197 protein-coding genes, 7 tRNA genes and 6 pseudogenes (2 of these 210 only partly in view) are annotated in these 227,377 nt (G+C 67.5%); 73 read left to right on the plus strand and 137 right to left on the minus strand.

Translation table 11 applies throughout. The features are described from left to right. From FB600_RS18015 to FB600_RS18050, 8 genes are all read right to left on the minus strand, one after another. Positions 1 to 220 carry the 5' end (the start) of an ABC transporter permease gene (locus FB600_RS18015; RefSeq protein WP_096749005.1) on the minus strand. The gene continues 812 nt to the left of window position 1, outside the view, so only the first 220 of its 1,032 coding nucleotides appear in the window; the start codon lies at positions 218 to 220; its stop codon lies beyond the left edge, outside the window. Beyond that, positions 217 to 1,824, minus strand: a complete 1,608-nt coding sequence (locus FB600_RS18020; protein ID WP_096749006.1) for a sugar ABC transporter ATP-binding protein — start codon at positions 1,822 to 1,824, stop codon at positions 217 to 219. Before FB600_RS18020 ends, FB600_RS18015 begins: the two co-directional genes overlap by 4 nt. A gap of 9 nt (positions 1,825 to 1,833) precedes the next feature. Then, entirely contained in the window at positions 1,834 to 2,790 is a 957-nt protein-coding gene (locus tag FB600_RS18025; RefSeq protein ID WP_096749007.1) for a sugar ABC transporter substrate-binding protein, read from the minus strand. 413 nt (positions 2,791 to 3,203) lie between these two features. After that, positions 3,204 to 4,133, minus strand: a complete 930-nt coding sequence (locus FB600_RS18030) for a CysB family HTH-type transcriptional regulator (RefSeq protein WP_013697880.1) — start codon at positions 4,131 to 4,133, stop codon at positions 3,204 to 3,206. Positions 4,134 to 4,188: 55 nt separating this feature from the next. Beyond that, positions 4,189 to 5,250, minus strand: coding sequence for a sulfate/molybdate ABC transporter ATP-binding protein (locus FB600_RS18035; RefSeq protein ID WP_145757207.1), 1,062 nt, complete (start codon positions 5,248 to 5,250; stop codon positions 4,189 to 4,191). Between the two features lie 13 nt (positions 5,251 to 5,263). Then, complete coding sequence (gene cysW, locus FB600_RS18040) at positions 5,264 to 6,184, minus strand: sulfate ABC transporter permease subunit CysW (RefSeq protein WP_036051710.1); 921 nt, start codon at positions 6,182 to 6,184, stop codon at positions 5,264 to 5,266. Further along, positions 6,181 to 7,077, minus strand: coding sequence for a sulfate ABC transporter permease subunit CysT (cysT, locus tag FB600_RS18045; protein ID WP_013697877.1), 897 nt, complete (start codon positions 7,075 to 7,077; stop codon positions 6,181 to 6,183). Before cysT ends, cysW begins: the two co-directional genes overlap by 4 nt. Positions 7,078 to 7,294: 217 nt before the next feature. Next, positions 7,295 to 8,329 (minus strand): sulfate ABC transporter substrate-binding protein, encoded by a 1,035-nt coding sequence (locus tag FB600_RS18050; RefSeq protein ID WP_181164022.1) that lies wholly within the window; start codon positions 8,327 to 8,329, stop codon positions 7,295 to 7,297. Between the two features lie 270 nt (positions 8,330 to 8,599). Here FB600_RS18050 and lexA point away from each other — a divergent pair, with 270 nt between their 5' ends. The 3 genes from lexA to FB600_RS18070 all read left to right on the plus strand — a co-directional run bounded on the left by lexA (position 8,600) and on the right by FB600_RS18070 (position 10,404). Beyond that, positions 8,600 to 9,244, plus strand: coding sequence for a transcriptional repressor LexA (gene lexA, locus FB600_RS18060; protein WP_013697875.1), 645 nt, complete (start codon positions 8,600 to 8,602; stop codon positions 9,242 to 9,244). Between the two features lie 129 nt (positions 9,245 to 9,373). Further along, positions 9,374 to 9,709, plus strand: a complete 336-nt coding sequence (locus FB600_RS18065; RefSeq protein WP_036053484.1) for a hypothetical protein — start codon at positions 9,374 to 9,376, stop codon at positions 9,707 to 9,709. A 38-nt stretch (positions 9,710 to 9,747) separates the two neighbouring features. Further along, entirely contained in the window at positions 9,748 to 10,404 is a 657-nt protein-coding gene (locus tag FB600_RS18070; RefSeq protein WP_096749011.1) for a DUF2939 domain-containing protein, read from the plus strand. A gap of 126 nt (positions 10,405 to 10,530) precedes the next feature. On the opposite strand, the gene FB600_RS18075 is transcribed toward FB600_RS18070, so the two are convergent. Then, positions 10,531 to 11,034 (minus strand): universal stress protein, encoded by a 504-nt coding sequence (locus tag FB600_RS18075; protein ID WP_096750602.1) that lies wholly within the window; start codon positions 11,032 to 11,034, stop codon positions 10,531 to 10,533. 210 nt (positions 11,035 to 11,244) lie between these two features. Here FB600_RS18075 and nodI point away from each other — a divergent pair, with 210 nt between their 5' ends. Next, positions 11,245 to 12,159 carry a nodulation factor ABC transporter ATP-binding protein NodI gene (gene nodI / locus FB600_RS18080; protein ID WP_181164021.1) on the plus strand — a complete coding sequence of 305 codons (915 nt, stop codon included), beginning with the start codon at positions 11,245 to 11,247 and terminating at the stop codon, positions 12,157 to 12,159. 7 nt (positions 12,160 to 12,166) lie between these two features. Beyond that, positions 12,167 to 13,003, plus strand: a complete 837-nt coding sequence (locus tag FB600_RS18085) for an ABC transporter permease (RefSeq protein WP_145757206.1) — start codon at positions 12,167 to 12,169, stop codon at positions 13,001 to 13,003. Positions 13,004 to 13,068: 65 nt separating this feature from the next. On the opposite strand, the gene FB600_RS18090 is transcribed toward FB600_RS18085, so the two are convergent. The 4 genes from FB600_RS18090 to FB600_RS18105 form a co-directional block, all read right to left on the minus strand. After that, positions 13,069 to 13,491 (minus strand): hypothetical protein, encoded by a 423-nt coding sequence (locus FB600_RS18090; RefSeq protein WP_047837046.1) that lies wholly within the window; start codon positions 13,489 to 13,491, stop codon positions 13,069 to 13,071. A 115-nt stretch (positions 13,492 to 13,606) separates the two neighbouring features. After that, a complete protein-coding gene (locus FB600_RS18095) occupies positions 13,607 to 14,668 on the minus strand; it encodes a permease (protein ID WP_145757205.1) in 1,062 nt (353 codons plus the stop codon). A 247-nt stretch (positions 14,669 to 14,915) separates the two neighbouring features. After that, complete coding sequence (locus FB600_RS18100) at positions 14,916 to 15,794, minus strand: neutral zinc metallopeptidase (RefSeq protein WP_096750605.1); 879 nt, start codon at positions 15,792 to 15,794, stop codon at positions 14,916 to 14,918. 102 nt (positions 15,795 to 15,896) lie between these two features. Then, positions 15,897 to 16,334, minus strand: a complete 438-nt coding sequence (locus FB600_RS18105; protein WP_025098073.1) for a PaaI family thioesterase — start codon at positions 16,332 to 16,334, stop codon at positions 15,897 to 15,899. A gap of 156 nt (positions 16,335 to 16,490) precedes the next feature. Here FB600_RS18105 and FB600_RS18110 point away from each other — a divergent pair, with 156 nt between their 5' ends. From FB600_RS18110 to FB600_RS18120, 3 genes are all read left to right on the plus strand, one after another. Next, the gene (locus FB600_RS18110) at positions 16,491 to 16,967 is read left to right on the plus strand and encodes a winged helix-turn-helix transcriptional regulator (protein WP_098180828.1); all 477 of its coding nucleotides are present in this window, start codon (positions 16,491 to 16,493) and stop codon (positions 16,965 to 16,967) included. Positions 16,968 to 17,639: 672 nt separating this feature from the next. Next, positions 17,640 to 18,656, plus strand: coding sequence for a tRNA dihydrouridine(20/20a) synthase DusA (dusA, locus tag FB600_RS18115; protein ID WP_036051716.1), 1,017 nt, complete (start codon positions 17,640 to 17,642; stop codon positions 18,654 to 18,656). An 81-nt stretch (positions 18,657 to 18,737) separates the two neighbouring features. Further along, positions 18,738 to 18,813 (plus strand) — tRNA-His (locus FB600_RS18120). Positions 18,814 to 18,897: 84 nt separating this feature from the next. Here FB600_RS18120 and FB600_RS18125 read toward each other — a convergent pair. The 6 genes from FB600_RS18125 to ssuD all read right to left on the minus strand — a co-directional run bounded on the left by FB600_RS18125 (position 18,898) and on the right by ssuD (position 22,768). Beyond that, entirely contained in the window at positions 18,898 to 19,155 is a 258-nt protein-coding gene (locus FB600_RS18125) for a hypothetical protein (RefSeq protein WP_013697843.1), read from the minus strand. A 34-nt stretch (positions 19,156 to 19,189) separates the two neighbouring features. After that, complete coding sequence (locus FB600_RS18130; protein ID WP_013697842.1) at positions 19,190 to 19,387, minus strand: hypothetical protein; 198 nt, start codon at positions 19,385 to 19,387, stop codon at positions 19,190 to 19,192. Positions 19,388 to 19,542: 155 nt separating this feature from the next. After that, the gene (locus tag FB600_RS18135) at positions 19,543 to 19,758 is read right to left on the minus strand and encodes a molybdopterin-binding protein (protein ID WP_013697841.1); all 216 of its coding nucleotides are present in this window, start codon (positions 19,756 to 19,758) and stop codon (positions 19,543 to 19,545) included. Positions 19,759 to 19,800: 42 nt separating this feature from the next. Beyond that, positions 19,801 to 20,769 carry an ATP-binding cassette domain-containing protein gene (locus tag FB600_RS18140; protein WP_145757204.1) on the minus strand — a complete coding sequence of 323 codons (969 nt, stop codon included), beginning with the start codon at positions 20,767 to 20,769 and terminating at the stop codon, positions 19,801 to 19,803. Further along, positions 20,766 to 21,599 (minus strand): aliphatic sulfonate ABC transporter permease SsuC, encoded by an 834-nt coding sequence (gene ssuC / locus FB600_RS18145; RefSeq protein WP_025101273.1) that lies wholly within the window; start codon positions 21,597 to 21,599, stop codon positions 20,766 to 20,768. The genes FB600_RS18140 and ssuC overlap by 4 nt, the downstream gene beginning before the upstream one ends. Before the next feature lie 11 nt (positions 21,600 to 21,610). Next, the gene (gene ssuD / locus FB600_RS18150; RefSeq protein WP_096749052.1) at positions 21,611 to 22,768 is read right to left on the minus strand and encodes an FMNH2-dependent alkanesulfonate monooxygenase; all 1,158 of its coding nucleotides are present in this window, start codon (positions 22,766 to 22,768) and stop codon (positions 21,611 to 21,613) included. A 379-nt stretch (positions 22,769 to 23,147) separates the two neighbouring features. On the opposite strand from ssuD, the gene FB600_RS18155 reads away from it, so the two are divergent. Next, on the plus strand, positions 23,148 to 23,576 hold the full coding sequence (locus FB600_RS18155) for a hypothetical protein (protein ID WP_036041198.1): 429 nt from the start codon (positions 23,148 to 23,150) through the stop codon (positions 23,574 to 23,576). 156 nt (positions 23,577 to 23,732) lie between these two features. Here FB600_RS18155 and FB600_RS18160 read toward each other — a convergent pair whose 3' ends face one another. Further along, positions 23,733 to 24,071 (minus strand): DMT family transporter, encoded by a 339-nt coding sequence (locus FB600_RS18160; protein WP_013697836.1) that lies wholly within the window; start codon positions 24,069 to 24,071, stop codon positions 23,733 to 23,735. Between the two features lie 6 nt (positions 24,072 to 24,077). Continuing rightward, positions 24,078 to 24,575 carry a heme-degrading domain-containing protein gene (locus FB600_RS18165; protein ID WP_096749053.1) on the minus strand — a complete coding sequence of 166 codons (498 nt, stop codon included), beginning with the start codon at positions 24,573 to 24,575 and terminating at the stop codon, positions 24,078 to 24,080. 193 nt (positions 24,576 to 24,768) lie between these two features. Between FB600_RS18165 and FB600_RS18170 the strand changes: the two genes are divergently transcribed. The 7 genes from FB600_RS18170 (at position 24,769) to FB600_RS18200 (ending at position 30,424) form a co-directional block, all read left to right on the plus strand. Further along, positions 24,769 to 24,845 (plus strand) — tRNA-Met (locus FB600_RS18170). A gap of 217 nt (positions 24,846 to 25,062) precedes the next feature. Then, on the plus strand, positions 25,063 to 25,608 hold the full coding sequence (locus FB600_RS18175) for an NUDIX hydrolase (protein ID WP_036041204.1): 546 nt from the start codon (positions 25,063 to 25,065) through the stop codon (positions 25,606 to 25,608). A gap of 10 nt (positions 25,609 to 25,618) precedes the next feature. Next, positions 25,619 to 26,362, plus strand: a complete 744-nt coding sequence (gene aat / locus FB600_RS18180) for a leucyl/phenylalanyl-tRNA--protein transferase (protein ID WP_036051720.1) — start codon at positions 25,619 to 25,621, stop codon at positions 26,360 to 26,362. A 431-nt stretch (positions 26,363 to 26,793) separates the two neighbouring features. Further along, entirely contained in the window at positions 26,794 to 27,651 is an 858-nt protein-coding gene (locus FB600_RS18185; RefSeq protein WP_098181009.1) for an arginyltransferase, read from the plus strand. Between the two features lie 77 nt (positions 27,652 to 27,728). Next, positions 27,729 to 28,757: a quinone-dependent dihydroorotate dehydrogenase gene (locus FB600_RS18190; protein WP_096749056.1), complete on the plus strand. Its 1,029-nt coding sequence runs from the start codon at positions 27,729 to 27,731 to the stop codon at positions 28,755 to 28,757. A gap of 105 nt (positions 28,758 to 28,862) precedes the next feature. Next, positions 28,863 to 29,657, plus strand: a complete 795-nt coding sequence (locus FB600_RS18195) for a cystine ABC transporter substrate-binding protein (RefSeq protein ID WP_145757203.1) — start codon at positions 28,863 to 28,865, stop codon at positions 29,655 to 29,657. Between the two features lie 107 nt (positions 29,658 to 29,764). Next, the gene (locus FB600_RS18200) at positions 29,765 to 30,424 is read left to right on the plus strand and encodes an amino acid ABC transporter permease (RefSeq protein ID WP_098154128.1); all 660 of its coding nucleotides are present in this window, start codon (positions 29,765 to 29,767) and stop codon (positions 30,422 to 30,424) included. Between the two features lie 49 nt (positions 30,425 to 30,473). On the opposite strand, the gene FB600_RS18205 is transcribed toward FB600_RS18200, so the two are convergent. The 6 genes from FB600_RS18205 to rnr all read right to left on the minus strand — a co-directional run bounded on the left by FB600_RS18205 (position 30,474) and on the right by rnr (position 37,866). Beyond that, the gene (locus FB600_RS18205; protein ID WP_096749059.1) at positions 30,474 to 31,493 is read right to left on the minus strand and encodes a Gfo/Idh/MocA family protein; all 1,020 of its coding nucleotides are present in this window, start codon (positions 31,491 to 31,493) and stop codon (positions 30,474 to 30,476) included. A 106-nt stretch (positions 31,494 to 31,599) separates the two neighbouring features. After that, on the minus strand, positions 31,600 to 32,319 hold the full coding sequence (locus tag FB600_RS18210) for a FadR/GntR family transcriptional regulator (protein ID WP_013697827.1): 720 nt from the start codon (positions 32,317 to 32,319) through the stop codon (positions 31,600 to 31,602). A 340-nt stretch (positions 32,320 to 32,659) separates the two neighbouring features. Continuing rightward, positions 32,660 to 33,355, minus strand: coding sequence for a ribose-5-phosphate isomerase RpiA (rpiA, locus tag FB600_RS18215; protein WP_047837025.1), 696 nt, complete (start codon positions 33,353 to 33,355; stop codon positions 32,660 to 32,662). 128 nt (positions 33,356 to 33,483) lie between these two features. After that, a complete protein-coding gene (locus FB600_RS18220) occupies positions 33,484 to 34,464 on the minus strand; it encodes an N-acetylmuramoyl-L-alanine amidase (RefSeq protein WP_227743814.1) in 981 nt (326 codons plus the stop codon). 24 nt (positions 34,465 to 34,488) lie between these two features. Beyond that, positions 34,489 to 35,238, minus strand: a complete 750-nt coding sequence (rlmB, locus tag FB600_RS18225; RefSeq protein WP_013697824.1) for a 23S rRNA (guanosine(2251)-2'-O)-methyltransferase RlmB — start codon at positions 35,236 to 35,238, stop codon at positions 34,489 to 34,491. Positions 35,239 to 35,391: 153 nt separating this feature from the next. Next, positions 35,392 to 37,866, minus strand: a complete 2,475-nt coding sequence (rnr, locus tag FB600_RS18230) for a ribonuclease R (protein ID WP_145757202.1) — start codon at positions 37,864 to 37,866, stop codon at positions 35,392 to 35,394. Positions 37,867 to 38,082: 216 nt separating this feature from the next. Here rnr and FB600_RS18235 point away from each other — a divergent pair. After that, positions 38,083 to 38,169 (plus strand) — tRNA-Leu (locus tag FB600_RS18235). Between the two features lie 59 nt (positions 38,170 to 38,228). On the opposite strand, the gene FB600_RS18240 is transcribed toward FB600_RS18235, so the two are convergent. From FB600_RS18240 to FB600_RS18260, 5 genes are all read right to left on the minus strand, one after another. Then, positions 38,229 to 38,867 carry a DNA-3-methyladenine glycosylase I gene (locus tag FB600_RS18240; protein ID WP_145757201.1) on the minus strand — a complete coding sequence of 213 codons (639 nt, stop codon included), beginning with the start codon at positions 38,865 to 38,867 and terminating at the stop codon, positions 38,229 to 38,231. A gap of 136 nt (positions 38,868 to 39,003) precedes the next feature. Next, positions 39,004 to 40,065 carry an NAD(P)H-dependent flavin oxidoreductase gene (locus tag FB600_RS18245; RefSeq protein WP_096749064.1) on the minus strand — a complete coding sequence of 354 codons (1,062 nt, stop codon included), beginning with the start codon at positions 40,063 to 40,065 and terminating at the stop codon, positions 39,004 to 39,006. A gap of 163 nt (positions 40,066 to 40,228) precedes the next feature. Next, complete coding sequence (locus tag FB600_RS18250; RefSeq protein ID WP_046579561.1) at positions 40,229 to 40,480, minus strand: tautomerase family protein; 252 nt, start codon at positions 40,478 to 40,480, stop codon at positions 40,229 to 40,231. A 71-nt stretch (positions 40,481 to 40,551) separates the two neighbouring features. Then, a complete protein-coding gene (locus FB600_RS18255; RefSeq protein ID WP_036041217.1) occupies positions 40,552 to 41,265 on the minus strand; it encodes an SDR family NAD(P)-dependent oxidoreductase in 714 nt (237 codons plus the stop codon). 78 nt (positions 41,266 to 41,343) lie between these two features. Continuing rightward, positions 41,344 to 42,039, minus strand: coding sequence for a hypothetical protein (locus FB600_RS18260; protein ID WP_145757200.1), 696 nt, complete (start codon positions 42,037 to 42,039; stop codon positions 41,344 to 41,346). A gap of 77 nt (positions 42,040 to 42,116) precedes the next feature. Between FB600_RS18260 and FB600_RS18265 the strand changes: the two genes are divergently transcribed. Continuing rightward, a complete protein-coding gene (locus tag FB600_RS18265; protein ID WP_098154133.1) occupies positions 42,117 to 43,004 on the plus strand; it encodes a LysR family transcriptional regulator in 888 nt (295 codons plus the stop codon). A 55-nt stretch (positions 43,005 to 43,059) separates the two neighbouring features. On the opposite strand, the gene FB600_RS18270 is transcribed toward FB600_RS18265, so the two are convergent. Next, positions 43,060 to 43,794 (minus strand): alanyl-tRNA editing protein, encoded by a 735-nt coding sequence (locus tag FB600_RS18270; RefSeq protein ID WP_098181014.1) that lies wholly within the window; start codon positions 43,792 to 43,794, stop codon positions 43,060 to 43,062. Positions 43,795 to 43,975: 181 nt separating this feature from the next. Between FB600_RS18270 and FB600_RS18275 the strand changes: the two genes are divergently transcribed. Both FB600_RS18275 and FB600_RS18280 read left to right on the plus strand, forming a co-directional pair. Then, positions 43,976 to 44,062 (plus strand) — tRNA-Leu (locus FB600_RS18275). A gap of 179 nt (positions 44,063 to 44,241) precedes the next feature. After that, positions 44,242 to 44,328 (plus strand) — tRNA-Leu (locus tag FB600_RS18280). A gap of 65 nt (positions 44,329 to 44,393) precedes the next feature. Here the strand turns inward: FB600_RS18280 and FB600_RS18285 are convergent. From FB600_RS18285 to FB600_RS18295, 3 genes are all read right to left on the minus strand, one after another. Beyond that, complete coding sequence (locus FB600_RS18285; protein WP_145757199.1) at positions 44,394 to 46,079, minus strand: SulP family inorganic anion transporter; 1,686 nt, start codon at positions 46,077 to 46,079, stop codon at positions 44,394 to 44,396. 31 nt (positions 46,080 to 46,110) lie between these two features. Continuing rightward, positions 46,111 to 46,737: a ParB-like protein gene (locus FB600_RS18290; RefSeq protein WP_096749067.1), complete on the minus strand. Its 627-nt coding sequence runs from the start codon at positions 46,735 to 46,737 to the stop codon at positions 46,111 to 46,113. A gap of 101 nt (positions 46,738 to 46,838) precedes the next feature. Next, positions 46,839 to 47,393, minus strand: a complete 555-nt coding sequence (locus FB600_RS18295) for a GNAT family N-acetyltransferase (RefSeq protein WP_096749068.1) — start codon at positions 47,391 to 47,393, stop codon at positions 46,839 to 46,841. A 270-nt stretch (positions 47,394 to 47,663) separates the two neighbouring features. Between FB600_RS18295 and FB600_RS18300 the strand changes: the two genes are divergently transcribed. From FB600_RS18300 to hfq, 5 genes are all read left to right on the plus strand, one after another. Next, positions 47,664 to 48,884 (plus strand): MFS transporter, encoded by a 1,221-nt coding sequence (locus FB600_RS18300; RefSeq protein WP_145757198.1) that lies wholly within the window; start codon positions 47,664 to 47,666, stop codon positions 48,882 to 48,884. Between the two features lie 214 nt (positions 48,885 to 49,098). Then, positions 49,099 to 49,896 carry a TetR/AcrR family transcriptional regulator gene (locus FB600_RS18305; RefSeq protein ID WP_043216408.1) on the plus strand — a complete coding sequence of 266 codons (798 nt, stop codon included), beginning with the start codon at positions 49,099 to 49,101 and terminating at the stop codon, positions 49,894 to 49,896. 108 nt (positions 49,897 to 50,004) lie between these two features. Next, the gene (locus FB600_RS18310; protein WP_096749069.1) at positions 50,005 to 51,759 is read left to right on the plus strand and encodes an AMP-binding protein; all 1,755 of its coding nucleotides are present in this window, start codon (positions 50,005 to 50,007) and stop codon (positions 51,757 to 51,759) included. A gap of 32 nt (positions 51,760 to 51,791) precedes the next feature. After that, a complete protein-coding gene (locus FB600_RS18315) occupies positions 51,792 to 52,724 on the plus strand; it encodes a DUF1571 domain-containing protein (RefSeq protein ID WP_096749070.1) in 933 nt (310 codons plus the stop codon). A 411-nt stretch (positions 52,725 to 53,135) separates the two neighbouring features. Continuing rightward, the gene (gene hfq / locus FB600_RS18320; RefSeq protein ID WP_096749071.1) at positions 53,136 to 53,729 is read left to right on the plus strand and encodes an RNA chaperone Hfq; all 594 of its coding nucleotides are present in this window, start codon (positions 53,136 to 53,138) and stop codon (positions 53,727 to 53,729) included. Between the two features lie 119 nt (positions 53,730 to 53,848). On the opposite strand, the gene FB600_RS18325 is transcribed toward hfq, so the two are convergent. The 14 genes from FB600_RS18325 to FB600_RS18390 form a co-directional block, all read right to left on the minus strand. Beyond that, positions 53,849 to 54,580 carry a DUF2968 domain-containing protein gene (locus FB600_RS18325; RefSeq protein WP_017921110.1) on the minus strand — a complete coding sequence of 244 codons (732 nt, stop codon included), beginning with the start codon at positions 54,578 to 54,580 and terminating at the stop codon, positions 53,849 to 53,851. A 49-nt stretch (positions 54,581 to 54,629) separates the two neighbouring features. Beyond that, positions 54,630 to 56,024, minus strand: coding sequence for a sigma 54-interacting transcriptional regulator (locus tag FB600_RS18330; protein WP_098154138.1), 1,395 nt, complete (start codon positions 56,022 to 56,024; stop codon positions 54,630 to 54,632). Positions 56,025 to 56,049: 25 nt separating this feature from the next. Beyond that, positions 56,050 to 57,921: a TadG family pilus assembly protein gene (locus FB600_RS18335; RefSeq protein ID WP_096749073.1), complete on the minus strand. Its 1,872-nt coding sequence runs from the start codon at positions 57,919 to 57,921 to the stop codon at positions 56,050 to 56,052. Between the two features lie 15 nt (positions 57,922 to 57,936). Next, on the minus strand, positions 57,937 to 58,563 hold the full coding sequence (locus FB600_RS18340; RefSeq protein ID WP_145757197.1) for a DUF3613 domain-containing protein: 627 nt from the start codon (positions 58,561 to 58,563) through the stop codon (positions 57,937 to 57,939). A gap of 20 nt (positions 58,564 to 58,583) precedes the next feature. Further along, positions 58,584 to 59,429 (minus strand): tetratricopeptide repeat protein, encoded by an 846-nt coding sequence (locus FB600_RS18345; RefSeq protein ID WP_098154140.1) that lies wholly within the window; start codon positions 59,427 to 59,429, stop codon positions 58,584 to 58,586. Positions 59,430 to 59,457: 28 nt separating this feature from the next. Continuing rightward, entirely contained in the window at positions 59,458 to 60,447 is a 990-nt protein-coding gene (locus tag FB600_RS18350) for a type II secretion system F family protein (protein WP_096749076.1), read from the minus strand. 10 nt (positions 60,448 to 60,457) lie between these two features. Further along, positions 60,458 to 61,447: a type II secretion system F family protein gene (locus FB600_RS18355; protein ID WP_096749077.1), complete on the minus strand. Its 990-nt coding sequence runs from the start codon at positions 61,445 to 61,447 to the stop codon at positions 60,458 to 60,460. Then, on the minus strand, positions 61,440 to 62,783 hold the full coding sequence (locus FB600_RS18360; RefSeq protein WP_096749078.1) for a CpaF family protein: 1,344 nt from the start codon (positions 62,781 to 62,783) through the stop codon (positions 61,440 to 61,442). The genes FB600_RS18355 and FB600_RS18360 overlap by 8 nt, the downstream gene beginning before the upstream one ends. Positions 62,784 to 62,786: 3 nt before the next feature. Beyond that, positions 62,787 to 64,040 (minus strand): fimbrial protein, encoded by a 1,254-nt coding sequence (locus FB600_RS18365; RefSeq protein WP_025101203.1) that lies wholly within the window; start codon positions 64,038 to 64,040, stop codon positions 62,787 to 62,789. 75 nt (positions 64,041 to 64,115) lie between these two features. After that, on the minus strand, positions 64,116 to 65,546 hold the full coding sequence (locus FB600_RS18370; RefSeq protein WP_096749079.1) for a type II and III secretion system protein family protein: 1,431 nt from the start codon (positions 65,544 to 65,546) through the stop codon (positions 64,116 to 64,118). A 62-nt stretch (positions 65,547 to 65,608) separates the two neighbouring features. Next, positions 65,609 to 66,526 (minus strand): Flp pilus assembly protein CpaB, encoded by a 918-nt coding sequence (gene cpaB / locus FB600_RS18375; protein WP_096749080.1) that lies wholly within the window; start codon positions 66,524 to 66,526, stop codon positions 65,609 to 65,611. Between the two features lie 96 nt (positions 66,527 to 66,622). Continuing rightward, complete coding sequence (locus FB600_RS18380) at positions 66,623 to 67,093, minus strand: TadE/TadG family type IV pilus assembly protein (RefSeq protein ID WP_013697797.1); 471 nt, start codon at positions 67,091 to 67,093, stop codon at positions 66,623 to 66,625. Beyond that, positions 67,090 to 67,590, minus strand: a complete 501-nt coding sequence (locus FB600_RS18385; protein WP_013697796.1) for a prepilin peptidase — start codon at positions 67,588 to 67,590, stop codon at positions 67,090 to 67,092. Before FB600_RS18385 ends, FB600_RS18380 begins: the two co-directional genes overlap by 4 nt. An 86-nt stretch (positions 67,591 to 67,676) precedes the next feature. Then, positions 67,677 to 67,850 (minus strand): Flp family type IVb pilin, encoded by a 174-nt coding sequence (locus tag FB600_RS18390; RefSeq protein WP_013697795.1) that lies wholly within the window; start codon positions 67,848 to 67,850, stop codon positions 67,677 to 67,679. A 641-nt stretch (positions 67,851 to 68,491) separates the two neighbouring features. On the opposite strand from FB600_RS18390, the gene FB600_RS18395 reads away from it, so the two are divergent. The 4 genes from FB600_RS18395 to FB600_RS18410 all read left to right on the plus strand — a co-directional run bounded on the left by FB600_RS18395 (position 68,492) and on the right by FB600_RS18410 (position 74,206). Continuing rightward, positions 68,492 to 70,348, plus strand: coding sequence for a collagen-like triple helix repeat-containing protein (locus FB600_RS18395; protein ID WP_098154143.1), 1,857 nt, complete (start codon positions 68,492 to 68,494; stop codon positions 70,346 to 70,348). A 40-nt stretch (positions 70,349 to 70,388) separates the two neighbouring features. Continuing rightward, positions 70,389 to 71,750, plus strand: coding sequence for a collagen-like triple helix repeat-containing protein (locus FB600_RS18400; protein ID WP_096749082.1), 1,362 nt, complete (start codon positions 70,389 to 70,391; stop codon positions 71,748 to 71,750). 126 nt (positions 71,751 to 71,876) lie between these two features. Beyond that, positions 71,877 to 73,559, plus strand: coding sequence for a ShlB/FhaC/HecB family hemolysin secretion/activation protein (locus tag FB600_RS18405; RefSeq protein WP_096749083.1), 1,683 nt, complete (start codon positions 71,877 to 71,879; stop codon positions 73,557 to 73,559). A 185-nt stretch (positions 73,560 to 73,744) separates the two neighbouring features. Next, positions 73,745 to 74,206 carry a DUF2147 domain-containing protein gene (locus FB600_RS18410; protein ID WP_013697791.1) on the plus strand — a complete coding sequence of 154 codons (462 nt, stop codon included), beginning with the start codon at positions 73,745 to 73,747 and terminating at the stop codon, positions 74,204 to 74,206. Between the two features lie 91 nt (positions 74,207 to 74,297). Here the strand turns inward: FB600_RS18410 and FB600_RS18415 are convergent, their stop codons facing one another. The 6 genes from FB600_RS18415 to typA form a co-directional block, all read right to left on the minus strand. Further along, a complete protein-coding gene (locus FB600_RS18415) occupies positions 74,298 to 74,753 on the minus strand; it encodes a transposase (protein ID WP_017919162.1) in 456 nt (151 codons plus the stop codon). Positions 74,754 to 74,902: 149 nt separating this feature from the next. Then, the gene (zapE, locus tag FB600_RS18420; RefSeq protein ID WP_036041394.1) at positions 74,903 to 76,000 is read right to left on the minus strand and encodes a cell division protein ZapE; all 1,098 of its coding nucleotides are present in this window, start codon (positions 75,998 to 76,000) and stop codon (positions 74,903 to 74,905) included. 121 nt (positions 76,001 to 76,121) lie between these two features. Beyond that, positions 76,122 to 77,552 carry a dihydrolipoyl dehydrogenase gene (lpdA, locus tag FB600_RS18425; protein WP_013697788.1) on the minus strand — a complete coding sequence of 477 codons (1,431 nt, stop codon included), beginning with the start codon at positions 77,550 to 77,552 and terminating at the stop codon, positions 76,122 to 76,124. A gap of 87 nt (positions 77,553 to 77,639) precedes the next feature. After that, entirely contained in the window at positions 77,640 to 78,923 is a 1,284-nt protein-coding gene (gene odhB, locus FB600_RS18430) for a 2-oxoglutarate dehydrogenase complex dihydrolipoyllysine-residue succinyltransferase (protein WP_098154145.1), read from the minus strand. A gap of 127 nt (positions 78,924 to 79,050) precedes the next feature. After that, positions 79,051 to 81,921, minus strand: a complete 2,871-nt coding sequence (locus FB600_RS18435; RefSeq protein ID WP_013697786.1) for a 2-oxoglutarate dehydrogenase E1 component — start codon at positions 81,919 to 81,921, stop codon at positions 79,051 to 79,053. A 332-nt stretch (positions 81,922 to 82,253) separates the two neighbouring features. Then, positions 82,254 to 84,074 (minus strand): translational GTPase TypA, encoded by a 1,821-nt coding sequence (gene typA, locus FB600_RS18440; RefSeq protein ID WP_025101217.1) that lies wholly within the window; start codon positions 84,072 to 84,074, stop codon positions 82,254 to 82,256. Between the two features lie 326 nt (positions 84,075 to 84,400). Between typA and FB600_RS18450 the strand changes: the two genes are divergently transcribed. The 4 genes from FB600_RS18450 (at position 84,401) to FB600_RS18465 (ending at position 89,413) form a co-directional block, all read left to right on the plus strand. After that, a complete protein-coding gene (locus FB600_RS18450; protein WP_013697784.1) occupies positions 84,401 to 84,910 on the plus strand; it encodes a MarR family winged helix-turn-helix transcriptional regulator in 510 nt (169 codons plus the stop codon). Between the two features lie 51 nt (positions 84,911 to 84,961). Continuing rightward, complete coding sequence (locus FB600_RS18455) at positions 84,962 to 86,524, plus strand: efflux transporter outer membrane subunit (RefSeq protein ID WP_096749088.1); 1,563 nt, start codon at positions 84,962 to 84,964, stop codon at positions 86,522 to 86,524. Between the two features lie 71 nt (positions 86,525 to 86,595). Next, positions 86,596 to 87,828, plus strand: coding sequence for an HlyD family secretion protein (locus FB600_RS18460; RefSeq protein WP_036051761.1), 1,233 nt, complete (start codon positions 86,596 to 86,598; stop codon positions 87,826 to 87,828). A gap of 13 nt (positions 87,829 to 87,841) precedes the next feature. Then, complete coding sequence (locus FB600_RS18465) at positions 87,842 to 89,413, plus strand: DHA2 family efflux MFS transporter permease subunit (protein ID WP_017919159.1); 1,572 nt, start codon at positions 87,842 to 87,844, stop codon at positions 89,411 to 89,413. A gap of 97 nt (positions 89,414 to 89,510) precedes the next feature. Here FB600_RS18465 and truB read toward each other — a convergent pair whose 3' ends face one another. The 9 genes from truB to FB600_RS18510 all read right to left on the minus strand — a co-directional run bounded on the left by truB (position 89,511) and on the right by FB600_RS18510 (position 101,603). Further along, positions 89,511 to 90,449 carry a tRNA pseudouridine(55) synthase TruB gene (truB, locus tag FB600_RS18470; RefSeq protein WP_096749089.1) on the minus strand — a complete coding sequence of 313 codons (939 nt, stop codon included), beginning with the start codon at positions 90,447 to 90,449 and terminating at the stop codon, positions 89,511 to 89,513. A 26-nt stretch (positions 90,450 to 90,475) separates the two neighbouring features. Beyond that, the gene (gene rbfA / locus FB600_RS18475; protein WP_013697779.1) at positions 90,476 to 90,844 is read right to left on the minus strand and encodes a 30S ribosome-binding factor RbfA; all 369 of its coding nucleotides are present in this window, start codon (positions 90,842 to 90,844) and stop codon (positions 90,476 to 90,478) included. A gap of 111 nt (positions 90,845 to 90,955) precedes the next feature. After that, positions 90,956 to 93,922 carry a translation initiation factor IF-2 gene (gene infB / locus FB600_RS18480; RefSeq protein ID WP_036041284.1) on the minus strand — a complete coding sequence of 989 codons (2,967 nt, stop codon included), beginning with the start codon at positions 93,920 to 93,922 and terminating at the stop codon, positions 90,956 to 90,958. 93 nt (positions 93,923 to 94,015) lie between these two features. Beyond that, the gene (gene nusA / locus FB600_RS18485; RefSeq protein ID WP_025098684.1) at positions 94,016 to 95,491 is read right to left on the minus strand and encodes a transcription termination factor NusA; all 1,476 of its coding nucleotides are present in this window, start codon (positions 95,489 to 95,491) and stop codon (positions 94,016 to 94,018) included. Continuing rightward, positions 95,488 to 95,949, minus strand: a complete 462-nt coding sequence (rimP, locus tag FB600_RS18490) for a ribosome maturation factor RimP (protein ID WP_013697776.1) — start codon at positions 95,947 to 95,949, stop codon at positions 95,488 to 95,490. Before rimP ends, nusA begins: the two co-directional genes overlap by 4 nt. 291 nt (positions 95,950 to 96,240) lie before the next feature. Next, positions 96,241 to 97,962, minus strand: coding sequence for a 23S rRNA pseudouridine(2605) synthase RluB (gene rluB, locus FB600_RS18495; RefSeq protein ID WP_096749091.1), 1,722 nt, complete (start codon positions 97,960 to 97,962; stop codon positions 96,241 to 96,243). A gap of 63 nt (positions 97,963 to 98,025) precedes the next feature. Further along, positions 98,026 to 99,126, minus strand: coding sequence for an SMC-Scp complex subunit ScpB (gene scpB, locus FB600_RS18500; protein ID WP_145757196.1), 1,101 nt, complete (start codon positions 99,124 to 99,126; stop codon positions 98,026 to 98,028). A gap of 304 nt (positions 99,127 to 99,430) precedes the next feature. Next, the gene (locus FB600_RS18505; protein WP_227742996.1) at positions 99,431 to 100,636 is read right to left on the minus strand and encodes a pyridoxal phosphate-dependent aminotransferase; all 1,206 of its coding nucleotides are present in this window, start codon (positions 100,634 to 100,636) and stop codon (positions 99,431 to 99,433) included. A gap of 64 nt (positions 100,637 to 100,700) precedes the next feature. Then, positions 100,701 to 101,603: a LysR family transcriptional regulator gene (locus tag FB600_RS18510; protein WP_025098688.1), complete on the minus strand. Its 903-nt coding sequence runs from the start codon at positions 101,601 to 101,603 to the stop codon at positions 100,701 to 100,703. A gap of 418 nt (positions 101,604 to 102,021) precedes the next feature. On the opposite strand from FB600_RS18510, the pseudogene FB600_RS18515 reads away from it, so the two are divergent. Continuing rightward, positions 102,022 to 102,417: pseudogene (locus FB600_RS18515) on the plus strand (transposase); the annotation flags it as partial. Positions 102,418 to 102,603: 186 nt separating this feature from the next. Continuing rightward, complete coding sequence (locus FB600_RS18520) at positions 102,604 to 102,861, plus strand: hypothetical protein (protein ID WP_124076244.1); 258 nt, start codon at positions 102,604 to 102,606, stop codon at positions 102,859 to 102,861. Between the two features lie 144 nt (positions 102,862 to 103,005). On the opposite strand, the gene FB600_RS18525 is transcribed toward FB600_RS18520, so the two are convergent. Beyond that, positions 103,006 to 103,323 (minus strand): hypothetical protein, encoded by a 318-nt coding sequence (locus FB600_RS18525; protein ID WP_013697770.1) that lies wholly within the window; start codon positions 103,321 to 103,323, stop codon positions 103,006 to 103,008. Positions 103,324 to 103,523: 200 nt separating this feature from the next. Between FB600_RS18525 and FB600_RS18530 the strand changes: the two genes are divergently transcribed. The 3 genes from FB600_RS18530 (at position 103,524) to FB600_RS18540 (ending at position 105,141) form a co-directional block, all read left to right on the plus strand. Continuing rightward, on the plus strand, positions 103,524 to 104,240 hold the full coding sequence (locus tag FB600_RS18530) for a YdcF family protein (RefSeq protein WP_096749095.1): 717 nt from the start codon (positions 103,524 to 103,526) through the stop codon (positions 104,238 to 104,240). Positions 104,241 to 104,468: 228 nt separating this feature from the next. Further along, on the plus strand, positions 104,469 to 104,729 hold the full coding sequence (locus tag FB600_RS18535; RefSeq protein ID WP_096749096.1) for a hypothetical protein: 261 nt from the start codon (positions 104,469 to 104,471) through the stop codon (positions 104,727 to 104,729). A gap of 157 nt (positions 104,730 to 104,886) precedes the next feature. Then, positions 104,887 to 105,141 (plus strand): hypothetical protein, encoded by a 255-nt coding sequence (locus FB600_RS18540; protein WP_013697767.1) that lies wholly within the window; start codon positions 104,887 to 104,889, stop codon positions 105,139 to 105,141. 52 nt (positions 105,142 to 105,193) lie between these two features. Here FB600_RS18540 and FB600_RS18545 read toward each other — a convergent pair whose 3' ends face one another. The 4 genes from FB600_RS18545 to FB600_RS18560 all read right to left on the minus strand — a co-directional run bounded on the left by FB600_RS18545 (position 105,194) and on the right by FB600_RS18560 (position 108,809). Next, the gene (locus FB600_RS18545) at positions 105,194 to 105,484 is read right to left on the minus strand and encodes a putative quinol monooxygenase (protein WP_096749097.1); all 291 of its coding nucleotides are present in this window, start codon (positions 105,482 to 105,484) and stop codon (positions 105,194 to 105,196) included. A gap of 493 nt (positions 105,485 to 105,977) precedes the next feature. Further along, a complete protein-coding gene (gene bamC / locus FB600_RS18550; protein ID WP_096749098.1) occupies positions 105,978 to 107,189 on the minus strand; it encodes an outer membrane protein assembly factor BamC in 1,212 nt (403 codons plus the stop codon). 213 nt (positions 107,190 to 107,402) lie between these two features. Continuing rightward, positions 107,403 to 107,479: transfer RNA gene (locus FB600_RS18555), tRNA-Pro, on the minus strand. A gap of 85 nt (positions 107,480 to 107,564) precedes the next feature. Continuing rightward, positions 107,565 to 108,809 (minus strand): MFS transporter, encoded by a 1,245-nt coding sequence (locus FB600_RS18560; RefSeq protein ID WP_098181025.1) that lies wholly within the window; start codon positions 108,807 to 108,809, stop codon positions 107,565 to 107,567. A gap of 232 nt (positions 108,810 to 109,041) precedes the next feature. Between FB600_RS18560 and FB600_RS18565 the strand changes: the two genes are divergently transcribed. After that, a complete protein-coding gene (locus FB600_RS18565) occupies positions 109,042 to 110,490 on the plus strand; it encodes a PLP-dependent aminotransferase family protein (RefSeq protein WP_145757195.1) in 1,449 nt (482 codons plus the stop codon). Positions 110,491 to 110,541: 51 nt separating this feature from the next. Here the strand turns inward: FB600_RS18565 and FB600_RS18570 are convergent, their stop codons facing one another. Further along, entirely contained in the window at positions 110,542 to 110,712 is a 171-nt protein-coding gene (locus FB600_RS18570; RefSeq protein WP_013697762.1) for a Flp family type IVb pilin, read from the minus strand. A gap of 361 nt (positions 110,713 to 111,073) precedes the next feature. Here FB600_RS18570 and FB600_RS18575 point away from each other — a divergent pair, with 361 nt between their 5' ends. Next, a complete protein-coding gene (locus FB600_RS18575) occupies positions 111,074 to 113,248 on the plus strand; it encodes a hypothetical protein (protein WP_098181027.1) in 2,175 nt (724 codons plus the stop codon). A 102-nt stretch (positions 113,249 to 113,350) separates the two neighbouring features. Here the strand turns inward: FB600_RS18575 and FB600_RS18580 are convergent, their stop codons facing one another. From FB600_RS18580 to FB600_RS18650, 14 genes are all read right to left on the minus strand, one after another. Continuing rightward, positions 113,351 to 113,761 carry a MerR family transcriptional regulator gene (locus FB600_RS18580; RefSeq protein ID WP_025098697.1) on the minus strand — a complete coding sequence of 137 codons (411 nt, stop codon included), beginning with the start codon at positions 113,759 to 113,761 and terminating at the stop codon, positions 113,351 to 113,353. Between the two features lie 56 nt (positions 113,762 to 113,817). After that, the gene (locus FB600_RS18585; protein WP_013697759.1) at positions 113,818 to 114,219 is read right to left on the minus strand and encodes an integration host factor subunit alpha; all 402 of its coding nucleotides are present in this window, start codon (positions 114,217 to 114,219) and stop codon (positions 113,818 to 113,820) included. Positions 114,220 to 114,292: 73 nt separating this feature from the next. Continuing rightward, a complete protein-coding gene (gene pheT, locus FB600_RS18590; RefSeq protein WP_145757194.1) occupies positions 114,293 to 116,722 on the minus strand; it encodes a phenylalanine--tRNA ligase subunit beta in 2,430 nt (809 codons plus the stop codon). A 79-nt stretch (positions 116,723 to 116,801) separates the two neighbouring features. Next, complete coding sequence (gene pheS, locus FB600_RS18595; protein WP_013697757.1) at positions 116,802 to 117,815, minus strand: phenylalanine--tRNA ligase subunit alpha; 1,014 nt, start codon at positions 117,813 to 117,815, stop codon at positions 116,802 to 116,804. Between the two features lie 148 nt (positions 117,816 to 117,963). Then, entirely contained in the window at positions 117,964 to 118,323 is a 360-nt protein-coding gene (gene rplT / locus FB600_RS18600; protein WP_004192938.1) for a 50S ribosomal protein L20, read from the minus strand. Between the two features lie 29 nt (positions 118,324 to 118,352). Next, positions 118,353 to 118,550, minus strand: a complete 198-nt coding sequence (rpmI, locus tag FB600_RS18605; RefSeq protein ID WP_004191477.1) for a 50S ribosomal protein L35 — start codon at positions 118,548 to 118,550, stop codon at positions 118,353 to 118,355. 188 nt (positions 118,551 to 118,738) lie between these two features. After that, the gene (gene infC, locus FB600_RS18610; RefSeq protein ID WP_080562332.1) at positions 118,739 to 119,263 is read right to left on the minus strand and encodes a translation initiation factor IF-3; all 525 of its coding nucleotides are present in this window, start codon (positions 119,261 to 119,263) and stop codon (positions 118,739 to 118,741) included. Positions 119,264 to 119,312: 49 nt separating this feature from the next. Continuing rightward, the gene (gene thrS / locus FB600_RS18615; RefSeq protein ID WP_096749162.1) at positions 119,313 to 121,220 is read right to left on the minus strand and encodes a threonine--tRNA ligase; all 1,908 of its coding nucleotides are present in this window, start codon (positions 121,218 to 121,220) and stop codon (positions 119,313 to 119,315) included. 250 nt (positions 121,221 to 121,470) lie between these two features. Beyond that, positions 121,471 to 121,547: transfer RNA gene (locus FB600_RS18625), tRNA-Val, on the minus strand. Positions 121,548 to 121,635: 88 nt separating this feature from the next. Then, entirely contained in the window at positions 121,636 to 123,870 is a 2,235-nt protein-coding gene (locus FB600_RS18630) for a RelA/SpoT family protein (protein ID WP_098154153.1), read from the minus strand. 30 nt (positions 123,871 to 123,900) lie between these two features. Continuing rightward, a complete protein-coding gene (locus FB600_RS18635) occupies positions 123,901 to 124,254 on the minus strand; it encodes a RidA family protein (RefSeq protein ID WP_013697753.1) in 354 nt (117 codons plus the stop codon). 81 nt (positions 124,255 to 124,335) lie between these two features. Then, complete coding sequence (locus tag FB600_RS18640; protein WP_096749164.1) at positions 124,336 to 125,235, minus strand: alpha/beta fold hydrolase; 900 nt, start codon at positions 125,233 to 125,235, stop codon at positions 124,336 to 124,338. A 262-nt stretch (positions 125,236 to 125,497) separates the two neighbouring features. Continuing rightward, entirely contained in the window at positions 125,498 to 126,139 is a 642-nt protein-coding gene (locus FB600_RS18645) for a CoA transferase subunit B (protein ID WP_096749165.1), read from the minus strand. A gap of 1 nt (position 126,140) precedes the next feature. Then, complete coding sequence (locus tag FB600_RS18650; RefSeq protein WP_025098703.1) at positions 126,141 to 126,845, minus strand: CoA transferase subunit A; 705 nt, start codon at positions 126,843 to 126,845, stop codon at positions 126,141 to 126,143. Between the two features lie 222 nt (positions 126,846 to 127,067). On the opposite strand from FB600_RS18650, the gene FB600_RS18655 reads away from it, so the two are divergent. Beyond that, on the plus strand, positions 127,068 to 127,613 hold the full coding sequence (locus FB600_RS18655; RefSeq protein WP_105821257.1) for a PAS and helix-turn-helix domain-containing protein: 546 nt from the start codon (positions 127,068 to 127,070) through the stop codon (positions 127,611 to 127,613). Positions 127,614 to 127,673: 60 nt separating this feature from the next. Here the strand turns inward: FB600_RS18655 and FB600_RS18660 are convergent, their stop codons facing one another. Further along, the gene (locus FB600_RS18660; protein ID WP_013697748.1) at positions 127,674 to 128,105 is read right to left on the minus strand and encodes an acyl-CoA thioesterase; all 432 of its coding nucleotides are present in this window, start codon (positions 128,103 to 128,105) and stop codon (positions 127,674 to 127,676) included. Between the two features lie 33 nt (positions 128,106 to 128,138). Further along, complete coding sequence (locus tag FB600_RS18665) at positions 128,139 to 128,915, minus strand: SDR family oxidoreductase (RefSeq protein ID WP_025098705.1); 777 nt, start codon at positions 128,913 to 128,915, stop codon at positions 128,139 to 128,141. A gap of 169 nt (positions 128,916 to 129,084) precedes the next feature. Between FB600_RS18665 and FB600_RS18670 the strand changes: the two genes are divergently transcribed. Then, positions 129,085 to 130,758 carry an electron transfer flavoprotein-ubiquinone oxidoreductase gene (locus FB600_RS18670; RefSeq protein ID WP_098154155.1) on the plus strand — a complete coding sequence of 558 codons (1,674 nt, stop codon included), beginning with the start codon at positions 129,085 to 129,087 and terminating at the stop codon, positions 130,756 to 130,758. Positions 130,759 to 130,885: 127 nt separating this feature from the next. On the opposite strand, the gene aroC is transcribed toward FB600_RS18670, so the two are convergent. The 3 genes from aroC to FB600_RS18685 form a co-directional block, all read right to left on the minus strand. Then, positions 130,886 to 131,986 carry a chorismate synthase gene (aroC, locus tag FB600_RS18675; RefSeq protein ID WP_098154156.1) on the minus strand — a complete coding sequence of 367 codons (1,101 nt, stop codon included), beginning with the start codon at positions 131,984 to 131,986 and terminating at the stop codon, positions 130,886 to 130,888. 170 nt (positions 131,987 to 132,156) lie between these two features. Beyond that, positions 132,157 to 134,091 carry an MFS transporter gene (locus FB600_RS18680; RefSeq protein ID WP_096750617.1) on the minus strand — a complete coding sequence of 645 codons (1,935 nt, stop codon included), beginning with the start codon at positions 134,089 to 134,091 and terminating at the stop codon, positions 132,157 to 132,159. Positions 134,092 to 134,274: 183 nt separating this feature from the next. After that, positions 134,275 to 134,745, minus strand: a complete 471-nt coding sequence (locus tag FB600_RS18685; protein ID WP_013697743.1) for a CBS domain-containing protein — start codon at positions 134,743 to 134,745, stop codon at positions 134,275 to 134,277. Between the two features lie 225 nt (positions 134,746 to 134,970). Here FB600_RS18685 and FB600_RS18690 point away from each other — a divergent pair, with 225 nt between their 5' ends. Continuing rightward, positions 134,971 to 135,291 (plus strand): Mpo1-like protein, encoded by a 321-nt coding sequence (locus FB600_RS18690; RefSeq protein WP_025098709.1) that lies wholly within the window; start codon positions 134,971 to 134,973, stop codon positions 135,289 to 135,291. A 120-nt stretch (positions 135,292 to 135,411) separates the two neighbouring features. Here FB600_RS18690 and FB600_RS18695 read toward each other — a convergent pair whose 3' ends face one another. Beyond that, complete coding sequence (locus FB600_RS18695) at positions 135,412 to 136,725, minus strand: YihY family inner membrane protein (RefSeq protein ID WP_098181030.1); 1,314 nt, start codon at positions 136,723 to 136,725, stop codon at positions 135,412 to 135,414. Between the two features lie 84 nt (positions 136,726 to 136,809). Here FB600_RS18695 and wrbA point away from each other — a divergent pair, with 84 nt between their 5' ends. The 4 genes from wrbA (at position 136,810) to FB600_RS18715 (ending at position 140,292) form a co-directional block, all read left to right on the plus strand. Further along, positions 136,810 to 137,418, plus strand: coding sequence for an NAD(P)H:quinone oxidoreductase (wrbA, locus tag FB600_RS18700; RefSeq protein ID WP_096749169.1), 609 nt, complete (start codon positions 136,810 to 136,812; stop codon positions 137,416 to 137,418). Continuing rightward, the gene (locus FB600_RS18705; protein WP_098154158.1) at positions 137,415 to 137,897 is read left to right on the plus strand and encodes a DUF2069 domain-containing protein; all 483 of its coding nucleotides are present in this window, start codon (positions 137,415 to 137,417) and stop codon (positions 137,895 to 137,897) included. The genes wrbA and FB600_RS18705 overlap by 4 nt, the downstream gene beginning before the upstream one ends. Positions 137,898 to 137,928: 31 nt before the next feature. Further along, complete coding sequence (locus tag FB600_RS18710) at positions 137,929 to 139,350, plus strand: FAD-binding oxidoreductase (protein WP_145757193.1); 1,422 nt, start codon at positions 137,929 to 137,931, stop codon at positions 139,348 to 139,350. 96 nt (positions 139,351 to 139,446) lie between these two features. Continuing rightward, a complete protein-coding gene (locus FB600_RS18715; protein WP_145757221.1) occupies positions 139,447 to 140,292 on the plus strand; it encodes a metallophosphoesterase in 846 nt (281 codons plus the stop codon). A gap of 165 nt (positions 140,293 to 140,457) precedes the next feature. Here FB600_RS18715 and FB600_RS37270 read toward each other — a convergent pair whose 3' ends face one another. Then, complete coding sequence (locus tag FB600_RS37270; RefSeq protein WP_186021061.1) at positions 140,458 to 140,622, minus strand: hypothetical protein; 165 nt, start codon at positions 140,620 to 140,622, stop codon at positions 140,458 to 140,460. A gap of 142 nt (positions 140,623 to 140,764) precedes the next feature. Continuing rightward, positions 140,765 to 141,706 carry a LysR family transcriptional regulator gene (locus tag FB600_RS18720; protein WP_096749172.1) on the minus strand — a complete coding sequence of 314 codons (942 nt, stop codon included), beginning with the start codon at positions 141,704 to 141,706 and terminating at the stop codon, positions 140,765 to 140,767. Positions 141,707 to 141,924: 218 nt separating this feature from the next. Between FB600_RS18720 and FB600_RS18725 the strand changes: the two genes are divergently transcribed. From FB600_RS18725 to FB600_RS18740, 4 genes are read left to right on the plus strand one after another with little or no spacing between them, the layout of a single operon-like run. Beyond that, on the plus strand, positions 141,925 to 143,646 hold the full coding sequence (locus FB600_RS18725) for an efflux transporter outer membrane subunit (RefSeq protein WP_227742997.1): 1,722 nt from the start codon (positions 141,925 to 141,927) through the stop codon (positions 143,644 to 143,646). 11 nt (positions 143,647 to 143,657) lie between these two features. After that, positions 143,658 to 145,868 carry an FUSC family protein gene (locus FB600_RS18730; protein ID WP_145757192.1) on the plus strand — a complete coding sequence of 737 codons (2,211 nt, stop codon included), beginning with the start codon at positions 143,658 to 143,660 and terminating at the stop codon, positions 145,866 to 145,868. Beyond that, positions 145,865 to 146,068, plus strand: coding sequence for a DUF1656 domain-containing protein (locus FB600_RS18735; RefSeq protein WP_013697734.1), 204 nt, complete (start codon positions 145,865 to 145,867; stop codon positions 146,066 to 146,068). Before FB600_RS18730 ends, FB600_RS18735 begins: the two co-directional genes overlap by 4 nt. Positions 146,069 to 146,081: 13 nt before the next feature. Then, positions 146,082 to 146,987 (plus strand): HlyD family secretion protein, encoded by a 906-nt coding sequence (locus FB600_RS18740; protein WP_098154160.1) that lies wholly within the window; start codon positions 146,082 to 146,084, stop codon positions 146,985 to 146,987. 121 nt (positions 146,988 to 147,108) lie between these two features. Here the strand turns inward: FB600_RS18740 and FB600_RS18745 are convergent, their stop codons facing one another. After that, the gene (locus FB600_RS18745; protein ID WP_096749175.1) at positions 147,109 to 148,794 is read right to left on the minus strand and encodes a methyl-accepting chemotaxis protein; all 1,686 of its coding nucleotides are present in this window, start codon (positions 148,792 to 148,794) and stop codon (positions 147,109 to 147,111) included. Between the two features lie 388 nt (positions 148,795 to 149,182). Here FB600_RS18745 and FB600_RS18750 point away from each other — a divergent pair, with 388 nt between their 5' ends. Next, a complete protein-coding gene (locus FB600_RS18750) occupies positions 149,183 to 150,430 on the plus strand; it encodes an MFS transporter (RefSeq protein WP_145757191.1) in 1,248 nt (415 codons plus the stop codon). Between the two features lie 88 nt (positions 150,431 to 150,518). Here FB600_RS18750 and FB600_RS18755 read toward each other — a convergent pair whose 3' ends face one another. Both FB600_RS18755 and FB600_RS18760 read right to left on the minus strand, forming a co-directional pair. Continuing rightward, positions 150,519 to 151,331, minus strand: a complete 813-nt coding sequence (locus tag FB600_RS18755) for a 5'-methylthioadenosine/adenosylhomocysteine nucleosidase (protein ID WP_098181034.1) — start codon at positions 151,329 to 151,331, stop codon at positions 150,519 to 150,521. Continuing rightward, positions 151,328 to 153,697: a UvrD-helicase domain-containing protein gene (locus FB600_RS18760; RefSeq protein ID WP_145757190.1), complete on the minus strand. Its 2,370-nt coding sequence runs from the start codon at positions 153,695 to 153,697 to the stop codon at positions 151,328 to 151,330. The genes FB600_RS18755 and FB600_RS18760 overlap by 4 nt, the downstream gene beginning before the upstream one ends. Positions 153,698 to 154,039: 342 nt before the next feature. On the opposite strand from FB600_RS18760, the gene FB600_RS18765 reads away from it, so the two are divergent. Together FB600_RS18765 and galU are read left to right on the plus strand one after the other, a co-directional pair. Then, entirely contained in the window at positions 154,040 to 156,907 is a 2,868-nt protein-coding gene (locus tag FB600_RS18765; RefSeq protein WP_145757189.1) for a valine--tRNA ligase, read from the plus strand. 132 nt (positions 156,908 to 157,039) lie between these two features. Next, complete coding sequence (gene galU / locus FB600_RS18770) at positions 157,040 to 157,921, plus strand: UTP--glucose-1-phosphate uridylyltransferase GalU (RefSeq protein ID WP_013697727.1); 882 nt, start codon at positions 157,040 to 157,042, stop codon at positions 157,919 to 157,921. Positions 157,922 to 158,023: 102 nt separating this feature from the next. On the opposite strand, the gene FB600_RS18775 is transcribed toward galU, so the two are convergent. The 11 genes and pseudogenes from FB600_RS18775 to FB600_RS18825 form a co-directional block, all read right to left on the minus strand. After that, positions 158,024 to 158,680 carry a DUF4136 domain-containing protein gene (locus FB600_RS18775; RefSeq protein WP_096749180.1) on the minus strand — a complete coding sequence of 219 codons (657 nt, stop codon included), beginning with the start codon at positions 158,678 to 158,680 and terminating at the stop codon, positions 158,024 to 158,026. An 89-nt stretch (positions 158,681 to 158,769) separates the two neighbouring features. Continuing rightward, entirely contained in the window at positions 158,770 to 161,289 is a 2,520-nt protein-coding gene (locus FB600_RS18780) for a CHASE2 domain-containing protein (RefSeq protein WP_145757188.1), read from the minus strand. A gap of 9 nt (positions 161,290 to 161,298) precedes the next feature. Further along, positions 161,299 to 162,579: a FecR domain-containing protein gene (locus tag FB600_RS18785; RefSeq protein WP_227743054.1), complete on the minus strand. Its 1,281-nt coding sequence runs from the start codon at positions 162,577 to 162,579 to the stop codon at positions 161,299 to 161,301. Positions 162,580 to 162,710: 131 nt separating this feature from the next. Further along, positions 162,711 to 163,415: a response regulator transcription factor gene (locus tag FB600_RS18790; protein ID WP_013697723.1), complete on the minus strand. Its 705-nt coding sequence runs from the start codon at positions 163,413 to 163,415 to the stop codon at positions 162,711 to 162,713. Between the two features lie 426 nt (positions 163,416 to 163,841). After that, positions 163,842 to 164,201 (minus strand): annotated as a pseudogene (locus FB600_RS37755) (hypothetical protein); the annotation flags it as partial. Positions 164,202 to 164,734: 533 nt separating this feature from the next. Beyond that, positions 164,735 to 165,220 (minus strand): SRPBCC family protein, encoded by a 486-nt coding sequence (locus FB600_RS18800; RefSeq protein WP_098154168.1) that lies wholly within the window; start codon positions 165,218 to 165,220, stop codon positions 164,735 to 164,737. Continuing rightward, positions 165,192 to 165,600, minus strand: a pseudogene (locus FB600_RS18805) (ArsR/SmtB family transcription factor). Before FB600_RS18805 ends, FB600_RS18800 begins: the two are co-directional and overlap by 29 nt. A 123-nt stretch (positions 165,601 to 165,723) precedes the next feature. Then, the gene (locus tag FB600_RS18810) at positions 165,724 to 165,951 is read right to left on the minus strand and encodes a sulfurtransferase TusA family protein (RefSeq protein WP_013697719.1); all 228 of its coding nucleotides are present in this window, start codon (positions 165,949 to 165,951) and stop codon (positions 165,724 to 165,726) included. A 160-nt stretch (positions 165,952 to 166,111) separates the two neighbouring features. Then, positions 166,112 to 167,149, minus strand: coding sequence for a Gfo/Idh/MocA family oxidoreductase (locus FB600_RS18815; protein WP_105821251.1), 1,038 nt, complete (start codon positions 167,147 to 167,149; stop codon positions 166,112 to 166,114). 10 nt (positions 167,150 to 167,159) lie between these two features. Further along, on the minus strand, positions 167,160 to 168,179 hold the full coding sequence (gene iolG, locus FB600_RS18820; protein ID WP_096749186.1) for an inositol 2-dehydrogenase: 1,020 nt from the start codon (positions 168,177 to 168,179) through the stop codon (positions 167,160 to 167,162). After that, positions 168,172 to 169,056 (minus strand): MurR/RpiR family transcriptional regulator, encoded by an 885-nt coding sequence (locus FB600_RS18825; protein ID WP_096749187.1) that lies wholly within the window; start codon positions 169,054 to 169,056, stop codon positions 168,172 to 168,174. The genes iolG and FB600_RS18825 overlap by 8 nt, the downstream gene beginning before the upstream one ends. A gap of 215 nt (positions 169,057 to 169,271) precedes the next feature. Here FB600_RS18825 and FB600_RS18830 point away from each other — a divergent pair, with 215 nt between their 5' ends. The 7 genes from FB600_RS18830 (at position 169,272) to iolB (ending at position 178,135) form a co-directional block, all read left to right on the plus strand. Then, positions 169,272 to 170,348: a sugar ABC transporter substrate-binding protein gene (locus FB600_RS18830; protein WP_145757187.1), complete on the plus strand. Its 1,077-nt coding sequence runs from the start codon at positions 169,272 to 169,274 to the stop codon at positions 170,346 to 170,348. A gap of 96 nt (positions 170,349 to 170,444) precedes the next feature. Beyond that, positions 170,445 to 171,590, plus strand: coding sequence for an ABC transporter permease (locus FB600_RS18835; protein ID WP_096749188.1), 1,146 nt, complete (start codon positions 170,445 to 170,447; stop codon positions 171,588 to 171,590). Positions 171,591 to 171,601: 11 nt separating this feature from the next. Further along, positions 171,602 to 172,402 (plus strand): ATP-binding cassette domain-containing protein, encoded by an 801-nt coding sequence (locus FB600_RS18840; protein WP_025101598.1) that lies wholly within the window; start codon positions 171,602 to 171,604, stop codon positions 172,400 to 172,402. 12 nt (positions 172,403 to 172,414) lie between these two features. Then, positions 172,415 to 174,391: a bifunctional 5-dehydro-2-deoxygluconokinase/5-dehydro-2-deoxyphosphogluconate aldolase gene (gene iolC, locus FB600_RS18845; RefSeq protein WP_145757186.1), complete on the plus strand. Its 1,977-nt coding sequence runs from the start codon at positions 172,415 to 172,417 to the stop codon at positions 174,389 to 174,391. An 11-nt stretch (positions 174,392 to 174,402) separates the two neighbouring features. After that, entirely contained in the window at positions 174,403 to 176,364 is a 1,962-nt protein-coding gene (gene iolD, locus FB600_RS18850; protein WP_244119840.1) for a 3D-(3,5/4)-trihydroxycyclohexane-1,2-dione acylhydrolase (decyclizing), read from the plus strand. Next, a complete protein-coding gene (gene iolE, locus FB600_RS18855; protein WP_017921576.1) occupies positions 176,361 to 177,281 on the plus strand; it encodes a myo-inosose-2 dehydratase in 921 nt (306 codons plus the stop codon). Before iolD ends, iolE begins: the two co-directional genes overlap by 4 nt. Further along, complete coding sequence (iolB, locus tag FB600_RS18860) at positions 177,281 to 178,135, plus strand: 5-deoxy-glucuronate isomerase (protein ID WP_047837238.1); 855 nt, start codon at positions 177,281 to 177,283, stop codon at positions 178,133 to 178,135. Before iolE ends, iolB begins: the two co-directional genes overlap by 1 nt. A 104-nt stretch (positions 178,136 to 178,239) precedes the next feature. On the opposite strand, the gene FB600_RS18865 is transcribed toward iolB, so the two are convergent. The 5 genes from FB600_RS18865 to FB600_RS18885 are packed head-to-tail and all read right to left on the minus strand — an operon-like array spanning position 178,240 to position 182,960. After that, positions 178,240 to 178,947, minus strand: coding sequence for an ABC transporter ATP-binding protein (locus FB600_RS18865; RefSeq protein WP_145757185.1), 708 nt, complete (start codon positions 178,945 to 178,947; stop codon positions 178,240 to 178,242). Beyond that, complete coding sequence (locus tag FB600_RS18870; RefSeq protein ID WP_145757184.1) at positions 178,944 to 181,310, minus strand: ABC transporter permease subunit; 2,367 nt, start codon at positions 181,308 to 181,310, stop codon at positions 178,944 to 178,946. Before FB600_RS18870 ends, FB600_RS18865 begins: the two co-directional genes overlap by 4 nt. Next, positions 181,303 to 182,238, minus strand: a complete 936-nt coding sequence (locus tag FB600_RS18875; RefSeq protein ID WP_145757183.1) for a branched-chain amino acid ABC transporter permease — start codon at positions 182,236 to 182,238, stop codon at positions 181,303 to 181,305. The genes FB600_RS18870 and FB600_RS18875 overlap by 8 nt, the downstream gene beginning before the upstream one ends. A 5-nt stretch (positions 182,239 to 182,243) precedes the next feature. Further along, the gene (locus FB600_RS18880) at positions 182,244 to 182,690 is read right to left on the minus strand and encodes an acyl-CoA thioesterase (protein WP_096749194.1); all 447 of its coding nucleotides are present in this window, start codon (positions 182,688 to 182,690) and stop codon (positions 182,244 to 182,246) included. A 39-nt stretch (positions 182,691 to 182,729) separates the two neighbouring features. Then, on the minus strand, positions 182,730 to 182,960 hold the full coding sequence (locus FB600_RS18885; protein WP_096749195.1) for a hypothetical protein: 231 nt from the start codon (positions 182,958 to 182,960) through the stop codon (positions 182,730 to 182,732). A gap of 185 nt (positions 182,961 to 183,145) precedes the next feature. On the opposite strand from FB600_RS18885, the gene FB600_RS18890 reads away from it, so the two are divergent. Continuing rightward, positions 183,146 to 183,487 carry a YbjQ family protein gene (locus tag FB600_RS18890; RefSeq protein WP_013697703.1) on the plus strand — a complete coding sequence of 114 codons (342 nt, stop codon included), beginning with the start codon at positions 183,146 to 183,148 and terminating at the stop codon, positions 183,485 to 183,487. A 100-nt stretch (positions 183,488 to 183,587) separates the two neighbouring features. On the opposite strand, the gene FB600_RS18895 is transcribed toward FB600_RS18890, so the two are convergent. After that, a complete protein-coding gene (locus tag FB600_RS18895) occupies positions 183,588 to 184,124 on the minus strand; it encodes an NUDIX domain-containing protein (protein WP_013697702.1) in 537 nt (178 codons plus the stop codon). Positions 184,125 to 184,368: 244 nt separating this feature from the next. After that, entirely contained in the window at positions 184,369 to 185,715 is a 1,347-nt protein-coding gene (locus FB600_RS18900; RefSeq protein ID WP_145757182.1) for a YbfB/YjiJ family MFS transporter, read from the minus strand. A 118-nt stretch (positions 185,716 to 185,833) separates the two neighbouring features. Between FB600_RS18900 and FB600_RS18905 the strand changes: the two genes are divergently transcribed. Continuing rightward, positions 185,834 to 186,805 (plus strand): LysR family transcriptional regulator, encoded by a 972-nt coding sequence (locus tag FB600_RS18905; RefSeq protein WP_145757181.1) that lies wholly within the window; start codon positions 185,834 to 185,836, stop codon positions 186,803 to 186,805. A gap of 50 nt (positions 186,806 to 186,855) precedes the next feature. On the opposite strand, the gene FB600_RS18910 is transcribed toward FB600_RS18905, so the two are convergent. The 4 genes from FB600_RS18910 to xylF all read right to left on the minus strand — a co-directional run bounded on the left by FB600_RS18910 (position 186,856) and on the right by xylF (position 191,506). Next, complete coding sequence (locus FB600_RS18910; protein ID WP_013697699.1) at positions 186,856 to 187,623, minus strand: SDR family NAD(P)-dependent oxidoreductase; 768 nt, start codon at positions 187,621 to 187,623, stop codon at positions 186,856 to 186,858. A gap of 63 nt (positions 187,624 to 187,686) precedes the next feature. Then, positions 187,687 to 188,889 (minus strand): sugar ABC transporter permease, encoded by a 1,203-nt coding sequence (locus FB600_RS18915; RefSeq protein ID WP_013697698.1) that lies wholly within the window; start codon positions 188,887 to 188,889, stop codon positions 187,687 to 187,689. Next, positions 188,886 to 190,445, minus strand: coding sequence for a D-xylose ABC transporter ATP-binding protein (gene xylG / locus FB600_RS18920; RefSeq protein WP_096749200.1), 1,560 nt, complete (start codon positions 190,443 to 190,445; stop codon positions 188,886 to 188,888). The genes FB600_RS18915 and xylG overlap by 4 nt, the downstream gene beginning before the upstream one ends. A 32-nt stretch (positions 190,446 to 190,477) precedes the next feature. Then, positions 190,478 to 191,506 carry a D-xylose ABC transporter substrate-binding protein gene (gene xylF, locus FB600_RS18925; protein WP_098154796.1) on the minus strand — a complete coding sequence of 343 codons (1,029 nt, stop codon included), beginning with the start codon at positions 191,504 to 191,506 and terminating at the stop codon, positions 190,478 to 190,480. A 344-nt stretch (positions 191,507 to 191,850) separates the two neighbouring features. Between xylF and FB600_RS18930 the strand changes: the two genes are divergently transcribed. Beyond that, positions 191,851 to 193,074, plus strand: a complete 1,224-nt coding sequence (locus tag FB600_RS18930) for a XylR family transcriptional regulator (RefSeq protein WP_013697695.1) — start codon at positions 191,851 to 191,853, stop codon at positions 193,072 to 193,074. Continuing rightward, positions 193,071 to 194,153 (plus strand): aldose epimerase family protein, encoded by a 1,083-nt coding sequence (locus FB600_RS18935; protein ID WP_098181043.1) that lies wholly within the window; start codon positions 193,071 to 193,073, stop codon positions 194,151 to 194,153. Before FB600_RS18930 ends, FB600_RS18935 begins: the two co-directional genes overlap by 4 nt. 100 nt (positions 194,154 to 194,253) lie before the next feature. On the opposite strand, the gene FB600_RS18940 is transcribed toward FB600_RS18935, so the two are convergent. Beyond that, the gene (locus FB600_RS18940; protein WP_145757180.1) at positions 194,254 to 195,672 is read right to left on the minus strand and encodes an aldehyde dehydrogenase family protein; all 1,419 of its coding nucleotides are present in this window, start codon (positions 195,670 to 195,672) and stop codon (positions 194,254 to 194,256) included. A gap of 129 nt (positions 195,673 to 195,801) precedes the next feature. On the opposite strand from FB600_RS18940, the gene FB600_RS18945 reads away from it, so the two are divergent. Next, positions 195,802 to 196,746, plus strand: a complete 945-nt coding sequence (locus tag FB600_RS18945; protein WP_145757179.1) for a LysR family transcriptional regulator — start codon at positions 195,802 to 195,804, stop codon at positions 196,744 to 196,746. Positions 196,747 to 196,842: 96 nt separating this feature from the next. Here the strand turns inward: FB600_RS18945 and alaS are convergent, their stop codons facing one another. Continuing rightward, the gene (gene alaS, locus FB600_RS18950) at positions 196,843 to 199,467 is read right to left on the minus strand and encodes an alanine--tRNA ligase (RefSeq protein ID WP_098181048.1); all 2,625 of its coding nucleotides are present in this window, start codon (positions 199,465 to 199,467) and stop codon (positions 196,843 to 196,845) included. Positions 199,468 to 199,864: 397 nt separating this feature from the next. On the opposite strand from alaS, the gene FB600_RS18955 reads away from it, so the two are divergent. Beyond that, positions 199,865 to 201,085 carry a CaiB/BaiF CoA transferase family protein gene (locus FB600_RS18955; RefSeq protein ID WP_096749208.1) on the plus strand — a complete coding sequence of 407 codons (1,221 nt, stop codon included), beginning with the start codon at positions 199,865 to 199,867 and terminating at the stop codon, positions 201,083 to 201,085. Positions 201,086 to 201,451: 366 nt separating this feature from the next. Here the strand turns inward: FB600_RS18955 and FB600_RS18960 are convergent, their stop codons facing one another. Continuing rightward, complete coding sequence (locus tag FB600_RS18960; RefSeq protein ID WP_025099792.1) at positions 201,452 to 201,661, minus strand: ornithine acetyltransferase; 210 nt, start codon at positions 201,659 to 201,661, stop codon at positions 201,452 to 201,454. A 224-nt stretch (positions 201,662 to 201,885) separates the two neighbouring features. Between FB600_RS18960 and FB600_RS18965 the strand changes: the two genes are divergently transcribed. Beyond that, the gene (locus tag FB600_RS18965; RefSeq protein WP_096749209.1) at positions 201,886 to 203,592 is read left to right on the plus strand and encodes a glutamine--tRNA ligase/YqeY domain fusion protein; all 1,707 of its coding nucleotides are present in this window, start codon (positions 201,886 to 201,888) and stop codon (positions 203,590 to 203,592) included. A gap of 93 nt (positions 203,593 to 203,685) precedes the next feature. Here FB600_RS18965 and FB600_RS18970 read toward each other — a convergent pair whose 3' ends face one another. From FB600_RS18970 to FB600_RS18980, 3 genes are all read right to left on the minus strand, one after another. Further along, complete coding sequence (locus FB600_RS18970) at positions 203,686 to 204,162, minus strand: NUDIX domain-containing protein (protein WP_013697687.1); 477 nt, start codon at positions 204,160 to 204,162, stop codon at positions 203,686 to 203,688. Positions 204,163 to 204,167: 5 nt separating this feature from the next. Continuing rightward, complete coding sequence (locus FB600_RS18975; RefSeq protein WP_029950839.1) at positions 204,168 to 204,548, minus strand: hypothetical protein; 381 nt, start codon at positions 204,546 to 204,548, stop codon at positions 204,168 to 204,170. Positions 204,549 to 204,654: 106 nt separating this feature from the next. Beyond that, complete coding sequence (locus FB600_RS18980) at positions 204,655 to 206,052, minus strand: cytochrome-c peroxidase (RefSeq protein ID WP_145757178.1); 1,398 nt, start codon at positions 206,050 to 206,052, stop codon at positions 204,655 to 204,657. A gap of 200 nt (positions 206,053 to 206,252) precedes the next feature. Between FB600_RS18980 and FB600_RS18985 the strand changes: the two genes are divergently transcribed. Next, on the plus strand, positions 206,253 to 207,878 hold the full coding sequence (locus FB600_RS18985) for an acid phosphatase (RefSeq protein WP_096749211.1): 1,626 nt from the start codon (positions 206,253 to 206,255) through the stop codon (positions 207,876 to 207,878). Between the two features lie 106 nt (positions 207,879 to 207,984). On the opposite strand, the gene FB600_RS18990 is transcribed toward FB600_RS18985, so the two are convergent. The 5 genes from FB600_RS18990 to FB600_RS19010 form a co-directional block, all read right to left on the minus strand. Then, entirely contained in the window at positions 207,985 to 208,569 is a 585-nt protein-coding gene (locus FB600_RS18990; RefSeq protein WP_096749212.1) for an ATP phosphoribosyltransferase regulatory subunit, read from the minus strand. Between the two features lie 299 nt (positions 208,570 to 208,868). Then, positions 208,869 to 209,255, minus strand: coding sequence for an ester cyclase (locus tag FB600_RS18995; protein WP_145757177.1), 387 nt, complete (start codon positions 209,253 to 209,255; stop codon positions 208,869 to 208,871). A gap of 39 nt (positions 209,256 to 209,294) precedes the next feature. Beyond that, complete coding sequence (locus tag FB600_RS19000; protein WP_145757176.1) at positions 209,295 to 210,215, minus strand: HNH endonuclease; 921 nt, start codon at positions 210,213 to 210,215, stop codon at positions 209,295 to 209,297. 143 nt (positions 210,216 to 210,358) lie between these two features. Continuing rightward, positions 210,359 to 211,777 carry a sensor histidine kinase gene (locus FB600_RS19005; RefSeq protein WP_096749214.1) on the minus strand — a complete coding sequence of 473 codons (1,419 nt, stop codon included), beginning with the start codon at positions 211,775 to 211,777 and terminating at the stop codon, positions 210,359 to 210,361. After that, on the minus strand, positions 211,764 to 212,429 hold the full coding sequence (locus FB600_RS19010) for a response regulator transcription factor (RefSeq protein WP_017918850.1): 666 nt from the start codon (positions 212,427 to 212,429) through the stop codon (positions 211,764 to 211,766). The genes FB600_RS19005 and FB600_RS19010 overlap by 14 nt, the downstream gene beginning before the upstream one ends. Positions 212,430 to 212,705: 276 nt before the next feature. Here FB600_RS19010 and FB600_RS19015 point away from each other — a divergent pair, with 276 nt between their 5' ends. Both FB600_RS19015 and FB600_RS19020 read left to right on the plus strand, forming a co-directional pair. Continuing rightward, on the plus strand, positions 212,706 to 213,743 hold the full coding sequence (locus FB600_RS19015) for an ABC transporter substrate-binding protein (protein WP_096750621.1): 1,038 nt from the start codon (positions 212,706 to 212,708) through the stop codon (positions 213,741 to 213,743). Positions 213,744 to 213,855: 112 nt separating this feature from the next. After that, positions 213,856 to 215,118 (plus strand): MFS transporter, encoded by a 1,263-nt coding sequence (locus tag FB600_RS19020; protein ID WP_042286633.1) that lies wholly within the window; start codon positions 213,856 to 213,858, stop codon positions 215,116 to 215,118. A gap of 90 nt (positions 215,119 to 215,208) precedes the next feature. On the opposite strand, the gene FB600_RS19025 is transcribed toward FB600_RS19020, so the two are convergent. Beyond that, positions 215,209 to 215,580 carry a hypothetical protein gene (locus tag FB600_RS19025; RefSeq protein WP_017918853.1) on the minus strand — a complete coding sequence of 124 codons (372 nt, stop codon included), beginning with the start codon at positions 215,578 to 215,580 and terminating at the stop codon, positions 215,209 to 215,211. Between the two features lie 98 nt (positions 215,581 to 215,678). Further along, positions 215,679 to 216,122 (minus strand): nuclear transport factor 2 family protein, encoded by a 444-nt coding sequence (locus FB600_RS19030; protein WP_017918854.1) that lies wholly within the window; start codon positions 216,120 to 216,122, stop codon positions 215,679 to 215,681. 102 nt (positions 216,123 to 216,224) lie between these two features. On the opposite strand from FB600_RS19030, the pseudogene FB600_RS19035 reads away from it, so the two are divergent. Then, positions 216,225 to 216,461, plus strand: a pseudogene (locus FB600_RS19035) (integrase core domain-containing protein); the annotation flags it as partial. A 134-nt stretch (positions 216,462 to 216,595) separates the two neighbouring features. Beyond that, positions 216,596 to 217,576, plus strand: a pseudogene (locus tag FB600_RS19040) (IS3 family transposase); the annotation flags it as partial. Here the strand turns inward: FB600_RS19040 and FB600_RS19045 are convergent. The 6 genes and pseudogenes from FB600_RS19045 to FB600_RS19070 form a co-directional block, all read right to left on the minus strand. After that, a complete protein-coding gene (locus tag FB600_RS19045) occupies positions 217,549 to 217,767 on the minus strand; it encodes a hypothetical protein (RefSeq protein WP_186024533.1) in 219 nt (72 codons plus the stop codon). The pseudogene FB600_RS19040 and the gene FB600_RS19045 overlap by 28 nt on opposite strands. A gap of 47 nt (positions 217,768 to 217,814) precedes the next feature. Further along, positions 217,815 to 218,216, minus strand: a complete 402-nt coding sequence (locus FB600_RS19050) for an Imm44 family immunity protein (RefSeq protein WP_124076211.1) — start codon at positions 218,214 to 218,216, stop codon at positions 217,815 to 217,817. Positions 218,217 to 218,226: 10 nt separating this feature from the next. Continuing rightward, positions 218,227 to 219,774, minus strand: a pseudogene (locus tag FB600_RS19055) (RHS repeat-associated core domain-containing protein); the annotation flags it as partial. A gap of 14 nt (positions 219,775 to 219,788) precedes the next feature. Further along, a complete protein-coding gene (locus FB600_RS19060) occupies positions 219,789 to 220,190 on the minus strand; it encodes a hypothetical protein (RefSeq protein WP_175427748.1) in 402 nt (133 codons plus the stop codon). Between the two features lie 17 nt (positions 220,191 to 220,207). Further along, on the minus strand, positions 220,208 to 224,845 hold the full coding sequence (locus FB600_RS19065) for an RHS repeat-associated core domain-containing protein (protein WP_145757175.1): 4,638 nt from the start codon (positions 224,843 to 224,845) through the stop codon (positions 220,208 to 220,210). Between the two features lie 59 nt (positions 224,846 to 224,904). Continuing rightward, on the minus strand, positions 224,905 to 227,377 hold the 3' portion of the coding sequence (locus FB600_RS19070) for a type VI secretion system Vgr family protein (RefSeq protein ID WP_145757174.1). Its footprint extends 743 nt past the window's final position; 2,473 of the gene's 3,216 nt are visible here — the last part of the coding sequence; its start codon lies off the right edge, out of view; it ends in the stop codon at positions 224,905 to 224,907.

Genomic DNA, 227,377 nt, shown 5'->3' on the forward strand with positions numbered 1-227,377 from the left:
TCTGGTTGGCGATGGTGCTGAAGGTGTCGTAGGTGAGGAAATGCGAGCTGAGCACCGAGAACAGCGCGATCATCGCGATCAGCGCGCCAGCCAGGCCCAGGTAGTTGGACAGACCCAGGCGCGTGCCGGACAGGCGTTTGGCGGCCGGCGCGGCCGCGTCGGGCGCGGCCGCCGGGGTGGAATCGGCCGTCTCGCGGCCGGGGACGATGGGTTCGTTCATGAAGGAATTCCTGGGGTCGAATCACCCGCCCCGGAGGACGGGCCTGCGGCCGGCAAGGGCCCGGCGCTGGCATCGCGGCGCGAGAAGCCGGCAAAGGCGGCGGCCAGCAGACTGTCCTGGGTCCAGCCGCCGCGCTCGAACACGGCGCTCATGCGCCCCGCCGACATCACGCCGATGCGATCGCAGATCAGCATCAGCTCGCGCAGGTCGCTGGACACCACTACCAGCGCGCGGCCCTCGCGAGCCAGCGCGCCCATCAGCGCATAGATGTCGAACTTGGCGCCGACGTCGATGCCGCGGGTGGGTTCGTCGAACAGCAGCACGGCCATGTCGTGGGCCAGCCAGCGGCCGATCACGACCTTCTGCTGGTTGCCGCCCGAGAGCTCGCCCACCGTCTGCGCCGGGCCGCGCGTGCGGATCCGCATCGCGTCGATCTGGCGCTGCGCGAGCGCGTGCTCGCGCGCGGTGTCGACCACGCCGGCCCGCGAGATGCGGCCGAGCTGGCCGAGCGAGACATTGGCGGCGATCGGCTGCGACAGCAGCAGGCCCTCGCCCTTGCGGTCCTCGGTGATCAGCGCGATGCCCTGGCGCACCGCGTCGGACGGCGACTGGATCTTCACCGGGCGCGGCGGCGTGCCGATCGACACCGTGCCGCGCTCGGCACGGTCGGCGCCGTAGATCAGCCGCAGCAGCTCGGTGCGGCCGGCGCCGATCAGGCCGGAAATGCCGAAGATCTCGCCGGCGCGCACCTCGAAGGAGACGTCGCGCACCACGCTGCCGCGCGTGAGCCCGGCCACCGCCAGGCGAGGCGCGCCGATCCGGCGCTCGCCGAGATCAATGTGCTCGCCCACCTCGCGCCCGGCCATCAGGGCCACCAGCCGCTCGGTCGAGACCTCGCCCATCGGCCCGACATGGACCAGCCGCCCGTCGCGCAGCACGGCCACGCGCTCGGCCACCCGCGCCAGCTCCTCGAGGCGGTGCGAGATGTAGACCAGCGCCACGCCGCGCGCCTTGAGGTGGTCGATCTGCGCGAACAGCAGCTCGACCTCGCGCGCGGTCAGCATCGCGGTGGGTTCGTCGAGGATCAGCACGCGGCAGTCGCCGATCAGGTTGCGCGCGATCTCGACCATCTGCTGGTGGCCGATGCCGAGCGCGCCCACCGGCGTATCGGGATCGATCGCGTCGAGCCCGACGCGCGCCATCGCCTCGCGCGCGTCGGCGCGCAGCCGGCCGCGGTCGATCACGCCGAAGCGGCGCGGCAGGCGGTTGAGGAACAGGTTCTCGGCCACCGTCAGGGTGGGCAGCAGGTTCAGCTCCTGCATCACCATGCGGATCCCGAGCGCTTCCGCCTCGTTGCGGCTGACCGGCGCATAGGCGCCGCCGGCCAGCCGCAAGCTGCCGCCGGTGGGCGTGACCAGCCCGCCGATGATCTTCGACAGGGTGCTCTTGCCCGCGCCGTTCTCGCCCGTGAGGGCCAGCGCCTCGCCCGCGTGCAGCGCGAGCGAGACGCCGGCCAGCACCGGCTCGGCGTAGGTCTTGCCGACGCCCTCGACCTCGAGCACCGGCGCGGCCGGGGATGCCGCGCCGCTGGGAATCGTCGCCATGCGGGTCACTTACTTCTTGACGACCAGGTCGACCGGCGTCTCGACCGTGCCCGACAACTCGGCCTGCTTCTTGTGCTCGGCGATCGCCTTGAGCGCCGTGTCGATGCCGAACACCGCCTGCTTGGCCGCGTACTGGTCGGCCGTGGCGAGCACGCGGCCGTCCTGCAGCATCGGCTTGATCGCGTTGATGTTGTCGTAGCCGACCACGTAGACCTTGCCGGCCTTGCCGGCCGCGCGCACCGCCGAGACCGCGCCGATCGCCATGCTGTCGTTGCCGCACAGCAGCGCCTTCAGGTTCGGGTACTCGTTGAGCATGGCCGAGGCCACCGCGTTGCCCTTGTCGATCTCCCATTCGCCCGACTGCAGCGAGACCACCTTGGCGCCCACCGCCTTCATCGCGTCCTGGAAGCCGGCGGTGCGCTGCTGCGCGTTGGTGGTGGTCGACACGCCCTCGATGATGCCGACCTCGTCGCCGGCCTTCAGCTTCTTGGCGAGGTAGTCGCCGATCTTGCGGGCGCCCTTGCGGTTGTCGGGGCCGACGAAGGGCACGTTGAGGTTCTTCGACTTCAGCACGTCCGGATCGAGCCGGTTGTCGATGTTGATCACGATGATGCCGGCGTCGACGGCCTTCTTGACCACCGGCACCAGCGCCTTCGAATCGGCCGGCGCGAGCACGATCGCGTCGACCTTGGAGACGATCATCTGCTCGACGATGCGGATCTGGTTGGCGGTGTCGGTCTCGTCCTTGATGCCGTTGGTGACCAGGTCGAACATCGCCGGATTGTGCTGCTGGTATTCCTTCGCGCCGTTCTCCATGGTCAGGAAGAACTCGTTGGCGAGCGATTTCATCACCAGCGCGACCTTGGGCTTGTGGGCGGCTTGCGCATGGGCGCCGAGCGGCGCGATGGCAATGGCGGCGCCGGCGAGCGCGGCGGCGAGAACACGGCGGCGAATCTGGAAGTCCATGCGAAATCTCCTCACTGTGTGTGCCCGGTTGCCCCGGGTGTCGTTTTCATGTTGAGCAAACGTTTGCCGTGGTACGTCCGTCAATTCGGAAAAATACGCCCTGAAGCGGCGTGAACGGGAAGCGCAAGCGATTGCCGGCAGTCGATTTCACCCATCTCGCGCGTCCCGTCCGTTTTTGTTCGTACCGGGAAGCGCCAATGCTGTACCGATCGTGCCGATTACGCAACGGGGTTTTTACCGATTCCGGGATTGTGGGGATCTTGCAAGGCAAGCGCAAGACAGGACGTGGCCCGCGCGAGGGATTCGGCCGCGAGGTGGCCCTGGCGAACGGCAGGTGGGCGGCGAGCCGGAACGGCTCGCGCGATGAGCGATGCGAACCCGAGGGCGAGGCGCCGGCGCCCCGCCCTCGCCGCTCAGACGGCGGTTTCCTTCAGTTGCGCGGCGATCTCGGCCTCGGTCAGATGCGGCGCGAACATCTCCAGCAGCCTGTAGGCATAGGAGCGCAGGAAGGCGCCCTTGCGCAGGCCGACCCGCGTCGTGCTGGCCTCGAACAGGTGCTGCGTGTCGAGCGCGACCAGGCCCGAATCGCGCTGCGCGTCGTAGGCCATCGCCGCCACCACGCCGATGCCCATGCCGAGCTCGACATAGGTCTTGATCACGTCGGCGTCGATCGCGGTCAGCACCACGTCGGGCACCGCGCCCACCTTGGCGAAGGCCTGGTCGATATGCGAGCGGCCGGTGAAGTCCTGGTCGTAGGTGATGATCGGGTACTCGGCGATCTCCTCGGGCGTGAGGTTGGCGCGGCCGACCAGCGGGTGGTCCTTCGGCACCACCACCACGTGGTGCCAGGAATAGCACGGGAAGGTCACGATGTCGGGATAGCGGTCCAGCGCCTCGGTCGAGATGCCGATGTCGGCCTCGCCGCTGAGGATCATCTGCGCGATCTGCTGCGGGCTGCCCTGGCGCAGCGCCAGGTGCACCTTGGGGAACACGTCGGTGAACTGGCGGATCACCTTGGGCAGCGCGTAGCGCGCCTGCGTGTGGGTGGTCGCCACCACCAGGTGGCCGCTGTCCTGGTCGGCGTACTGGCGCGCCACGCGACGCAGGTTCTCGGCGTCCAGCAGCATCCGCTCGATCAGCTGGTGCACCGCCTTGCCGGGCTCGGTGAGGCCGGTCAGGCGCTTGCCGCGACGGATGAAGATGTCGACGCCCAGCTCGTCCTCGAGATCCTTGATCTGCTTCGAGACGCCCGACTGCGACGTGTAGAGCACGTTCGCGACTTCCGTCAGGTTCATGTTCTGGCGTACCGCTTCCCGGACGAAGCGCAATTGCTGGAAATTCATGGGTCAGCCTCTCAGGGGCGTTGTCGTTATCGATGAGGAAGGATGCGACGGCACGTCAGCGCGCCGGGAACACGCGCGCGCTGCGGGCCACCGCGGTGGCGCCGTCGCCCACGCCGAGCGCCAGCGCGCGCCAGGTTTCGCGATCGAGCTCGGCTTCCAGCAGCGCGCCGCCGGCGCGCGGCGCGAGCTCGATGCGCACCGAACCGCCCAGCGGCACCACCCGTCGCACGTCGACGGCGATGCCGTCCGAGCGCGCGTCGGTGTGCGCCACCACCTGCAGGTCGTGCGGGCGCACATAGGCGTGCGCGCGGCCGGAGAAATCGGCGGCCACCGCGATCGGCCCGCTCGCGCCGTCGGCCACGAAACCATCGCCGTGCACCACGCCGTCGAGCCGGTTGGCCGCGCCGAGGAACTCGTAGACGAAGGCGCTTTGCGGATGGTCGTACACGTCCTGCGGGCTGCCGACCTGCTCCACGTGGCCCCGGTTCAGCACCACGATGCGGTCGGCCACTTCCAGGGCTTCCTCCTGGTCGTGGGTGACGAAGATGGTCGAGATGTGCAGGTCGTCGTGCAGGCGGCGCAGCCAGCTGCGCAGCTCCTTGCGCACCTTGGCGTCGAGCGCGCCGAACGGCTCGTCGAGCAGCAGCACCTTGGGCTCGACCGCCAGCGCGCGGGCCAGCGCGATGCGCTGGCGCTGGCCGCCCGAGAGCTCGGACGGATAACGCGGCGCGAGCCAGTCGAGCTGGACCAGCTTGAGCAGCTCGTGCACCTTCTCGCGGATCACGGCTTCCGGGGGCCGCTCGCCGCGCGGCTTGACGCGCAGGCCGAAGGCGACGTTCTCGAACACCGTCATATGGCGGAACAGCGCGTAGTGCTGGAACACGAAGCCGACCTGGCGCTCGCGCGCGCCCACGTAGGCCACGTCCTGCCCCTGCAGCACGACCTGGCCCGCGTCGGCGTGTTCCAGGCCGGCGATCACGCGCAGCAGGGTGGTCTTGCCGCAGCCGGAAGGCCCCAGCAGCGCGACCAGCTCGCCGGGCGGGAAATCGAGAGAAACATCGTCGAGCGCCGTGAAGTCGCCGAATTGCTTGTGCAGATTGCGAACGGTGATACCCATCTGGTGTGCCTCTTCAGGAATGCGAGGCGGCGCTGGCGCGCGCGTCCGCGAGTTCGGCCGACATCCGGCGTTCGGCGAGCAGCTTCAGCGCGAGCGTCACCAGCGCGAGCAGGGCCAGCACCGATGCCACCGCGAAGGCGGCCGAAAAGTTGTATTCGTTGTAGAGAATCTCGACGTGCAGCGGCATGGTGTCGGTCTGGCCGCGGATATGGCCGGACACCACCGATACCGCGCCGAACTCGCCCATCGCACGCGCATTGCAGAGGATCACGCCGTACAGCAGGCCCCAGCGCACGTTGGGCAGGGTCACGCGGCGGAAGATCTGCCAGCCCGAGGCGCCCAGCACCCGCGCGGCCTCCTCCTCGTCGTTGCCCTGCGCCTGCATCAGCGGAATCAGCTCGCGCGCGACGAACGGGAAGGTCACGAAGATGGTCGCCAGCACGATGCCGGGCACGGCGAAGATGATCTGCACGTCGTGCGCTTCCAGCCAGGGGCCGAGCCAGCCCTGCGCGCCGAACAGCAGCACGTAGACCAGGCCCGAGATCACCGGCGAGACCGAGAACGGCAGGTCGATCAGGGTGGTCAGGAGCGCCTTGCCGCGGAACTCGAACTTGGCGATCGCCCAGGAGGCGCAGACCCCGAACACCAGGTTCAGCGGCACCGCGATGGCGGCCACCGTGACGGTCAGCACGATCGCCGACCAGGCGTCCGGATCGGCCAGCGACTCGAAATAGAAGCCGATGCCCTTGGCCAGCGCCTGCGCGAACACGGCCGCGAGCGGCACCACCAGGAAGCCGGCCAGGAACAGCAGCGCGATGCCGGTCAGCACCCAGCGCGTGAGGCGCGATTCGGCCACCGGATCCTGGCGACGCGCGGCCCTGGCGCGCGGCGCGGCGGCGGCCGGCAGCGCGGAACTGCTCGATTCGCGGCTCATTGCGCACCTCCGGCCACGGCACCCGCGGCGGCGACGGCCGGCGCCGGGCCGCTCGCGCCGCGGCTGGTACGGCGCTGCAGCAGCCACTGCAGGGTATTGATCAGCAGCAGCATCAGGAAGGACACCACCAGCATCACCACCGCCAGCGCGGTGGCGCCGGCGTAGTCGTACTGCTCGAGCTTGGTGATGATCAGCAGCGAGGTGATCTCGGACTTCATCGGCACGTTGCCGGCGATGAAGATCACCGAGCCGTATTCGCCCAGCGCGCGCGCGAAGGCCAGCGCGAAGCCGGTCAGCAGCGCCGGGAACACGGCCGGCAGCACCACGCGGCGGAACGTCAGCCAGCGCGAGGCGCCCAGGCAGGCGGCGGCCTCCTCCTGCTCGCGCTCGAAATCCTCGAGCACGGGCTGCACGGTGCGCACCACGAAGGGCAGGCCGATGAAGGTCAGCGCCACCAGCACGCCCAGCGGCGTGAACGCCACCTTGATGCCGAGCGGCGCGAGATACTGGCCGAGCCAGCCGTTCTGCGCGTAGACGGCGGCCAGCGAGATGCCGGCCACCGAGGTCGGCAGCGCGAACGGCAGGTCGACGATCGCGTCGACCAGGCGCTTGAGCGGAAACCGGTAGCGCACCAGCACCCAGGCGACCAGGAAGCCGAACACGGCATTGATCACGGCGCCGCCGAGCGCGGACAGGAAGGTCAGCCGGTAGGAGGCCAGCACGCGCGCCGAGGTGGTGGCGGCCACGAACTGGTCCCAGCTCAGCGTCGCCGTCTTCAGGAAGGTGGCGGCGAGCGGGATCAGCACCACGAGGCTCAGATAGGCCACCGTGATGCCGAGCGTCACGCCGAAGCCGGGCAGCGCGCTCGGCTTGCGGAAGGTGTACGTCGTCATGCGAAATGCGCTTCCTTGGTTGACATGGGATGCGCGGCCGCCGGAAGAATCCGGCCGGCCGCGCGTTCGATCGTCGTTATGTCGGGCCGCGCGTGCCGGTTGCGGGCCGCGCGGCCTCGATATTGCCGTCCTGCCTTTGCGTCTTTCCGATTTCCGCGGCCGGGCGGTTCACCGTTCAGCGGCACGCCGCCCGCCGCTCAAGCCACGTGCGCAGCGCTTACTGCGGCTTGTAGATCGAATCGAACACACCGCCGTCGGCAAAGTGCGTCTTCTGCGCGTTGGTCCAGCCGCCGAAGGTGTCGTCCACCGTGTAGAGCTTGAGCTTCGGGAACTGCCTGGTCAGCTCGGCCGGCACGTCCTTCGAGCGCGGACGGTAGTAGTTGCGCGCGGCGATCTCCTGGCCTTCCTTGCTGTAGAGGAAGTTCAGGTAGGCCTCGGCCAGCTTGCGGTCGCCCTTCTTGTCCACCACCTTGTCGACCACCGCCACCGGCGGCTCGGCCAGGATGCTGACCGAGGGCACCACGATCTGGAACTTGTCCGGGCCGAATTCCTTCAGCGACAGGAAGGCCTCGTTCTCCCAGGCGATCAGCACGTCGCCGATGTCACGCTGCACGAAGCTGGTGGTCGCGCCGCGCGCGCCCGAATCGAGCACGCCGGCGTTCTTGTAGAGCTTGGAGACGAAATCCTTGGCGCTCTGCTCGTTGCCGCCCGGCTTGTGCAGCGCATAGGCCCAGGCCGCCAGGTAGTTCCAGCGCGCGCCGCCCGAGGTCTTCGGGTTCGGCGTGACGATCGACACGCCCGGCTTGATCAGGTCGTCCCAGTCCTTGATGCCCTTCGGATTGCCCTTGCGCACCAGGAACACGATGGTCGAGGTATAGGGCGAGGCGTTGTCGGGCAGGCGCTTCTGCCAGTCCTTGGCGACCAGGCCCTTGTTGGCCAGCGCGTCGATGTCCCAGGCCAGCGCGAGCGTGACCACGTCGGCCTGCAGCCCGTCGAGCACCGAGCGCGCCTGCGCGCCCGAGCCGCCGTGCGACTGCTTGAAGTTGACGGTCTCGCCGGTCTTGGCCTTCCATTCCTTGCCGAAGGCCTGGTTGACGTCCTGGTACAGCTCGCGGGTCGGATCGTAGGAGACGTTCAGCAGCGTGGTGTCCGCCAGTGCGTGCGTGGCGGCGCCCAGCGCCACCGCGCCGAATGCCAGTGTTGCGACCAGACGGCGGACGCCGCCAGCCGGCCCCGTGTTGCGCTTGACCATCCGATGATCTCCAAAGGTTCGTGGGTCGTTATTAGCAATGTCGGGCCAGTCTAGCGAACGGCTTTCATCATTAAAAATAATCGTTCTTCATTTTTTAAGAAGCAAAAGTGGTAAAGACCGCCCGGCGGACGGTTGAGGCATCGAAACCGCCGCTATGACGTCGCTCGATCGCGTCGGAACCGACGTCATAGCGACGAACTTCAAGTAACGCTTGAAATTCCCGAACCACTGTATAAAAATACAGATCACTGTCTATCCATACAGTTGACCATGACCAAACTCACCGCACGCCAGCAGCAAGTGTTCGACTTGATTCGTCGCGCGATCGAGCGCTCGGGCTTCCCGCCCACCCGCGCGGAAATCGCGGCCGAGCTGGGCTTCAGCTCGCCGAACGCGGCCGAGGAACACCTGCGGGCGCTGGCCCGCAAGGGCGTGATCGAGCTCGCCGCCGGCGCCTCGCGCGGCATCCGCCTGCTCGGCGACGACGCCCCGCACCAGCTCACGCTGCCGCACGCGGCGCTGATGCAGCTCTCGCTGCCGCTGGTCGGCCGCGTCGCGGCAGGTAGCCCGATCCTCGCGCAAGAGCACATCTCCCAGAACTACACCTGCGATCCCGCGCTGTTCTCCAGCAAGCCCGATTACCTCTTGAAGGTGCGCGGGCTGTCGATGCGCGACGCCGGCATCCTCGACGGCGACCTGCTCGCCGTGCAGAAGCGCAGCGAGGCCAAGGACGGCCAGATCATCGTCGCGCGGCTCGGCGACGACGTCACCGTCAAGCGCCTCAAGCGTCACTCCTCCGGCATCGAACTGATCGCCGAGAACCCCGATTACGAAAACATCTTCGTGAAGGCCGGCAGCGCCGAGTTCGCGCTGGAAGGCATCGCCGTCGGCCTGATCCGCTCCGGCGAATTCTGATACCGGGCGCTGCGGCGCCATCCGTCCTGCTGGTGCGCCGCGCGCGCACTGGCCGAGTATTGCCTGCGCGTTGTGTTGCGCATCGTCCTGTGCTTTGCCTTGTTTCCTCCGCTCGACCTGGAGAACGCCATGGAACGCCTCGCCCGCCTGCTGCCCTTCCGTCAATTCGGCCGCCTGCGTCACCTGCGGGGGCGCATGCCCTGCGCACCGCTCGGCAGCGCCGCGCCCGACGCCGTCGCGCCGGCGCCGGCCGCCGCGGTGGCGGAGCAGGCCTCGCTGCTGCCCTCTGCCCTGCCGGCCTTCGCGCGCGTCTCGCTCAACGCGGGGCTGCATCATGCGGAACCGGCACGGCGCGCGCCGGTGCGCGTCTACCACGGGCCGTCGCGCCTGATCATGGTGGGCACGATCGATGCGGTGTGCCGCATGATCGATCGCTGCATCGCCGAGGAACGTTCGGCCGTCTGATACGTCTCTAGCTAGAGTCCGTATCCCATGGAGGCCTGGTGCCCCTCTCCCCCTCCCGCGGCGGCCGGTTCAAGCCGCTCCTCCTGGTCGCCCTCGCGCTGCTGGTGCTGGCGACGATCGTTTATGCCTATGCCTCGCCCTATCTCGCGCTGCGCGAGCTGAAACAGGCCGTCGACACGCGCGACGCCGAGGCGATCAGCCGCCATGTCGACTACCCGGCCCTGCGCGTGAGCCTCAAGCAGCAGTTGACCGAGGAGTTGATGCGGCGCATCGACCTGCAGCGGCACAATAATCCGCTGGCGATGCTGGGCGCGATGATCGGCTCGGCGCTGATCGGGCCACTGGTCGATGCCTATGCGACGCCCGAAGGCGTGGCCGCGCTGCTCAGCGGTCTGCCGCCCAAGGCCGATCCGGGCGAGCATCCGCCCTCCCTCGACCAGCCCGCGCCCACGGCCGCCGCGCCTGCCGGCCAGGGCAGCGCGCCGCCGGCCGCGCCGAGCCCGGCAGCACCGGCACCCACCAGCGGTAGCAACGCGGGCAAGCCCGCGGCGCCGCAGGCGAGCGCGGCCTATAACGGGATCGACGAATTCGTCGTCGTGTATCGGAAGGATGTCGATGGCGCGCGCTACGCGGCGATCTTCCGGCGCAGCGGGCTGTTCGGATGGAAGCTCAGCGCGATCGATCTGCATCGCTGAGCATGTCGCGCCGGCTGGCGCGACGAGACGAGACGGGGAAGTGAATCATGGCGTTCATGCCGGTTGCCTCAACCGGCAAGGCGCCGTTCCGGGCGGCGCCGGCCGCCCGTCCACCGAAACCCTGATCTATGCCGCGCCGCTGCCGGCGAGAGCCGCTTCGCGCTCCCTGGCCCGCTCCTCGCGCTGCTCGTCAGACGAGGAGCAGGCCACCAGGATGCTGCAGGACACGCGGTCGAGCAGTTGCGTGTTGCCCGCGCCCATCCACCAGCGCGACAGGCCGCTGCGGCAGCGGTGGCCGACCACCACCAGATCGACATTCAAGGCCTTCGCGAGGTTCGCGATCTCCTCGATCGGATAACCGAAGGCGAAATGGCCTTGCGCCTGCACGCCGCGTTCGGTCAGCCAGTCCACCCCTTCCTGCAGGATCTCGCGCGCCGTCTCCTCGAAGCGGCCACAGGCGACGTCGGTCAGCAGGCCCGCGCTTTGCGCGATGGTCGAGCGCATGTCGACCACCGACAACAGGTGTGTCTCGGCCTTCAGCTCGAGCGCGAGATCCGCGCCGCAGCGCAGGGCCTTGCGGCCCTCGAGCGTGCCGTCGTAGCACAGCAGGATTTTCTGGTAACTGGCCATGATCGCCTCCATCGCGACGTCGGGTCGTTGATTCATCATCGTGCGCCGCAATTCAGGATGCAAGGGATGGAAAACACCCACGGGCCATTTTTTTCGTCGATGCCATATCGCGGTGCAGGCTTGCACGATCCGGGCGCCGCCCGGAAGCCGAAATCGGGACTCGATGCACTAGAATGGCCGCTTCGTGTCGACTCTTACGCCGCCCTGCCCATGTCCGTCGCCCCGATCGAATTCCAGCAGGTCAAAAAACATTTCGGCGACAAGCTCGTCGTCGACGGCCTGTCGTTCAACGTGCAGCGCGGCGAGTGCTTCGGCCTGCTCGGGCCGAACGGCGCCGGCAAGACCACCACCTTGCGCATGCTGCTCGGCATCACCTGCCCCGACGCGGGCACGATCCGGCTGTGCGGCGAACCGGTGCCGTCGCGTGCGCGGCATGCGCGGCAACGCGTCGGCGTGGTGCCGCAGTTCGACAATCTCGATCCCGACTTCAGCGTGCGCGAGAACCTGCTGGTGTTCAGCCGTTATTTCGGGCAATCGGCGCGCGAGGCGCGCGCGCTGGTGCCCTCGCTGCTCGAATTCGCCAAGCTCGAGAGCAAGGCCGACGCGAAGGTCGGTGAGCTGTCGGGCGGCATGAAGCGTCGGCTCACGCTGGCGCGCGCGCTGGTCAACGATCCCGACGTGCTGGTGCTCGACGAACCGACCACCGGGCTCGATCCGCAGGCGCGGCACCTGATGTGGGAGCGCCTGCGCTCGCTGCTCGCGCGCGGCAAGACCATCCTGCTGACCACCCATTTCATGGAAGAGGCCGAGCGGCTGTGCGACCGGCTCTGCGTGATCGAGGCCGGGCGCAAGATCGCCGAGGGCGCGCCGCCGGCGCTGATCGAAAGCGAGATCGGCTGCGACGTGGTGGAGATCTACGGCCCCGATCCGCAAGCCTTGCGCGCGGAGCTGGCGTCGCTCGCCTCGCGCGCCGAGATCAGCGGCGAGACGCTGTTCTGCTATGCCGACGACCCGGCGCCGCTGATCCAGGCCCTGCGCGGCCGCGCCGGGCTGCGCTACCTGCACCGGCCCGCCAATCTCGAGGATGTGTTCCTGCGGCTCACCGGCCGCGACATGCAGGATTGAACGATCGATGGATACCCGCCACCACGCCGCCCCCGGCACCCACGCGAACCCGCAACCGGGCTCGCGCTTCGCGATCGCCCTGCCCGCCAATGCCGTCAACTGGATGGCCGTCTGGCGCCGCAACTACCTGGTCTGGAAAAAGCTGGCCTTCGCCTCGATGATCGGCAATCTCGCCGATCCGATGATCTATCTGTTCGGGCTGGGGCTGGGGCTCGGCCTGATGGTCGGCCATGTCGACGGCGTGTCCTACATCGCCTTCCTGGCGGCCGGCACGGTCGGCTCGAGCGTGATGATGTCGGCCAGTTTCGAGGCGATGTATTCGGGATTTTCGCGCATGCACGTGCAGCGCACCTGGGAAGCGATCATGCATACGCCGCTCGCGCTCGGCGACATCGTGCTCGGCGAAATCGTCTGGGCCGCCAGCAAGGCGATGCTGTCGGGCACCGCGATCATGCTGGTGGCGAGCCTGCTCGGTTACGCCGCGTTTCCGTCGCTGCTGGCCGCGCTACCCGTGATCGCGCTCGCGGGGCTCGCGTTCGCGAGCATCGCGATGGTGGTGACGGCGATCGCGCCGTCCTACGACTTCTTCATGTTCTACCAGACGCTGGCGCTCACGCCGATGCTGCTGCTCTCGGGCGTGTTCTTCCCCGTCTCGCAGCTGCCCTCGCTGGCCCGGCATGCCGCGCACGCGCTGCCGCTGGCCAATGCCGTCGACCTGATCCGCCCCGCGATGCTGGGGCGGCCCGCCGAGGACGTCGCCCTGCATGCGAGCGTGCTGGCCGCCTATGCGCTGGGCGGCTTCGTGGTTTCCGCCTGGCTGTTCCGGCGGCGCATGATGCGCTGAACGCCCTGCCCGCCGCCAGGCGCGGCGGCATGGCGGCCGACGCCGGGCACCACCAGCAACGGCGCTCAGGCGTCGTCGTCGCCCCAGGGCATCTCGACGTCGGTCAGGAAAGCCACGGTAGCGATCGGGCCACCCTCGTGGCGGCCGAGCTTGCCGTCGGCGCGATGCCATTCGACGCGGAACATGGTGCCCGGATCGTCGGCCATCAGGTACACCGAGCGCAGTTCCTCCTCGTCCGCTTCCTCGACGGGACCGTCGAACGAGACGCGCATCCGCTGCGGCCACAGGCCATTGGCCGGGTCATAGATGCGCTCGCCCTGCGGGATGTCGATACTGGCCTCGACGCCGATCGTCGAGGAAGCCTCGACGATCATCTTGCCGAGCGCGTTCAGGACGGCCGTCGCGCGCGCGGAATTGGCCTGGCGGATCGCGAGGTCGCCCCGCGTCAATGCCTGTTCGAGTTTCGGGTGAATCTTCTGTTGCTTCATGCGTAATCCTGATTGCTTCGGGGAATGCCGCCGCGAGCTCGCGACGGCGGTCGAATCTTCGTGTTCATGCTGGATGGCGCGATGGCGCAAACCGCCATCGTCACCTGCCGGCCGGTCAGAAACCGAGCGCAACGGCCGCGAATCCGCCCGCGATGCCGAAGGCGACCACCAGCGCCGCGACCAGCAGCAACGTACGTGCCGGGAACGAGCGCCACAGCATCGCCAGCGAGGGCACGCTGACGGGCGGCAGCGTCATCAGCAGCGCCGCGGCCGGGCCGACGCCCACGCCGAGCGCCAGCATCGCCTGCACGATCGGCACCTCGCCGGCGGTCGGGATCACGAACAGCATCCCGGCCAGCGCGAAGGCGACGATCCACAGCACCGCATTGCCGACGTCGGCGCCCACGTGCGGGAACAGCCAGGCGCGCGCCGCACCGAGCAGCAGCACCAGCACGACGTACTCGGGGATCAGGCGCAGCGTCATGCGCGCCAGCAGCTTGATCCAGCGGACGAAGGCATTGCCCTCGGCCTGCTGCCCGGCGGCCAGCCGCGCCAGCGTGGCCTCGTCGACCGGCCGCGCGTCGCCGGCAGCCAGGCGGTTCAGCAGGTAGCCGATGCCGAACACCATCGCCACGCCGAACACGATCCGCAGCGCCGTCCATTGCCAGCCCAGCAAGAAACCCATGAACACCAGCGTGGCCGGGTTCAGCACCGTGTTGCCGAGCCAGAACGCCACCGCGCCGCCCGGCGAGGCCTGGCGCGCGCGCAGGCCGGCCACCACCGGCGCCGCGCAGCAGGTGCACATCATGCCCGGCAGGGACAGCAGGCCGCCCGCCAACACGCTGCCGAAACCGGTACGGCCCAGCAGGCGCGCGATTGCGCGGGCCGGCAGCAGCGCCTGGATCGCCGAGCCGAGCAGCAGGCCCAGCACCATCGCCTGCCAGATCGCCTTGCCGTAGGCCCAGGCATAGTCGAGCGCGGCCTGCCACGAGGGCGAGGGAGCGCTGGCGGCGCTGCCCATCAGGATCGATTGCCCGATCGAATGATGCTCGGCCGCGACGAAGGCGCGGTGGTAATACGGCGACCACTTCACGTAAAAGAGCCCGACGATCGCGATCAGCGCGAACGTCACCCAGCCAAGCGCCGGGGAGGTGGTGGTAGAGCGGTTCGTGTTCATGTACGTCGCGGCGTGCGGATTCGTTGTCGATGGCGGGCTCGCTCGGCCCGCCCTGCCGGGGCCCGGCGCGCGATGATGCCCAGGCGCCCGGCGGCGCCGGCCACCGATTGCACCGGATGCGCGGCGAAACGCGGATTATCGCATGCGGCACGCTTCCGGCGACGTTGCGACGCGATCGATGTCGATCGCGATGCGTCGACGGCGCCCGCGGCGCCGGCCGCCCGGCCAGGGCAGCCGTCGCGGCGGCTCAGCGCGAGGCGAAGGTATCGCAGTCGCGCACGTCGCCGCGCTGCATGCCGCGGCGCAGCCAGGCCACGCGCTGCTCGCTGGTGCCGTGCGTGAAGGCATCGGGCACCACATAACCCTGGCTGCGGCGCTGCAGCGTGTCGTCGCCGATCGCGGCGGCCGTCTTCAGGCCCTGCTCGAATTCGCCCGGCTCGATCAGTTGCCGGTTGGCCTGCTGCGCGTTGTAGGCCCACACGCCGGCGAAACAGTCGGCCTGCAGCTCGAGCCGCACCGACAGCCGGTTCGCCTGCGCCTCGGTCAGCCGCTGGCGCGCCGCGTCGACGCGATCCGAGATGCCGAGCAGCTTCTGGACATGGTGGCCGACCTCGTGCGCGATCACGTAGGCCTGCGCGAAATCGCCGCCCGCACCGAATTTCTGGCGCAGTTCGTCGTAGAAACCGAGATCGATATAGACCTTGCGATCCGCCGGGCAGTAGAACGGCCCCATCGCGGTCTGGCCGGTGCCGCAGGCGGTCGAGGTGGCGTGCTCGAACATCACCAGCGTGGGCGGGGAATAGTCGCGATGGAGCTGGCTCGGGAAGATGCCCGACCAGGTGCGTTCGATGTTGCCGAGCACCTTGCGGGTAAAGACGGCACGTGGGTCGTCGCGCCGGGCATTCGATTGCGGGTTGGCGGAAGGCGCCGGCGCCTGGCCCACCTGCTGGCCCTGCAGTATTGCCGCGCCCTGCAGCACGACGCGCGGATCGATGCCGAACAGGTAGGAAGCGGCCAGCGCGACCACGATCGTGCCGATGCCGATCGTCGCGCCCCGCCCCGATCCGCCGAAGCCGCCCCGGCGGTCCTCGACATTCCGGCTTTCGGCTTCGTCATCGAGACGCATCGTCGCTCCGCTCATCAAGGCCGCGGCTGCCGGGACGCGCCGCGAGATGCCCGAAGTATAGCCAAGCGGAAGTCGCGCGAGGCGCCCGTGATGCCCGCCGGTTCAGTCGGGACGCCGGATGAAGCAGGTCGCCGAGCCCTGCGCGATGATCTTGTCGTCGGGCGTCTTGATCGTGCCTTCGGCGACGCCGAGCGTGCGCGACAGATGCGTGACGCGCCCCTCGGCGATCAGCTCGACGTCGCGCGGCACCGGGCGCAGCATCTTCACGTGCAGGTCGACCGTGCCGTAACCCACGCCCTGGTCGAGCATCGAATGCACCGCGCAACCCGTCACCGAATCGAGCACCGTGGCGGCGAAGCCGCCATGCACGCCGCCCAGCGGATTCAGGTGCCGCTCGTCGGCGCGCGCGGTCATCCGGACATAACCGAGTTCGACCGAATCGATCTGCATCGGCATCGTCTCGGTGATCGACGGCGCGGGCACATTCCCGGCCTGGGCGGCGCGCAGCAGGTCGATACCGGAAAAATCGAGCGGTTTCATGGCGTTTCTCCTCGTGGTCCGGCGGGAACAATGCCGTAGTTAGTTCCAAAACAGAACGCATTATTCTTTGCAGGTTTGGCAGTGTCAACGCGGGGATTATCGGTTCGAGTGTCCGTTCTATAATCGAACTCACTTTTGCAGTCGATCGGAGCCGGTATGAAATGGGACGAGGTGGGCGAGATTCCGTGCTCGGTGGCGCGCACACTGGCCGTGCTGGGCGATCGCTGGACCATGCTGGTGCTGCGCAACGCCTTCTTCGGCGTGCGGCGCTTCGATGCCTTCCAGGCCCAGCTCGGCGTTACCAGGCATGTGCTGGCCGAGCGGCTGGCGCGGCTCGTCGACGAGGGCATCTTCGTCAAGCTGCGCTACCAGGAACGCCCGCCGCGCTATGAATACAAGCTCTCCGAGAAGGGGCGCGACCTGTATCCGGTGCTGCTGGCGCTGACCGCCTGGGGCGATCGCTGGAAGGATGAAGGCGCGGGGCCGCCGGTCCTGCTGCGGCACCGCAGTTGCGGCCACCTGGTCAAGCCGGTGATGGTCTGCTCGGAATGCGGGGAACCGCTCGATCCGCGCGAAATCGAGCCCTTGCCGGGCCCGGGCCTGCAGTCGGCGCCCGTCGGCGAAACGCACTGAGCGGAATTGCGCGGGCGATCGGGATGTCGATCGGGCTGCCCTGCTGGCCAGGCAGGCGCCGCGCCGGGATTAAATCCGAGGAATTAACAATCGATACAAATATGCACAATCGAAACGCAAAGTGCCGTTGGCACGTCACCTATACTGTCTGAGCATCGTCTCCTCGTGCCAAAGGATCGATCGCAAAGAAAGCCCCGGCCGCTTCGCGGTTCGGGGCTTTCACCATTTCGGGCGCCGGCATGCGCACGAGACGACGCTGGCGTCCCTGACGACGCGCATAAAAAAGCCCGCTTCGGTTTTGACGAAGCGGGCCAAACTCAAAGCAGCCGAGGCAAGTCAGCTACGTGATGAAGGATAGCGGCAAGCCACGCAAAATCCTTTGCCCTATTCCGCGAGAATTTGCGGGAAATCAATTTCGAGGTGCGGAAGTTCGCTTGGGCGTGCAGGGGTTCGGGGGATGTGCGGTTTCGAGTCGAGCGATCGGGACATTCGAGCACATCGCGACGAGCCGGAAACGGCTCGGGACGTCGTTTTCTCGTCGTTTATAATGTCGCCTTCGCGCCTCATTGCGCGATAAGCCGCCGCGAAACCCCGGCCGGCGGCAAAGCAATGCACGGCCGCGCACCGCCCCGATTCACTCGACTGGATTCAGTTGGAAAGCAGGAAGATTCAATGAAAGCTACACCTCGGCGCCTGTCGGTTGCACCGATGATGGATTGGACCGACCGTCATTGCCGGTCGCTGCATCGGTCGATTTCGCGACATACCTGGCTCTATACCGAAATGGTGACGACCGGCGCCCTGCTGCACGGCGACGTCGCGCGCCATCTCGCGTTCACGCCCGAGGAAGCGCCGGTCGCCCTGCAATTGGGCGGCAGCGAACCCGAGGACCTGGCGAAATCGGCCCGGCTCGGCGAGAACTGGGGCTACGACGAGATCAACCTCAACTGCGGCTGCCCTTCCGAGCGCGTGCAGCGCGGCGCGTTCGGCGCCTGTCTGATGAACGAACCGGCGCTGGTGGCCGATTGCGTGAAGGCGATGCGCGACGCCGTGTCGATCCCGGTGACGGTCAAGCATCGGATCGGCGTCGACGCGGTCGAGGATTACGCGTTCGTGCGCGATTTCGTCGGTACGGTCGCCGAAGCAGGCTGCGAGGTGTTCATCGTCCACGCGCGCAACGCGATCCTGAAGGGGCTCTCGCCGAAGGAAAACCGCGAGATCCCGCCGCTCAAGTACGACTATGCCTACCGCCTCAAGCAGGATTTCCCCGATCTCGAGATCCTCATCAATGGCGGCATCACCACGCTGGACGAAGTCGAGACGCACCTGCAGCACGTCGACGGCGTGATGCTGGGCCGCGAGGCCTATCACAACCCCTTCGTGCTGGCCGAGGTCGACGCGCGTTTCTACGGCGCCGCCGGCCCGGCGCCGACGCGCGAGGAAATCGAGGATCGGCTGATCGCCTATTGCATCGACGAAGTCGCGCGCGGCAACTACCTGGGCGCAATCGTGCGCCACGCGCTCGGCCTCTACCGCGGCGTGCATGGCGCGCGCGGCTGGCGCCGGGTGCTGTCGGACAGCAAGCGCCTGGCGCGCGGCGACGTCGCGGCGATCTTCGCCGAGGCGCGCGCGCACCTGAGCGCGCCGTTCGAAACTCGCTTCGAACCCGCCCCGGCAGAAAATTTTTAAAAGGGGACTAGACAAGGCGAAAACCTGTCCATATAATCTTGTTCTTCGCTGCTGAAACAAAACAACGGCAACGAAACAGTGGTGGCTGTAGCTCAGTTGGTAGAGTCCAGGATTGTGATTCCTGTCGTCGTGGGTTCGAGTCCCATCAGCCACCCCAAAGAATTCAGAAGTGGGTCTAGTTGAAGGCGGCGCCAATCGAAAGATTGGCGCCGTTTTTGTTTTCAGATCACACCGGGCTGGTTCAGGCCGCCTGCGCCCCGCCCGACAACTCCCGATCCACCGCCCCGCGCGCCAGCGCCAGCACCTGGTCGACCACGCTGCGCTCGCTGAGCCACACGCCGTCGACATGCACCAGCCGCCAGCCGATCACCTCGGCCTCGCCGAGCAGCACGCGGTAATGGGCCTTCTCGCCGACCCAGACCTGCTCGGTCTTCACTTCCAGCCGGTAGCCCTTGTACGCCTCGACATAGCCGCCGAGGTCTCGCCCTGTGATATCCATCTTCATTCTCCCGAGCCTCCTCGATCGAAACCGGTCATTCCGATGATTCCGACAGCACGGCCAGGCCGTCGTCGGTCAGTTCGGCATGCCCATGACGGCCCTGGTACACATAGCCGTCGTTGAGCAGCGCATCGATCACGGGGACATATTCGATCGGCACGGGCCGCGCGGCGCCGAACCGATCGATCCATTTCAACGCGTCGATCGCGTCAGGACTGAGTGAGGGCAGCATCGAAATCTCCGCCGTGAAGGAGATTTCATCCTAGCACCTCAATATGAAGCACCGCGACTGATAAAACGAAAAAACGGGGCCGCAAAGCGCGTGCCCCGTCCCTTCTTCGCATGACAGACCCTCGCCGGCAGCGGGCTGGCCGCCCGCGCGCGGCCTCAAAGGCGCGCGATCGATACCTCGGTCGACTTCACCAGCGCGACTACTTCCGCACCGACTTTCAGTTCGAGCTCGTCCACCGAGCGCGTGGTGATCACCGAGGTGACGATGCCGAAGGGCGTGTCGACGTCGACCTCGGATACCACCGGCCCACGGATGATTTCCTTGACCTTGCCCTTGAACTGGTTGCGTACGTTGATGGCGATGATGCTCATTGATTGGCTCCGATAGGTTCGGTGAAACGGGGCCGGGCGGCGTCAGACCGCCCAGCGGATACGGGTTGCGGGGGCCGGCACCTCGAAGGCATCGGGCGCGTCGACCACGGGGCCGCCCTCGAGCACGCGTCGCAGCACGCGATCCTCGAGCGCGGCGAAGGCCGCCGAGGCCCGCGCGCGCGGTCGTTCGAGCGGCACCGGCTGGTCGAGCGCGATCTTTCCCGACTCGATCAGCAGGATCCGGTCGCCGAGCGCGACAGCTTCCTGCACGTCATGCGTGACCAGCAGCGCGGTGAAGCGATGCTCGCGCCAGAGACGCTCGATCAGCGCATGCATCTCGATGCGGGTGAGCGCGTCGAGCGCGCCGAGCGGCTCGTCGAGCAGCAGCAGCTGCGGACGATGCACCAGCGCGCGCGCCAGGGCCACGCGCTGGCGCTGGCCGCCCGACAATTGCGCCGGCCAGTCGTTGGCGCGTTCGAGCAGGCCCACCTCGTCGAGCACGGCGCGCGCGTCCTCACGCGAACGGCGGCCGAGGCCGAGCATCACGTTCTGCAGCACGGTCTTCCAGGGCAGCAGGCGCGCGTCCTGGAACATGATCCGCGTGTCGAGCGCCTCGCCGGTCTCGCTGCGCTTCACCAGCGCCCCGTCGCTCGGCTTCTCGAGTTCGGCGATCAGGCGCAACAGCGTGGACTTGCCGCAGCCGCTGCGCCCGACGATGGCGACGAAGCTGCCGCGCTCGATCGACAGGTTGAAGTCGCTCAATACCGCACGCTCGCCATAGCGCTTGCCGACCTGGCGCAGCTCGATCGAATGGTCGGCGCTACGTGCGCTCGCGCCCGCCACCGCCGCCTCGCGGCGCCGCGCGAGCGGCACCACGTGCGCGCCGGCATCGTGTTCGAGCACGGCCGCCGCCTGGCGGTCGCCGTCGCTAATGCGCGCCTGGGCGAGTTCGGTATCGAGATCGGCGCCGGCGATCGGGCCGTGGCCGGGGTTCAGGGTGCTCGCATTCATGACTTGGCTCCCGGTTGATACGCGGGGTGCCAGCGCAGCGTCGCGCGTTCGAGCCACTTGGCGAGCACGTCGGCGAGCTTGCCGAGGATCGCGTACAGCAGGATGCCGACCACCACCACATCGGTTTGCAGGAATTCGCGCGCGTTCATCGTCATGTAGCCGATGCCCGATTGCGCCGAGATCGTCTCGGCCACGATCAGCATCACCCACATCAGGCCGAGCGCGAAACGCACGCCGACCAGGATCGACGGCAACGCGCCGGGCAGGATCACGTCGCGGTAGAGCGCGAAGCCCTTCACGCCGTAGCTCTTGGCCATCTCGATCAGGTTCGCGTCGACCGAGCGGATCCCGTGGTAGGTGTTGATGTAGATCGGGAAGAACACGCCGAGCGAGACCAGGAACAGCTTGGCCTTCTCGTCGATGCCGAACCACAGGATCACCAGCGGGATCATCGCCAGCGCGGGAATGTTGCGGATCATCTGGATGGTCGAATCGAGCGCGACCTCGGCGGCCTTCGACAGCCCGGTGGCGAGGCCGAGCACGAGGCCCACGCCGCCGCCGATCGCGAAGCCGACCAGCGCGCGCCAGGTGCTGACCTTGACGTTGGCCCACATGTCGCCCGATTCGATCAGCGACCAGGCCGCGCGCACCACCGCGAGCGGTTCGGGCAGCACGCGGGTGGACAGCGCGCCGGTACGCGCGGCCAGTTCCCAGGCCACGATCAGGCCGATCGGTACCAGCCAGGGGGCGATCGCGCGCCAGCCGCGTCGTGCCACGCCGCGGCCGATCGAGCGGGACCGGGCCTGAGTCTGCAGTGCAGGAGTTGCCATGCGCGCCTCCCTCAGCTCTGGCTCGCCTTGGGCGCGTAATGATTGCCGACCACCTCGCCGAACGGCCCCGACAACGGCCCGCTGCGGCGCGTGGCGCTCTCGCCCTTGATCAGCGGGAACACCAGCTCGGCAAAACGATAAGACTCCTCGAGATGCGGGTAGCCCGACAGGATGAAGGTCTCGATGCCGAGCGCCTGGTACTCGCGCATGCGCTCGGCCACCTGCTCGGCGCTGCCGACCAGGGCCGTGCCGGCGCCGCCGCGCACCAGGCCGACGCCGGCCCACAGGTTCGGATAGACCTCCAGGTCCTGGCGCGAACCGCGCTTGCCGCCGTGCAGCGCGGCCATCCGGCGCTGCCCTTCCGAATCCATCTTCGCGAAGGCCTGCTGAGCCCGCGCGATGGTGGCGTCGTCGAGGCGGCTGATCAGCTTGTCGGCATCGGCCCAGGCCTCTTCCTCGGTCTCGCGCACGATCACGTGCAGGCGGATCCCGAACTTGATCTTGCGGCCGCGCGCCTCGGCGCGCGCCCGGATGTCGGCGATCTTCCTCGCCACCGCCTCGGGCGGCTCGCCCCAGGTCAGGTAGGTATCGATATGGTCGGCCGCGATCTGGTGCGCCGCAGGCGAGGAACCGCCGAACCACAGCGGCGGATGCGGCTCCTGGACCGGCGGATAGAGCAGCTTGCCGCCCTTCGACTGCAGGTGCCTGCCGTCGAAATCGACCGTGCCGTCCTGGTGCGATTTCGCCAGCAGCTCGCGCCAGATATGCAGGAATTCGTCGGTGATCTGGTAGCGCGTATCGTGGTCGACGAACACGCCGTCGCCCTCGAGCTCGGCGGTGTCGCCGCCGGTCACCACGTTGATCAGCAGGCGCCCTTCCGAGAGCCGGTCGAAGGTCGAGGCCATGCGCGCCGACAGCCCCGGCGAGGACAGCCCGGGCCGCACCGCGACCAGGAACTTCAGGCGCTTGGTGGCCGGGATCAGGCTCGAGGCGACCACCCACGCGTCCTCGCAGGAACGGCCGGTCGGCAGCAGCACGCCTTCGTAGCCGAGCGTGTCGGCCGCCACGGCGACCTGCCTGAAGTAATCGTAATCGGCCGCGCGCGCGCCTTCGGAGGTACCGAGGTAGCGGCTGTCGCCGTGCGTCGGAATAAACCAGAACACATTCATCTGCTGCTCCTGCCTGACTGTTCTTGCAAAAAATTCGGGCAAAGCGAGACCCTCGGCGCCAATTGGGCACCGAACAGGATCGTCTGCCGGGAATGGGTCTCGCCGGATCGAAACCGGATCGAAGCGCGCGGCGGCCGAGCTGGCCGTGCACGGGAAGACGGGCTTTACCGTCTCTGGGAAATCAGTCTAGGGAGGGGGGCATCGTTTAGGAACGATTTTTTTGAGCTTAGGTTTTCCGCTTTCGTGATTTGCGCGCTGCTGCAGCGAATATCGCGGCGCGTGGACGGTCGGACCCCGACTCACCCCTCTATAATGGCGAACCCGAATCCGACCAACCCGCGCACCCGGCCCGGCGCCGCGCGCGCCCAAGCTCGCTCCGATGCAGAAAGTCATCCTGCCGTTCCTGTCCGGCTTCCTCGCCGCCCTGTTCTTCCGCGAAGCGACGCTCGCCCTGCTGCACGCGGCCGGGCTGATCGACACGGCCGGCTTCTCGGTCGAGCCGTTCCTGCCGTTCGGCATGCCGGAGTTCATCGTCAACGCGCTGATCAGCGCGTGCTGGGCGATCCTGATGGCCTGGCTGCTGCGCGTCGCGCCCGAGCGGCGCGCGCCGTGGATCCAGGCGCTGGTGTTCGGCGGCATCGTGCCGACCGCGGCGCGCGTGTTCGCGATCGATCCGCTGCGCGGCATCTGGCCGGCCGGCAACATGCTCTCGCCGCTGGCGGTGGGCTTCGCGGCCAATGCGATCTGGGGCTGGGGAGCGCTGGTGTTCATGCGCGCCTTCATGTCGGACGACGATTACGAGGACTGAGCGGCGCGCCGCTCGCTCGACCCGGCGCGGCCAGATGATCATGCCGGCCGCGCCGCCCTGCTCTATTCCCGCACCGTTCTCTTCCCTCTCCTGATCACAAGGCTCGATCACGCAGCGGATGCGTATCGACGACCCAGGAACGCCGAACCCTCCCGATCAGTGCGCCTGCATCTTCGAGAACAGGTTCAGCACCACCACGCCGGCGATGATCAACGCGAGGCCGATCACGGCCGGCAAGTCGGGCACCTGGCGATACAGCACGATCGCCACCAGCGTGATCAGCACGATGCCGGCGCCGGACCAGATCGCGTAGACGATGCCGACCGGCATGCTCTTGAGCGTGAGCGACAGCCCATAGAACGCGACGCCGTAACCGGCGATCACAATCACGGTCGGCAGCAGTCGGGTGAACCCTTCGGAAGCGCGCAAGGCGGAGGTCCCGATCACCTCGGCGACGATCGCGATGGCGAGCCAGGCATAGGCGGGCAGCTTCATGATCGGCTACTCCCCTGCCAGCGCGAGCGCGGCATAGTCATGGCCGAGCTCGGCGCACAAGGCCTCGACCACGAACTCGTGATCGGCGCGCTGCGGCAGCCCCGAGACGGTGATCGTGCCGATCACGCCGGCGCCCGCCACCGTCAACGGAAACGCGCCGCCATGCGAGGCGTATTCAGTCTCGGGCAGGCCGTGCTTCTCGGCCAGCGTGGTGCCGGCCTGCTTCATGCGCAGGCCGATCGCGTAGGAGCTGCGCCGAAAGTGCGCGACCGTGTTGCGCTTGCGCGCGACCCAGGCGACGTTGTCGGGCGTGGCGCCCTCGAGCGCCGCGAAGAACAGCGGCAGGCCGAAGCCGGCGATCTCGATGGCCACAGCGTGGCCGCGCGCCACCGCCATCTCGCGCAGGCGCGTGCCGAGCGTCCAGGCGCGGGCCGTGTCGAATCGGGGAAAGACCAGGGTGTGTTCCTGAACCAGGATCGATTGCAGATCGTGTGCGAAGTCCATAAGCAGGCGTCGAGATGGGCAGGCATCGTGAGCTGCGCGCATCGGCGCACGCTGCCCCGCCACGTGATGGGAAGGATCGGAAACCTCCGGGAGATTCTAGCCCAGCGTCCCTCGCCAACGGCGAGATGACGGGGACAGATAAAACGCTTGCACGATCTTCAAGAAGTCCATATAATTTAATTCTTCTGACGGACGCGGGGTGGAGCAGTCTGGCAGCTCGTCGGGCTCATAACCCGAAGGTCGTAGGTTCAAATCCTACCCCCGCAACCAAGTTGGAAAGATGATGGGTCACGGCACTTGAGGCTGGTGGCCCATTTTCTTTTTCGGCGTCCCTTCCGCTATCCTCGGCGGTTCGTCCGCCGCAGCGACCGACCGGCACGAACCACCTCGAGGACATCGCGCCGACGCGCTTCGCGGCGCCGTCCGAGCGTTCGAGAATGCCCCCGCCCGGTGATACACTCGCATCACCTTTTCGTTCCCCATCTCTATGAAATTCTGCTCAGTCTGCGGCCACGAAGTCATCTCGCGCATCCCTTCCGGCGACAACCGCGAACGCTTCGTCTGCGACCAATGCGGCACGATCCACTACCAGAATCCGCGCAACGTGGTCGGCACGGTGCCGGTCTGGGGTGATCAGGTGCTGCTGTGCCGGCGCGCGATCGAGCCGCGCCACGGCTACTGGACGCTGCCGGCGGGCTTCATGGAGATGGGCGAGACGACCTCCGAGGCCGCCGCGCGCGAGACGCTCGAGGAAGCGGGCGCGCAGGTCGAGGTGCAGAACCTGTTCACGCTGCTGAACGTGCCGCACGTGCACCAGGTCCATCTGTTCTACCTGGCGCGCCTGACCGGCCCCGAGTACGAGGCCGGCGAGGAAAGCCTGGAGGTACGCCTGTTCGACGAGGCCGAGATTCCCTGGGACGACATCGCCTTCCCGACCGTCAGCCAGACCCTGCGCCTGTTCTTCGCCGACCGCGCCGCCGGCAGCTTCGGCGTTCACACCGGCGACATCTTCCGCTCGCTGCGCAACGGCTGACGGGCGCCGCATGGTTCCCTGGCTCGCGGCCGACGATCCCTTCCCGAGCGTCGAACAGGCGCTCGGCCCCGCCAGCGGCGCACCGGGCCTGCTCGCCGCGAGCGCCGAGCTGCGGCCCGAGCGCGTGGCCGAGGCCTATCATCGCGGCATCTTCCCCTGGTATTCCGACGGCCAGCCCGTGCTGTGGTGGAGCCCCGATCCGCGCATGATCCTGGCGCCGGCCGAGTTCCGCGTCTCCGTCACGTTTCGCAAGACGCTGCGCCGCGTGCTGCGCGACACGCGCTGGGAGATCCGCGTCGACCATGATTTCCCCGCCGTGATGCGTGCCTGCGCGCAGGCACCGCGCGAAGGCCAGCGCGGCACCTGGATCACCGACGAGATCGTCGCGGCCTACAGCGCGCTGCATCGCGACGGGCACGCCCACAGCATCGAGACCTGGCACGACGGCGAACGCGTCGGCGGACTCTATGGCGTGGCCTTCGGCACCATGTTCTTCGGCGAGTCGATGTTCGCGAAGGCCAGCGACGCCTCGAAGATCGCGCTCGCCGGCCTGGTCGCGCACCTGCTCGCGCACCAGGTGACGATGATCGACTGCCAGCAGAACACCGCACACCTGGCTTCGCTCGGCGGCCGCGAGATCGATCGCCGCGAGTTCGTCGCGCATGTGAGAGACAACGTCGGCCGCGAGCCGATCCCCTGGCGCTTCGACAAGCAGGTGCTCACGCGACTGACCGGCTCCGCCGCCCAGGACTGACCCGCCGCGCGCAACGCGCGAGTTCGGCCGCCGCCCCGATCTATTAACGTTCCCGCCTCGCGCCGTCGCACTACCGCGCAACAGGCGCCGGACACCGCCCGCAACCCGCAGCAAGCCTGCTCGCGACAATGCCGCCGAAGCCCGCGCCGCCCCCTCCTCACGGCGGTATTTTTCATGTTACCTTTGTCGTCATCCGACCGGCCGGCGCTCGCCGAGGCCGGCACCATCCGACAAGACATCCGATGCCCACCCTGACGATTCGTCCCCCGTTCGCGCCGCGTCCCGCGTCGGTTGCCGCACGCGCCTCGCGCGTCGTGAGCCGCCGCGCCGGGCCCGCCTGCGGGATCCGTTCGGGTCCGGCTCGGCGTGCATTGCGGTCCGGCGATCTGCGCCGGGCCCGCTGACGCGAACCTCCGCCTCGAGAGCTGCCCATGACTCATCCCACCGAGTTGCCGCTTTCACCGCTTTCGGCCCTGCAGTTCTATGCAACGGCGCCCTACCCCTGCAGTTATCTCGATGGCCGCGTGGCCCGCTCGCAGGTCGCCACGCCCAGCCACCTGATCAATTCCGACATCTACACCGAACTCGTCAAGGCCGGCTTTCGCCGCTCGGGCGTGTTCACCTATCGCCCCTACTGCGATGGCTGCCGCGCCTGCATTCCTGTGCGCGTGCCGGTCGACGCCTTCGAGCCGAATCGCACCCAGCGCAAGATGTGGAGCCGGCATCGCGGCCTGGTCGCGACCGTCTCGCCGCTGCACTACGACGAGGAACACTACGCGCTCTACATGCGCTACCAGTCGGCGCGGCACGCCGGCGGCGGCATGGATCGCGACAGTCGCGACCAGTACGAGCAGTTCCTGCTGCAGAGCCGGATCAATTCGCGGCTGGTCGAATTCCGCGACGCGAGCCCCGCCGAGACGGCGGACCGCGACGGCCAGCCGGCCGACGCGCCCGGCACGCTGCGCATGATCAGCATGATCGACATCCTCGGCGACGGGCTGTCCTCGGTCTACACCTTCTTCGAGCCGGAAGACCCGCGCCGCAGCTACGGCACCTACAACATCCTCTGGCAGATCGAGCAGGCACGCAGCCTGCGTTTGCCCTACGTCTATCTCGGCTACTGGATCCGCGAGAGCCAGAAGATGGCCTACAAGGCGAACTTCCGTCCGCTCGAGGGCCTGGTCGACGGGCGCTGGCGGCCGCTCGACCCGGCCACCGTGAACCTGCCCCCCGTCGACGCGGCGCTGGCCCGCGCGCCCTTGCCCGGCGGCATCGGCGGCCAGCGCTGAGGCACGGGCTGGCCGAACGCCGGTCGCGTTCGGTTAAAATGCCGGGTTATCCATTTTCAGGCCCCGGCCCCCTCGTCGTGTTCAGCTCCCTTTATCCGCTCGCCCGCGCGTCCCTGTTCAAGATGGACGCCGAAGATGCTCACCACCTGACGCTGCGCATGCTCGGCGCCGCCGGCCGCACCGGGCTCGCGAGCCTGCTCGCGCCCAGCGTGCCGGAGGTGCCGCGCACCGTGATGGGCCTCACGTTCCGCAACCCGGTCGGGCTCGCGGCGGGACTCGACAAGGACGGCGCCTGCATCGACGGCCTGGCCGCGCTCGGCTTCGGCTTCATCGAGGTCGGCACGGTCACGCCGCGCGCGCAGCCGGGCAATCCGCGCCCGCGCATCTTCCGCCTGCCCGAGGCGGGCGCGGTGATCAACCGGATGGGCTTCAACAACCACGGTGTCGACCAGTTCGTGAAGAACGTGCAGGCGGCCCGCTACCGCGGCGTGCTGGGCCTGAACATCGGCAAGAACGCCGATACACCGATCGAGCGCGCGGCCGAGGACTATCTCTACTGCCTCGAGCGCGTCTATCCGTTCGCGAGCTACGTGACGATCAACATCTCCTCGCCGAACACCAAGAACCTGCGCCAACTGCAAGGCACCAACGAGCTCGACGCGCTGCTCGCCGCGCTCAAGGACAAGCAGGCGCGCCTGGCCGACCTGCACGGCAAGCTGGTGCCGCTCGCGCTGAAGATCGCCCCCGATCTCGACGACGAGCAGGTCAAGGAAATCGCCGCGCTGCTGCTGCGCCACCGGATCGAGGCGGTGATCGCCACCAACACCACGCTCTCGCGCAGCGCCGTGCAGGGCCTGCCGCATGCCGAGGAAACCGGCGGCCTGTCGGGCCGCCCGGTGTTCGAGGCGTCCAACGAGGTGATCCGCAAGCTGCACGCCGAACTCGGCGCGGCGGTGCCGATCATTGGGGTTGGCGGCATCTTTTCGGGCGAGGACGCGCGTGCGAAACTCGCCGCCGGTGCCGCGCTGGTGCAGCTCTACACGGGCTTCATCTACCGCGGCCCGCCGCTGGTGGCCGATTGCGTGAAGGCGATCGCGCGCGGCTGAAACCGGTTATATAGAAATAGACAAACGATAGTTAGACATCGATTGCCTCGTCGCTATGATGCCTGCCTGTCGTCAACGCCCGCTGCGGGCATTACAGGGTAAAGAATGAAGATTGTGTCGCTGAAGAAGCTCCTGACCGCCGCGCTGATCGGCGCCTCGTTCGTCGCCGCCACCTCCCACGCGGCCGACCTGCTCGACGAAGCCAAGCAGCGCGGCACGCTGCGCATCGGCCTGGAGGGCACCTTCCCGCCGTTCAACTCGAAGGCGCCGTCGGGCGAGCTGGTCGGCTACGACGTCGACATCGCCAGGGCCGTGGCCGCCAAGCTCGGCCTCAAGCCGGAATTTGTCACCACCGAATGGAGCGGCATCATCGCCGGCCTGCAGGCGGGCAAGTTCGACGTGATCGTGAACCAGGTGGGCGTGACCGACAAGCGCAAGGAAGTGCTCGACTTCTCGCCGGCCTATACCTACTCGGCCGCGCAGCTGATCCAGCGCAAGGACGACACGCGCAACTTCAAGTCGCTCGACGATCTGAAGGGCAAGAAGCTCGGCGTGGGCCTCGGCACCAACTACATGGACATGGCCAAGTCGGTGCCCGGCATCGACGTCAAGACCTACCCGGGCGCGCCCGAGTACCTGCGCGACCTGGCCGCCGGCCGCCTGGACGCGGCGCTCAACGACCGCCTGATGCTGGCCTACCTGCTGAAGAACTCGCAGCTGCCGCTGCGCACCGGCGCGACGCTGGAAGCCGGCCAGCCTTCGGCGATCCCGTTCAAGAAGGGCAATCCGAAATTCGCCAAGGCGATCGACGACGCGATGACCCAGCTCGAGGCCGACGGCACCTTCACGAAGATCTCGGACAAGTGGTTCGGCATCGACGTCTCGAAGCCGCTCAAGTAAAGCGGCACGCGTGACGACGAAGGGCGGCATCGGTGACGATGCCGCCCTTCGTTTTGTTTCCGCTCGGTTTATTATTGCGCTTTTCGCGCCCGCCCCAACCGCCCCACATGTCGATCCCATCCCTGCTCGTCGATTCGCTGCCCGTGCTTGCGCAGGGCGCGGTCCTGACCGTCAAGTTCGCCGTCCTGTCGATGGTGTTCGGCCTCGCCCTCGCCGTGGTGCTGGCGCTGATGGGCATCGCCCGCAACCGCGTGCTGAACGCGATCGCGCGCATCTACGTGAGCCTGATGCGCGGCACGCCGCTGCTGGTGCAGATCTTCGTGATCTACTACGGCCTGCCGAGCCTGGGCATCTCGCTCGATCCGACGCCGGCCGGCGTGATCGCGCTGTCGGCCAACGTCGCGGCCTACATGTCCGAAAGCATGCGCGGCGCGATCCTCGGCATCGAGAGCGGCCAGTGGCTCGCTTCTTACAGCCTGGGCCTGTCCTGGGGGCAGACGCTGCGCTACGTGATCGGCCCGCAGGCGCTGCGCATCGCCGTGCCGAGCCTGTCGAACAGCCTGATCAGCCTGATCAAGGACACCTCGCTGGTATCGGTGATCACCGTCACCGAGCTGCTGCGCAGCGCCCAGGAAATCATCGCCTCGACCTACCAGCCGCTGCCGCTCTACCTGGCCGCGGCTGCCGTCTACTGGGTGCTCTGCCAGGTGCTCGAATGGGTGCAGCGCTGGTGGGAACGCCGGCTCGCCCTGCCGACTCGCCACTGAAGTCGCGCGAGCGAGCCGGGCTCGCTCGCCCCTTCGTTCACCCTCTCGCTCAAGCCGCGCCGGAATCCCGGTCCGCCGCGAAACGCACGCCGAGCGCCGCGCGCGCGGCATCGGTCATCGCGATCATGCGACGCGAATGCGCGTGCGTCATCACCGGGCTTTCGGTCAGCCCCTCGCGCAGCAGCGCGCAGAAGTGCTCGGTCTCGTAGTTGAGGCCGCCGCCCGAAAACGGCTCGTCGAGCTCGACCACCCGACCGTCGACATAGCGGATCGTCGCCTTGGCCGGGTTCCACCAATTCTCGTGGATCGTCACGGTGCCGCCCTCGGCGGCCAGCAGCGCGTCGCCGCGCCCCGCAAGGTCCAGCCCGCAGAACAATTGCGCGATGCCCTGCTCGTGGCGGCTGTTCAGGCTCGCGAACAGGTCGACGCCGGTCGCGCCGAGCCGGCCCAGCGTCTGCACCTCGAGCGGCTCGCCGAGCCAGTCGACCGCCAGGAACATCTCGTAGATGCCGATATCGAGCAGCGCGCCGCCCGCGCCCTCGAAGCTGAAGCTGGGATGATCGGCCGGCACCGTCGCGATCGAGCAGCCGGCCCGCACCAGCCGGATCGGGCCGACCGGATCCTGCGCCAGGTGCTCGCGCAGGCGCCGGTACAGCGGATAAAACGGCGGCTTCATCGCCTCCATGAACAGCAGCCCGGCCGACTTCGCGGCCGCCAGCACCGCGTCGAGCTCGTGCGCGTTGACGGTGGCCGGCTTCTCGCAGAGCACGGCCTTGCCGGCCGCGAGCGCGGCCAGCGCATAGGCGGCATGGCTGTCGTTGTGGGTGGCGATGTAGATCGCGTCGAGATCGGATGCGCAGAGCGCCTCGAAACTCGCCACCGGCGAGCCGCCGAGCTCGGCGCAGAAGCCGGCGGCCGCTTCGGCGCGGCGCGCCCAGACGTGGGTGAGCGTGGCGCCCGCCACGTGCTGCAGCGATTGCGCGAAGCGACGCGCGATCGCGCCGGCACCGACGATGCCGAAACGAATCGTGCGGAGCGCCGGGTTCGATTGGGAAGAGGAAAGGCTCATGGGAATCGGAAGGAAGCGGAACTGCCACGCCGGCCGGGCCGGCGGCGAGCCGTCATGATAACGGGCCGCCACCTTGCACGGCAGCCCGCCTTCCTTCCGTCCCGGTTCAGCCGTGCGCGCGCGCCTCGAGCGCGACGCCGGCCGGCGCCTCGGTGGTCATGTCGATCAGCTCGCGCGAGGCACTTTCCGCCGCGCGCGCGTCGCGCTGCTCGATCGCGCTGACGATGCGCCCGTGCAGTTCCAGCAGGCGATCGTGCGCGCCCTCATGGGCCGCCACCTGCTGGCGCACCAGCCGCAAGGCACCGACAATGATCGCGCTCATCTGCTGATAGAACTGGTTGCCGCTGGCGTGGACGATGCGGGCATGCAGCCGCTCGTCGGCCTCGTCGTAGCCGGCCTCGCCCGCCTGCAGCGAACGGAAGGCCTCGAAGGCCTCGCGAATGCCGGCGATCTCGGCCGCATTGGCACGCTCGGCCGCCTGCCCGGCCGCGCGCGGTTCGATCAGCATGCGGAACTCGAGCACGTCGCGCATGAACTGCGGATCGGGCTTGGCGCGAAAGCGCCAGTCCACCACGTCCTCGTCGATCATGCGCCAGTCGCGCATCGGCCGCACCCGCGTGCCGACCTTGGGCCGCACGTCGAGCATGTCGCGCGCGAGCAGCATCGAGAGCGCTTCCCGCATCACCGTCCGGCTGACGTCGAAATCCTTCGACAGCACGTCCTGCGGCGGCAGGATCCCGCCGTACTTGTCCTCCACTATCCCTGTCACGAGCCCGTCCATGACCTTGCTGACGAGCGACCTTTCTTTGTCTTTTGGCTGTTCCATACGAGACCTCCCCGTTACGACGTATCTGTGTTGGCGTGCTGCCCCCGCAGTCCGGCCCGGCCCCATTTACTCTCTCGATCAGAAACTGCTCGCGAATCCGATTGTTCTTATGTTCGATACGTTGCTGAGTTCGCGATCACAACGCTATCTGGTAAACACCTGACAGGGTAATCCCTCTTACGATTTCGATTAGACATCCTATAGCAAAAAAAAGCCCGACAGGCCTGGAAAAGGCCGTCGGGCGATTTATCAGGATCGCAAAACGTTTGCGGGTTTCAGGGCGCCGGCGATTCGTTGTTTTGTGGAATCGCGCCGCGCCCCGAGGTTTTTAAATCCCTGTTTAACGCGAGCGGTAATCGATCGTTTCCACGCCGGTTTCGCCGCCGAGCAGGCAGAGGTCGGCGCCGCGCTCGGCGAACAGGCCCACCGTCACCACGCCGGGCCAACCGTTGATGCTCGCCTCCAGCGCGCGGGGCTCGCTGATCGCGAGGCCCTTCACGTCGAGGATCTCGTTGCCGTTGTCGGTCAGGAACGGCGCGCCGTCCTTCGTCACGCGCAGCACCGGCACGCCGCCGAGCGCCGCCAGGCGGCGGCCGATCGCGGTGCGCGCCATCGGCACCACCTCGACCGGCAGCGGGAAGGCGCCGAGCGTGGCCACCCGCTTGCTGGCGTCGGCGATGCACACGAAGGTTTCCGATACCGAGGCAACGATCTTCTCGCGCGTCAGCGCCCCGCCGCCGCCCTTGATCATCGCGCCGCTCGCGTCGATCTCGTCGGCGCCGTCGACATACACCTGCAGGCCCTCGATCTCGTTCAGGTCGAACACGCGGATGCCGTGCGATTCCAGCCGCTGCGTGGTGGCGATCGAGCTCGACACGGCGCCGCGGTAGCGTGTCTTGATCGCGGCCAGCGCGTCGATGAAGCAGTTCGCGGTGGAACCGGTGCCGACGCCGATCACCGAGCCTTCCGGCACGTTTGCCAGCACGTAATCGGCGGCGGCCTGGCCGACCAGGCGTTTGAGTTCGTCTTGAGTCATGGGGAGGTAAAGCGCTGATTGCGAAAAGACGCGAGTTTACCGGAGTCGTCCGACGCGGCGTCGATTTTCGTCCGCCGCGCGGCATCGGCGCGACAGGCACGGCGGCCCGCTGCTCGCGCCACCTTGAATCAGGGCGCCTCGGGTTCGACGCCGGCCGGCGCGGATGCCGGTGCCGACGCGGGGGGCGTGATGCCGGCCGAGGGTGCCGCGCCGGGGAAATACTTGTCGAGCAGGGCCTGCGCGATCGCATCGGTCTGCGCGTCCGGGTTGCCCGAATAGTCGGCCGGACGGAAATGCATCTGGAAGGCCGCGAACACGCGCCGCGTGCGCGCGTCGAGCACGCCGTCGGTGGCCACCTCGTAGCCGTAGCGCGCCAGCTTCAACTGCAGGCCGCGCACGTCGACCGGGTCGCCCGGCGCACGGCCGGCCAGCCTGGCCGCCACGGTCGCGTCGTCGGGCCAGGCGCCGATGCCGGCGCGCGCCAGCGCCTGCCACGGGAAGGCCGGGCCCGGATCGATCTTGCGCTGCGGGGCGATGTCGCTATGGGCAACCACGCGCGTGGGCGGGATGCCGTAGCGCGTGACGATATCCTTCGCCAGCTTCACCACGGCCTCGATCTGGTCCGGCGCATAAGGCTGCCAATGACGATTGGCCGGTGCGTCGAGCGGGCCGGCGTTGACGATCTCGATGCCGATCGAGGCCGCGTTGAGTTCGGTGGTGCCCTGCCAGTCGCTGACGCCGGCATGCCAGGCGCGCTGGTTCTCGGGCACCAGCTGCAGCACCACCGGCTCGCCGTTGCGGCGCGGCGGATGGCTCGGCACCAGGTAGTGCGCGCTGACCTCGTTGTGGGTCAGCACGAACAGCGCGCGCTGGTCGTCCGACTCCGTGTAGTGCAGCACCAGGAAGCGCACGCGCGAATCGGTGCCGCGCGCCGGATGGCTCGTATCGGCGACGTAACCATCGCGATCGACCAGCGTCGGCGAGGCGCAGGCGGCGAGCAAGGCCGCCGCGCAGCCGAACACCAGCACCCGCGAGGCGAACGCGGCCCGCGCGCCGGCCACGCGGGCGAGCCGCGCCGCCGTGGCGATCGGGGCCAGCGATTTCATCATCGCGCGCGCTCCTCGCCGCCGTGCCTACTTCGCGAGCGCCGCGCGACGCTGGCGCACCGCCTCGTACAGGCACACGCCGCTGGCCACCGAGACGTTCAGGCTCTCGACGCTGCCGGCCATCGGGATGTTCATCACGTCGTCGCAGGTGTCGCGCGTGAGGCGGCGCATGCCCTCGCCCTCGGCGCCCATCACCAGCGCGACCGGGCCGTCCAGCTTGGTCTCGTAGAGGCTCGCGCCGGCGTCGTCGGCGGTGCCGATCACCCACACGCCGGCATCCTTGAGCTCGCGCAGCGCGCGCGCCAGGTTGGTGACGGTGATGTAGGGCACCGTGTCGGCGGCGCCGCTGGCGACCTTGGCCGCCGTCGCGTTGAGGCCGACCGCGCGGTCGCGCGGCGCGATGATGGCATGCGCGCCGGCCGCGTCCGCCACCCGCAGGCAGGCGCCGAGATTATGCGGATCGGTCACGCCGTCGAGCACCAGCAGCAGCGCCGGGCCCTGGATACCGTCGAGCAGCTCGGCAAGGTTCTGCGCGAGCGGCAGATCCTCGACGCGCGCCACCACGCCCTGGTGGCGCTCGGTATGCGCGAGCCCCCAGAGGCGCGTCTCGTCGGCCGCGATCAGCCGGACCCCGGCCTCCTTAGCGGTGGCGAGGAAATCGATCATGCGGCGATCGCGCCGCGTCTGGTCGTACAAGACCTCGGCGACCGTCGACGCATCGTGGCGCAGCCGCGCGGTGACCGCGTGAAAACCGTAGAGAACCTTCAAACGTGACATGACTGAAGCTACCTTCATCTGGGCGCGGCGCGCTCGGCGCGCATCGCGCAATGGTAAAACGCAAGCGCCGCGTGACCGGCGGCGGGCCGGACAACGCGGCGTCTTCTGGGCTTCGGCTCGACGGGCCGGCACCTCGTGGCGCCGGCCGCGGCATCAATATTTCTTGCGCGGTCGCGCCTTCTTGGCCGGCGACTTCGAGGCCGGCCCACCGCCCTTCTTCTTCGCGGCGGGATGCGCGGGACGCGCTTCCTTGGCGGCCGGCACGCTCGGGCTCGCGACGGGCTTCTTGCGACGTGCCGGCAGCTCGTCCTCGCTCGCGGTGATGCCCGGCATCGCCCGCACGCGCGCGCCGCCGCGCTCGGCCGCGGCCGGCGTCGGCGCCGCCCCGCGCGGCGCCTTCACGGGTGTGTCGCGCACCAGGCGGAAGTCGATCTTGCGTGCATCGAGATCGACGCGGCTGACCTGCACGCGCACGCGATCCGAGAGCCGGTAGCGGATGCCGGTGCGCTCGCCGCGCAGCTCGTTCTTGATCTCGTCGTACTGGAAGTAGTCGGAGCCGAGCTCGGTGACGTGCACCAGCCCTTCGATGAACAGCGTGTCGAGCTGCACGAAGATGCCGAACGGCGTCACGCCGTTGACCATCCCGCCGTATTCCTCGCCGAGCTTGTCGCGCATGAAATAGCACTTGAGCCAGGCCTCGACGTCGCGCGAGGCTTCGTCGGCGCGGCGCTCGTTGGCCGAGCAATGCAGGCCGAGTTCTTCCCAGATCGCGTTGTTGCTGCGGGTGCGATTGCGCGCGGCGTCGTCTTCCTTCTGCATCGCGCGGGCACGCGGCGAGATCGCCGTGTTCAGCTCGACGCCCTCGGGCGCCTTGGGCGTGTACTTCTGGCCCGACAGGATCGCGTAGATCGCGCGGTGCGTGAGCAGGTCGGGATAGCGGCGGATCGGGCTCGTGAAATGCGCGTAGGCATCGTAGGCGAGACCGAAGTGGCCGATATTGTCCGGGCTGTAGACGGCCTGCTGCATCGAGCGCAGCAGCATCGGCTGCAGCATCTGCGCATCGGGCCGGTCGCGGATCTTCGCCATCAGCGCGGCATAGTCGCTGGCGTGCGGGGTATCGCCGCCGCCCAGCGTGAGCCCCATGCCGCGCAGGAAGGAACGCAGGTTCTCGAGCTTCTCGGCGGTCGGGCCCGCGTGGATGCGGTACAGGCCCGGCTGCTTGTGACGCTTCATGAAGTCGGCCGCGCAGACGTTGGCGGCCAGCATGCATTCCTCGATCAGCTTGTGCGCGTCGTTGCGCTGGCGCGGCAGGATCTGCTCGATCTTGCCCTGCGCGTTGCAGACGATGTAGGTCTCGGTGGTGTCGAAGTCGATCGCGCCGCGCTTCTGGCGTGCCGCGAACAGCGCCTTGAACACGCCGTAGAGATTCTGCAGGTAGGGCAGCAGCTCGGCGCGGCGCGCGGCCTCGGGGCCCTTGGTGTTGCCGAGCACGGCCGCCACTTCGGTGTAGGTGAGCCGCGCGGCCGAGTGGATCACGGCCGGGTAGAACTGGTAGCCCTTCACCTCGCCGCGCGCGGTCACCACCATGTCGCAGACCAGGGTGCAGCGGTCCACCGCCGGGTTCAGCGAGCACAGGCCGTTGGACAGCTTCTCGGGCAGCATCGGGATCACGCGACGCGGGAAGTACACCGAGGTGCTGCGCTCCAGCGCGTCGACGTCGAGCGCCTCGCCCGGCTTCACGTAGTGCGAGACGTCGGCGATCGCGACGATCAGGCGGTAGCCATCGCCGCGGCCGACCTTCATCGGCTCGCAGTAGACGGCATCGTCGAAGTCGCGCGCGTCCTCGCCGTCGATCGTGACCAGCGGCACGTCGCGCAGGTCCACGCGGTAGCGCAGGTCGATCGGGCGAACCTTGTCGGGCAGCGCGGCCGAGGCGGCCAGGGCCGCCGGGCTGAACTCGTGCGGCACGCCGTACTTGCGCACCGCGATCTCGATCTCCATGCCGGGATCGTCGATATCGCCGAGCACCTCGGTCACGCGGCCGAGCGGCTGCGAATGACGGCTGGGGAAATCGGTCAGCTCGACCACCACCACCTGGCCGACCTTGGCCTTCTTGGCGTTCTGCGAGATCAGGATGTCGTGGCCGATCCGCTTGTCCTCGGGGGCCACGATCAGCGCGCCGTTCTCGTTGAGCAGGCGGCCGATCACGCGCTTGTTGGCGCGATCGGTGACCTCGACCACATGCCCTTCCGGGCGGCCGCGACGGTCGTAGCCGACGATCCGCGCGAGCACGCGATCGTTGTGCATGACCTTCTGCATCTCGCCGTTGGGCAGGAACAGGTCGTCCTGGCCGTCGTCGCGGATCAGGAAGCCGTAGCCGTCGCGATGGCCCTGCACGCGGCCCGCGACGAAGTTCGAAGGATGGGTCAGTTGATAATGCCCGCGCTTGTCGAGCCGGATCTGGCCGTCGCGTTCCATGGCGGCGACGCGCCGGAAGAAACCCTCGCGTTCCTGGCGCTTGATCGACAGCGCCTCGGCGATGTCGTTCGCGGCCAGCGGTGCGTCGCTCGTACGCAGCACGCCGAGAATTTCCTCGCGGCTCGGAATGGGATACGGATACTTGCTCAAGGGCTTGTCGATGGTTGTTCTCGTTGCGTGGACTTACCTGTCCGGTTCGAACGATCGGACGCCAGGTTGCGGGCCATTCTATCACCCGTGGCCGCGCCAAAAACCGCGAAGCGCGGACGGCCCGCCGCAAGCGGCCCGTCCGGCGCGGTGATGCAAAAACTTGTTGACACGTCCATTCATCATGCTAAGATTGCGGTCTTGCTTGATGCAGCTTGTGCCCAGGTGGCGGAATTGGTAGACGCACTAGGTTCAGGTCCTAGCGGTGGCAACACCGTGGAGGTTCGAGTCCTCTCCTGGGCACCACAAGTTTTGAAAAGCCGGCCTCGTGCCGGCTTTTTTCATTTCCGGCTCGCCCTCGCACCCTACCGCCCCCACACTCCCGAACATCCGCGCCGATGGCTTGCCATCAGATGCGTATCCACGATCCCCGTCGCCTCCATCAGCGCGAACATGGTGGTCGGCCCGACGAACACGAAGCCGCGCTTGCGCAGCCCCTTGCTCAGCGCCTCCGATTCGGGCGACGCGGTCGGAATCTCGCCCACCGTGCGCGGCTCGGGCGTCTTGTCCGGCCGGAACGACCAGATGAACTCGGCCAGGCCGCCCTCCTCGCGCAGACGGATCGTCGCCACCGCGTTGTTGATCGCCGCGAGGATCTTCGAACGGTTGCGGATGATCCGCTCGTCCGCCAGCAGCCGCTCGACATCGCGCTCGCCGAAGGCAGCCACCTGCTCCGGGACGAAGCCGCGAAATGCGTCGCGGAAGGCCTCGCGCTTGCGCAGGATGGTCAGCCAGGACAAGCCTGACTGGAAAGCTTCCAGGCTAAGCCGCTCGAACAGGCCCTGCTCGTCGCGCACCGGCATGCCCCACTCGGTGTCGTAATAGTGCTTGAGCAGCGGATCGACCGCGGCCCAAGGCGGGCGCGCGAGTCCATCCTCGCCGACGATGACCTCGACGGGTCGGGCTGCCTGGGGTTTCGTGGCCTTCTTCGGGATCGTGCTCATCGGGCAATGACGCGGGTTTCGTTGCGGGAAAAACCAGCGCGCGACACCGGATCTCGACCCGGCGCCACGCGACTGCGCACTATCTCACACGAAACCCGCCGCGGGCCGGCGGCCCGCTCAAGTCCGCAAGCACCGCTCAGGACGCATCGGCCTCGACCAGGTAACGCGTCAGCGCGGCCGAGGACATCTCCCGCGCCAGCCGCGCCGCCTGCCCCGACCACATGTTGCTGAAATCGGAACGCCCCGCCTTCTCGGTCACCCCGCGCAGCGGCGCCAGCGCGCCGCCGGCGGTCGGGAACGCCGGCGCCAGCTTCGACATCGGGCCGATCTCGCGCATCAGGCGATTCGCGATACCGCGCGCGGGCCGCCCGGTAAACAGGTTGGTCAGCGCGGTCTCGTCCTCGCCGGCGGTACGCAGCGCGTCGCGGTGGAAGGCGCTCACCTTGGCTTCGGGCGTCAGCAGATAGGCCGTGCCGACCTGCACGGCCGAGGCGCCGAGCGCGAAGGCGGCCCGCACGCCGCGCGGATCGGCGATGCCGCCGGCGGCGATCACCGGCACCGGCACCGCGTCGACGATCTGCGGCACCAGGGCCAGCGTGCCGACCTGGGTCGACATGTCGTCCGAGAGGAAATTGCCGCGATGGCCGCCGGCCTCGTAGCCCATCGCGATCACCGCGTCGACGCCGCGCTCGACCAGCCAGCGCGCCTCCCTGACCGTGGTGGCCGAGGCGATCACGCGCGCGCCGGCCCGCTTGACACGCGCCAGCAAGGCGGCTTCGGGCAGGCCGAAATGGAAGCTGACGACCTCTGGCCGATAGGCCTCCACCACCTCGCAATAGGCGGCATTGAAGGGCGCGCGCCCGGCCGACGGCACCGGCTCGGCCGGATCGAGCCCGAGCTCGACGTAGTAGCGCGCCAGCACCGCCCGCCAGGCGAGCTGGCCGGCCGGATCCGGCGCGGGGTCGGTATGCGCGAAGAAATTGAGGTTGATCGGCCGGGTGGTGGCGCCGCGAATCCGGTCGAGCGCCGCCTTCATCTGCTCGACCGACAGCATCGCGCCCGGCAGCGAGCCGAGCCCGCCCGCCTCGCTGGTGGCGATCACCATCTCGGGCGTGGTCGCGCCGGCCATCGGCGCCTGGATGATCGGCAGTTCGATGCCGAACAGGTCGAGAATTCGATTGTCTTGCCAGTTACCCATGCTTGCGTTCTCCCTGCGGCGATGCCGCTCATCGCGCGCCGCCTGCTTCGCGAAACGCGCCGGTCGTCGACGCGCGCCATCCTACCTCAGCCGCGCGTTCGGCATCCGGCTCGCCATCTGCCGCCCGCAGCCCGCGCGCTTCGTGGTTCCGGCGCTTCGCGCCTCAAGCGTCGCCGCCGGCCTTGGCGGCGGCGCGCTGCTGCTCGCGCCATTCGGGGGTCGTGACGCCGCCCACGCCCCAACTGTCGAGCTCGACCTCGTCGATCACCACGAAGGTGGTGTGATGCGGCTTGCCCATCACCTCGAACAGCAGGTCGCTGACGCCCTTGATCAGCGCCTTCTTCTGCTCCGGCGTGGTGGCGCTGGCGCCGGGCGCGGTGCCCTCGCGGGTGACCTTGATATTGATATACGGCATGGTGCTTCTCCTTGTTCGGATGTCCAGGACGGCGAGGGCCGGCGGTGACAACGCCGGCCCTCGCGCGGTGCTTACCAGCGGCCGGCGTGCTGGCCGCCGTCGACACTGAGCGTCTCGCCCGTCACGAAACCGGCGCGCTCGAGGTACATCACCGCGTCGACGATCTCGGACACCTCGCCCATGCGGCCCATCGGGTGCAGGTTGTCGAGGAAGGCATGGGTTTCGGCCGGGTGCATCGGCGTCTTGATGATGCCCGGCGCCACCGCGTTCACGCGCACGCCGCTCTTCGCATACTCGATCGCCAGGCCGCGCGTGACCGCGTCGAGGCCGCCCTTGGTCAGCGTGGCGAGCCCCGAGGGCGCGCCGCTGATCGCCTGGCGCACCAGCGTGGTGGTGATCTGCACGACGTGGCCGTGACGCTGCGCGAGCATCGGCTCGAGCGCCAGCTGGGTGACGTGGAAGAAGCCGCCCAGGTTCACGCTCAGCACCCGCGTGAACTCCTCGGGCGTGTATTCGGTGAACGGCTTGCCGATGAAGATGCCGGCATTGTTGATCAGCGTATCGATGCGGCCGAAGCGATCGAGCGCCGTCTTCACCACCTGCTGCGCGACCTCGCGATCGCTGATGTTGCCCGGCACCGCCACCACGCCCGCGTCGTCGCCCTGGCGGATGTTGCGAGAATTCGCGACCACCGCGTAACCCTGCCTGCGATAGGCCTCGACGATGCCGGCGCCGATGCCTTGCGATGCGCCCGTCACGATGGCGACTTTCTGTTGATTGCTCATGATTCTGCTCCACTGATTAGGTTGACTAACTACCAGGATGTCCGTTCGGGCATCCATCGCGGGTCCTGCTTCAGGCTGTCACGTGATCGTGAGCGGCCTGCCCTTCCTGAAGAATGTCAAGCGCCCGGCCAGATCGGGGCGCGCACGTCCGGCCAAGGGCGATCGGCCTGCCTCGGGCCATCCATCGCCCACCAGCAGCACGGCATCCGGAAACGCCCGCGCCACCGCCCACGCCAGGTCGTCGTCACGGCTGCCCGGCCCGCATCGACGATCGAACCAGGTCGCACCCAGCAGCACCGCTCGTGGCGCGAAGCGGTCGGCGACGTCGGTCACGCCTTCGGGCGATACCCCAACGCCCGGCAGGTACAGCAGGTCGCCCGGCCGCACCGAACCCAGCACGAATCCGATCCCCGCGTCGCCCGCGCTGCCGGCCGGCGTGGCCGTGACCAGCAGGCGCGTCAGGCCATCGCGGCAGAGCGTGCTGGTCTCGTACGCCGCGAGCCCGACCGCGCCGCCGCCAAGGCATGCCGCCACCGGCTTGCTCGCGTAGACGCGTCGAGCGGCCGGCAAGCCTGCCTCGCGTCCGCCGCTCCACACGCCGCCGCCGAGCAGCAGCGCATCGAGCTCGCCGATGCCGGCGGCACCGGCCGCCGCGTACCGCAGCGCAGCCGGGCCGCCCCGCCATTCGGGAATCGCCAGCATCCGCATCGAATCGATCTCGATCCGGACGACGGCGCCCTCGAGCGCGCTGAGCTTGGTGGTTGCGGATGGCATCGGAAGCACCGTGTTGCATGGCATGGACGCAAGCGTATGCCGATTGCCGCCTCCGCAAAATCCGCTATCCTCTCTCAATGGCTGAGAAAAAACGCACAGAGGTCGATTGGCAGGATGTTCGCGTGTTCCTGGCGCTGGGGCGCCACGGGAGCCTGTCGGCGGCCGCCCGCGCGCTGGGGGTCAACCACGCGACGATTTCGCGACGGATCCAGTCGCTGGAGGCCACGCTCGGCGAGAAGCTGGCGGAACGCCGGCCGGAAGGTTATGTGCTGACGCCGGCCGGCACGCGCGCCCTGAGCGTGGCAAGCGACATGGAGACGGCGGTGCAGACGCTGGGACGCGGCGGTACCGACGATGCGCCGAAGGGCATCGTGCGCGTGAATGCGCCGCCCGCGCTCTCGCAGGCCTTCCTGACGCGCCGTCTGGCCGAGGTGCCGATCCTGTTCCCCGGGCTCGACATCGACCTGGCGACAGACCTGCGCTCGATCAGTCTCGAGCGGCACGAGGCCGACATCGCGGTGCGCATCGACAAACCCGAGGACGGCGACTTCATCGCCAAGCCGGTCGGGTCGATAGATTTCGGTTTTTATGGCACGCCGGCCGTCTGCGAGCGCGTGGAAGGCGGCGACGCACCGATCCTGGTGGGTTTCGACGAAGCGAACAGTCATATGCCGGATGCGAGCTGGCTCGGCCAGCACTATTCGCAGGCGCGGATCGCGTTTCGCGCCAACAACCACGTCGCGCAGGCCACCGCGGCCTGCGCGGGCGTCGGGCTGGCGATGCTGCCGCATTACGTGGGGCGCCAGTTGCCCGAGTTGCGCGCCTGCGCGCTGAGCCCGGTGCGGCCCTCGCGTGACATCTGGCTGCTGATCCGGCGACAGGACCGCAAGGACCTGCCGATCCGAACCGTGGTCGACTACCTGACGCGGCGCTTCGAGGAAGCGCGGGACCTGTTCGAGGCCTGAGCGGCGCCCGGGCTGCGGCGTCGCGGCGAGCCGGCTCGCCCTGCCCGCGCCGGCCTCACTCGATGAAACCGAGCACGACGCGGCGCGTGCGCGCGGTTTTCTTCTCCATCTTGGTCACGTGGATCGGCCCGATCTCGGCCGTGTTGGCGACATGCGTGCCGCCGCAGGGCTGCAGGTCGATGCCGTCGATGCGCACCAGGCGCACCGTGCCGAAACCGCTCGGCGGCTTGACGCTCATGGTGCGCACCAGGTCGGGATTGGCCTGCAGCGCCTCGTCGCTGATCTGCTCGATCGTCACGGCGCGCGCGGCCTCCACCCACTTCGCCAGGGTCGCGTCGATCTCCTCGCGCGCCAGCGGCTCGCTGGTCACGAAATCGAGTCGCGCGTAATCGGGGGTGATGCTGCAACCATCGACGGGATACGGCAGCGCGCCGCACATCAGGTGCGATGCGGTGTGCAGGCGCATCATCCGGTTGCGCCGTGCCCAGTCGATCTCGATCGCGACTTCATCGCCGACGGCGAGCTTCGACAGCACGGCAAGCTGGTCCGGCGCGGGTACGTGGAGCACGTCATCCGGCGTGGCGCCGGGGAGCTGGTTCTTGCGCGCATCGGCGATCGCGAGGCGGCTGCCGTCGCCCAGCGTGATGACACCCGTGTCGCCGAGCTGACCGCCGCCATGCGGGTAGAACACGGTGCGCTCCAGCGTGAGACCGGATTCGTCGATATGCGTGACGCGGGTGGTGCATTGGCGCAGATAGGGATCGTCGCGGAACAGGGCTGACGTGGGCATCGGATAACCTCGGGGGATCTTGGTTGGAGGAATGGCGAGGCAAGACAGGCTTCGTGCTCGCGGCACGATGGCTATCGCGATCATGGGGCATGCCGAGGGAAAATGGACGAAGCGCTTCAAAAAGTATTGACAGCGCCCTTGGGCACGCTATAATCACATTCTTGCTTGAGATGCAGCTTGTGCCCAGGTGGCGGAATTGGTAGACGCACTAGGTTCAGGTCCTAGCGGTGGCAACATCGTGGAGGTTCGAGTCCTCTCCTGGGCACCACAAGTTCTAAAAAGGTCGGCTTTATGCCGGCCTTTTTTCATTTCAAGCCAAGCGTAAGCAAGAAGCGCTATTTCCCGCGATGAACGTGCTCAACGAAAAAAATTCGATTTGTCCCGAAAAACCGTTGACAAGGGATCCGGCTCCTCTATAATCGCATTCTTGCTTGAGATGCAGCTTGTGCCCAGGTGGCGGAATTGGTAGACGCACTAGGTTCAGGTCCTAGCGGTGGCAACATCGTGGAGGTTCGAGTCCTCTCCTGGGCACCACAAGTTATAAAAAGGTCGGCTTTATGCCGGCCTTTTTTCATGTCAAGCGTTCATTTCCAGCGCCCTCACCCACAGCGCGCCACCGCGTCATCCACACTCAGCTCCGACAGCGCCTCCTCCCGCAGCCCGTCGTCACTGGCTCGCCGCAGCACCTCGAGCACCTCGGGCTTCAGCCGCACCAGCCGCAAACGCCAGCCCCGCGCCTCGCACTCGGCAGCAAAGGTCTTCAAGGCCTCGATCGCCGTTCCGTCGAGATCGGGCGATTCCTCCAGGCTCAGGACGATCGTCGTCAGGGCTCCGGCCGCATGCGCGAGCTGTCGCACGCTTGCCAGCACACGCTCGGCGTTCGCGAAGAACAACTGCCCTTCCGGCCGCACGATCAGCATGCCGGGCACCGGCGCCGCGTCGGCATGGATCGACACGTCGACGAAATCGCGGCTGTCGCGCAAGCGCCCCAACTCACTGATCTTGGGCTCGGACAGCTTGCGCACGGTAAACAGCAGGCTCATCGCAATCGACACCAGCAAGCCGTTGAGCACGCCCAGCACGAGTACCGCCAGGATCGCCGCGACCACCAGCAGGCGATCGCGATGCCAGCGCCAGTAAGGCCCGAACGCGGCCGGATGCAACGAATGGCTGACCGCGAAGATCACGATCGCGGCCAGCACCGGCTCCGGCGTGCGCGCCAGTTGCGGCAGCAGCAGCCAGACGATCAGCGCGATCACGAGCGCCGCGCAGGCGCCCGCGAGCCGGCTCTGCGCGCCGGCCGCCTCGTTCGCCGAACTGGCCGAATAACCCGCGCCGACCGGCATGCCATGCAGCAGCCCCGAAACCAGATTGGCGCAGCCGAGCGCGACCAGATCGCGATTCGGCGAGATCGTGTCGCCATGCTTCAACGCGAAGTTGCGGATCGAACCATAGGACTCCGCGTACAGGATCAGCATCAGCGCGAAGCCCAGCTCGATGGTCTGGGTCCAGGCCGTGCGATCGAGCGAAGGCAGGCCGAGCGCCACATGCTGCAGATCGATCCGGCCGACCACGGCCACCCCGTGCACGCGCCAGTCGATCCCGTAACCGGCGGCGATGCCAAGCACGATCACGATCAGCGTCGCCGGAGCGCGCGAGCGATTGCCGAGCAGGAACAGGATCGCCAGCGCGACGGCCCCGACCACGACGCTGGACGGATTCGCCTGCGACAGCCCACGCAGCAGATCGAGGAACACATGCGGCGTGTCGCTGTGATGGACCGGCACCACGAGGATCTTCGGCAACTGCCTGATCACGATCGTCAGGGCCAGGCCGAAGGTGAATCCGCGCAGCACCGGCCGGGCGATGAAGTCCGAGATGCCGCCCAGCCGCGCGGCCCCGGCGATCAGGAACAGCACGCCGGTGGTGGCCACCAGGGCAGCGGCCAGGGCCAGTTGCGCGACGGCCGTGGCGCCCGTTTCCGACAACACGGTGGCGGCCAGCACGGCCGCCGAGGACGAGGTCGACGAGACGATCGCGAAACGGCTGCTGCCGAGCACCGCGTAGACCACCAGGCCGACCAGCAAGGCGATCAGGCCGGCCTGCGGCGGCAGGTTCGCGAGTCCCGCGTAGGCCACCGCCTCGGGGATCAACAGGCCCGCGATCGACAGGCCGGCCAGCGCATCGCGCCAGTTGCGCTCGCCACGCGGCATGGCCGGCGCGGCGATGGCCGCGAAGTGTGCGGGATCACGCGGCGCCACGTCGGGCACCGGCTGCGCGGGCATCGCTCCCGCCGGCTTGCGCCCCACCGCCATCTCAGGGCCTCGGCTCGAATACGCCGGTCCAGCCCGGCAGGTAGCGCGCATCCTGCGCGTGCGCATGGGCCAGCGCCTCCTTGAGCGCCTTGGCGAAATGCTCGCGGATCCGCTCGACCGGAATCTTGCCGCGCAGGTAGTCGGCCCAGAGGAATTCGCTGAACGGCGTGGTGTCCTTGGCGTAACCGCCGGCGGTGCGCAACTCGCCGGCCAGGCTGCGATAGGGATCGTCGCGCAGCGCCGTCAGCACGCCCGGCAGGCGGTCGTAGTCGTGACGCGAACCATCGGGACCGAAGGGGTGCACCCACTGGTTGTGCTCCATCATCCGCCAGAAGATCGTGTCGTCGAGCCAGGACAGGTCCTTCAGCAGCATCGCCTTCACATCGGTCACGCCCTCTTCCATCAAGGCACGGCCGAGATGATGGTGATCGACGATGAACAGCGCCTGCCCGGGGCCGAGCACAGCCGGAAACCAATGCAGGTCGATCGCCTCGCGACGCGCCTTCTTGCCCAGCGACTGCCAGTGCTTGCGCTTGGCCTCGACCTCGCGAAAGCCGATCGTCATTTGCGTGGGTTTCAGCGCCGCCAGCCTGGCGGGAATCAGATGGACGTCGCGGCCCAGTGCCATGGTCGGTCTCCCAGGGAAATATCCGCCACGATACCCTCGCGAGCCGCGTTCGTGCCGTTCGGCACCATCCTCGGGCGAACCTCCAACTCGCGCCTCGCGGTTCAGGGCGAACAGGCCGCGCCCGGCGCATCGAGCCGGTGCCGCAGCCACGAACCGTATTCGTCCTCGACGACGTCGAGCGCCCGCATGCCCAGCTTGCGCGCCAGCTTCAGCGAGGCGGCATTGTCGACGGCGATGTCGGCGATCAGCGCCGGGACCTGCACGGCATCGAAGGCATGCCGGACCACGCAGGCCGCCGCCTCGCTCGCATAACCCTGCCCCCAGGCATCGCGTACCAGGCGCCAGCCGATCTCGGGCGCCTCGCTGCCCTGGACGGGCAGCAGCAGGACCCAGCCGAGGAAACGCGCCGGCTCGCGCGCCTCGGCCAGCACCCAGTAGCCATGCCCCGGCGGATAGCCGCGCGTGATGCGATCGAACACGAAACGCCGATGCGCGAGCGGATCGCGCCACGGCCCCGGGATATGGCGAGTGACCTCGGGATCGCGGTCCATCGCGAGGCAAGCCTCGAGATCGTCGAGCGTGCGCGCACGCAGGATCAGTCGCTCGGTGCGCAACGGCGGCACCCCGTTTCCGGGTCGATGGCAGGCATCCGTCATGAACGCTCCGGGCAGGATTCCGATCAATAATCGGATTACGAAAATTGAAACGACATGCATTCAATTGCAATACATGCCTTTCATATTCAATTCAATCCTGCGCATTCTGCCATTTACCCGCGAAAATCGACTAGGGATTAATCCCGAGCCTGAAATCAAACGGAACGCGATCCTTATTGCTCGGCGTACACTGAACCGGCCGTCCGCGCCCGGCGCCGCGCTGGGCGGGCCTTGCCGCCGCGCGGCGCCGCCACCAAGGAGACCTGCCCCATGAGCTGGACCCGGGAACAAAGAAACGTAACGATCGCTGCCTATCTCGGCTGGACCCTCGACGCCTTCGATTTCTTCCTGATGGTATTCGTGCTGAAGGATATCGCCGCGGAATTCAATACGAAAATCCCGGCGGTGGCCTTTGCCGTCACCCTGACCCTGGCCATGCGTCCGCTCGGCGCCCTGATCTTCGGCCGTCTCGCCGACCGTTTCGGCCGCCGGCCGACCCTGATGGTCAACATCGCCTGCTATTCGGTGCTGGAGTTCGCCTCGGGTTTCGCGCCCAGCCTCGGCGCCCTGCTCGTGATGCGTGCACTGTTCGGCATCGCGATGGGCGGCGAATGGGGCGTGGGCTCCGCGCTGACCATGGAAACCGTGCCGCCGCATTCGCGCGGCATCGTCTCGGGGCTGCTGCAGGCCGGTTATCCGAGCGGCTATCTGCTCGCCTCGGTGGTGTTCGGCGTGCTCTACCAGTACATCGGCTGGCGCGGCATGTTCATGATCGGGGTGGTGCCGGCGCTGCTGGTACTCTACGTGCGCTCGCACGTGCCCGAATCACCGGCCTGGAAGCAGATGGAAAAGCGTCCGCGCCCGAGCCTGGTCGCCACGCTCAAGCAGAACTGGAAGCTGTCGGTCTACGCGGTGGTGCTGATGACGGCCTTCAACTTCTTCTCGCACGGCACCCAGGATCTCTACCCGACCTTCCTGCGCGAGCAGCATCACTTCGACCCGCATACGGTGTCGTGGATCACCATCGTCCTGAACATCGGCGCGATCGTCGGCGGCCTCGCCTTCGGTTCGATCTCCGAAAAGATCGGCCGGCGCCGCGCGATCTTCATCGCCGCGCTGATCGCGCTGCCGGTGCTGCCGCTGTGGGCCTTCTCGAGCGGCGCGCTCGCGCTGGCGGCCGGCGCCTTCCTGATGCAGATCTCGGTGCAGGGCGCCTGGGGCGTGATCCCGGTCCACCTCAACGAGATCTCGCCCGACGAGATCCGCGCGACCTTCCCGGGTTTCGTCTATCAGCTCGGCAACCTGCTCGCCTCGGGCAATGCCACCATGCAGGCGCAGCTCGCCGTGGACAACGGCAACGACTACGGCCACGCGCTGGCCATCGTGGCCGGCACGGTGGCCGTGGTGATCGCGGTGCTGATCCTGTTCAGCCGCGAACGACGCGGCATCGACATGACGCAGAGTGCCGCGCAAGCCGCCGCCACCCACTGAGCCTCACCCGCAGCGCATCATCGCGCGAGGCGCGCCGCCGCGCGCATTCCCGCGCGATGATGCTGCAACGCACACCAGCACTAGAGGATTCCGCCCACAGACAACGCTTGCCGCCCTCCCGCGACGCTTCTTATCTTAATAAAAAACGCTTGTTTCAATTACAGATTTGAATCGCCTGTTCGGCAACGAAACGGTGATCAAAAGGGAGGCGCACATGGCGGTTCGTCAGGCCAGCCGGCAAAGCGGCGGCACGAAGGCGCGCATACTCGACGCGGCCGAAGACCTGTTCGTCGAACACGGCTTCGAGGCGATGTCGATGCGCCAGATCACATCGCGTGCCGCGGTCAATCTCGCGGCGGTCAATTACCACTTCGGCAGCAAGGAGGCGCTGATCCACGCGATGCTCTCGCGCCGCCTGGACCAGCTCAACGACGAACGTCTGCGCATCCTCGATCGCTTCGAGGCGCAGCTCGGCGCCTCCATCACCTGCGAGCACGTGCTCGGCGCGATGTTCATCCCGGCGCTGCAGGCTTCGCGCGATCCCCAGCGCGGCGGCCGCGCCTTCCTGCGGCTGATCGGGCGCGCCTACACCGATCCCTCGACCTTCGTGCGCAGCTTCCTGTCGGCGCATTACGCGAGCGTCGCGGGACGCTTCTTCGAGGCGTTCCAGCGCGCGCTGCCGCAACTGCCGCGCAGCGAACTCGGCTGGCGCCTGCACTACGCGATCGGCGCCCTGTCCGGCGCCCTGGCGGGCGCGGAAACCGACAGCCTGCTCGACGATTTCTCGCAGGGCCGCAGCATGAACGACGTGCAGATGATCGCGCGCCTGTCCTCGCTGATCGTCGCCGCGCTGAAGGCGCCGATGCCCGACGCGGCGCAGATGTCGATCTTCGCCGCGGTGCTCGAGGACGCGCAGCGCGGCAGCCCGCTGGTCGCCGGCGGCGGTGAATTGCAGGCCGGGCCGTTCAGCGCCTCGGCCGGTACCCGGCTGCACGCGCGGCACGCGTCCTGAGGCGCGGCGCCCGGCGGCGCGCACGGTCGACTCCCTCGCGCCCGTTCGCCGGCGCGAGGCGCCCGCTTGCCGCCCATCACGATTCCAATGAACCTGGAGACATCAGCGATGAACGCCACCGTTGCCCCCGTCGGCGCGCCGGCGCCGAATACCGACGGCATCTGGTTCCCGGCCTATCCGCGCGGCGTGCCGCAGGAGATCGACCTCACGCAGTACGACTCGCTCGCCCAGTATTTCGACGAATGCACCTCGCGCTACGCCGATCGCGTGGCCTATCTCAGCGCCGGTTCGCAACTGGGCTATGCCGCGCTCGGACGCAAGGCCGAGGCCTTCGCGTCCTACCTGCAGCACCAGCTCGGCGTGAAGCCCGGCGATCGCGTCGCGATCATGCTGCCGAACTCGTTCCAGTATCCGATCACGCTGTTCGGCGCGCTCAAGGCCGGCGCGGTGGTGGTCAACGTCAACCCGCTCTACACGGCGCGCGAGCTCGCGCATCAGTTGAAGGACAGCGGCGCGGAAACCATCGTCGTATTCGAGAACTTCGCCCATACGCTCGAGGAAGCGCTGCCGGAGACGCGCGTGCGCAACGTGATCGTGACCGCGCTCGGCGACCTGCTCGCCGATGGCTTCAACGCCAAGGGCCGCCTCATCAACTTCGTGCTCAAGCGCGTCAAGAAGCTGGTGCCCGCCTACCGACTGCCGCAGGCGGTCAGGTTGCGCGCGGCGCTGGCCCAGGGCGCCGGCCGGCGCGCCGTGCCGGTGGCGCTCACGCGCGAGGACCTGGCCTTCCTGCAATACACGGGCGGCACCACCGGCGTGGCGAAGGGCGCGATGCTGACCCACGGCAACCTGATCGCGAACCTGCTGCAGGCGAAGTCGTGGATCGCCGACCAGGTCTCGGGCGAGATCGAGACGGTGCTCACGCCGCTGCCGCTTTATCACATCTATTCGCTGACCGTGAATGCGCTGATCTTCATGGGCCTGGGCGGGCGCAACATCCTGATCGCCAACCCGCGCGACACCAAGATGATGATGAAGATCCTGCGCAACGAGACCTTCACCGGCATCACCGGCATCAACACGCTCTACAACGCCTTCCTCGACAACGCGGAATTCCGCGCCCGCGATTTCTCCAAGCTCAAGCTCGCGATGGCGGGCGGCATGGCGATGCAGCGCGCGGTGGCCGATCGCTTCAAGGAGGTCACCGGCTGCCCGGTGGTGGAAGGCTACGGCCTGACCGAATGCTCGCCGATCGTCACCATGAACCCGGTCGACCTGAACGACATGCACGACTTCAACGGCTCGATCGGCATCCCCGCGCCATCGACCCTGGTGCGCTTTCGCCGCGAGGATGGCAGTTGGGCCGGCATCGGCGAGGCCGGCGAGCTGTGCGTGCGCGGCCCGCAGGTGATGCGCGGCTACTGGCAGCGCCCCGACGAAACCGCCAAGGTGCTCGACCGCGAGGGCTGGCTCGCGACCGGCGATATCGGCGTGATGGACGAGCGCGGTTTCGTGCGCCTGATCGACCGCAAGAAGGACATGATCCTGGTGTCGGGTTTCAACGTCTATCCGAACGAGATCGAGGAAGTGCTGGTGATGCATCCGGGCATCAGCGAGGCAGCCGCGATCGGCGTGCCCGATCCCGCGCAGGGCGAGCGCATCAAGGCCTTCGTGGTGCGGCGCGACCCCGCGCTGACGATCGAGGAGGTGCTCGCGCACTGCCGCAAGAACCTCACCGGCTACAAGATGCCGAAGGCGGTCGAATTCCGCGATGCGCTGCCGCAGACCAATGTGGGCAAGATCCTGCGCCGCGCGCTGCGCGACGAGGAACTCGCCCGGCTCAAGGCCGCCGCATCGCAATGATTCGGGTTACCGAACAACATCAGGAGACAGGCATGGTTTCGATTTCCCCCTCGCCGCGCTGGCGCCGCGCCGCCCTGCTCGGCCTGCTCGCAACGGCGGCGGCATGCGCCGCCACGCCGACGATCGCGCAGGAGGCGGCCACCACGCCAGCCTCCGCCGCGGCCGGTACCGCCGCCGCGCTGCCGCCCGAGCTCGCGCGCGTCACCCAGCAGCCGGTCGCGCAGCAGGCCGCCTGGCTCAAGACGGCCGCGCGCGACGGCACGCTCGAGAAGCTCGACGACGCGACGCTCACCGCCCTGTTCAGCGCGCTCGACCCGATGACGGTGCCCGCCTACATCGCGGCGGGCCCGAACGGCTACCCGTCCTACGAATTCACCATGACGCGCCAGGAGCGGCTCGGCGACAAGTGGGCCGACAAGCCCGATCACATGAGCGTGAAGATCACGCGCGAACCGCTGCGCATCTACGCGAAGTGGCTGCCTGACGGCGCGCATTCGGGCCAGGAAGCGATCTATGACGAGACCAAACGCAAGGACGAAATGTACGGCCATCTCGGCGGCCTGCTGGGCAAGATCCCGCTGTGGACCTCGATCACCGGCACGCTGGCGCGCGCGCAGTCGAATCACACGATCCGCGATCTCGGCACCGAGTACGTGACCGGGCTGTATCTGAGCGAAGGCAGGAAATACGAGGCCGCCGGCGTGAGCAAGCCGACCCGCGTCGAAGCCAGGACCATCGATGGCGTGCGCGTGGTGGCCCTGACCTACGAGACGCCGACCGGCCGCCCGCAGTTCTATGCCAAGAAGGAAACGCTGGGCCTGGACCTGCGCCACCCGTATTTCCGCACCGTCGAGTCCTATGACAACGACGGCCGGATCTTCGAGCGGATCGTATTCCAGAAGATCACGCCGACCAGCTTCGACGATTCCGCCTTCGATCCGAAGAACCCCGACTACAGATACTGATCGAAGCGATCCGCACGGCCGGATGGCATGCCACCGCCATCCGGCCGTGCCGGCAGCCTTCCTGCCGGGGGGAACCACCGCGACAGTTCGTCACGTCGAACGGCTGGCCCCAGCCCTTGATTTTTCGCATCGCCACCCCAATTTCCGCTGTTCGGCACCGCCAAGGTGCAGCGCATGGCGGGGATTCCGGCGTCAACTTCAGGCCGCTCCCCGTCCCAGTGCAAAGCCGCCTGGCCGTCCGGCCGGCTCGCACTTCCCGCGCCAAAACGTCTATAGTGGGTAACGGTTCGACACAAAGGTCCACGTACGCTTCTCAATCGAACAGGGTAGAATCCCGCTCAAGCGCTCCGCCAGATAGCGCGGCGCATCCAAGCAAAACCCTCATCTGACGCCGGCTCAAGCCGCTTCTCAATGGCCAATCCTGCAGAATCCCATCCGCAAAACGACTTCATCAACGCAGCGCGCAAGGAACGCAAGCGCGTGGAAATCTACCTCGTCAACGGTATCCGCCTGACGGGCTGCATCGAGTCGTTCGACCAGTACCTGGTGATGCTGCGCACGCCCGTCGGTTTGCAAGGCATCTACAAACGCGCGATCTCGACGATCCAGCTCGACATGGGCGGTTCGCGCCCCGGCGGCGGTGGCGGCCGCGGCGGCCCCCGCACCGGCGGTGGCGGCGGCCATGGCGGGCACGGCGGCGGCCGGCCGCCCCGCGAAGGCGGCGGCCACAGCCCCTACGGCTCGCATGGCGGCTCGCGCGAATCGCGCGGCGAAGGCCGCGAAGGCGGCGGTTATCCCCCGCGCGAGCCGCGTGAACCCCGCGAACCGCGCGAATATGGCGCCCCGCGCGAATACAGCGCGCCGCGCGACTATCCCCGCGAATCGCACGAAGGCGTGTCCACGCCGTCCGAGCGCAGCGGCAGTCCCACCGTGATCGTCACGCGCCGCCGCCGGCCGCTCGGACCGACGGGCGGCAGCAGCGGCAACGGTAACGGCAACGAGTAAACGCAAAAAGGGCAAGCCAACTGGCTTGCCCTTTTTCCTTCCGGCACGTATTGCCGCGAACCTTCCAGCGATCCGGCGCGCCAAGCAGCAAATCTCGCCCGGCAGCGCCCTGCCCGCGCTTACTGGTTGCCCGGCAACCCGGCGTCAGCCTGGCGCTGCAGCGAACGAACCTGCATCTGCAACTGCCGCAGCTGGGCCTGCAGCGCATCGCGCTGGGCCTGCAGCGAAGCCGTCTCGCTACGCGTGGCCTTCTGGCGGTTGTTGACCGCCGCCTGCTGCTCGCGTGCGATCTGCAGATCGGCCTGCAGCCGGTTGGCGCGATCCTGGACCACCGCGATCTGCTTGTCGGTCTGTGCCTTCTGCGCTTCCAGGCGTGCCGCCTGCAGTTCCGAGGCGGCCAGCGATTCGGCCTGCTTCGAGAAATCGCGGAATACCGCCTCGGCGCGCGCCTCGTTGCTGGTCTTGATCACGCGCCAGAACGCCTTCTGCTGGAACAGCGCGACGTAATAGGTACCGTCCTTGATGTTGAACAGCAGGCTCGCGCCATAGCTGCCGTTGTACGCGGTCCGCATTTCGGTCAGCGCGTGGGACTGGATCTGCTGCTGGAGTTCGTCGATGGTGCTCTGCGTGGTACCCGCGCCATCGCCCGCCGTCGGCTGGGCGGCCTGCGGCAAGGCGCTCGGCGCGGCCGGCGCCGAATTCACCACGCCGCCCGAGGACTGCGCAGCAGGAGAAACCGCGGGCGCCGCATTGTCGCTACCCGCAAGGCCTTGAGCCTGTGCCACCTGAAACCCGCCCGCCACCACCAATCCTGCAATAAATGTCCGCCCCAAAACCCGTTTATGGCTCATGTAGAGATTCCTGCACAGATTAGTTGTAATTCTGACCGCAATCCTCGCATTATCCCTCACTTTCACGCGCTTCGGGCTCTTCGTCGAAAATCTGGTATTTGCGCATCTTTTCCCACAACACCTTGCGGCTGATGCCCAGGTGCTGCGCGGTATCCTGGCGGCGCCAGCCGTTGGCGTCAAGGGCCGCGATCACGCGATTGCGCTCGCCCATGTCCCACTTGCTGCGATCCACATAGACCTCGGCCACGCTTTCCGCCGGCACCGGCTGTGCGGCGCGCGCATGGGCCACCAGGCGCTGCAGCCGCGCCGCATCCCAGGCGCCGGTCTGGCGCACCGTCACGCCGACGCGCTCGGCCAGGTTGCGCAACTCGCGCACGTTGCCGGGGAAATAGGTGTCCGCCACCGCGTCGGCCAGCCAGTAAGGCAGGTCCGGCAAGGCCGCCAGCCGCTCCTCGCCCACCACCTGCGCCACGAAGGACTTGAACAGCGCGATCTTGTCGACCGCGCCGCGTTCCTCGAGCGAGGGAATGCCCAGCTCGATCACGGCCAGCCGGTAGTAGAGGTCGGCGCGGAACGCCCCCTCCTTGACGAGCTGCGGCAGCTTCTTGTTGCTCGCCGCCACCAGCCGGAAATCGACCTTCAGGGGCGCGGAGGCGCCGACCCGCAGCACCGTGCCGTCCTCCAGCACGCGCAGCAGCTTGACCTGCTGGTAGAGCGGCAAGTCGCCGACTTCGTCGAGGAACAGCGTGCCGCCCGCGGCCTGCTCGAAATAGCCCTTGTGCGCCACCACCGCGCCGGTGAACGATCCCTTGGCATGGCCGAAGAACAACGATTCGAACAGGCCGTCGGGAATCGCGCCGCAGTTGACCGGCACGAATTCGCCGTGCCGGTAGCGCGAGTGCTTCTCGTGCAGCAGTTGCGCGATGCGCTCCTTGCCGACGCCTGTCTCGCCGTGCAGCAGCACGTTGGTATCGCAGTCGGCGAAGGTGTCGACCTCCAGCAGCAGGGCCTGCATCGGCTCGGAATGCGCCACCAGCATGGCCGGCTCGGAGGTCTGCGCGGCGTGCGCGCGCAGTTGCGCGACCAGCTTCGAAACCAGCCCGCGCAGCTCGGCGCAGGTGAAGTCGAGCGGAAGGATGTGCGAGTACTCGGGCGGATAGCTGGCGGCGTCGCCACCGCCTCGCGCGGCGCCCACCCAGACCACCGGCATGCCGATATTGGCTTGCCATTCGCTGAGGAAGGCCGCGCCACTCTCGATCATGCTGACGCTGATGATCGCCAGCGACGCTCGCGCGGCCGCGCGCTCGGCCGACAGCACCACGTTGTCGGCCCGGATCACCTCCACGTCGAAGCTGGCCATGCAGCGGGCGACACGGTCGACGATGTCCGCCTTGCCTTCCCAGACATAGAGGTCGAGCCCTTCGATTGCAGGTGTGTTTCTCATCGGATGCCAATACCAGTCAATGCGTTCAATAGACCGTCTGCGCGACCCCGCAGGTCAGCGAGATCTGGTGCACGGTGGCCGCGCCGACCTGCACGCCGAGCAGGTTCAGGAGCGGAACGATAACCGCGTCGAGGGCGGACAGCAGCGGGCCCAGGACCGGCTGCAGGATGCCGAGGATGGTCCCGACGAAGTTGGAAGGCAGGGCAACCGAGATCAGGTTCCCAAGCAGGCCCAGATTCGGCGAAATCTGCGCGGTCGCGAGCTGGGCCAGCGCACTGGCGAGCGCGGAGCCGAGCGCGTTCGAGTTGACCGTCCAATAGTCGGAATCGAGGCCGGCTACACCGCTGAAGGTATGGGTCTGCGCCGCGCCCTGGACCTGTACCGAAATATTCGAGACTGAAACGGTCAATTGCAGCAGATTGAGAATGCCAAACGGCGCGATCTGCGCGTTGATGATCTGCGCTGGCGACTTGCAGCTGTAGGTCGACGACAGGCTGATCATGCCTTTCGAATTGAGCGGGGGCGTGCCGATGCAGAGGTTCGCGACGCCCGGCGTGGCCGTGATGGTGGCGGTACTCGCGGCGGCCGTCTGCGCGCACTGGGTCGAGTTGAGCACGGCCTTGCCGGTACCGACCTGCAGATAGAGCGGCAGCGTCACGTCGACATTGACGCCGACCAGTTGCAGCAGAGGCCCCACGATCGGCACCTGCTTGAGGCCGAGATCGACCAACAGGTACAGCCCGACGGCCGCCGTCGAGGCCTGGGTGCGCCACTGCCCGGTGGCCGGATTGATGCCGCCTTCGCCGATCCCGATCGACGGCGGGCTGATGATCTGCACCTGCAGCTGGGTACCGGTCAGCCCGCCGAGCGACACCGAAGGGATGTTGACAGCCACCGCGTTGTTCGAGTTCGCCACCTCGGCGCCCACCATGATCAGGTCGAGCAGGCTGACGGTGGCGGTGGCGGCCGACTGGGTATTGGCCAGGGCGATGTTCAGCAGCCCGTTCGGACCACCGAGATTGAGATTGCCGCCGTTCACGTTGGCCGAGATCATCGCCTGCAGCGCGCCGAGGCTGGCCTGCAGGTTGGCGTTGACCACGCTGGTCTGCTGCAGCGCATTGGCGATCAGCTTGAGGAATTGCGACAGCGAGAGATTCAGCGCGAGCAACTGGTCGATCGTGCCGGCTCCAGCCGCGGCCGCGATATCGGCGAGCCGCACGTTGGTGCAGGCCAGCGCCTGGTAGGACACCAGGCTCAGGTTGAGCCCCGACTTCGAGCCGAGCAGCGCGCCGAGCAGGCCGTTGACCAAGCCCGGGTTCGCCGAGGACGAGGCCGGCGTGCCCGAGCAGCTGGTGCCGCCGAGCTGCGCCAGCGTCGCGCCGACGGAAAACACGTCGATCGCGGTGGCGCGCGCGGTCGAGGTGGCATGCACGGTCTGCAACGGCCCGACGAACATATGCCGGACCTGACGCGTGACATTGACCTGCACCGCATTGAGCTGGAGGCGGTTCGGGTCGCCGCTGGTATTCGTGTTGGCGAGGTAATAGCTCGGCGCGGGATTGACGGTGGGATCCCAACGGCCGCAGGTCACCGCGATGGTGTCTCCCTGGCTCGTGTTCAGGCCGTTGACGGTGGCGCTGTTGGTGGCGCTGGTCGGCGCCTGGGTGCACAGATTGTCGACCCGCTGCACGCCGGCGGCGGCCGCCATGTCGGCAATCTGCTGCAGGTCGCGGCGCTGAAGGTAGGTATTGCCGACATCGAGCACGCCGAAGATCGCCGCGATCACTACCAGGAAGACAGCAGCCATGACGGCGAACGAACCACGCTCCCGACGACGGCGGCCGATGCTGGGCTTGCCTGTCGACGCGCCGGCGGAACGTGATTGTGCGGATTTCATGATGCCCCCGACGATTTATTGCGACTGCGAATCGCCGCCGCCGGACGAGCCGCCGCCCTGTACTCGCTGAACCGAGTTGAACCAGGTCGGAATCGGCCTCCTGAACGACTGCAGGTAACGCTCGTAGGCATACGTGGCGGCGGCACCCTCGAAGGGGTGCTCGTTGTTCGAGGCGGCGCGATTACTGCGTTGCAGAGCGAGCCATGCTTCGGTCGAGGGGCCGACGTCGGAGGGCCGCTGCAGCAGCGGGCGCGGCACGTCCGCCGCAGGCGCGGGCCGCACCGCCACCTGCGCGGGCTGCGACGGCTCGGGTGGGGGCGCCGCGCTCAACACCGGCGCCTCGGCTTGCGCCTGGACGGCCTGGGACGGCGGAACCGACTGCGCTTGAGGCGCCACCACCGGCAGCGGCTGCGGCGCCGCCTGCACCTGCTGCACGGCCGGTGCCGGTTGCGGCTGTGCGTCGGCAGGCGCCAGCAGCGACGAGCCCTGCATCGGCTGCAGTTGCTGCTGCAGTTGCACCAGCGCCGGATCCGGCACCTGGGCAAACGCATTCGACGCGCTGAATGCGCCACCCACGACCGTCAGCGCGATCGCGACGCGCAAGATGTCCTGGCGACGGCGCTGGAAATGAAAATGAGGCATGGTCGGCTCCGTATCCGTCTTCATTTTTGTGAGAATCGCTGCAACAGCGGCGCGGCCAGGTCGAACCCGTCGTTGCTGGCGATCGGCTGTCCGCCCGGGCGTACCCGGCCCGCGCCCGCCGGCACCGAGAGCGGCACGGCCGCCAGTTGCCGCGTGCGCTGCGCAGCCACCACCCGCGCCGCGTCGTTGAGGATGTCGCTGCGCACCTGGGGCGCCATATGCTGTTGGTCCATCAGCCCCTGCGCATCGTCCTGATGGCCGCTGGCCACCAGGAACAGGGCGACGTTGCTGATGATGCGGGCATTCTTCTGGTCGAGCTCGGCAGCCTTCATCAGCGGCACGCGCGCGGCGGCCAGGTCGCCGGTGCGCATCCGCGCATAGGCGAGATCAGACAGCGTGGAAGCGTCGGTCGGCGCCAGCAAGGTGGCTTGATCGAGCATCTTCGCGGCACGCGCGAAGTCGCCGCGCGTACCGGCGATCAGGCCGATGCCCCGATAGCCGCGCGCGGCCAGCGGCGTGTTCAGCAATTGCGTGTAGAACTGCTCGCTGGCATCGAGCTGCGAGGTCGCCCGCAACGCATCGGCGCGCAGCAGATGTGTATCGGGCGACGCACCGTATTGCTTCTCGTAGGCGTCGATGTGCGCCAGCGACGCGTAGAACAGCCCCTGCTGCTGCATCCGGTCGATCAGGCTGAGATACATCCCCGGCGTATCGGGCGGATCGTCCTTGTTGGCCGCCTGCATCATCGCGGCTCGCTCGGCTTGCGCCCCCAGGCCGTAGTTCGACTCCTTGAACAGCGAACAGCCGCTGGTGAGCACGCTCACCAGCAGGCCCGTGATCGCGATGCGCCATGTCGATCGTTTCATCTCGATCCGCTCCTTGTTTGCCTCGGCTTCAACGCTTGATCTGCGACAGCGCACTGACGACCGTCATGATGCCCGGGCCGGCCGTCACGATCAGCAGGGCCGGCAGCAAGGTCACGATCATCACGCCCGTCATCTTCACCGTCAGACGGCCGATCCGTTCCCGCAGCAAGGCCCGGCGCCCGTCGCGCAGACGATCGCCGAACATCCGCAGCGGCTCCTGGACCGCGCCGCCGTGCTTGTCCACCTGGATCAGCAGGCGCACGATCGAGCGCAGGTCCTCGTTGTCGAAACTGCTGGTCAGGCGCGCGAGCGACTGCTCTCGCGTGCGTCCCGCAGCGAACTGGCGCTGGGCAACACCCAGCTCCCATGAGAGAACCGGCAGCATGGTGGTGAAATCATGCGAGATCACCTGCATGCTCTGGTCGAGCGACAGGCCGACGCCCTGCAGCAGTCGCAGCATGTCGACGAACAGCGGCATTTCCTCGGCCACGCTCTCCCGCCGAGCGGCCGCCTTGCGGCGAATGTAGAGCTTCGGGAGCATGAACCCGATGGCGATCGCGAAAGCGATATAGATCAGCGATTTGCCGCCCGATCCGCGGACCAGCGAGATCATCAGGACCGCCAGCGGCAACACGCTCGCGCAGACCACGCGCGAGAACAGGAACAGGCCGCGAGCCCGGGCCTCGACGTAGCCGCACTGCTCGAGGAATTGACGATCCTCGTCCGCGACCAGTTGCTTGCCCAGGCCGCTGTCGAGCCAGCGCATCCCGATCTGTTCCGCGCGCGTGCGCCATGCCGCCAGGCCCGAGGCGGGCGTCTCCCGGGGCTTGGCTTGCGCCTGCTGCCCGGCGCGTGATGCCGCCGCGCGTCCGGCCTCGACGCGCTGATCGAGCGCCTTCAGCAAGGTGCGTTCGCTGCGCTGCACCAGCAGGCTGCGCAAGATCGCCATGCCGGCGAGCAGCAGCACCCCCAAGGCGCCAAGCACCAAAGCGACCGCCCCCAAACGATTCGCATCCATGCCCGCTCCCTTACCTCAGTCGCGCCATGCGATACAGCATGAAGCCGCCGATCGCCTGCAGGATGAAGGCCACATACAGCACGACGCGCCCGGATTCGTTCATCCACATCGCCATGAAATATTTCGGGTTGGTCGACACCACGAAGCTGCCCACAGCGATCGGCAACAGCCCCAGCACCCATGCCGACAGGCGCGTTTCCGCCGACATCGCGCGCAGCTCGCGTTCGGCCTGTTCGAGATCGCGCATGAAGGTCGACATGCGTTCGAGCATCACATCGGCCCGGCCGCCGTACTTGACCGACAGTCGCAGCACCGATCCGACCAGCTCAAATTCGCGGATCCGATACTCCTTGGCGATATGCAGCATCGCCCGATCGATCTCGACGCCGGTGCGCAACATCCTCGATACCTGGTCGAGGCAGAGGCGCAGCGGCATCTCGGTGGTGCCGAGCGCGCCCTGGAACGCGGCCGGCACGCTGTTGCCGAGCGTGACCAGGCGCACCACGCCGTCGAGGAAGGACGGCAACTGACGGACGATCTTCAGGCGCCGCGCGGAGATTCGGCGCAGCACCCAAAGCCCGACCAGCGTCGCGCCGCCGATCAGGGCGGCGAACGCCGCCACCCATCCGCCGCGAATCCCCGCGAACAGCACCACCAGCACCACCGCGCCGATCAGCATCAGCAGCACCGGCCGGACCTCGTCGAGGCCGGCGCGATCGCTCAGCCCCCGCAGCAGGACATCCGCCTTCGCGCGCCAGGCGGCAACGCCCTCCGGCGCCGGCTGAGGCCGCGCGGGCGCCGCCGCGGCCTGCTGACGCCCGACCGGCGCGCCGCTCATGGCGGGCGCGGCGGCGGCTCGCTGGCCCTGCTCGAGCCGGCTGTCGAAGAAACGCCGCGTATGGGCGCTCTCCTCGCGCATCTGACTGCCGCGCCAGAGCCAGACGCCGGCAGCAGCGAGAATCAGCGCGAACGACAGGGCCCAGAGCACGCCGCTAGACATTGAAGCCTCCGCTGCGCCCGAAGCCGCCGGCCGCGCCCATGTTGCCGATCAGCACGTTGCGGAAGCGAGCGAGCTTCGGCGAATGCGGATGGATGCCGAGCGCTTCCCAGTTGTCGATTTCCTCGCCCTCGGGCGTGACGCGCGCGTCGTAGCGATAGAGCTCCTGGGTCGCCACGATGTTGTCGGACATGCCCGTCACCTCGGTGATCGAGAGGATCCGACGGCGGCCGTTCGAGAGCCGGCCGATCTGCACGATGAAGTCGATCGCATTGGCGATCTGGCGGCGCAGGCTCGATTCGGTGCCCTGGAAACCGGCGAAGCCTGCCAGCATCTCGAGGCGGTAAAGGCATTCGCGCGGCGAGCTCGCGTGGATCGTGCCCATCGAGCCGTCGTGGCCGGTATTCATCGCCTGCAGCATCTCCAGCACCTCGCCGCCGCGGACTTCGCCGACGATGATGCGATCCGGACGCATCCGCAAGGTATTGCGCAACAGGTCGCGGATGCTCACCACGCCGGTACCATCGAAGCCACCTGGACGGCTTTCCAGGCGCACCACGTGCGGATGGTTCAGCGACAGCTCGGCGGTGTCCTCGATGGTGACCACGCGCTCGATCTCGGGCACGTGGAAGGCCAGCGCATTGAGCAGCGAGGTCTTGCCCGAGCTGGTGCCGCCCGATACCAGGATGTTGCAGCGCGCCTGCACGGCGGCCTCCAGCAGCACCGAGATCTCGTCGTTGTAGGTGCCGTTCTCGAGCAGGTCCGAAGGCTTGAGCGGATCCTTGCGGAACTTGCGGATCGACACCACCGGGCCGTCCAGCGAGAGCGGCTCGATCACCACGTTGACGCGCCCGCCATCGGGCAGCCGCGCGTCGACCATCGGGTTCGATTCGTCGAGCCGGCGGCCGACCGGCGCGAGGATGCGGCGCACGATGCGCAGCAGGTGGGCGTTGTCGGTGAAGCGGATCGGCAGCTTGGCGAGAATCCCGCGGCGCGACACGTAGATGTCGTTGTAGCCGTTGATCAGGATGTCCTCCACCAGCGGGTCGCCGAGCAGGTCCTCGATCGGGCCGAAGCCGGCCAGCTCCTTGGTCAGCGCCTCGGCGATCTCGCGCACCTCGCTCTCGTTGAGCGGGATCCGGCGCAACCGCACGAAGCTGTCGATCTCGAGATCGACGAACTGGTTGATCGCCTGGCGCGACCAGCGGCCGAACTCCGAACCGAGCTCCTCGATGCGGGTCAGCAGGTGCTCGTGCGCGGCGTTCTTGATGTCGTGGAACTGCTGCGTCTGGGAGAACGGCGCGGCGCCGTCGGCAAATTGGATGTCGTCGTGTGCCATCGCTTACGACCGCTTCGTGGTGGAGTGGATGAATCGTTTCAGCGCCGACAGGCCGCCGGCCGGTGCCTGGGCTGGCGGCAGCGCGCCGGGCAGGCTCGGCACGCCGGCCGTGAGCCGCTCGCTCAGCGCATCGAGCGCCTTCACGTAAGGGTCGCGCTCGGCGGCCTCGACGATCAGCCGCCCCTGGTTGGCCGCATGTCCGATCGACACGCGCCGCGACGGCAGCGTCGAGAGCAGCGGGACATCCAGCCGCTCGGCGATCTGCGCCGGCAGCAGACCGATCGCCGCGTCGTACTGGTTCACCACCAGCTTGACGCGCTCCAGGTTGATGCCCTTCTCGCGCAGGTCGCCGAGCAGCTCGACGGCCGACACGACCGAGGCCACGCCCTGGTCGCAGACCAGCCAGACCTCGTCGCTCAGGGAGACGATCTGCGAGATGAAATCGCGGTTGGTGAAACCGCCGAGATCGACCACCTGCTGGTCGACGAAGGCCCGCAGCCGGTTGAACAGCCCCGTGCAGGCCGCCGCGGACACTTCGCGCAGGTCGGCCAGGTTGGGCGGCAGGGTGGTCAGCGCGACACCGCTCGCGTGATGGGCGAAGGCGGTATTGACGAAGGTCCGGTCGAATCGGCGCAGGTTGCGCACCGCCTCGACGAAGTGGAGTTCGCAGCGCGTATTGAGGAACAGCGCGCCGTCGCCGGCGGGCAGGCCAAGATCGATCAGTGCCGTGCGGCGGCTTTGCGCGGCCGCCTTGCGCTGCAGCAGCACCGCGAGGTTCGCCGCCAGCGTGCTGACGCCCATCCCCGGGCGCGCCCCGAGCAGCGACAGCACCTTGCCGTGGCGGCTGGTCGGTTCGCCGAGGTTGTCGAGCAGGCCGCGCGTGATGCGCAGCGCCTCCTCGGCCGGCGCCGAGAGGTCGACGAAATCGCGCACGCCCGCGCGCAGCGCGGACAAGGCGCTCTCCGGCTCGACCAGGGTGCCCAGCGCCACCACCGGCAGGCCCGGATAGGCCGTCCGCACGGCCGCCACGGCCGTGCTGGCGGCGGCCTGGTCGCCGGCGAAATCGATGAAGACCAGGGCCGGGTTCAGGCCACCGATGCGCTGCGTGAGCGCGGCCGCCTCGAGCGGCGACGACTCGACCGCGCCCGTCGAGACGAGCGTCTGCGCCAGCCAGCGCACGTGCTCGACACGCGTGGAGGCGCAGATGAAATGATCAGTGACGGCAGGCTCAGCCAACGATTGAGTTCTCGCGTTCATGTTGAACACTCCCCGTAATGCGACGCATACCCGTGCGCCGCGTCCGGCCGCTCATGTTTCCCCGCTCCGGCGCGCTCATTTCGAGAACCCCGGAGCCGCGTCCGGCACCAGAATGCCACCCAGGAACGAACGCCATACCGGACCGTCGCGCTGTTCCGATTGCTCGCCCGGCGTCGACGGCAGGCTCGCGCCCGCCGCAATCGGCGATACCAGGTGAGGCGTCACGACAAACACCAGCTCCTTGTCGTTCTGCTGATAGTTCAGACTCTTGAAGAATGCGCCGATGATCGGCAGGTCTCCAAGGAAAGGCACCTTGCTCACGTTCGAGGTGGTCTCGCGATCCACCAGGCCGCCGATCACGTAGCTTTCGCCGTCGCCGAGCTCGACCGTGGTGTCCGCGCGACGCGTGGTCAGCGCCGGCACCGTGATGCTGTTGATCGTGATGGCATTGAGGAAGTCGAGCTGGCTCGCCTCCGGCGCCACCTTCAAGGCGATGCGATTCGGCCCGAGCACCGTCGGCGTGACCGTCAGGCCGATGCCATAGGGCTTGTATTCGATCGAAATCGTGCCCAACGACTGCGGCACCGGCACCGGGATTTCCCCGCCGGCCAGAAAACTCGCGCTTTGCCCCGACAGCGCGACCAGCGTCGGCTGCGCCAGGATCCGGGCAAGATTGTTCTGCTCGAGCACCGACAGGTTCCCGGCGATGCCTCGCGAAGTCGAACCGACCACCAGATTGAAGGCGGACGTGATGGGCGACACCGCCGTCACGGTCAGGCCCGCCGACGGGTTGTAGCTCGACGACTGCAGCGAGCTGGGAGCGAACGAACCGAACGAAAATCCATTGTTCGACTTGAACAGGTTCAGGCCCGCCTGCTTGATCGCGGAACGGCTGAACTCGACCACTCGCACGTCCACCTGCACCACGTTTCGACCGCTGATCGTCGAGGCGTCGACCACGTTCGGACCAGCGCTGTCGCCGCCACCGCCACCTCCGTTACCTCCGCCGCTGCCGACCGCCTGGCCCTTGCCCTGCCCGCCGCCCGCGCTGCTCGACTGCTGCGCCGCGGCGCGCGCGGCGGCAGCCGCATTCGCCACGTCGACAGCCCGCTGATGCGCTTCCAGCGTATTCGCCGAGCCGGAGATCACGGTCGTATCGCCATAGGTGTCGACACGCGGCGTGGCATCGTTGAGCAAGGCATGAGCGGCGCCGCTCGTCACATGCACGGTATAGACCGTCGGCTCGCTGCGGCCGCGCTCCCAGAGCATCACGTTGGTGGTGCCGGCGCTCTTGCCGATCAGCATCACGCCGCCGCCCTTGATGATGAGGATGTCGGCCACCGCAGGGTCGCCGACCGCCACGCGCTGGAGATTGCGCCCCGACGCAATCTGACGCTGCGCACCAACCGCCAGATCGACGCCTGCCTCCGGGCCGGCTGCGCTTGCCCAGGACGACAGCGCCAGTGCGCTCACTGCAATGGCCAATGCAATCAGTTTCTTTTTCATTGTGTCGGAGGCCCGCAGCCGGACCTCTCCCTGTCAGTTGCAAGCTGCTTGTTGCGCTTCACTCAATAGGCGACCGATTCGGCCCGCCCGCCCCGTATCACTTCGATATTGCCTCCGTCCGAGTGACGAACCACCACGCGCGCCGGCGCGGCCTTGCGCGGCGCCGGCGTCGCGTCGGCGGTGCCGCGAGACAGCTCGGACAGGCTCAGCCCCTGGGCTGCGCGCGTCATCGCATCCTTGTCGGCACCGACCTGCATCGCGACGGTCTGCGTCGCGACCTCCTCGTCACGCGGGTTGCGCAGGGCAAGCGTCAGGCTGCCGCTCGCCTCGCCCAGCGTCAGCGCGTCGACCTGGGCCGCCGGCACGGCCAGCACGGCGGTACGCACGCCGTTGAGCGCCCCGCCCGACGAGTCGCGCGCCGTGGTCGCATCACCGAATGCAATCACGCGAATCCTGGACAGCAGCAGCTTGGCCTGGGTCTTGGGGACTTCGGAGCCGCCATTGCCGGCGAGCGTGGTGCCAGCGGCGGAATCCTTCTTGAGATTGAGGAAGACGTCGACGAAGTTGCCGGGCCGCACCTTGTTGCCGACCGCGTTCGTTTCGTCGACCTTCACTGCGATCGCACGTTCGCCCGGGGCGATCTGATCGGCCACGCCGGATGAGAGCGAACTCTCGAGCACGGCGGCCTGCTCCGGCACATCGGCGATCGGCACTCGCCCGACGATCTGCACCGGGTCGGCGAATGCCCCTTCCGGCAAGGCGGCGGCCTGCTGCACCTTGAGACCGTCGGCCGGAATCGGTTGGCCGCCCTTCAGCGGATGCGCCGCCACCACCACCGGGAACAGCTTCGCCGGCGTCGCCTGCTGCGCGTTATTGACGACCGGCGCCGGCTTGCGGCCGAGCACCCAGGCAAAGATGCCTAACAGCAGCGCGATGGCAATCAGGGCGACCGCGAGAATTTTCGTCAGATTGTTGGCCATGGTTGTTGTATGAGCATCCTGTTCAGCAAGCTCTCGTCGGCGCTAGCGCGGCACCCGAGCACCCCGTCATTCGGCACAAGGCCATGAACGCTCCTCCTAGATGATGTTCACCGGGCTGATCTGCACGGTCGCGGTACCCGTGAGTGCCGACGGTACCGGCAGCAACATGCCGATCAACGGCAACGGCGCGATCAGCGGATTGGTCGTGTAGGCATAGGTGACCGTCACCTTGATGCAGTACATCGACGGGTCGTATGAACAGGTACCCGCCGGCGTCGAGGAACAGGTCACGCCCGGCAGCCAGCCGGTCAGATTGGTGGCCGCCGTGCAGGCAGCGGCAGCGCGTGCTCCCAGCGCAGCCTGGGCGGACGTGCTCACCTGGTAGTTCAGCGCGGCACGCGCGCCCTCGGTGGCGGCAAGCGTCAGGTTCTGCTGGGCGGCAATGATCAGTCCATAGGTCACGACTGCATACAGCACCATGAAGAACAGCGGCAGCATCAGCGCGAATTCGACCGACGTCGCCCCCCGTTCCCGCCTGCCCCGTCGTGCGAGAAGCTTCGTCTTCATCGCAGGTTCCCCGTAACGATCTGAAACACCAGCCATGCCGCGGCCGGGATCACGAGAAACGCCGCATAAGGCGCCCCGCGAAAGCCTCCCAGCGCGAACGCCGCCCCATTTCGCTGCCACAGCGACCGGACTGATGCGCCGGTCAAATACATAATGCCGAGCGCGTGAATGCCGGCCACCAGGCTGGCAAATACCCAGCACCAGAACAATTGGATCACCCCGCACCAGGCGCCCAGCACCACAAACACCTTGACGTCGGCCGCCCCCATCATCCGGAATGCAAAAAATGGAAACAATCCGACAAAAGCAACCATGGCGCCGATTATTGCGCCAAGCAAGGGGTTGCCAAATGGGTTATGGCCCGTCGACGCTGATACCAGCGCGCAGATGAGTCCGGCAACTACCAAGGAATTGGGAATACGCCGATAACGGAAATCGGCAATTGCGACCAGCGCCACCCAAGCCAGGAATATCCCGACACTCAAAAGCAGAATCATCGAGCATCCCAACGACGTGCTTAAACAGTGCGGACGCCGAATTGGCAACCGCACCCCCGATTACGGAGACACGCCCCTATACAGGGTTAACGCGCTGCGTCGAGCACGCCCTTGAGATAGGTAAACAGGTTTTGAATGCTGCCGGACAGCGCGGTGACGCCGGCAACCAGGGCCACTGCCATGAGGCCCGCGATGAGACCGTATTCGACAGCGGTAACCCCGTCTTCTTCCTTGAGGAAGCGATTGATGAGTGCGTTCATGGTAATCCTCGTGCCTTGAGTTTCGTTGGCCTCATGCGCCTCGCATATTTGGCCGTCCACCTTCACCGGCTTCGACGTCCGGCTCCAGCCATTTCTTTATAGCTCGTTTTTCCAGGAGCTCTTAACATATTTCGATGCCAGTTAACACTTTTGCAATGCTTTCGATAGGCACCTCCACTTTGGTGTTGCAGTGCATTCGTGGGCATGCACGAACGAATCTTAATCCGAAGATCTTTTCTTTCCAACTTTTTTTATGAATTTCGCGATCGCCGGTTCCCCCGGCATCACAATTTTTACTATCTTTCGGCGGCAGCCCCATAAGGGCTAACGATAGGTTAGATCACCCTGTCTAATCCACCAGTAAAACAATCGTTCGAGTGAACCGTATCGCGCCCACCACGTTACGAGAGCGGCGTAACGGAAATCCTGTGACGTTACGTTACGGAACCCCAAATATCGGGCTCCAGACGATCGTTTCGAAACGATTAAAAATCGTTTTCAGCAATCGTTAAACCTAGATGGAACAAGGCTTTCCGAGGCGCCGGGAATCGTCTTCGAGAGGCAGTCGAATCGCGTGGCACGAGTGTTGCAGAGTCTTCGTCGCGGTAACACAGATCACACAACACCACTGCGAGGACGAAATGGACACTCAACCGATCATGCAGGGCACGCTCCGGACGACTTTGATCGCGGCCACCGTGGCAGCCATGCTTTCCCTCTCCGCCTGCGGCGGCTCCGGCACCCTGAGCCAGGGCACGGGCGGCTCCAGCGGCGGCAACAACACGCCGCAAGGCACCAGCGGCACGTCCTCGGGCACTTCGTCCGGTACCAGCAGCGGCACGTCCTCCGGCACCAGTTCCGGTACGTCCTCCGGTACCAGCAGCGGCACCTCCTCGGGCACCAGCAGTGGCACGTCCTCCGGTACCAGCAGTGGCACCTCGTCGGGCACCAGCTCCGGCACGTCCTCCGGTACCAGCAGCGGTACCTCCTCGGGTACCAGCTCCGGCACCAGCAGCGGCACCTCCTCGGTCAATGCGCTCGGCACGGTGGTCGCCAATACCGGCAACGTGGTCTCGAACGCGGGCACGGCGGTGTCCGGCATCGGCTCGACGATCGCCAGCCAGTCCCTGCCCGGCCTCGGCAACGCGCAGACGCAGGCTCTCGGCGGCGTGGTGAACAGCCTGGGCGGCGCGGTCAGCGCGCTCGGCAACGGCCTGGCCGGCGGCCTCGGCCAGCTCGGCGCCTCGACCAACCCGCTGGGCACCACGCTCGGCTCGACCGGCAACGTGGTATCGCAGCTCGGCAACGCCGTCACCGGCACCGGCCAACTGGTCAGCAGCCTCGGCAGCGGCCCGCTCTCGCCGCTCGCGCCGGTCACCTCGGTGGTCGGCGGCCTGGTCTCGACGCTCGGCACCGCGGTGGCCAACGGCGGCACCACGCTCGGCACGGTCCTGACCACCGGCCCGGTCCAGCAGATCACGCAGACCGTCAGTTCGGCGATCACGCCGATCACCTCGGTGATCGCCAACACCACGCAGACGATCGGCAGCGCGACCGGGCTCGGCGCGCCGGTCAACACGCTGCTCGGCACCATCGGCGGCGGCCTGAACCAGGCCGGCAACCTGATCTCGTCGACCGGCGGCGGCAATGCCATCACCAAGGGCCTGGGCTCGACGGTATCGGCCACCGGCACCACGGTCGCCTCGCTCGGCGGCCTGCTCACGGGCGGCAACGGCTCCAACCCGCTGGCGCCGATCACCGGCGCGCTGGGCAGCCTGACGGGCGCGCTGGGCGGCCTCGGCGGCAGCTCCGGCAGCGGTTCGGGCGGCCCGCTCGCCCCGATCACCGGCCTCGTGTCGACCGTCACCGGCGCGCTCGGCAGCCTCGGCGGCAGCTCGGCCGGCGGCGGCGCGGGTGGCCTGCTGGCACCGGTCACCGGCCTGCTCTCCTCGGTCACCGGCACGCTCAGCGGAGCGGCCGGCGGTACCAGCGGCAGCGGCGCAGGCGGCCTGCTGGCGCCGGTCACGGGGCTGGTCTCCTCGGTCACGGGTGCGCTCGGCAGCGCCACGGGCGGTGCCACCGGCGGCGGTGCCGCGGGCGGCCTGCTGGCACCGGTCACGGGCCTGGTGTCGGGCGTCACGGGTGCGCTCGGCAGCGCCACCGGCGGCGGTGCCGCGGGCGGCCTGCTGGCCCCGGTCACGGGCCTGGTATCGGGCGTCACGGGCGCGCTCAGCGGCGCGGCTGGCGGCAGCAGCGGCTCCGCGGGCGGCGCGGGCGGCCTGCTGGCTCCCGTCACCGGCCTCGTGTCAGGCCTGACCGGCGCGCTCGGCTCGGCAGCCGGCGCGGCCACCGGCGGCGCGGCCACCTCGGGCACCGGCACCACGGTAGCCGGGTTGAGCGGCTCGAGCAGCACCACCAGCACCAGCGGTTCGGGCGGCGGCCTGCTCTCGCCCGTGACCTCGCTGGTCGGCGGCCTGCTCGGCGGCGGCAAGCACTAAGCATCGACCACATAGACCAAATAGCGTTAGGAGCCCAACCATGAACTCGATCCACTCGACCCCGTCGGCGCAGCGCGTCGCACGCCTTGCCCTGACCGTGATCGCGGCCGCCACCCTGTCCGCGCTCGCGGCCTGCGGCGGCAGCGACGTGACCACCGCAGGCGGCGGCAACAACACGCCGCAGGGCACCAGCGGCGGCACCACCACCAGCGGCACCAGCTCGTCCTCGAGCAGCGGCACCACGGGCCTGTTGAGCACCACCGGCAAGACCGTCAGCGACCTCGGCAACACCATCGGCTCGGTCAGCATCCCCGGCCTGAGCAGCGGCGTCACGCAAGGCCTCGGCAACAGCGTGTCGGGCGTCGGCACGGTAGTCGGCGCGGCAGCCGACGCACTGTCCAACGGCCTCGGCCAGATCGGCACGACCGCCAACCCGGTGGGCACCACGGTCGCCGGCCTGGGCAACGTGGTCAGCGCCGCCGGCACCACGGTGGCCGGCCTCGGCCAGACCGTGACCTCGCTCGGCACCGGCCAGCTGTCGGCGCTCTCGCCGATCACCACGCCGCTGGGCACCCTGCTCAACACGGTCGCCAACGGCGTGCAGGCCGGCGGCATGACGCTCGGCACGGTGCTCTCCTCGGGCCCGGTCACGGCGGTCACGCAACCGATCAGCTCGGCCATCACGCCGATCGTCACCACGGTCGGCCAGACCACCCAGACGGTGGGCGCGGCCACCGGCCTCGGCACCCCGGTCTCGGGCCTGCTGCAGCAACTCGGCGGCGCGGTCGCCTCGGTCGGCACCAAGATCGGCAGCACCTCCTCGCAGCCGCTGGTCGGCGACGTCGGCACCCTGGTCTCGTCGATCGGCAATACCGTCAGCAATGCCGGCGGCCTGGTCAACGCCTCGGGCCCGAACGGCGCGAACCCGATCTCGGGGCTCATCACCAGCCTGGTGGGCAGCTCCAGCGTGACGGTCGCCAACGGTGCGTCGAGCGGCAGTCCCGCGAGCAATCCGCTCACCGGCCTGCTCGGCTCGCTGGGCGGCGCCACCGGCGGCACGGGTGCGGGCGGCCTGCTCGCGCCGGTCACGGGCGTGGTCTCCTCGCTCACCGGCGCGCTCGGCTCGGCCACCAGTGGCGCGGGCGGCACAGGCAGCGCGAATCCGCTCGCGCCGGTCACGGGATTGCTGAATACTGTCACCGGGACGCTCGGCAGCGCGACGGGCGGGGCCAGCACCTCGGGCAGCGGCGCCGCCGGCTCGCTGCTCTCGCCGGTCACCACCCTGGTCGGTTCGCTGACCTCGACGCTGGGCTCGGCCACCTCGGGCGCCAGCGGCGGCTCCACCGGCCTGCTCGCGCCGGTGACGGGCCTGCTCGGCACGCTGGGCAGCGTCGGCAAGTAAGGCAGCATCCGTGCGTGCCGGCGGGAGGCACGCACGGTCATCACCAGTTGCACGGAACGGGCGGCATCGCGATGCCGCCCGTTCGCAGTAGAAAACTAAAAGCTGGCCTACGAGGACTTACCCATAATGAGATCCACTCACCAGGTTTGGACGATGCTGTTCGCGCTTGCCGCGACAACCGCCGGTCCCGCGCATGCCCAGAGCCGCCCCGCCGGCAACCCGCTCGAATCGCTGCCGCAGATCAACGCCCCGCAGCGCTCGACGGTGACCGTCCAGGTCGAACCGCAGGCGCAACAGGTGCAGGAGCTGCTGGCCCGCCATCTCACGCCCTCGACGATCCGCATCGAGGGCGTCAAGTCGATTCCCTTCGATCTCGTGTCCGCCCGCTTCACGCCGCTGGTCGGCAAGGACGTCACGATCGGCCAGTTGATCGAGACCGCCAACGGCGTGACCAAGCTCTACCAGGAACGCGGTTATGCGCTGTCGTTCGCCTTCGTGCCGGCGCAGACCTTCGAGGACGGCGTGGTGCGGATCACAGTGGTCGAGGGCTTCGTCTCCGACGTGCAGATCACCGGCAAGCCCGGCGCGATGGAGTCGAAGCTGCGCGCGGTGGCGGCCCACATCACGGCCGACCGGCCGCTGCGCAAGGACACCTTCGAGCGCTACGTGAACACTTTCGGCCTGCTGCCCGGCATCACCGTGAAGGCCAACGTGCCGCCGCCGCAGAACACCGACGGCGCCACCACCATGACGCTGGACGTGTCGCGCAAGCCGATCAACATCAGCAGCGGCATCGCCACCACCAATCCCGGCGTGCAGGGCGTGTTCACCGTCACCGAGAGCGGCCTCACCTCGCTGGGCGAGCAATTGAGCATCTCGGCGCTCGCGCCCAAGGGGCCGAACAACGTCACCTACGTGGCGGCCAGTGCCGCGGTGCCGATCGGCAGCAATGGCTGGACCGCGCGCGTCGATGCCACCCACTATCGCGGCAATCCCAGCGACAACCCGGGCCTGCCGTCCTACGTGAAGCGCACCGTGGTCAACGACAAGATCGGTATTTCGACCTCCTACCCGATTCTGCTCAACAACCAGCGCAGCCTGCTGGCCACCGTGTCCGGTTATGCCTCGCACAGCGAGGACAACTACCAGAACCAGCTCGGCGGACAGTTCATCGGCCTGCGCTCCCAGGTGCGCGTGCTGCAGGCGCAGATGGACTACACTGCCGTGCGGACGAGTTCGGTCACCAAGCTGAGCTTCAACGTGGCGAAGGCCTTCGACATCCTGGGCGCCTCGAAATCCGGAGAGACGAACATCCCCGGCACGGTCCAGAACAACCCGGCCTCGATCACCTTCGTGCGCACCGGCGGCACCGTCGTGCAGAGCAACCAGTGGCCGTTCAAGATCGGCACGACCGTGCAGCTGACCGGCCAGTTCAGCCCCGTGTCGCTGCCGACCACCGAACAGATCGCGTTCGGCGCGCAGCGTTTCGCGCTCGGCTACGAGCCCGGCGAAACCTCCGGCGATTCGGGCTGGGGCATGTCGGCCGAGATCAACCGGCAGTTCTCGGTCGGCTATGCGTACCTGAAGTCGATCACGCCGTATATCGCCTACGACATGGCGCGCGTCTACCTGCACGCGGGAACGCCCCTGCCGAATCGCCTGTCCTCGGTCGGCATCGGCATTCGCGTGTCGGACGGCCAGCACTACAACCTCGACCTGAACGTGGCGAAAGCGATCGGCGACGCCCCAATCGAAAGCGCTTCACGCAGCCCGCGCATCAATGCGTCGTTCTCCTACCAACTGAACTGACCCCGGCCGCCAGCCCGCGCTCTCGATACACACGCGGGCCGTCTCGATTAGAGGCACCTCTATCAGACGCGGCAGTGGCTTTGACGTATTCTCCGAAGAGCTTTCCGGCAGGCCCGACCTCGATGCAGGACGGGCCGGCGCCGAGAAATCCCACGAAAAAGACAAGCTATCCAAGGAGGAAGACAATGCGCCATTTCACTCTTTCGCTGCGCAAGCTCGCCGTCGGCGGTGCCCTGCTGGCGGCCGCATGCAGCGCCTTCGCCCAGGCCGACAGCCCGATCGGCACCTGGCAGACGATCGACGATCACACCGGCAACCCGAAAGCCCTGGTGCAGATCTCGCAGGACAGCAACGGCACGCTCTCCGGCGTGGTGACCAAGGGCCTGGGCGCGAACGACACGCCCGACCGCCGGTGCACCGCCTGCACGGACGAGCGCAAGGATCAGTTGATCAAGGGTATGACGATCATCAAGGACATGCAGAAGGATGGCGATCACTGGGACGGCGGCAACATCCTCGATCCGGAGAACGGCAAGGTCTACAAGTGCAAGATGACGCTGGAGGATGGAGGCCAGAAGCTGGTGGTGCGCGGCTATATCGGCGTCTCGCTGCTCGGTCGTTCGCAGACCTGGGTGCGCCAGCAATAAAAGCCGATGGGTGCGACACCTAGCGTGTCGCATGATGCGGCACGTGGATGAGAAGTCGCCGCGTGGATTTCGAAGGGAGACCGCGCCGCGCTCAGGCGCTGGAATGAGGATCGGATGGGGACGGCATGCGCGGCTCCAGGCGCGGCTTCACTTCCGGGCGTGGTTCCGTGCAGGCTACGTGGATCCGGTTAGGCACGAGGGCATGACGGATTTCGGCAGCGCGCGAATGGACGTGCTTGCGCATGCGCACGGTGACGGTTTCGTAGAGATCGTCGCAATCCGGCCCGAACAGCTCGTTCAGCACCGCGTGCAGCGTGCCTGATTCATACCAGAGCATGAAGCGGCGATGGCAGGTTTGGTAAGCCGGATAGCGGCGAGGAATCGCCGACCATGATGCGCAACTGAAGATCACCCAGAGCACACCGTTGAGCACGTCGCGTGCGTCGGCAAGAGGACGCCCGCGCAGCTCCTTGCGCGGGCGCAATTCAGGCAGCAAGCGGGCAACACGTTGCCACTCGCTGTCGGTGATGTCTCGATACGGCCTCATGTCACCCCTCCGATTACGGGAACAGGACCAAGATATCGAGCCGGAATCGCCATGAATATTGGACGATTCCGAAAATTGCAGGGCGCCCCGGATCGATCCGACGCAGCCGGCGAGGTGCCCGGACGGCGGGACGGCGCCCGCACCGAGGCTCAGGTCAGCGAGGTATCGACCACGCGCCGCGGCGTCTCCAGATATTCCAGCGACTGCATCTCGACGATGCGCGAGACGGTACGGCTGAATTCGTTGGCCATCGGCCCTTCCACGTAGAGATCCTCGGCAGGCACCGCAGCCGACATCAGCAGCTTCACCTTGTGGTCGTAGAGCACGTCGATCAGCCAGGTGAAGCGGCGTGCCTCGGAGGCCATGCGCGGCGACATCTGCGGCACCTCGGAGAGCACGATCGCGTGGAAGCGCGAGGCCAGCTCGAGATAGTCGTTCTGCGAGCGCGGGCCACCGCACAAGGTCGCGAAATCGAACCAGACCACCCCGTCTGCCTTGCGCAGCGCCTTCAGTTCGCGCTTCTCGATATGCAGCAGCGGGCTCTCGTCGGGCACCGCCGCGAGCCTGGCGAAGGCGCTGCGCAACTCGCGGTCGGCCTCGGCGCCGAGCGGCGTGTGATACATCTTCACCTGGGTCAGCGTGCGCTGGCGGTAGTCGACGCCAGCATCGACGTTCATCACGTCGAGCTTCTGCTTGATCAGCGCGATCGCGGGCAGCATGCGGTCGCGATGCAGGCCGTCCGGGTAGAGCAGATCCGGATCGTAGTTCGAGGTCATCACGAACTGCACGCCGTTGGTGAACAGCCGGTCCAGCAGGCGGTAGAGGATCATCGCGTCGGCGATGTCCGAGACGTGGAACTCGTCGAAGCAGATCAGGCGGTAGCGCTTGGCGATGCGGCGCGCGAGTTCGTCGAGCGGATCGGCCTGCCCTTTCAATTCCTCGAGCTCGCGATGCACCTCGCGCATGAATTCGTGGAAATGCAGGCGCGTCTTGCGCTGCACCGGCACCACGGCATAGAAGCTGTCCATCAGGAAGCTCTTGCCACGGCCCACGCCACCCCACATGTAGACGCCCTTGGGCAGTTCCGGCCGGATCACGAGCTTCTTGAACGCGTTCGAGCGACGCGCCTTGTAGGCGACCCATTCGTCGAAGCATTGCTGCAGGCGCGTGATCGCGACACGCTGCGCGGTATCGGCCTGGTAGCCGCGCGCGCCCAGTTCGCGCTCGTAGTATTCGGTGACGTTCATCATGCAAACCGGAAAAACCAAAGGCGAGCGGAAAACTCCCGCCCGCCTTCGGCATCAAACGGCAGCGCCGGCCGGCCAGCAGGGCCGGCGCGGCGCCGTGGCGGCCCGAAGGCCGCCTCGATCAGCTGTTCAGCGAACGCTTGTCGGCGGCCAGGGCCGCTTCGCGCAGCACTTCCGACAGCGACGGGTGCGCGTGGCAGATCCGGGCGATGTCTTCCGACGCCGCCTTGAACTCCATCGCCACCACGGCTTCGGCGATCAGGTCCGAGGCGTTGGCCGAGATGATGTGCACGCCCAGCACTTCGTCGGTCTTCGCGTCGGCGATCACCTTGGCGAAGCCTTCCGGCGCGTTCATGCCCAGCGCGCGGCCGTTGATCGAGAACGGGAACTTGCCCGCCTTGATCTCGCGGCCCTCTGCCTTCAACTGCTGCTCGGTCTTGCCGACCCAGGCGATTTCCGGCGAGGTGTAGATCACCCACGGAATGCAGTTGTAGTCGATATGCGGCTTCTGGCCGTCGATCACTTCCGCGACCAGCACGCCTTCGTCCTCGGCCTTGTGCGCGAGCATCGGGCCGCGCACCACGTCGCCGATCGCGTAGACGTTCGGCACCGCGGTACGGCAGTGGTCGTCGACGTCGATGAAGCCGCGCTCGTTGGCCTTCAGGCCGATCGATTCGAGGCCGAGATTGTCGGTGTTCGGCACGCGGCCGATCGACACGATCAGGCGGTCGGCTTCCAGCGTCTTGGCCGCGCCGTCCTTGTCCGTGTAGGCGATCGACACGCCCGCGTCCGAAGTCTTCACCTCGCCGATCTTCACGCCGAGGTTGATGTCCAGGCCTTGCTTCTTGAACAGCTTGGCGGCTTCCTTGGCGACGGCTTCGTCGGCCGCGGCGAGGAACGCCGGCAGCGCTTCGAGCACCGTCACTTCGGCGCCCAGGCGGCGCCACACCGAACCGAGTTCCAGGCCGATCACGCCGGCGCCGATCACGGCCAGCTTCTTGGGCACCGTCTCGAAGGTCAGCGCGCCCTCGTTGTCGGCGACGATCTTGCCGTCTACCGGCAGGTTCGGCAGGTGACGTGCCTTCGAACCGGTCGCGATGATCACGTTCCTGGCCGTCACGACTTCGGTCTCGCCTTCGCCGCTGACCTCGATCTGCACGCCGGCGTCGGTCTTGCCGGTGAACTTGCCATGGCCCTTGAGCCAGGTGATCTTGTTCTTCTTGAACAGGTACTCGATGCCGCCCGTCATCTTCTCGACGATGGCGTCCTTGCGGGCCAGCATCTTGGCGGTGTCGATCTTCACGTCGCCCACCGTGATGCCGTGGTCGGCCAGGTGGTGCGAGGTCTTCTCGAACTCTTCCGAGGAGGCCAGCAGCGCCTTCGACGGGATGCAGCCGACGTTCAGGCAGGTACCGCCGAGCTTGAGCGCCCCGGCCGGGTTCTTCCACTTCTCGATACAGGCAACCGTCTTGCCGAGTTGCGCGGCGCGCACCGCGGCGATGTAGCCGCCGGGGCCGGCGCCGATCACGACGACGTCAAATTCCTTGGACATGACTATCCTTCTCTGTTGCCCCGCGCGCGGCGGCACGTCCTGCGTGCGCCGCGCGACCTGGGCGATTCAATGCGGGAAAGGCTGGGCTTACAGGTCGAGCAGCAGGCGTGCCGGATCTTCCAGCGCGTCCTTCATGGCGACCAGCGAAAGCACCGCTTCGCGGCCGTCGATGATCCGGTGGTCATACGACAGCGCGAGGTAGTTGATCGGGCGGATCACGATCTGGCCGTTCTCGACCACCGGGCGCTCCTTGGTGGCGTGCACGCCGAGGATCGCCGACTGCGGCGGGTTGATGATCGGCGTCGACAGCATCGAGCCGAACACGCCGCCGTTCGAGATCGAGAAGGTACCGCCCGTCATTTCCTCGATCGACAGCTTGCCGTCCTTGGCCTTCTGGCCGAATTCGGCGATCTTCTTCTCGATGTCGGCCAGGCTCAACTGGTCGGCATTGCGCAGGATCGGCACCACCAGGCCGCGCGGCGAACCGACCGCGATACCGATGTCGAAGTAGCCGTGATAGACGATGTCGTTGCCGTCGATCGACGCGTTCACCAGCGGGAACTTCTTCAGCGCGTGGACCGCCGCCTTGACGAAGAAGGACATGAAGCCGAGCTTCACGCCGTGTTCCTTCTCGAACTTGTCCTTGTACTTCGCGCGCAGGTCCATGACCGGCTGCATGTTGACTTCGTTGAAGGTCGTCAGGATCGCGTTGGTCTGCTGCGACTCGAGCAGACGCTCGGCGATACGCGCGCGCAGGCGCGACATCGGCACGCGTTGCTCCGGACGATCGTTCAGCCAGGTGGTGGCCGAAGCCGGAACCTTGACGTCCGGCAGCGCGGCGGCCTTCTTCGGCGCGGCGGCGGCCGGCGCCGAGGCAGCCTTCACCGGCGTGGCGTTGGCGCTCAGCGCGTCGCCCTTGGTGATGCGGCCGTCGCGGCCGGTGCCCGAGACCTGGCTCGGATCGACGCCCTTCTCGGCCAGCAGCTTGGCCGCGGCCGGCGAGGCCGTGGTGTTGCTCGAGCCCGAGGCGGCAGCCGCTTGCGCGGCCGGCGCGGCTTCCACCGCGACCGGCGCCGGGGCCGGACGCACTTCGGCTTCGCCCGCGGCGGCGGCCACGGCACCGGCCTTCGCCTCGGTGTCGATGGTGGCGATCACCTGGTCGGCGACGACCGTGTCACCGTCGTTCTGCAGCACTTGCGACAGCACGCCGGCTGCCGGTGCCGGCACTTCCAGCACGACCTTGTCGGTCTCGAGTTCGATCAGGATTTCATCCTGCGCGACCGCCTCGCCGGGCTTCTTCTTCCACTGCAGCATGGTGGCTTCCGAAACCGATTCGGAAAGCTGGGGGACTTTGACTTCTACGATAGCCATGACTTGATTCCTGGATGCTTGATCTGGGTAATGTCGGGATCCTGCGGCCTGGCTCGCGCTCGCGTTGCCGCGCGCGACGAGACAAACCGGGAACGCGCCTAGCGCGCTCCCGGTTCGTGAGGTCCGCTTATTTTGCGATCGACGCGCTCTTCAGGCGGCCGAATGCCCCTTCGATCAGGGCCTTCTGCTGCTCGTAGTGCTTCGCGTAGTAACCGACCGCCGGCGAGGCGGAAGCCGGGCGGCCGCTGTACGCGAGCTTCTGCCCTTCCTTCATGCCTTCCTTCAGGTGGTGTTCGATGTAGAACCACGGGCCCTGATTCTGCGGCTCGTCCTGCACCCAGACCACTTCGGTCGCGTTGTCGTATTTCTTCAGTTCCGCTTCGAACTGCTTGTGCGCGAACGGATAGAGTTGCTCGATCCGGATGATCGCCACGTCGTTCGCCTTCGCTTCGCGGCGATGCGCGACCAGGTCGTAATACACGCGGCCCGAGCAGGCCAGCACGCGCTTGACCTTCTTCGCGTCGATCGACTGGTCGGTTTCGCCGAGTACCGGTTGGAACGAACCCTTGGCCAGTTCCGACAGGTCCGAGACCGCTTCCTTGTGGCGCAGCAGCGACTTCGGCGTGGCGACGATCAGCGGCTTGCGGAACAGGCGGATCATCTGGCGACGCAGCAGGTGGAAGATCTGCGCGGGGGTGGTCGGCTGGACCACCTGCATGTTGTGATCCGCGCACATCTGCAGGAAACGCTCGATACGCGTGGACGAGTGCTCCGGACCCTGACCTTCGTAGCCGTGCGGCAGCAGCATCGTCAGGCCCGAGACGCGGCCCCACTTCACTTCACCCGAGGAGATGAACTGGTCGATCACCACCTGCGCGCCATTCACGAAGTCGCCGAACTGCGCTTCCCACAGCACCAGCGTGTTCGGTTCGGCGGTCGAGTAGCCGTACTCGAAGCCGAGCACCGCTTCTTCCGACAGCACCGAGTCGATCACCGTGAAGTTCGCCTGGCCTTCCGAGATGTTCTGCAGCGGCACGTAGGTGCCGTCGTTCCAGCGCTCGCGGTTCTGATCGTGCAGCACCGCGTGACGGTGCGTGAAGGTGCCCCGGCCCGAATCCTGGCCGGTCAGTCGCACGGCGTAGCCCGATGCGACCAGCGAGGCGAACGCGAGGTGCTCGCCCATGCCCCAGTCGAGCGGTTGATCGCCCTGGGCCATCTTGCGGCGGTCGTTGATCACGCGCTCGACCAGCGGGTGGACCTTGAAGTTCTCCGGCACCGTGGTGATGCGCTCGCCGAGACGCTTCAGCTCGGCCAGCGGCACGGCCGTGTCGGCCGCGTCGGTCCACTTGCGGTTCAGGAACGGCACCCAGTCGACCGCATACTTGCTCTTGTAGTTCGAGAGCACCGGATCGACCGTGTGGTGGCCGTCGTCCATCGCCTTGCGATAGGCCTTGACGAACTCGTCGCCCTGCTCGGCGGTGATCACGCCCTGCTGCACCAGCTTCTCGGCGTACAGCGCGCGAGTGCCCGGGTGCTGCGCGATCTTCTTGTACATCAGCGGCTGCGTGACCGCCGGCGTGTCCTGCTCGTTGTGGCCGAGCTTGCGGAAGCAGACGATGTCGATCACGACATCCTTGTGGAACTGCATGCGATAGTCGATCGCGATCTGCACCGCGAGCACCACCGCTTCCGGATCGTCGCCGTTCACGTGCAGCACCGGCGCCTCGATCATCTTGACCACGTCGGTGCAGTACAGCGTGGAACGCGCGTCGCGCGGGTCCGAGGTGGTGAAGCCGATCTGGTTGTTGATGACGATGTGCAGCGTGCCGTGCGTGCCGTAACCGCGCGTCTGCGCCAGGTTCAGCGTTTCCATCACCACGCCCTGGCCCGCGAAGGCCGCGTCGCCGTGGATCTGCACCGGCAGCACCTGCAGGCCGTCGGCGTCGCCGCGACGGTCCATCCGGGCCTTGGCCGAACCTTCGACCACCGGGTTGACGATTTCCAGGTGCGAAGGGTTGAACGCGAGCGACAGGTGGACCGGGCCGCCTTCGGTGGCGATGTCCGACGAGAAGCCCTTGTGGTACTTCACGTCGCCGGCCGGCAGGTCGTCGACGTGCTTGCCTTCGAATTCGGCGAACAGGTCGGCCGGCATCTTGCCGAGCGTATTGACCAGCACGTTCAGGCGGCCACGGTGGGCCATCCCGATGACGATTTCCTGCACGCCCTTCGAGCCCGAATGCTGGACCACTTCGTCCATCGCCGCGATGAAGCTTTCGCCGCCTTCGAGCGAGAAGCGCTTCTGGCCGACGTACTTGGTGTGCAGGTAGCGCTCGAGGCCTTCGGCGGCCGTGAGGCGGTTCAGCACGTGCTTCTTCTTGTCGGCCGTGAAGTTCGGCGTGGCGCGCGTCGACTCGAGACGCTCCTGCCACCAGCGCTTCTGCTCCGGATCGCCGATGTACATGTACTCGGCGCCGATCGTGCCGCAATACGTGTCGCGCAGCGACTTGACGATGTCACGCAGCGAAGCCTGCTCGAAACCGAAATACAGGTTGCTGGCGCTGAACGTCTGGTCGAGGTCGGCCTCGGAGAAGTCGTAGAACGCGGGTTCGAGCTCGGGGATCGCGGGGCGCTCGCGACGCTTCAGGGGATCGAGATTGGCCCATTGCGAGCCGAGGAAGCGATAGGCGCTGATCAGGGACTGGACGTGGACCTGCTTGCGCGCGGTGGCCAGATTGCCGGCATTGCCGCTGTCGCGCGGAATGAAGGCATTGGCCTTGGCGCGCTGGGCAAAGGATTCGACGATCGGAAAGTGGGCGACGTCGTTCGCGTTCGAACCATCCGTAGCCGGCACGTTCTGCAGCGCGTCGAAATACTCGCGCCAGTTGTCCGGCACCGATGCCGGGTTGTCCAGGTAGGCTTCGTACAGTTCTTCTACATACGAAGCATTGCCGCCGAACAGATAGGAGTTCAGCTGGAACTGCTTCATTACATCTGACATTTTACGCTCACCTTTCTTCGAGCTTCTCGAGAAATAGCGGGTTACTCAACCTTCCGCGACACGGCCTGACCGTTTAGCGGATTGCGCGAATCAAGTCTTGCTTGGAAGGACCTAAAACTTGCGTGCGCGCAGCATATCACAATACGCACCAACGAAGGTCACAATGTCGCACCCTCGAAGCCCTTCGCGGCGGGCTTTCGCGACAAATGGCCCCGATTTTGACAGGACTCGTAATAGTGTTTTACGAGGCCCGGTCGGCAGGACGCAAAAAAGCCGCCCGGAGGCGGCTTTTCTGGATTCTTTCCGAGGCAGGGCCAGGGCTCGAGACAGGCTTACTCGGCTTCGCGGCTGGCGCGGCGACGCTCGTGCTCCTTCAGGTGGCGCTTGCGCAGGCGGATCGACTGCGGCGTCACTTCGACCAGTTCGTCGTCGTCGATGAATTCGACCGCGTATTCGAGCGACATCTGGATCGGCGGCACCAGGCGCACGGCTTCGTCGGTACCCGAGGCGCGCACGTTGGTCAATTGCTTGCCCTTGATCGGGTTCACCACCAGGTCGTTGTCGCGGCTGTGGATGCCGATGATCATGCCCTCGTAGAGCGCATCGCCCGGCTTCACGAACATGCGGCCGCGATCCTGCAGCTTCCAGAGTGCGTAGGCCACGGCCGCGCCGTCGTCCTGCGAGATCAGCACGCCGTTGCGGCGCTCGCCGACCGAGCCTTCCTTGACCGGTGCGTAGGAGTCGAAGATGTGGCTCATCAGGCCCGTGCCGCGCGTGAGCGTCAGGAACTCGCTCTGGAAGCCGATCAGGCCCCGCGCGGAGATCTTGTACTCGAGACGCGTGCGGCCGCGGCCGTCCGAAGCCATGTCGAGCATTTCGCCCTTGCGGCGGCCCAGCTCTTCCATCACGCCGCCCTGGTGCTCGTCCTCGACGTCGATGGTCAGCTGCTCGTACGGCTCCTGCTTGACGCCGTCGACTTCCTGCAGCACCACGCGCGGACGCGACACGGCCAGCTCGTAGCCCTCGCGGCGCATGTTCTCGACCAGGATGGTCAGGTGCAGTTCGCCGCGGCCCGAAACCTCGAACACGGTTTCGTCGCCGGTGTCGCGCACGCGCAGCGCCACGTTGTGGTTCAGTTCCTTCATCAGGCGATCGCGGATCTGGCGGCTCGTCACGAACTTGCCTTCACGACCAGCCAGCGGCGAGGAGTTGACCAGGAAGTTCATGGTCAGCGTCGGCTCGTCGACCGTGATCATCGGCAGCGCTTCCGGCGTGTCGACGGCGCAGATCGTCGCGCCGATGCCGACATCCTCGATACCGTTGATCAGCACGATGTCGCCGGCCTCGGCCGACTCCACCTGAACGCGCTCCAGGCCCTTGAACGAGAGCACCTGGTTGATCTTGCGGCTCAGCACCTCGCCTTCCGGGCCGAAGCGCATCACCACCGGCTGGCCCGGCTTGATGCGGCCGCGCGTGATGCGGCCCACGCCGATCCGACCGACGTAGGTCGAGTAGTCGAGCGAGGTGATCTGCAGTTGCAGCGGCGCCTCCGGGTCGGCCGGGCGCACCGGCACGTGCTGGAGGATCGCCTCGAACAGCGGACGCATGTCGCCGTCGCGTGCCGACGAATCGAGCGAGGCATAACCGTTCAGGCCCGACGCGTAGACGATCGGGAAGTCCAGTTGCTCCTCGGTCGCGCCGAGCTTGTCGAACAGGTCGAAGGTCTGGTTGATCACCCAGTCGATCCGCGCGCCCGGGCGGTCGATCTTGTTGACCACCACGATCGGCTTGAGTCCCAGCGCCAGTGCCTTCTTGGTCACGAAGCGGGTCTGCGGCATCGGGCCTTCGACGGCATCCACCAGCAGCAGCACCGAGTCGACCATCGACAGCACGCGCTCGACCTCGCCGCCGAAGTCGGCGTGGCCCGGGGTGTCGACGATGTTGATGTGGGTGCCTTCGTACTCGACCGCGCAGTTCTTCGCGAGAATCGTGATCCCGCGCTCTTTTTCGATGTCGTTCGAGTCCATCACCCGCTCGACCATCTGCTGGTTCTCGCGGAAGGTGCCGGACTGGCGCAGCAGTTGGTCGACGAGCGTGGTCTTGCCGTGGTCGACGTGGGCGATGATGGCGATATTGCGAAGGGCGCGGGTCATAGAAACCTGAAATCGAAACCTGATGATCGGACACGCAAAAACGCGCGTGGATGGTCGTGCCTCACGCGCGCTGCTGCTTATTGCATCCTGGAAAGCCTAGGATTATAGCACGCCGGGATGTCGCGAACCGAGCTTTCGCTGCGGTGCACACTGACTGTCGCGCCGGCGCCATTCCGGCCCCTCGATCGCCGCCCTTCCCCGATTCGCCGGCCGACCGTCTACGTATCGGCCCCGATTGCCCGCGTCGTCACGGCGGTTCATTATTTGCCGCGGCAATCAAGCACGCCTATACTGCTGCCTAGTCAACTATTGCAGAATCAGAGACTATGCCGGATTCCACCTCTTCCTCCGCCCGCGGCCTGTCGCTGTCGGCCTATCCGATCAACGACAGCGTCGGCTACCTGCTGTCGCGCGTGCGCTCGCTGATGACCAACCTCGTCACGCAGCGCACCCAGACCGAGCTCGGCATCACCGGCACCCAGGCCAGCATGCTGTTCATGCTGGCGGTCGGAAAATGCTCGACGGCCGCCGAGCTGGCGCGTGAATACGCGATCGATGCCAGCGCCGTCACACGGCTGCTCGACCGTGTCGAGAAGCGCGGGCTGCTGTCGCGCGTGCGCAGCCACGAGGACCGCCGGGTGGTGCGGCTCGAGTTGACCGACGAAGGACGCGAGCTGGCCGAGCGGATGCCGGAGATCTTCATCAGCGTGCTCGACCAGTTGCTGAACGGCTTCACGCCGGAGGAAGTCGGCTTCCTGAAAAGCATGCTGCGGCGGATTCTCAGCAATTACTGCGGCGACGGCGGCACCGGCAACCCGGCCGGCTCCGCCCAATAAACCGTGCCATAACAATAATTTTCAATGGATCGACATAAGGAAATCCTTGCAATGTCCACCATTCATCCAGGGTCGGGGGCCGCTGTCCGGCCGATGCGCGGCACGCTGGCGGCGGCCATCGCCGCCTTCGCACTGGCCGGCTGCGCCAACTACATGGGCATCCACAGCGATAAGCGAATCGCGCCCGAATCGCAGTTCGACAGCACGCAGAGCCTGCCCGCCGAAGGCGGCCACTGGCCGGCGCTCGACTGGGCGAGCCAGTTCGGCGATCCGCAACTGCCGAAGCTGATCGACGAGGCGCTCGAGGACAATCCGAGCATCGCCCAGGCCCAGGCGCGCCTGGCCAAGGCCTCGGCCTATATCCAGTCCTCGCGCGCCACCCTGTTCCCGAAGGTCGAGGGCAGCTATTCCTGGACCCGCGAACTCTACTCGGGCAACGGACTGTTTCCGCCCCCCTATGGCGGCAGCTGGTTCAGCGAGAACAACGCACTGCTCAGCGCCTCATGGGAGCTCGACCTCTGGGGCAAGAACCGTGAAAAGCTGAAATCGGCGGTCTCGCAGCAGAAGGCCGCGCAGGCGGAGTTCCAGCAGGCGCGCATCACGCTCGCCACCTCGATCGCGCGCACCTACAACCAGCTCGCCCAACTCTATGCGCTGCGCGATATCGCCCAGCGCGAGATCGGCAATCGCGAGACGGTCGGCAAGATCACCGAGGGCCGCGTCGGCGCCGGGCTCGATACCAATGTGGAACGGCAGACCGCGCGCGGCAACGTGGCGACCAGCCAGTCCTCGCTGTCCGAACTGGACGGCCAGATCACCACGGTGCGCTACCAGCTCGCCGCCCTGCTCGGCAAGGGGCCCGACCGCGGCCTGCAGATCGCCATGCCGGTGCTGAAGCCGGGCGGCGCCATCGACCTGCCCGGCAACATCCCCGCCGACCTGGTCTCGCGCCGCCCCGACATCGTCGCGGCGCGCTGGCAGGTCGAGGCACGCATCGCCGACGTGAAGGAAACCAAGGCCGAGTTCTTCCCCGACGTGAATCTCGCGGCGGGCTTCGGTTTCGATGCCTTCGGCTGGGGCCAGTTCCTGAAGTTCGCGAGTCGCCAGGCGCAGTTCGGCCCGGCCGTGCACCTGCCGATCTTCTACGGCGGCGCCCTGCGCGCGCAGTTGCGCGGCAGCTACGCCGACTACGACCTGAGCGTGGCGAACTACAACCAGACGCTGATCGGCGCGCTCAACGACGTGGCCACCCAGGTCGCCACGATCCGTGCCGTCGACAAGCAGATGGGCGATGCGCAGCGCGCGCTCGACGCGTCGACGCGCGCCTACGAACTCGCCGTGATCCGCTACAAGGCCGGCCTCTCGCCGCAACTGCAGGTGCTCAGTGCCGACATCAACCGCCTGAGCGCCGAGCAGACCGTCACCAACCTGGTGATGCGCCGCCGCGACATGCAGATCGGCCTGATCAAGTCGCTGGGCGGCGGCTTCGACGCGACCGGCACGCCGCTCGCGGCCGCCCCGGAGAAACCGGCGGGCGCGGCAGCCCGGGACGCGACGACGGCACATGCGCCGCCACCGGCCGCGACCGCCACGCAGCAACAGGCCGCGAACTGATGCCGGCCGCATCGTCCGCACCTGCCTGACACCACTCGCACCACCGACAAGAATCGACGGAGAACCTCGCCATGAGCGACCCTCAGCAAAACGCCGCCGCCCGGCCGAACAACGCGAAACGCAAACGGATGATGACTCTGCTGGCCGTCATCATCCTGATCGCCGCGATCGCCTACGGGCTCTACTACTTCCTGGTCGCGCGCTTCCGGGAGAGCACCGACGATGCCTACGTGAACGGCAACGTGGTGCAGATCACGCCGCAGGTCACCGGCACCGTGATCGCCGTGAACGCCGACGATACGCAGACCGTCACGGCCGGCGCGCCGCTGGTGGTGCTCGACCCGGCCGACGCGCAGGTCGCGCTGCAGCAGGCCGAGGCCAACCTGGCGCAGACCGTGCGCCAGGTGCGTGGCCTGTTCGTCAACGACGACCAGTATCGCGCCCAGGTCGCGCTGCGCGAATCGGATCTGTCGAAGGCGCAGGACGACCTGCGCCGGCGCCTCGCGGTGGCACAGACCGGCGCGGTCTCGCAGGAAGAGATCTCGCACGCGCGCGACGCCGTGAAGGCCGCGCAGGCCTCGGTTGATGCCGCCCAACAGCAGCTCGCCTCGAACCGCGCGCTGACCGCGAACACCACCATCGCCGATCACCCGAACGTGCTCGCCGCCGCCGCCAAGGTGCGCGACGCCTACCTGAACAACGCGCGCAACACGCTGCCCGCGCCGGTCACGGGCTACGTCGCCAAGCGCTCGGTGCAGGTCGGCCAGCGCGTCGCGCCGGGCTCGCCGCTGATGTCGGTGGTGCCGCTCAACGCGGTGTGGGTCGATGCCAACTTCAAGGAAGTCCAGCTCACCCACATGCGAATCGGCCAGCCGGTCGAGCTGACGGCCGACATCTACGGCTCCTCGGTCAAGTACCACGGCAAGGTCGTCGGCTTCTCGGCCGGCACCGGCTCGGCCTTCTCGCTGCTGCCGGCGCAGAATGCAACCGGCAACTGGATCAAGGTGGTGCAGCGCCTGCCGGTGCGCATCGTGATCGATCCGAAGGAGCTCGAGCAGCATCCGCTGCGCATCGGCCTGTCGATGCAGGTCGATGTCGACATCAAGGACGATCACGGCGGCCAGCTCGGCAACGTGCCGAACACGGTCTACCAGACCGACGTGTTCGCCAAGTACGGCGACGAGGCCGACGCCGAGATCGCCCGCATCATCGCGCAGAATGCCGCCGGCGCCACGTCCTCGCGCGGTGCCGCCTCGCCCGCTTCGGCCAGGCCGGCCGCGCGCCCGGCGCCGAACCTGATGTAAGCGCGGAGCGCTCATGGCCCAGCCCCAACCACCCGCTCCCCACCCGCCGCTGCAAGGCGGCCAGCTCGTGCTCGGCACGATCGCGGTGTCGCTCGCGGTGTTCATGAACGTGCTCGACACCTCGATCGCGAACGTGGCGATCCCGACCATCTCGGGCGACCTCGGCGTGTCCTCGGACCAGGGCACCTGGGTAATCACCTCGTTCGCGGTGGCCAATGCGATCTCGGTGCCGCTGACCGGCTGGCTGACCGACCGGATCGGCCAGGTGCGCCTGTTCCTGGCCTCGATCATCCTGTTCGTGATCTCGTCCTGGCTCTGCGGCCTGGCGCCGAGCCTGCCCTTCCTGCTGGTGTCGCGCGTGATCCAGGGCGCGGTGGCCGGCCCGATGATCCCGCTCTCGCAATCGCTGCTGCTGTCGAGCTATCCACGCGCACGCGCGCCGATGGCGCTCGCGCTGTGGTCGATGACAACGCTGATCGCGCCGGTGGCCGGCCCGATTCTCGGCGGCTGGATCTCGGACAACTACTCCTGGCCGTGGATCTTCTACGTCAACATCCCGGTCGGCATCGCCGCCGCGATCGTCACCTGGATGATCTACCGCAGCCGCGAATCGCAGACGCGCCAGGCGCCGATCGACGGCGTCGGCCTGGCCCTGCTGGTGATCTGGGTGGGCTCGCTGCAGGTCATGCTCGACAAGGGCAAGGACCTCGACTGGTTCGCCTCGACCACCATCGTGGTGCTGGCGCTGACCGCCATCATCGCCTTCGCGTTCTTCGTGATCTGGGAGCTGACGGCCGAGCACCCGGTGGTCGACCTGTCGCTGTTCCGGCAACGCAACTTCACCGGCGGCACGATCTCGCTGGCGATCGGCTACGGGCTCTATTTCGGCAACCTGGTGCTGCTGCCGCTGTGGCTGCAGACCCAGATCGGCTACACGGCGACCGACGCCGGGCTGGTGCTGGCGCCGGTCGGCTTCTTCGCGATCCTGCTCTCGCCCCTGACCGGCAAGTTCCTGCCGCGCACCGATCCGCGCTATATCGCGACGGCCGCGTTCCTGGTGTTCGCGCTGTGCTTCTGGATGCGCTCGCGCTATACCACGGGCGTGGACGAATGGTCGTTGATGGCGCCGACCTTCGTGCAGGGCATCGCGATGGCGGGCTTCTTCATCCCGCTGGTGTCGATCACCTTGTCGGGGTTGCCTGGCCACCGGATCCCGGCCGCCTCGGGCCTGTCGAACTTCGTGCGGATCATGTGCGGCGGGATCGGCACCTCGATCTTCCAGACCGCCTGGGACCATCGCAACAACTTCCATCACGCGCAGATCGTCGAGCAGGCCAACGTCTACAACCCGATCTTCAACCAGACCGTCACGCAGATGGGCAACCTGGGCTTGAGCGAGCAGCAGGCCAACGGCCTGATCAACCAGATGGCGACCCAGCAGGCCGCGCAGCTTGGCGTCAACGACCTGTTCTACCTGTCGGCCGCGATCTTCGTGGTGCTGATCGGCCTGATCTGGATCACCAAGCCGGAAAAGGCCAACAGCGGCGGCGGCGATTCGAGCGCCGCGGCTTCGGCGGCACACTGAGGCAAGCAGCTCGCCTCGCTCGTCGCGCAGAAAGGAAAATGCCCGGTCGAACCGATCGACCGGGCATTTTCGTATCCGCCAGCGCTTCAGGCCAGCGTCATTGCGGCTCGCCGCTCACTACCAGGCGCTCCGGGGCCAGCACGCCCTCGCTCAGGCGAGCCACGCCGAGCAGGCATTCGGCCTCGTCATACACACGCACGCGATCGCCATCCTGGACGCCCAATTCGGGCACCGAGGCGAGCCGCAGGCGCTGGCCATGACGGAAACGCTTCGCCTCCTCGGCCGTGAGCTGGACACGCACGAAGGTCGACAGCAGCGCGTCGACGGGCTGCAGCCAGCGATCGCGCTCGGCCGCCTCGGCATCGGACAACGCATCGAGCGTGACGGCATGCTCCAGCGTCAGCGCGCCGACACCGGTGCGGCGCAACGCAACCAGGTGCGCGCCGCAGCCGAGCGCCTCGCCGATATCCTCGGCCAGGGTGCGCACGTAGGTGCCCTTGCTGCAGGTCACGCGAAAACTCACGTCCGGCAAGGCGCAGTCGAGCAGCTCGAGCAGGTGGATGGTCACCTGGCGCCCTTCGCGCTCGACGGTCTGGCCGGCGCGCGCATATTCGTAGAGCGGCTTGCCGTCGCGCTTGAGCGCCGAATACATCGGCGGCACCTGCACGATCTCGCCGAGAAAACGCGGCAGCACGGCCTCGATCGCCGCACGATCGGCCTGCACCTCACGCGTCTCGATCGCCTCGCCCTCGGCGTCGCCCGTGGTGGTGCGAATGCCGAGGCGCATGGTGGCCTCGTAGGTCTTGTCGGCTTCGAGCAGATCCTGGGAGAACTTGGTCGCCTCGCCGAAACAGAGCGGCAGCAGGCCCGAGGCGAGCGGATCGAGCGTGCCGGTGTGGCCGGCCTTCTTGGCGAGGTAGAGGCGTTTCGCGCGGATCAGCGCGTCATTGCTGGACAGGCCGATCGGCTTGTCCAGCAGCAGCACGCCGTCGAGCAGCCGGCGCGGCACGCGCGGGCGTTGAGGAGCAGTCGTCATGGCGAGATCGGGATCGGCGGGGCGGCTCAGTCGTCCTTGGCGCGCGTCGAATTCGCCTGCTCGATCAGGCGCGACATCTCGACAGCCTTCTCGATCGTCTGGTCGTAATGGAAATGCAGCGTCGGCACGGTATGGATATGCAGGCGCTTGAACAGCAGGTTGTGCAGGTGGCCCGCGGCGTGGTTCAGCGCGTCCTGGGTCTGCAGCGGGTCGCCGGTGAGCGCCGTGAAATAGACCTTCGCATGCGCGTAGTCGGGCGTCAGCTCGACGCTCTGGATCGTCACGATGCCGATCCGAGGGTCCTTCACCTCGCGCATGATCAGCTCGGACAGATCGCGCTGGATCTGGTCGGCAATCTGCACGTTGCGATTGGGAGAGGTACGTTTCTTCGTCATGGTATTTCCGTCATTCCGTTCATCGAACGGGCGACGACACATATCGCCGTCGCCATGAAAATGGGCGGGACAGGCCCACGCCTGCCCCGCCCATCAGCGTTCACGCCGGCCTTACAGCGTCCGAGCGACTTCCGTGACCTCGAACACTTCGAACTGATCGCCTTCGACGATATCGTTGAAGTTCTTGATCGACATACCGCACTCGAAGCCTTGCTTCACTTCCTTCACGTCGTCCTTGAAGCGCTTGAGCGAATCGAGCTCGCCCGTGAAGATGACCACGTTGTTGCGCAGCACGCGCACCGACGAGGAGCGCTTGACCACACCGTCCGTGACCATACAACCCGCCACCAGGCCGACCTTCGGCACCTTGATGACCTGGCGCACCTCGACCATGCCGGTGATGATTTCGCGCTTTTCCGGCGCGAGCATGCCCGACATTGCCGCCTTCACCTCATCCACGGCGTCGTAGATGATGTTGTAGTAGCGGATGTCGATGCCGTTCGACTCGGCCAGCTTGCGGGCCTGGGCATCGGCGCGCGTGTTGAAGCCGATGATGACCGCCTTCGAGGCCGTGGCCAGGTTGACGTCGCTTTCGCTGATGCCACCCACCGCGCTATGCACGATCTGCACGCGCACTTCGTCGGTCGACAGCTTGAGCAGCGACTGCACCAGTGCTTCCTGCGAACCCTGCACGTCGGCCTTGATGATGAGCGGCAGGTTCTGCACTTCGCCTTCGCCCATCTGTTCGAGCATGCTTTCGAGCTTGGCCGCCTGTTGCTTGGCCAGCTTGACATCGCGGAACTTGCCCTGGCGGAACAGCGCGATTTCGCGCGCCTTGCGCTCGTCCGGCAGCACGATCACTTCCTCGCCAGCGCCCGGCACTTCCGACAGACCCTGGATTTCCACCGGGATCGACGGGCCGGCCGACTTGGTCGGCTTGCCGTTCTCATCGAGCATCGCCCGCACGCGGCCATAGGCCGTGCCGGCCAGCACCACGTCGCCGCGCGACAGCGTGCCGGACTGTACCAGCACCGTCGCCACCGGGCCCTTGCCCTTGTCGAGCTTCGCTTCGATCACGATGCCCTTGGCCGGCGCCTCGACCGGTGCCTTCAGTTCCAGCACTTCGGCCTGCAGCAGCACGTTCTCAAGCAGGTCGTCGATGCCCGAGCCGGTCTTGGCCGACACCGCCACGAACGGCGAATCACCGCCGTACTCTTCCGGCACCACGCCTTCGGCAACCAGCTCCTGCTTGACGCGATCCGGATTCGCATCCGGCTTGTCGATCTTGTTGATCGCGACCACGATCGGCACCCCGCCCGCCTTGGCATGCGAGATGGCTTCCTTGGTCTGCGGCATCACGCCGTCATCGGCGGCCACCACCAGCACCACGATGTCGGTCGCCTTCGCGCCGCGTGCACGCATGGCCGTGAAGGCCTCGTGACCCGGCGTATCGAGGAAGGTGACGACGCCGCGCGGCGTCTCGACGTGGTAAGCGCCGATATGCTGCGTAATGCCGCCCGCTTCGCCCGCCGCCACCTTGGCGCGACGGATGTAGTCCAGCAGCGAGGTCTTGCCGTGGTCGACGTGACCCATCACCGTGACGACCGGCGGACGCGGCAGTTGCTCCGCATCGACGCCGACCTCGCCCTCGACCAGCAGCGCTTCCGGATCGTCGAGCTTGGCGGCCACGGCGCGATGACCCAGCTCCTCGACGATGATCATCGCCGTTTCCTGGTCCAGCACCTGGTTGATGGTGACCATCTGGCCGAGCTTCATCATGATCTTGATGACCTCGGACGCCTTCACCGACATCTTGTGCGCGAGATCGGCGACGGAAATCGTCTCCGGCACGTGCACTTCGCGCACGATCGGCTCGCTCGGCGCCTGGAACGACGAAGCGCTGTCCTGGTGACGGCCGCGACCCTTCGGGCCGCCGCGCCAGCCGCGGTCGACGCCGCCGCTGGAATCGCCGCGCGTCTTGATGCCACGACGCTTCGATGCGTCGTCCTGCCAACCGCCCTTGCCGGCAGGCTTCTTGTTGCGATCGGCCGCGCCCGGTGCGCTGGTATTGGCATTGGCGTTCGCCGGCGCCGCGGTGGCGGGCTTCTTCGCCGCTGCCGCATTGGCCGGACGCGCGCCCGCTTCACCCGCCGGCTTGGCCGGCTTGTGCAGCGTGCCCTTGGCCTCGGCCGCCTTGGGCGGCTCGGCCGGCTTCGGCGGCTCGACGGCCTTGACCTGCGCACGGCGCGGGGTCGCCATCATTTCGCGGATCGCGCGCGCCTCGGCCTCGGCCTTCTCGCGACGCTTGCGGATTTCCTCCTGCTCGGCACGCGCCTTGTCGGCCGCCTCGCGGGCAGCGTCCTCGGCCTTCTTGGCCGCTTCGCGCTGGGCGGCACGTTCAGCCGCCGCACGCTCTTCGTCCTGGGCCGACTGCTGCGCGTTCTGCGTTTCCTGCGCACGCGCGGCTTCCTGCTCGGCCGCGGCCTGCTGCGCGGCAGCCTGCTGCTGGGCCTGGGCTTGCGCCTGGGCCGCAGCCGCGCGCTTGCTGGCCGCCTCTTCCTCGGCGCGGCGACGCTCGGCCTCGGCCGCTTCCTCACGAGCCCGACGATCGGCTTCCTCGCGTTCGAGGCGTTCCTGGCGCTCGCGCAGCTCCTGAGCCTGCTTCTCGAGCAGCTCGGCCTCGTGGCGCGCTTCTTCCTCGCGACGCTTCAGATCAGCCTCGGCGGCCGCATCGTCCGCCTGGTCCTGGCCCACATCGGCGCCGTTCTCCGCGACATCGTCGCGTTTCACGAACGTCCGCTTCTTGCGCACCTCGACCTGAATGGTGCGAGCCTTACCCGTTGCATCGGATTGCTTGATTTCCGACGTGTGCCGGCGGGTCAGCGTGATCTTGCGCTTGTCGGCGTCGGACGAGCCGTGCGATTTACGCAAATGATCGAGCAGACGCGCCTTGTCGGTTTCCGACAGCGCATCGTCTTCACTCGCTTTCTGGACGCCCGCTGCCTGCAGCTGTTCGAGCAGCACACCAGCAGGCATTTTCAGTTCCGCGGCAAATTGGGCTACGTTGTTACTCGCCATTCATTCCTCTTAGTGCAAGGACCGATTCCTTGCGGTTAGCATCGGGTCATGCGGCCTTCCGGCCGCCAAATATCAGTGCGCCATGGTCATTTCTCACTGGAACCAGTGTTCACGTGCTTTCATGATCAGCGCTTTCGCGGCTTCCTCTTCCACTCCGGTCATCTCGACCAGTTCGTCGACAGCCAGCTCGGCGAGATCGTCGCGCGTCGCCACGCTATGTTCTGCCAGCTTCGCGAGCAACTCCGGCGTGATGCCGTCGAGGCTCTTCAGGTCGAGCGCAGCATTTTCCACCTTTTCCTCGTTGGCGATCGCCATCGTCAACAGGGCATCGCGCGCGCGGTTTCGCAGTTCGTGCACGGTCTCCTCGTCGAACGCCTCGATCTCGAGCATTTCGTTCAGCGGGACGTAGGCGATTTCTTCGAGGCTGGTGAAACCTTCGTCGATCAGGATGTCGGCCACTTCCTCGTCGACATCGAGGCGCGCCATGAACAGGCTGCGCAGACGGTCACGCTCTTCACCCTGCTTCAGGGCGGATTCGTCCGGCGTCATGATGTTGATCTGCCAGCCGGTCAGTTCGCTGGCAAGGCGCACGTTCTGGCCGCTCCGGCCGATCGCGACAGCCAGCTCGCTTTCGTCGACGACGACGTCCATCGAGTGCTTTTCTTCATCGACGACGATCGATTGCACTGCTGCCGGCGCGAGCGCGCCGATCACGAACTGGGCGGGATCGTCGGACCATAGCACGATGTCGATGTTTTCGCCACCGAGCTCGTTGCGCACGGCCTGCACGCGCGAACCGCGGATGCCGACGCAGGTGCCGATCGGATCGATCCGCTTGTCGTAGGCGACCACGCCGATCTTCGCACGAACGCCGGGATCGCGTGCTGCCGCCTTGATCTCGAGCAGGCCCTGTTCGATTTCCGGCACTTCCATCTCGAACAGCTTCATCAGGAATTCGGGCGCCGTGCGCGACAGCTCGATCTGCGGACCGCGCGCGGTGCGATCGACCTTGGCGATATAGGCGCGCACGCGGTCGCCCACGCGCAGGTTTTCCTTCGGAATCAGCTGGTCACGGCGCAGCAGCGCCTCGACACGGCCCGACTCGACGATGAAGTTGCCCTTGTCGAGACGCTTGACCGTGCCGGTCATGATCTTCTCGCCGCGCTCGAGGTAGTCGTTCAGGATCTGCTCGCGCTCCGCGTCGCGAACCTTCTGCAGAATCACCTGCTTGGCGGCCTGCGCGCCGATCCGGCCGAACTCGATCGACGGCACCGATTCCTCGATGTAGTCGCCGACCTCGATCTCGGCCTTCTGCTCACGCGCCTCGAACAACAGGATCTCGCGATCCGGCTCCTGGAGGCCGGCTTCGTCCGGCACCACCAGCCAGCGCCGGAAGGTTTCGTGCTCGCCGCTTTCACGATCGATATGGACACGGATTTCGGCGCCTTCGTCGAACAGCTTCTTGGAGGCCGAGGCGAGCGCGGCTTCGAGCGCACCCAGCACGATATCCTTGTCGACGTTTTTCTCGCGTGCCAGCGCATCCACCAGCATCAACACTTCGCGACTCATTGTTTGCGGCTCCTAAAGTCAACTTGCGGAATCAGGCGGGCTTTGTCGATGTCGGCCAGCGTGAAATCCAGCATGGCCGCCTCGCCCTTCTTCCTCTCGAATTCCAAACCGATCGTTTCGCCGTTCGGCGCATGCAGAATGCCGCGGTAGGTCTTGCGGCCTTCCAGCGGCTTTTTCAGGGTGACGGAGATTTCGTTTCCGGCGAACCGTTCAAAGTCGGCCAGCTTCTTCAGCGGACGATCAAGGCCGGGCGACGAAACCTCGAGCCGTTCGTAATCGATGTTTTCGACCGTCAATACGTGCTGGAGCTGACGCGTGACCTTTTCGCAATCGTCGATCGAGATGCCCGCCGGCTGATCGATGTAGACGCAGAGCATGCCGCGCCCGGTGCGCTCGAGATCGACCAGCTCGTAACCGAGCCCGGTGACCGTGGTTTCTATCAGTTCCGTCAGTTGCACAGTGTCCTCTCAGGTGTTCGCGCCCGCCGTTCGCGATTCACCCGCAGACGCGCGCCTTGCCGGCGCAGGAAGCGCTACCCGAGATGCCCAACCGTTTCAGCAAAAAAAAATGGGCGAAACGCCCATCTTCTTACTCTGGTGGTCGCACCTAGGCCGCACATTAAACCCGTACGCCCAGCGACTTTGCGATTATAGCGTTTTTTAACCCAAACGCAAAGCATCGCCCATGAAACCGGCCTGAAAGGCCGGTTTCCCCATCGTTTTCCGATTGATCGGTGCAGCGACCGAGGTTCAGCGGCCGCGAGCGCGGTTGCGCTGCTGCTGCGGGCGCTGGCCGCCGCGCGCGCTGCCGCCGGCATTGCCGCCGCCGTCCGTGCGATTGCCGTTGGCACCGCGCGGGCCCTGGCTCTTGCCGCCGCCGCGCTTGCTGCCGTTGTTCGCGCCATACGACAGGCGATTGCCGTCGACATCGCCGCCGCCGCGACGGTTGCCGTTGGCGTTACCGCCAAAGCCGCCGCCCGTCGCGCCGCCACCGCCGCCAAAGCCGGCACCGAAACCGCCGCCCTGGGCGCCGCGACGGCCGCCGCGACGCGGCTGGTCGAGCTGGCCATGGGTGGTCAGCACCGGTTCGCGATTGAGGAAGCCCATCGAGGTCTGCATCGGATCGGGCTGGCGACGCTCGGCCTGGCCGGCCCCGCCGCGCTTGCCTTTCTCGTCGGCGGCGACCTTCAGGCCGACGGTCGCCATCAGCTTGCGGACCTGCGCCTCGTCGAGTTCTTCCCAGCGGCCGCGCTTCAGGCCGCGCGGCAGCGGGATCGAGCCGTGACGCGTGCGGATCAGCCGGCTCACCATCAGGCCGACCGCCTCGAACATGCGACGCACCTCGCGGTTGCGGCCTTCGGCCAGCGCCACGTGGTACCAGTGATTGGTGCCTTCGCCGCCGCCGTCGCGGATCCGCAGGAAGTTCGCCGGGCCGTCCTCGAGTTCGACGCCGTGCAGCAGCTTCTGGCGCGAGGCCTCGTTGAGCTCGCCGACCACGCGCACCGCGTATTCGCGCTCCACGCTATAGCGCGGGTGCATGAAGCGGTTCGCCAGGTCGCCCGAGGTGGTCAGCATCAGCAGACCTTCGGTATTGAAGTCGAGCCGGCCGACCGCGAGCCATTTCGCCGTCTTCATCGGCGGCAGGCGATCGAACACCGAGGCGCGGCCCTCCGGATCGGCATGACTGACGATTTCGCCGGTCGGCTTGTGATACAGCAGCACGCGCGGCGGCTTGTTCGCCAGCTTGCGCTTGACCGGCTTGCCGTTGATCCGGACCTGGTCGGTCGGCAGGATACGTTGGCCAATGTGGGCAGGCTCACCGTTCACCGACACGCGGCCGGCAACGATCAGCTCTTCCATCTCGCGACGCGAACCCATGCCGGCTTCGGCCAGCACCTTGTGCAGCTTCGGCGCGTCGTCTTCCGGTGCAAGCACGCGCTTGGGCGCCTGGCGGCCACGGCGCAGCATCGGGGCGCGCACGCCATTGCCGCCGCCGGAGTTGTCGGCATCGAAGGCCGGCGAGGTCACGTAGGAGAAGATGTCGTCCTGCCCGGCGCTACCGCCGCCTGAGGGAGCCTCCGCGGCCGGCGCAGCGGGAGCAGCGGCTGCCGCGCCGCGCTTGCCCTGCCGCGGTTGCGCTGCCGCGCCTTCGCGCTTGGCGGCCGTCTTGCGCGGTGCCTTCGCGGCGCCGTCCTTGCTGCGCGCAGCGCGCGGCGCGGGGGCCTCGGCCGGCGCGCCCTCTTCGGCTGCCTCGGCCGGCGCGGCTTCCGCGCCTTCTGCCGCCGGATCGGCATTCTTCGATTTCGCCGCCGCGCGACGACGCGCGATCAGGCTGCGCGGGCCGCGACGCAGACCGCGGCGCGGACGGTCTTCGCCGCCCGCGTCCTGGCCGGTCTGCTCGGGAGCGTCCTCGGCGCGCGAAGCCTGGGCGTGCGCGGATTCGGACGAATCAGTGTCGTGGGTATCAGTCAAAACAACCTCGAAATGTCAGGTCTCGCGCCCGTCGCGGGCGCGGCAATCTCTATTTGGCCGCAATCAAGCGCGGCGTTGCGCGGGCTCGTCCTCGTCGGGCGAGGCATCGCCCGAGCCGGTGTCTTCCGCCGAACCGGTTGCGTCGCCGTGCCGGTAGGCCGGGGCCGCGTCAATATCGTGTGGTACTGCGTCCGCCGGGTTGCGGCTGGCTTGCGCATCGTGGTGGCGGGCCGACTCGTCGTCGATCTCGGCACCAGGCACGGGGCCTTGTCCTGCTTCATGCTCGACCGCGAGCGGCCGGGCGGGCTCCGTCTCCGCCTGCTCGGCGCTCGCCTCGACAGGCTGCCATTCCTGCTGTTCGATGACGGTTTCGGCGGCCGGCTCGACTTGCTCCGAGGCATCCGTTGCTTCGACCAACTCGACCGAGCCGGCCAAATCCAAGCCGATGGGACCGCGCACCTCGCCGCCTGCGGCCTGGCTCTCCCCCAGCGACAGGTCGGCAGCATCGCCGCTCGCGCCCGGCACCGGCTCGCCCCCGGCATTCGCCTGGAGCGACTCGCTCGATGCCGCGGGATCAGCCACGTCGAGACCGGCCTCGCCTTCGTTGAATTCCATCGATGCCTGCGCCAGCAGGCTCGCCTCGAGATGCGCGGCGGGCTCTTCGAGCGCCGGCAGATCGTCGAGCGCCTTCAGCCCGAGATCGTCGAGAAACTGTTTCGTCGTCGCATAGAGCGCCGGACGGCCCGGCACGTCACGATGGCCGATCACCTCGATCCAGCCGCGATCCTCGAGTTGCTTCACGACCTGCGTATTCACCGTGACGCCGCGAATCTCCTCGATATCGCCGCGCGTGACCGGCTGGCGATAAGCGATGATCGCCAGCGTCTCGAGCACCGCGCGCGAATATTTCGGCGGCTTTTCCGGATGCAGGCGATCCAGATAGACGCGCATCGCCGGCTTGCTCTGAAAGCGCCAGCCCGTCGCCAGCGCGACAAGCTCCACGCCGCGGCCGGACCACGCTTCCTTCAATTCTTCGAGCAACGTTCGGACTGTATCCGCCGACACGGTGTCGGCAAAGAGCTGCCGCAGATCGCCCAATTTGAGCGGTTCCTGCGCGCAGATCAAGGCAGTCTCGAGGACGATCTTCGCCTCTTGGGTATTCATGCAGCTAGGCCAGACCCTCTGGTCAAACGAACCGGATCAATATACGAAACAGACGATAAGGAACAGAAGACGCGCTCGCCCGATTCTGATCGGTCATATTGATGGGAGCACGAACCGGGGGTGGCGAAACCAGCGTATTGCCTGACCCTGACCGGACGGAACAGCACGAAACCATGATGGAATCGCGTGACTGGACGCCATCTTACGCACATTCCGACGACGCGTAAAGCCGGCCATTAGATCGATGCCACGCTTTTTCGGGCAATGGTTTTCAATCGCCATTCCGACCAGCCCGCCCGCGCCCTCAGCCGCCCGCGCCCTGCAAAAAGGCTTTCAGGCGCTCGACGCCTGCGTCGAGCCGGGCCACGTCACAGGCATAACACCAGCGCACGAAACCCTCTCCCTCGTCACCGAAGGCGCGTCCCGGTGCCAGCCCGAGCCCCGCCTCGCGCACCAGGCGCTTGCAGAACGCCAGGCTATCGGCCGCGCCCGGCAGGCGCAGGAACAGGTACATGGCGCCGTCCGGCGCCTCGACATGCACGCCGGACAAGCCGTTGAGCGCAGCCACCAGGTGATCGCGGGCAGTGCGCAGCGACGCGACGAACTCGGCGACGAACGGTTCGCCCTCGCGCACCGCCGCCACGCCCGCGGCCTGCACGAAGCCCGGCGCGCACGAGGTGTTGTACTCGACCAGCTTGGACAGGGCGTCCATGATGCGCTCGGGCGCCACCAGCCAGCCGAGCCGCCAGCCCGTCATCGCCCAGGCCTTCGAGAAGGAATTGACCACGATCACGCGCTCGTCGCGACTGGCCAGATCGAGGAACGAGGGCGCGCCGCCTTCGCCAAAACCGAGCCGTTCGTAGACTTCGTCGGCCACGATCCAGATGCCGTGTCGCCGACAATGCGCGAGGATAGCGGCCTGCTCGGCCGTCGAAAGGGTCCAGCCGGTGGGATTGTTGGGCGAATTGACGAACAGCATGCGCGTGTCCGGCGTCAGCGCCGCCAGCAGCCGCCCGAGATCGAGACGCCACCCTGCCTCGCCGAACGCCAGCGGCACGCATTCGACCCGCGCGCCGAGAATCTTGGGGATCTCGACCAGGTTGGGCCACAGTGGCGTGATCGCCACCACGCGGTCGCCGGCGCCGACCAGCAACTGCGCGGCCAGCATCAGCGCACTGACGCCGGCACTGGTAACCGCGATCTGGGCGGCCCGCGTCCGGCCGTGGCGGGACGAAACGTAGTCGGCCAACGCCTCGCGCAGCGGCGCCGCGCCGAGATTGTGGGTGTAGAAGGTCTCCCCGCGGGCGAGCGCCGCGCTGGCCGCATCGCGGATGAAGGCCGGCGTGACGCGGTCCGATTCGCCGAACCAGAACGGCAGTACGCCGTCGAGGCCGAATCCGGCATTGGCGACTTCGCGGATCAGCGAAGGCCGCAGCGATTCGACCGCCACGCGCACATCCGGTGCAGGTCCCGAGGTGTTGACGAAAGCATCCAAGCCCGACTCTCCCATGATGATCGTCGCCAGTGTAGCGGGCCGCGCCCGATTCTGGTGCCAGGCGTCGCGGCGCCCGCCTTCAGGCGAGGTCCTCGGCCCGTGCCGGCATGTCCCTCACCAGCCCCCAGATCGCCTCGGCGGCCGGCGACAACGAACGGTCGCGCCGTCGCACCAGCTCCACGGTGCGCTCGGTGCGCGGCGACAAGGGGCGCGCCACCAGCGAGGAACCCGCCGGCAAGGGCAGGGACAGCCAGGGCAGCACGCTCACGCCGACCCCTGCCTCGATCAGGCCGAACACCGTCGCCGAATGGCCGAGCTCCTGCACCACCGATGCGCCGACGCGGTGCAGGCTCAGTGCCGCGTCGATCAGCGGCCGGCTGCCCGAGGCGTAGTCGAGCAGCACCAGCCGCTCGCCGTCCAGGGCGCTCCAGGGCACGCTCTCGGCCGCCGCGAGCCGATGATCGGCGCGCGCGACCAAGCAGAACGAATCGGTCATGAGCGGTTCGCAGACCAGGTCGACCACCGCCAGCGGCCCGATCACCACGCCGAAATCGACCTCGCCCGACTTCACCTTGCGCAGCACGTCGCTCTGCACATCGTCGCGCAGCCCGAGCGTGACGAACGGGAACTGCCGTTCGGCGGCCGCCACCACGCGAGGCATCAAACGGCAGGCGATGGTCGGGCTGGCCGCCACCACCACGCGGCCGCGCCGCTGTTCGCCGATCTCGCGAATCTCGCGCAGGGCATCGTCGAGGTCCACCAGGAGACGCGACACGCTGGAGATCAGATTCGACCCCGCATCGGTCAACTGCACGTCGCGCGTGGTGCGATCGATCAGCTTGAGGCCGATCTCGCCCTCGAGTTCGCGCACGCAGCGGCTGACGGCGGACTGCGTGAGCCCGATCTCGTCGCCGGCCCGGCTGAAGCTGCGCAGCCGGGAGACTTCGATAAACACCCTCAGTTGGCGCAGGGTGATATTCATTGAATGCCCTCATCAATCTCACGCTTCGATGCGCGATTGTAGGGCCTTCGCCGAGGAACGGCTCGCGATGAGTCGGTGCGGTGCAGCAGGGCCCGCGGCGCACGCCGCGCGGGCTCGATTGCACAAGATTGGTGATTGTCCCGATTTGCCGCGGGGTCATTTTGGCGTCTTATACGCCCCTAGCTGACTTGGCCGTCGGCCCGGTGCGATGCGGCTTTCACGGGGATTGCCGCCGACATGGCACGCTTCGTGCATCAAGTCGCGTACAGGGTCGCGGGAACCTTCGGATGCACGGCGATACGTTCGGCGGAAGAAGGAATACGGCACCCCCACCCGGCACCCGACGTGGATCGGGTGCTTGAAGAGTGCGCGGCGCAGGGCAGCGCACCGGAGTTAGCTTCGCTGAGGTGAGGACATGATGCTGTTCGACGATTTGAAGGATAACGAATGGGCGCTGGTCGAAGGACTTTTCTGCGCGGAACCCACACGCAGTGAGCGTCGTGGCCGTCCCCGCGTGGAAGCACGTTCGGTCGTGAACGCCGTTCTTTGGGTACTGTCGACGGGCGAGGGTTGGTCGAAGCTGCCCGGGCGCTATCCGTCGCCGCCGACCTGCCGTCGGCGCTTCGACGAGTGGCAGGCCGACGGCACCCTCGCCGAAGTCGTGAAACGCCTCGGCACCAGCGGCCGCCAGGTTTCGCTGCGCGGCCGGATCGGTGCCAGCGCCGTGAAGCCGCCGGCGCCGCCGAGCCGCGATCGCCTGCGGGGCGCATTCTGGACCAATCCGGAATCCTGGCGCGCCCCCGTGAAGATGGCCTGATCCGCCAACGACGCCGGGCAGCTCGCTCCGCCCGCGCAGCCGATTCGCCGCCGCCTGCCATCGCCCGATGGCGGCGTGCGCGAAACATCTCTTTACCATTGCTTACAGCGTGCAGGCGCTCCCACCCCTACCGTAAGATCAGGTAAAACAGGCCGCGATGACGGCCTGAAGGGAGCCCGAACCATGCCAAGCCACTTGCTGCTCGCCACCGCGAGCATGGTGCTTGCCCTGGCGCTCGCCCCGCGTGCACTGGCCGACCAGCCAGCGAGAACGCCGCGCGGCCAGGCGGGGCATGCCGGTCATGCACATCCGCCACCGGCGCCGCCGTCAGATCGGCCCGCCGTGGTGCCGCGCGGCGACCTGCGCGGCGATATCGCCAGCAATGCCCGGATCCACGGCGCTCCGTCGCCGCGCTCGTCCGGCGTGCTGCCACGACGCTAGGCGCCGCGGCAAATATCCAGAAAGCCGGGAACTGCGGGCGAGGCCGGCAGTCACAACGAATGCCATGAGCACAGCCTGGCAGCAGCAATGTACCCGGTACCGCCCGTATCTCGCGATACGGGCGTTTTTTTACTAGTCCCTATGCTAGAGGCGGCTCTCGAGGATCGACACCGCGCTCGCGTCGCTCAGCACGTAGTCGTCGATACGACGATCGGTCCAGCTCAGTTGCTTTTCGTCATGTTCCAGCCTGGCGAATTCGGCGCGGCCGGTGTCGGTCAGCACGGCGATGTCGACGGGAGCATGGAAGCCCGGGGCCGGCGCGACAGTCTTCTGGCGCACCGTATCCATCAGTCCCAGGCTGCGAAGGTATCCGAAGACGTTAGGGCGCCGCGCCCAGGGGACTTGCCGGTATTGCACGCGCCTCAAGGCATCGAGCACTGCTTCGTTGGAATACGTGGCCATCTGGACTCTTTCTCAAAGTACAGCGATCCTGCTGGCGGCCTCGCCGGCCCGGGACTGCTCCGGCCGACACCGCCACGCAACGACAGGCGGACGCTACCGATGATCCACCTGCGCCTTCCCTACCCGTTCCTCGCCACATTTCGCGGCACCTGGAACCGGTCGAACCCGAGCGGGCAAAAAGTTACCTTACCCCATTCAAATTGATTCTGTTCGATTCATTTGTGCTGCTCTTCGTAGCAGCCGCCCTCTGGCGCAAGCGCCGTTTCGCGATCGCCGCCACCGGCCTCGCCCTGCTGCTGGCGATCGGCACCGGCTGGCTGGCCGCGCCGCTGGTCGCCCTGGCCGAAGCTGGGGTCGAACCGGTCGAAGCGCCTGCGATGCGCGGGCACACCGCCATCATCCTGCTCGGCGGCGGCATCGAGCACCGCCACGGGGAACTGGTGCCGCCCGACGACGCGCTCTCGCGCATCGTCCGCGCCGCCGAACTCCATTCGGTATGCCAAGCAATCGCATCGCAATGCGACATCGTCGTGACAGGCGGCGATCCGCATCACCATGGCATCAGCGAGGCCCAACTCTACGCGCCGCTGCTGCGCGAGCGTGGCGTCGCCGAGCGCGACCTGATTCTCGAGACGCGCAGCCGCACGACCTACGAAAACGCGAAGTACACGGCACCCATCCTACTCGCCCAACATTACGACGTGACAATTCTCGTGACATCCTCGTACCAGATGCGCCGCGCCCTGCTCGATTTCGCACGCTTCGATATCGAGCCGCAGCCCGTCTACGCGAACCAGTTGCGACCGATTCTCGGCTGGCGCCCGGTCTGGCACAATTTCGTCGCGGCCTCGCGCGCCCTGCACGAGATCGCCGGAATCATGCAATTTTACGCGTATCGGCGGCTCGGCTGGTTCTGATGTCACGGCGCAGCAACATCATCAAGCCATGGGCATCAATCGACCCGTCCATAGGTCCGTGGCGCGCGCATGGCGGCACGCGCCACTGTCGCCACCGCGACACGCCGGATCGTTCAGGATGCCCGAAAGTGCATTGATCCGTCACTTTTGCTACACTCGGCTCACTCGGTTGCAGTGCCGGACGGATCGGCAAACTCGGGTCCATCACCACTTAGCGGAGGTAGAGCAATGAAGAAAATGTCCCTGGCTATTCTGGTTTCGATGTCGGCTCTGGCTGGCGCGGCCTATGCGCAAGAAAGCACGACGATCACGACGATCACCGACCCGGCCAAGATCGCCGAAATCGAGCAGCGGGCTCAAGCTCTGCAACAGCAGCAGGACGCCCAGCGTGCCGCGCGTGAAGAGCAGCCGATGCACGGGAAGCACCATATGGGCAAGAAGCATCACGCCGGCAAGAAGGCCGCCAAGGCAGAGGCGGCCAGCCAGTAAGCGCCTACACCGCAGCCTGTCGGGCCGCGCGGCCGCCACGAGCCGAATCCGGTCGATCCGGGTTCGGCTTTTTTCATGGCACGGCACATCGCGCACGCTGTGCTAAAGTCGCGCACCCGACTTTTCCACCCGTGCGCACTCCGGTGCGGAGGACAGAATGAGCAATATCCAGCTAGACATCGAATGGACCGAAGCGGCAACGCACAAGATCAAGCAACTGATGCCGCGCGGCTCCGACGAGGCGTATCTCGCCCTGCCGCCGATCGAGTGCCTGCCGATGGAAGGCGACGTGCTGTTCCTGGGGCCGCAAGGCAAGCAGCAGCCGTTCATCGTGGTCGAACGGCAGTATCACCATGACGGCGACGCCGACTGGACCATCATCCTGATTCTCGACGTGCCGAACGCGCATTGAGGCATCACATTGAAAGCGGGACGGCATCGCGCCGCCCCGCTACGGCCCGTCTTCAGGCGATCCGCTGCATCACGCGGATCTCCGCGCTGTCGATGAAGTCCGCCGCGGCCTTCCGGTAGGCCAGGATATGCGCGGACTGGGCGTGCGCCGCCAGCGCCGCCTCGCTGTCCCAACGCTCGAAGAACACGAAGCGCCGTGGATCGTCGCGATCGCGGTGCAGGTCGTATTGCAGCGCCCCGGCCTCGAGGCGCGTCGGCCCGACGATGGTCCCGACCTGTTCCAGCAGCTTGTCCTCCATCCCCGGCTTGGCGATGATCGTGGCCACCACTGCGATTTCCGACATCTCTGAACTCCCGTCAAGAAAATGGGCAGCGTACACGAATCCTCGCGGCTCGGCCGTGACGCCAGGATTCCAGCCCTACAAAAAAAATTGCCCGCGCTTCCTTCGAAGCGCGGGCAAAACCGTCGCCCTACGAGGATAGGCGACGGGGCCAACGAGGCCCATGCTCGCGCACGGGCCATCAAGCCGGGCCGATGCTCAAGGCGCATCGGGCCATCGAACGATTCGTGACGGCGGATCCGGCGCCATGCCGTTCCGCCTCGTGAACGATGTGCCGGGGCAACATCATTCCGAGGTATAAGAGCAGCTTCCGTGCCAGGCGAAAATTTCATCCTAACTCGTTGATTTAATTGAATTCACAATCATGCACATCGAAATTAAACGGGCGTTGACCGATTTCGTTACCGGGTAACGTTACGTAACGTCGTATCGTTTCGCGCGCACCAAGGAAAAAGCCCGCCGAATGGCGGGCTTTCGAGAGCGGCGGAGAACCGGATCAGCGCAACTGGTTCGCCAGCAGTGCCATGATCTGGCGGGCCGGACCGGTCGAGTCGATGTTGCCACTGGCGTCGACGATGGCGATGCGCGTCTGGTCCTGCGTCAGCGCCTTGACGTTGACGAGATACTGTTTCGCGGTCTTTTCCTTCTTGCCGTGGAACAGTTGGCTCCAGAAGCCCTGCTCGGCGGCGGTCAGGTCCTTCGGATCGACGTAGCTGACGTAATAGAGCCCCTTGGTGCGATCGCGATCGTCGACCGTGAAATTGGCGCGATCGAGCGCAAGGCCGACACGCAGCCAGGAACGGTCGTACGGCTCGCCGAGCGTGAGCTCGGACGGCACATCGGGCACGTCGCCGCTGACTACGCGGCCGGAGGAACGCGCCGGTGCCACCGAGTTGGCGACGTTCTGTGCGGCCACGGCGGCAGCCGCGGCATCGCCGCCCTTCTTCGTATCGGCGGGCGCCGCCACGGCTGCCGCCGTGGTACCGCCAGCCTTGGCGCGCGCATCGTTCTGCGCCAGCACGGCCATCAGGCGCTTCAGGTATTCGGTCTCGAGCGCCGGATCGTTCGGCCGGGTTTCCCACTTGCTCGAATCGTTGTTCGGGCCGGTCAGGGCCTCGCGCATGCCCTTCTGGCTGATGAAAACATAGGTGCCGCCATTGGGCGCGGCGTCGAGCCGCGTGCGGTACTTGTTGCGCTCGGCCGTGACGTAGGAATTGCCCATCGCCTTGGTGATCACGCCGCGAATCAGGCCCTGGTTGACCGACGGATGCGTTTCGTTCCAGTCGGTTTCCATCACGCCCTTGTCGCGCTGGTCGATCACGAGCAGGAAACCTTGCTCCTGCCAGAAACGGCGGATCTGCGGCCAGACCGCGGCGGGCGCCTGGTCGTCGATGACGAGCCAGCTCTCGGTGCCGTCGCGCTGCAGGTGCATGCCCGGCGTGACGGGCACCACGGCCGTATCGGACTGCGGCGCGATCTGCTGCGTCTGCTGCAGGCTCGACAGCGAGGTTTCGCCGTTGACCGGCGGCAGCGAACGCTGGTCAGCCGTCTCGTCCATCATGTTCGGCGGCACCGCGAGCGACGCCTCCTTGACCCGGGAATCGCTCTTGTAGTCGATTTTCGTGGGCGACGGCGAGCTGCACCCTGCCACGAACGCGCCGGTTGCCAGCACAACCGCAAACCGCTTGGTAAGACGAAGATCAGACATGTTCAGGGAATCCTTCCGGCTTAGAGGCCACGGGCACTTTTCCGTGGATCAACCGCGCATTTTACCGGGCTCGCGCCGTCAAGTGCAAAAAGCAGGCTGTCGTTTGTACCGGGGACGACCCGGATAAAGGGAAATCGCGCAGATAGCGCCGAGTTGAGCTGCAGCGCATAACGAAAAAACCCGCATCGGCTTTCACCGATGCGGGTTTTATTCTGGTCGGGGCGAGAGGATTTGAACCTCCGACCACCTGCACCCCATGCAGGTACGCTACCAGGCTGCGCTACGCCCCGAAAGAAAAAGAGTATATCAGACAGTTTGCCAGGATAGAACCACCATCGTGCACTTTTTCATCGGGGGCTTCCGCACCTCTCCTTCTCATGCCTTCGGCGCCCGTGATTCACGCCCCGACAAGCTCGCTCCGCGCCACAACACCAAGCCCCCCAGCAGCACCAGGCAAGCCAGCGCGCTCCACGCCGCGCCGTAATGAAAGCGGTCGACGAGCACGCCGAACAGCGGCGGCAGGATGCTGATCGCGAGCATGTTCAGCGTCATCGAGAAGCTGAGCGTCGAGGCCACCACGCTGCTCGGCGCCATCTCGGCGATCTGCAGCAGATAGAGCGGATACCAGCCGACACCGACCAGCCCGACGACACCGAAGATCACGGCCAGCACCAGCTTTGGCGTCTCGGCGGGCAACAGCGGCAGGCCGAGCGCGACGGCGATGCAGATCGCCATGCACATGCCCAGCGAACGCAGCCGGCGCCCCGGCCACCAGCGGTCGCTGAGCCAGGCGAGCCCGACACGCCCCAGGATCCCGAACCACTGCGACAGCGAGAACAGCAAGGCCGCGGCCACCAGCGGGTAATGGAAACGCGTCGCGACGAACGGGATCGCGTGCGTGGCGAAGGTGTACTGGAACGCGACCATCGCGGCACCCGCCGCCATCACCGGCCAGAGCACGGTGTGGCCGGCCACCAGCCGGATCGAGGTCAGCAGCCCCGGCGGCGCGGCCGACGGCAGGCCCGGCGCCTTGCGTTCGTCGCGATGCAGCAGCGCGAACAGCGCGCCGCCGGCCAGGCCGATCGCCCCCTGCACGACCAGCGCGAGGCGCCAGCCCTGGGTCGCTGCCAGCAGCGGCAGCGCCATGGCCGCCAGCGCGGTGCCGAGCGGCAAGCCGGCCTGCCTGACGCCGGTCGCCATGCCGCGCTCCCGCGGCGGGAACCAGCGGACGATGGCGCGCGTGCCGCCGGGCTGCACCGAAGCGTAGGTGGCGCCGATCATCGCGATGAACCCCAGCAGTACCGGAAAGGACGGCGCTATCCAGGCGCCGAGCATGGCGGCCAGGCCCATCATGCTCATCGTCGATGCAACCACGCGGCGTTCGCCGAAGCGGTCGATCAGCCAACCGAGCATCAGCATGGTCACGACCTGGCCGCCGTTCAAGGCGCTGATCGCCAGCGCGCCGGCCGCCTCCGACAGGTGAAACGCCGCCTGCAGCGAAGGCATCAGCGTATAGATGCCCTGCGCCGTGATCGACGCGGTGGTCTGTGCCAGGGCGGCGACGCCGAGCACGGTCCAGCGATAGCTGTCGGTCGACTCCCCGGGCAAGACGCGGGACATGGGCAGGCTGGGTTTCAAGGCGGATTTCCGTCGATCGCGGCGTGCGCCGCGGTGGCTGGGGCTCGGCGCCACGGAACCAGGCCATGGGCGACACGAGTCGAAGCCCATCTTCGCGCATGCCCGCCGCGCGCGACACATACAGAAAAACGGAAAATCGACCGGTATAGCGAGCCGCTCGAAGCGCGGCCGCGTTGCTACAATTTCCGCCCGCACCCGGCTTCCCGCCCGAGACATGACCCACAAATACCGCACCATCGCCGCGCACTACAGTCGGGCGATCGAGACCGGCCTGCTGCCTGTCGGAGAGCGCCTGCCCTCGCTGCGCGAGCTGGCCAACCTGCATCGCGTCTCGCTCGCGACCACGGTCGAGGCCTGCCGCCTGCTGGAGCGGCAGGGTTATGTCGAGGCGCGACCCAGGGCCGGCTACTTCGTTCGTCATCCCAAGCGATCCGCGGCGCCTCACGCCGACCAACCCGGCCGCACCCCGGAACCCGACGAGCCGCACATCGATGCGGCCGATTACGTGGGCGTCCACGAGCGCATTTCGGTGATGCTCGCGCGCGCCATGCAACGCGCGCCCGAGGTCGACCTGGCGCGGGCGGTCTGCGCGCCGGCGATGTATCCGGGCGCGGCCTTGAGGAATCATGCGCTGCGCATCCTGCGCGCCCGCCCGAGTCTCTACGATGCCAGCCCCGATCCCGGCGGCGTCTCCCGCTTGAAGGAGGCGATCGCGCGCGTCTCGATCACGCGCGGGCTGGACCTCGACCCCGGCGCCGTGCTCGTCACCCACGGCTGCAGCGAGGCCCTGTCGCTCGCCTTGCGCGCCGTCACCTCGCCGGGCGACGTGGTCGCGATCGAATCGCCCTGTTACTTCGGCATCCTGCAGATCCTCGAATCGCTGGGGCTGCGCGCGCTGGAACTGCCGACCGATCCGCAACGCGGCCTCTCGCCGGAAGCCCTCGAGATCGCCCTGCGCCGCCCAGGCGGCGTGCAGGCCGTGATCTGCACGCCGGCCCTGCATAATCCGCTCGGCAGCATCATGCCGGACGATGCCAAGGCGCGGCTGGTCGAATCCTGCGAGAGAAGCGGCGTCCCGCTCATCGAGGACGACAGCTACGGCGCGCTGCTGCCCAATCCCGCGCATGCGCGCCCGCTCAAGTCCTGGGATCGCACCGGCAACGTGATCCACTGCAGTTCGCTGAACAAGACCGTGTCGCCCGGCGCGCGCATCGGCTGGCTGACGGGTGGCAAATGGCAGAACCGGATCGAGATGCTGATGTACGCCGTGTCGCGCCACCGCGAGGAGATCCCGCAACTGGCCGTGGCCGACTTCCTGACGAGCGGCGCCTTCCATCGCCAGATGCGGCGCATGCAGACGCAGCTCACGCGACAACGCGCCCTGCTCGCCCAAGCGATCGCCGAGCATTTCCCCGCCGGCACCGAGCTCACTCGCCCGGCGGCGGGCCTGCTGCTATGGGTGACGCTGCCCGGGCAAACCGATACCGACCGGCTGTTCGAGCGCGCCCTGCACGAAGGCATCCGCATCAGCCCCGGCTCGATGTTCTCGAATACCGGCCGCTTCGGTCACTGCCTGCGGCTGAGCGCAGGCATGCCGTTCGATTCGCGCATCGAGGCGGCGGTCGAACGGCTCGGGCAACTGGTTCGGGAACTGCCATCCTGAGGCGGATGGCGCGGCAGGCCCGGGAAGGCCGGCAGAAGAAAGCGCCGCGGGTCAGAATCTGTTGAAAAAGCTCGTGACGAACGAAAACAGGCTTTCCACGCTATTGCTCAAGGCGGTTGCGCCCAGCGCCGCGGCCCCGACCACGAAACCGCCGATCAATCCATACTCGACCGCGGTCACACCCGTCTCGTCGGCCAGAAAACGCTTCCACACTGCCTTCATTTCATTCCCCACGTGCATCGTTGAAATCTTGTTTGATCGTTATTGCGGCGATGATACGCCTCGCACGTGACGTCGCAATGGCGATCTACCACGAAATTCGTGGCGATTTCCACCTTCACTTCCGCCCTATTTTTAACGCCAACTCATACGTTCGTTTGAATTCGCGCGTTTGAATTCGATCCGCGCGATCGCCGCCTTTCGCGCCGGAACGTCATCCGCCGCGCCGCAACACGCCAACCGTTTGTTTGGTACCGCTTCTCTAGGCCCCTCGTGCCAGACTTCCGGGCAGTCGGAATCGCACCGACACCGCGGCCGGACGGCTCGACGCCATCACGGACCGATCGACAGGGAGACGAACATCATGCGAACACCGGCATCGCGTGCCTGGCGCACGCGTTTCGCGCCTGCGCGTCGCGCCAGCTGCGGCCAGGGCCTGACGCGCGCGCTCGCCGCGCTCGCGCTCGCGGGCTCGTTGCTCGCCACCGGCTGCGCCGAACCTTCGGCGAACCCGGCCACGACCGCGGGCGGCAGCCTGCCGAAAATCGATCGCGACAAGGCCGAGCAACTGCGGCGCGAGCAGCAGATCGCGAGCAGCCTGCCCTCGCTCGGCTCGATTCCCATCACGCGATCGCGGCCGCTCAGCCTGCGCGATTCGGGCCAGGACGGCGCGATCACGATGCTGCGCGATGTCGATTTCCGCATCGTCGGCAAGCTCGGCTTCTACGTCCACCAGTTGTCGGCCACGCTGCGCCCGACCCGCCCCGGCGCCCCGATCGTCTTCGACGATCCCTCGAGCTTCGGCATCGACGTGCATCGCGGCATCGTCACGCTCGACGACAGCAAGCTCACCGCGGTCTTCAATACCTACCTGTTCGGCTATCGCGGCGCGCCGCTGCGCAAGCTGCAGGTCTCGGCAGGCGACGGCGTGATCCATCTGCAGGGCGAGATGCAGCGCGGCGGCTGGGTGCCGTTCTCGCTGACCGGCAAGCTCTCGGTGCGCGACGGCACCGCGCTGGTATTCCATCCCACCGAGGTCCGCGTGCAGGGGCTGGACGCGAACCCGGTGATGCGCGCGGCCAACGTGAAGATGGCGGACCTGCTGAAGATCGACACGCCGGTGGCGAAGCTGTCCGGCGACGACCTGGTGATGCAGGTCGACAAGCTGATGCCGCCGCCGCAATTGAAGCTGAAGGTGGTCGCGTTGCGCATCACGCCAGACGGGCTCGACCTCGCCTTCGACGACGGCACCGGCGCCGGCTTCGCGATGCCCGAGGGCGCGCCGCAGCAGGCCATGCTGATCCGCGGCGGCGACGTGAAGTTCATGCGTTCGATGCCGATGAACGCCGACATCCTGATCGGCCCGGCCCGGCCCGCGACGAAGGACGAGCCCTTCGTGTTCGATCTCTACCACTATCGCGACCAGGTCTCGACCGGTTACTTCAGCTTCGCGCCGAGCGGCGCGATGACCATCCACATCCCGTCCTATGTCGGCGCGAAACCGCCTCCGGACGCGATCGGCTCGGCCGGCGCACGCCTGAACGACAGTTTCGTCAAAACCCAGCAGGCGGCCTTGCGCGACGCGCGCCAGCGCTGGTTCTCCGAAGCCCTGCCCGGCGGCGGCGCCTCGCTGGCCGTGAACGCGGCCACCGGCGCGCCGGCCGACGAGCGGCACGTCTCGAGCCGGACCACGGCGATCCAGCTGCGCAACGTGGATTTCAGCATCGCCGGCCAGATCGGCTTCCACGTCGACCAGCTCGACGCGCAGATGGTGCCGCGCCGCCCCGGGGAACCGGTCGATCTCGACGATCCGAATCAGTACGAAATCCGCATCCTCGGCGGCTCGGTGCTCGAGACCTGGCCGGCCATGAATGCGCTGTTCAACGACTACCTGCTCGACTACACGCCGCGCGCGCTCAACGACCTGAAGCTCGCGCCCGACGGCGACAAGCTGCGCGTGACCGGCGGCATCCGGCTGTGGAATCATGTCCCGCCCGGCGTCTGGCTGCCGACCTCGATGACGGGCACGCTCTCGGTGCTCGACGGGCGCCATATCGCCTACACGCCCTCGCAGGTCTCGGTGCTCGGCGTGCCGCAGGCGACGCTGCTGCGCGCGCTCGGCATCGAGCTGGCCTCGCTGACGCCGCTGCGCCGGCGCGGCGCGCAGCTGCGCGGCGACGCACTGGTGCTCGACCAGTACACGGTGTTCCCGCCGCCCGTGCTGAAGGGCCAGCTCGCGCAGGTGCGCGTCGAGCCGGCCGGTCTGCGGCTCAGCTTTCATCGCGCGCCCGACGCGCCGCCGCTGCCGAAACCCGGCACCAACGCGAGCAGCTACATCTGGATGGAAGGCGGCGACATGAAGATGTTCAACGTGCTGGAGACCAACCTGCGCGCGCTGATCGAGAACACCGCGCAGCCAGGGGCGATGCGTTTCGATCTCTACGACTATCGCGAGCAGGTCTCGAAGGGCTCGGTGCGCATGGCGGCCGACGGCACCCTGCTGGTCGATCTCGGACGCGCGAATCCGCTGGCACCCTGAGCACGCCGCTGCCTATCGGCTTCGCGACGATGAAAAAGCCCGCCAGGCAACAAACCTGGCGGGCTTTTTCACAAGATCCTGCATGCACGGCGACGATGCCGCCTACTTGCGCTCCAGCACGTCGATCACGTCGAGCAAAGCGCGCCGCAGTTGGTCGACATCCACCGCTTGCCCGGCCGACGCGGCCTCGGCCTGCGCGGCCGGAAACATCTCTTCCTGCTCGGTCGGCATGCCGCGATCGGAACCATGCGAATCGAGCCGGTTGCGCGCGCCATTGATGGTGAAGCCCTGCTCGTACAGCAGTTCGCGAATTCGCCGGATCAACAGCACCTCGTGGTGCTGGTAATAACGCCGGTTGCCGCGACGCTTGACCGGACGCAGCTGCGTAAACTCCTGTTCCCAGTAGCGCAGCACATGAGGCTTCACGCCGCACAATTCGCTGACCTCACCGATCGTGAAGTAGCGCTTCGCGGGAATCGGGGGCAACACGACTTTCTCAACCGTCGATGTCATCGTCAGTCAACCGTCGGTAAGCGCGGGCAAACCGCGCGGCGGCACGAATGTGCCGGTCAGCGTGTGATCGGGGTGTCCGAGCCGTTCTCGACGAGCGCCTTCAGCTTCTGGCTCGCATGGAAGGTGACGACACGACGCGCGGCAATCGGAATCGCCTCGCCCGTCTTCGGGTTGCGGCCCGGCCGTTGCGGCTTGTCGCGCAACTGGAAGTTACCGAAGCCGGACAGCTTCACGCTCTCGCCATTCTCGAGCGCGTCGCGGATCACCTCGAAGAAGGCTTCGACCATGTCCTTGGCTTCCCGCTTGTTGAGCCCGACGCTGTCGAACAGCAGTTCCGCGAGCTCGGCCTTCGTCAGCGTCGGCGTCTCGCCGGACGGCGCCGCTGCCACGTCGCGGTTCAGGGCGCTGCGCTGCGCCGTCAGAAGGGCTTCGAATTCACTCGAGTTCATGTCATTCATATCTGCAAAACTTGCGCATTATCCCTGGTCAAAACCGGCCGGAACCTGCTGCATCCCGGCCGGCTTCCGCGTATCAGCCGCGCAGTCGCGCGCCGTGGACCCGCATGCTCTCGACGAGGGCCTGGATCGCGAGATCGACCGTCTCGTCCTGCAGCGTCCCGGCCGGATCCTGCAGGGTGACGCGGAATGCCAGGCTTTTCTCGTGCGCCGCCAATCCACCGGAAGTGTTTGATTTTGCACGAAATTCGTCAAAGAGTACAACCTTCTGGACGAACTTGCATGCCTCGCCCGACAACGCCCCCTTGATCGCGTCGAACAAGGCCTGCACCTCGACCTGCTGGTCGACCACCACGGCGATATCGCGACGCACCGGCGGGAACTTCGACACCTCGGTCGGCACCGGCAGCGCGCGCGCGATCAAGGCCTCGGCGTCGATCTCGAACATCACCGGCGCATGCGGCAGTTCGTATTGCTGCATCAGGCGCGGATGCAGCTCGCCGATCCAGCCCACCGCGCGACCATCGAGTTCGATGCGCGCGCTGCGGCCCGGGTGCAGCGCCGGATGCTCGGCCTTCACGAAACGCGCGACGGCCGGCGCGAGCAGCGCCTCGAGGTCGCCCTTCACGTCGAAGAAGTCGACCTGCCGGGTCGGCGCGCCCCATTGCTCGTCGAGCAGCGGACCATAGGCCAGCGCGCCGACCCGCTTGGGCTGCCGGTAGCCCTCCACGCTCAGCTCGCCCGCCGCCACCTCGGCATCGGCCAGGTAGACGCGGCCGGTCTCGAACACGCGCACGCGATCGGCGCGACGGTTCAGGTTGTGGCGCAGCACGCTGACCAGGCTGCCGAACAGCGTGGTGCGCATCACCGAAAGCTGGCTGGCGATCGGATTGAGCAGGCGCACCGGATTGGTGTTGCCGGCGAAATCGCGTTCCCAGTCCGCATCGACGAAGCTGAAGTTGACCGTTTCCGCGTAGTCGCGCGCGGCCAGCGCATGACGGATCGTGTGGATCGAGCGCTGCGTCTCGTTGGTCGCGCGCATCTCGCTGGTCGCCACCGGCGGGCGTGCCGGGATCCGCTCGAAGCCGTAGATCCGCGCGACTTCCTCGATCAGGTCTTCCTCGATCTCGATGTCGAAGCGATGCGGCGGCGGCGTCACCGCGAAGCTGTCACCGTCCTGCGTGAAGCTCAGGCCCAGGCGCGTGAAGATGCTGGCGATCTCCTCGGCCGCCACCGCCACGCCGATGATGCGATTGGCGCGCGACACGCGCATCGTCACCGGCGCGCGCGACGGCAGGTTCACCGCCTGGTCGTCGACCGGGCCGGCCTGGCCGCCGCAGATATCGAGGATCAGCTGGGTGATCCGCTCGATGTGCTCGACGGTGGTCGAATAGTCGACGCCGCGCTCGAAGCGATGCGCGGCATCGGTCGAGAAGTTGTACTTGCGCGCCCGGCCGCGGATGCTGTCGGGCCACCAGAAGGCGGCCTCGAGATAGATATTCGTGGTGTCAAGCGTGACGGCCGTGCTGTCGCCGCCCATGATGCCGGCCAGGCTCTCGACCTGGCTCTGATCGGCGATCACGCCCACCTGCTCGTCGAGCTCGACCGTGTTGCCGTTCAGCAGCTTGAGCGTCTCGCCGCGCTTGCCCCAGCGCACGTCGATGCCGCCGTGGATCTTGTCGAGGTCGAACACGTGCGAGGGCCGGCCCAGTTCGAACATCACGTAGTTCGAGATGTCGACCAGGGCCGAGACGCTGCGCTGACCCGCGCGCTCGAGGCGCTCGACCATCCACAGCGGCGTCTTCGCGCGTGCGTTCACGCCGCGGATCACGCGGCCCGAGAAGCGGCCGCACAGATCCGGCGCGGAGATGCGCACCGGCAGCGTCTCATCCAGCTCGACCTTGGCCGGCGGGAAGGCGACGAGCTTGAGCGGCGCGCCGGTGATCGCGGCGGTTTCGCGCGCGATGCCGTACACCGACAGGCAGTCCGCCTTGTTCGGCGTCAGCTTGATCTCGAAGATCGTGTCGTTCAGGTTCAGCGTGTCGCGGATGTCCTGGCCGATCGGCGTGTCCTCGGGCAGCACCAGCAGGCCGCTGTGATCCTCGGACAGCTTCAGCTCGCGAGCCGAGCAGAGCATGCCCTGGCTTTCGACACCGCGCAGCTTCGAGAGCTTGATCAGGAACGGCTTGCCGCCCTCTTCGGCGGGCGGCAGCTCCGCGCCGACCAGCGCGACCGGCACCTTGATGCCGGGTGCCACGTTCGGGGCGCCGCAGACGATGTTCAGCGTCGCGCCGGTGCCGGCATCGACCTGGCAGACGTTCAGCTTGTCCGCGTCCGGGTGCTTGACCACCTCGAGCACGCGGCCGACGACGATCCGCGAGGTCGGCGGCGCGGCGGCGCGCAGCGACTCGACCTCCAGGCCGGCCATCGTCAGCGCATGCGACAGCTCGTCGGTCGTCAGTTGCGGATCGACAAAGGTTCTCAACCAGGATTCAGGGAATTGCATGGGTGTCTACGTTCGAAACAGGTTAGATCGATACAGCGCGGCGCGGCTCGCGTCGACCGACGCGCGCCACGCGCCGGGCTCACGCGAACTGGCGAAGGAAGCGCAGATCGTTCTCGAAGAACAGGCGCAGGTCCTGCACGCCGTAGCGCAGCATCGTGAGACGCTCGAGGCCGCTGCCGAACGCGAAGCCGATATAGCGCTCCGGGTCCAGACCCATGTTGCGGATCACCGTCGGGTGCACCTGGCCGGAGCCCGAGATCTCGAGCCACCTGCCCGCGTTCTTGCCGTGTTCGAACATCATGTCGATCTCGGCCGAGGGCTCGGTGAACGGGAAATACGAGGGGCGGAAACGCACCAGGATGTCGTCGCGCTCGAAGAACTTCTTCAGGAAGTCGGTATAGACGCCCTTGAGGTCGGCGAAGCTGACGTTCTCCTCGATCCACAGGCCTTCGACCTGGTTGAACATCGGCGAATGGGTCGCATCGCTGTCGACGCGATAGGTGCGGCCCGGGGCGATCACCTTGATGGGCGGCTTGTTCATGCGCGCATAGCGCACCTGCATCGGGCTGGTGTGGGTGCGCAGCAGCAGCTGGCGCCCCTGCGCATCCTTGCCGTCGACGTAGAAGGTGTCCTGCATCGAACGCGCAGGATGATTCTCGGGGCTGTTCAGTGCGGTGAAGTTGTACCAGTCGGTTTCGATCTCGGGACCATCGGCGACATCGAAGCCGATCGAGCGGAAAATCTGCTCGACGCGTTCCCAGGTGCGCATCACCGGGTGCAGGCTGCCCGCACCGGCGCCGCGGCCCGGCAGCGTGACGTCGATCGCCTCGGAGGCGAGGCGCTGGTTGAGCAGCGCGTCGGCAAGCGCCTGGCGTCGCGCGGTGAGCGCGCCTTCCACTTGCTGCTTGGCGACATTGATGCGCGCGCCCTCGGTCTTGCGCGCTTCGGGATCGAGCTTGCCGAGCCCTTTCAACAGCTCGGTCAGCGCGCCCGACTTGCCGAGAAAGCGTGCCTTCTCGTTTTCGAGCGTGGTGATATCGGCAGCCTGTTCGAAGGCCTGCTTCGCGTCAGCGACAATCTGGTCCAGATCCATTGATCCCATCATTTCCAACGTCAATCGTTCTCGGCGAGCGAATCGCTCGATCCAACAAAAACGGGGCTCGGATGAGCCCCGTTTTCGCTGCAGCGGCCGTGACTACCGGATCCTCGCTGCAACTGACCACGCAGTGCTAATTTCGCAATTAGGCTGCAACGGCGGCTTTCACCTGCTTGACGATCGCGGCAAAAGCAGCCTTGTCGAACACCGCCATATCGGCCAGCACCTTACGGTCGAGTTCGATCGAAGCCTTCTTCAGGCCGTTGATGAACACGCTGTAGGTCATGTCGTGCTGACGAACTGCCGCATTGATACGCGTGATCCACAGTGCGCGGAACACACGCTTCTTGTTGCGACGGTCGCGATAAGCGTACTGACCGGCACGCATCACCGCCTGCTTGGCGATGCGGTAGACGTTATTGCGGCGACCGCGATAACCCTTGGCCAGGTTGATGATCTTCTTGTGACGGGCCCGCGCGGTTACCCCACGTTTGACTCGAGGCATGTTTCTCTCCTTGGAGTATCAGTTAGGGGTTACGCGAACGGGAGCATCGCGCGGACGGAGTTCAGATCGGAATCATGAACTGCCGTTGCGCCGCGCAGGTGACGCTTGTTCTTCGTGGTTTTCTTGGTCAGGATGTGACGCTTGAAGGCTTGACCGCGCTTGACGGTACCGCCCGGACGCACCACGAAGCGCTTCGCAGCGCTCTTCTTGGTCTTCATCTTAGGCATAACAACTCCAGTTTATTAGATGGAGGTGGGTGTGCGGCTGGCTTGCGCCCTGGCTCCGCCCTTTGAAACCCAGTCCACTTGTGTACGACGCGCACACTGCTCGCGCGTCGTCATGTTGGCGAGCCGCCCTGCCGGGCCACCCGCCGAACTTCGTGCTGGCCGCCGTGCCGGGCACGGCGGCCTCGCGATCACTTCTTCTTCTTCGGAGCGAGCACCATGATCATCTGGCGCCCTTCCATCTTCGGCATCTGCTCGACCTGGCCGAACTCGTCGAGATCGGTACGCAGGCGTTCCAGCATGCGCATGCCGATTTCCTGGTGAGCCATTTCGCGGCCGCGGAAACGCAACGTGATCTTCGTCTTGTCGCCTTCCTCGAGGAAACGCGTCAGGTTGCGAAGCTTGACGTTGTAGTCACCGTCGTCGGTACCCGGGCGGAACTTCACTTCCTTGACCTGGATGACCTTCTGTTTCAGCTTCGCCTCGTGCTGCTTCTTCGATTCCTGGTACTTGAACTTGCCGTAATCCATCAGACGGCAAACGGGGGGGACGGCCTGCGGCGCGATCTCCACCAGATCAACATCCAGCTCTTCCGACTTGCGAAAGGCATCGGCGAGTTTCACGATGCCGATGGGCTCCCCATCGACTCCGACCAGACGCACTTCCGGCGCATTGATTTCACCGTTGATGCGATGCGACGACTTATCAGTAGCGATGTTACGTTTCCTCTAAAAATTAAAAAAACGAGCCGCGCTGCCAGGGCGGTTACTTGAACGCCCGCAGATCCTGCTGCAGACGCTCAACGAAGGCTTCGACCGGCATTACGCCAAGATCGACGCCGCCACGGGCACGCACGGCTACCGTTTGTGCTTCACGCTCCTTGTCGCCTGCCACCAGCAGGTACGGCACTTTTTCGAGCGTGTGCTCGCGTATTTTATAGCTAATCTTCTCGTTGCGCAAATCGGCCTCAACCCTAAGCCCTTGTTTTTGCAACGATTGGCTCAGCGACCGTACATATTCGGCTTGATTTTCCGCAATATTCATCACCACGACCTGCACCGGAGCCAGCCAGGACGGCATCGCGCCGGCATGGTGCTCGATCAGGATCCCGAGGAAACGCTCCATCGAGCCGACGATCGCCCGGTGCAGCATGACAGGCCGGCGGCGGCTGTTGTCCTCGGCGACATACTCGGCGCCGAGCCGCTCCGGCAGGACCATGTCCAGCTGCAGCGTGCCGCATTGCCAGGAGCGACCGAGCGCGTCCTTGATGTGGTACTCGATCTTCGGGCCGTAGAAAGCGCCCTCGCCCGGCAGTTCTTCCCATTCCAGGCCGCAGGCGGTCAGCGCATCGCGCAGGCCCTGCTCGGCACGGTCCCAGGTCTCGTCCGTGCCGGCGCGCTGGTCAGGGCGCAGCGACAGCTTGATCGAGATCTGATCGAACCCGAAATCCTTGTAGACGCTCATCGCGAGTTCGTTGAACGCGATCGACTCGGAGATGAACTGCTCCTCGGTACAGAAGATGTGCGCATCGTCCTGCACGAAGCCGCGCACGCGCATCAGGCCATGCAGCGCGCCCGAGGCTTCGTTGCGGTGGCACGAGCCGAACTCGGCATAGCGCAGCGGCAGGTCGCGGTACGAGCGCAGGCCGTGGTTGAACACCTGGACGTGGCCCGGACAGTTCATCGGCTTGATCGCGTAGTCGCGCTTCTCCGATTCGGTCGTGAACATGTTCTCGCGATAGTTCTGCCAGTGGCCCGAGGCCTCCCACAGCGAGCGATCCATGATCATCGGCGTCTTGATCTCGAGATAACCGGCCTCGTTCACGCGACGGCGCATGTACTGCTCGACCTGCTGCCAGAGCGTCCAGCCCTTCGGGTGCCAGAACACCATGCCCGGCGACTCCTCCTGCATGTGGAACAGGTCGAGCTGCTTGGCGAGCTTGCGGTGGTCGCGCTTTTCCGCTTCCTCGAGCATGTGCAGGTAGGCTTCCTGGTCTTCCTTCTTCGCCCAGGCCGTGCCGTAGATGCGCTGCAGCTGCTCGTTCTTCGAGTCGCCGCGCCAGTAGGCGCCCGCCACCTTCATCAGCTTGAACACCTTGAGCTTGCCGGTAGACGGCACGTGCGGGCCGCGGCAGAGGTCGGTGAAGCCGCCATGCGAATAGAGCTTGATCTCGTCGCTAGACGGGATCGACTCGATGATCTCGGCCTTGTACTTCTCGCCGATGCCGCGGAAATACTCGGCCGCCTCCTCGCGCGACACCACGCGGCGCGAGACCGGCTCGTCCTTCTTGGCGAGTTCCTGCATGCGCTTCTCGATCTTCTCGAGATCCTCGGGCGTAAACGGCCGGCTGTAGGAGAAGTCGTAGTAGAAGCCGTTGTCGATCACCGGCCCGATCGTGACCTGCGCCTCAGGGAACAGCTCCTTGACGGCATAGGCCAGCAGGTGGGCGGTCGAGTGACGGATGATCTCGAGGCCGTCGGCGTCCTTGTCGGTCACGATCGCCAGCGACGCGTCGCGATCGATCAGCGCCGAGGTGTCGACCAGTTCGCCGTCGAGCTTGCCGCCGAGCGCGGCCTTCGCGAGGCCGGGGCCGATCGATGCGGCCACTTCGGCGACTGTCACCGGATGCTCGTATTGTCGAACTGAGCCGTCGGGCAGGCGTATCGAAACCATGGCTATCTCCGTGTGATGCCGGTAGGGTGCGGCAGCAATGAGTTAAAAATCGACCAAAAAAAATGCGGCCCCGCTTTCGAGGGGCCGCATTCCGGTGCATCCAAACCACAGGCGAAAACGTTCCTCGACTAGCGCCGCTCCGAAATGCCTTCGGTCAACGTTCGCGGTGTCATAACCGTATTCGCCTTGTGCGTAGAGAAGTGTCTACCGCCACCCCAGCGCATGAAACTTCACTGGAGCCGATTGTCGTTGGTAGGCTCGATTGGATTCGAACCAACGACCCCCACCATGTCAAGGTGGTGCTCTAACCAACTGAGCTACGAGCCTGGAGAAACGAGATTATATGGACCTTTTTCCGGGCAGGCAAGCTTTTTGTGCAAAGCGGCAGACCAGCCGCCCCGCCTTCACGCCGCCCTCAGGTCTTGCGCGAGGCCCGCACCACGCCCGGCACCTCGCCGAGCAGCGTGCAGGCGCGCTGCACCTGCGCCGAATTCGAGACCTCGACGGTAAACTGCATGACCGCCGCATTGCGCCGGCTCTGCGTCTTCACGCCGATCACGTTCATCTTCTCGCGCGCGAACACTTCCGAAATGTCGCGCAGCAACCCCTGCCGATCACTCGCGTCGATCATCAGATCGACCGGGTAGACCGAGGCGCCGCGCCCACCCAGCACGTCGGCCGACCAGGTGGTCTGCAACACGCGTTCGGGCGCGCGCTCGGACATGCGGCGAAACGTCGCACAATCGCTGCGATGGATCGACATGCCCTTGCCGCGCGTGACGAAGCCACTGATCGGATCGGGCGGCGCCGGCCGGCAGCAGCGCGCGAGCTGGGTCAGCAGCGCGTCGACGCCGACCACCAGCACGCCCGTCGAGGCACCGTGCGCCACGCTGGCGCCGCTGCTGCGCTTCTCGAACCGCTCGGGCACCTCGATCTCGGGCTCGGGCGGCGGCGCATCGGACAGCGCCTGCTCGATATTGCGCAAGCTGAACTCTTCCTTGCCGACCGCCGCGAACAGTTCCTCGGGCGCCTTGAACCCGAGCCGCGCGGCCAGGCTGTCGAGGCTCACCGAGGTCTTGCCCTCGCGCTGCAAGGTCTTTTCCACCTGCGCGCGGCCGCGCGTGATGATTTCCTGCTGGTCGATCAGGTTGAACCAGGCACGCACCTTCTGCCGCGCCCGGCCGCTCTGCAGATAGCCGAGCTGCGGGTTCAACCAGTCGCGCGAGGGTCCACCCTCCTTGACCGCGACGATCTCCACCGTCTGCCCGTTCGCCAGCGGCGTGTTGAGCGGCACCATCGCGCCGTCGACTCGCGCGCCGCGGCAGCGGTGCCCCAGCTCGCTGTGCAGGTGATAGGCGAAATCGACGGCCGTCGCGCCGTGCGGCAGCGCGATCACGCGCGCCTGCGGCGTCAGCACGTAGATGTGGTCGTCGTCGAGCGAGGTCTCGCGCAATTGCGCCCAGGCCTCGTTGCCGGCGCTCTCGGAAGAGCCGTCGGCGATCTCGTCCTTCCAGGCCAGCAACTGCCGCAGCCAGGCGATCTTCTCGTCGTACTTGTCGCTGGCCGAGAACTGGCCGCCGTAACCGCGCGTGCCGGCCTCCTTGTAGCGCCAGTGCGCGGCCACGCCGTACTCGGCGAAGCGGTGCATCTCCTGGGTGCGGATCTGCACCTCGAAGGCACGACCGTCGTCGCCGATCACCACCGTATGCAGCGACTTGTAGCCGTTCGGCTTGGGGCGCGAGATGTAGTCGTCGAACTCGCGCGGCACCGGCTGCCACAGATGATGGACGATGCCCAGCACCGCGTAGCAATCCTTGATGTCGGGGACGATCACGCGAAACGCGCGCACGTCGTAGAGCTCGGAGAAATCGAGCTCCTTGCCGCGCATCTTGCGCCAGATGCTGTAGATGTGCTTCGGTCGGCCGCTGACTTCGGCCGGGATCTGCGCGGCGGCCAGCTCCTGCTCGAGTCGCGCGATGGCCTGCGTGACATAGGCTTCGCGCTCGACGCGCTTCTCGTCGAGCAGCTTGGCGATGCGCTTGTAGGTGACCGGATCCTCGAAGCGGAAGGCGAGATCCTCGAGCTCCCACTTCAGTTGCCAGATGCCGAGCCGGTTGGCCAGCGGCGCGTAGATCTCGAGCGTCTCGCGCGCCACGTCGGGCGGCGGCTCGATCTTGGCGGCCGCGTAATAGCGCAGCGACTGCAGGCGCGAGGCGAGCCGGATGACCACCACCCGGATGTCCTGGGCGAAGGCCAGCAGCATCTTGCGCAGCGCCTCGATCTGCGCGCGGCGCTCGGCCTGCGCGTCGCGGTTGCCCTCGGGCACCTGCTTGGCGGCCATCAGGCTGACCGTGCCGAGTCGCAGCAGCTTGCGCACGTCGGCCACCAGCCGGGCGACCTCTTCGCCGAAACGCTGCGCGATCTCGGTTTCGGGATCGCTCAGGTGCGGCGTCAGCGCGAACAGCGCGGCGGCGCGCACCGCCTGCGGATCGACGTTGAGCGTGCGCATCAACGCAACCGTGCCGGCCGCGTGATCGACGAGCCGCTCGCCCGAGGACAGGCAGGCCTCGCCCGCGTGCTCGCGCACGAAGGCGAGCACGTCCTCGAACTCGGGCGACACGGTGGCCGCGGAAACGGAATCGAGATTCATCGACGGACCGGCTGGGAAATCACGAAACGCTCAGCTCTTCTGCGCGGCGACCACCACCACCTCAACCAGGCAGGCCGGGTTCGCGAGCTTGGCCTCGACGGTCGCGCGCGGCGGCGTGGCGCCCTGCACCACCCAGCCTTCCCAGACTTCGTTCATGGCCGGGAAATTGGCCATGTCGGTGATGTAGATCTGCACCGACAGCAGGTTGGCCTTGTCGCTGTTCACTTCGGCCAGCAGGCGGTCGATATGGCCCAGCACTTCCCGCGTCTGGCCCTTGATGTCCTGGTTCGTGTCCTCGGCGATCTGGCCGGCGAGGTAGACGGTGCCGTTGTAGACCGCGGTTTCGGAAAGACGGGGACCGACGTGGTGACGGATGACTGCCATGGAAATTCCCGGAAAGTGGTGAAGGAAGGCGGCCGGCGCCTCGGGCGGCATTCGCCCGGGGCGCTGCGGCCGAACTGCATATTATGACGCGTCCTGGTCGAAAAAACGGCAGGCGATCGTAATCTGTGCCGGATCGAGGAAGGCCGGCGCGTGGCCGACGCCGGGAATCTCGACGCTCGACACGGCCTGGCCGCGCGCCTTCATGTCCTCGACGGTCCGTGCCGAGAGCAGGTCCGATTCGGCGCCGCGCACCACCAGCACCGGCCCGGCGAAGGCCTCGAACGAGCGCCACAGCACCGCCTCGCCGGCCGCCGCCTGCTCGGGCGTGGTGGCGCGGAACGGCTCGGCGATGCGCGGATCGTAGCGCACGCGCCAGCCGCCCTGCTCGGCATCCGGGCGCAGCAGCGGCGCATTGATCTCGCGCCATTGCTCGTCCGACAGCGGCCCGAACGAGGCCGCCAGCGAAGCCAGATGGTCGATGCCGGCCTGCTCCGATTCGAAATGGACGTCCTTGCCCAGGTACTCGCCGATCCGCGTCAGCGAGTCGGGCTCGATGCGCGGGCCGACGTCGTTGATCAGCATGCGCGCGATCGGCGTGCCGGGCAGCCCGCCGAGCAGCATGCCGATCAGGCCGCCCATCGAGGTACCGAACCAGTCCACCCGCTCGACATCGAGCCGCGCGATCAGGGTGACCATGTCGGCCACGTATTGCGGCAGGCCATAGAGGCGCGGATCGGCCAGCCAGCCCGAGCGCCCGCGGCCCGCCACGTCGGGGCAGACCACGCGATAGCGATCCGCAAGCGCCAGCGCGAGCCGGTCGAAATCGCGGCCGGAACGCGTCAGTCCATGCACGCAGACCAGCACGCGCGGATTGTCGGGATCACCCCATTCGGTATAGGCGAGCCGGTGCAGGCCCGCCGGGCTCGCGCATTGCAGGTGGCGCTCGCGCGGCGTGGCGGAAGGCGGAAGGGAATCGGGCATCGACGCGTCCTCGCGTTGGGCCGGCCGGGCCGGCGGACCGGCGGGCCCGGAACGGCCCGCGCGCAGACCGGGTCGATTCTAAACCGCTTCGATCGCGGCTTGCGCCCGGAACCGGGCGCGGCCTCGGTGGCGGCGGCGGGCACATACGGCACGCAACACACAAGGCCAACCCAAACAAAACGCCCCGCGTCGAACCGATCGCGGGGCGTTGCTCACCGGCATGCGTCGCCGGGCGGCGACACCGGAGCGACCTCGATTTCGCTCAGGACACCGCGCTGACGTCCAGCGGCGCGCCCGTCTTGGCCTTGATCTCGTCGACGCTCACGCCCTCGGCCAGCTCGACCAGCTTGAGGCCGGCCTCGGTCACCTCGATCACGCCGAGATCGGTGATGATGATGTCCACCACGCCCACGCCCGTGAGCGGCAGGTTGCATTCCTCGAGGATCTTGTGCTGGTCGCCCTTCGCGACGTGCTCCATCAGCACCACCACGCGCTTGACGCCGGCCACCAGGTCCATCGCGCCGCCCATGCCCTTGATCATCTTGCCGGGGATCATCCAGTTCGCCAGGTCGCCGTTCTTGCTGACCTGCATCGCGCCGAGGATCGCCAGGTTGATGTGGCCGCCGCGGATCATCGCGAACGAATCGGCCGAGGAGAAGATCGAGGAGCCCGGCAGGGTCGTCACGGTCTGCTTGCCGGCATTGATCAGGTCCGCGTCGATTTCCTCCTCGGTCGGCGAGGGGCCGATGCCGAGCAGGCCGTTCTCCGATTGCAGCCAGACCTCGACGCCGGCCGGTACATGGTTGGCCACCAGGGTCGGCAGGCCGATGCCGAGGTTCACGTAGAAGCCGTCGCGCAGTTCCTTCGCCGCGCGCGCGGCCATCTGGTCACGATTCCAAGCCATGTCAGTCTCCTTTTGCGCGCACCACGCGTTGTTCGATGCGTTTTTCCGGCGTCGCGTTCAGCACCAGGCGCTGCACGAAGATCCCCGGCGTATGGATGTGGTCCGGATCGAGCTCGCCGTTCTCGACGATCTCCTCGACTTCCGCCACCGTGATGCGTCCCGCCATCGCGCACATCGGGTTGAAGTTGCGCGCGGTGCGGCGATAGATCAGGTTGCCCGACTTGTCGGCCTTCCAGGCCTTGACCAGGGCGACGTCGGCCGTCAGCGAGGGTTCCAGCACGTAGTGCTTGTCGCCGAACTGACGCGTTTCCTTGCCCTCGGCGATCACGGTGCCGAAGCCGGTATTGGTGAAGAACGCCGGGATCCCGGCGCCGCCGGCGCGCAGCTTCTCGGCCAGGGTGCCCTGCGGCGTGAATTCCAGCTCGAGCTCGCCGGCCAGGTACTGGCGCTCGAACTCCTTGTTCTCGCCCACGTAGGACGAGATCATCTTGCGGATCTGCCGCGTCTCGAGCAGCAGGCCGAGGCCGAAGCCGTCGACGCCGGCGTTGTTGCTGATGCAGGTGATGCCGTTCACGCCACTGTCACGCAGCGCGGCGATCAGCGCCTCAGGGATGCCGCACAGGCCGAAGCCGCCGACCGCGAAGGTCTGGCCGTCCGCGACGATGCCCTCGAGCGCGGCAGCCGCGCCTGGGTAGATCTTGTTCATGTTTCTGTCCCTTCCTCTATGGAAACCAGCTGAACCGGTTCGCGATGCGCGACGAACCCGCCGCATCATTCTAGACAGGCCTCGATGACCCTGCCTTGAAGGCCGGCCACCGGGGACGTCACTGCTGGAAAGGGTACGATGGCCGGCCGATGCGGCACAATACGCAAAAATACATAAGCGTTCGCCGCAGGCGCGGAGAACGCGCCCGACCACTTCCGCCCGATGCCCGAACTCGACTACCAGACCGCCTTCCATCTCGCCCCGATCGGGCTCGTGCTGTCGCGCGACCGCGTGATCGAGGACTGCAACGACGCGCTGGCCACCATGTTCCGCTGTCAGCGCGCCGACCTGATCGGCCAGTCGTATCGCGTGCTCTACCCCTCGCCGGACGAATTCCAGCGCATCGGCGAGCGGATCACCAAGGTGATGGGCGCGACCGGCAGCTATGCCGACGAGCGCATCATGAAGCGCGCCGACGGCGACCTGTTCTGGTGCCACGTGACCGGGCGCGCGCTCGAGCGCGCCGCGCCGCTGGCCGACGGCATCTGGACCTTCGAGGATCTGAGCGCGACGCGCCGGGTGGCCGTCGAGCTCACGCCGCGCGAACGCGAGATCGCCGCGCAACTGGCCACCGGCAAGACCAGCAAGCAGATCGGCCGGGTGCTGGAGATCAGCTCGCGCACGGTCGACATCTACCGGGCGCGGCTGATGCGCAAATACGGAACGGGAAACACCGCCGAGCTGATGCAGCGCCTGCTCGGCCAGTGAGGCCGCGGCCGGCGTGCCGCATCGGGCACGCCGTCACGGCGCGACGGAAGGAACGCCGGCTTACGCGACGCGCTGGCGCAGCGCCGATTCGATGGTCTCGCGCAGCAGCTCCGGCAGCGGCGTGGACTTGCCCAGCGCGTAGTCGACCCACACGCAGCGCGCGTTGCCGCGCGCATAGAGCTGGCTGGGATCGTCGGCGCGGCTCAGCTCGAAGCCGGTGTCGAAGCTGCTGCGGCCGGGCTTGGCGGCCGTCATCCGCGCGATCACGTCGCCCGGGTAGTGCAGCTGCTTGAGGAACTCCATGGAGGCGGTGACGATCACCGGCCCCTGCCCCTCGCCATTGCCGCCCGCGATGCCCAACTGCTCGAACCAGGAGATCCGGGCCTGCTCCATGTAGCGGAAATAGACCGTGTTGTTGACATGGCCGAACGCGTCCATGTCACCCCAGCGGATCGGCATCGACATTTCGAAAACGGGTACGTACTCGCTCATCTCACTGCTTCCCACGACAGACAAACAACCGCTTCATGCGAGCCCGAATCCGTCGTCGGCCGAGATGATCGAGCCGTTGACGAACTGCGACTCGTCGGCCGCCAGCAGCAAAAGCAGGCCGTCGAGATCCTGCGGTTTGCCGACCCGGCGCCGCGGCAGCATCGACTGCAGCTTCTGGCCCTGCTCGGTATCCCACAGGTAATGATTGATTTCGGTATCGATGTAGCCCGGGCAGATGGCGTTCACGTTGATGCCGTGGCGCCCCCATTCGTTGGCCATGGCGCGCGTCATGTGCACCACCGCGGCCTTGCTCATCGAGTACAGGCCGATCTGCGGCAGCACGCGCAGGCCCGCCACCGAGGCGATGTTGATGATCCGGTACGGCGGCTTGCCGTGGCCATTGCCGCGCATCATCATGCGCTTGGCCACTTCCTGGGCCACGAAGAACGCGCCGCGCGTGTTGGTATCGAACACGTAGCCGAAATCCTCGGGCGTCACATCGACCAGCTTCTGCATGGTCGAGACGCCGGAATTGTTGACCAGGATGTCGATCGTGCCGGCTTCCGTCTCGGCATGCGCGACCGCCGCGCGAATGCTCTGATGATCGGTCACGTCGAGCGAGACCACATGCGCCGCGCCGCCCGCCGCCTCGATCTGGGCGCGTAATTCCTTCAAGCGCTCGACCCGGCGGCTGGCGAGCACGATCTTCGCCCCCGCTTCCGACAACACCTGCGCGAAACGCTGGCCCAGGCCGCTGGACGCGCCCGTCACCATCGCCACCTTGCCTTCCAGATTGATCGAACGACCCATCACTGCTCCTTGCTGGATGGCCCGGCACGCAGCTTGCTGCCGGGCGTGAACCTTATCATATAAATAGAACGATCGTGCTAATCTGGCCGCATTCTGTTGCGGCAACCGTTTTATTTGGCCGACAATACGCTCCCAATTAAAAAGCATTCTAACGGTTAGAGGAACGCCAATGACCCCCGCAAGCCTCATCGAGCAATACGGTCCACGAGAATCGATGGAATACGACGTCGTGATCGTCGGCGGCGGCCCGGCCGGGCTGTCGGCGGCGATCCGCCTGAAGCAGCTGGCGGCCGGCAAAGGCGGCGAGATCAACGTCTGCGTGCTCGAGAAGGGCTCGGAAATCGGCGCCCACATCCTGTCGGGCGCCGTGATGGACCCGCGCGCGATCGGCGAACTGTTCCCCGACTGGAAGGAAAAAGGCGCGCCGCTCAGCGTGGAGGTGAGCGAGGACCGCTTCCTGTTCCTCTCGGAGACCGGCGCCAAGTCGGTGCCGAACTGGGCCCTGCCCGACAATTTCAAGAACCACGGCAACTACGTGATCAGCCTGGGCAACGTCACGCGCTGGCTCGGCCAGCAGGCCGAGGCGCTGGGCGTCGAGATCTTCCCGGGCTTCCCCGCCGCGGAAATCCTCTATCACGAGGACGGCTCGGTGAAGGGCGTGGCGACCGGCAACCTCGGCGTCGGCAAGGACGGCGAGCCGACCGAGAACTTCCAGCTCGGCATGGAACTGCACGCCAAGTACACGCTGTTCGCCGAAGGCTGCCGCGGCCACCTGGGCCGCCAGCTGATCGACCGATTCCGGCTCGACGCGAACAGCGACCCGCAAGCCTACGGGATCGGCATCAAGGAGCTCTGGGAGATCGACCCGGCCAAGCACAAGCCGGGCCTGGTGATCCACACCGCCGGCTGGCCGCTCGCCTCGGACACCTACGGCGGCTCCTTCCTGTATCACATGGACAACAACCAGGTGGTGGTCGGTTTCGTGGTCGGGCTCGGCTACAGCAACCCCTACCTGTCGCCGTTCGAGGAATTCCAGCGCTACAAGACGCACCCGGAAATCCGCAAGTTCCTGGAAGGCGGCAAGCGCGTGTCCTACGGCGCGCGCGCGATCACCGCGGGCGGGCTGGTGTCGCTGCCCAAGACGGTGTTCCCGGGCGGCGCGCTGATCGGCGACGACGCGGGCTTCCTGAACGCCTCGCGCATCAAGGGCAGCCATGCGGCGATCAAGACCGGCATGCTGGCCGCCGACGCGGCCTTCGAGGCGGTCCAGGCCGGCCGCGAGCGCGACGAGCTGGTGGCCTACCCGGAAGCCTTCAAGCAATCCTGGCTGCACACCGAGCTCTACAAGGCGCGCAACTTCAAGCAGTGGATGGCCAAGGGTCTCTACCTGGGCACGCTGATGGTCGGCCTCGAACAGAAGGTGCTGGGCGGCAACGTGCCCTGGACCCTGCATCACCAGCATGCCGACCACGAGATGCTGAAACCGGCCTCGCAGTGCACGCCGATCAGCTATCCGAAGCCCGACGGCAAGCTGACCTTCGACCGGCTCTCCTCGGTGTTCATCTCGAACACCAACCACGAGGAGAACCAGCCGGCCCACCTGACGCTGAAGGACGCCAGCGTGCCGGTCAACGTGAACCTGCACACCTATGCCGGGCCCGAGGCGCGCTTCTGCCCGGCCGCCGTCTACGAGTTCACCAAGAACGACGACGGCAGCGACCGCCTGGTGATCAACGCGCAGAACTGCGTGCACTGCAAGACCTGCGACATCAAGGATCCGACGCAGAACATCGTGTGGGTCACGCCGGAAGGCGGCGGCGGCCCGAACTACCCGAACATGTAAGCGGATCGGCCGGCCTCGGCGCCGGCCGCAAGTGAAAAGGGCATCGCGAAGCGAATCGCGATGCCCTTTTTTCATTGCCGCCGGTGCCGGGCGCCCTGCCCGGCGCGGGCCCTGGTGTATTGCGCTATTACGGCGCTTCCGGGGCGATCCTCGGCGTCTCGGTGACGACGTCGCCGCATTGCGCGCGATGGCGCAGCGCGTGATCGATCAGCACCAGCGCCAGCATCGATTCGGCGATCGGCGTGGCGCGAATGCCCACGCAGGGGTCGTGCCGGCCGAAGGTCTCGACCACGGCCGGCTCGCCGGCCTTGGTGATCGAGCGGCGCGGCGTGCGAATGCTGGAAGTCGGCTTGATGGCGATCGACACGGTCAGGTCCTGGCCGGTCGAGATTCCGCCGAGGATGCCGCCCGCGTGATTGCCGACGAAACCCTTCGGGGTCAGCTCGTCGCCGTGCTCCGAGCCGCGCTGGGCGACGCTGGCAAAGCCCGCGCCGATCTCCACGCCCTTCACCGCGTTGATGGCCATCATGGCGTGCGCGATATCGGCGTCGAGACGGTCGTAGAGCGGCTCGCCCCAGCCCACCGGCACGCCCGAGGCGACCACGTCGATGCGCGCGCCGATCGAGTCGCCGTCCTTGCGCAGCGCGTCCATGTAGTCCTCGAGCTGCGGGACGATCTCGGCGTTCGGCGCGAAGAAAGGGTTCTCGCGCACATGAGACCAATCGACGAACGGCACCTCGATCGCGCCGAGCGCGCTCATGTAGCCGCGCACCTCGATGCCGAAGCGCTCGCGCAACCACTTCTTCGCCACCGCGCCCGCACCGACGATCGGCGCAGTCAGGCGTGCCGAGGAACGGCCGCCGCCGCGATAGTCGCGGATGCCGTATTTCTGCCAGTAGGTGTAGTCGGCGTGGCCGGGGCGGAAGGTCTCGACGATATTGCCGTAGTCCTTGCTGCGCTGGTCGGTGTTGCGGATCAGCAGCGCGATCGGGGTGCCGGTGGTGCGTCCCTCGAACACGCCCGAGAGGATCTCGACCGCATCCGGCTCCTGGCGCTGCGTGACGTGACGCGAGGTGCCCGGCTTGCGACGATCGAGTTCGAGCTGGATGTCGGCTTCCGTCAGTTCCATTCCCGGCGGGCAGCCGTCGATCACGCAGCCGATCGCGGGACCGTGCGATTCGCCGAAGGTCGTGACAGTGAAAAGCTTGCCGAGGGTATTGCCGGACATGGGGAGCCGTTCCAGAGAAAAAGTCGGGGAAACCGCTATTATGCCAGCCGCCCCGGCCATCGCGGGAGGCGCGCCGCGCCGGGGCCGGTCGCGCGACCGGCCCTGCTTTCATGAAGCCTTCACTCGCGGCGACTCGGGCCGGCACGCAAGGCCCTGCCCCGGCCCGGCCCTTACTTGCGCGCGCCGCGCAGCTCGCTCACCGCCTGCTGCAGCATGTCGGGCGTGGCCGCCGAGGCCGCGATCGGCTCGCCGACCGCCAGCGTCAGCCGGCTCATCGCGCCCTTGCGGATCGGCCGCGGCCAGCGCGCATCGCCATGGCGCGAGAACCAGCTGCCCCACAGCCCGCGCAATGCCATCGGCACCACGGGCGCCTCGACGCGGCGCAGGATCTCGCTCACGCCGTGATGGAAGGTGTTGATGTCGCCGGTCTTGGTCAGCTTGCCTTCGGGGAAGATGCAGACCAGCTCGCCCTCCTTCAGCGCGACCTCGCAAGCCGCGTAGGCGCGCTCCAGCATGGCCGGATCCTCGTGGCGCGGCGCGATCGGGATCGCCTTGGCGTGGCGGAACGCCCAGCTCGCGAAGCGCGCGCGGAAGATCCGGTGATCCATCACGAAGCGGATCGGCCGCGGGCTGGCCGCGGCGATCACCAGCGCGTCGACATAGCTGACGTGGTTGCAGACCAGCACCGCCCCGGTGGTTTCGGGAATCCGCTCGGCATGCACCAGCCGGATCCGGTAGAAGGTATGCACCAGCACCCAGGCCACGAAGCGCAGCAGGAATTCGGGCACCAGCGAGTAGATATAGGTGGCGACCAGCACGTTGAGCAGGCCGGTGACCAGGAACAGGCCCGGGATGCCGACGCCGGCATGGGTCAGCGCCATCGCCATCAGCGCCGAGATCACCATGAACAGCGAATTGAGGATGTTGTTGGCGGCGATGATCCGCGCGCGATGGGTCGGCGCGCTGCGGCTCTGGATCAGGGCATAGAGCGGCACGCTGTAGAAGCCGCCGAACATGGCCAGCAGGAACAGGTCGGCCAGCACGCGCCAGTGGGCGGCCTGGCCGAGGAATTCGCCGACGCTGAGCAGGTGCGTCTGGGCCGGCAGCGCGTGGCTGGCGAAATACAGGTCGATCGCGAACACGCTGATGCCGATCGAGCCGAGCGGCACCAGGCCGATCTCGACGCGCCGCCGCGAGAGCCGCTCGCAGAGGATCGAGCCCAGGCCGATGCCGATCGAGAAAGTGGCCAGCAGCACCGTCACCACGTCGGGATTGGCCGACAGCACGTCCTTGGCGAAGCCGAAGAACGAGGTCAGGAAGGTCGCGCCGACGAACCACAGCCAGGAGATGCCCAGCAGGCTCAGGAACACGGTGCGGTTCTGCCCCGCCAGCTTCAGGTTGCGCCAGGTTTCGGAAACCGGGTTCCAGTTGATCTTCAGATCGGGCTGCGGCGCCGGCGTGTGCGGCACGCCCGAGGCCACCCCTCGCCCGATCACCGCGATCAGCACGCAGCTCACTGCCAGCAGCAGCTCGCCGCGCCCGTCGATGCCGGCCGCCGCGCCGCCGATGATGGTGCCGATCAGGATCGCGATGAAGGTGCCCATCTCGACCAGCCCGTTGCCGCCCACCAGCTCCTGGTCGCTCAGGTGCTGCGGCAGGTAGGAATACTTGACCGGGCCGAACAGCGTCGAATGCATGCCCATCATGAAGGTGCAGAGATAGAGCAGCGCCGCGGTATGGGTCACGAAGCCGGCCGCGCCCACCAGCATGAGCGCGATCTCGAAGCTCTTCACGAAGCGCGTGAGCCGCGCCTTGTCGTACTTGTCGGCGATCTGGCCCGAGGTGGCCGAGAACAGCATGAAGGGCAGGATGAACACCGCCGAGATCAGGAAGGCCGCCGTCTTCGGGTCGACGCCGCTGAATTTCGCGCTCTGGTAGGTGATCAGGGAGGTGAAGCCGATCTTGAAGACGTTGTCGTTCAGCGCGCCGAAGAACTGCGTGGCGAAGAATGGCGCGAAGCGCCGCTGACGAAGCAGATCGAACTGCGAGGTGTGGGCGTGGCGTTCGTTGCGCCGTTCGGTATTGGTGTGTGTTGAATCGCTCATGCGCTCGGGGCGCGCGGCTGCGACGCCGCACGCGCGGTCAGTGTCGGATCGAAAACGGCCGGCACGCTCGCGCATACCGGCCGTGAAAGGATGCGCGGCTCGCCAGCGCACCAGGAATGTCGGGGCCGCGCGGTTCGCCGCGGCGGCTTGCGGCGAACGCCATCGCGCCGCCGATGATTCAGTTCAGCTCGCCACCGGCTTGTGGTGGACCTCGCCGTCCGGCTCGGGCGGCCAGTCGCGGATATAGGCCTTGAGCATGCGATTCTCGAAGCTCTGCGCCTCCACCACCGTCTTGGCGACGTCGTAGAACGAGATCACGCCCATCAGCACGCGCTTCTCGAGCACCGGCATGTAGCGCGCGTGACGCTCGAGCATCATCCGGCGCACCTCGTTGACGTCCGTTTCCGGCGTGCAGGTGAGCGGATCGTCCATGACCTTGCGGACCTGCACGTCGCCGATCGCGCCGCCGTTTTCCTTCAGCCGCAGGATGATCTCGCGGAAGGTCAGGATGCCGACCAGGTCGCCATACTCCATCACGACCAGCGAGCCGATATCGCGCTCGGCCATCGTGTCGACTGCCTCGCGCAGCGGCATATCGGGCGTCACCGTGTACAGCGTGTTGCCCTTGACTTTCAGAATATCGCTGACGCGCATTCTCGCCCCCAAAAACTGGATGGTACTTAACCGGCCTCCGATGCTAGCGGAAAGCCCATCAAAAGGAAAGCGCGCGGCCCGCCGCACAAGCCGCCGCGGGCGATGCGCCGAGTGGGACAGTTCGCGGCGGGAAGCGGGCAAAATGGCGGCCGGTTGCGGACCGCCGGCCCTCGCCGCACAATGAAGCCTGCGTCGCGACGGGCATGCCGCCCGCGGGAGACAGACATGAGCCAGACCGCCCAGGGCGAACATTTTGCCAATTTCGCGCAGTTCTACCCGTTCTACCTCAACGAACACCGCAACCTGGTTTCCCGCCGCCTGCATTTCGTCGGCTCGCTGGGCGTGATCGGCTGCCTCGCGATGGCCGTCGCGACCGGTCACTGGGGCTGGCTGCCCGCCGCCGTCGTCTGCGGCTATGGCTTCGCCTGGGTCGGCCACTTCTTCTTCGAGAAGAATCGCCCGGCCACCTTCCGGCACCCGATCTACAGCCTGATGGGCGACTGGGTGATGTTCAAGGACATCTGCCTGGGTCGGATCTCCTTGTAAGGTCCGCGCCTCGGGCGGGTGCGGCACCGGCAGTCGATCGCGGGCCGTGTGCATTTCCCGCGGCTCCGAACAGCCGCGACGGCCGCCGGCCGCAAAACCTGGACCGTTTTCAGGCCGCGCTCAGGCCGTTTTCGGCGGCGCCGCGGCCGCGGCGCCGGCCTGCTCGCCGAGCTCCTCCGCCAGCGCCTCGCCGCGCCTCACCAGCAACTGCGCCAGCGTCGCCCCCTGCCGCTCGCCCGAGAGCGCCGCCACCAGCCGCTCGCCGTCGATCGAAGGCCGGCCGCGCTGCACCTGGTACAGCAGCTCGTCGCGATCGACCACGAAGGCATCGAACAGTTGCGACACCGTCAAACGCTCGGGATTGGCCAGCAGCACGTAGCGCGACACGGCAATGTCCCCGCCCTCCAGCCGCGCGACCCACTCTCGATCCTCCATCGCCGACAGCAGCCGCTGCGCGGTTTCCATGCCGCAGCGCACCATCACGGCCAGGCGCGCCGCCGAATGGCCCGGCTTGCCGGCCTCCTGCGCGTCGGCCAGGCGCGCCAGCAGGGCCAGCGCGTCGAGCAGGTCGCTGCCTGGGTAGTCCACCCGGTGGAACTGCCCGATCCGGATCACCGGCAGCGCCGAGGCCACCATCGCCCCCGCCAGCGTGATCAGCCAGCTCAGGTACATCCACAGCAGGAACAGCGGCACCGCCGCGAAGGCGCCATAGACGGCCGTGTAGGTCGGAATGCGCCGCACGTAATAACCGAAGCCGCGCTTGGCCAGCTCGAAGGCGATCGCCGCGCAGATCCCGCCCACCACGGCATCGCGCCAGGCCACCGTGCAATTCGGCAGATAGACATACAGCAGGGTGAAGGCCAGCACCGTCAGCGGCAGCGAGGCGGCCGTCAGCAGCCATTCGACCGAGGTGGTCGCGCCCGGCGCGCCGGCGATCGCCAGCGACTTGGTGAACAGGTAGGAGGAGATCGACAGGCTGATGCCGAACAGCAATGGCGCCAGCGTGATGAAGGCCCAGTAGGCCAGCACGCGCTGCGCGAACGGCCGCGACTTCCTCACGCGCCAGATCACGTTGAAGGCCGACTCGATGGTCATCATCGTCATCACCGAGGTGACCACCAGCACGATCAGGCCGGCCGTCGTCAGGCCCTTGGCCTTGGCCGAGAATTGGTTCAGGTACTTGAAGATCTGGTTGTTGATCTGGGCCGGCATCAGGTGGTCGGCCAGGAAGCCCTGCAGCGAGGACTGGAACGAGGAGAACATCGGGAAGGCCGTGAACAGCGCGAAGGCGACCGTCACCAGCGGCACCACCGCGAGGATCGTGGTGAAGGTCAGGCTGCCCGCGACCTGCGGAATACGGTCCTCGGCGCCGCGCTTCGCGGCGAATCGGGCAAGACGCCGGATCGTGACCAGATCAACACTCAGCTTCGGCAACGGCTTTCTCCTTCGGGCTGCAGGCGTGCCGCCACGCGTCGCGGCGGTCGCACCCCCTATAATAGCCGCTCACTCAAGAGGCTTATGAAAGACATCCTGGTGCTCTACTACAGCCGCCACGGCGCGACGCGCGAGCTGGCCCTGGCGATCGCCGCCGGCATCGACGCGGTGCCCGGCGCGCAGGCGCGGATCCGCACCGTGCCGCCCGTGTCCACCGTCTGCGAGGCCACGTCGCCCGAGATTCCGTCCGACGGCCCGCCCTACGCGGAGCTGCGCGACCTGGAGGAATGCTCGGGTCTGGCGCTCGGCTCGCCGACCCGCTTCGGCAACATGGCCGCGCCGCTCAAGTATTTCCTCGACGGCACCACGCCGCAATGGCTGTCGGGCGCGCTGGCCGGCAAGCCCGGCTGCGTGTTCACCTCCACCGGCAGCCTGCACGGCGGCCAGGAATCGACCTTGCTGTCGATGATGCTGCCGCTGCTGCACCACGGCATGCTGATCGTCGGCATCCCCTATACCGAAAGCGCGCTGACCACCACCGACGGCGGCGGCACGCCCTACGGCGCCTCGCATCACGCGCGCAGCGGCGCGCCGGCCTCGCGCCAGGGCATCTCGGCCGACGAGAAGACGCTGGCCGTCGCGCTCGGCAACCGGCTGGCACGCGCCGCGCTGCGCCTGGCCGATCCGCAATGAGCGCCCCGGCCGCCGCCCGCCCCGCCTTCGCGCTGGCCGCGGCCGGCTGCCTGGTCGCGCTGATCGCGCTGTCGATCGCCTGGGAGCTGTGGCTCGCGCCACTGCGTCCCGGCGGCTCGGCCCTGATGCTCAAGGCGGTGCCGCTCGCGCTGATGCTGCCGGGCGTGTGGCGGCGCAGCGTGTACACGCTGCAATGGGCGTCGATGCTGATCCTGCTCTATGTCGCCGAGGGCGTGGTGCGCGGCATGACCGACGGCGGACTGTCGGCGCGGCTCGGCTGGCTGGAGCTGCTGCTGGCGGCCGGCTTCTTCGCGGCCGCGCTGGCCTATGTGGCGCCCTTCAAGCGCGCGGCGAAGCAAGCGGCCAGACAGCACGCGACGCCCGCCGAAGCGCCGGCTGGCGCCGCCCGCCCCAAGGCCGGCGCAAGGCCGGCCCAGGCAGGCGACAATACGAAATCCGCGCGGCGCCGCCGCTCCTGATGCCGCGCCCCTCCCCTTCGAGACTCCCGCGATGACCACCTCCTCCGCCTTCCTCGATGCCTGCCGCGCCGCGATCGGCGCGGACCACGTGCTGAGCGACGCGCACGACACGGCGCCGTTCCTGACCGACTGGCGCAAGCGCTACCGCGGCACGGCCTGCGCGGTGTTGCGCCCTGGCAGCACCGACGAGGTGGCGGCGATCGTGAAACTGGCCGCCGAGCACCGCGTCGCGATCGTGCCGCAGGGCGGCAACACCGGCCTGGCCGGTGGCGCCACGCCCGACGACAGCGGCACCCAGGCGGTGCTGAGCCTGGCGCGCCTGAATCGCGTGCGCGAGCTCGATGCGCACAACAACACCATCACGGTGGAGGCCGGCGTGATCCTCGCCGAGGTGCAGGCGCGCGCGCAGGAAGCCGGGCGCCTGTTCGCGCTGAGCCTGGCCGCCGAAGGCAGCTGCACGATCGGCGGCAATCTCTCGACCAATGCCGGCGGCACCGCCGTGCTGCGCTACGGCAACACGCGCGAGCTGTGCCTGGGCCTGGAAGTGGTCACGCCGCAGGGCGAGATCTGGCACGGCCTGCGCGGCCTGCGCAAGGACAACACCGGCTACGACCTGCGCGATCTCTACATCGGCGCCGAAGGCACCCTGGGCATCATCACCGCCGCCGTGATGAAGCTGCATCCGCGCCCGGCCGCCCAGGTCACGGCGCTCGCCGCGCTCGAATCGCCGCATGCCGCGCTCGACTTCCTGGCGCTGGCCCAGCGCTGCGCCGGCCCGCTGCTGACCGGCTTCGAGCTGATGTCCGATTTCTGCATGCGGCTGGTCGGCAAGCATTACCCGCAGTTGCGCTACCCGTTCTCGACCACCCATGCGCAGACGGTCCTGCTCGAGCTGTCCGACAACGAGAGCGAGGAACACGCGCGCGCGCTGTTCGAATCGATGATGGCCGAGGCCTTCGACGCGGGGCTGGTGGTCGATGCGGTGGTGGCGGAAAACCTGGCGCAGTCGCGCGCGTTCTGGGACCTGCGCGAGCACATCCCGCTCGCGCAGGCCGACGAGGGGCTCAACATCAAGCACGACATCGCCGTGCCGATCTCCTCGATCGCGCGCTTCATCGACGAAACCGACGCGGCGATCCAGCAGGTCGCCCCGGGCGCGCGGATGGTCACCTTCGGCCACCTCGGCGACGGCAACCTGCACTACAACGTGCAGACGCCCGAGGGCGGCGACCCGAAGGCCTTCCTGGTCGAGTTCCAGAAGCCGATCAATCGTGTCGTCTACGACAACGTGCATCGTCACCACGGCACGATCAGCGCCGAGCACGGCATCGGGCAGTTGAAGATCGACGACGCGCAGCGCTACAAGTCGCCGGTCGAGATCGAGCTGATGAAGACGCTCAAGCGCGCGCTCGATCCGCACCAGCTGCTGAACCCGGGCAAGGTACTGCGCTGACCCGGCAGGCGGCGGCGCGGCGCGCGCAGCCGGACGCGCCCGCCCTGCCGCCCCTTCCCCTCGATACCGCGACCGTCACCAGGAGCCCCCATGTCGATCCGCGTGCGCGTGCTGTCCGATCTTCATCTCGAAGGCAATACCCCCGAGGCGATCCCGGGCGCGGCGGCCGACCTGGTGGTGCTGGCCGGCGATATCCACAATCACGCGGAAGGCCTGCGCTGGGCCGCCGGAACCTTCGAGGCCGAGGTACCGGTGATCTACGTGCCCGGCAACCACGAGTATTACGACGGCGACTTCGGCGCGCTCGAGACCGCGATGCGCGACACGGCGCGCACGCTCGACCAGGTCCATTACCTCAATCGCGGCGTCTACCACGCGCCGGATGGACGCTTTCGTGTGCTCGGCACCACGCTCTGGACCGATTTCGAGCTATATGGCGGCGACCAGGTGCGCCGCGCCGAGGCGATGACCGCCTGCGCCCGCGCGATGTTCGATTTCAACGGCGCGATCCAGGTGGACTGGGCACCGGGCAGCGGCGCCAGCGAGGCAGGCGGCGCCCTCGCGACGCAAGCCTCGCGGGCGCTGACGCCCGCCGACACGCTGGACCTGCATCGCGCCTCGCGTGCCTGGCTGGCGGCGGAACTGGCCCGGCCCTGGGCCGGCGCGACCATCGTCGTCACCCATCACGCGCCCCATCGCGACAGCCTGGCCGAGCGCTACGCGAACGAAATCGTCTCGGCCGGCTTCATTTCCGACCTGGAAAGCCTGGTCGCGCCGCCCGTCGATCTGTGGATCCACGGCCACACGCATACGTCCTTCGACTACACCGCGGCGAGCGGCACGCGCGTGGTCTGCAATCCGCGCGGCTATATCCGGCGCAGGACGGGCGAGCGCGAGAATCCGGCCTTTGCCTGGGACAAGGTGGTGACGCTGGAAGCCTGAGGGACGAAGCCGCGCCGTAAACGACAAACGGGCGTGCGAGAAGCACGCCCGTCTTTCCGATCCGGCAGGACCCTGCCGCCGCGACGCCGCTCAGGCCGGCCGATTTTCCAGGCCGCCCGCCGCCGTCACAGCCTGAAACATCTTCGAGCCGGCAACGCGCCCGGCTCAGTAGCGCGACGACCGACGCGCATCGAAGCGCTGCGCATCACGACGCACCCGAATCGGCACCAACTGGCGCTGCATCCGTTCGCGCAGCAGTTCGCGCGCCGCGACGATACCTGTCCAGCCGATCACGGCCGCGAGACCCAACATCACCCAGTGCGCGTTCATTGCCTTTCTCCGTCAGTCAGTGCGTTGATTCGATGACTCAACAGTAGCAAACCCCGCGCGTTTCAAGCGTAAAAAAATGTTGCCTCACTGCAAAGAAACGTCAGGCCGACGTTCAGGCGCGGTTTTCGATGCTCCCCTCTATTCAGGTTTCGTGGCTGAATTGCTCGAGCGCGGTGATGTCGGCCTCGAGCGTGGCCGGCAGCGATTCGCGCATGAAATCGACCCAGGTGCGGATCTTGGCGTCGAGATACTGGCGCGAGGGATAAAGCGCGTAGATGTTCATCACGTGCGAGCGGTATTCGGGCATCACACGCACGAAATCGCCGTTGCGCAGGCCGGTGATCGCCGTATAGAGCGGCAGCACGCCGACGCCCATGCCCTCGCGGATCGCCACCGCCAGCGCCTCGGCGACATTCACGCTGAACGGCGGCGAGGCCACCGACAGGGTTTCGTTGCCGTCGGGCCCGAGCAGGGTCCATTCGTCCCACTGGAAACCCGGCGCCACCATGCCCATGCAGGTATGGGCGTCGAGATCGCTCGGCCGGCGCGGCACGCCGTGCCGCTCCAGGTAGTCGCGCGAGGCGCAGACCACGCTGAAGGTCTCGCCGAGCCGCTGCGACACCAGCCCCGAATCGGGCAACTCGCGGCCGAGCACGATCGACACGTCAAAACCCTCGTCGAGCAGGTCGGGCAGCCGCTGCGCCAGCGTCAGGTCCACCTGCACCTCCGGGTAGCGCTGCCGGTAGCGCGCCGCGAGCGGCACCGTGTAGTGCTGGCCCATGCTGGTCATGCAATGCACCTTGAGCTTGCCCGAAGGCCGCGCATGCGCGTCGCTGGCCTCGGCCTCGGCCTGGTCGACATAGGCCAGGATCTGCTCGCAGCGCTGCAGGTAGCGCTCGCCGGCCTCCGTCAGCGCGATGCGCCGCGTGGTGCGATTCAGGAGGCGCGTGCGCAGGTGCGCTTCCAGGTCCGATACCGCCCGCGAGGCGTAGGCGGTCGTCGAATTGAGCTGCTGGGCGGCCGCGGTGAAACTGCCCGCATCGACCACGCGCATGAACACACGCATGTTCTGAAGCGTATCCATACTGATTCCCCCTTCAATGCGGGCAGATTGTTGCACAAAGCTGCGGCAATATTATCTCGAGATACGTAAAGATTCCTTGCACCCTTACCGGCTTATCCATCAATAAGCGAAAAAATATAATCGCTTCCGAATCATCTTTATCCGAACGGGAGAAAATCGTGCAGTCTCCGGTAACAAAAGGGACGCTCGCACTTGCGGTTCTTGCAATCTCATTAACAATGGCCGGATGCGCGAGCATGGGCAATGTTGCACCGCAAGCAACGCGCGTCGACCCCGCCACGCTGGACGCGGGCGCCGCGATCCGCGCGGCCAACCGCGACGCGGGCTGGCCCAGCGCCGACTGGTGGCGCGCCTATGGCGACCCGCAGCTCGACGGCTGGATCGCGGCTGCCCAGGCCGGCAATCCGTCGCTGGCCGCCGCGCAGGCGCGCGTGCGCCAGGCGCAGGCGGTGGCGCGCATCGCGCACGCCGACGAACTCCCGCAGCTCGACGGCGAACTGGCCCTGCAGCGCAAGCACTGGCCCGATGACTATTTCTACGGCCCCGGCACGCTCGCCAACACCAATAGCTGGAACAACACCGGCACGCTGAACCTGTCCTACCACCTCGATCTTTGGGGCAAGGACAAGAACAACGCCGAGCGCGCGCTCGATTCGGCCCGCGCCCAGGCCGCCGACGAGCGCGCGGCGCGCCTCGAGCTGGAGGTCAACGTGGTGCGCGCCTATATCGACTTCGCGAAGAATTTCGCCCTGCTCGACATCGCGCAGCAGACCTACGACCGCCAGAACGAACTGATCCAGCTCGCGCAGAAGCGCCTGCGCGCCGGCATCGGCACCCAACTCGAACTGAGCCAGGCCGAATCGCCGCTGCCCGACTATTCGCGCCAGATCGACAGCTACCAGGAGGCCGTGCAACTCGGCCGCCACCAGCTCGCCGCCCTGGCCGGCAAGGGCCCCGGTGCGGGCGATACCCTGACGCGCCCCAAGCTCGCGCTCGATACCCCGGCCAGCCTGCCCTCCGCGTTGCCCGCCGAGCTGATCGGCCGGCGCCCCGACGTGGTGGCCGCGCGCTGGCTGGTCGACGCGCAGGCGCGCGGCATCGACGTGGCCAAGGCGCAGTTCTACCCGAATGTCGACCTGCTTGCCTCGCTGGGCGGCTTCGGCGTCGGCTCGGCCTTCGCCGGCTTCCTGCGCTCGATGAACGGCGGCTGGTCGGCGGGGCCCGCCATCACGCTGCCGATCTTCGAGGGCGGGCGCCTGCGCGCGCAGCTGGGCGCTGCCTCGGCCGGCTACGACGAGGCCGTGGACCAGTACAACCAGACGCTGGTCTCGGCGCTCAAGGATATCGCCGACGACGTGGTGCGGATCCGCTCGCTCGACACGCAGCGCGAGGACGCCGCCCGTTCGGTGGCGCTCACGCGCCGCACCTTCGATCTCTCGCACCAGGGTTTCAAGCGCGGGCTGACCGACTACGTGAACGTGCTGGTGGCGCAGTCGCAACTGCTGCGCGCACAGGAGAGCCAGACCCGCGTCGAGGCCGAGCGGCTCGCCGCGCACGCCTCGCTGATGGCCGCGCTCGGCGGCGGGCTCGAAGCCCCCGAGGACGCGCCGCGGGACGGCGCGGCCGCGCCCGGCAAGGCCGGCACACCGGCGGCCGGCGCTTCTCCGAACGGGGCGACGCAGCCGGCGCCGGCCAAGGACGCTGCGTCGGCATCGGCGGCACCGACCTCGCTCCTGCCCCGGACCGCCAGCGAGGCCCTGGCCTCGCCGGCCCCCTCCGCAGCCGCCCGACCGTCGGCCGCCTCGCCCGCGCCGGCCCCGGCCGCCAAGCTCACCCGCGCCGCGACCAGCGAATCGGGCCGCCCGACGCGCCGCCGGCAAGTCGCCGCGGGCGCCGCTCTGGCCGACACCGACCGCGCCGCCGTGCCGGCCGCCGAGTGAGGAAAGCCGCGATGTCCGCCCCCTCGTCCACTCCCGCCTCGGCGCCGCCGCCGGCCCGCTCGCCGTTCGCCGCGCTCGCCGCGACCTGCGCCGACTGGGCGCGCACCGACGGCAATGCCTGGCTCTACCTGTTCAAGGCACTGACGGCGGCCTTCCTGGCGATCGGCGTGTCGATGGTGCTCGACCTGCCCGCGCCGAAGACCGCGATGACCACCGTGTTCATCGTAATGCAGCCGCAAAGCGGCGCGGTGCTGGCCAAGAGCTTCTATCGCCTGACCGGCACCTTCGTCGGCCTGGCCGCCACCCTGACCTTCGTCGGCCTGTTCCCGCAGCAGCCCTGGCTGTTCCTGATCGCGGTCGCGCTGTGGGTGGCGATCTGCAACGCCGGCGCCGCGCGCAACCGCAACTTCCGCAGCTACGGCTTCCTGCTGGCCGGCTACACCGCCGCGCTGATCGGCCTGCCCGCCTCGCAGCAGCCCGACGGCGCCTTCATGTCGGCGCTCACGCGGGTGGCCGAGATCTGCGTCGGCATCGTCTCGGCCGGCCTGGTCAGCGCCCTGCTGTTCCCGCGCTACACCGGCGAGCAGATGCGCGCCACGGTGCGCCGGCGCTTCTCGTCCTTCGTCGACTACGTGGCCTCGGCGCTGTCGGGCAAGCTCGACCGCGCCCACATCGAGAGCGTGCACACGCGCTTCGTGGCCGACGTGATCGGCTTCGAATCGGCGCGCAGCATGGCGGTGTTCGAGAACCACGAGTCGCGCATGCGCAACGGGCGCCTGGCGCGCCTGAACAGCGAGTTCATGACCGCCTCGAGCCGCTTCCACGCGCTGCACCAGTTGATGAACCGGCTGCGCGCGGCGCACGACACGGCGGTGATCGCGGCGCTGGAGCCCTACTACCGCGAGATCGCCCCGCTGCTCGAGCCCGAGGGCCAGCCGGTGCGCACCGCGGCCGACGCGGCGCGCATCGCCGAGCCGCTGCTGGCCTATCGCGACGCGCTGCCGCGCAGGATCCGCGCCACCCGCGCCGAGCTGGAGACGCACCCCGATTTCCCCCTGCTCGACTTCGACACCGCCGCCGAGCTGCTCTACCGCTTCATCACCGACGTGCACGCCTACGCCGCCACCTACGGGTCGCTGGCCAGCGAGACGCACGAGCGCGAGCGCTGGATCGAGCAGTTCGAGCCGAAGACCAACCTGACCGCCTCGCTGATCGCCGGCCTGCGCACCGCCGTGGTGATGCTGCTGCTGGGCTGGTTCTGGATCCACAGCGCCTGGCCCAGCGGCGTGATGCTGGTGCTCAACGCGGCGGCCGTGTGCGCGCTGGCCTCGGCCTCGCCGCGGCCGAGCGCGACCGCCATGCAGATGGGCATGGGCGCCTCGCTGGGGGTGGTGATGGGCATCCTGCTGATGTTCTTCGTCTACCCGCGCATCGACGGTTTCCCGATGCTGTGCGTGGCGTTGGCCCCGCTGCTGTCGATCGGCATCTGGCTGACGCTGCGACCGAAGACGGGCGCGCACGGCATGGGCTACCTGATCTTCTTCAGCTTCCTGGCCGGCCCCGACAACGTCACGCACTACGACCCGACCGACTTCCTCAACAACGGCCTGGCGATCGTGCTGTCGATGCTGGTCTCGGCGCTGGCCTTCGCGGTGCTGGTGCCGCCCAGCTCGCCCTGGCTCAAGCGCCGCCTGTTCGCCGACCTGCGCCGGCAGGTGGTGATGGCCTGCCAGGACCGTCTGAGCGGGCTGCGCACGCGCTTCGAGAGCGGCGCGCGCGACCTGATGTTCCAGGCCCACACGCTGTCGGCCGACCAGCCCGGCGTGCAGCGCGACGCGCTGCGCTGGATGTTCGCGGTGCTGGAGGTCGGCAACGCGATCATCGACCTGCGCCACGAGCTGGCGGCGCTGCCGAGGGACCCGCGCTACGCCGCCTCGATGCCCTGGCGCCAGGCGATCCGCGCGATGCGGCGCAGCGTCACCGCGCTGTTCGCACGTCCCCGCCCGGCCCGCTTCGATGCCGCGCTGGCCGCCACCATCGACGCGATCGCCGCGACCCGGCAGGCGCTGGAGACCTTCGCGCCGCCCGCCGAGGAACGCCACCAGTTGCAACGCATCCTCAGCCACCTGCATTTCGTGCGCACCGCGCTGCTCGATCGCGAATCGCCGCTGGCGTCGCTCGACGGCGGCACGGCGCGCCCCACCCCGGGAAACCCATCATGATGCCGCGTGAAATCGCCGTCTTCGACGCCTACATGCCGACCGTCGTGCTGATGTTCGTGCTAGGCGCCCTGCTCACCTGGATGGTCGACCGGCTGCTGGCCGCCACCGGCCTGTACCGCCTCGTCTGGCATCCCTCGCTGTTCCGCGCCAGCCTGCTGGTGTGCATCTGCGGCGGCCTGGGCCTTGCCGTCTATCGTTGAAATGAATCGAACCATGCTCCTCAGAAAACTCTTCGGCTTCATCGCGACGGCCGTCATCCTCGTGATCGCGATCCTGATCGGCCACCGGCTGTGGGTCCACTACATGGACGAGCCCTGGACCCGCGACGGCCGGGTGCGCGCCGAGATCGTCAACGTCGCGCCCGACGTGTCGGGCGCGGTGGTCGAGCTGCCGGTGCGCGACAACCAGTTCGTCCACAAGGGCGACCTGATCATGCAGATCGATCCCTCGCACTACGCGATCGCCGTCGAGCAGGCCAAGGCCGCGGTGGCCGCGCGCGCCGCCGAGCTGGCGATGCGCCGCGCCGATGCCGCGCGTCGCGCCGACCTGGACGCCGCCGTGGTGTCGCGCGAGAACCGCGAGAACGCCTCGCAGACCGCCTCGGGCGCCGCCGCCCAGTACCAGCAGGCGCTGGCCGCGCTGGCCGCCGCCCAGCTGAACCTGGCGCGCACCCGGGTGGTCGCGCCGGTCGACGGCTACATCACCAACCTGAACGTGTTCCGCGGCGACTACGCCACCGCCGGCAACGCCAAGCTGGCGATCATCGACAGCCATTCGTTCTGGGTCTACGGCTACTTCGAGGAAACCAAGCTGCCGCGCGTGAAGCTGGGCGCGCCGGCCGAGATGCGGCTGATGAGCGGCGGCGTGCTGAAGGGCCACGTCGACAGCATCTCGCGCGGCATCTACGACCGCGACAACCCGCAGAGCCGCGACCTGGTGGCCGACGTCAACCCGACCTTCAACTGGGTGCGGCTGGCCCAGCGCGTGCCGGTGCGCATCCATATCGACGAGGTGCCCGAGGGCCTGGTGCTGTCGGCCGGCACCACCTGCACGGTGATCGTCGACGAGGGCAAGGAGCGCAAGGCGGCGACGCCGGCACCGGCCCCCGCCAAGTCGTGATCGCGTCGGTCGCCTGAACGACGAGCGGCCAGCGCCCCCGAACGAAATCGGCCCGCGATGCGTCCTGCATCGCGGGCCGATCTTCATGGCGGGGACGACGCGCGCGGCGCCGCCCTCACGCTCAAGCCTGCGCGTTCACCCGGAAGTGCCCGACCAGCGCCTTGAGCGCCTGGGCCTGCTCGTCGAGCGAGCGCGCAGCGGCCGCGGCCTGCTCGACCAGGGCCGCGTTCTGCTGCGTGCCGTCGTCCATCTGCTCGACCGCGCGGCCGATCTCGTCGATGCCGGCGCTCTGCTCGGTGGAGGCCGCCGAGATCTCGCCGATGATGTCGGTCACGCGACGCACCGCGCGCACCACCTCCTCCATGGTGCGTCCCGCGTCGCTGGCGAGCTGCGCGCCGTTGGCGACGCGCTCGACCGAGGCGCCGATCAGCTGGCGGATCTCCTTGGCCGCGGTGGCCGAGCGCTGCGCCAGGGTGCGCACCTCGCTGGCCACCACCGAGAAGCCGCGCCCGTTCTCGCCCGCGCGGGCCGCCTCGACCGCCGCGTTGAGCGCCAGGATATTGGTCTGGAAGGCGATGCCCTCGATCGTGCCGATGATGTCGCGAATGCTCTTGGCGCTCTCGTCGATCTGGTTCATGGTCGCCACCACGCGGCCCACCACCTCGCCGCCCTGCTCGGCCACGTCCGAGGCGTTCTGCGCCAGCGCGCTGGCCTGCCGCGCGTTCTCGGCGTTCTGGTGGACCGTCGAGGTCAACTGCGACATGCTCGACGAGGTGCGCTCCAGCGCCACCGCCTGCTGCTCGGTGCGCTGCGAGAGGTCGAGGTTGCCGGTCGAGATCTCGCCCGAGGCCGAGGCGATCGCCTCGGCGCTGGCCGCGATCTCGCGCACCGTGCCGGCGAGCTGGCGCTGCATCTCGTCGAGCGCGTAAAGCACGCTGCCGCGGTCGCGCCTGGCCAGCCTGACCGGCTGGGTCAGGTCGCCGCTGGCGATGCCGGCGGCGATCGTCTTCGCAGTGGCGGGCTCGCCGCCGAGCTGCGCGCCGATCCGGCGCACCACCCAGGAGGCGATCAGGATCGCCAGCACGATCAGCGCGGCGGTCATCACGGCGATCATCGCCAGCGAGGCGTGGAAGCGCGCCGTCGAGGCATCTCGCGTCTGCCTGGCCGCCTCGCCGCGCGAGGCCACCAGCGCGTCGACCTGCTTCTCGAGCTTGCCGGTTTCCACCAGCAAGCCGACGTCCTGGGTGCCGACCTGCCAGTTCATCTGCGACAGGTCCAGCGGCTGCTGCTTGATCAGCGCCACGAAGTCGCGCAGGTGCGCGCTCCAGCCGGCGACCGACTTGGTGAAGGCATCGAGCATGGCGCGATCGCCGGCGTCGCTGTAGCCGTCGAGCGTCTTGAGGTCGCTGGTGATGCCGTTGAGGTCGCTCTCGATATCGCTGCCGAGATCGTCACGCTCCTTGGCGGTGGTCGCCGTGAGCAGCATCTTCTGCGCGCGGCTCGCGCGCAGCACATGGCCGCGCACCGATTCGGCCGCATGGCTGGCCACGTGGCCCTGCTCGTAGACCGAGCGGATCGACTCGTCGAGCCGGCTGATCTGCCAGAGCGAGAACAAGCCGATCGCGAGCGTGCCGATCAACAGCACGGCGAAGGCGGCATACAGCGTCGCGCGCACCGACCATGCTCGCGACGGCTTGCCGGCGGCACGGCGCGTGGCGCGTCCGGCGCCGCCCGAGGCGGCCGGCAGCGCGGCGGCCGCCGCCATGCCCTCGGTCGCCGGCCTGGCCCGCAGCGAAATTCCCATCATCGATTCCCCTGTACTTTTTCTGCTGCCGGAAACGTCGGCTCCGGCACTCACCGTACGGCCGTCCGCCGCGGATCTGCGGCATGGCCCATTCCGCGCGTGTGGTCACGGATAAGGGCTTGTCGGCAGCAATGATTTTTTTCTTGAGTCGGGATCGCACCCAGTTGTGCGCACGCGACGATCGCACCCCGTAGGCCAATCGTCAGGAAACTCGCGGCTTGTCCGAAGCCTCGATGGGCCTCGACCGAAACCTGGCCATTCATGGCCCAGTCATGTCCGAATCACGACAAAAGTTGGCCTGACAATTCGAGTGAGCCACTTTACACTCCGGTGACCTTATCCCGAATTCCAATGACGCCGCGGTCCCAGCACCGCCCCAACGCCGCTCATCATGCAAACCAGCCTCGACAACCGCCAGACGATATCCGCCGCGGCCGCCCCCGCGACGGCGCCGGCCCGCACCAACTACCCGGTGCTCGGCGCGATCAGCTTCTCGCACCTGCTCAACGACATGATCCAGTCGTTGATCCTCGCCATCTATCCGATGCTGAAGGCCAATTTCGCGCTGTCCTTCGCGCAGATCGGCCTGATCACGCTGACCTACCAGATCACCGCCTCGCTGCTGCAGCCGCTGATCGGCCTCTACACCGACAAGCGGCCGCTGCCGTTCTCGCTGCCGGTCGGGATGGGCTTCACGCTGTCGGGGCTGCTGCTGATGTCGGCCGCGCCCAGTTTCAGCGTGCTGCTGGTGGCCGCCGCGCTGGTCGGCTGCGGCTCCTCGGTGTTCCACCCGGAATCCTCGCGGGTGGCGCGCATGGCCTCGGGCGGCCGCCACGGCCTGGCGCAGTCGCTGTTCCAGGTGGGCGGCAATGCCGGTTCCTCGCTCGGGCCGCTGCTGGCCGCGCTGGTGATCATCCCCCATGGCCAGCACAGCATCGCCTGGGTGTCGGTGGCCGCGCTGGTGGCGATCGTGGTGCTGGCCCAGATCGGCCGCTGGTACCAGCGCCAGCCCGCGCCGAGGAAGAAGTCGGCCGGCGAGCGCCATGCCACGCTGAGCCGCCGCCAGGTCTGGCTCGCGCTCGGCGTGCTGATGCTGCTGGTGTTCTCGAAGTACTTCTACCTGGCCAGCATCACCAGCTACTTCACCTTCTACCTGATCGACAAGTTCCACCTCGGCGTGCAGGCCGCGCAGCTGCACCTGTTCATCTTCCTCGCCGCGGTGGCGGCCGGCACCGTGATCGGCGGGCCGATCGGCGACCGCATCGGCCGCAAGTGGGTGATCTGGGTGTCGATCCTCGGCGTGGCGCCCTTCACGCTGGCCCTGCCGCACGTGAACCTGTTCTGGACCAGCGTGCTGAGCGTGATCATCGGCGTGGTGCTGGCCTCGGCCTTCTCGGCAATCATCGTCTATGCCCAGGAGCTGATCCCCGGCAAGGTGGGGATGGTGGCAGGCCTGTTCTTCGGCCTCGCCTTCGGCATGGGCGGCGTGGGCGCGGCCGTGCTCGGCGATATCGCCGATGCCACCAGCGTGGCCTTCGTCTACCAGATCTGCGCCTTCCTGCCGCTGATCGGCGTGCTGACGGTGTTCCTGCCCGACGTCGAGGGCAGGAAGGCAGCCAAGCAGCGCGCCGCCGCCTGAGCCCGCGGCGGGCGATGCCTCGCCCAAGACAAAACGCCCGGATCGTGACGATCCGGGCGTTTTGTCATGCCGTCGGCAAACGCGTCGCTCAGGCCGGCACGCCGTCCGCCGTGCTCGGCGCCGCCTCGCCGGCCAGCGCCAGCAGGAAGCGCTGCAGGATCCCCGAGGAATAGCTGCTGGCGATCTCGGTCAGGAAATTGGTGAACGAGGCGGTCGCGTGATCGTCGGCCGTGTCCGACACGGTGCGCACCACCGCGCAGGGCACGCCATATTCGTGGCAGACCTGGGCCAGCGCCGCGCCCTCCATCTCGACGGCCAGCGCCTCGGGCAGCATCTCGCGCAAGGCGACCACTTCCGGCTCGCTCGACACGAAACGGTCGCCGCTGATGATCAGCCCCGCATGCACGCGCGCCCCGCGCAGCCGGAAGCGCTCCTTGAGCGCCTCGCCCTGCTCGCCCACGAAGGCCTCGCAAGCCGCCTGCAGCGCCGCCGACAAGGCCGCGTCGGCCGCGAAGCGGGTGATGCCGAGCAGCGGCACCTCGTGGCGCGGGAAGATCGGCGAGGCATCGAGATCGTGCTGCATCAGCGCGCGCGCCACCACGATGTCGCCCACCGCGATCTCGCGCGCCACGCCGCCGGCCACGCCCGCGAACACCACGGCCCGCACGTTGAAGCGGTGGATCAGCGCGGTGGTGGTGGTGGCCGCCGCCACCTTGCCCACCCGCGCCAGCGTGACCACGCAGGGCACGCCGTGGGCGGTGCCGAGGTGGTACTCGCGCTGGCCGAGCGTGACCGTCTCGACGGCGCCCTCGGCCTGCATCGCGGCGAGCAGGTCGCCGAGTTCCTGGGGCAGCGCGGCGAGGATGCCGAGCGGCCTTTTCCTATCGAATTGCATGGTCATTCCACCGCCTGGAGTTTTGCCACCGCCAGCGCCAGCCATTTCTCGCCGTGTCGCTTGAAACGGACCTGGGCCTTCGCGTCCGTGCCTTCTCCCTCGAGGGCCGTCACCGTACCCTCGCCGAACTTGGTATGGAACACCGGCTGGCCGACCTTGAAACCGCTGCCGCTCGCGCGCTGCGCGTTGGCGAAGGCCGGCAGCGGCGCCGACACGGCCGCGTCGACCACGCTCTCGCGCGAGCCGCCGCCATTGCCGCCGCCGGGCCGCGAGAACCAGTTGCGCCCCCAGCCGGCGTTGTCGGCACGGCCGCCCCAGCGGCTGCCGGCCTCGACCTGCGGCGTCAGCCACTTCAGCACCTGCTGCGGCAGCTCGTCGAAGAAGCGCGAGCGGATGTTGTAGCGCGTCTGGCCATGCAGCATCCGGCTCTGCGCGAAGGACAGGTAGAGCCGCTCCTTGGCGCGCGTGATCGCCACGTACATCAGCCGGCGCTCCTCCTCCAGGCCGTCCGATTCGAGCGCGCTGTTCTCGTGCGGGAACAGGCCCTCTTCCAGCCCGGTGATGAACACCGCCGCGAATTCGAGCCCCTTGGCGGCGTGCACCGTCATCAGCTGCACGGCATCCTGGCCGGCCTGGGCCTGATTGTCGCCGGCCTCCAGCGAGGCATGCGAGAGGAAGCCCGCCAGCGGCGTCATGGTGTCGGGGTTCTGGGCCGGGTCGCCCAGCTCGGCCGGCGCCAGCACCTCATCGGCGCCGCCGTCCAGCGTGATCTCGGGCGCCGCGATCGCGCCGGGGCGCAGCGGGATCGAGCGCGCCGGCGTATCGAGCCCGTAGCCTTCCTCGCTGACGAAGGCGGTGGCCGCGTTGACCAGTTCCTGCAGGTTCTCCAGGCGGTCCTGCCCTTCGCGCTCGCCCTGGTAGAAATCGGCCAGGCCGCTGGCGCGCACCACGTATTCGACGGTTTCCGGCAGGCTCATCTGCGCGGTCTCGGCGCGCATCTTCGCGATCAGGTTGGCGAAGGTGCCCAGGCTGGTGCCGGCCTTGCCCGTCACGTAGGGAATCGCCGCCGCCATCGCGCAGTTGTAGAGGCGCGCCGCGTCGGCCAACTGCTCGATCGAGCGCGCGCCGATCCCGCGCGTGGGGAAGTTGACCACCCGCGCGAAGGCGGTGTCGTCGCTCGGATTGTCGATCAGGCGCAGGTAGGCCAGCGCGTGCTTGATTTCCTGGCGCTCGAAGAAGCGCAGGCCGCCATAGACGCGATAGGGAATCCCGGCCGTCATCAGGGTGTGCTCGATCGCGCGCGACTGCGCGTTGCTGCGATAGAGCACCGCCACCTCGCTGCGCGCCATGCCGCCGTTGATCAGCGAGCGGATCTCCTCGACGATCCAGCCCGCCTCCTGCGAATCGGTGGCCGCCTCGTAGACGCGCACCGGCTCGCCGTGCCCCGCGTCGGTACGCAGGTTCTTGCCGAGCCGATGCGAATTGTGCGAGATCAGGTGGTTGGCCGCGTCGAGGATGTTGCCGTGCGAGCGGTAGTTCTGCTCCAGCTTGATCAGGTTGCGCACCCGGAACTCGTCCTCGAAGTCGCGCATGTTGCCGACGTTCGCGCCGCGGAAGGCGTAGATCGACTGGTCGTCGTCGCCCACCGCGAAGATCGCGTTCTGGCCGCCCGCCAGCAGCTTGAGCCAGGCGTACTGCAGCTTGTTCGTATCCTGGAACTCGTCGACCAGGATGTGCCGGAAGCGCGCCTGGTAATGCGCGCGCAGCGGCGCATTCAGGCTCAGCAGCTCGTAGCAGCGCAGCAGCAGCTCGGGGAAGTCGACCACGCCCTCGCGCTGGCATTGCTGGTCGTAGGCCTGGTAGAGCTCGACGAACATCCGGTTGAAGTTGTCGGTGGCGTCCACCTTGTCCGGGCGCAGGCCTTGCTCCTTGGCATTGTTGATGAAGTACTGGACGTTCTTCGGCGGGTACTTCTCGTCGTCGATGTTCGAGGCCTTCATCAGGCGCTTGATCGCCGAGAGCTGGTCGGCCGTGTCGAGGATCTGGAAGGTCTGCGGCAGGCCGGCGTCGCGATAGTGCGCGCGCAGCATGCGGTTGCAGAGGCCGTGGAAGGTGCCGATCCACATGCCGCGCGTGTCGATCGGCATCATCGCCGACAGGCGCGAGAGCATCTCGCGCGCGGCCTTGTTGGTGAAGGTCACGGCCAGCACGGTGGGCGGCGAGGCAAAACCCTGCTGGATCAGCCAGGCGATCCGCGTGATCAGCACGCGCGTCTTGCCGCTGCCCGCACCGGCGAGGATCAGCGCCGGCTCGTTCGGCAGCGTGACGGCAGCGTATTGTTCAGGGTTCAGGTTGGCGAGCAGATCGGGCATGAAGAAGCGGGTATCGAGCGGGACGGAAGAAGGGAGGTGAAGCGCCAGGACCGCCATTATAGAACGGTCGCGCCGGCACGATCGGGCCGCCGCCGCGAGCGGTTCGCGGGCCGCCGGGCCGCGCCTGATCCGGGCACGAGCCAGGCACCATCCAGGCACGACCCGGGCCCGGCGCGACCTCGCAATCGACCCCGCGATCGCCCCCGCAAGCAGGCCCCTCGACCCGCCCCGCCACCGCCGCGCGCGCCCGGCCCGACGCCGCGCCGGCCCCGGCGCGATGCGCATCCATTTATAATTGCCGGTTTCCGCATCAATCACGCATTCTTTCAGGCATTTCCGACCATGAGCGACAGCACGCTGGCGAAGAGTTTCGAGCCCCAGACCATCGAATCCCATTGGGGGCCGGAGTGGGAAAAGCGCGGCTACGCCGCCCCGAAGATCGATCCGGCCAAGCCGGATTTCGCGATCCAGCTCCCGCCGCCGAACGTCACCGGCACGCTGCACATGGGGCACGCGTTCAACCAGACCATCATGGACGGCCTGACGCGCTACCACCGCATGCGCGGCGACAACACGCTGTGGGTGCCCGGCACCGACCACGCCGGCATCGCCACGCAGATCGTGGTGGAGCGCCAGCTCGACGCGCAGAAGATCTCGCGCCACGACCTGGGCCGCGAGAAGTTCGTCGAGCGCGTCTGGGAGTGGAAGGAGAAATCGGGCTCGACGATCACCGGCCAGGTGCGCCGGCTCGGCGCCTCCACCGACTGGAGCCGCGAATACTTCACGATGGACGACAAGCTCTCGAGCGTGGTGCGCGAGGTGTTCGTGCAGCTCTACGAGCAGGGCCTGATCTATCGCGGCAAGCGCCTGGTCAACTGGGACCCGGTGCTGATGACGGCCGTCTCCGACCTGGAGGTGGTGAGCGAGGAAGAGGACGGCAGCCTCTGGCACATCAACTACCCGCTGGTCTCGGGCGAGGGCCACCTGACGGTGGCCACCACGCGCCCGGAAACCATGCTCGGCGACGTCGCCGTGATGGTGCACCCGGAAGACGAGCGCTACCGCCACCTGATCGGCCAGTCGGTGCGCCTGCCGCTGTCGAACCGCGAGATCCCGATCATCGCCGACGACTACGTCGATCGCGAGTTCGGCACCGGCGTGGTCAAGGTCACACCCGCGCACGACCTCAACGACTACCAGGTCGGCCAGCGCCACCAGTTGCCGCAGATCGAGATCCTCACGCTCGACGCGAAGATCAACGACAACGCCCCCGAGGCCTATCGCGGCCTGGACCGCTTCGAGGCGCGCAAGCGCGTGGTGGCCGACCTGGAAGCGGCCGGCGCGCTCGACTCGGTCAAGCCGCACAAGCTGATGGTGCCGCGCGGTGACCGCACCGGCGTGGTGATCGAGCCGATGCTGACCGACCAGTGGTTCGTGGCGATGACCAAGCCGGCGCCGGAAGGCAGCTTCAACCCGGGCAAGTCGATCACCGAGGTGTCGCTCGAGGTGGTGCGCGACGGCCAGATCAAGTTCGTGCCGGAGAACTGGACCACCACCTACTACCAGTGGCTGGAAAACATCCAGGACTGGTGCATCTCGCGCCAGCTCTGGTGGGGCCACCAGATCCCGGCCTGGTACGGCGAGAACGGCGAGATCTTCGTCGCCCGCGACGAGGCCGGCGCGCGCGCCAAGGCCGACGCGGCCGGCTACGCCGGCGCGCTCAAGCGCGACGAGGACGTGCTCGACACCTGGTTCTCCTCGGCGCTCGTGCCGTTCTCCTCGCTCGGCTGGCCCAGCGAGACGCCCGAGCTGAAGCACTTCCTGCCCTCCTCGGTGCTGGTCAGCGGCTTCGACATCATTTTCTTCTGGGTCGCCCGGATGGTCATGATGACGACGCATTTCACCGGCAAGGTGCCGTTCCACACCGTCTACATGCATGGGCTGGTGCGTGACGCGGAAGGCCAGAAGATGTCGAAGAGCAAGGGCAACACGCTCGACCCGATCGACATCATCGACGGCATCGGCCTGGAGGAGCTGGTCGCCAAGCGCACCACGGGCCTGATGAACCCGAAGCAGGCGGCCTCGATCGAGAAGAAGACGCGCAAGGAATTCGCCGACGGCATCCCCGCCTTCGGCACCGACGCGCTGCGCTTCACGATGGCCTCGATGGCCACGCTCGGGCGCAACGTCAACTTCGACCTGGCGCGCTGCGAGGGCTACCGCAACTTCTGCAACAAGCTCTGGAACGCCACGCGCTTCGTGCTGATGAACTGCGAGGGCCACGATTGCGGCACCGCCAAGCCGGAGCCTTGCGGCGCCGGCGACTGCGGCCCCGGCGGCTACCTGGACTTCTCGGCGGCCGACCGCTGGATCGTCTCGCTGCTGCAACGCGTGGAAGCCGACATCGCCAAGGGCTTCGACGACTACCGCTTCGACAACATCGCCAACAGCATCTACAAGTTCGTCTGGGACGAGTACTGCGACTGGTACGTCGAGCTGGCCAAGGTGCAGATCCAGAACGGCACGCCCGAGCAGCAGCGCGCCACGCGGCGCACCCTGCTGCGCGTGCTGGAGACGGTGCTGCGCCTGGCGCACCCGGTGATCCCGTTCATCACCGAGGCGCTCTGGCAGAAGGTCGCGCCGCTGGCGGGCCGCTACCCGGCCGGCGCGGCCGAGGGCGAGGCCTCGCTGATGGTGCAGGCCTACCCGGTGGCGGACCTCGCCAAGCTCGACGAGCCATCCGAGCAATGGGCGCTCGAGCTGAAGGCGGTGGTCGACGCCTGCCGCAACCTGCGCGGCGAGATGAACCTGTCGCCGGCCACCCGCGTGCCGCTGCTGGCCACCGGCGAACTGGAGCGCCTCACCAGCTTCGCGCCCTACCTGAAGGCGCTGGCGCGCCTGTCGGACGTCACCATCGTGGCCGACGAGGCCGCGCTCGACAGCGAGGCGCAGGGCGCGCCGATCGCCATCGTCGGCGCCAACAAGCTGGTGCTGAAGGTCGAGATCGACGTGAAAGCCGAACGCGAGCGCCTGTCGAAGGAAGTCGCGCGGCTCGAGAACGAGATCCGCAAGTGCGAGGCCAAGCTCGGCAACGAGGCCTTCGTGGCCAAGGCCCCGCCGGCGGTGGTCGAACAGGAGCAGAAGCGGATCGCCGAATTCCGCGGCACGCTCGACAAGCTGGCCGCGCAGTTGGCCCGTTTGCCGGCATAAGAGGACGTTTTCCGGCCATTTGCAGGCGCAATGGCCGGCGTAACAAAGGGTAAGCTCGCTTGCACGGACCGTGCCAGCCCAATCACCATGGGCGGCACGAATGAATCAATCCAAGGATGAAAGGTCGATCACATGCTGAAAGTCACTAAGGCGGTATTTCCGGTTGCCGGTCTCGGCACCCGCTTCCTGCCGGCGACGAAGGCAAGCCCGAAAGAAATGCTGCCCGTCGTCGACAAGCCCTTGATCCAGTATGCCGTCGAGGAGGCGATCGCGGCCGGCATCACCGAGATGATCTTCGTCACCGGGCGCAGCAAGCGCGCCATCGAGGATCACTTCGACAAGTCCTACGAAGTCGAGGCCGAACTCGAGGCACGCGGCAAGGAGAAGCTGCTCGAGCTGGTGCGCAGCATCAAGCCCGCCAATGTCGACTGCTTCTACGTGCGCCAGCCCGAGGCGCTCGGCCTCGGCCACGCCGTGCTCTGCGCCGAGAAGCTGGTCGGCGACAATCCCTTCGCCGTGATCCTCGCCGACGATCTGCTCGACGGGCAGCCGCCCGTCATGAAGCAGATGGTCGATACCTTCGACCACTACCACAGCTCGATCATCGGCGTGGAGGAGATCCCCGCCTCGGACACCAAGTCCTACGGGATCGTCGACGGCAAGGAGTGGGAGGAGTCGATCGTCAAGCTGTCGGGCATCGTCGAGAAACCGGCGCCCGAGGATGCGCCCTCGAACCTCGGCGTGGTCGGCCGCTACATCCTGAAGCCCCGCATCTTCGAGCACCTGCGCGCGATCAAGCCCGGCGCCGGCGGCGAGATCCAGCTGACCGACGCGATCCAGGCCCTGCTGGCCGACGAACAGGTGCTGGCCTACAAGTACGAAGGCACGCGCTTCGACTGCGGCAGCAAGCTCGGCTACCTGAAGGCGACCGTCGAGTTCGCGCTGCGCCACCCGGAAGTGCGCGACGAGTTCGAGCAGTATCTGCGCGAACGCGGCACCTCGCAGTCGGTGTAATCAATCGGGGCTCGCGCCCTGCCCGCTCCACCGGCGGGAATCCAAAAAGCGCCGCTTCATGCGGCGCTTTTTGCTGTGCCGGCGCGCGGCCGGGTGCCCTGGCTACTTCGGTTCGGCGGGTTTCACCGATACCACCCCCGGCATGCCGCCCGCCGCATCCGGCCGGGTCCGCACCAGCCAGCCGGTGCCGCCTTGGTAAGGCAGCTTCGCCAGCGCGCTGCGCACCAGGTTCGGCATCGCCGCGAGCGGATCGGCCTGCCGGTCGCGCGAGGATGCCGTGACCTGGTAGGCCGTCTCGCCGTTGCGCGAGTCGACGAAACGCAGCGTCAGCAGGTGCCGGTAGACCGGCCCCGCGAACGGCAAGGCGAGCGGCGCGGAGCCGTCCACGCGCACGCCCGGCGACGCGGCGCCCGGCGTGCCGGAAGCGCCCGACGCGGCGCCCGCGCCGAGCGCGAGCGCGCCCGGCTGGGTGGCATAGGCGATCGCCAGCCGGTAGGGCGCGCCGTCCGGCTGCTCGTGATAACCCTGCCGGGCCAGCTCGTCGCGCACCAGCGATTCGACGCGCCGGTATTGCCGCGTCGCGTCGTCGTCCTGGCCGTCGCCGTCCTGCGTCTCGGTACGCGCGAACGCGTAGTTCCGGGCATCCGCGCCGAAGCCGGCTGCCCGGCCCGCGACACTCACGCCCGTGGTCGGCGCCGCGCAACCGCCCAGCAGCGCCAGCGCGAGGGCGACGGCGGCCCCTGTCCCGATCGTCTTCATGAGAACTCTCCCCAGCATGCCGTTGTCCGGCGAATTCAGTCCCGCGTGCCAGGCACGAGCGCGCGCGACTGCGATTGATAGGGTCCCGCTCAGGCCGCGGGCTCGTCCAGGCGCGGCAGCGTGATCGAGATCGCGGTGCCGACGCCGACCGCGCTGTCCACCGCGATGCTGCCGCCATGCCGCGTCACCACGGTCTTCACGAACACCATGCCGAGCCCGGTGCCGCTCACCTCGGGGCGCTCGCCGGCATGGAAGCGCCGGAACCGCTCGAACAGATGCGCCTGGTCCTCGGGCGCGATCCCGTAACCCTGGTCGCGGATCGTGCAGGTCACGCGCGGCGGTCCCTCCTCGGTGGCGAAGCTGCAGCTGATCAGCGTATCGGCCGGGCTGTACTTGACCGCGTTGTTCAGCAGGTTCACCAGCGCGCGCGCCATCAGCGAGCGATCCGCGCCGATCCAGTAGGGCTCGCCGTCGAGCGCCGTGTCGATGCGGATGCGCTTGGCCTGCGCCTGCGGCCAGACCTCGTCGCTGGCGTCGATCAGCAGGTCGGCGAAGCTGGCCGTGTCGATCCGGTAGGTCTGCGATTCGGCGCGCGCGAGCTGGACGAATTCGTCGGCCAGCGTCAGCGCGCGCTGCGCGTGCCGCTCGATGCGGCCGAACAGCTCGCGCTGCGGCGCCGAGGCATCGCCGCGCTGGCGCTCGATCTGCACCAGCGCGAGGATCGAGGCCTGCGGCGAGCGCATGTCGTGCGACAGCAGGTGCAGCGCCTCCTCGCGCTGGCGCTCCGCCGCGTGCAGCGCCGTGACGTCGACCAGGCCCGCGATCCAGCCGATCGCGCGGCCCTCGGCATTGGTGCACGGCGCGTAGCGTAGCAGATGGTCGAGGCCGTCGGCATCGCGCACTTCCAGGCCGCTGATCAGCAGCGCCGGCGCCTCGCCGCGGGTCGGATCGAGCGCGGCCGGCCAGGCCGCGCGCAGCTCCGGCTCGCGCTCGGGATGCGCCACCGTCTTGACGAATTCGAGCGCGCCGAGCGCCCCCTGCAGCGAGCGCCCCTCCGGCGCGTTGACGCCGACCCGCGCGCAATAGCGCTTGGCCGCGTGGTTGGCGATCAGCACCGTGCCCTTCACGTCGGTCACGAAGATCGGCTCGGGCATGCTGTCCAGGCTGTCCCACACGAAGCGCTTCATGTCCTGCACGCGGCGCGCGGCCTGCGCCATCAGGTTCATCTGCCGCTCCAGCACGTCGCCGCCGAACTCGGCGCGCTGGGCCGGATCGCGCGGCGCCTCGGGCAGCAGGTGCGGCTCGGCGGCGAGCCGCTCGAGCTCGCCGCGCAGGTAGGTCATGGTCATCTCCAGACGCCGCCAGTTCCACAGCAGGTAGACCACGATCAGGCCGAGGATGGCGGGCGCGGGCGAACCCCAGCAGCGCCCGCCGAACAGCAGCGCGGCGCTGCCGGCCACCGCCAGCACGGTCAGCGAGGCCGCCAGCAGCAGCGCGCGCAGCGGCGAGAGCAGCAGGATGCCGGCCAGCAGCGCGGCCAGCAGCGGCAGCGAGGCGAGCAGCAGCCAGCCCGGCGAGGCCAGCGTGATGGCGCGGCCGGTCAGCAGCATGTCGAGCACGCTGGCATGCAGGTAGACGCCCGGCAGGGTGCCGAAGTCGCCCGAGATCGGCGTGGCGAAGCGATCGTAGAGCCCCGCGGCGGTCACCCCGACCACCACGATCTTGCCGCGCAGCGCCGCCTCGGGCACCTTGCCGGCCAGCACGTCGGACAGCGAATAGGCCGGGTAGTCGAGCGTCGAGCGGCTGAACGGGATCAGGTAGCGCCCGGGCGCGGGCAAGGCCGCCTTCACCAGGCGCGACGCAGCCGCCGAGGCGGAGGCGGGAGCGGAGGCGGCCGGCGCTGCGGCGGGCGGGGAAGTCGAGGCGGCGGAGGCTGAAGTCGAAGCGGTCGAGGCGGCGATCGACGATGCCGTCGAGGCCGCGTCGACCGCGTCCTGCCCTGCCCCGCCCGCCGGCGCATCCAGCGCGCGCGCCACCGACAGCATCAGTTGCGGCCAGTCGCGCCGGCCGTCGCTTTCGGCAAGCGCCACGCTGCGCACGATGCCGTCCGGATCGACCTCGAAATTGATATGGCCGGTACCCGCCAGCCGCGCGGCCAGCTCGGGCACGGGCGGGCTCACCTCGCGCGTGCCGTCGGCGGCCTCGGGGCTCAGCAGCACCGGCAGCCAGGCGGGCACGCGGGCGAGCGCCTGGCCGAGTTCGGCATCGTCGGGGGAAGCTTCGATGAACAGCACGTCGTAGACCACCGCGGCCGGCCGCGCGCGCGCCAGCTCGTCGAGCAGGCGCGCATGGACGCTGCGCGGCCAGGGCCAGCGGCCGAGCCGGTCGACGCTGGCGTTGTCGATCTGCACCACCACGATGTCGGGATCGAGCGCCAGATGGCGCGCGCCGAGCAGATGATCGTAGATCAGGCGATCGACGCTCGAGGTGGCCTGCCAGAACACGCCGGCGCAGATCGCCGCCACGCCCAGGCAGCCGATCGCGAGCCACTCGACCAGGAAGCGCCGGCCGAGTGGCTGGCGCCGCCGGGAGCCGGATTCAGGCTTCATCGGCGGGCGTCAGCGCGCGAGCGTGAAGCTGTTGACGGCGCCCGCCTTGTCGTAGAACCGGCCGTTCGAGAACTGCTCGGCGATCACGCGCCAGTAGTAGTCGCCGGGCGGCAGGTGCGAGAGCACCAGCCGCGTGTCGGTCAGGCCCGGCTGGTCGACGATCGGGTTCGACAGGTCGCGCGCGGCCGACAGCACGAAGCGGTAATGCGTGGCCGCCTCGCCCTGCGCGCCGCTCGGCATCCAGCGGAACGCGTAACCGCCCGCGGCCGGCCCGGCTTCGCTGCGCAGGCCGAAGCGGCGGCGCTCGAAGCCGTAGGTGCGCGGCTGGCCTTCCAGGCCGTTCGCGTCGATCGCGGCGATGCGCACGAAATAGCTGTCGTCGGGCAGCGCATCGAAGCTCGCGCGCGGCGTGTCGACTCGCGCCTCGCGGATCAGGTCGAGGAAGCCCGCATCGCTGGCGAGTTCCACATGCCAACTGCGCGCGCCCTCCTGCGGCACCAGCTCGAAGCTCACCTGCGCCTCGTCCTGCACGCGGCCCGGCTTGACCAGGCTCGGCGGCGCCAGCAACGGCACCGGCGCGCCCACCTGCCCGTCGGCGCCCGCCACGCTGCCGAAGTTGGCCTGCACCAGGGTCGCGTCGGCGCGGCTACGCCCCGGCGCGACGCCGACCGTGCCGTCCAGCACCTCGACGCGCGTCAGCGCCTGCCCGTCGGCATCGTAGTTGACGCGAAAGCGGGTGCCGCGCACGCCGGCCACCACCGAGGGCGAGCGGATCTGGAAGCGGTCGTCCGGCTTCTTCATGTGGCTCACGTCGCTGTCGACCGAGCCGCGCCTGAGGTCGATCACGCGCTCCAGGGTGCCGGTCAGCACGGTGCGGCGCAGCGCGGCCACGTCGATCTGGCTGCCCGGCGGCAGGCTCAGGTGCGTGCCGTCGGCCAGCTCCAGCGTGACGAAGCCGTCGCTGCCGGTGCGCAGGCGATCGCCCTCGCCGAGCGTGGCATTCGGCGTGAGCGCCACGAACGCGGCGTCGCGCCCGGCGCGCTCGACCGTGCCGTGGCTGGCGACCACGCGCGCGGTGAGCGGCTCCTTGCGCAGGCGCGCGGCCGGCAGGCGGATCTCGATGCCGCGCTGCAGGCGCTTGGGCGCCGGCACGCCGTTCATCTTCGCCACCAGGCGCCAGTCGTCGGCGCCCTGCAGGTACTGCCGCGAAATCTCGTAGAGCGAGTCGCCGTCGCGCGTCACATAGGTGACGATGCCGCCCGCGACGCGTTCCGACGAGGGCCGAGTCATGCTCGCCAGCGAGGGGGCCGAGGCGGCCTGCGCCCAGGCGCTGCCCGTGCCGACCCAACCGCCCGCGGCGAGCGCCAGGCAGGCGGCCGCGATCGCGCGGCGCAGGCCGCGCGGGTAACCCGGCGCGGCGCTCACTCGGCGGCCCCTTGCGGCAGCCGCTCGAGGCGATAGCCGTAGCCGTAGATCGGCGCGAGCCGGTAGCCGTTCTCGGGCCGCAGCGCGAGCTTGGTGCGCAGCATCGAGATATGCGTGTCCATGGTCCGCGAGGGGATGTCGGTCGCCTGCTTCCAGACCAGGTCGAGGATGTGCGCGCGAGACAGCGGCTGGTCGACGTGCTGGAACAGCAGCAGCGCGAGATCGAATTCCTTCTGCGTGAGACTGACCGCCTGGTCGCCGACGAAGGCCTGCTTCAGGTTGGTGTCGAAGCGGTAGCTGTCGAATTCACGCATCACCGAATCGGTGTTGGCGGGATAGGCGCGGCGCAGCAGCGAGCCGATGCGCGCGCGCAGGATCGGTGCCGATACCGGCTTGACCACGTAGTCGTCGGCGCCCGCGTTGAGGATCTCGGTGATGCCGGCCTCGTCGTCGCGGCTGGTCATGAAGATGATCGGCAGGCGATGTTCGGTCTGGTTCTCGCGCACCCACTTCATCAACTCTTCGCCCGACAGGTCGGGCACGTTCCAGTCGAGCACCAGCAGGTCGAAGGTCTCGCGCTGCAGGCGCTTCTTGAGCACCTTGCCTTCGCTGAACGCATAACACGTGTGACCGACCGCCGTCAGCGTCTGGCTGACGAAGTCCGTCTGCGCCTCGTCGTCGTCCAATACAGCAATTCTCATAACACCCCGCAATGCGGCGACGGCAGGAAGCCGTCCCGCGTTCCACGCCCGATCGCGTGTGCCCGGTGCCGGCCCGTGGCCTCGGGCCGGCAGGCATCACCGCGCTGGCGGCGCTCCGGACGCTATTGTGTCCGGAGCGCCGCTTTTCTCAAAATCGGGTCGCCTACTACCCAAGGGACCGCGAGCGGGGCTGGCATCGGCACCCGCCGCAACCGCCGCCGCCCGACCGTCGAACGGCCGGGCGAACGTCTTTCAGATCGATCCGGGCGACAGGCGCCGCGCCTTGTCGCCGCCGGAGGGCGAGCCCGCATCCTGCGGGTCCCGCGATTTCGGCCCGGCGTCCGGACCGGATTCCGGCTCGGCGCCGGTTTGCGCCGCCGCGCGGCGGCCGCCGTCCTGCCGGCCGTCGCCGCGACCGGCATCGTCGCCGGCCTCGTCCTGCACCTGCCGCGCGAGCGCGGCATGCAATTGCCCGCGCACATGCTCCCATGCGGTGCGCGCATAGTCGGGCTGCTCGGCGGCCCAGGCCTGCGCCAGGTCGAACACCCGCGCGAGGGTCGGCGCGCAGCGCGTGAGCTCCGCCTGCGGCGTGCCGAGCGTGTCGCGCAGCCATTCGGCCAGCCACGGCATGTCGGCCGCGCAGGCATCCGCATAGGCTTCGAGCGCGGCGCGCGCGTGAGGATCGTGAGCCGGGTCGAGCTCGACGCGCTGCATCGCCCGCGCGCGCTCGCGTGCCCTGCCGCGCGACGCGAACGGTATCCGGACCGTTCCGGGCCTCAAGAACATGATTTCTCCCTGGTGCGGCCGATGCCCATTCGCGTCGCGGCGAAATACGATACCTCCCCGCGACAAAATGCGCACGCCTGCCGTTGCAGCGCAGTATAAGGAGCACCCGTGCGACTGTCGTTTAAGAATTGTCAGATCGTAAATAATCGATGATAAAAACCCGGTGATTCGATTCGATTCTTTGAAGATGCCTCGAATATTGCCTGCTTTTTAGGCATTTCGGCCGATTTTCCACCTCGCCGCGCCGGCCGTGATCGCGTGCCCGGCGCGACATCCGGGCGGGCATCAGGCATTTTGTTTCAGCGCGAATCGTCAAGCCGGGCTCGCCAATCGTCAATTCGTCGAGGTGAGGAAAGGTGAAATCGGCGAGCCTGGGCGCGGCCTGCGTTTTTGAAAACCGTCGGCGGCCGGATCGGGATCCTGCCGATAAAGCCGCTCGCCTGCTGTGTCGATTTGTCGTTTTCCTGTACGGATTTTGTATAAAACGCGAATCGGCCATGCCGGGCGCGCGAGGCGCGTCCGGCACCCCGTCCTCAGGCCAGCGTGGCGGCGAACGCCTCGAGCTGGGTGATCACCGTGTTCCAGCCGTCGAAGAAACCGAGCTGCTCGTGCCGCTCGCGCGCCGCCTCGTCCAGGTGCATGACGTGGGCCGTGTAGCGGCAGCCAGCGGGATCGTCTTCCATGTCGATCACGGCCGTGAAGCCGAGCCACGGCTTGGCGGGTCGCCAGCCCGCCGTCAGCAGCGAGCTGAACACCAGGCGCGCCTGCGGCACCACCTCGAGGAAGCTGCCGGGATTGTCGCTCACGCCGCCGTCGGGGCCGCGCATGGTGGTATGGAAGGCGCCGCCGGGGCGCAGCTCGAAGGCGACCACCTCGGTGGTCCAGGGTGTCGGGCACCACCACTGCGCGAGCAGCGCGGGTTCGCTCCAGGCCCGCCACAAGGCCGCGCGCGGCGCGCGCAGCACCCGGCTGATGACGAGGTCGCGGGAATCAATCGGTGCGGCGGCGGGCTTTGACATGGGCTTGCTCCTCCTGGTGTAGTCGTTCGACGAAGGCCACCATCCGGTCCGAGCGCGCCTCCCACATCGCGCGCTGCTCGGCCAGCCACTGCTCGGCCTGGGCGAGCCGCGCCGGCACCAGCTCGCAGCGGCGCGTGCGGCCGCTCTTGCTGCTGCGCACCAGCCCCGAGCGCTCCAGCACCCCGAGGTGCTTCATGAACGAGGGCAAGGCCATCTCGAAGGGCTCGGCCAGCACCGAAACCGTCTGCGCGCCGTCCGCCAGCGCGCGCACGATCGATCGCGCAGCGCGTGGGGTCCGCCAACGTCTGGAACAGCTCGCTGATCGAAGCCGGCCGCGAGGCGGGAACGGAAGCCGAGTGAGATGCCGAATAGTTAGCCATTCGGCTAAAAATAGGCAATCGATATCGAAACGAAAGGCCGCCGGCGAAAAATAAATGCCGCCGGGGCCAGGAGCCCGGGCGGCATGTCGGCAGGACCGGCCGAAGCCGGCCCATGTCGCGTGTTCAGCGGCGGCGCATCAGGAAGGTGAAGATCTTGTCGTGCACCGACGATTCGACGATTTCGTTACCGGTCTGCTTGGCGAACGCGGCGAAATCGCGTTGCGAACCGGGATCGGTCGCGAGGACCTTGAGAACCTGGCCGCTCTCCATGTCGGCGAGCGCCTTTTTCGCGCGCAGGATCGGCAGCGGGCAGTTGAGCCCGCGCGCATCCACTTCCTTGTGAACTTCCATCGGCTTTCGACCTTCGAGTGACGCGCCGGCAAGGCGCGGAGTGAAGGCGAGATTTTACCGCAGGCGGCCCGCTCGCGTGGGCAGCCATGAGCGGCGCAGGCCGCGCCGGCCAACCCGCCGCGACACCCCGCTCCGCCATGCGTCCGCCCGACGCCCGCTCCTACAGCTCGACGGCCCGCCCCGTGTGCAGCGCCTCGCGCATCGCACGGCCGATGCGGGTGGCCTCCAGCGCGTCGGCCAGCGTCGCGCCGCCCGACTCACCCAGCCCGCGCACCGCGTCGACGAAGGCCTGCGCCTCCACCAGGAAGGCCGCCTCGAACCGGTCGAAGAAGGTCGGCGTGCAGGTATTGCGGATCCCGCTCGCGTCATAGATCTCGACACGATTGGCGCGCGGGTTGCGGCCGATGCTCAGCGCGCCGGCCGTGCCGATCACCTCCGAATGCGAGTCGTTGCCGTGCGCCATGGTGCGCGAGGCATAGAACATCGCCAGCGCGCCGCCCTCGAACTCGCAGATCGCCACGCCGTTGTCGACGTCGCCGCACTCGCTCAAGCCCGGGTGCAGCGCGATGGTGCCGGCCGCGAACACGCGCGTGGCGCGCGGCTTGCCGAGCAGCCAGCGCGCCACGTCAATGTCGTGCACCGAGCAGTCGAGGAAGATGCCGCCCGAGCTCGGCGCGAAACGCACGAAGAAGCCGTCCGGATCGTTCTGGTCGGTGGTCTGCGAGCGCACCAGGAAGGGCCGGCCGATGCCGCCTTCGGCCACCCGCTCGAAGGCCTCGCGATAGCTCGGGTCGAAGCGGCGCATGAAGCCGATGGTCGCCTGCAGCTGCGGACGCGCGTTCGCCTCGGCGATCACGCGCTCGCATTCGGCGATGTCGAGCGACAGTGGCTTCTCGCAGAACACGTGCTTGCCGGCGCGCAGCGCGGCGATGATCTGCTGCGCATGCAGCGACGAGGGCGTGACGAGCCACAGCGCGTCGAGCGCCGGATCGGCCACCAGCGCCTCGAAGTCCTCGTACAGGCGCGGCACGCCGAGCGTGTCGCGGGCCCAGGCCAACTCCTCGCCCAGCGGGCTGCAGGCGGCCGCCAGCTCGGCGCCGGCCACCCGGCGCGCGAGATTCTCCGCGTGGCGGCGGCCCAGCCGGCCGAGCCCCGCGATACCGATCCGGACCTTGGCCGGGGAAGTCTGCTCAGGCATCGCCGTCTCCTCAGGCCACCGCTTCGCCGAGCCGCACCGCGCGGCCCTCGCGCCAGGAGCGCGTGGCGGCCTCGGCCAGCTCCAGCGCCTTCACGCCGTCGGCGATGGTGGTGCGCACCGGCTCGCCGCGCGTCACGGCCGCGAAGAAATGCGCGATCTCGCGCGCGTAGGCGATGCGGTAGCGCTCCAGGAAAAAGGCTTCCGGCAGGTCGCTCGACACGGACTTGGCACTGTAGGCGGTCACCTCGGTGGGCCGCACGTTGCCGGCCTGCAGCATGCCGGCGCTGCCGAGCAGCTCGAAGCGCTGGTCGTAGCCGTAGGCGGCGCGCCGCGAGGTGTTGATCTGGCAGAGCCGGCCCGCCTTGGTGCGGATCGTCACGGCGGTCGCATCGACGTCGCCGGCCTCGGCGATGGCCGGGTCGGTCAGGCAACTGCCGGTGGCATGCAGGGTGTCGGCCTCGTCGTCGAGGATCCAGCGGAAGATGTCGAAATCGTGGATCAGCATGTCCTTGAAGATGCCGCCCGAACGCTGGATATAGCTGACCGGCGGCGCGCCCGGATCGCGGCTGGTCACCACCAGCATCTCGGGGGTGCCCACCTCGCCCGCCTCGATGCGCGCCTTGACGGCCTCGAAGGTGGGATCGAAGCGGCGCTGGAAACCGATCATGCAGACCACGCCGGCCTTCGCCACCGCCTGCTCGCAGGCTCGCGCGCGCGCCAGCGCGAGATCGACCGGCTTCTCGCAGAACACGTGCTTGCCCGCCGCGGCCGAGCGCTCGATCAGGTCGGCATGCGTGTCGGTGCTCGAGCAGATCACGCTCGCGCCGATCGCCGCATCGCCCAGGGCTCCTTCCACGTCGGCGACCCGCGCGCCGTGCTCGGCGGCCAGCGCCGCGGCGGCGCCCGCGTCGACGTCGATCACGTACTTCAGGCGCACGCCCGGCTGGCGCGCGAGATTCGCCGCATGAATGCGGCCGATGCGCCCGGCGCCGAACACCGCGACGTCGATCGTCGGAACTGCTTCAGTCATCGTATCCTCCAGTGTCCTTCACTTCTTCCACGTTCAATTCGAGCCGGTACGCGAGCGCGATGAACAGCGCCTGGCACAGGCAGATGGTGCTGGTCAGCGAGCGGAACGCGAACGCGCTCCCCTCCTTGACCAGCAGATGCGCGCTCGCCTCGCGGACCAGCGGCGAGAGCCGGCTGTCCGTGATCACGAGCGTGCTCGCATGGTTGTGACGCGCCGCGCGCAGGCAGTACTGGGTCTCCTTGCCGTAGGGCGCGAAGCTGATCGCGACCACCACGTCCCCCTTCCTCACGCTGCGGATCTGCTCGCGGTACATGCCGCCCAGCCCCGACACCAGGTGCACGCGCTTGGCCGTGTGCTGCAGCGCATAGACGATGTAGCTGGCCACCGGGAACGAGCGGCGCACGCCGATCACGTAGATGTTGTCGGCGCGCTCCAGCATCGAGACCGCCGCGTCGAACTGCGCGTCGTCGAGCCCGGCCGCCAGCTCGTCGAGCCCGGCGCGCGAGGCGTCGATGAACTGGTGCGCCATGGCCGGCACCGACAGCGCGCCGCCGACGCCCTTGTCGTCGATCAGGCTGCGGATGCGCTGCTGGTAGCTCTGCACGCTCGGGTTCTGTCCCGTGTAGGCGTCGCGGAACACCGCCTGCAGATCGGAGAAGCCCGAGAAGCCGAAACGCTGCGCGAAGCGCACCACCGCCGAGGGATGCACGCCGCAACGCTCGGCGATGTCGCTGGTGCGATCCATCATCACGCTCGAGCGGTTCTCGTCGATGTACGAGGCAATGCTCTTGAGCTGCCGCGGCAGCGTGTCGAAAGCCTCGGTGATGCGCTGCAGCAGCGCCTCGACCGGCATGTCGGGTTGCGATGTCTCGTCCATGGTGTGCGGCCCGTGCGCCGCCAGCGCGGCAAGCGCGCGGCGCCGGACTCGATGCTGATGTCGTGAGCCGAGTATAGGCAGTCACCCGTCGAAATGGAACAAATTTTCCATTTCCAACGTAAATAAAATTTTCTTTGCAATCGCCTGCGAGTTGACCTAATCTTGCTCGTGAACGGCAACGTTCGACCCATAACAGAACCGACACAGGTGGAGACATGAGACTTTGCAATGGCAAGGCCGGCTTTCGCACGCACGGAATCAAGGCGGGTCTTCGGGGCGTGGTCGCGGCGCTGGCCGTCGCGGCCGGGCTGGGCGCCGCCGCGCTGCCCGCGCAGGCGGCCGATGGCCGATTCGTGCTGATCAGCCACGCACCCGATTCCGATTCCTGGTGGAACACCATCAAGAACGCGATCAAGCAGGCGGACGAGGATTTCAACGTCACGACCGACTACCGCAATCCCCCCAACGGCGACATCGCCGACATGTCGCGCCTGATCGAACAGGCCGCGGCCCGTGACTACGACGGCGTGATCACCACCATCGCCGACTTCGACGTGCTGAAGAACTCGATCGGCAAGGTCACCGCCAAGAAGATCCCGCTGGTCACCATCAATTCCGGCACCGAGGAACAGAGCGCCCAGCTCGGCGCGATCATGCACGTCGGCCAGCCCGAGTACGTGGCGGGCCAGGCGGCCGGCGAGAAGGCCAAGGCCGCCGGCGTGAAGTCCTTCCTGTGCGTGAACCACCTGGCCACCAACCCGGTGTCCTTCGAGCGCTGCCGCGGCTTCGCCGACGCGATCGGCGCCGACATGAAGTCCTCCACCATCGACGCCGGCACCGACCCGACCGAGATCCAGTCGAAGGTCAGCGCCTACCTGCGCAACCATCCCAAGACCCAGGCCGTGCTGACGCTCGGCCCGGTGCCGGCCGCCGCCACGCTCAAGGCGCTGCAGCAGATGGGCCTGTCGGGCAAGGTCTACTTCGCGACCTTCGATTTCTCCGACGATATCGCCAAGGCGATCCGCGCCGGCACGATCCAGTTCGCGATCGACCAGCAGCCCTACCTGCAGGGCTACATCCCGGTGGCCGTGCTGGCGATCGTGAAGAAGGACAAGACCACCGACCCGGTGAAGATCCGCCAGATCCTCGAGGCCAACCCGAAATTCCAGGCGCGCCTGGCCACCTACGGGCTGCAGCCCTCCTACGGCCCGAAGAACATCCGCTCGGGCCCGGGTTTCATCACCAAGGACAACCTCGACAAGGTCGTGAAGTACGCAGGCCAGTACCGCTAAAAGCAGCACAGGGCATCGTTCACCGCGCGGCGCGAGGCCGCGCCTGTTCACCGGCGCCGCGGGCTGGCCCCGCGCGCCGGGCATCAAGGAGACATCATGGGTGTAGCCGGCAAGCATCTGACAGCGCAGTCCCAGCAAACCCCGCCGCCCGGCACGCGCGCCGACGAACGGCTGCGCGGCGAGGCCTGGTTCTCGCGCTTTCTCAACCGCCCCGAATTCGCCGCGATTTCCGGCACCGTGCTGGTGTTCGCGATCTTCGCGATCGGCGCGGGCGGCTCGGGCATGTTCAACCTCGACGGGATCATGAACTGGTCGCAGGTGGCGGCCTATCTCGGCATCCTCGCGGTGGGCGCCTGCCTGCTGATGGTGGCCGGCGAGTTCGATCTCTCGATCGGTTCGATGATCGGCTTCGCCGGCATGATGGTGGCGATCCCGACCGCGTATTTCCACTGGCCGATCTGGGCCGCGGTGATCTTCGCCTTCGCCGGCTCGATGGCGCTCGGCGCGCTCAACGGCTACCTGGTGATGCGCACCAGGCTGCCCTCCTTCATCGTCACGCTGGCCTTCATGTTCATCCTGCGCGGCCTCACGCTCGCGCTCTCGGTGATGTTCGCCGACCGCACCATCATCTCGGGCCTGGGCGACTACGCCCAGGCCGACCCGGTCACCCACCTGCTGTTCCAGGGCGTGGCCTTCCACGGCCTGTTCCGCTGGCTGGCCCATGCCGGCATCGGCGGCGTGCTCGACAACGGCGACCCGCTGGTGCCCGGCATCCCCAAGGTGATCCTCTGGTGGCTGGCGGTCACCGCGATCGGCGCCTTCGTGCTGGCCAAGACGCGCTGGGGCAACTGGATCCTGGCGGTGGGCGGCGACGCCAACGCGGCCAAGAACGTCGGCGTGCCGGTGCGCCGCGTGAAGATCCTGCTGTTCGTGCTGACCGCGTTCTGCGCCTGCCTGTTCGCCGTGCTGCAGGTGGCCGACATCGGCTCGGCCGCGGCCGACCGCGGGCTGCAGAAGGAATTCGAGGCGATCATCGCCGCGGTGATCGGCGGCACCCTGCTCACGGGCGGCTACGGCTCGGTGGTGGGCGCCGCGTTCGGCGCGCTGATCTTCGGCGTGGTGCAGATCGGCATCACCTACACCAACATCAGCTCCGACTGGTTCCGCGTGTTCCTCGGCGTGATGCTGCTGATCGCCGTGCTGTTCAACCACTACGTGCGCCGTCGCGTGGCGCAATCCTGAGGAGCCGAACCATGTCCACGCCCTCCACGCACGACACGATTCTCGAACTCGACAACGTCAGCAAGTTCTTCGGCAAGGTGATCGCGCTGTCCGGCATCAACCTGAAGCTGCGGCGCGGCGAGGTGCATTGCCTGCTCGGCGACAACGGCGCCGGCAAGTCCACCCTGATCAAGACCCTGGCCGGCGTGCACTCGCCCTCCGAGGGCCGCTACCTGGTCGACGGCCAGCCGGTCAGCTTCGAGTCGCCCAAGGACGCGCTCGACCTGGGCATCGCCACCGTCTACCAGGATCTCGCCCTGGTGCCGCTGCTCTCGGTGGCGCGCAATTTCTTCATGGGCCGCGAGCCGAAGAAGAAGCTGTTCGGCTTCATCAACGTGATGGACCTCGACACCAGCGCCGAGATCGCCCGCGCCAAGCTCGCCGAGATGGGCATCAACGTGCGCGACGCGCACCAGCCGATCGGCACCATGTCGGGTGGCGAGCGCCAGTGCCTGGCGATCGCCCGCGCGATCCACTTCGGCGCGCGCGTGCTGATCCTCGACGAGCCCACCGCCGCGCTCGGCGTCAAGCAGAGCTTCAACGTGCTCAAGCTGATCCACACCGCGCGCGCCAAGGGCATCTCGGTGATCTTCATCACCCACAACGTCCACCACGCCTACCCGATCGGCGATTCGTTCACGCTGCTCAACCGCGGCCGCTCGCTCGGCACCTTCACCAAGGACACCATCAGCAAGGACGAGGTGCTGGACATGATGGCGGGCGGCGCCGAAATGCAGAAGATGGTCGCCGAACTCGACGGCGCCGTGATCTAACCAGGAACCGATATGGCTCACTCCCCCCTTCCCTTCGCGCCGAACCGCCCGCTCGACGTGATCTGCATCGGCCGCGTCGCGGTCGACCTGTACGCGGAGCAGATCGGCGCCCGTCTCGAGGACGCGACCAGCTTCGCCAAATACCTGGGCGGCTCGTCCGGCAACATCGCCTTCGGCGCCGCGCGCCTGGGCCTGAAATCCGCCATGCTGGCGCGCGTCGGCAACGACCACATGGGCCGTTTCGTGCGCGACACGCTGGAGCGCGAGGGCTGCGACACCCGCCAGTTGCTGACCGACCCGGAGCGGCTCACCGCCCTGGTGCTGCTCGGCCTGAAGGACCGCGATACCTTCCCGCTGGTGTTCTACCGAGAGAACTGCGCCGACATGGCGATCGACGAGGGTGACATCGACGAGGACTTCATCGCCTCCTCGAAGGCGCTGCTGATCACCGGCACACACTTCTCGACCGACAAGGTCAACCGCGCCAGCCGCCGCGCGCTCGACTACGCGCGCCGCCACCAGGTGCGCACCGTGCTCGACATCGACTATCGCCCGGTGCTGTGGGGGCTGACCGGCAAGGCCGACGGCGAGACCCGCTTCATCGCCAACGAGGGCGTGACCGCGCATCTGCAACGGATCCTGCCGCTGTTCGACCTGGTGATCGGCACCGAGGAGGAATTCCGCATCGCCGGCGGCAAGGACAACCTGCTCGACGCGCTGGAGATGGTGCGTCGCGTGAGCAGCGCGACCCTGGTGGTCAAGCGCGGCCCGCTCGGCTGCTCGATCGTCGAGTCCGCCGTGCCGAAGTCGCTCGATGCGCTCAAGCTGGTGGGCGGCGTCGAGGTCGAGGTGCTCAACGTGCTGGGCGCGGGCGATGCCTTCGCCTCCGGCTTCCTCTCGCAATGGCTGCGCGGCGGCACGCTGGAGGCGGCCGCGCGCGCGGCCAACGCCTGCGGCGCGCTGGTGGTGTCGCGCCACGGCTGCTCGCCGGCCATGCCCACGCCGGCCGAGCTGAGCTACTTCCTGCAGGAAGCCGCGCGCGACCCGCAGCGCATGCGCCGCCCCGATCTCGATGCGACGCTGGCGCGCCTGCATCGCGTCACGCCGCCGCGCAAGCAGTGGGAGCAGGTGCTCGGCTTCGCCTTCGATCACCGCAACCAGTTCTTCGAGCTGGCGCAGCAGGCCGGCGCGCCGCTGGAACGGATTCCGCGATTGAAGCGCCTGTTCGTCGAGGCGGTCGCGCAGACCGAATCGCAACTGGGCCTGCAAGGCCAGATCGGCGTGCTGATCGACGACCGCTACGGCCAGGACGCGCTCAACGACGCCACCGGCCGCGGCTGGTGGGTGGGCCGCCCGACCGAGCTGCCCGGCTCGCTGCCGCTCGAGTTCGACCATGGCCGCTCGATCGGCACCACGCTCGAGACCTGGCCGGCCGAGCACGTCGCCAAGTGCCTGGTGCGCTACCACCCCGACGAGGCGCTGGAAACCCGGCTCGAGCAGGAAACCCAGCTGCGCACGCTCTACGACGCGGTGCAGGCCAGCGGCCACGAACTGCTGCTGGAGGTGATCCCGCCGCATCGCGCCGACCTGCCCGAGGGCCCCGACGTGGTCTATCGCGCGCTCAAGCGCCTCTACAACCTCGGCATCTACCCGGAATGGTGGAAGCTCGAACCGCTGGACGCCGAGCAGTGGCGCGCGGTCGACCAACTGATCGCCGAGCGCGACCCGCATTGCCGCGGCGTGGTGCTGCTGGGCCTGTCCGCGCCGGTCGAGCAGTTGATCGGCGGGTTCGCCGCCGCGGCCGCCTCGAACAGCTGCCGCGGCTTCACGGTCGGACGCACCATCTTCTGGGAGCCGAGCCGCGCCTGGCTGGCCGGCGAACTCGACGATGCCGGCGTGATCGCCCGCGTGCGCGAGATCTTCGAGACCCTGATCGGCGCCTGGCGCGGCGCGCGCGCCGGCGAGGTCGCGGCCCGCCGCGTCGCCTAGGAGAGCCGACCATGAACCATAGAGCGATCGAATCCGCCGCGCCCTGGCCGGGCGAGGCCACCGCCGAGGCGACCGGCACCGTGCGCCTGACCGCGGCCCAGGCCCTGGTGCGCTACCTGGCCGCCCAGCAGGTGGCCGCCGAGGACGGCAGCGGCCGCACCGAGCCGCTGTTCGGCGGGGTGTTCGCGATCTTCGGCCACGGCAACGTGGCCGGGCTCGGCGAGGCCCTGTACCAGGCGCGCGAGGTGCTGCCCACCTACCGCGCCCACAACGAGCAGGCGATGGCGCACAGCGCGATCGCCTATGCGAAGGCGCATTTTCGCCGCCGCATGATGGCCGTCACCAGCTCGATCGGCCCGGGTGCCACCAACCTGGTGACCGCCGCCGCGCTGGCCCATGTGAACCGCCTGCCGGTGCTGCTGCTGCCCGGCGACATCTTCGTCTCGCGCGCGCCCGATCCGGTGCTGCAGCAGGTCGAGGATTTCCACGACGGCGGGATCTCCGCCAACGACGCGCTCAAGCCCGTGTCGCGCTATTTCGACCGGATCGTGCACCCGGCGCAACTGCTCAACGCCCTGCCGCGCGCGCTGCGCGTGCTGACCGACGCGGCGCTGTGCGGCCCCGTCACGCTGGCGCTGCCGCAGGACGTGCAGGCCATGGCTCATGACTACCCGCTGTCGTTCTTCGCGCCGCGCGTGGTCTCCTTCCATGCCCCGGCGCCGGTCGAGACCGAGCTGGCCGCCGCGCTCGCGGTGCTGCGCGAGGCACGCCGGCCGCTGCTGGTGGCCGGCGGCGGCGCGCTCTACAGCGCGGGCGGCAGCGCCGCGCTGCGCGCCTTCGCGGACCGTCACGGCATCCCCGTGGCCGAGACGCAGGCCGGCAAGAGCAGCCTGCCCTGGAACCACCCGCTCAACGCCGGCGCGCTCGGCGTGACCGGCTCGCCTGCCGCCAACGCGCTGGCCGCCGACGCCGATTGCGTGATCGCCGTCGGCACGCGCCTGCAGGACTTCACCACCGGCTCGAACACGCTGTTCGCGAATGCCGCCGTGATCGGCATCAACGCCAATGCCTTCGACGCGCTCAAGCATCGCGCGCTGGCCGTGGAGGCCGATGCGCGGCTCGCCCTCGATGCGCTCGACGCACGCCTGGCCGGCTGGCGGGCCGAGGACGGCTGGACCACGCGCGCGCAGTCGCTGGCCGCGGCCTGGCGCGACACGGTGCAGACGCTGACCAACGCGCCCGCCCAGTCCGGCACCCTGCCCTACGACGCCGACGTGATCGGCGCCGTGCAACGCAACCTGGAGGCCTCGGCCGCCGGCGACATCGCGGTGTGCGCGGCCGGCACGCTGCCCGCCGAGCTGCACAAGCTGTGGCGCGCGGCGGTGCCGGGCGGCTACCACGTCGAATACGGCTATTCGTGCATGGGCTACGAGATCGCCGGCGGCCTGGGCGCCAAGCTGGCACGGCCCGAGCGCGAGGTGATCGTGTTCGTCGGCGACGGCAGCTACCTGATGATGAACAGCGAGCTGGCCACCTCGGTGATGCTGGGCGCCAAGCTGATCGTGGTGGTGCTCGACAACCGCGGCTACGGCTGCATCAACCGCCTGCAGCAGGCCTGCGGCGGCGCGCCCTTCAACAACATGATCGAGGACTGCGTGCAGGGGCCGCTCGGCGCGCCCGAGATCGACTTCGCCGCGCATGCGCGCGCGCTGGGCGCGCTGGCCGAGCACGTCGACGACGTCGCCGCGCTGGACGCCGCGCTCGAACGCGCGCGCGCCGCCGATCGCAGCTACCTGATCTGCATCGACACCGATGCCACCCGCACCACCGCCGAGGGCGGCTGGTGGTGGGAGGTGGCGGTGCCCGAGGTGTCCTCGCGCCCGGCCGTGCGCGAGGCGCGCGCGAGCTACGAACGGCAACTGGCCGAGCGCGCCGGCAAGCCCGAACCCCATACTCCGGAAGCATCGACATGAGCGACTACCCGATCCGCATCGGCATCAACCCGCTGTCCTGGATGAACGACGACCTGCCCTCGCTGGGCGGCGAAACCCCGCTGTCGGTCGCGCTGACCGAAGGCCGGCAGATCGGCTACGAGGGCTTCGAGCTCGGCAACAAGTTCCCGCGCGAGCCGCAGGCGCTCAAGGCGCTGCTGGCCGAGTACCAGCTGGCGCTGGTCTCGGGCTGGTACTCGGGGCGGCTGGCCGAGCGCGGCGCGCAGGAAGAGATCGACGCGGTGGGCCCGCATCTCGAACTGCTGGCGAAGAACGGCGCGACGGTGATGGTCTACGGCGAGGTGGCCGCCTCGATCCAGGGCTCGGCCGAGGTGCCGCTCTACCAGCGCCCGCGCTTCGTCAGCGAGGCGCAATGGGAGCAGTACGCGCGGCGGCTCGACGAGTTCGCGCGCTTCACGCTCAGCCACGGCGTGCGCACCGCCTATCACCACCACATGGGCGCCTATGTCGAGGCGCCGGCCGACATCGACCGCCTGATGGCCGCCACCAGCGAGGCCGTCGGCCTGCTGTTCGACACCGGCCACGTCACCTTCGGCGGCGGCGATCCGCTCGCCGTGCTCGACAAGCACATCGGCCGCGTCTGCCACGTCCACTGCAAGGACGTGCGCCCCGAGGTGATCCGGCTCGCGCGCAACCGCAACTGGAGCTTCCTGCAATCGGTGATCAACGGCGCCTTCACGGTGCCCGGCGACGGCGCGGTGGATTTCCCGGCCGTCATCGAGCGGCTCAAGCGTCATGGTTATCGCGGCTGGTTCGTGGTCGAGGCCGAGCAGGACCCGGTGATCGCGCCGAGCTACGCCTATGCCGAGAAGGGCTACCGCACGCTGCGCGCGCTGGTGGACGCCCCGCTCGAACCCGCTCGCAAGGAGGCCGCGTGATGAGCACCGCCAAGCCCGGACATTCGCAGGACCTGCTGGTCAAGGCCGCCGCCAGCGGCCGCTCGATCGCCACCGTCACGCCGGAATCGGCGCGCTGGAACCACGTGGGCTTCGCCGCCTATCGGCTCAAGGCCGGCGAATCGCTGGCGCTGCACGAGGCCGCGCGCGAGACCTGCATCGTGGTGATGGCGGGCCGCGTCGACATCGTCGATGCCGACGGCACGCGCTGGGACGCGCTGGGCTCGCGCGACAGCGTGTTCGAGGACAGCGCGCCCGCCGCGCTCTACCTGCCGCCCGACCGGCGCGTGACGGTCACCGCCACGCGCGATACCGAGCTGGGCGTGGCCAGCGCGCCGGGCACCGGCCGCTTCCCGCCGCGCCGCATCGAGCCGGGCGAGATGAAGCGCTCGGTGCGCGGCACCGGCGCGAACACGCGCTACGTCTGCGACATCCTCCCCCAGACCGAGCCGGCCGAATCGCTGCTGGTGGTCGAGGTGCGCACGCCCTCGGGACACTCGTCGAGCTACCCGCCGCACAAGCACGATACCGACAACGTGCCGGTCGAGAGCTTCCTGGAGGAGACCTACTACCATCGCGTGAACCCGCCGCAGGGTTTCGTGTTCCAGCGCGTCTATACCGACGAGCGCGACATCGACCAGTCGATGGCCGTGTCGGACCACGACGTGGTGATGGTGCCGCGTGGTTATCACCCGGTGGTGGTGCCTTATGGCTACGATTCCTACTACCTGAACGTGATGGCCGGGCCGACCCGCGTCTGGCACTTCAAGAACGATCCCGAGCACGACTGGATCGCCAAGCGCGACGCGGCGGCAGCGGCGGCCAAGGCGGGCTGAGGCGTCGCGGCGGCAACGTCGAAGGTGCAGCGCGGCGGCGGACGATGAAGCGGCAAGCAAGCCGCGCCATCGTCCGCCGCCGTTGCGTTTGTCCGGTCGAGGCCTCAACCGGCGCCGAGCCAGCGTGCCTCGTCCTCGCACGTCAGCGTGCCCGGCGCGCCGTCGTGGACGATCCGGCCGCGCTCCATCACGGCGATCCGCGTCGCCAGCGTGGCCGCCAACTGGCGGCGCTGCTCGATCAGCAGGATCGCGACGCCGGCCTCGCCCAGCCGCGCCAGTGCCTTGCCCACCAGGCGCGCGACCTGCGGTGCCAGCCCCTCGGTCGGCTCGTCGACGATCATCAAGCGCGGCGCGCCCACCATCGCGCGCGCCAGCGCCAGCATCTGCTGCTCGCCGCCCGACAGCACGGCCGCCTTGGCGCGCCAGCGCTCGGCCAGCGCCGGGAACAGCGTCCTCACTTCGTCGAAGGCCCGCTCGCGCGCCGCGCGCGGGCCTTCGCGCCAGCCCAGCCGCAGGTTGTCCTCGACGCTCAGCAGCCCGAACACGTCGCGCCGCTCGGCCACGTAAGCGACGCCGCGGCGCGCGATCTCGAAGGTCGGCCGCCCCGCCATTTCCACGCCGTCGATGCGGATCGAACCACTCGACGCGATCATGCCCATCACCGCCCTGGCCAGCGTCGAGCGGCCCGAGCCGTTTCGGCCCAGCAGCGCCAGCACCTCGCCGCGGCCGAGCCTGAGATCGACGCCGTCGAGCACGGGCAAGGCGCCATAGGCCGCGCTCACGCCGTGCAATTCGAGCAGGGGCGCGGTCATGGCCGAGCTCCCGCGCCGACGCGATCACCGCGGTTGTCGAGATCGTCCATGCCTTCGTCCGTGCCAAGGTAGGCCGCGCGTACCGCGGCGTTCGCGCGAATCTCGGCCGGCGTGCCGGTGGCGATCCGCTCGCCGCGCACCAGCACCGAGATGCGGTCCGCGAAATCGAACACGGCGTCGATGTCGTGCTCGATCATCAGCACCGTGCAGCCGGCCGTGGCCGCGCGGATCAGTGCCAGCGTGCCGCGCGCCTGCTCGCGGTTCATGCCGGCGGTCGGCTCGTCGAACAGGAACACCGAGGCGCCGCCGGCCAGGGCGATGCCGAGATCGAGCGCGCGCTGCTCGGCATAGTCGAGTTCGCCGGCCGGCACCTCGCCGCGCGTGCCCAGGCCGATCGCCTCGAGTGTCCGCCGCGCGGCGCCGTCGAGCGCGGCGGGATCGCGACACCAGCGCAATGGTTCGCGGCCTTGCGCGGGCGCGTGCATGGCCGCGCAGCGCAGGTTGTCGAGCACCGACAGGCGCTCGAACACGCTGGTCTGCTGGAAGCCGCGCGCCAGCCCACGCCGCGCGATCGCGTAAGGCGCGCGGCCGGCGATCTCCCGCCCATGCAGGCGGATCGAGCCGCGCGTGGGTCGGCTGCCGCCCGCGATCAGCTCGAACAGCGTCGACTTGCCGGCGCCGTTCGGGCCGATCAACGCGTGGCGCTCGCCGGGCTCGACGCGCAGGTCGACGCCGTGCAGCACCCGCGTCGCGCCGAAACGCTTTGCGATGCCGCGCAGTTCGAGGGCGGCGGGGGGTGTGGTGAAAGTGATCGCGGCGGGCTTGCCCGTGGCTGGGCTGCTGCGCGAGGCTGGGTCGCTCTCAGTTGGATCGCTCGCAATTGAGTCAATCGCGGCCGGGTCGATCGCGGCTGGCTTGCTCACGACCGGGTTGTCCTCGGTCGATCTGCTCGCGGCCGGGTCGTTCACGGCTGGCTTGCCCACGACCGGGTTGTCCTCGGTCGATTTGCTCGCGGCCGGGTCGTTCACGGCAAAGCCGCTCATCGTCAGGCTGCTCACCGCCGGATGACTCGCGGCCAAGCTGCTCACCGCCGGATGGCGCATGGCCCGATCGTTCGTCGCAGCGGCCCTCATGCCCTGCTTCGGCGCCGCGGCCGCGCCGCCGACAGGTCGGCGTCGCCCGAGCCGGCCCAGCGCCGTCGCGGCCAGCGCCAACGCGATCGCGATCACCCAGCCCGGCGCCGAGCCCGCATCGAATTGCCAAACGCCGATGCTGGCGAGCCGCTGCCCGCCCTCGCCGTCACCCAGTTGCAGCGCGTAGCCGAGCTCGACGCCGAACACGATCGCCAGCACCGCCACCAGCCAGGCCGCCAGCCTGGACAACTGCCGCAGCCGCGCTTCCCGGCCGGCGCCGCGCCAGGCCGCCGCCTGCGCGGCCAGCGCGCCCAGCAAGCCGCCCGGCGCGGCCACCACCACCGCCACGAACAGCAGGCCGAGATAAAACAACCAGGCGCGCGACAGCCCCGCCACGAAGCTGCCGAACGCGGCCATCACCGCCGCGCCGAGCACCGGCCCGAAGAAGCCGGCGCTGCCGCCGATCACGGTCGCGAACAGCACCGTGGCCGAGCGCAGCATCGAGACACTGTCCGAGGAAGCCAGCTCGACGTCGATCAAGGTCAGCGTGCCGGCCACGCCGGCGAAGAACGCGGCGATCACCATCATCAGCAGCCGCACCCGGCGTGGATCGGTGCCGAGCGCGGCGACGCGGCGCGGCTTGTCGCGCACGGCGCGAGCCAGCCGCGCGAACGGGGTGGCCAGCACGACGCGCATCGCCAAGGCCGACAACAGGCACCACGCGGCGATCAGCGCATAGGCCTCGCGATCGGCGCCGAAGCGCCAGGCGCCGAGCGGCGCGCCCGCGGTGCGATCGATCGCGAGACCGCCGGCGCCGCCGAACCAGTCCGGCACGCTCCAGGCCGCCGCCGCGATCAGCTCGCCCAGGCCCAGCGTGATCATCGCGAAGGCGGTACCGGCGCGGCGCGTGGCGATCGCGCCGAACAGCAGGCCGAAGCCGGCGCCGCCCAGGCCGCCGGCCAGCGGCAGCCAGGGCAGCGCGAACCCGAAGCGGTTGAAGGCATGCGCGGCGACGAAGGCGCCCAGGCCGGCGAAGGCCGCGTGACAGAAGGACAGCAGCCCGGTGCTGCCGAGCAGCAGGTTGTAGGACAGCGCCAGCACCACCAGCGCCGCCGTCTGCGCGAGCCAGGCCAGCACCGCGCCCTGCGGCCAGATCAACGCCGGCAGCACCAGCAGGCCGACCAGCGCGAGCCAGCCGGCCGCTTCGCGCGAGCGGCGCGCCTCAGGCATCCTCGCGCTCCCCGAACAAGCCGCGCGCGCGGCTCACCAGCACCGCCACCAGCAGCAGGTAGGGCACCAGCGGCGCGCACCGGGCCACGCTCAGCGCGCGCCAGGCCTCGGGCAAGGCCGCGCCCAGCGCGTCGGCCAGGCTGCCGAGCGAGGCCGTGCTGGCCACCGCGAAGGTCTGCGCGCAGCCCACCAGCAGCGAGGCGAGAAAGGCCCCGCCCAGCGAGCCGAGCCCGCCGATCACCACCACCGCGAACACCACCGAGCCCACCGTGCCGGCCATCGACGGCTCGACCACCGTCAGCGGCGCGCCGATCGCCCCGGCCAGCGCGGCCAGCGCCGTGCCGGCCGCGAACACCAGGGTGGTCAGGCGCGGCACGTCGTGGCCGAGCGCCTCGACCGCGGCGCGATGGGTGAGCGCCGCGCGCACGATGCGGCCCGTCTGCGAGACGCGCAGCAGCAGGCCCAGCGCCAGCAGCATGGCCACCGAGACCAGCATCACGAAACCGCGATAACGCGGGAAGGCCGCGCCGTAGAGCGTGAACCAGGTGCCGTCGAGCCCGGCGGGCACGGTGGCGGCGAGCGGCGCGGCGCCCCAGGCCAGCTTCGCGCCCTCCGCGATCAGGTAGGCCAGCCCGAAGGTCAGCAGCATCTCGCCGAGATGCCCCTGCGCGCGCACGCGGCGCAGCAGCAGGCGCTCGACCAGCGCGCCGAGCCCGCCCACCAGCAACGGCGCCAGCACGAAGGCCGCCCAGGGATCGAGCCGCGCCGCCAGCAGCACGCCGAAGTAGGCGCCGAGCAGGTAGAAGCTGGCATGCGCGAAATTGAGCACGCCCAACAGGCTGAAGATCAGCGTCAGCCCCGCCGACAGCATGAACAGCAGCAGCCCGTAGCCGAGGCCCGTCAGCAGGTTGACCAGGAAGGACTGCACGCGCGTCAGAGCGCCAGCGGCGCGAGCGCGGCGCGCAGCGCCTCGGGCAGCGGTACCGGGCGCCGGCTCTCGCGGCCCACGTAGACGTGCACGAAATGACCCTGCGCGGCCGGCGCCGCCTCGCCCTCGGCGAACAGGCCGATCTCGTAGCGCACGCTCGAGCTGCCCAGCCGCGCCACGCGCAGGCCTGCCTCGACGCGCTGCGGGAAGGACAGCGAGGCGTAGTAGTTGCACTGCGTCTCGACCACCAGGCCGATGGTCTCGCCGCGCTCGAAATCGAGCACGCCGCACGCGATCAGGTAGTCGTTGACCACCGTGTCGAAGTAGCTGTAGTAGACGACGTTGTTGACGTGGCCATAGACGTCGTTGTCCATCCAGCGCGTCGGGATGGCGAGGAAATGGCGGTAGGCCTCGCGGCCGAGCGGCGCGGGTTTGCCGGCGGATTGATTCATGGGAGACGCGCTCCGTTGGGTGGATGATCGCAAGCTTGCTCAGGCACGCCAGCGCGGCGGTTCGCTGGTGGCCCAGACCACGGCGAGAAACACCGCGCTCAGGACCAGCACCGCCAGCAGGAAGCGCCCCTGCCCGCGCTTGGGCGGGTAGACGAAGGCGGCGCCCGACATCAGCGCGACATAGACCAGCAGGACCAGCCAGCCCTGCCAGGTGGCGGGCGCACCCCAGCCCCAGCCATGGGTTTTCGCCGGGAACCAGTAAGGATCCATGTCTCGCTCGCTTGCTCGAATTCGTGACGATGCCGGCGATTCTATGGGAGCGTCGGGGTACTGACCAGCCGGGCGGCGACACGAAAAGACACGATGTCCCGGGAATTCGCGCCGGCCGGGCTCGTCGAAACCTGACATCGAGATGACAATCTCGCGATATCGACCACCTACGTGACGAGGATTCCATGCCCGCTTCCCACCTGATCACCACCGCCTTCGAACTGCCCGGCCAGCGCATCGAGGCCTCGCTCGGCATCGCGCGCGGCATCGTGGTGCGTTCGCGCTCGATCGTAGGCTCGTTCGGCGCCGCGATCCAGACGATCTTCGGCGGCAATATCTCGCTCTATACCTCGCTGTGCGAGCGCGCCCGGCAGGAAGCCTACGACAAGATGCTGGCCCAGGCCGCCGGGCTCGGCGCCAACGCCATCATCGGCATGCGCTACGACGCCACCGAGATCGGCTCGGGCATCACCGAGGTGCTCTGCTACGGCACGGCCGTGCGCGTGGTGCCGGCCGCGGCCGGCTGAGCGGCGGCGGCGCCGCCGCGGGAAACAAGAAAGCAAGAAGGCCGCGCGGGTCGATGCCCGCGCGGCCTTTGCATGTTTGCCGCCGGTTCGGTTGACTGGTTTATTGCCCCGGCCGGTCGACGAAGCTCACCTCGAGGCCGCGCGCGCGCATCCAGTCCGCCACCGCGTAGCCGGTGCCGGCGCGCCAGGGGCGCAGCTTCGGCGGCTCGACCAGGCGGTATTCGAGCAGCTCCGGCGAGAGCCGCACCTCGCCCGAGGCGCGCACGTGATAGGCGATGATCAGCTCGTTCTTGCGGATGAATTCATAGACGCCCACCAGCTCGACCGTGTCGGCCCGCAAGGCGGTTTCCTCCAGCACCTCGCGCGCGATCCCTTCCTCCGGCGTCTCGCCGTTCTCGAGGAAACCGGTGATCAGCGCGAACATGCCTTCGGGCCAGGCGGCATTGCGCGCCAGCAGCACCTTGCCGTCGATCTCGACGATCGCGGCCACCACCGGCAAGGGGTTGTTCCAGTGGACATAACCGCATTCGACGTCGGGACAGGCCTGGCGCGTGCGGCCGCCCTCCTCGGGCGAATCGGCGCGGGTCGTGAGCGGGCTCGCGCAGCGCGGGCAGAAACGGTACTCGGCAGTGGTCATCGGAGGGGAGCGCATGCGGCGCGGCCTGGAACCGCCAGGCGCGCCGTCGTTCGGGGGATCGGCGAAGCGCTCATTCTAGCGAGTTTGGCGCTTGCGCACCGGTGGCACGTTCGCCTTGGCCGATGGGCCGGGCCGCCTCGTCGGCCCGGCACGCGCCGGTCCTGCCGGCCGCGCCGGAACGCGAGCGGCAGCAAGTCGCCCCGATCGTCCCCGCCGCGAAGCAGCCCACGCCGCCCCCGCCACATCAAGCGCCCTGCCCGCCCCGCTCGACCGCCCGGCCGCGTGCCGCCAGCCCCCAGGCCGCGAAACCGGCCGCGCCCGCCAGCAGCACCGCCACCGCGATCCACAGCGCCGGCGTAAACGAGCCGGCGCGTGCCACCACGGGCGCTGCGACCAGCGGCCCGGCGATCTGCCCGAGCCCGTAGCAGGCCGTGGCGTAACCCATCAGGCCGGCCGCGTCGTCGCCGTGCAGGCGGCGCGCCTCGCGCATCGCGAACAGCGTGATCGCCGTGAACGGCAGGCCCAGCAGCGCACTGCCCAGGGCGAACCCGGCCGCGCTCGGCCAGACGATGCCGAGCACGATCGCCAGCGCCTGCAGCGCGTAGCACAAGGCCAGCAACAGGCGATTGTCCCAGCGCGCGGGCAGCCGCGAGCCGAACACCGCGCCCAGCATCTGCGCCGCGCCGAACATCGGCCAGAAGCGATCGGGCCAGGGCGAGCCGATCGGCAGCGCGCCGCGCGCGATCACCGGCAGGAAGGTGGCCGTGATGATGTAGCCGAAACCGGGCGCGCCATAGAGCAGCACCAGCCGGCGCGCATCGCGACGTGCCGCGGCGTGCAGGCCCGGCCGGCCGGAAGACACGGGCCGCCGCATCTTCCCTGCCCTCGCCCGCTCCCCCGCCCTCGGCGCGAACATGCGCCAGATCGGCGCCGCCAGCAGCACCGCGAGCAAGGCGAAGCCGAGCCAGCCGGGCTCGGCGCGCCGGCCGGCCAGCGCGGCGCCGATCAGGCCCGTCACGACGATGCCGAAACCGGCTCCGGTGAAGATCACCCCGCCCCATTGCAGCGCGTCCTGCTCGGCGAGCCGACGCATCCCCCATTGCGCGGCGAACACGAAGGTCCAGGCGCTCACCACGCCGGCCAGGAAACGCACCGGCAGCCAGAACGCGAAGCCGGGCAGCAGGCCCATCGCGGCGGTCAGCGCGATGGTGGCCAGCAGGCCGCCGCGCACCATGCGCGTCTCGTCGATCCGGATCGCCGCGCAGCTCAGCGCGCCGACGAAATAACCGGCGTAGTTCACCGAGGCCAGCCAGCCGCCGTGGCGGATGTCGAGCGCGCCCTGGGCCAGCATCAAGGGCAGCAAGGGCGTGAAGGCGAAGCGGCCCACGCCGAGCGCGACGGCCAGCACGGCGGCGCAGGCCAGCGCGATGCGCAGCGGGCCGGGACCGCGCGCGGCGGCCGGGTTGGTTGCCGTGGAACCGTTCGTGGCGCCCGAAGCGGTCGAGACGGCCGAAGTCGCTGAAGCGGCAGCGGCAGCCGAGGCGGTCGAATCGAAGGAAGACGGGGCTGGCGGGGCAAGCGGGCGAGTCATGCGGCTCCGGGTCGGCGAAAGGGCGCATCGGCCATCCGACGCGTCATTTCATGCTAGCCTGCCCGCTAGATCTCGAAAAATGAATAATCGAGAAGCAATTGTTCTCCAGGAGAGAATCATGGATCTGGCGGCATTGGCGATCTTCCGCGCCGTGGTGCGCGAAAACGGCGTCACGCGCGCGGCGGCCAAGCTCAACCGCGTGCAGTCGAACGTGACCACGCGCATCCGCCAGTTGGAGGCGGCGCTCGGCACCGCGCTGTTCGCGCGCGACGGCCGCCGCCTGGTGCTGACCCCGGCCGGCGAGACCCTGCTGCCCTATGCCGAGCGCCTGCTGGCGCTGGCCGACGAGGCGCGGCACGCGGTGCGCGAGGATCATCCTCACGGACGGCTGCGGCTCGGCACCATGGAGAGCACGGCCGCGGCGCGCCTGCCCGAGGTGCTCGCGCGTTATCACCAGCGCTGGCCCGAGGTCGGCCTGGAATTGGTGACGGGCGTGACCCGGCGGCTGATCGAGCAGGTCCGCGATTTCGAGCTCGACGCCGCCCTGCTCGCCACGCCGCCGCAGCCCGAGCTGCTCGACCCGGTCGTGTTCGAGCAGGTGAGCGTCTATCACGAGCCGCTGGCGCTGATCGCGCCGCGCGGCCATCCGCGCATCGTCTCCGCGCGCGACCTGCGCGTGCCGACCCTGGTGGCCTTCGAGCGCGGCTGCGCCTATCGCGGTTATGTCGAGCGCTGGTACGCGGCCGCCGAATGCCAGCCCTCGCGCGTGCTCGAACTGGGTTCCTACCACGCGATCCTGGCCTGCGTGGCGGCCGGCGCGGGGGTGGCGATCGCGCCGCGCAACGTGCTGGACGGCTCGCCGATGGCGGCGGCGATGTCGATCCACGCGGTGGCCGACATCGCGCCTGTCGACACCTTGCTGGTATGGCGGCGCGGCCACGGCTCGGCCGCCTTGCTGGCGCTGCGCGACGCGCTGCTCGCGCAGGCCGGCGGAACCGACGACCAGGCCCGGGCGCCGACGACCGGCGAGGCTGTCGCCGGCAAGCCCGGCCGCGCGAGGCGCAAGCGGGCGAGCGCGGCGGCGGCCTGAACGCGGCGCCGCCTGCCGCGCGTCGTCAAGACGAAACGAAACCCGCCCGCTCAACCGCCGAACCACCCCGCATCGACGTAATACTCGCGCGCCGTGCAGCGCGCCGCGTCGTCGGAGGCGAGGAACAGCGCCATGCTCGCCACGTGCTCCGGCTCCACGCGCAGGTGCAGGCACTGCGCATCCACCAGCCGCGCCTCGCTCTCGGGCGACTGCCACAGCTGCATCTGGCGCGGCGTCCTCACCGCGCCGGGCACGATGCAGTTCACGCGGATGCCGAACTCGCCGAGGTCGCGCGCCAGCCCTCGCGTGAGCCCCTCGATGCCGGCCTTGGCGGTCATGTAGATCGACAGCCCGCGCTCGGCGATATGCCAGGAGATCGAGCCGAGATTGAGGATCACGCCGCGCCCGAGCCGCTTCATGCCCGGCAGCACCGCCTGCGCGCAGAAGAACTGGTGGCGCAGGTTCACCTCCATGCGGCGGTCCCAGTAGTCGGCGCTCACCGCGCCGATCTCGTGGCGATCGTCGTTGGCGGCATTGTTGACGAGCACCTCGACGGGCCCCGCCTCGGCCTCGATCGCGGCGAAGGCCGCGTTCAGCGCCTCGATGTCGCGCAGGTCGCAATGGCGGAACACGGGCGGATGCGCGGCGCCGGCGAGCGAGGCCGCGAGCGCCTCGGAGGCCTCGCGCGCGACGTCGACGAAGCTCACGCGCGCGCCCTGCGCGACGAAGGCCGCGACGATGGCCGCGCCGATGCCGCTGCCGCCGCCGGTGACGAGGACATGGCGGCCGGCCAGGCTCGGATAGATGGCATGGGTCATGGATGTTCCGGAAAAGCGGTCAGGAAAACGTTGATGAGAAAGAAGAGGCTTGCGGCGGCCCGCTCAGCGGCGCCCGGCGCGCGACATCACGTCGATCCACACCGCCAGCACCAGGATCGAGCCCTTGACGATCATCTGCCAGTAGGCGTCGACGTCGAGCATCGACATGCCGTTGTCGAGGCTGGCCATCACCAGCGCGCCGATCAGCGCGCCGTGCACGGTGCCCGCGCCGCCGCGCATCGAGGTGCCGCCGATGAAGCAGGCCGCGATCGCGTCGAGCTCGCCCATGTTGCCGGCCGAGGGCGAGCCCGCCGCCAGCCGCGCGGTGTTGACGATGCCGGCGAAGGCGCACATCAGCCCCATCAGCGCGAAGATCGCCAGCTTGACGCGATCGGTGTTGATGCCCGACAGGCGCGTGGCCTCCAGGTTCGAGCCGACCGAGTAGATGCGCCGGCCGAACACGGTCTGGGTGGCGATCCAGGAGAACGCGCCGAGCAGGGCCAGCACGATCAGCACCGGCACGGGGATGCCGCCGTAGCCGTCGAGCGTGGCCACGAAGGCGGCGATGATCAGCCCGGCGGCCACCAGCTTGGCGACGTCCTGCCAGAGCGGCGGCACCGCCAGCTGGTAGCGGCGCCGCGCGCCGCGCTGGCGGATCGCCACGGCCACCAGCAGCGCGAAGATCAGCACCGCCAGCGCGTCGCCGATGCGCGGCGGCAGGTAGGCCTGCCCGATCGCGACGAAGCCGTCCGACACGGGCGCGATGGTCGAGCCGTGCGTGAGGCCCAGCAGGATGCCGCGATAGGCCAGCATGCCGCCCAGCCCGACGATGAACGAGGGCACGCCGCGATAGGTGGACCACCAGCCGTTGAACAGGCCGATCGCCACGCCCAGCGCCATCACGGTGGGCACGGTGGCCGCCACCGGCCAGCCCAGCACCTGGTCGAGGATCGCCGCCACGCCGCCGAGCAGGCCCAGCAGCGAGCCCACCGACAGGTCGATCTCGCCGGCGATGATCACGAACACCATCCCGCAGGCCAGCATGCCGGTGATCGACATCTGCCGCAGCAGGTTGGAGAGGTTGCGCGGCGTGATGAAGGCGCCGTGCGTGAGGATCGAGAACAGCAGCCAGATCGCCGCCACCGCCACCAGCAGGGCGAGGATCTTGTAGCGCGCGAACAGGCGCCGCAGCTGCTGCGCGGAGCCGCTCGCGCCGGCCGCGCGGCCGGTCTGCTCGGCGGCCTGGGAAATGGTCTCGGGTGTCATGCGGGGCTTGCCTCGGTCGAAGTCGTGGAAGAGCGCGCGGGCCGGATCGCCGCGCTGAGGATCTGCTCCTGCGTCAGGCCCTCGTTGGGGAAATCGCCGCGCAGCTCGCCGTCGCCGATCACCAGCACGCGATCGGAGATGCCCAGCACCTCGGGCAGCTCGGAGGAGACCATCACGATCGCCATGCCGCGCCTGGCGAGTTCGCCGATCAGCTTGTAGATCTCGTACTTGGCGCCGACGTCGACGCCGCGCGTGGGCTCGTCGAGGATCAGCACGCGCGGCTCGGTGAGCAGCATGCGCGTGAGCACGGCCTTCTGCTGGTTGCCGCCCGACAGGCTCGCGATCGACAGCATCGGGTGCGCCGCGCGCACCGACAGGCGCTGCATCTCGACGCGGATCGCGTCGTGCTCGGCGGCCGCGTCGATCCGGCCGAAGCGCGCGTAGCGCTGCAGCACGGCCAGCGTGATGTTGTGGCCCACGCTCAGCTGCGGGACGATGCCGTGGCGCTTGCGGTCCTCGGGCACCATCGCGATGCCGGCGCGGATCGCGTCGAGCGGCGCGCGAATTCTGAGCGGCTTGCCGTCCAGGCGCAGCTCGGCCTGGCTCGCGCCCGGGTAGCAGCCGAAGATCGCCTGCATCAGCTCGGTGCGCCCGGCGCCGACCAGCCCCGCCACGCCGAGGATCTCGCCGCGCCGCACCGAGAAGGACACGGCATCGACGCGCTTGCGTCGCGGGTTGTTGACATCCAGGCAGGTGACCTCGCGCGCCTCCAGCACCACCTCGCCGATCGGATGCGGCTCGCGCGGGAACAGGTTGGCGATCTCGCGGCCCACCATCTGCGCGATGATGCGATCGGTCGACAGCGTGCGCATCGGCTGGGTCGAGACGTGGCGGCCGTCGCGGATCACGGTGATCGTGTCGCACACGGCCTCGACCTCGTCGAGCTTGTGCGAGATGTAGACGCAGGCGATGCCGCGCGCCTTCAGGTCGCGCACGATGTCGAGCAGGATGCGCGTCTCGGCCGCCGTCAACGAGGACGAGGGCTCGTCGAGGATCAGCAGCCGCGCGCGCTTGTTGAGCGCCTTGGCGATCTCGATCAGCTGCTGGTGGCCGCCGCCGTAATGCATCACCGGCAGCGCCACGTTGATGCCCTCGATGCCGAGCCCGGCCAGCAGCTCGTCGGCGCGCCGGTACATGGCCGCGTAGTGCATGCGCCCGCCCGGCAGCGTGATCTCGTTGCCGAGGAACAGGTTCTCGGCCACCGACAGCTCGGGCACCAGCATCAGCTCCTGGTGGATGATCACGATGCCGGCGCGCTCGGTGTCGCGAATCCCGGCGGCGTTGAGCGGCTTGCCTTCCCAGCGGATCTCGCCGTCCCAGGTGCCGCTCGGGTAGACGCCCGAGAGCACCTTCATCAGCGTCGACTTGCCGGCGCCGTTCTCGCCGCACAAGCCGACGCATTCGCCCGGGCGCACCACCAGGTCGATGCCGTCGAGCGCCTTCACGCCGCCGAAGCTCTTCACGATGCCGCGCATTTCCAGCAGGGGTTCCGACATGCGTCGTCCTCTTCGGTCTGATGGGCTCGCGCTTACTGCGCGCCGATCTGCGCCTGGGTGTAGAAGCCGTCCTTGACGACCAGGTCGACGTTGTCCTTCGTCAGCAAGGTGGGCTGCAGCAGCACCGTGTCGACCTTCTTGCGGCCGTTGTCGTACTGCGCGTTGTAGGCCGGCTTGCCGCCCTGGGCCAGCGTCACCGCCAGCTTGGCGGCCTCGCTCGCGATCAGCTTGAGCGGCTTGTAGACGGTCATGGTCTGGGTGCCGGCCACCAGCCGCTTGACGGCCGCCAGGTCGGCATCCTGGCCCGAGACCGGCACCTTGCCGGCCAGGTGCTGGGCGGCCAGCGCCTGGATCGCGCCGCCGGCGGTGCCGTCGTTGGAGGCCACCACCGCGTCGATGCGGTTGTTGTTGGCGGTCAGCGCGTTCTCCATGATGCCGAGCGCGGTCGAGGCGCTCCATTCCGGCACCCATTGCTGGCCGACCACCTGGACGTCGCCGCGGTCGATGGCGGGCTTGAGCACCTTCATCTGGCCTTCGCGCAGGATCTTCGCGTTGTTGTCGGTGGGCGCGCCGCCGAGCAGGAAGTAGCGGCCCTTCGGCTTGACCTTGAGGACGCCCTGCGCCTGCAGCTCGCCGACCTTTTCGTTATCGAAGGAGATGTAGGCGTCCACGTCCGCGTCGAGGATCAGGCGGTCGTAGGACACCACCTTGATGCCGGCCTTCTTCGCCTCCGCCACCACGTTGGTGAGCGCCTTCGAGTTGAACGGCACGATCACGATCACGTCCACGCCGCGCGAGATCAGGTTCTCGATCTGCGAGATCTGGCGCTCCTCGCTGGCGTCGGCCGACTGCACCGAAACCTTCGCGCCGAGCTTCTCGGCGGCGGCCACGAAGTAGTCGCGATCGCGCGACCAGCGCTCGACGCGCAGGTCGTCGATGCAGAAGCCGATTTCGGGGTGATCCTTGCTGGCGTGCGCCAGCGGCGCCATCAGCGCCAGGCCGGCCAGCACGGCGCCGGAAACGAGTGAAGCGAGAACGGAACGACGGCGATTCAGGGGCATGTCTGTCTCCATTTCGGTCTGATTCTTGTAGGGCGTCTTCACGCCTGGCGTCGCTCGATGCTGCGGCGCACGAAGCGCCCGCCCGGAGCGAACCGCGCACCGGCGGGGCCGGCCCGGCCCGAGGACAAGCGGCATGGTGCATGCGGGCGCGGCGCAGCGGCAATTACGAAATTGCCCAAGCGCCCTAACATTTCTTGCCGGGCCGCGCGAGAAGGCCCGGCCGGCGCCGCCGCTTGCCACTAGAATGAGCGGGCCGCGGGCAAGAGGCGCCCGCCGCGTCGCGCGAGCCGTGCCCAGGTCCGCGGCCAGATGCATAACGACGCCTCGCGAGACACGAACCGACCATGCAACGTGCTTCGTCCGATTCGCCGCAACCGGCGCGCGCGCATCGCATCGCGCTGCTGTTCAATGCGAACAAGGTGTACGACCGCGAACTGATCACCGGGATCGGCGACTACATGCGCTCCACGCGGGTGAGCTGGGATCTGTTCCTCGAGGACGATTTCCGCTGCCGCGTGCAGGGCATCGAGCGCTTCGACGGCGACGGCATCATCGCCGACTTCGACGACCCCGCCGTGGACGCGGCGCTGCGCGGCTGCCGCCTGCCGGTGGTGGCGGTGGGCTCGTCCTACGAGGACGCGGCGCACTACCCGCCCAGCCTGCCCTACGTGGCGACCGACAACGGCCAGCTGGTGGCGCTGGCCTACACGCACCTGATCGAGGCCGGGCTGGAGCATTTCGCGATGTACAGCCTGCCGCCCGCCGACGAGAACCGCTGGGCCCAGCAGCGCGAGCTGGTCTATACGCGGCTGCGCCGCCATGACGTGCCCGACGTGCCGATCGAGGCCGAGATCTATCGCGGCCTGTCGACCAGCGCGCCGACCTGGCATCACGCCACGCGCCAGTTGACCGACTGGCTGCGCGCGCTGCCCAAGCCGGTCGGCGTGATCGCGGTGACCGACGCGCGCGCGCGGCACCTGCTGCAAGCCTGCGTGGCGGCCGGGCTGGCGGTGCCCGAGGAGATCGCCATCATCGGCATCGACAACGATCCGCTCACGCGCACGCTCAGCCGCATCCCGCTGTCCTCGGTGATCCAGGGCACCGTGGAGATGGGCCGCACCGCCGCCCACCTGCTGCACCAGATGCTCGGCGGCGCGCGCTTCGGCGGCCGTCAGATCCTGGTGCCGCCGGTCGGCATCAACGTGCTGGCCTCGACGCGCCACCAGCCGCTGGCCAGCCCCTACGTGATGCGCGCGCGCCACTTCATCCGCCAGTACGCCTGCCAGGGCATCCGCACCGAGCAGGTGGCCGACTACGTGGGCGTGTCGCGCTCCTCGCTGGAGGAGCATTTCCGCCGCGAGCTGCGCTGCACCGTGCACCAGGAAATCCTGCGCCACAAGCTCGACGCGGCCAAGCAACTGCTGGCCACGCGCGAGCTGGCCACCGCCGAGGTGGCGGTGCGCTGCGGCTTCACCTCGCCGCAATACATGTACGCCGTGTTTCGTCGCGAACTCGACTGCACGCCGCGCGAATACCAGGAACGCACCATGACGGGAGGTCATGCTTGAGCGCGATCGAATCGCAACGAGCCTATGCGCCGGATGCGCGTGGCCTGACGGAACGCCCCTGGGGCCGGTTGCCCGGCGGCGACGCGGTGCGCCTGTTTACGCTGCGCAACGCGCACGGCATGCGCGTGGCGATCAGCGAGCTGGGCGCCACCCTGGTGTCCTGGCAGGCGCCCGACCGCGCCGGCCGGCTCGGCGAGATCCTGCTCAGGCACGACACGCCGGCCGAGTACCTGGCCTCGAACGCCTATTTCGGCGCGCTGGTGGGGCGCTGCGCGAACCGCATCGCCGCTGCGCGCTTCTCGCTCGACGGCATCGACTACCCGCTCGACCGCAACGACGGCGCGCAATGCCTGCACGGCGGGTTCAGCGGCTTTCATCGGGCCTTGTGGGAAGCCGAGCCGCGCGAGGATGCGCTGCTGATGCGGCTCGCCTCGCCGGAAGGCGAAGGCGGCTTTCCCGGCAACCTGGAGGTGTGCGTGCGCTACGCGCTCGACGACCACGGCACGCTGTCGATCGGCTACGAGGCGCGCACCGACGCAGCCACCCCGCTCTACCTGACCAGCCATCCCTATTTCAACCTGAGCGGGCGGCCGCACGGCGATATCGGCGGGCATGTGCTGAGCATCGACGCCGATCGCTACCTGGAGGTCGATGCGCGCCTGATCCCGCAGCGCGAGGCCGGCGTGGCCGGCACCGCCTTCGATTTCCGCCACGCCGCGCCGCTCGGCGCGCGGCTCGGCTGGCCGCATGCGCAGCTCGCGCTGGCGGGCGGCTTCGATCACTGCTTCGTGCTGCGCCCCGCCGAGACCGACGAGCAGGGCGCGCCGCGCGTGCGCGAGGTGGCGCGCGTCTACGAACCCGGCAGCGGCCGCGAGCTGAGCGTGCTGACCGACCAGCCGGGCTTGCAGCTCTATACCGGCAACGGGCTGTCGGGCGCGTTCGCCCGACATGGCGCGCTGTGCCTGGAAGCCGGCGCGTTCCCGAACCAGATCAACTCGCCGCGGGCCGAGGCCGTGGTGCTGCGCCCCGGCCAGGTCTATCGGCAGGACACGCGCTATCGCGTGACGATCGCGCCATGACAAAAACGGCGACGGGGCTCGATGCCCCGCCGCCGTTTCCACGTCGGTCGTTCCCGCTATTCGCGGCCGGATCGACAGGCCGCGAGCTTCAGCCTCGAGCTCACCCCACCAGCAGCGTCTTCGGCTCCAGGTAGGCGGCGATCCCCCACTTGCCCATTTCGCGGCCGAGCCCCGAATGCTTGAAGCCGCCGAACGGCGCGCGCGGCTCGTGGTTCAGCGTGTTGACCAGCACCCGGCCCGAGTCGATGCGCAGCGCCACCCGTTCGCAGCGCTCGCGATCCTTGCCGAGCACCAGCGCGCTCAGGCCGTAGCGCGTGTCGTTGGCGATCGCGATCGCGTCCTCCTCGTCCTCGTAGGCGATGATCGACAGCACCGGCCCGAAGATCTCCTCGCGCGCGATGCGCATCGCGTTGTTCACGCCCGAGAACAGTGTCGGCTTCACGTACCAGCCCGCCTCCAGCCCGTCGGGGCGACCCTCGCCGCCCGCCAGCAGGCGCGCGCCCTCCTCGCCGCCGAGCCTGATGTAGCCCTGCACGCGCTCCCATTGCTTGCGGCTCACCATCGGCCCGATCTCGGTATCGGCCTCGTGCGGGTTGCCTGACTTGATGCCCGCCACGGCCGCCGCGGCCAGTTGCTCGAACTCGGCGAGCCGCGCGCGCGGCACCAGGATCCGCGTGCCGGCCACGCAGGCCTGGCCGCTGTTCATGAAGCCGGCCTGCAGCACCAGCGGCATCACCTCGGCGAAATCGGCATCGTCGAGCACGATGGTGGGCGACTTGCCGCCCAGCTCCAGCGTGACGCGCTTCATGCCTTCCGCACCGGCCTCCACCAGGTGCTGGCCGACCGCCGACGAACCCGTGAAGGAGATCTTGGCGACGCGCGGATCGCGCGCGAAGGTCTCGCCGACCACCTCGCCGCGACCGTTGACGATGTTGAACACGCCCGCCGGCAGCTCGGCCGCGTGCAGCGCCTCGATCACCACGCGGGTTTGCCAGCCGCTCATCTCGCTGGGCTTGATCACCGCCGTGCAGCCGGCCGCCAGCGCGGTGGCGAGCTTGTTGCAGATGAAACCGGCATTGCTGTTCCAGGGCGTGATCAGCGCGGCCACGCCCACCGGCGTCATCACCACGCGTGCCGCGCCGGCCTGCTCCTCGAACGGATAGGCCTCCAGCGTCTCGATCGCCTGCTGGACCGTCTGCGCCGGGTACTGGGCCATCCAGCGCGCCCGCGACGAGGGCGCGCCGTATTCGCCCACCACCGCCTCCAGCAGTTCGTCCTCGCGCGCCACCAGTTGCGTGTGGATGCGACGCAGCGCGGCCAGCCGTTCCTGCCGCGTGGTGCCCGACCAGGCCGGGAAGGCCGCGGCGGCCGCGGCGATCGCGCGGCGCGCGTCCTCCTCGTCGCCGAGGCGCAGTTGCCCGTTCACCTGCCCGCTGCTCGGGTCGACCAGGTCGAACCATTCCTCGCCATGGGGCACCACGAATTCGCCATTGATGTAGCTGTGCTCGATCCTTTGCATCTGCCTTCTCCGTCTGGTTGGGCGACGCCGGGACGGCGTCGTCTTGCATGGAGTCGAGTGTAGGGATTCGGGACTATTCCGATAAGCCGTCCTATCATGCATGGGTTATCCCGAAAAAAAGGACGATCGATGCATCGCACCGGCCTGACCGAACTCGAGGTGGTGCTGGCCGTGGCCCGCCTCGCCAGCTTCCGCGCCGCCTCGCGCGAGCTGGGGATGTCGACCACGGCCGTCAGCGCGGCGGTGGCCGGGCTCGAGGCGCGCCTGAAGGTCCGCCTGTTCAACCGCTCGACGCGCAGCGTGGCGCTGACCGATGCCGGCCAGCGCTACGTGGAGCGCGTCGCGCCGGCGCTGGCCGAGATCCGCCGCGCCGACGAGGAAGCCGGCACCGGGCCCGACATGCCGAGCGGCACGCTGCGCCTGAACGCCCCGCCCGAAACCGCCACCATGCTGGTGCAGCCGCTGCTGGCCGAGTATCTGCGCCGTTATCCGCAGGTGCGCGTCGACGTGGTCAGCGACCTGCGGCTGATCGATATCGTCGCCGACGGCTTCGACGCGGGAATCCGGCTGGCCGAATCGGTGCCGCAGGACATGATCGCGGTGCCGCTGACCGACGAGATCCGCATGCGGGTGGTCGCCACGCCAGGCTACCTGGCGCGCCACGGCACGCCGCGCGAGCCGGCCGAGCTGGTCGACCACCAGTTGATCAGCATGCGGCTGGGGCGCGGCGTCTATCACTGGGAGCTGGAGCGCGCGGGCCAGAAGTTCGCGGTCAACGCGCCGATGCGGCTGGTGTTCAGCGACTCGCGCGCGATCCGCCAGGCCACCCTGGCCGGGCTCGGGCTGGGCTTCCTGAGCGACTGGTTCGTCAGCGAGGATCTCGCGCGCGGCGCGCTGGTGCCGGTGCTGGACGACTGGTGCCAGCCGTTCGGCGGCTTGCGGCTGTATTACCCGGGGCGGCGCTTCGTGCCGGCGCGCTTGAGGGCCCTGATCGAGCTGGTGCAGGAACGGCGCGCGAACGGGTTGCCGGTGTTTTCGGAGAACTGGACGGCCGCGCCTTGGGAGGCGGGTTGAATATCGCGCGCCCATGAAAAAAGCCGCGAACCTCACGGTTCGCGGCTTTGTCGTTCAGGCTTCGGCCGCCGAAACCGGCCGCGCCCAAGCTGAAGCTCAGAGCTTCGAAGCCACCCAGGCCTGCACGCCCGCCAGCGCGGCCGGCAGGTTCGCCGGCTCGGTGCCGCCGGCCTGGGCCATGTCCGGCCGGCCGCCGCCCTTGCCGCCCACCTGCTGGGCCACGAAGTTGACGAGTTCGCCGGCCTTGACCTGCTTGCTCGCCTCGGCCGTCACGCCGGCGATCAGGCTGACCTTGCCGCCTTCCACCGCGGCCAGCACCACGGCCGCGTGCTTGAGCTTGTCCTTGAGCTTGTCGACGGTTTCGCGCAGCGTCTTCGAATCGGCGCCGTCCAGCGTGGCGGCCAGCACCTGCACGCCCTTGACGTCGACGGCCTGCTGCGCGAGCTCGTCGCCCTGGCTGGAGGCCAGCTTCGACTTCAGCGCGGCCAGCTCCTTCTCGAGCGACTTGACCTGGTCCTGCACCTGACCGATGCGCTGGGTCAGTTCCGCCGGCTGCGCCTTGAGCATCGAGGCGGCCGTGTTCAGGCGCGCGTCGAGCTCCTGCACGTAGCGCAGGGCGTTGTCGCCGGTGATCGCCTCGACGCGGCGGATGCCGGCGGCCACGCCGCCTTCCATCACGATCTTGAAGAAGCCGATGTCGCCGGTGCGGCGCACGTGGGTGCCGCCGCACAGCTCGCGCGAGAAGCCCAGGTCGAGCACACGCACCTCATCACCGTACTTCTCGCCGAACAGCGCCATCGCGCCGCCCTTCACCGCCTCGTCGTAGGACATGTTGCTGACGATGCCCGGGGAGTTGGCGAGGATCTCGGCGTTGACGATCGCCTCGACACGGCGGATCTCGTCGTCGCTCATCGGCGCGTTGTGCGCGAAGTCGAAACGCGTCTTGTCGGCGTCGACCAGCGAGCCCTTCTGCTGCACGTGGCTGCCCAGCACCTCGCGCAGCGCCTTGTGCATCAGGTGGGTGACCGAGTGGTTGCGCTCGGTGCGGGCGCGGCGCGCGGCGTCGATCTCGGCGCGCAGCGTGTCGCCCACCTTCAGCGTGCCCTGCTCGACCGTGCCGTGATGGCCGATCACGTCGGCCTGCACCTTCAGCGTGTCCTCGACCGCGAAGCGCGTGGCCGCGTTGGCCAGCACGCCCTGGTCGCCGACCTGGCCGCCCGATTCCGCGTAGAACGGCGTGTGGTCCAGCACCACCACCGCCTGCTCGCCGACCTGCGCCTGCTGGACGGCCGTGCCGCCCACGTAGAGCGCGACGATCTTCGCATCGTCGAAGGCGACGTCCTCGTAGCCGTGGAAGGTGGTCTTGGCGCCCGAGTATTCGAGGCCCTGGGTGGCCTTGAACTTGCCGGCCGCGCGCGCCTGCTCGCGCTGGCGCGCCATGGCGTCGTCGAAGGCCGGCTCGTCGACCGTCATGCCGCGCTCGCGGCAGACGTCGGCCGTCAGGTCCAGCGGGAAACCATACGTGTCGTGCAGCTTGAACGCCAGTTCGCCGTCGAGCTGCTTGGCGCCCTTGGCGTCGAGCTCGGCCAGCGCCGCGTCGAGGATCGTCATGCCGTGCTCGATGGTCTCGAGGAAGCGCTCCTCTTCCTGGCGCAGCACGTCGGTCACGCGGCCTTCGGCTTCCTTCAGTTCCGGATAGGCGCCGCCCATCTCGGCCACCAGGTCGGCCACCAGCTTGTGGAAGAAGGCGCCCTTGCGGCCCAGCTTGTAGCCGTGGCGGATCGCGCGGCGCACGATGCGGCGCAGCACGTAGCCGCGGCCCTCGTTGCCCGGGATCACGCCGTCGACGATCAGGAACGAGCAGGCGCGGATGTGATCGGCGATGACTTTCAGCGAATTGTTCGTCAGGTCGGCCACGCCCGTCTCGCGCGAGGCGGCCTTGATCAGGGTCTGGAACAGGTCGATCTCGTAGTTGCTGTGCACGTGCTGCAGCACCGCCGCGATCCGCTCCAGGCCCATGCCGGTGTCGATCGACGGCTTCGGCAGACGCGTCATGTTGCCTTGCGCGTCGCGGTTGAACTGCATGAACACGAGATTCCAGATCTCGATGTAGCGATCGCCGTCTTCCTCGGGGGATCCCGGCGGGCCGCCCCAGACGTCCGGGCCGTGGTCGTAGAAGATTTCCGAGCAGGGGCCGCAGGGGCCGGTGTCGCCCATCTGCCAGAAGTTGTCCGAGGCGTAGCGCGCGCCCTTGTTGTCGCCGATGCGGATGATGCGCTCGGTCGGCACGCCCACTTCCTTGGCCCAGATGTCGTAGGCCTCGTCGTCGTCGTGGTAGACGGTGACCCACAGCTTTTCCTTGGGCAGGCCGTAGACGCTCGTCAGCAGCTCCCAGCTGTAGTGGATCGCGTCCTTCTTGAAGTAGTCGCCGAACGAGAAGTTGCCCAGCATCTCGAAGAAGGTGTGATGGCGCGCGGTGTAGCCGACGTTCTCGAGATCGTTGTGCTTGCCGCCCGCGCGCACGCTGCGCTGCGAGGTGGTCGCGCGCGAGTACGGACGCGATTCGGTGCCGAGGAACACGTCCTTGAACTGCACCATGCCCGAATTGGTGAACAGCAGGGTCGGGTCGTTGCCCGGGACGAGGCTCGACGAACGGACGATCGTATGACCCTTCGATTCGAAGAACTTGAGGAATTTCTCGCGGATTTCGGCGGCTTTCATAGCGTGCGGGAACGGTCCTGCCAGACTGGCTCTGTGGCTATCGGCGCCGTGCGCCGGGGGGATCGGGCGCACGGCGGCTGGTTTCTGAAACGATCGATTATACGGGATCGCGACCCGGGGGCGGCAGGCCCGCGCCGGCGGGGGCGGAACGGCGTCGCGCGGGCGGACGGCCCGGGATGGCGCCGGCCGGCGGGCGCCTCGCGACGGGGCGGGCGCTTCGCGCCCCGTTTGCCGGCGCGCGGCGGCCCAGAGCGGCACGGAACAGCCCAGAGCGGCGCCGCGCCCTCGCCTGGCCCCGCTTTCACGCCGCCGGGGCGGGAATCGCTTTAAGATGCAGCGATCGCCGCCCGGGCGCCAAGGCCCGGGCCCTGCCAGTTCCGAGGGAGACAGACAGCAGATGGGAGCATTGAGTCATATCCGCGTTCTCGACCTGAGCCGCGTGCTCGCCGGCCCGTGGTGCGCGCAGACGCTCGCCGACTTCGGCGCCGACGTGATCAAGATCGAGCGGCCCGGCGCGGGCGACGACACGCGCCACTGGGGGCCGCCCTACCATCGCGCCGCGGACGGCAGCGACACGCGCGAAGCCGCCTACTACCTGGCGGCGAACCGCAACAAGCGCTCGGTGACGGTGGACATCGCCAGCCCGGAAGGCCAGCGCGTGATCCGCGAGCTGGCCGCGCAATGCGACGTGGTGATCGAGAACTACAAGGCCGGGCAGTTGAAGAAATACGGCCTCGACTACGCCAGCCTGCGCGAGCTGAAGCCGGACCTGATCTACTGCTCGGTGACGGGTTTCGGCCAGACCGGCCCCTATGCGCACCGCGCCGGCTACGACTTCATCATCCAGGGCCTGGGCGGCTTCATGAGCATCACCGGCGAGCGCGACAGCGAGCCCGGCGGCGGCCCGCAGAAGGCCGGCGTGGCGATCGCCGACCTCGCCACCGGCCTCTATTCCTCGGTGGCGATCCTCGCCGCGCTGACGCATCGCGACCGCACCGGCGAAGGCCAGTACATCGACATGGCCCTGCTCGACGTGCAGGTGGCCCTGCTCGCCAACATGAACACCAACTACCTGGCCAGCGGCCAGCCGCCGGTGCGCTGGGGCAATGCCCACCCCAACATCGTGCCCTACCAGACCTTCCAGACCAGCGACGGCTGGATCATCGTGGCGGTCGGCAACGACGGGCAGTTCCGCAAGTTCGTGGAGGCCGGCGGGCGCGGCGAGCTGGCCGACGACGAGCGCTTCGCCACCAATCCCGCGCGCGTGCGGCATCGGCCGATCCTGGTGCCGATCCTCGCCGAGATGACGCGCACGCGCGGCAAGCACGAATGGATCGCCGCGCTGGAGGCGGCCGGCGTGCCCTGTGGGCCGATCAACGACCTGGCCGAGGTGTTCGAGAACGAGCAGGTGGTGGCGCGTGACCTGCAGGTGGAACTGCCGCATCCGAGCGGCGCGCCGGTCAAGCTGGTGCGCAATCCCGTGAAGATGAGCGCCACGCCGCCCGAGGCGCGCAGCGCGCCGCCGCTGCTGGGCGAGCATACCGAGGCGGTGCTGCGCGAGCTGCTCGGCTACGACGAGGCCGCGATCGCGGCGCTGCGCGACAAGGGCGCCGTCTGAGGCGCGGGCGGCGCGACCGCGGCCGCCATGAAAAACGCCGGGACACGCATTCGCATGTCCCGGCGCCTTGCGTCGATGGTGAACCCACCGCGAGCGGCCGCTCCCTCGACGTCACGTGTCATTGCCCGGCGTCGCCGCCGGTTTCTCCCTGATGCCTGTTGCTGCTGTTCGACCTTGCCGTCTGATGGTCTTCATGCCGCCGTTGCGGGCGTCATGGGCGGTTTCCCGGCCGTCGACCGACGCGCAACGGCGGCCTGGAAACCTTGGATTCGGCCCGGCGCCCTCGGGGCACCGGGCCGGAATCACTCGAAGCGATCGATCCGCCGGGCCGGCGGCGCTCAGGCGCCAGCCAGGCCCGGCCCGCGATCAACGATGGACGTTCGCGCCGACGATGCCGCCCGCGGCCGCGCCGGCCACGGTGCCGATCGGCCCGCCCGTGACGAGATAACCCAGCGCGCCGCCGGCGGCCGCGCCGATGCCGGCGTTGCGCTGGGTGCGCGTCATGGTGCAGGCGCCGAGGCTGGCGACGACGAGTGCGATCACGGTGGTGCGAACCAGGAAATGCGTCTTTTTCATTTGAATGTTCATATCGAATCCCTCCTCAGCTCATGCGGCTTGGAACCGGGTGAGCGAATCTTATGAAGCCGCCGAGCGCCCGCCAACGCGTTTTACCTCCCGTTACGACTGATACAGGCGGCCCGGCGCCGGGCCGGCGCTCCTCACCCGCCGCCCGGCTCAGGTAGAATCGACGGTTTCAGGCGGCGCAACCGGCGCGCGCCCACCTTTCTTCCTGTTCCCGCATGAGCACCGAACGCAACGACGCCCCCGCGGCATCCAATTTCATTCGCAACACCATCGACGACGACAATCGCTCGGGCAAATGGGGCGGGCGCGTCGAGACGCGCTTCCCGCCGGAGCCGAACGGTTATCTGCACATCGGCCATGCGAAGAGCATCTGCCTGAACTTCGGCGTGGCGCGCGACTATGGCGGCGTCTGCCATCTGCGCTTCGACGACACCAACCCGGAAAAGGAAAGCGTCGAGTACGTGGACTCGATCGTCGACGCCGTGCAATGGCTCGGCTTCGAGTGGCAGAAGGACGGCCGCGATCACACGTACTTCGCCAGCGACTACTACGACAGGCTCTACGAATACGCCGAGCTGCTGATCACGCGCGGCAAGGCCTACGTGGACAGCCAGAGCGCCGAGGAAATGCGCGCCAACCGCGGCTCCGCCACCGAGCCCGGCACGAACTCGCCGTTCCGCGAGCGCCCGGTCGAGGAGAACCTCGACCTGCTGCGCCGCATGAAGGCCGGCGAATTCCCCGAAGGCGCCCATGTGCTGCGCGCGAAGATCGACATGGCCTCGCCGAACTTCAACCTGCGCGACCCGGTGATCTACCGGATCCGCTACGCGCATCATTACCGCACGGGCGACAAGTGGTGCATCTATCCGATGTACGACTACACGCACTGCATCTCGGACGCGCTGGAAGGCATCACGCATTCGCTGTGCACGCTCGAGTTCGAGGATCACCGCCCGCTGTACGACTGGGTGCTGAACGAGCTGGCCGAGGCCGGCGTGTTCACGCGTCCGCTGCCGCAACAGATCGAATTCTCGCGCCTGAACCTGACCTACGCGATCACCAGCAAGCGCAAGCTGCTGCAACTGGTGACCGAGAACCACGTGGACGGCTGGGACGACCCGCGCATGCCGACCATCGTCGGCATCCGCCGCCGCGGCTTCACGCCCGAGAGCCTGCTGCTGTTCTGCGAGCGCATCGGCGTGACCAAGGTCGATTCCTGGATCGACATGGGCGTGCTGGAAGGCGCGCTGCGCGACGATCTGGACGAGAAGGCGCCGCGCACCGTGGCCGTGCTCGACCCGCTCAAGCTGGTGATCGACAACTACCCCGAAGGCCAGACCGAGGACTGCACGGCGCCCGTGCATCCGCATCATCCGGAACGCGGCGTGCGCACCTTCCCGATCTCGCGCGAGCTGTGGATCGAGCGCGAGGACTTCCAGGAAGTGCCGCCCAAGGGTTATTTCCGCCTGTTCCCGGGCAACAAGGTGCGGCTGCGCTACGGCTACGTGATCGAGTGCACGGGCTTCGACAAGGACGAGCAAGGCAAGGTCACCGCCGTGCATTGCAACTACTTCCCGGACAGCCGCTCGGGCACCGAAGGCGCGAACAACTACAAGGTCAAGGGCACCATCCATTGGCTCAGCGCGGCCGCGGCCGTGCCGGCCGAGGTGCGGATCTACGACCGCCTGTTCCGCGAAGCCCATCCCGATGCGGGCGGACGCAACTATCTCGAGGCGCTGAACCCCGACTCGAAGAAGATCATGCAGGCCTATGTGGAACCGGGTACCGAAAGCGCGGCTCCCGAGGCGCGCTACCAGTTCGAGCGTCATGGCTACTTCGTGGCCGATCGCCATGATTCGAAGCCGGGCCAGCCGGTGTTCAACCGGATCGTGCCGCTGCGCGATAGCTGGGGCGGGAAGTAAGCGCCCAGTGCGTGGATGAACGAAAAATACCCGGCTTCGGCCGGGTATTTTTTTGCGCCTGCTTCGGTGGCGCGGGGAGAATCACCGGCAATCTCAGCCCGGCAAATCCCGATGCAGGTCCGCCAGCGACAGCGTGGTGGCGAACACCTTCGCCAGGCTGCGGCTCGCGTACTGCCTGACCTCGTCCAATTCGACCCAGCGGAACGCGTCCATTTCGGGGATCGACGCGCCGGTGGCACGGCTCGGGAACATCGAGGTGCAAATGCAATGGGAGAGATCGGTTTCGTCGGCACGCAGGCGCGCCGCGAACAGGTAGAGATCCTTGTCGGGACGGTAGAGGAAGCGGCCCAGGTCGACCAGCCGCTCGGCCGCCAGCGCGATGCCGGTTTCCTCGAACAGCTCGCGAAGGGCGGCTTCGCGCTCCGATTCGCCGGGATCGTGATGCCCCTTCGGGATATCCCAATGCGACGTCTCGGTTGCGTGCGCAAGCAACAGCCGCCCTTGCGGGTCGAGCAGCACGACCCCGCACGACAACACGCGCGGGGCGTGCGATGGCCGCCTGCCGGCCATCGTCGTCAACGCTTCTGGAATTGCCAGTTGCCCGCCGCCGTCTTGCAGTAGCGCGGACGCAGCGTCATCGACTGACCCTTGGCATTGATCTCGACGGCGATCTCGCGGCAGCTACGGCCATCCTGCTCGGCGGTGGTGGGGGTGAGCTTCGCCTCGATCGGCGTGCCGCGGCCATCGTTGCTCCAGGTGGTGGTTTCGCCGTCCTTGCCCTCGTCGCGGGCCTGGTAGACGGCCTTGGTCAGCGAGGCGCGATCGGCCTTGCTGAAATAGGCCATCGGCGTGTCGCTCAGGAAGTTCAGGTTGCTCTGCGCCTGCGCGCCCAGCGCGGTGGCGACGAGCACGGCGCCGGCCAGCGCGCGTGCCACGTTCGGGAGAGATGCCCGCATCGTCTTGTTCTCCTTGGAATGGGATTGCCGGACGGGATGCGCCGCACTGCCTGCTGCACGCACATCCCGTCGGCGAGCATATCATGCCCTCCCGCCCCACCCCGGCTCAGCGCGCCGCGACCTTCTGCTGCTGCGCATCGGGCCGGTAGCCGTCCGTGAGCGTGTGCAGGAAGGCGATCACGTCCTGGATCTCCGCCTCGCTGAGCGCCGGCTTCTCGCCTCGCTTGCGATCGAAGGGCGGATCGGTATTGATGTTGGCCCAGTAGCGCTTCGGCAGATCGTCATACTTCTGCACCACGCCGTGACGCACCGGATAGAAGCGCTCGGGGTTGGTATCACGCTGCACGTAGAAACGCAGCACCTCATCGAGCGAGTGATAGATGCCGTTGTGGAAGAAGGCCTTCTTCAGCACCACGTTGCGCAGCGTCGGCGTGCGGAATATGCCGCAGAACTCGTCCTCGCCCTTCAGGTCCTGGCGCTCCGGCCCGCAGGCGCCCAGGTCGTGGAACTTCGGATCCTTGTTGACCGCCAGCTCGCGATTGCGCGGCACGCCCAGCGCAATCAGGCCGAAGTCGCTGAACTGCGGCGGCGAGCCGTCGAGCGCGCGCTGGCTGATATGGCAGCTCGCGCAATTGCCCTTGCGTTCGTCGTTGAACAGTTCGAGGCCGCGCATCTCGGCGGCCGTCAGCCTGGCCTTGTGGTCGAGGAAGGCGTCGTACTTGCTGGTGTAGGGCGTGAAGACTTCCGGCGTCTGCTCGTAGGTGCCGAGCGCCTGCAGCACCGCGTTGAAGGTGGCCATGTCGTCGGACAGCACCTTGTCGCCGAAGGTCGCGCGGAAATCCGCGAGATAGGACGCGGCACGCACCGCGCTGGCCACCTTGGTCGGCGTGCTGTTCATCTCGAAGCGCGTGGTCAGCGGAATGCGCGCCTGCTGCTCGCCGCGATCGACGCGGCCATCCCAGGTCAGACCGCCGGTCGGGCCCGCATCGACGCTCTCGTCGCCCTCCTCGTCCGAATCATGGAAGTGCCGCGTGAAAGGCGGCACCTTCTGCAGATACATCAGCGTCGGCACGGCGCGGAAACCCTGCTGATGGAGATCGTCGCCGCCCAGTTGCACCGACAGGCCGTTAGGCGAACCGAAAGCATGGTCGGGGCTGTGGCAGGAAGCGCATGCCAGCCTTCCGGAACCCGAGAGCGCCGGATCGAAAAACATCTGCTTACCCAGTGCTGTCATTTTCTTGACAGCGGCATAGACCTGCGCACGCGTCTGCGGCTGGTTAGCCACCACGATCTCGTTGCCGGCCGCTTGCGACGCGCCGGCCTGCGCCGTCGATCGCGAGGCGGCCGATGCCGCGGCGGCCTGGTCGCCCGCGGCCTGCGGCGCGCGCGAATCGCAGGCGCTCAGCAGGCTGGCGAGCGCAAGCGAGACGATCGCGACCGCCCGGACGGCGAAGGGGTGGCGATCCGGCCAAGGCCGGGCGAGGTCTTCGTGCAGGCTGCGCATGTCGATCCGAAAGGCAAGAAAGGAAGGCGCGAGCGTATGTCAGTCGAATGTCAATTCCGTGACTGTGAGTAGATATGAAAACGAAAGCTGCACTACATTTCGCTGTCAAATGTCGCTTACATAATCCGATCGACTGGCTGTCATTCGTTGTACGGGGGATCGGCCGGTTCCTACGGTACATGTGCGACTAGAGAGACAAGATGAAGAAAACTTTGACCCGCGTAACGCTCATCGCGCTCGCCGCAGCAGCCTTCCTCGCGGGCTGCGGCGGCGACGACGTCACGACCGCGCCGTCCGGCGGCAACAACAACGCCACGCCGCCTGCCGCGCAGACGCTGTCGTCGGTGAAGAACATCGTCGTGATCTACGCGGAAAACCGCAGCTTCGACAACCTCTATGGCGCCTTCCCCGGTGCGAACGGCACGGCCGACCTGAAGGCCTCCGATACGATCCAGCTCGACCGCGACGGCACTGTGCTCGCCACGCTGCCGAAGATCTGGGGCGGCCTGACCGCCGCCGGCGTGACGCCGGCCGTGACCGAAGCGATGACGGCGAACCTGCCGAACCAGCCTTTCGCGATCGACGATCCGAACGGTTTCAACACCGCGCTGAACGTGACGACGCGCGACCTGTATCACCGGTTCTACGAGAACCAGATGCAGATCAACGGCGGCAAGAACAACATGTTCGCGGCCTGGGCGGATTCGGGCGGCCTGGTGATGGGCCACTACAACACCGATTCGTCGAAGCTGCCGCTCTGGAAGATCGCCCAGCAATACACGCTGGCCGACAACTTCTTCATGGGCGCGTTCGGCGGCTCCTTCCTGAACCACCAGTATCTGATCTGCGCCTGCGCGCCGTTCTATCCGAACGCGAACACCAGCCCGGCCTCCAAGTCGATCTCGGCCGTGAACGCCGACGGCGTCTCGCTGACGGTCGACACCGCCAACTCGCCGGCCTCGGCGCTCAACGGCGCACCGAAGTTCGTCAACTCGGGCAACCTGACGCCGGACTTCTTCGCCGTCAACACCATGCAGCCGCCGTACCAGCCGAGCGGCAACAAGGCGCCGAGCACCGACCCATTGCTGGCCGACCCGAGCGTGGCCACCACGCTGCCGCCGCAGACCGCCACCAACATCGGCGACCTGCTGAGTGCCGCCAACGTCTCCTGGGCCTGGTACAGCGGCGCGTTCGGCGCGGCGCTGACGGCCTCGCAAGGCGGCACGCCGGCAGCCGCGGCCGACGGCACGACGATCGCCAAGGCGAACTTCCAGTACCATCACCAGCCGTTCAACTACTTCAAGAACCTGGCCCCGGGCACCACGGCACGCGCCACGCACGTGCTCGACGGCGGTATCAACGGCACGGAGTTCATCAAGGCGATCGACGCGGGCACGCTGCCGGCGGTGAGTTTCTACAAGCCGCAGGGCAACCTGAACGAGCACGCCGGCTACACCGACGTGGCCTCGGGTGACGCCCACATCGCGGATGTCATCTCGCACCTGCAGAAGAGCCCGCAGTGGAACAACATGGTGGTGGTCGTCACCTATGACGAAAACGGCGGCTTCTGGGATCACGTCGCGCCGCCGAAGGGCGACCGCTGGGGCCCGGGCACGCGGATTCCGGCACTGGTCATTTCGCCGTACGCGAAGAAGGGTTTCGTCGACCACACGCAATACGACACCGCGTCGATCCTGCGTTTCATCACGCGCCGCTACAACCTGCCGAAGCTCGACGGTATCAAGCAGCGCGACGACGCGCTGGTGAAGAACGGCGGCACGGCGATGGGCGACCTGACGAACACGCTGACGCTGTCGACCAACTGAGTATCACGGTAAAGCAGCGATTGACCCGTTGGTCGCGGCTTTCGAGTGATTGGGCGGCTTCGGCCGCCCTTTTTTCATGATTGTCCGGATTCGACGCCGGGCCGGGTCAGAGCAATTGCTGGGCCGACAGCGCGAGCAGCAATCGTTCGATGCCAATGCCGAACCCGGCACCTTCGCGATACGCCCCACCGCCGGCGATCTGCTGCTGCGCTCCCAGTTCCCGGCAGCGAATCTCGAACCCTTGCCCGTTCAGGTAGTAGCTGATACCTCGTCGCGCAGCCCGGTCGAGTTCGTAGCGAAGCCCCAATGAATCCAGGAAGCCGATGGCCATTTCCTGGCTGCATGTCGATGCGCGCTCCAGGTCGGTGCCCAGGCATTCGAAACCGAGCTGGGTGAATTCGCGGTAGCGCCCGGCTTGCGGTCGTTCGTAACGGTAACAGCGCGCAACATAGAAGAAGCGCCGCTCGGGCCGGCCGGCCAGCAATTCCCGGCGTCTCTCCTGGAACAGGGCCGTGGCTTCCGGAATCAGGCAACAGGGACGACCTTTCTTGTCGGGGAACGCCCACATCTGATCGATGATCTCGCTGCCTCCGGCCTTTTCGATAAAAGTATCCTGCGACCACAGTGCCGGGACGATCGCTTCTTCAGCGCCAGCCTCAATGAAGGTAGCTCCGGAAACGGGTCTCGAGATTGCGGATCTGGGCGGCGTCCTTGCCGACCACGAAGCGGGTGCCGCGAAGCATGCTCATGTTTTTCTCCGTATGAAAATAAAAAAGGCGCCGATGGCGCCTTGGTTTCGTATCAGCCGGGCGGGACCGCTTGGATCCCGCTCCAGTGTCATGGACGTAACGAACCACGGCGCGATGAAAGGCGGCCGTGATGGTGATGCAGTCGAGTGGGTACGTTACGAAGTTCCATGTCGGCAATACTGACACAAGAGCGGCGGGCTGTGAACTGCTCCGAATTCCGACAATGAAGCGGCGTCGGTCGCTATAACTGCCGCTCGATCGCTGCCTTGTCGATAACCGACCAGACCTGCCGGATCCTGCCGTCGTGGAATTCATAGAAGACGTTTTCCGTGAAAGCGACGCGCTTCCCGTTCACGGGCAGGCCGAGGAAGGTACCGATCGGCGAGCAGTCGAAATGCAGGCGGCTGGCGATACGAGGCGGTTCGCACACGAGTAATTGAATCTCGAAGTGCAGGTCCGGGATCTCGCGGAAATCTCTCTCCAACATCTTGCGATAGCCGGACAAACCGATGCGCTGGTCGTTGTGGATCACCTTGTCGCCGACGAACATGCCCAGGCGTGACCAGTCCTGCTGGTTCAGGCAGGCGATGTAGGCGCGGTAGGTTTCGGATAAAGAGAGTTCAGTCATCGTCGTCCGTGCTTCCTGAATAGGTTGATTAGAGACGCTCTACTCCACGCCTCGCGATCTGGCTCGATACTCCGCATGACGTACCGCGAGTGCCTCTTTCGAGGGCCACTCGGCTTCGGCGGCTGGCAGACGCAGGACTCGTCCATTCAACACGCCATAATCGCCAGCCCTCAAGCTTTCATCGAGCACCACGCGATATGTCGTCGGATCGATCGACAACAGCCCCATGTCGAACAAGGTGTGCAAGTCACCACGCAACAACAAACCATTCGCGACATGATTGGTTTCGGGGCCGCGATACGCGACGATATGGGCCGCCTCCAGGACGGGCTGCACCTCGCATCCGCTAATCGCACAACGGCCATCGTAAGCGCTCAACAATGCTCGACGAAATGCCGGCTGGCCTTGGCGCCGAACGATCGCGCGATTGATGCGGCTGCGCGCATCCTCGATGCCGCTGGGGTCGAAATCGCCGCTGGCCTGTACCTCCCGCTCCGCGACCGCAAGTTGTGGATCATTGCGTTGAAGCGAGAAGGACGCAGGCCGCTCACCATGGTGAGCAACGTAGCGGAACGCGCCCTCGTAGCGAAACCCGGCCCCCTCGTACTCGTATTTTTTCTTTCGATAGAACAGCAAAACCTCGAGACCGCGTTGAGCGTGCTCGATGATGAGCGAGTCGGTACGACCAGCAGTTTGCCCCTGCCAACTCAGTAGATCGCCTTCGAGCTTATCGACGTATTGGGTTCGATCCTCGGTCTTTTTCTCCGTCACGAACAGCAGCACCGAGGTAAAACCCGCCGGTCGAAACACGCCATTGTTGATCGTGGAGTCCTGGGTATCGAGGATCCCGCGCAAGGCATCGCGTGTGTAAACCCGCCCGGCCTGCAGCAGGTCGGAAACGCGAGTGGATACATCGATTCCTGCAATGTCGGCGTCGAGGGAGTCTTTAAGCATCGTCATGGTGGGCCTAGCGTGTCGCCGGCTCGTCTTTTTATCTCGAAATTAGGGCGAAGCTTGGCGGATTCTAGGACGATTCGCTACCCGCTGTCTCGGAAATGGAATGGAATCTTAGGGATATCAGCCCACTGCCGGCACCCATCCCATCAGACCGACTCGCGGTGGACATGCCCCGCCGTGCTACGAGGGAATACCAGCAGCACGGCAAAACCACCCGCCTCCGGCACCGCGAACGACACTTGCCCGCCGTGCGCGTCCATCACCTCCTTCACGATCGCCAGCCCCAGCCCCGAGCCATCGCGTCGCTCGGCGCCCTTGCCGTCGAGACGCACGAACGGGCGCATCACCGCGTCCCAATGCTCGCGTGGAATGCCAGTGCCGTTATCGGTCACGGTCAGAATGAGTTGCTCGGCCGTGCCATCGATGGTCACGACGATCTGGTTCGCCATGCCGTGATGCAAGGCATTGTGCAGCACGTTCGAGAGCGCCTCCTGAAGGCTGATCGCATCGCCGTCGATCGTCGCGTCGGCGAGCCGTGCATCGAGCGACACCTGCACGTCGCGCTCGTCGGCGAGCGGGATGGTGCGGCCCAGCACCTCCTTGGCCAGCGCCACGAGGTCGATCGGCTGCAACGGCACGACTTCGGTACGATGAATCACCATCGCGTGATTGAGCAACTGCCCCGTCAGGCGCCCCACGTCGGAACAGGTCGCGCGCAGCGTCTCGAGCCGCGCGCGCTGGCGCGCCGCGTCGGACTCGTTGCTGAGCATCTCGATCTGCGCGTCGAGCCGCGCCAGCGGCGTGCGCATCTGGTGCGCCGCGTCGGCGATGAAGCGCTGCATGGTGGCCACGCGCTCGCCGAGCCGGCGCATCAGGCCGTTGATCGCGCCGATGATCGCGGCGATCTCGCTCGGCGTATCGATCACCACCGGCCGCAGGTCGGCCGGATCGCGCGCCGCGATGATCGACTCGATCTGCGCCAGCGGCGAGAGCCCACGCCGGATCGCCAGCGCGCTGGCGCCAATCGCGAGCGCCGTCATCAGCACGATCAGCGTCCAGACCTTGATGCTCATGTCGTTGGTCAACTGCTCGCGCGCATGCGTGGTCTGCGCCACCGTCACCAGCGCCCAGCCGGGCACGCGCTCCTCGGGCATGTGGCGCGCGATGGTGGCGATGCGCACCGGTTGCTGCTGGTAGCGCGCCGTCGCGAACCGGGTGCCGCGCTGCGCGGCAGCGACGTCCGCCGCATCGGGCAGGTCGCTGTAGCCCGCCACCACCACGCCGCGCGAATCGACCACCTTGTAGTAGACGAGGTCGTAGCGCGACAGCGTCGACAGCGCGGCCACCGGCGGATTGAGCGCGAGCACGCCGCCCTGCACGTAGAGATTCTCGGCCACCTGGATCGCCGCGCCGGACAACAACTGATCGTAGGCGCGCTCGGCCGCGACGCCGGCGTAATAACGCGCGATCAGCGACAGCGCGGCCGCGCCCGACACCACCACGCAGGCGATGAACAACAGCGTGCGGCCGAACAGCGTCTTCGGAAACCAGTCAGCGCGTCGCAATCTGGTAGCCCATTCCGCGTGCCGTGCGAATCTCGACGTCACTGCCCTGCAGCTTCCTGCGCACGCGCGTCACGTATTGTTCGACCGCATTCGCGGAGGGTTCGCGGCCGAAGCTGAACAACTGGTTCAGCAGTTCGTCCTTGGAGAACACGCGCTGCGGCCGGCTGGCGAGGATTTCGAGCAGCGCGAACTCCTGGCGCGACAGCGGCAGGGGCTGGCCGTCGAGCTCCGCGAGGCGGCTGCTGCGATCGATCGAGAGCGCGCCGAAGCGCAGCACGTCGCTGGCGTGGCCGCTGTTCCGGCGTAGCAGCGCCTGCACGCGCGCATCGAGTTCGCGATAGTCGAACGGCTTGACCAGGTAGTCGTCCGCGCCCAATCCCAGCCCGCTGACGCGATCGTCGATCGCCGAGCGCGCGGTGACCAGCAGCACCGGCGTGGTGCTGCCCGAGGCGCGCAGCCGGCGCAGGATCGCGAAGCCGTCCATCGACGGCAGCATCACGTCGAGCACCACCAAGTCGAACGATTCGACGCCCAGCAAGCTCGAGGCGGCCGCGCCGTCGCGCTCGAGATCGACCGCGTGGCCGAGCCGCGTGAGACGGCTGCCGATCGCCTCGCCGATCTCGGCGTCGTCCTCGACGACCAGAATGCGCATGGTTGAAGTCCTGCCGATTAGGGAAATTACGGGTAATCCCGAGGATGGGATGTCAGCATTTTCTCAGACTCGCTCGCTAAGCTCCATGCCAGTTCATACACGGGCCCGAACGGCCCTTCCGGAGGAGACCTGCACGATGCAGCGTGCCCACGCGCCAGCCGATTCGCGTTCAACCGCGGTGGCCGCCCTCGAGGTGGCCCGCGCAGACGCGCGTTCGCGAGCGTGCAGGCCGGCATGTGTGCCGTCTCCTCGGTCCTGCGTCGCGGGGCGTGCCTGATGACGAAAGCCTCGCCGCGTCGCCGCGCGTTGCTGGCTGGCGGCATCGGCGCCGCGCTGGCGCCGCTCGTCTCCCGCGCCTTCCCTTTCCCGCTGTCCAGCCCGCCAACCGTCAGGATTTCGAAAGGTTATGGCGTGCTCTATCTGCCCCTGCTCGTGATGGAGCGGCAGCGCCTGTTCGAGGCGCACGCGCGGCAACGCGGGCTCGGCAAGGTACAGGTCGAATGGGTGCTGCTCGACGGCGGCAACTCGGTCAACGACGCGATGATGGCCGGCACGCTCGACTTCGCCGGCGCCGGCGCGCCCGGGTTCATCGAGCTGTGGGCGCGAGCGCGCGGCATTCCCAACGTGGAGGTGATCGGCATCAGCGGACTGTCCTCCACCTCGCTGTCGCTGAATACCAATCAGCCACATATCCGCACGCTCACCGATTTCACGTCCGAGGACCGGATTGCCGTGCCCGGCATCCACACCTCGCTGGCGGCCGTGATCCTGCAGATGATCGCCGCGCAGCAACTGGGCATCCGGCGTTTCGCGCATCTCGACCCGATCACCGTGAACCTGCCGCATCCGCAGGCGATGGACGCCCTGATCCACCGTGAAGGCGGCGTGACCGCGCATTTCGCCTCGCCGCCGTTCTCGACGCTCGAATTGCGGCAGCCCGGCATTCACCGCGTGATCGATGCCGTCCAGGTGCTCGGGCCGCTCACGCTCGACGTGATGTTCGCGCCGAAGCGCGTGGTCGATGCCGAGCCCGGCCTGGCGGCGGCCTTCATCGGCGCGCTCGACGAGGCGAACCGGTTCATCGCCGCGAATCCGCGCGAGGCGGCCGCGATCTATGTGTCCTCGTCCGGCGTACGCGTGTCGCCCGACGACGTGATCGCGATGCTCGGCATGCCGGAAACACGCTTCTCCGTGGTGCCTGACCGGCTCATGGAGTACGTCGATTTCCTTCAAGGCGTGGGCACTATCAAGACTCGCCCGGCCAATTGGAGCGACATGTTCACCGCCCAGCTCGGCGCCTACCAGGCGCGCTGAACTGGCTTTTTTTTCGTTGCATCCGCAGCTTTCAGCAAGACGTATCAAACAGGAGTCCAGCGTGACCATTGCCTCCCCCCCTATCGCTGCCGCCGGTGAAGAGCAGCGCGTGATGTCGAAGATCGCATGGCGCCTGATGCCGATCCTCGTCGTGATGTTCCTGATCTCGTTCATCGACCGCCAGAACGTCGGCTTCGCCAAGCTGCAGATGGTGCATAGCCTGAACATGTCCGAGGCCGCGTTCGGGCTGGCCTCGTCGCTGTTCTTCATCGGTTACCTGCTGTTCGAGGTGCCGAGCACGCTGGCGCTGCACAAGTTCGGCGCGCGCGTCTGGCTCGCGCGGATCATGCTCACCTGGGGGCTCATCACGGTGGCGATGGGCTTCACGACCTCGAGCCCGGTGTTCTCCGGGCTGCGCTTCGTGCTCGGCGTGGCCGAAGCCGGGTTTTATCCCGGCGTGATCTATTACCTGACGCTGTGGTTCCCGCAGAGCTACCGAGCTCGCGTGCTGGGGATCTTCACGCTCGGCAGCGCGCTGGCGAACATGCTCGGCTCGCTGGTGGGCGGCTGGCTGCTGAGCCTCAGCGGCGTAGGCGGCCTGGCCGGCTGGCAATGGGTGTTCATCGCCACGGGGCTGCCCGCCGTGGTCGTCGGGATCGCGGTGTTCCGCCTGCTGCCGACCTCGTATCGCGAGGCGCGCTTCCTGTCGGAGAACGAGAAGCAGATCGTCGGGGCCGCGCTGGAACGCGAGGCGCCGCCGCATGCCGAGCATTCGCAGCCGTGGAAGGCGCTGCTCGATCCGCGCGTGATGCTGTTCGCGGCGACCTACATGATGATGTCGACCTCGCTGTACGGCGTGACCTACTGGCTGCCGACCATCGTCAAGTCGTTCGGCGTATCGAGCACCACGAACGGTTTCCTGAGCATGCTGCCCTGGGCGCTGGCCGTCGTGCTGCTGATCTGGCTGCCGCCGAAACTCAAGCGCGCGAAGAGCCTGCTGCGGACCATCGGCATCGTGGCGGTGCTGGGGGCGATCGGCTTCGTGCTGAGCCTCGTGCTGCCGACCACGCCGCTGCGCTTCGTTGCGCTGGTGCTCGGCGGTGCCTGCATCCCCTTGATCTATCCGTGCTTCTGGTCGATGCCGCCGCGGTATTTCACCGGTGCCCGGGCCGCGGCCAGCGTGGCGGCGATCAACTCGATCGGCAATCTCGGCGGTTTCTTCAGCCAGAACCTGATGCCGCTTGCCGGGAAGCTGACGGGCACGGCGTTCGGGCCGATGATCGTGCCGATCGTTTGCTTGAGCATTCTCGGCGTGGGAGCGTTTATCGGCTGGGCGCGATCGGAGCGGTCGATGGCGGTTGCGCTTCAGGATTGAGGTAGCGCGCTGCAATACAGCGCCGGTTTGAAGCCATCGATCCGCGAGGATCGATGGCTTCGTCGCTTTTCGATCGGGCTTTCGATACGGTCAGCATCGCCTCATCTTGATCACGCGCGAAATCTGCGCAAGCGTGAAGCTGCTGTTTTTCACGTACGCCACGTAGTCGGCGGGAACGGTCAGCGAAGCGGCCACCACGTAGTCGCCGGCATAGCGAAATCGGTCCGATGCGGTTCGCAGGAAGATCGGAACCGGCTCCGTCTGCCGCGCCAGCGTGCGCCCCGCCGCGCGCGCCGATGCGCTGCCGTCGCAGACGATGACGTCGGGCGCGTGGGGATTCAGGTCCTGCCGCAAGCGAGCGGCGACGACCTTGCCGACCTTCACGGGCAGGAATGCCTGCTTGCTTCCGCCCGTGATCCTGCGAATGTCTTCGCTTGAATACTCTTTTCCGATTTCGAACATGGTTGACTCCCGGATATGGCGTCATGCAGCGGCGCCGCAACGCCAATCCGCGAGATCGTAGCGGCGCATTTCTAAAATCGGTGTAAAGACAGTGACTATCAGGGTTGCCGGCGCGTAGCTTCGACGGTCTTCAGCAGCGATTGCAGGCCGCGCCAGCCCCAGTACACGCGATGATGGACGATCAGGCCGTGTTCGATGTCCATCGCTTCGACCAGGTCGGTCTGATCGCCCGAAGGCGTGTCGCGAGGATATTCCCAGATAAGTTGCTTGCCGTCGGTGTGGAAGACGTCGGTGCGATACCAGTGCGCGAAGGCGCCGGACAGCTTGCGGAAGCCCTCGGAGAAGAATCCGCGGATGGCTTCGCGTCCGTCGAGAATACCGGTTTGATTCCCCGGTTCCACGAACAGGATCGTCGGTGACTCGAAACGCGCGTGCTCGGCGTAGAGCGACATCAGGCCGTCGAGGTCGCGCTCGACGATCGATTTGTGCCACTGCCGGTGGATGTGTGCGATTTGTTGAGGGGTGGAAGTCGCGGTGCTCATGTCGGGTCCTGTGCGAAAGTGTATGCGCAAGATCCGAGCTTACGGGTAGTGGATGGGGGAATGTTTCAGGCTCTGATGAAACGAGTCCGCTTGCGGGAGACAGCCGCTCGACGCGGCATCGCTCTGCAGTTTATCCAGCCCGGCAAGCCACAACAGAACGCGTACATCGAGCGTTACAATAAAACGGTTCGATACGACTGGCTCGCCCATTACCTCTTCGAGACCGTGGCCGACGTTCAGGAGTATGCGACGAAGTGGCTGTGGTCATACAATCACGAACGCCCGAACACGGCCATTGGCGGCGTACCGCCGAAACAGAAGTTGCTTATCGCGCCATAACCTCTACTTCTGACCGCCGTTAAAAACGGGGGGACTACCCGGTAGCCACGTTAGGGAATTGGACCCGACGTAATCTGCTCTCGAGCAGCGCGCCAAAGACAGGTGGTCATGACGCGCTTGCCAAGCGTGCGACACGCCCGATCAGCGAGCTTGAGGCAGAGAACAGCCGGCTGCGTAAGGAACTGGCCAGCGCGAAACTCGATATCGAAATTTTGTCAAAAGCGACGGCGTACTTCGCGAAGGGGTCGCGGTGACGTACGCCTGGATCGACGATCACCGCGACCGGTACAGCGTCACCCGACTATGCCGGATTCCGGGCGTTTCGCGTAGCGGATATTGCCAGTGGCGCGTCCGTCCACCCAGCGCAAGGGCGCACGCGAACGCGGCCCTGGATGCGCAAGTCGCGGCCATCCATCGCAAGCATCGAGGCGCGTATGGTCGCCCGCGTATCGTGCGGCAATTGCAAGCTCAGGGTAGCTCGGCGAGCGAGGAGCGCGTGCGGCGTAGCTTGCAGCGCCAGGGACTGCGTCCGGTCTACAGGCGTGCCTGGCGGGTCACAACGGACTCGACGCACAGCCTTCCCGTAGCGCCGAACCTGCTCGATCGTCGTTTCGACGGCTGGCAGCCCGATCGCGCCTGGGTCAGCGACATCACGTTTGTCAGGACCGGGGAAGGCTGGCTGTATCTCGCGGCGATTCTCGATCTGGCGAGCCGGCGCGTCGTGGGCTGGTCCATGTCCGAACGCATCGACGCCGAGCTGGTTTGCCAGGCACTGCGCAGCGCGTGCTGGCAACGCAAACCGGCACCGGGACTGCTATTACTACTCGGACAGAGAGGCGCAATATGCAAGCCGGGCCTACCGGAAGCTGGCCGCCGGATTCAGGACAACGATCTCCATGTGTCGTCGTGCCAATGCGTGGGACAACGCCGCGATGGAAAGCTTCTTCAAGACCCTGAAAGTCGAGAGGATCTACCAGGTCCGCTACGAAACGCGAGCGCAGGCTCGCTTGGATATCGTCGACTGGATCGAAGGCTATTACAATCGCGAGCGCCTGCATACCTCGATCGGCTTTCTCACGCCTGTCGCCTACGAGGCCGCGATGATCGCAGCGTGATCTGCTGTACGTGGAAACGAGGCAGGGTCAGTACCGATCTGGTCGCAGCAATAGAACATCACCCGCGCATCGCCCTGCGCCACCGGCACCCGCTGCAGCGGATCATCCTCCGGCCGATACCGATCCCCTTCGCGCGCAACCGGCGTCTCGATCCCCTTGACCGGCGCCGTCACATACTGCGCCAGCGGCACGAATCACTCAAAGCTCGAACAGAAGCATTGACTCAAAACACAACAATTTAATCGGATAGTAAGGCTTGACGTGTTTGATCAATAATGCTGTGAAATTTCCTCTGACTCTCCACAGAAACTTTCAATTTACTCATCATGCCCACCGATCGCTCCAAGGCATCAATAGTCATGGAAATTTTATCAACCGACGAGGCCCTTTTGAAGTCATCATGAGAAATTCTGAGACGAAACTCAAGCACCTTGCCTTTCGACGAAACCTTCGCAACCTCAGGAAATCCAGATATAAATTTTTCAGATAGAATTATCGTCATAAAAGCCCATTTTTCAAATCCTTCCGAAAAAACCTGCCCCTCCATGAATTGATTGACGACGGGCTCAATTGCATTTCTGACAACGCGAGCATCATCACCAATATCCGCCTCGTTCTCTCCGGACATCCACAATTTCATCTATCCCTCCTCAATAATCACTCAAATTCAAAGGTGGGCGCGCACCACCATTAACCGCCTTGTATGCCAAAATCTTTTGATGCTGCCAACAGTGCATCTCCCTCTTCGTCCCAGCGACCTCGGGCTGCATATCCGCGTTAATGCTATCGAGATAAATTTGAGAATACCGAGCCTTTCCCAAAGTAGTTTCACCATACTTAAGAATCGCGCCTGAAGTTCGATCTCTTAGTGTGTAACCAATGGCCGGAACTTTAGTATCCAAGCTATTACCATGAACCTTTCCATCACATGGATCATCATCACAAGAACATTTCTTTCCTGGCTTTTGCCCTTGAGAAAATGTACCGTTCTTGTTTCTTGGCTGCCCAGGCCACAAACCTAACGGATCGACCCATTCGGCAGAATTAGGTGCGTACTGATATAGATTGCTACCGCCTTCGAGCTTGATCGGATCCCGTGACGTAAACCTGCCCGACACAGGATCGTAATACCGATGCCGGTTGTAATGCAGCCCCGTCTCATCATCCACCTGCTGCCCCTGGAACCGCAGCGTATTCCTCGCCACCGCGCCCCCCGACGCAGCCGAAGCCCGCTCGATCACCTCCCGCGTCTCGCCCCAGGCCTTGTACGCCGCCTCCCACACCACCTCACCAGCCTCGTCCGTCATCATCAACGGTGTACCGATCTGGTCGCAGTAATAGAACATCACCCGCGCATCGCCCCGCGCCACCGGCACCCGCTGCAGCGGATCATCCTCCGGCCGATACCGATCCCCCTCGCGCGCAACCGGCGTCTCGATCCCCTCGACCGGCGCCGTCACATACTGCGCCATCGGCACGAAGGTCCGTGCCTCATACACATAATGCGTGCTCCGTGCCTCGTCCGATTCATACGCCAGCGTATCCCCATCCCAGCCGAACACGGTCCGCGCGCCGTTGACCTCCTTGGCAATCCGCCGCCCCAGCGCGTCATAGTAGTAACTCGATGCGCTCCGTCTCTCGCCCTCCTCAACCTGCGCAGCCTGCATCCAGTCAAACGCATCCCACTCATACCGCTGCGTCCCCGAGGGCGAATGCTTCCGAATCAAATGCCCTTGCGCTTCGTAATCGAAGTGCGTCCCGGCATATTCCCGCAGCAGGTTGCCGAGCACCTTCGGTACCGAAGCTGGCAAGGTGCTTTCACTACGCGCCGCCAGACCTGCTTGCGTCCTCGCATTCTCCGGCCGCCCCGGATCCACGATATTGCTCGCCGGATCGAACGCAAACCGTTCACGCAAGCCCGGCGCAATCGCCTCGATCAATCGCCCGACCGGGTCATACCGGTAATCCGTCGCCCCCTTCCGGCTGTCCTCAATCTGCGTCAACTGCCCGGCGGCATCGTATCGATACCGGCGCATGCTCAACGCGGCCAGCGCCTTGTCGCGCTGGATGCTCTGCCGCTCGATCCGCCCGGCCGGGTCGTACATCAGGCTCTGCACGACCCGGCTCGACAACGTCCGCTTCACTTCGCGATGCAGATCATCGCGCTCCAGTTGCAGCCCGCGCAAATGCCCAGAGCCTATCGACACTCACATCAAGATAAAAACTCCTTCGCCGCCCCTCTCACATCAGCACCGATCGAATTATCACTTGATATCCTTCTCATCAAATCAATAAAAAAAACCTTCAAATCCCCATCAACACCATTTATCACCCTATTCAACATCCAAACAGTATGAACGGTAGGATTTCTGGACAAAGATTCGATCAATTTCTGCTCGTAACCTTTTCCGAAATACCGCTCAGCCGTATGAACAATTGCCCCCGGGCTTCCAAAATCTTCGTTTGGATTATTCTCCAATATAGAAAACAGTGCATCGAGAAATTGACCTCCATCACTTCGACCATCAATTTCATCACACAAATCATCAAGCTCGTCTAAATCCATAGACGAACTTAAATCATTCAACCTTTTCTCTATTTCTTTAGCATCCATCAAAAATCCCCAGAAAATTATTTGCCAAGCGTCTTTGCATGATTCAGGGCAGCCTGCCTGATGTTATCCACCGTTGCGTCAGGAATCCCATTCGCCCTCAAAATATCCGCATTCGCCTCAATATTCTGCTGAGCTGTTTGCTTGGTCACATCCAAAGCCCGCTGCGCCTTATTCACCGCCTTATGACAATCACAATTCAATGCAATTACCGGATTATTTTTTGAAGAATCCGTAGACAATCGATTTGATGCCAAACCTTGATTCTTCAGCCAAGCATGCTGCAGAACCTCATGCCCTTCAAGCCTATCGCCGACAGCAGAACGCTTCACAAAATCCGAATAAGTAGTAACTTCATTTTCCTGGATCGGCGTACCAGCCAAGCCCAATTGATCCACCCAAGACACGGAATTAGGAGCATATTGGTAAACATTAATACCGCCCGCAAGCTTGATCGGATCCCGTGATGTAAACCTGCCCGACACAGGATCGTAATACCGATGCCGGTTGTAATGCAGCCCCGTCTCATCATCCACCTGCTGCCCCTGGAACCGCAGCCTATTCCTCGCCACCGCGCCCCCCGACGCAGCCGAAGCCCGCTCGATCACCTCCCGCGTCTCGCCCCAGGCCTTGTACGCCGCCTCCCACACCACCTCACCAGCCTCGTCCGTCATCATCAACGGTGTACCGATCTGGTCGCAGTAATAGAACATCACCCGCGCATCGCCCTGCGCCACCGGCACCCGCTGCAGCGGATCATCCTCCGGCCGATACCGATCCCCCTCGCGCGCAACCGGCGTCTCGATCCCCTCGACCGGCGCCGTCACATACTGCGCCATCGGCACGAAGGTCCGCGCCTCATACACATAATGCGTGCTCCGTGCCTCGTCGGATTCATACGCCAGCGTATCCCCATCCCAGCCGAACACGGTCCGCGCGCCGTTGACCTCCTTGGCAATCCGCCGCCCCAGCGCGTCATAGTAGTAACTCGATGCGCTCCGTCTCTCGCCCTCCTCAACCTGCGCAGCCTGCATCCGGTCAAACGCATCCCACTCATACCGCTGCGTCCCCGCGGGCGAACGCTTCTGAATCAAATGCCCTTGCGCGTCGTAATCGAAGTGCGTCCCGGCATATTCCCGCAGCAGGTTGCCGAGCACCTTCGGCACCGAAGCTGGCAAGGTGCTTTCACTACGCGCCGCCAAGCCAGCTTGCGTCCTCGCATTCTCCGGCCGCCCCGGATCCACGATATTGCTCGCCGGATCGAACGCAAACCGTTCACGCAAGCCCGGCGCAATCGCTTCGATCAATCGCCCGACCGGGTCATACCGGTAATCCGTCGCCCCCTTCCGGCTGTCCTCAATCTGCGTCAACTGCCCGGCGGCATCGTATCGATACCGCCGCATGCTCAACGCGGCCGGCGCCTTGTCGCGCTGGATGCTCTGCCGCTCGATCCGCCCGGCCGGGTCGTACATCAGGCTCTGCACGACCCGGCTCGACAGCGTCCGCTTCACTTCGCGATGCAGATCATCGCGCTCCAGCTGCAGCCGCTCTTCTCCATCCACCAGCAAGCCGTGCACATGCCCCGAGCCATACATCAGCCAATCGATCGTGTGCCCGTCCGGCCGCACGCTGCGAATCCGGTTCCCCAGCTCGTCATAGCCGTGATGCCAGACATAACTGCGCTTCACCCCAAAAACATCATACGCATGATGTTCCCGCACAAGGTTTCCGACCGGATCGAAGAAGCGCTGAATCCGGCTGTACCGGTTGCTCGCCTCCACCAGTCGTCCGCTTGCATCGTAGGCAAAGCGCTCCGCCTCGTCGCCGCACAATCGCTTCGCGAACCGCCCTGCCCGATCCTGCTCAACCTGCGTCACCCGCCCCGCATCGTCGATCGCGCTGAGACGTCCGCTACCCTCGTCATACGTATAAAGCGTCGACTTGCCGTCGAACTCGACTTCCTCGAGCAAGCGCCCGACCGGGTCATACCGGAACGTATACGACGCGTCGTTCGCATCGGTCAGCCTGACGAGCCGCCCGAGCCGGTCATAGCCATACCCCAGGCGCTGACCGAGCGGATCGATACGCGACGCAACCCGCCCGGCCGCGTCATACGAATATCGCGTCACACGCTGCAGCGGATCCGTCGCCGCCAGCAAACGCCCTTCCGAGTCGTACTGAACACGCTCGACACCGGCCGGCGAACGAATCTCCTCCAATTGCCCGTTCGCCGCGTACTGGAACGTCGTCATCGTCCCTGCGGCATCCTTGGTCCCGCTCAGGCGGCCCGCCGCGTCATACGTCCACTGCGTCGTCTTCCCCGAGCAATCGCGATACGCCAGCAACCTGCCGCCCGCGTCGTAGCTCATCGACTTCGCGCCGCCCTTCGCATCGATCACCGTGATCGGCAGGCCCTGCTCGTTGTACTCGTACTTCGTCTCGTGGCCGAGCGGATCCTTGGCCGCAACGATATTCCCCGCGTCGTCGAACGCCTGCGTCCAGGCGTATCCATGCGGATCGATCGTCTTGACGAGCTGATCCTTCGCGTCGTATTCCATCTCGACGACCGAGCCGTCCACTCGCCGATGCCGCACGAAGTTGCCGCGCGCGTCGTAGTCGAGGAACTCGATGCCGCCATCGCGATGGATATACTGCACCAGCTTGTCATTGCCATCGCGATACATCCACTCTTCACTGCCATCCGGGTAGATCACCCGGAACGTGAAGCCCTTGATGTTGTAGTAGTGGCGCGTGACGTTGCCAAGCGCGTCCGTCACGCTCACCATCCGGAAGTCCGGATGCCAGGCCAGCGTGACCTCGTCGCTGCCGTCGTCGCGATACTCGCGCAAGCAACGCGCCCTGGCGTGCGTGCCGTCCCATTCGAGGTTCATGCCGCGGCCGGTGCGATCGGTATAACGCGTCAGCAGGTGATGCCGGTAGCGATACTCGCGTCGATTGCCGAAACGATCGCAGGCCGCGACCAGATCCCCTTCGCGATCGTATTCATAGGCAGCCAGGCGCCCGACGCGCTCGCCTTGCGCGTCGTGCTCGACAATCTCGACGATGCGCCCCTGCGCATCGAGTTTGAAGGCGACCTGCACATGCGGCATGATCAGCCGATACAAACGCCCCTCGGCATCGTAGTCGAACGTCTGCTGGTTGCCGGCGCGATCCTTGATGAAGGCGATGCGATAGCGATCGCCATGACGCTCGTAAGCCTCGAGCATGTCATGCCCTCGCGTCAGCGTCAGCCAACGCTCGTCGACACGCAGCAACGTCAGGTTCTCGGCAAGATCGTCGTGCGCGGCCCCGATATCGAGCAAGGGGTAATCGAGGCTGCGCCCTTCGGCATCGTGATAGACCAGCTTGGTGGCATGCACGTCGAAGCGCGTCGTGTACGGCGTGATCCAGCGAGGGCCGAGTTCGCCGCCCTGGTCGTTCGCATCGAAGAACGATCGATAGGTCCGCACCCAGGTGATCGGCAGGGGCCCGTCGATGCTGAAGTCATCGTGGTCGATCCGCTCGTCGCCGAACGCGAATCCGATCGATCCTTTCGAGCGCGAAGGCGGCGTCTTGACGGGCCCATTCAACGAGCAGCAGCCACCACCGGGAAGCTGCGCGGCGGCCGTCGAGCGCAGCGTCTCCTTCGCCCCCTGCCCCCGCACCTCCTCCGCCTTCGTGGTTCCCTGCGAGGGAATGCCCTTCTCCTGCGGCTTCGGATTCACCTTGCGCCAGCGCCGAACGCCTTCCTCCGCCGCCAGGATCAACCAGCCGATCTTGCCGACCTCGTTGCCGTCCAGCCCCTTCACGGCCTTCTGCACGGCCGGAACCTTCTGCCGAAGCGTGTCGGCGATCCCCATCAGCTTCGCGCTGGCATCCGAGTTGAACGCCTTGGCCGTTGCAGTGGCGGTATTCACCGTGCCCTTGGCCACGATCGCGAACGCGTCATGGAACAGCATGCCGATGCTGCTGAAGGTCTCGCCCGGCTTGTAGAGGATGTTGTGCCCCGCCTCCTGCAGATGTTTCTCCGCGGCGTCGACGTTCTTGCTGTAGTCCAGCGGCTTGCCAGCCGCATGCGCGAACAGATCGGCCAGCCCATTCATCAGCGCGCCGAGAAACTCCGCCGCGCGGTTCAGCACCTCCGCCAGGTCCTTGCGCAGCTCGGCGATGAAGGTCTCGATCTCACCGGCATATCGTGCCTGCAGGCTCGACACGATGGCCGTGATGATGCCCTGCTGCACCAGTTGCAAGGCAGCCCCGCCCGCCGCCTTGCCATTCTTCACCACTTCCTCGCGGATCAGCTTGAGCATCGGCCGCGCGCCCATGCGAACCTGCGCGGTGCCCGCCGGAATCGGGATGATGCCGATCACGTCGAGCCCGAGGTTCAACCAGTCGAACAGATCGATCGGCCGGTCGCCATGGTCGAGCATCGCGCGGATATCGGAGATCAGGTCCACGGCCGCGAAGATGTTCGCGATGACGGGCATGTTGCGCGCCACCGTCTCCACGCGCTCGAGGGTGACCAGGCCGCCGCTGATGTCGATCAGCCACTTGTTCAGGTCCTTGAGGTTCGCGTCGATATCCACCGGGTGGAAATCGCTGAGCGGCGAGACGAAAACATCGGTCGGCTTCGGTTGGATGGTGGCCGAATCAGTCATGGTCGAGTCGTTCTATGGATGCTTTTATCGGAATGGCGAGGTGCACGATCAGGCGCGTGTCAGACCCATTTCAAGGCGGCGGCCGCGCCGCGCGCGCCCTGCGCGAGTCCACCGAGTTGCTGCGCGGTCGACTTCAGCGCGCCGGCCTGCGCGAGCGCGCCCTGTGCCCCCGCGGGCAAGGCGCCCGTCAAGGCCTGCTGCGCTGCCCCCAGCCCCTTCGAAGCGAAAGCGCCGGTCAACCCCGAGGCACCGCCCGACATCGCCGATCCCGCCAGCCCCGCGACGCTACTCAACGCACCGCCGGCACCACCGGCGCCTCCCGCCGCGCCGGCCAAGCCGCCCAAACCACCCAGCCCGCCCGAAGCGAGCGAGCCGGCCGCGCCCAGCGCGCCGCCGATACCGCCGGCCGACGCGGCGCCGGCCGCCCCCGCTACCGAACCGGCCGCCTTCGCGACCGATGCCAGGGACGCAATCGAACTCGCCGAAGGCAGCAGCGAACCGAGCTGCGATTGCGCGGTGGCGCTCGCGCCGGCCGCCGAGGCATCCTCGGCCGACGGCCAGGTCGGCAGCGTGAACTCGCTGGCCTTGTCGCCCTGCGAACGCGGGTCCTTGCCGAACACCACCTGCACCACGCCCGGCGGCAGCCCGCTGACCACCGCCTTGCCGCTCGCGTCGAGCGCGCCCTGGCGCAGCACGCCGCCATTCGCATCGAGCACGGAGAACAAACCGCCCTTCACGGCCGAGCCGTTCGCATATTGATGCAGCAGCTCGAGCTGCCCAGGCTGGTCGGGCCGCGCCGAGGGCAGCGGATAACCCTTGCTGGCCGGCCCGGCGAAGACGTGCGAAGCCCCCTTCACATCGACCTTGCCCGGCGTATGGATCTCGATGTTGCCGCCCGCGATGCGGATATAGCCGCCGCCGCTGGTCAGCAGGATTCCCTGGTCGGCGGCCAGTTCGATCCGGTCGGTGGCCGACAGGATCTTGACGGTCTTCTGCGCGGTCAACTCGACGTTGTCGTCCTGCGCCTGGATCTCCACCTTGCCCTTGGCCGCGAACAGCTTCATGCCGGCGTTCTGCACGAACAGGCTCAGCTTCTCGCCGATGCTCGCGATCAGCGACTTGCCGGCCACCACGTGGGTGCTCTGGCCGCTCACCAGGTTGACATGCCGGGTCGCGGCCAGATGCGCGGATTGCTGCGAGGACAGGCCGATGCCGGCCGGGCTGCCGAACACCAACACCGGCTGCTTGAACGCGTTGGCGTTGCCGGTGCCGCCGCCGGCGGTGTTGCCGCCCGAGGCGCCGGCGCCGCTCACGCTGTTCTGCGTGGCATCGGTCAGCTCGCGCATCGCGTCATGCGCGTCCTGCAGGCTTTCCGCTTGGTGCTGGACGCTCGCCTCCGACAGCGATTCGACCAGGCTCTCGGCGCCCACCAGCTGCTGCTGCGTCTCCTGCACGTCGAGCGGCTGGCTGCTGCTCCCCTTGGGATGCGTGCTGACATACAGGCCCTGGCTCGCGCGCACGGCGCCGTAATCGTCGGTACGCAGGTCGAAACCGCTGCCGAGATAGGCACCGCGCGAGTTGCCGCTCTGGTCGATCAGATAGCCCAGGTGCAGCATGCTGTTGGCACTGCTGCTCATCAGCTGCACGCGGTTCTGGCCGGTCGCGTCGTCCAGCACCATCTGGTTGTAGCCGCTGCCCGAATACTCCTTCGAGCGGTATCCCGACAGGATGCCGTTGCTGTGCCATTGCGGCGTGGCCTGGCCGTTGTAGACGCGCGCCACGGCCAGCGGCCGGTCGCAATCGCCGCCGATGTGGTCGATCAACACTTCCTCGCCGATGCGAGGCAAATGCACGCCGCCATAACCGCCGCCGGTATCGGACTGCACCACGCGCACCCAGGTCGAGGCACCCTGGTCGGCGGGATTCACGCGATCCCAGACGAACTGCACGCGGATCCGGTTCAGCTCGTCGGTATAGACCTCCTCGCCATCGGGCCCGACCACGATCGCGGTCTCCAGGTGCATCTCGGGCTTGCGATGTTCGAGCGGGCTGCGATACGGCACGTTGCTGCGCTGCGCCTCGACCTCGACGCGGAAGAAACCAATCGAGCCGTCGGCATGCGCGAGCTGCCCCGCCGCGCCGCCCTCGGCCGCGCGCACCTGCGCGAGTTCGGCCTCGAGGCTGTGCGGGAAATGCGCCGCGCCCGTCACCGGCGTATTGTTCTCGATCCACCAGGCCACCTCGATGGTCGCGAACTCGCGTTGCGAGGCGGGATCGCCGTCATGCACGGGGTGATTGGCCAGCGTGAAGCGGCGCCCCGCATCGAGCGCACGAGCGGCACCGCCGCCGTGGAAGCGCTTGGCGCGCGACTCCCATTCCTCCATGCGGATCTGCGAGAGCCTGTCGCCATGCTGCTGGTCGCCGAAGGTATAGGCGCCCGTGTATTCGTAGACTTCGAGCTGGTCGGGCAGCGCGCCCTGGTTGCCCATGGTCGGCGTCAGCGTGCCCTTGGGATTGGCGGGCGCGGCGGGG

It is taken from the genome of Burkholderia sp. SJZ089, assembly GCF_007828315.1.
In the GTDB taxonomy this organism is placed as follows: domain Bacteria; phylum Pseudomonadota; class Gammaproteobacteria; order Burkholderiales; family Burkholderiaceae; genus Burkholderia; species Burkholderia gladioli.

Bases quoted from the DNA above. Each gene is read 5' to 3' on its own strand.
- FB600_RS18020 (WP_096749006.1), bottom strand. From the start codon at position 1,824: ATGGCGACGATTCCCAGCGGCGCGGCATCCCCGGCCGCGCCGGTGCTC.
- FB600_RS18025 (WP_096749007.1), bottom strand. From the start codon at position 2,790: ATGGACTTCCAGATTCGCCGCCGTGTTCTCGCCGCCGCGCTCGCCGGC.
- FB600_RS18030 (WP_013697880.1), bottom strand. From the start codon at position 4,133: ATGAATTTCCAGCAATTGCGCTTCGTCCGGGAAGCGGTACGCCAGAAC.
- FB600_RS18035 (WP_145757207.1), bottom strand. From the start codon at position 5,250: ATGGGTATCACCGTTCGCAATCTGCACAAGCAATTCGGCGACTTCACG.
- cysW (WP_036051710.1), bottom strand. From the start codon at position 6,184: ATGAGCCGCGAATCGAGCAGTTCCGCGCTGCCGGCCGCCGCCGCGCCG.
- cysT (WP_013697877.1), bottom strand. From the start codon at position 7,077: ATGACGACGTACACCTTCCGCAAGCCGAGCGCGCTGCCCGGCTTCGGC.
- FB600_RS18050 (WP_181164022.1), bottom strand. From the start codon at position 8,329: ATGGTCAAGCGCAACACGGGGCCGGCTGGCGGCGTCCGCCGTCTGGTC.
- lexA (WP_013697875.1), top strand. From the start codon at position 8,600: ATGACCAAACTCACCGCACGCCAGCAGCAAGTGTTCGACTTGATTCGT.
- FB600_RS18065 (WP_036053484.1), top strand. From the start codon at position 9,374: ATGGAACGCCTCGCCCGCCTGCTGCCCTTCCGTCAATTCGGCCGCCTG.
- FB600_RS18075 (WP_096750602.1), bottom strand. From the start codon at position 11,034: ATGGCCAGTTACCAGAAAATCCTGCTGTGCTACGACGGCACGCTCGAG.
- nodI (WP_181164021.1), top strand. From the start codon at position 11,245: ATGTCCGTCGCCCCGATCGAATTCCAGCAGGTCAAAAAACATTTCGGC.
- FB600_RS18085 (WP_145757206.1), top strand. From the start codon at position 12,167: ATGGATACCCGCCACCACGCCGCCCCCGGCACCCACGCGAACCCGCAA.
- FB600_RS18090 (WP_047837046.1), bottom strand. From the start codon at position 13,491: ATGAAGCAACAGAAGATTCACCCGAAACTCGAACAGGCATTGACGCGG.
- FB600_RS18095 (WP_145757205.1), bottom strand. From the start codon at position 14,668: ATGAACACGAACCGCTCTACCACCACCTCCCCGGCGCTTGGCTGGGTG.
- FB600_RS18100 (WP_096750605.1), bottom strand. From the start codon at position 15,794: ATGCGTCTCGATGACGAAGCCGAAAGCCGGAATGTCGAGGACCGCCGG.
- FB600_RS18105 (WP_025098073.1), bottom strand. From the start codon at position 16,334: ATGAAACCGCTCGATTTTTCCGGTATCGACCTGCTGCGCGCCGCCCAG.
- FB600_RS18110 (WP_098180828.1), top strand. From the start codon at position 16,491: ATGAAATGGGACGAGGTGGGCGAGATTCCGTGCTCGGTGGCGCGCACA.
- dusA (WP_036051716.1), top strand. From the start codon at position 17,640: ATGAAAGCTACACCTCGGCGCCTGTCGGTTGCACCGATGATGGATTGG.
- FB600_RS18125 (WP_013697843.1), bottom strand. From the start codon at position 19,155: ATGGATATCACAGGGCGAGACCTCGGCGGCTATGTCGAGGCGTACAAG.
- FB600_RS18130 (WP_013697842.1), bottom strand. From the start codon at position 19,387: ATGCTGCCCTCACTCAGTCCTGACGCGATCGACGCGTTGAAATGGATC.
- FB600_RS18135 (WP_013697841.1), bottom strand. From the start codon at position 19,758: ATGAGCATCATCGCCATCAACGTACGCAACCAGTTCAAGGGCAAGGTC.
- FB600_RS18140 (WP_145757204.1), bottom strand. From the start codon at position 20,769: ATGAATGCGAGCACCCTGAACCCCGGCCACGGCCCGATCGCCGGCGCC.
- ssuC (WP_025101273.1), bottom strand. From the start codon at position 21,599: ATGGCAACTCCTGCACTGCAGACTCAGGCCCGGTCCCGCTCGATCGGC.
- ssuD (WP_096749052.1), bottom strand. From the start codon at position 22,768: ATGAATGTGTTCTGGTTTATTCCGACGCACGGCGACAGCCGCTACCTC.
- FB600_RS18155 (WP_036041198.1), top strand. From the start codon at position 23,148: ATGCAGAAAGTCATCCTGCCGTTCCTGTCCGGCTTCCTCGCCGCCCTG.
- FB600_RS18160 (WP_013697836.1), bottom strand. From the start codon at position 24,071: ATGAAGCTGCCCGCCTATGCCTGGCTCGCCATCGCGATCGTCGCCGAG.
- FB600_RS18165 (WP_096749053.1), bottom strand. From the start codon at position 24,575: ATGGACTTCGCACACGATCTGCAATCGATCCTGGTTCAGGAACACACC.
- FB600_RS18175 (WP_036041204.1), top strand. From the start codon at position 25,063: ATGAAATTCTGCTCAGTCTGCGGCCACGAAGTCATCTCGCGCATCCCT.
- aat (WP_036051720.1), top strand. From the start codon at position 25,619: ATGGTTCCCTGGCTCGCGGCCGACGATCCCTTCCCGAGCGTCGAACAG.
- FB600_RS18185 (WP_098181009.1), top strand. From the start codon at position 26,794: ATGACTCATCCCACCGAGTTGCCGCTTTCACCGCTTTCGGCCCTGCAG.
- FB600_RS18195 (WP_145757203.1), top strand. From the start codon at position 28,863: ATGAAGATTGTGTCGCTGAAGAAGCTCCTGACCGCCGCGCTGATCGGC.
- FB600_RS18200 (WP_098154128.1), top strand. From the start codon at position 29,765: ATGTCGATCCCATCCCTGCTCGTCGATTCGCTGCCCGTGCTTGCGCAG.
- FB600_RS18205 (WP_096749059.1), bottom strand. From the start codon at position 31,493: ATGAGCCTTTCCTCTTCCCAATCGAACCCGGCGCTCCGCACGATTCGT.
- FB600_RS18210 (WP_013697827.1), bottom strand. From the start codon at position 32,319: ATGGAACAGCCAAAAGACAAAGAAAGGTCGCTCGTCAGCAAGGTCATG.
- rpiA (WP_047837025.1), bottom strand. From the start codon at position 33,355: ATGACTCAAGACGAACTCAAACGCCTGGTCGGCCAGGCCGCCGCCGAT.
- FB600_RS18220 (WP_227743814.1), bottom strand. From the start codon at position 34,464: ATGATGAAATCGCTGGCCCCGATCGCCACGGCGGCGCGGCTCGCCCGC.
- rlmB (WP_013697824.1), bottom strand. From the start codon at position 35,238: ATGTCACGTTTGAAGGTTCTCTACGGTTTTCACGCGGTCACCGCGCGG.
- FB600_RS18240 (WP_145757201.1), bottom strand. From the start codon at position 38,867: ATGAGCACGATCCCGAAGAAGGCCACGAAACCCCAGGCAGCCCGACCC.
- FB600_RS18245 (WP_096749064.1), bottom strand. From the start codon at position 40,065: ATGGGTAACTGGCAAGACAATCGAATTCTCGACCTGTTCGGCATCGAA.
- FB600_RS18250 (WP_046579561.1), bottom strand. From the start codon at position 40,480: ATGCCGTATATCAATATCAAGGTCACCCGCGAGGGCACCGCGCCCGGC.
- FB600_RS18255 (WP_036041217.1), bottom strand. From the start codon at position 41,265: ATGAGCAATCAACAGAAAGTCGCCATCGTGACGGGCGCATCGCAAGGC.
- FB600_RS18260 (WP_145757200.1), bottom strand. From the start codon at position 42,039: ATGCCATCCGCAACCACCAAGCTCAGCGCGCTCGAGGGCGCCGTCGTC.
- FB600_RS18265 (WP_098154133.1), top strand. From the start codon at position 42,117: ATGGCTGAGAAAAAACGCACAGAGGTCGATTGGCAGGATGTTCGCGTG.
- FB600_RS18270 (WP_098181014.1), bottom strand. From the start codon at position 43,794: ATGCCCACGTCAGCCCTGTTCCGCGACGATCCCTATCTGCGCCAATGC.
- FB600_RS18285 (WP_145757199.1), bottom strand. From the start codon at position 46,079: ATGCCCGCGCAGCCGGTGCCCGACGTGGCGCCGCGTGATCCCGCACAC.
- FB600_RS18290 (WP_096749067.1), bottom strand. From the start codon at position 46,737: ATGGCACTGGGCCGCGACGTCCATCTGATTCCCGCCAGGCTGGCGGCG.
- FB600_RS18295 (WP_096749068.1), bottom strand. From the start codon at position 47,393: ATGACGGATGCCTGCCATCGACCCGGAAACGGGGTGCCGCCGTTGCGC.
- FB600_RS18300 (WP_145757198.1), top strand. From the start codon at position 47,664: ATGAGCTGGACCCGGGAACAAAGAAACGTAACGATCGCTGCCTATCTC.
- FB600_RS18305 (WP_043216408.1), top strand. From the start codon at position 49,099: ATGGCGGTTCGTCAGGCCAGCCGGCAAAGCGGCGGCACGAAGGCGCGC.
- FB600_RS18310 (WP_096749069.1), top strand. From the start codon at position 50,005: ATGAACGCCACCGTTGCCCCCGTCGGCGCGCCGGCGCCGAATACCGAC.
- FB600_RS18315 (WP_096749070.1), top strand. From the start codon at position 51,792: ATGGTTTCGATTTCCCCCTCGCCGCGCTGGCGCCGCGCCGCCCTGCTC.
- hfq (WP_096749071.1), top strand. From the start codon at position 53,136: ATGGCCAATCCTGCAGAATCCCATCCGCAAAACGACTTCATCAACGCA.
- FB600_RS18325 (WP_017921110.1), bottom strand. From the start codon at position 54,580: ATGAGCCATAAACGGGTTTTGGGGCGGACATTTATTGCAGGATTGGTG.
- FB600_RS18330 (WP_098154138.1), bottom strand. From the start codon at position 56,024: ATGAGAAACACACCTGCAATCGAAGGGCTCGACCTCTATGTCTGGGAA.
- FB600_RS18335 (WP_096749073.1), bottom strand. From the start codon at position 57,921: ATGAAATCCGCACAATCACGTTCCGCCGGCGCGTCGACAGGCAAGCCC.
- FB600_RS18340 (WP_145757197.1), bottom strand. From the start codon at position 58,563: ATGCCTCATTTTCATTTCCAGCGCCGTCGCCAGGACATCTTGCGCGTC.
- FB600_RS18345 (WP_098154140.1), bottom strand. From the start codon at position 59,429: ATGAAACGATCGACATGGCGCATCGCGATCACGGGCCTGCTGGTGAGC.
- FB600_RS18350 (WP_096749076.1), bottom strand. From the start codon at position 60,447: ATGGATGCGAATCGTTTGGGGGCGGTCGCTTTGGTGCTTGGCGCCTTG.
- FB600_RS18355 (WP_096749077.1), bottom strand. From the start codon at position 61,447: ATGTCTAGCGGCGTGCTCTGGGCCCTGTCGTTCGCGCTGATTCTCGCT.
- FB600_RS18360 (WP_096749078.1), bottom strand. From the start codon at position 62,783: ATGGCACACGACGACATCCAATTTGCCGACGGCGCCGCGCCGTTCTCC.
- FB600_RS18365 (WP_025101203.1), bottom strand. From the start codon at position 64,040: ATGAACGCGAGAACTCAATCGTTGGCTGAGCCTGCCGTCACTGATCAT.
- FB600_RS18370 (WP_096749079.1), bottom strand. From the start codon at position 65,546: ATGAAAAAGAAACTGATTGCATTGGCCATTGCAGTGAGCGCACTGGCG.
- cpaB (WP_096749080.1), bottom strand. From the start codon at position 66,526: ATGGCCAACAATCTGACGAAAATTCTCGCGGTCGCCCTGATTGCCATC.
- FB600_RS18380 (WP_013697797.1), bottom strand. From the start codon at position 67,093: ATGAAGACGAAGCTTCTCGCACGACGGGGCAGGCGGGAACGGGGGGCG.
- FB600_RS18385 (WP_013697796.1), bottom strand. From the start codon at position 67,590: ATGATTCTGCTTTTGAGTGTCGGGATATTCCTGGCTTGGGTGGCGCTG.
- FB600_RS18390 (WP_013697795.1), bottom strand. From the start codon at position 67,850: ATGAACGCACTCATCAATCGCTTCCTCAAGGAAGAAGACGGGGTTACC.
- FB600_RS18395 (WP_098154143.1), top strand. From the start codon at position 68,492: ATGGACACTCAACCGATCATGCAGGGCACGCTCCGGACGACTTTGATC.
- FB600_RS18400 (WP_096749082.1), top strand. From the start codon at position 70,389: ATGAACTCGATCCACTCGACCCCGTCGGCGCAGCGCGTCGCACGCCTT.
- FB600_RS18405 (WP_096749083.1), top strand. From the start codon at position 71,877: ATGAGATCCACTCACCAGGTTTGGACGATGCTGTTCGCGCTTGCCGCG.
- FB600_RS18410 (WP_013697791.1), top strand. From the start codon at position 73,745: ATGCGCCATTTCACTCTTTCGCTGCGCAAGCTCGCCGTCGGCGGTGCC.
- FB600_RS18415 (WP_017919162.1), bottom strand. From the start codon at position 74,753: ATGAGGCCGTATCGAGACATCACCGACAGCGAGTGGCAACGTGTTGCC.
- zapE (WP_036041394.1), bottom strand. From the start codon at position 76,000: ATGAACGTCACCGAATACTACGAGCGCGAACTGGGCGCGCGCGGCTAC.
- lpdA (WP_013697788.1), bottom strand. From the start codon at position 77,552: ATGTCCAAGGAATTTGACGTCGTCGTGATCGGCGCCGGCCCCGGCGGC.
- odhB (WP_098154145.1), bottom strand. From the start codon at position 78,923: ATGGCTATCGTAGAAGTCAAAGTCCCCCAGCTTTCCGAATCGGTTTCG.
- FB600_RS18435 (WP_013697786.1), bottom strand. From the start codon at position 81,921: ATGTCAGATGTAATGAAGCAGTTCCAGCTGAACTCCTATCTGTTCGGC.
- typA (WP_025101217.1), bottom strand. From the start codon at position 84,074: ATGACCCGCGCCCTTCGCAATATCGCCATCATCGCCCACGTCGACCAC.
- FB600_RS18450 (WP_013697784.1), top strand. From the start codon at position 84,401: ATGCCGGATTCCACCTCTTCCTCCGCCCGCGGCCTGTCGCTGTCGGCC.
- FB600_RS18455 (WP_096749088.1), top strand. From the start codon at position 84,962: ATGTCCACCATTCATCCAGGGTCGGGGGCCGCTGTCCGGCCGATGCGC.
- FB600_RS18460 (WP_036051761.1), top strand. From the start codon at position 86,596: ATGAGCGACCCTCAGCAAAACGCCGCCGCCCGGCCGAACAACGCGAAA.
- FB600_RS18465 (WP_017919159.1), top strand. From the start codon at position 87,842: ATGGCCCAGCCCCAACCACCCGCTCCCCACCCGCCGCTGCAAGGCGGC.
- truB (WP_096749089.1), bottom strand. From the start codon at position 90,449: ATGACGACTGCTCCTCAACGCCCGCGCGTGCCGCGCCGGCTGCTCGAC.
- rbfA (WP_013697779.1), bottom strand. From the start codon at position 90,844: ATGACGAAGAAACGTACCTCTCCCAATCGCAACGTGCAGATTGCCGAC.
- infB (WP_036041284.1), bottom strand. From the start codon at position 93,922: ATGGCGAGTAACAACGTAGCCCAATTTGCCGCGGAACTGAAAATGCCT.
- nusA (WP_025098684.1), bottom strand. From the start codon at position 95,491: ATGAGTCGCGAAGTGTTGATGCTGGTGGATGCGCTGGCACGCGAGAAA.
- scpB (WP_145757196.1), bottom strand. From the start codon at position 99,126: ATGAATACCCAAGAGGCGAAGATCGTCCTCGAGACTGCCTTGATCTGC.
- FB600_RS18505 (WP_227742996.1), bottom strand. From the start codon at position 100,636: ATGGGAGAGTCGGGCTTGGATGCTTTCGTCAACACCTCGGGACCTGCA.
- FB600_RS18510 (WP_025098688.1), bottom strand. From the start codon at position 101,603: ATGAATATCACCCTGCGCCAACTGAGGGTGTTTATCGAAGTCTCCCGG.
- FB600_RS18520 (WP_124076244.1), top strand. From the start codon at position 102,604: ATGCCAAGCCACTTGCTGCTCGCCACCGCGAGCATGGTGCTTGCCCTG.
- FB600_RS18525 (WP_013697770.1), bottom strand. From the start codon at position 103,323: ATGGCCACGTATTCCAACGAAGCAGTGCTCGATGCCTTGAGGCGCGTG.
- FB600_RS18535 (WP_096749096.1), top strand. From the start codon at position 104,469: ATGAAGAAAATGTCCCTGGCTATTCTGGTTTCGATGTCGGCTCTGGCT.
- FB600_RS18540 (WP_013697767.1), top strand. From the start codon at position 104,887: ATGAGCAATATCCAGCTAGACATCGAATGGACCGAAGCGGCAACGCAC.
- FB600_RS18545 (WP_096749097.1), bottom strand. From the start codon at position 105,484: ATGTCGGAAATCGCAGTGGTGGCCACGATCATCGCCAAGCCGGGGATG.
- bamC (WP_096749098.1), bottom strand. From the start codon at position 107,189: ATGTCTGATCTTCGTCTTACCAAGCGGTTTGCGGTTGTGCTGGCAACC.
- FB600_RS18560 (WP_098181025.1), bottom strand. From the start codon at position 108,809: ATGTCCCGCGTCTTGCCCGGGGAGTCGACCGACAGCTATCGCTGGACC.
- FB600_RS18565 (WP_145757195.1), top strand. From the start codon at position 109,042: ATGACCCACAAATACCGCACCATCGCCGCGCACTACAGTCGGGCGATC.
- FB600_RS18570 (WP_013697762.1), bottom strand. From the start codon at position 110,712: ATGAAGGCAGTGTGGAAGCGTTTTCTGGCCGACGAGACGGGTGTGACC.
- FB600_RS18575 (WP_098181027.1), top strand. From the start codon at position 111,074: ATGCGAACACCGGCATCGCGTGCCTGGCGCACGCGTTTCGCGCCTGCG.
- FB600_RS18580 (WP_025098697.1), bottom strand. From the start codon at position 113,761: ATGACATCGACGGTTGAGAAAGTCGTGTTGCCCCCGATTCCCGCGAAG.
- FB600_RS18585 (WP_013697759.1), bottom strand. From the start codon at position 114,219: ATGAATGACATGAACTCGAGTGAATTCGAAGCCCTTCTGACGGCGCAG.
- pheT (WP_145757194.1), bottom strand. From the start codon at position 116,722: ATGCAATTCCCTGAATCCTGGTTGAGAACCTTTGTCGATCCGCAACTG.
- pheS (WP_013697757.1), bottom strand. From the start codon at position 117,815: ATGGATCTGGACCAGATTGTCGCTGACGCGAAGCAGGCCTTCGAACAG.
- rplT (WP_004192938.1), bottom strand. From the start codon at position 118,323: ATGCCTCGAGTCAAACGTGGGGTAACCGCGCGGGCCCGTCACAAGAAG.
- rpmI (WP_004191477.1), bottom strand. From the start codon at position 118,550: ATGCCTAAGATGAAGACCAAGAAGAGCGCTGCGAAGCGCTTCGTGGTG.
- thrS (WP_096749162.1), bottom strand. From the start codon at position 121,220: ATGGTTTCGATACGCCTGCCCGACGGCTCAGTTCGACAATACGAGCAT.
- FB600_RS18630 (WP_098154153.1), bottom strand. From the start codon at position 123,870: ATGAATCTCGATTCCGTTTCCGCGGCCACCGTGTCGCCCGAGTTCGAG.
- FB600_RS18635 (WP_013697753.1), bottom strand. From the start codon at position 124,254: ATGGCAGTCATCCGTCACCACGTCGGTCCCCGTCTTTCCGAAACCGCG.
- FB600_RS18640 (WP_096749164.1), bottom strand. From the start codon at position 125,235: ATGCCCGATTCCCTTCCGCCTTCCGCCACGCCGCGCGAGCGCCACCTG.
- FB600_RS18645 (WP_096749165.1), bottom strand. From the start codon at position 126,139: ATGGCTTGGAATCGTGACCAGATGGCCGCGCGCGCGGCGAAGGAACTG.
- FB600_RS18650 (WP_025098703.1), bottom strand. From the start codon at position 126,845: ATGAACAAGATCTACCCAGGCGCGGCTGCCGCGCTCGAGGGCATCGTC.
- FB600_RS18655 (WP_105821257.1), top strand. From the start codon at position 127,068: ATGCCCGAACTCGACTACCAGACCGCCTTCCATCTCGCCCCGATCGGG.
- FB600_RS18660 (WP_013697748.1), bottom strand. From the start codon at position 128,105: ATGAGCGAGTACGTACCCGTTTTCGAAATGTCGATGCCGATCCGCTGG.
- FB600_RS18665 (WP_025098705.1), bottom strand. From the start codon at position 128,915: ATGGGTCGTTCGATCAATCTGGAAGGCAAGGTGGCGATGGTGACGGGC.
- FB600_RS18670 (WP_098154155.1), top strand. From the start codon at position 129,085: ATGACCCCCGCAAGCCTCATCGAGCAATACGGTCCACGAGAATCGATG.
- aroC (WP_098154156.1), bottom strand. From the start codon at position 131,986: ATGTCCGGCAATACCCTCGGCAAGCTTTTCACTGTCACGACCTTCGGC.
- FB600_RS18680 (WP_096750617.1), bottom strand. From the start codon at position 134,091: ATGAGCGATTCAACACACACCAATACCGAACGGCGCAACGAACGCCAC.
- FB600_RS18685 (WP_013697743.1), bottom strand. From the start codon at position 134,745: ATGCGCGTCAGCGATATTCTGAAAGTCAAGGGCAACACGCTGTACACG.
- FB600_RS18690 (WP_025098709.1), top strand. From the start codon at position 134,971: ATGAGCCAGACCGCCCAGGGCGAACATTTTGCCAATTTCGCGCAGTTC.
- wrbA (WP_096749169.1), top strand. From the start codon at position 136,810: ATGAAAGACATCCTGGTGCTCTACTACAGCCGCCACGGCGCGACGCGC.
- FB600_RS18705 (WP_098154158.1), top strand. From the start codon at position 137,415: ATGAGCGCCCCGGCCGCCGCCCGCCCCGCCTTCGCGCTGGCCGCGGCC.
- FB600_RS18710 (WP_145757193.1), top strand. From the start codon at position 137,929: ATGACCACCTCCTCCGCCTTCCTCGATGCCTGCCGCGCCGCGATCGGC.
- FB600_RS37270 (WP_186021061.1), bottom strand. From the start codon at position 140,622: ATGAACGCGCACTGGGTGATGTTGGGTCTCGCGGCCGTGATCGGCTGG.
- FB600_RS18720 (WP_096749172.1), bottom strand. From the start codon at position 141,706: ATGGATACGCTTCAGAACATGCGTGTGTTCATGCGCGTGGTCGATGCG.
- FB600_RS18725 (WP_227742997.1), top strand. From the start codon at position 141,925: ATGGCCGGATGCGCGAGCATGGGCAATGTTGCACCGCAAGCAACGCGC.
- FB600_RS18730 (WP_145757192.1), top strand. From the start codon at position 143,658: ATGTCCGCCCCCTCGTCCACTCCCGCCTCGGCGCCGCCGCCGGCCCGC.
- FB600_RS18735 (WP_013697734.1), top strand. From the start codon at position 145,865: ATGATGCCGCGTGAAATCGCCGTCTTCGACGCCTACATGCCGACCGTC.
- FB600_RS18740 (WP_098154160.1), top strand. From the start codon at position 146,082: ATGCTCCTCAGAAAACTCTTCGGCTTCATCGCGACGGCCGTCATCCTC.
- FB600_RS18745 (WP_096749175.1), bottom strand. From the start codon at position 148,794: ATGATGGGAATTTCGCTGCGGGCCAGGCCGGCGACCGAGGGCATGGCG.
- FB600_RS18750 (WP_145757191.1), top strand. From the start codon at position 149,183: ATGCAAACCAGCCTCGACAACCGCCAGACGATATCCGCCGCGGCCGCC.
- FB600_RS18755 (WP_098181034.1), bottom strand. From the start codon at position 151,331: ATGACCATGCAATTCGATAGGAAAAGGCCGCTCGGCATCCTCGCCGCG.
- FB600_RS18760 (WP_145757190.1), bottom strand. From the start codon at position 153,697: ATGCCCGATCTGCTCGCCAACCTGAACCCTGAACAATACGCTGCCGTC.
- FB600_RS18765 (WP_145757189.1), top strand. From the start codon at position 154,040: ATGAGCGACAGCACGCTGGCGAAGAGTTTCGAGCCCCAGACCATCGAA.
- galU (WP_013697727.1), top strand. From the start codon at position 157,040: ATGCTGAAAGTCACTAAGGCGGTATTTCCGGTTGCCGGTCTCGGCACC.
- FB600_RS18775 (WP_096749180.1), bottom strand. From the start codon at position 158,680: ATGAAGACGATCGGGACAGGGGCCGCCGTCGCCCTCGCGCTGGCGCTG.
- FB600_RS18780 (WP_145757188.1), bottom strand. From the start codon at position 161,289: ATGAAGCCTGAATCCGGCTCCCGGCGGCGCCAGCCACTCGGCCGGCGC.
- FB600_RS18785 (WP_227743054.1), bottom strand. From the start codon at position 162,579: ATGACTCGGCCCTCGTCGGAACGCGTCGCGGGCGGCATCGTCACCTAT.
- FB600_RS18790 (WP_013697723.1), bottom strand. From the start codon at position 163,415: ATGAGAATTGCTGTATTGGACGACGACGAGGCGCAGACGGACTTCGTC.
- FB600_RS18800 (WP_098154168.1), bottom strand. From the start codon at position 165,220: ATGTCAAAGCCCGCCGCCGCACCGATTGATTCCCGCGACCTCGTCATC.
- FB600_RS18810 (WP_013697719.1), bottom strand. From the start codon at position 165,951: ATGGAAGTTCACAAGGAAGTGGATGCGCGCGGGCTCAACTGCCCGCTG.
- FB600_RS18815 (WP_105821251.1), bottom strand. From the start codon at position 167,149: ATGCCTGAGCAGACTTCCCCGGCCAAGGTCCGGATCGGTATCGCGGGG.
- iolG (WP_096749186.1), bottom strand. From the start codon at position 168,179: ATGACTGAAGCAGTTCCGACGATCGACGTCGCGGTGTTCGGCGCCGGG.
- FB600_RS18825 (WP_096749187.1), bottom strand. From the start codon at position 169,056: ATGGACGAGACATCGCAACCCGACATGCCGGTCGAGGCGCTGCTGCAG.
- FB600_RS18830 (WP_145757187.1), top strand. From the start codon at position 169,272: ATGAGACTTTGCAATGGCAAGGCCGGCTTTCGCACGCACGGAATCAAG.
- FB600_RS18835 (WP_096749188.1), top strand. From the start codon at position 170,445: ATGGGTGTAGCCGGCAAGCATCTGACAGCGCAGTCCCAGCAAACCCCG.
- FB600_RS18840 (WP_025101598.1), top strand. From the start codon at position 171,602: ATGTCCACGCCCTCCACGCACGACACGATTCTCGAACTCGACAACGTC.
- iolC (WP_145757186.1), top strand. From the start codon at position 172,415: ATGGCTCACTCCCCCCTTCCCTTCGCGCCGAACCGCCCGCTCGACGTG.
- iolD (WP_244119840.1), top strand. From the start codon at position 174,403: ATGAACCATAGAGCGATCGAATCCGCCGCGCCCTGGCCGGGCGAGGCC.
- iolE (WP_017921576.1), top strand. From the start codon at position 176,361: ATGAGCGACTACCCGATCCGCATCGGCATCAACCCGCTGTCCTGGATG.
- iolB (WP_047837238.1), top strand. From the start codon at position 177,281: ATGAGCACCGCCAAGCCCGGACATTCGCAGGACCTGCTGGTCAAGGCC.
- FB600_RS18865 (WP_145757185.1), bottom strand. From the start codon at position 178,947: ATGACCGCGCCCCTGCTCGAATTGCACGGCGTGAGCGCGGCCTATGGC.
- FB600_RS18870 (WP_145757184.1), bottom strand. From the start codon at position 181,310: ATGCCTGAGGCGCGCCGCTCGCGCGAAGCGGCCGGCTGGCTCGCGCTG.
- FB600_RS18880 (WP_096749194.1), bottom strand. From the start codon at position 182,690: ATGAATCAATCCGCCGGCAAACCCGCGCCGCTCGGCCGCGAGGCCTAC.
- FB600_RS18885 (WP_096749195.1), bottom strand. From the start codon at position 182,960: ATGGATCCTTACTGGTTCCCGGCGAAAACCCATGGCTGGGGCTGGGGT.
- FB600_RS18890 (WP_013697703.1), top strand. From the start codon at position 183,146: ATGCCCGCTTCCCACCTGATCACCACCGCCTTCGAACTGCCCGGCCAG.
- FB600_RS18895 (WP_013697702.1), bottom strand. From the start codon at position 184,124: ATGACCACTGCCGAGTACCGTTTCTGCCCGCGCTGCGCGAGCCCGCTC.
- FB600_RS18900 (WP_145757182.1), bottom strand. From the start codon at position 185,715: ATGACTCGCCCGCTTGCCCCGCCAGCCCCGTCTTCCTTCGATTCGACC.
- FB600_RS18905 (WP_145757181.1), top strand. From the start codon at position 185,834: ATGGATCTGGCGGCATTGGCGATCTTCCGCGCCGTGGTGCGCGAAAAC.
- FB600_RS18910 (WP_013697699.1), bottom strand. From the start codon at position 187,623: ATGACCCATGCCATCTATCCGAGCCTGGCCGGCCGCCATGTCCTCGTC.
- FB600_RS18915 (WP_013697698.1), bottom strand. From the start codon at position 188,889: ATGACACCCGAGACCATTTCCCAGGCCGCCGAGCAGACCGGCCGCGCG.
- xylG (WP_096749200.1), bottom strand. From the start codon at position 190,445: ATGTCGGAACCCCTGCTGGAAATGCGCGGCATCGTGAAGAGCTTCGGC.
- xylF (WP_098154796.1), bottom strand. From the start codon at position 191,506: ATGCCCCTGAATCGCCGTCGTTCCGTTCTCGCTTCACTCGTTTCCGGC.
- FB600_RS18930 (WP_013697695.1), top strand. From the start codon at position 191,851: ATGCAACGTGCTTCGTCCGATTCGCCGCAACCGGCGCGCGCGCATCGC.
- FB600_RS18940 (WP_145757180.1), bottom strand. From the start codon at position 195,672: ATGCAAAGGATCGAGCACAGCTACATCAATGGCGAATTCGTGGTGCCC.
- FB600_RS18945 (WP_145757179.1), top strand. From the start codon at position 195,802: ATGCATCGCACCGGCCTGACCGAACTCGAGGTGGTGCTGGCCGTGGCC.
- alaS (WP_098181048.1), bottom strand. From the start codon at position 199,467: ATGAAAGCCGCCGAAATCCGCGAGAAATTCCTCAAGTTCTTCGAATCG.
- FB600_RS18955 (WP_096749208.1), top strand. From the start codon at position 199,865: ATGGGAGCATTGAGTCATATCCGCGTTCTCGACCTGAGCCGCGTGCTC.
- FB600_RS18960 (WP_025099792.1), bottom strand. From the start codon at position 201,661: ATGAAAAAGACGCATTTCCTGGTTCGCACCACCGTGATCGCACTCGTC.
- FB600_RS18965 (WP_096749209.1), top strand. From the start codon at position 201,886: ATGAGCACCGAACGCAACGACGCCCCCGCGGCATCCAATTTCATTCGC.
- FB600_RS18970 (WP_013697687.1), bottom strand. From the start codon at position 204,162: ATGGCCGGCAGGCGGCCATCGCACGCCCCGCGCGTGTTGTCGTGCGGG.
- FB600_RS18975 (WP_029950839.1), bottom strand. From the start codon at position 204,548: ATGCGGGCATCTCTCCCGAACGTGGCACGCGCGCTGGCCGGCGCCGTG.
- FB600_RS18980 (WP_145757178.1), bottom strand. From the start codon at position 206,052: ATGCGCAGCCTGCACGAAGACCTCGCCCGGCCTTGGCCGGATCGCCAC.
- FB600_RS18985 (WP_096749211.1), top strand. From the start codon at position 206,253: ATGAAGAAAACTTTGACCCGCGTAACGCTCATCGCGCTCGCCGCAGCA.
- FB600_RS18995 (WP_145757177.1), bottom strand. From the start codon at position 209,255: ATGACTGAACTCTCTTTATCCGAAACCTACCGCGCCTACATCGCCTGC.
- FB600_RS19000 (WP_145757176.1), bottom strand. From the start codon at position 210,215: ATGACGATGCTTAAAGACTCCCTCGACGCCGACATTGCAGGAATCGAT.
- FB600_RS19010 (WP_017918850.1), bottom strand. From the start codon at position 212,429: ATGCGCATTCTGGTCGTCGAGGACGACGCCGAGATCGGCGAGGCGATC.
- FB600_RS19015 (WP_096750621.1), top strand. From the start codon at position 212,706: ATGACGAAAGCCTCGCCGCGTCGCCGCGCGTTGCTGGCTGGCGGCATC.
- FB600_RS19020 (WP_042286633.1), top strand. From the start codon at position 213,856: ATGTCGAAGATCGCATGGCGCCTGATGCCGATCCTCGTCGTGATGTTC.
- FB600_RS19025 (WP_017918853.1), bottom strand. From the start codon at position 215,580: ATGTTCGAAATCGGAAAAGAGTATTCAAGCGAAGACATTCGCAGGATC.
- FB600_RS19030 (WP_017918854.1), bottom strand. From the start codon at position 216,122: ATGAGCACCGCGACTTCCACCCCTCAACAAATCGCACACATCCACCGG.
- FB600_RS19050 (WP_124076211.1), bottom strand. From the start codon at position 218,216: ATGAAATTGTGGATGTCCGGAGAGAACGAGGCGGATATTGGTGATGAT.
- FB600_RS19060 (WP_175427748.1), bottom strand. From the start codon at position 220,190: ATGGATGCTAAAGAAATAGAGAAAAGGTTGAATGATTTAAGTTCGTCT.
- FB600_RS19065 (WP_145757175.1), bottom strand. From the start codon at position 224,845: ATGACTGATTCGGCCACCATCCAACCGAAGCCGACCGATGTTTTCGTC.